Origin of the sequence: Pseudomonas sp. DR 5-09 (assembly GCF_001655595.1) — a bacterium.
In the GTDB taxonomy this organism is placed as follows: domain Bacteria; phylum Pseudomonadota; class Gammaproteobacteria; order Pseudomonadales; family Pseudomonadaceae; genus Aquipseudomonas; species Aquipseudomonas pharyngis.
Map to the genome: position 1 here is coordinate 1376833 of NZ_CP011566.1, position 222193 is coordinate 1599025.

222 protein-coding genes, 2 tRNA genes and 1 riboswitch (2 of these 225 running past the window's edge) are annotated in these 222193 nt (G+C 61.1%); of the genes, 116 read left to right on the top strand and 108 right to left on the bottom strand.

Annotated elements, in window-relative coordinates; all coding sequences use genetic code 11:
* The 10 genes from PDR5_RS06160 to PDR5_RS06205 all read right to left on the bottom strand — a co-directional run.
* Positions 1-809, bottom strand: the 5' portion of a protein-coding gene (locus PDR5_RS06160) for a ligase-associated DNA damage response DEXH box helicase (RefSeq protein ID WP_064593905.1). It extends 1678 nt beyond the left edge of the window; the window shows 809 of its 2487 coding nt (coding positions 1-809); its start codon is at positions 807-809; its stop codon lies beyond the left edge, outside the window.
* Positions 810-868: 59 nt separating this feature from the next.
* Positions 869-1633: an ABC transporter ATP-binding protein gene (locus PDR5_RS06165; RefSeq protein WP_039771333.1), complete on the bottom strand. Its 765-nt coding sequence runs from the start codon at positions 1631-1633 to the stop codon at positions 869-871.
* A gap of 13 nt (positions 1634-1646) precedes the next feature.
* A complete protein-coding gene (locus PDR5_RS06170; protein ID WP_064593907.1) occupies positions 1647-2765 on the bottom strand; it encodes a succinylglutamate desuccinylase/aspartoacylase family protein in 1119 nt (372 codons plus the stop codon).
* A gap of 12 nt (positions 2766-2777) precedes the next feature.
* Positions 2778-3488 (bottom strand): ABC transporter permease, encoded by a 711-nt coding sequence (locus tag PDR5_RS06175; protein WP_039771337.1) that lies wholly within the window; start codon positions 3486-3488, stop codon positions 2778-2780.
* Complete coding sequence (locus PDR5_RS06180; RefSeq protein WP_064593908.1) at positions 3485-4213, bottom strand: ABC transporter permease; 729 nt, start codon at positions 4211-4213, stop codon at positions 3485-3487. The genes PDR5_RS06175 and PDR5_RS06180 overlap by 4 nt, the downstream gene beginning before the upstream one ends.
* 56 nt (positions 4214-4269) lie before the next feature.
* Positions 4270-5052, bottom strand: a complete 783-nt coding sequence (locus tag PDR5_RS06185) for a transporter substrate-binding domain-containing protein (RefSeq protein WP_064593910.1) — start codon at positions 5050-5052, stop codon at positions 4270-4272.
* A 342-nt stretch (positions 5053-5394) separates the two neighbouring features.
* Positions 5395-7083 (bottom strand): ATP-dependent DNA ligase, encoded by a 1689-nt coding sequence (locus PDR5_RS06190; RefSeq protein WP_064593912.1) that lies wholly within the window; start codon positions 7081-7083, stop codon positions 5395-5397.
* On the bottom strand, positions 7080-8114 hold the full coding sequence (locus PDR5_RS06195) for a ligase-associated DNA damage response exonuclease (RefSeq protein WP_039771341.1): 1035 nt from the start codon (positions 8112-8114) through the stop codon (positions 7080-7082). The genes PDR5_RS06190 and PDR5_RS06195 overlap by 4 nt, the downstream gene beginning before the upstream one ends.
* A gap of 320 nt (positions 8115-8434) precedes the next feature.
* Positions 8435-10885, bottom strand: a complete 2451-nt coding sequence (locus tag PDR5_RS06200; RefSeq protein ID WP_064593914.1) for a penicillin acylase family protein — start codon at positions 10883-10885, stop codon at positions 8435-8437.
* A 144-nt stretch (positions 10886-11029) separates the two neighbouring features.
* Positions 11030-11674, bottom strand: a complete 645-nt coding sequence (locus PDR5_RS06205; RefSeq protein ID WP_064593916.1) for a glutathione binding-like protein — start codon at positions 11672-11674, stop codon at positions 11030-11032.
* A 147-nt stretch (positions 11675-11821) separates the two neighbouring features.
* Here PDR5_RS06205 and PDR5_RS06210 point away from each other — a divergent pair, with 147 nt between their 5' ends.
* Positions 11822-12379 (top strand): cysteine hydrolase family protein, encoded by a 558-nt coding sequence (locus PDR5_RS06210; RefSeq protein ID WP_064593918.1) that lies wholly within the window; start codon positions 11822-11824, stop codon positions 12377-12379.
* Positions 12380-12527: 148 nt separating this feature from the next.
* Here the strand turns inward: PDR5_RS06210 and PDR5_RS06215 are convergent, their stop codons facing one another.
* Genes PDR5_RS06215 through PDR5_RS06230 form a run of 4 tightly spaced genes read right to left on the bottom strand, consistent with a single transcriptional unit; the run spans position 12528 to position 14235 of the window.
* Positions 12528-12734 carry an SEC-C metal-binding domain-containing protein gene (locus PDR5_RS06215; RefSeq protein ID WP_007955014.1) on the bottom strand — a complete coding sequence of 69 codons (207 nt, stop codon included), beginning with the start codon at positions 12732-12734 and terminating at the stop codon, positions 12528-12530.
* Positions 12735-12739: 5 nt separating this feature from the next.
* The gene (locus tag PDR5_RS06220; RefSeq protein WP_064593919.1) at positions 12740-13225 is read right to left on the bottom strand and encodes an LEA type 2 family protein; all 486 of its coding nucleotides are present in this window, start codon (positions 13223-13225) and stop codon (positions 12740-12742) included.
* A gap of 31 nt (positions 13226-13256) precedes the next feature.
* The gene (locus PDR5_RS06225; protein ID WP_011332777.1) at positions 13257-13733 is read right to left on the bottom strand and encodes a YchJ family protein; all 477 of its coding nucleotides are present in this window, start codon (positions 13731-13733) and stop codon (positions 13257-13259) included.
* A 4-nt stretch (positions 13734-13737) separates the two neighbouring features.
* The gene (locus tag PDR5_RS06230; protein ID WP_064593921.1) at positions 13738-14235 is read right to left on the bottom strand and encodes a DUF6231 family protein; all 498 of its coding nucleotides are present in this window, start codon (positions 14233-14235) and stop codon (positions 13738-13740) included.
* A gap of 199 nt (positions 14236-14434) precedes the next feature.
* Here PDR5_RS06230 and PDR5_RS06235 point away from each other — a divergent pair, with 199 nt between their 5' ends.
* The 4 genes from PDR5_RS06235 (at position 14435) to PDR5_RS06250 (ending at position 17134) form a co-directional block, all read left to right on the top strand.
* Positions 14435-15130 (top strand): OmpA family protein, encoded by a 696-nt coding sequence (locus PDR5_RS06235; RefSeq protein WP_064593923.1) that lies wholly within the window; start codon positions 14435-14437, stop codon positions 15128-15130.
* An 89-nt stretch (positions 15131-15219) separates the two neighbouring features.
* Complete coding sequence (locus PDR5_RS06240) at positions 15220-15942, top strand: OmpA family protein (protein WP_039771352.1); 723 nt, start codon at positions 15220-15222, stop codon at positions 15940-15942.
* A gap of 162 nt (positions 15943-16104) precedes the next feature.
* The gene (locus PDR5_RS06245) at positions 16105-16383 is read left to right on the top strand and encodes a DUF1145 domain-containing protein (RefSeq protein ID WP_064593925.1); all 279 of its coding nucleotides are present in this window, start codon (positions 16105-16107) and stop codon (positions 16381-16383) included.
* Positions 16376-17134, top strand: coding sequence for a collagen-like triple helix repeat-containing protein (locus tag PDR5_RS06250; RefSeq protein ID WP_039771355.1), 759 nt, complete (start codon positions 16376-16378; stop codon positions 17132-17134). The genes PDR5_RS06245 and PDR5_RS06250 overlap by 8 nt, the downstream gene beginning before the upstream one ends.
* A gap of 140 nt (positions 17135-17274) precedes the next feature.
* Here the strand turns inward: PDR5_RS06250 and PDR5_RS06255 are convergent, their stop codons facing one another.
* Positions 17275-17739, bottom strand: coding sequence for a CopD family protein (locus PDR5_RS06255; protein ID WP_064593927.1), 465 nt, complete (start codon positions 17737-17739; stop codon positions 17275-17277).
* 99 nt (positions 17740-17838) lie between these two features.
* Here PDR5_RS06255 and dinG point away from each other — a divergent pair, with 99 nt between their 5' ends.
* The 5 genes from dinG (at position 17839) to pdxH (ending at position 25700) form a co-directional block, all read left to right on the top strand.
* Positions 17839-19983 (top strand): ATP-dependent DNA helicase DinG, encoded by a 2145-nt coding sequence (gene dinG / locus PDR5_RS06260; RefSeq protein WP_007952008.1) that lies wholly within the window; start codon positions 17839-17841, stop codon positions 19981-19983.
* A gap of 95 nt (positions 19984-20078) precedes the next feature.
* Positions 20079-22559, top strand: a complete 2481-nt coding sequence (locus tag PDR5_RS06265; RefSeq protein WP_064593929.1) for a beta-galactosidase — start codon at positions 20079-20081, stop codon at positions 22557-22559.
* A 106-nt stretch (positions 22560-22665) separates the two neighbouring features.
* Entirely contained in the window at positions 22666-23811 is a 1146-nt protein-coding gene (locus tag PDR5_RS06270) for a serine hydrolase domain-containing protein (RefSeq protein WP_064593931.1), read from the top strand.
* A 113-nt stretch (positions 23812-23924) separates the two neighbouring features.
* A complete protein-coding gene (locus PDR5_RS06275) occupies positions 23925-25028 on the top strand; it encodes an OmpA family protein (RefSeq protein ID WP_064593935.1) in 1104 nt (367 codons plus the stop codon).
* 24 nt (positions 25029-25052) lie between these two features.
* Positions 25053-25700: a pyridoxamine 5'-phosphate oxidase gene (gene pdxH / locus PDR5_RS06280; RefSeq protein WP_064593937.1), complete on the top strand. Its 648-nt coding sequence runs from the start codon at positions 25053-25055 to the stop codon at positions 25698-25700.
* A 5-nt stretch (positions 25701-25705) separates the two neighbouring features.
* Here pdxH and PDR5_RS06285 read toward each other — a convergent pair whose 3' ends face one another.
* Positions 25706-25942 carry a hypothetical protein gene (locus tag PDR5_RS06285; protein WP_039771369.1) on the bottom strand — a complete coding sequence of 79 codons (237 nt, stop codon included), beginning with the start codon at positions 25940-25942 and terminating at the stop codon, positions 25706-25708.
* 166 nt (positions 25943-26108) lie between these two features.
* Here PDR5_RS06285 and PDR5_RS06290 point away from each other — a divergent pair, with 166 nt between their 5' ends.
* The gene (locus PDR5_RS06290) at positions 26109-26573 is read left to right on the top strand and encodes a glycine zipper 2TM domain-containing protein (protein ID WP_007969461.1); all 465 of its coding nucleotides are present in this window, start codon (positions 26109-26111) and stop codon (positions 26571-26573) included.
* Between the two features lie 148 nt (positions 26574-26721).
* Here PDR5_RS06290 and nhaA read toward each other — a convergent pair whose 3' ends face one another.
* Positions 26722-27909 carry a Na+/H+ antiporter NhaA gene (nhaA, locus tag PDR5_RS06295; protein WP_064593939.1) on the bottom strand — a complete coding sequence of 396 codons (1188 nt, stop codon included), beginning with the start codon at positions 27907-27909 and terminating at the stop codon, positions 26722-26724.
* A 246-nt stretch (positions 27910-28155) separates the two neighbouring features.
* Between nhaA and PDR5_RS06300 the strand changes: the two genes are divergently transcribed.
* Positions 28156-29250, top strand: a complete 1095-nt coding sequence (locus PDR5_RS06300) for a PLP-dependent cysteine synthase family protein (RefSeq protein ID WP_064593941.1) — start codon at positions 28156-28158, stop codon at positions 29248-29250.
* Positions 29251-29387: 137 nt separating this feature from the next.
* Here the strand turns inward: PDR5_RS06300 and PDR5_RS06305 are convergent, their stop codons facing one another.
* The 3 genes from PDR5_RS06305 to PDR5_RS06315 all read right to left on the bottom strand — a co-directional run bounded on the left by PDR5_RS06305 (position 29388) and on the right by PDR5_RS06315 (position 32409).
* Entirely contained in the window at positions 29388-31001 is a 1614-nt protein-coding gene (locus PDR5_RS06305) for an NAD(P)/FAD-dependent oxidoreductase (protein WP_064593943.1), read from the bottom strand.
* Positions 31002-31096: 95 nt separating this feature from the next.
* Positions 31097-31750 (bottom strand): COG3650 family protein, encoded by a 654-nt coding sequence (locus PDR5_RS06310; protein WP_064593947.1) that lies wholly within the window; start codon positions 31748-31750, stop codon positions 31097-31099.
* 59 nt (positions 31751-31809) lie between these two features.
* Positions 31810-32409, bottom strand: a complete 600-nt coding sequence (locus tag PDR5_RS06315) for a short chain dehydrogenase (protein ID WP_064593949.1) — start codon at positions 32407-32409, stop codon at positions 31810-31812.
* 103 nt (positions 32410-32512) lie between these two features.
* Between PDR5_RS06315 and PDR5_RS06320 the strand changes: the two genes are divergently transcribed.
* On the top strand, positions 32513-33421 hold the full coding sequence (locus PDR5_RS06320) for a LysR family transcriptional regulator (RefSeq protein ID WP_064593951.1): 909 nt from the start codon (positions 32513-32515) through the stop codon (positions 33419-33421).
* On the opposite strand, the gene PDR5_RS06325 is transcribed toward PDR5_RS06320, so the two are convergent.
* From PDR5_RS06325 to PDR5_RS06365, 9 genes are all read right to left on the bottom strand, one after another.
* On the bottom strand, positions 33370-33885 hold the full coding sequence (locus PDR5_RS06325; protein ID WP_064593953.1) for a DoxX family protein: 516 nt from the start codon (positions 33883-33885) through the stop codon (positions 33370-33372). The genes PDR5_RS06320 and PDR5_RS06325 overlap by 52 nt on opposite strands.
* Entirely contained in the window at positions 33882-34640 is a 759-nt protein-coding gene (locus tag PDR5_RS06330) for an HvfC/BufC N-terminal domain-containing protein (protein WP_064593955.1), read from the bottom strand. The genes PDR5_RS06325 and PDR5_RS06330 overlap by 4 nt, the downstream gene beginning before the upstream one ends.
* Positions 34637-35524: an MNIO family bufferin maturase gene (gene bufB, locus PDR5_RS06335; RefSeq protein ID WP_064600701.1), complete on the bottom strand. Its 888-nt coding sequence runs from the start codon at positions 35522-35524 to the stop codon at positions 34637-34639. Before bufB ends, PDR5_RS06330 begins: the two co-directional genes overlap by 4 nt.
* 25 nt (positions 35525-35549) lie before the next feature.
* Entirely contained in the window at positions 35550-35855 is a 306-nt protein-coding gene (locus tag PDR5_RS06340) for a BufA1 family periplasmic bufferin-type metallophore (RefSeq protein WP_064593957.1), read from the bottom strand.
* 156 nt (positions 35856-36011) lie between these two features.
* On the bottom strand, positions 36012-36713 hold the full coding sequence (locus tag PDR5_RS06345) for an ABC transporter ATP-binding protein (RefSeq protein ID WP_003222380.1): 702 nt from the start codon (positions 36711-36713) through the stop codon (positions 36012-36014).
* Positions 36714-37481: a high-affinity branched-chain amino acid ABC transporter ATP-binding protein LivG gene (livG, locus tag PDR5_RS06350; protein ID WP_007959160.1), complete on the bottom strand. Its 768-nt coding sequence runs from the start codon at positions 37479-37481 to the stop codon at positions 36714-36716.
* Entirely contained in the window at positions 37478-38734 is a 1257-nt protein-coding gene (locus PDR5_RS06355) for a high-affinity branched-chain amino acid ABC transporter permease LivM (protein WP_039771392.1), read from the bottom strand. The genes livG and PDR5_RS06355 overlap by 4 nt, the downstream gene beginning before the upstream one ends.
* Positions 38731-39654 (bottom strand): high-affinity branched-chain amino acid ABC transporter permease LivH, encoded by a 924-nt coding sequence (gene livH, locus PDR5_RS06360; protein WP_007959165.1) that lies wholly within the window; start codon positions 39652-39654, stop codon positions 38731-38733. Before livH ends, PDR5_RS06355 begins: the two co-directional genes overlap by 4 nt.
* 231 nt (positions 39655-39885) lie before the next feature.
* The gene (locus tag PDR5_RS06365; RefSeq protein WP_064593959.1) at positions 39886-41013 is read right to left on the bottom strand and encodes a branched-chain amino acid ABC transporter substrate-binding protein; all 1128 of its coding nucleotides are present in this window, start codon (positions 41011-41013) and stop codon (positions 39886-39888) included.
* A gap of 352 nt (positions 41014-41365) precedes the next feature.
* On the opposite strand from PDR5_RS06365, the gene PDR5_RS06370 reads away from it, so the two are divergent.
* Positions 41366-41671: a DUF2288 domain-containing protein gene (locus tag PDR5_RS06370; protein ID WP_064593961.1), complete on the top strand. Its 306-nt coding sequence runs from the start codon at positions 41366-41368 to the stop codon at positions 41669-41671.
* A gap of 310 nt (positions 41672-41981) precedes the next feature.
* On the opposite strand, the gene PDR5_RS06375 is transcribed toward PDR5_RS06370, so the two are convergent.
* The gene (locus PDR5_RS06375) at positions 41982-44183 is read right to left on the bottom strand and encodes a hypothetical protein (RefSeq protein WP_064593964.1); all 2202 of its coding nucleotides are present in this window, start codon (positions 44181-44183) and stop codon (positions 41982-41984) included.
* Between the two features lie 198 nt (positions 44184-44381).
* Between PDR5_RS06375 and PDR5_RS06380 the strand changes: the two genes are divergently transcribed.
* Positions 44382-45278 (top strand): NAD(P)-dependent oxidoreductase, encoded by an 897-nt coding sequence (locus tag PDR5_RS06380; protein WP_172829471.1) that lies wholly within the window; start codon positions 44382-44384, stop codon positions 45276-45278.
* Here PDR5_RS06380 and PDR5_RS06385 read toward each other — a convergent pair.
* Positions 45169-47451 carry a putative bifunctional diguanylate cyclase/phosphodiesterase gene (locus PDR5_RS06385; protein WP_064593966.1) on the bottom strand — a complete coding sequence of 761 codons (2283 nt, stop codon included), beginning with the start codon at positions 47449-47451 and terminating at the stop codon, positions 45169-45171. The genes PDR5_RS06380 and PDR5_RS06385 overlap by 110 nt on opposite strands.
* A gap of 163 nt (positions 47452-47614) precedes the next feature.
* Complete coding sequence (locus PDR5_RS06390) at positions 47615-47968, bottom strand: YkgJ family cysteine cluster protein (protein WP_039771496.1); 354 nt, start codon at positions 47966-47968, stop codon at positions 47615-47617.
* Between the two features lie 301 nt (positions 47969-48269).
* Here PDR5_RS06390 and PDR5_RS06395 point away from each other — a divergent pair, with 301 nt between their 5' ends.
* Positions 48270-49619 carry a spinster family MFS transporter gene (locus PDR5_RS06395; protein ID WP_064593968.1) on the top strand — a complete coding sequence of 450 codons (1350 nt, stop codon included), beginning with the start codon at positions 48270-48272 and terminating at the stop codon, positions 49617-49619.
* Between the two features lie 76 nt (positions 49620-49695).
* Here the strand turns inward: PDR5_RS06395 and PDR5_RS06400 are convergent, their stop codons facing one another.
* Together PDR5_RS06400 and rapA are read right to left on the bottom strand one after the other, a co-directional pair.
* Positions 49696-50658: an IS110 family transposase gene (locus tag PDR5_RS06400; RefSeq protein ID WP_064592530.1), complete on the bottom strand. Its 963-nt coding sequence runs from the start codon at positions 50656-50658 to the stop codon at positions 49696-49698.
* 312 nt (positions 50659-50970) lie between these two features.
* Positions 50971-53817: an RNA polymerase-associated protein RapA gene (rapA, locus tag PDR5_RS06405; protein WP_039771405.1), complete on the bottom strand. Its 2847-nt coding sequence runs from the start codon at positions 53815-53817 to the stop codon at positions 50971-50973.
* Between the two features lie 239 nt (positions 53818-54056).
* Between rapA and PDR5_RS06410 the strand changes: the two genes are divergently transcribed.
* A complete protein-coding gene (locus tag PDR5_RS06410; protein ID WP_007959194.1) occupies positions 54057-54398 on the top strand; it encodes a hypothetical protein in 342 nt (113 codons plus the stop codon).
* Here PDR5_RS06410 and PDR5_RS06415 read toward each other — a convergent pair.
* From PDR5_RS06415 to PDR5_RS06425, 3 genes are all read right to left on the bottom strand, one after another.
* Positions 54368-55579 carry an aminotransferase class V-fold PLP-dependent enzyme gene (locus tag PDR5_RS06415; RefSeq protein ID WP_064593970.1) on the bottom strand — a complete coding sequence of 404 codons (1212 nt, stop codon included), beginning with the start codon at positions 55577-55579 and terminating at the stop codon, positions 54368-54370. The genes PDR5_RS06410 and PDR5_RS06415 overlap by 31 nt on opposite strands.
* Positions 55576-56046, bottom strand: coding sequence for a RidA family protein (locus PDR5_RS06420; protein ID WP_064593972.1), 471 nt, complete (start codon positions 56044-56046; stop codon positions 55576-55578). Before PDR5_RS06420 ends, PDR5_RS06415 begins: the two co-directional genes overlap by 4 nt.
* Positions 56047-56134: 88 nt before the next feature.
* Entirely contained in the window at positions 56135-57001 is an 867-nt protein-coding gene (locus PDR5_RS06425; RefSeq protein ID WP_064593974.1) for a LysR substrate-binding domain-containing protein, read from the bottom strand.
* Between the two features lie 185 nt (positions 57002-57186).
* Here PDR5_RS06425 and PDR5_RS29805 point away from each other — a divergent pair, with 185 nt between their 5' ends.
* Together PDR5_RS29805 and ccoM are read left to right on the top strand one after the other, a co-directional pair.
* Positions 57187-57348, top strand: coding sequence for a hypothetical protein (locus PDR5_RS29805; RefSeq protein WP_007959203.1), 162 nt, complete (start codon positions 57187-57189; stop codon positions 57346-57348).
* Between the two features lie 145 nt (positions 57349-57493).
* The gene (gene ccoM, locus PDR5_RS30325) at positions 57494-57610 is read left to right on the top strand and encodes a cytochrome c oxidase subunit CcoM (protein WP_007959205.1); all 117 of its coding nucleotides are present in this window, start codon (positions 57494-57496) and stop codon (positions 57608-57610) included.
* Between the two features lie 644 nt (positions 57611-58254).
* Here the strand turns inward: ccoM and PDR5_RS06430 are convergent.
* Positions 58255-59730 (bottom strand): inorganic phosphate transporter, encoded by a 1476-nt coding sequence (locus tag PDR5_RS06430; protein ID WP_011332813.1) that lies wholly within the window; start codon positions 59728-59730, stop codon positions 58255-58257.
* A 376-nt stretch (positions 59731-60106) separates the two neighbouring features.
* Entirely contained in the window at positions 60107-60307 is a 201-nt protein-coding gene (locus PDR5_RS06435; RefSeq protein ID WP_007957826.1) for a hypothetical protein, read from the bottom strand.
* Between the two features lie 641 nt (positions 60308-60948).
* Between PDR5_RS06435 and pcaR the strand changes: the two genes are divergently transcribed.
* The 11 genes from pcaR to pcaC all read left to right on the top strand — a co-directional run bounded on the left by pcaR (position 60949) and on the right by pcaC (position 71992).
* Positions 60949-61791: a pca regulon transcriptional regulator PcaR gene (gene pcaR / locus PDR5_RS06440; protein WP_007917109.1), complete on the top strand. Its 843-nt coding sequence runs from the start codon at positions 60949-60951 to the stop codon at positions 61789-61791.
* 295 nt (positions 61792-62086) lie between these two features.
* Complete coding sequence (locus PDR5_RS06445) at positions 62087-63433, top strand: MFS transporter (RefSeq protein ID WP_011332817.1); 1347 nt, start codon at positions 62087-62089, stop codon at positions 63431-63433.
* Positions 63434-63739: 306 nt separating this feature from the next.
* Positions 63740-64597 carry a CoA transferase subunit A gene (locus PDR5_RS06450; RefSeq protein WP_003222404.1) on the top strand — a complete coding sequence of 286 codons (858 nt, stop codon included), beginning with the start codon at positions 63740-63742 and terminating at the stop codon, positions 64595-64597.
* A complete protein-coding gene (locus PDR5_RS06455) occupies positions 64597-65376 on the top strand; it encodes a CoA-transferase subunit beta (protein WP_064593975.1) in 780 nt (259 codons plus the stop codon). The genes PDR5_RS06450 and PDR5_RS06455 overlap by 1 nt, the downstream gene beginning before the upstream one ends.
* Positions 65373-66578, top strand: a complete 1206-nt coding sequence (gene pcaF, locus PDR5_RS06460; protein ID WP_172829472.1) for a 3-oxoadipyl-CoA thiolase — start codon at positions 65373-65375, stop codon at positions 66576-66578. Before PDR5_RS06455 ends, pcaF begins: the two co-directional genes overlap by 4 nt.
* A gap of 36 nt (positions 66579-66614) precedes the next feature.
* A complete protein-coding gene (pcaH, locus tag PDR5_RS06465) occupies positions 66615-67319 on the top strand; it encodes a protocatechuate 3,4-dioxygenase subunit beta (RefSeq protein ID WP_011332820.1) in 705 nt (234 codons plus the stop codon).
* 1 nt (position 67320) lies between these two features.
* The gene (pcaG, locus tag PDR5_RS06470; RefSeq protein ID WP_064593979.1) at positions 67321-67887 is read left to right on the top strand and encodes a protocatechuate 3,4-dioxygenase subunit alpha; all 567 of its coding nucleotides are present in this window, start codon (positions 67321-67323) and stop codon (positions 67885-67887) included.
* Positions 67888-68078: 191 nt separating this feature from the next.
* Complete coding sequence (locus PDR5_RS06475) at positions 68079-69374, top strand: MFS family transporter (protein WP_039771430.1); 1296 nt, start codon at positions 68079-68081, stop codon at positions 69372-69374.
* Positions 69375-69420: 46 nt separating this feature from the next.
* Positions 69421-70785, top strand: coding sequence for a 3-carboxy-cis,cis-muconate cycloisomerase (locus PDR5_RS06480; protein ID WP_064600705.1), 1365 nt, complete (start codon positions 69421-69423; stop codon positions 70783-70785).
* Between the two features lie 12 nt (positions 70786-70797).
* Positions 70798-71589, top strand: a complete 792-nt coding sequence (gene pcaD, locus PDR5_RS06485; protein ID WP_064593981.1) for a 3-oxoadipate enol-lactonase — start codon at positions 70798-70800, stop codon at positions 71587-71589.
* A gap of 10 nt (positions 71590-71599) precedes the next feature.
* Positions 71600-71992, top strand: a complete 393-nt coding sequence (gene pcaC / locus PDR5_RS06490; protein ID WP_064593983.1) for a 4-carboxymuconolactone decarboxylase — start codon at positions 71600-71602, stop codon at positions 71990-71992.
* Between the two features lie 51 nt (positions 71993-72043).
* On the opposite strand, the gene PDR5_RS06495 is transcribed toward pcaC, so the two are convergent.
* The 7 genes from PDR5_RS06495 to emhA form a co-directional block, all read right to left on the bottom strand.
* On the bottom strand, positions 72044-72862 hold the full coding sequence (locus PDR5_RS06495) for a methyltransferase domain-containing protein (protein WP_064593985.1): 819 nt from the start codon (positions 72860-72862) through the stop codon (positions 72044-72046).
* A 21-nt stretch (positions 72863-72883) separates the two neighbouring features.
* The gene (locus PDR5_RS06500; RefSeq protein WP_082934366.1) at positions 72884-73240 is read right to left on the bottom strand and encodes a DUF1641 domain-containing protein; all 357 of its coding nucleotides are present in this window, start codon (positions 73238-73240) and stop codon (positions 72884-72886) included.
* A gap of 26 nt (positions 73241-73266) precedes the next feature.
* Positions 73267-74457: an NAD(P)/FAD-dependent oxidoreductase gene (locus tag PDR5_RS06505; RefSeq protein WP_064593987.1), complete on the bottom strand. Its 1191-nt coding sequence runs from the start codon at positions 74455-74457 to the stop codon at positions 73267-73269.
* Between the two features lie 184 nt (positions 74458-74641).
* The gene (locus tag PDR5_RS06510) at positions 74642-75901 is read right to left on the bottom strand and encodes an OprD family porin (RefSeq protein WP_064593989.1); all 1260 of its coding nucleotides are present in this window, start codon (positions 75899-75901) and stop codon (positions 74642-74644) included.
* Between the two features lie 289 nt (positions 75902-76190).
* Positions 76191-77651, bottom strand: a complete 1461-nt coding sequence (gene emhC, locus PDR5_RS06515; RefSeq protein ID WP_064593991.1) for an efflux RND transporter outer membrane subunit EmhC — start codon at positions 77649-77651, stop codon at positions 76191-76193.
* Positions 77648-80812, bottom strand: a complete 3165-nt coding sequence (gene emhB, locus PDR5_RS06520) for an efflux RND transporter permease subunit EmhB (protein ID WP_064593993.1) — start codon at positions 80810-80812, stop codon at positions 77648-77650. The genes emhC and emhB overlap by 4 nt, the downstream gene beginning before the upstream one ends.
* 3 nt (positions 80813-80815) lie before the next feature.
* Entirely contained in the window at positions 80816-81973 is a 1158-nt protein-coding gene (gene emhA / locus PDR5_RS06525) for an efflux RND transporter periplasmic adaptor subunit EmhA (protein ID WP_039771445.1), read from the bottom strand.
* 266 nt (positions 81974-82239) lie between these two features.
* Here emhA and PDR5_RS06530 point away from each other — a divergent pair, with 266 nt between their 5' ends.
* Positions 82240-82872 carry a TetR family transcriptional regulator gene (locus PDR5_RS06530; protein WP_064593995.1) on the top strand — a complete coding sequence of 211 codons (633 nt, stop codon included), beginning with the start codon at positions 82240-82242 and terminating at the stop codon, positions 82870-82872.
* A gap of 439 nt (positions 82873-83311) precedes the next feature.
* Here the strand turns inward: PDR5_RS06530 and PDR5_RS06535 are convergent, their stop codons facing one another.
* From PDR5_RS06535 to PDR5_RS06550, 4 genes are all read right to left on the bottom strand, one after another.
* On the bottom strand, positions 83312-84013 hold the full coding sequence (locus PDR5_RS06535) for a hypothetical protein (protein WP_064593996.1): 702 nt from the start codon (positions 84011-84013) through the stop codon (positions 83312-83314).
* Positions 84014-84179: 166 nt separating this feature from the next.
* Positions 84180-85229, bottom strand: a complete 1050-nt coding sequence (locus tag PDR5_RS06540) for an alkene reductase (protein ID WP_064593998.1) — start codon at positions 85227-85229, stop codon at positions 84180-84182.
* 32 nt (positions 85230-85261) lie between these two features.
* On the bottom strand, positions 85262-86425 hold the full coding sequence (locus tag PDR5_RS06545) for an MFS transporter (protein WP_011332833.1): 1164 nt from the start codon (positions 86423-86425) through the stop codon (positions 85262-85264).
* Positions 86426-86458: 33 nt separating this feature from the next.
* Positions 86459-86761 (bottom strand): ArsR/SmtB family transcription factor, encoded by a 303-nt coding sequence (locus PDR5_RS06550; protein WP_007957866.1) that lies wholly within the window; start codon positions 86759-86761, stop codon positions 86459-86461.
* Positions 86762-86932: 171 nt separating this feature from the next.
* On the opposite strand from PDR5_RS06550, the gene PDR5_RS06555 reads away from it, so the two are divergent.
* Positions 86933-87505 carry an acyl carrier protein phosphodiesterase gene (locus PDR5_RS06555; RefSeq protein ID WP_064594000.1) on the top strand — a complete coding sequence of 191 codons (573 nt, stop codon included), beginning with the start codon at positions 86933-86935 and terminating at the stop codon, positions 87503-87505.
* A gap of 14 nt (positions 87506-87519) precedes the next feature.
* On the opposite strand, the gene PDR5_RS06560 is transcribed toward PDR5_RS06555, so the two are convergent.
* Together PDR5_RS06560 and olsB are read right to left on the bottom strand one after the other, a co-directional pair.
* The gene (locus PDR5_RS06560) at positions 87520-88314 is read right to left on the bottom strand and encodes a lysophospholipid acyltransferase family protein (RefSeq protein WP_064594002.1); all 795 of its coding nucleotides are present in this window, start codon (positions 88312-88314) and stop codon (positions 87520-87522) included.
* The gene (gene olsB / locus PDR5_RS06565; RefSeq protein WP_064594004.1) at positions 88314-89069 is read right to left on the bottom strand and encodes an L-ornithine N(alpha)-acyltransferase; all 756 of its coding nucleotides are present in this window, start codon (positions 89067-89069) and stop codon (positions 88314-88316) included. The genes PDR5_RS06560 and olsB overlap by 1 nt, the downstream gene beginning before the upstream one ends.
* 153 nt (positions 89070-89222) lie before the next feature.
* Here olsB and PDR5_RS06570 point away from each other — a divergent pair, with 153 nt between their 5' ends.
* The 9 genes from PDR5_RS06570 (at position 89223) to PDR5_RS06610 (ending at position 98362) form a co-directional block, all read left to right on the top strand.
* A complete protein-coding gene (locus PDR5_RS06570) occupies positions 89223-90128 on the top strand; it encodes an acyl-CoA dehydrogenase family protein (RefSeq protein ID WP_064594006.1) in 906 nt (301 codons plus the stop codon).
* A 31-nt stretch (positions 90129-90159) separates the two neighbouring features.
* Positions 90160-91239 (top strand): serine hydrolase domain-containing protein, encoded by a 1080-nt coding sequence (locus PDR5_RS06575; RefSeq protein WP_064594008.1) that lies wholly within the window; start codon positions 90160-90162, stop codon positions 91237-91239.
* A complete protein-coding gene (locus PDR5_RS06580; protein ID WP_064594010.1) occupies positions 91236-91538 on the top strand; it encodes a hypothetical protein in 303 nt (100 codons plus the stop codon). Before PDR5_RS06575 ends, PDR5_RS06580 begins: the two co-directional genes overlap by 4 nt.
* Before the next feature lie 143 nt (positions 91539-91681).
* On the top strand, positions 91682-92857 hold the full coding sequence (locus tag PDR5_RS06585; protein WP_064594011.1) for a M20 aminoacylase family protein: 1176 nt from the start codon (positions 91682-91684) through the stop codon (positions 92855-92857).
* A 79-nt stretch (positions 92858-92936) separates the two neighbouring features.
* The gene (locus tag PDR5_RS06590) at positions 92937-94247 is read left to right on the top strand and encodes a citrate-proton symporter (protein WP_064594013.1); all 1311 of its coding nucleotides are present in this window, start codon (positions 92937-92939) and stop codon (positions 94245-94247) included.
* Complete coding sequence (locus tag PDR5_RS06595) at positions 94244-95701, top strand: amidase (RefSeq protein ID WP_064594015.1); 1458 nt, start codon at positions 94244-94246, stop codon at positions 95699-95701. The genes PDR5_RS06590 and PDR5_RS06595 overlap by 4 nt, the downstream gene beginning before the upstream one ends.
* A gap of 59 nt (positions 95702-95760) precedes the next feature.
* The gene (locus PDR5_RS06600; protein WP_064594017.1) at positions 95761-96531 is read left to right on the top strand and encodes an IclR family transcriptional regulator; all 771 of its coding nucleotides are present in this window, start codon (positions 95761-95763) and stop codon (positions 96529-96531) included.
* A gap of 81 nt (positions 96532-96612) precedes the next feature.
* Complete coding sequence (locus tag PDR5_RS06605; protein ID WP_064594019.1) at positions 96613-97203, top strand: YceI family protein; 591 nt, start codon at positions 96613-96615, stop codon at positions 97201-97203.
* 1 nt (position 97204) lies between these two features.
* Positions 97205-98362 (top strand): phospholipase D-like domain-containing protein, encoded by a 1158-nt coding sequence (locus PDR5_RS06610; RefSeq protein WP_064594021.1) that lies wholly within the window; start codon positions 97205-97207, stop codon positions 98360-98362.
* Between the two features lie 140 nt (positions 98363-98502).
* On the opposite strand, the gene bglX is transcribed toward PDR5_RS06610, so the two are convergent.
* Positions 98503-100794 carry a beta-glucosidase BglX gene (bglX, locus tag PDR5_RS06615; RefSeq protein WP_064594023.1) on the bottom strand — a complete coding sequence of 764 codons (2292 nt, stop codon included), beginning with the start codon at positions 100792-100794 and terminating at the stop codon, positions 98503-98505.
* 260 nt (positions 100795-101054) lie between these two features.
* Here bglX and PDR5_RS06620 point away from each other — a divergent pair, with 260 nt between their 5' ends.
* From PDR5_RS06620 to PDR5_RS06635, 4 genes are all read left to right on the top strand, one after another.
* Entirely contained in the window at positions 101055-101663 is a 609-nt protein-coding gene (locus PDR5_RS06620) for a LemA family protein (protein ID WP_039771481.1), read from the top strand.
* A gap of 13 nt (positions 101664-101676) precedes the next feature.
* A complete protein-coding gene (locus PDR5_RS06625; RefSeq protein WP_064594025.1) occupies positions 101677-102429 on the top strand; it encodes a TPM domain-containing protein in 753 nt (250 codons plus the stop codon).
* A gap of 28 nt (positions 102430-102457) precedes the next feature.
* Positions 102458-103075, top strand: coding sequence for a TPM domain-containing protein (locus PDR5_RS06630; RefSeq protein ID WP_039772747.1), 618 nt, complete (start codon positions 102458-102460; stop codon positions 103073-103075).
* Positions 103076-103365: 290 nt separating this feature from the next.
* The gene (locus tag PDR5_RS06635; RefSeq protein ID WP_064594027.1) at positions 103366-104598 is read left to right on the top strand and encodes a class I SAM-dependent methyltransferase; all 1233 of its coding nucleotides are present in this window, start codon (positions 103366-103368) and stop codon (positions 104596-104598) included.
* Here PDR5_RS06635 and PDR5_RS06640 read toward each other — a convergent pair.
* Complete coding sequence (locus tag PDR5_RS06640; RefSeq protein ID WP_064383007.1) at positions 104588-105502, bottom strand: DMT family transporter; 915 nt, start codon at positions 105500-105502, stop codon at positions 104588-104590. The two genes, PDR5_RS06635 and PDR5_RS06640, sit on opposite strands and share 11 nt — an antisense overlap.
* A gap of 169 nt (positions 105503-105671) precedes the next feature.
* Between PDR5_RS06640 and PDR5_RS06645 the strand changes: the two genes are divergently transcribed.
* From PDR5_RS06645 to PDR5_RS06660, 4 genes are all read left to right on the top strand, one after another.
* Complete coding sequence (locus tag PDR5_RS06645; RefSeq protein ID WP_064594029.1) at positions 105672-106253, top strand: DJ-1/PfpI family protein; 582 nt, start codon at positions 105672-105674, stop codon at positions 106251-106253.
* A gap of 22 nt (positions 106254-106275) precedes the next feature.
* Positions 106276-106620, top strand: coding sequence for a YegP family protein (locus PDR5_RS06650; protein ID WP_064594030.1), 345 nt, complete (start codon positions 106276-106278; stop codon positions 106618-106620).
* A gap of 153 nt (positions 106621-106773) precedes the next feature.
* Positions 106774-107418 carry a hypothetical protein gene (locus PDR5_RS06655; protein WP_039772743.1) on the top strand — a complete coding sequence of 215 codons (645 nt, stop codon included), beginning with the start codon at positions 106774-106776 and terminating at the stop codon, positions 107416-107418.
* Positions 107418-107942 carry a hypothetical protein gene (locus tag PDR5_RS06660; RefSeq protein ID WP_064383015.1) on the top strand — a complete coding sequence of 175 codons (525 nt, stop codon included), beginning with the start codon at positions 107418-107420 and terminating at the stop codon, positions 107940-107942. The genes PDR5_RS06655 and PDR5_RS06660 overlap by 1 nt, the downstream gene beginning before the upstream one ends.
* Positions 107943-107995: 53 nt before the next feature.
* On the opposite strand, the gene PDR5_RS06665 is transcribed toward PDR5_RS06660, so the two are convergent.
* Complete coding sequence (locus tag PDR5_RS06665; protein ID WP_064594032.1) at positions 107996-108877, bottom strand: dihydrodipicolinate synthase family protein; 882 nt, start codon at positions 108875-108877, stop codon at positions 107996-107998.
* Between the two features lie 26 nt (positions 108878-108903).
* Positions 108904-109686, bottom strand: a complete 783-nt coding sequence (locus PDR5_RS06670) for an aldolase (RefSeq protein ID WP_064594034.1) — start codon at positions 109684-109686, stop codon at positions 108904-108906.
* 108 nt (positions 109687-109794) lie between these two features.
* Between PDR5_RS06670 and PDR5_RS06675 the strand changes: the two genes are divergently transcribed.
* A complete protein-coding gene (locus PDR5_RS06675) occupies positions 109795-110337 on the top strand; it encodes a helix-turn-helix domain-containing protein (RefSeq protein ID WP_007957913.1) in 543 nt (180 codons plus the stop codon).
* Here the strand turns inward: PDR5_RS06675 and PDR5_RS06680 are convergent, their stop codons facing one another.
* Complete coding sequence (locus PDR5_RS06680) at positions 110338-111357, bottom strand: DUF4917 family protein (protein ID WP_064594038.1); 1020 nt, start codon at positions 111355-111357, stop codon at positions 110338-110340.
* A 155-nt stretch (positions 111358-111512) separates the two neighbouring features.
* Here PDR5_RS06680 and yiaY point away from each other — a divergent pair, with 155 nt between their 5' ends.
* Positions 111513-112661 (top strand): L-threonine dehydrogenase, encoded by a 1149-nt coding sequence (gene yiaY / locus PDR5_RS06685; RefSeq protein WP_064594040.1) that lies wholly within the window; start codon positions 111513-111515, stop codon positions 112659-112661.
* Here yiaY and PDR5_RS06690 read toward each other — a convergent pair.
* The 3 genes from PDR5_RS06690 to PDR5_RS06700 all read right to left on the bottom strand — a co-directional run bounded on the left by PDR5_RS06690 (position 112658) and on the right by PDR5_RS06700 (position 115775).
* Entirely contained in the window at positions 112658-113824 is a 1167-nt protein-coding gene (locus PDR5_RS06690) for an MFS transporter (protein WP_064594041.1), read from the bottom strand. The two genes, yiaY and PDR5_RS06690, sit on opposite strands and share 4 nt — an antisense overlap.
* A gap of 17 nt (positions 113825-113841) precedes the next feature.
* The gene (locus tag PDR5_RS06695) at positions 113842-115077 is read right to left on the bottom strand and encodes an aminotransferase class I/II-fold pyridoxal phosphate-dependent enzyme (RefSeq protein ID WP_064594043.1); all 1236 of its coding nucleotides are present in this window, start codon (positions 115075-115077) and stop codon (positions 113842-113844) included.
* 209 nt (positions 115078-115286) lie between these two features.
* Complete coding sequence (locus tag PDR5_RS06700; RefSeq protein WP_064594046.1) at positions 115287-115775, bottom strand: DMT family transporter; 489 nt, start codon at positions 115773-115775, stop codon at positions 115287-115289.
* Positions 115776-115853: 78 nt separating this feature from the next.
* On the opposite strand from PDR5_RS06700, the gene PDR5_RS06705 reads away from it, so the two are divergent.
* From PDR5_RS06705 to PDR5_RS06735, 8 genes are all read left to right on the top strand, one after another.
* The gene (locus tag PDR5_RS06705) at positions 115854-116765 is read left to right on the top strand and encodes a LysR family transcriptional regulator (protein ID WP_172829473.1); all 912 of its coding nucleotides are present in this window, start codon (positions 115854-115856) and stop codon (positions 116763-116765) included.
* A 20-nt stretch (positions 116766-116785) separates the two neighbouring features.
* Positions 116786-117523 (top strand): hypothetical protein, encoded by a 738-nt coding sequence (locus PDR5_RS06710; protein WP_082934367.1) that lies wholly within the window; start codon positions 116786-116788, stop codon positions 117521-117523.
* Between the two features lie 35 nt (positions 117524-117558).
* Positions 117559-118275 carry a hypothetical protein gene (locus PDR5_RS06715; RefSeq protein ID WP_064594050.1) on the top strand — a complete coding sequence of 239 codons (717 nt, stop codon included), beginning with the start codon at positions 117559-117561 and terminating at the stop codon, positions 118273-118275.
* Between the two features lie 3 nt (positions 118276-118278).
* Positions 118279-118695: a fosfomycin resistance glutathione transferase gene (gene fos, locus PDR5_RS06720; protein WP_064594052.1), complete on the top strand. Its 417-nt coding sequence runs from the start codon at positions 118279-118281 to the stop codon at positions 118693-118695.
* A gap of 60 nt (positions 118696-118755) precedes the next feature.
* A complete protein-coding gene (locus tag PDR5_RS06725) occupies positions 118756-119394 on the top strand; it encodes a LysE family translocator (RefSeq protein ID WP_039772730.1) in 639 nt (212 codons plus the stop codon).
* A 76-nt stretch (positions 119395-119470) separates the two neighbouring features.
* Positions 119471-120820 carry a sensor domain-containing protein gene (locus PDR5_RS06730; RefSeq protein WP_064594053.1) on the top strand — a complete coding sequence of 450 codons (1350 nt, stop codon included), beginning with the start codon at positions 119471-119473 and terminating at the stop codon, positions 120818-120820.
* Between the two features lie 118 nt (positions 120821-120938).
* Positions 120939-121094 carry a KGG domain-containing protein gene (locus PDR5_RS29135; protein WP_074691067.1) on the top strand — a complete coding sequence of 52 codons (156 nt, stop codon included), beginning with the start codon at positions 120939-120941 and terminating at the stop codon, positions 121092-121094.
* Between the two features lie 75 nt (positions 121095-121169).
* Positions 121170-121673 (top strand): DUF4142 domain-containing protein, encoded by a 504-nt coding sequence (locus PDR5_RS06735; protein ID WP_064594055.1) that lies wholly within the window; start codon positions 121170-121172, stop codon positions 121671-121673.
* 50 nt (positions 121674-121723) lie between these two features.
* On the opposite strand, the gene PDR5_RS06740 is transcribed toward PDR5_RS06735, so the two are convergent.
* Positions 121724-122134, bottom strand: coding sequence for a low affinity iron permease family protein (locus tag PDR5_RS06740; protein WP_064594057.1), 411 nt, complete (start codon positions 122132-122134; stop codon positions 121724-121726).
* Between the two features lie 214 nt (positions 122135-122348).
* Here PDR5_RS06740 and tam point away from each other — a divergent pair, with 214 nt between their 5' ends.
* The gene (tam, locus tag PDR5_RS06745; RefSeq protein ID WP_064594059.1) at positions 122349-123119 is read left to right on the top strand and encodes a trans-aconitate 2-methyltransferase; all 771 of its coding nucleotides are present in this window, start codon (positions 122349-122351) and stop codon (positions 123117-123119) included.
* Positions 123120-123158: 39 nt separating this feature from the next.
* Here tam and PDR5_RS06750 read toward each other — a convergent pair whose 3' ends face one another.
* Positions 123159-123887, bottom strand: coding sequence for a class I SAM-dependent methyltransferase (locus tag PDR5_RS06750; RefSeq protein ID WP_064594061.1), 729 nt, complete (start codon positions 123885-123887; stop codon positions 123159-123161).
* Between the two features lie 528 nt (positions 123888-124415).
* Here PDR5_RS06750 and PDR5_RS06755 point away from each other — a divergent pair.
* Positions 124416-124784 carry a DUF6124 family protein gene (locus PDR5_RS06755; RefSeq protein ID WP_064594063.1) on the top strand — a complete coding sequence of 123 codons (369 nt, stop codon included), beginning with the start codon at positions 124416-124418 and terminating at the stop codon, positions 124782-124784.
* Between the two features lie 61 nt (positions 124785-124845).
* Here PDR5_RS06755 and PDR5_RS06760 read toward each other — a convergent pair whose 3' ends face one another.
* The 14 genes from PDR5_RS06760 to PDR5_RS06825 all read right to left on the bottom strand — a co-directional run bounded on the left by PDR5_RS06760 (position 124846) and on the right by PDR5_RS06825 (position 139749).
* Positions 124846-125253 carry a type II toxin-antitoxin system HicB family antitoxin gene (locus PDR5_RS06760; protein WP_064594065.1) on the bottom strand — a complete coding sequence of 136 codons (408 nt, stop codon included), beginning with the start codon at positions 125251-125253 and terminating at the stop codon, positions 124846-124848.
* 34 nt (positions 125254-125287) lie between these two features.
* Positions 125288-125470 (bottom strand): type II toxin-antitoxin system HicA family toxin, encoded by a 183-nt coding sequence (locus tag PDR5_RS06765; RefSeq protein WP_064594067.1) that lies wholly within the window; start codon positions 125468-125470, stop codon positions 125288-125290.
* Positions 125471-125911: 441 nt separating this feature from the next.
* Positions 125912-125985 (bottom strand) — tRNA-Gly (locus PDR5_RS06770).
* 170 nt (positions 125986-126155) lie between these two features.
* Positions 126156-127040, bottom strand: coding sequence for an alpha/beta fold hydrolase (locus PDR5_RS06775; RefSeq protein WP_011332879.1), 885 nt, complete (start codon positions 127038-127040; stop codon positions 126156-126158).
* A 316-nt stretch (positions 127041-127356) separates the two neighbouring features.
* On the bottom strand, positions 127357-128049 hold the full coding sequence (locus tag PDR5_RS06780; protein WP_064600709.1) for a pseudouridine synthase: 693 nt from the start codon (positions 128047-128049) through the stop codon (positions 127357-127359).
* A gap of 33 nt (positions 128050-128082) precedes the next feature.
* Positions 128083-128313: a cysteine-rich CWC family protein gene (locus PDR5_RS06785; RefSeq protein ID WP_064594069.1), complete on the bottom strand. Its 231-nt coding sequence runs from the start codon at positions 128311-128313 to the stop codon at positions 128083-128085.
* The gene (locus tag PDR5_RS06790; protein WP_064594074.1) at positions 128306-129793 is read right to left on the bottom strand and encodes a sensor domain-containing diguanylate cyclase; all 1488 of its coding nucleotides are present in this window, start codon (positions 129791-129793) and stop codon (positions 128306-128308) included. Before PDR5_RS06790 ends, PDR5_RS06785 begins: the two co-directional genes overlap by 8 nt.
* 167 nt (positions 129794-129960) lie before the next feature.
* Positions 129961-131733, bottom strand: coding sequence for an allophanate hydrolase (gene atzF, locus PDR5_RS06795; RefSeq protein ID WP_064594076.1), 1773 nt, complete (start codon positions 131731-131733; stop codon positions 129961-129963).
* A gap of 24 nt (positions 131734-131757) precedes the next feature.
* On the bottom strand, positions 131758-135390 hold the full coding sequence (gene uca / locus PDR5_RS06800) for an urea carboxylase (RefSeq protein ID WP_064594078.1): 3633 nt from the start codon (positions 135388-135390) through the stop codon (positions 131758-131760).
* Between the two features lie 280 nt (positions 135391-135670).
* Positions 135671-136312 (bottom strand): urea amidolyase associated protein UAAP2, encoded by a 642-nt coding sequence (locus tag PDR5_RS06805; protein ID WP_064594080.1) that lies wholly within the window; start codon positions 136310-136312, stop codon positions 135671-135673.
* Between the two features lie 11 nt (positions 136313-136323).
* Positions 136324-137049, bottom strand: coding sequence for an urea amidolyase associated protein UAAP1 (locus PDR5_RS06810; protein ID WP_064594082.1), 726 nt, complete (start codon positions 137047-137049; stop codon positions 136324-136326).
* Between the two features lie 13 nt (positions 137050-137062).
* Positions 137063-137851 carry an ABC transporter ATP-binding protein gene (locus PDR5_RS06815; protein ID WP_064594089.1) on the bottom strand — a complete coding sequence of 263 codons (789 nt, stop codon included), beginning with the start codon at positions 137849-137851 and terminating at the stop codon, positions 137063-137065.
* Entirely contained in the window at positions 137848-138663 is an 816-nt protein-coding gene (locus PDR5_RS06820) for an ABC transporter permease (protein WP_064594091.1), read from the bottom strand. Before PDR5_RS06820 ends, PDR5_RS06815 begins: the two co-directional genes overlap by 4 nt.
* Positions 138664-138681: 18 nt before the next feature.
* Positions 138682-139749 carry a putative urea ABC transporter substrate-binding protein gene (locus PDR5_RS06825; RefSeq protein WP_064594093.1) on the bottom strand — a complete coding sequence of 356 codons (1068 nt, stop codon included), beginning with the start codon at positions 139747-139749 and terminating at the stop codon, positions 138682-138684.
* A 63-nt stretch (positions 139750-139812) separates the two neighbouring features.
* Positions 139813-139913, bottom strand: a riboswitch (guanidine-I (ykkC/yxkD leader).
* Between the two features lie 283 nt (positions 139914-140196).
* Between PDR5_RS06825 and PDR5_RS06830 the strand changes: the two genes are divergently transcribed.
* Both PDR5_RS06830 and PDR5_RS06835 read left to right on the top strand, forming a co-directional pair.
* Complete coding sequence (locus PDR5_RS06830; protein ID WP_064594095.1) at positions 140197-140460, top strand: hypothetical protein; 264 nt, start codon at positions 140197-140199, stop codon at positions 140458-140460.
* Between the two features lie 178 nt (positions 140461-140638).
* Positions 140639-141040, top strand: a complete 402-nt coding sequence (locus PDR5_RS06835; protein WP_064594097.1) for a hypothetical protein — start codon at positions 140639-140641, stop codon at positions 141038-141040.
* A gap of 50 nt (positions 141041-141090) precedes the next feature.
* On the opposite strand, the gene PDR5_RS06840 is transcribed toward PDR5_RS06835, so the two are convergent.
* Positions 141091-142203, bottom strand: coding sequence for an enoyl-CoA hydratase/isomerase family protein (locus PDR5_RS06840; RefSeq protein ID WP_064594099.1), 1113 nt, complete (start codon positions 142201-142203; stop codon positions 141091-141093).
* Between the two features lie 132 nt (positions 142204-142335).
* Between PDR5_RS06840 and ung the strand changes: the two genes are divergently transcribed.
* Entirely contained in the window at positions 142336-143031 is a 696-nt protein-coding gene (gene ung, locus PDR5_RS06845; RefSeq protein WP_064384152.1) for a uracil-DNA glycosylase, read from the top strand.
* A gap of 3 nt (positions 143032-143034) precedes the next feature.
* On the opposite strand, the gene PDR5_RS06850 is transcribed toward ung, so the two are convergent.
* The 4 genes from PDR5_RS06850 to PDR5_RS06865 are packed head-to-tail and all read right to left on the bottom strand — an operon-like array spanning position 143035 to position 147067.
* Positions 143035-144066 (bottom strand): AbrB family transcriptional regulator, encoded by a 1032-nt coding sequence (locus PDR5_RS06850; RefSeq protein ID WP_064594101.1) that lies wholly within the window; start codon positions 144064-144066, stop codon positions 143035-143037.
* Positions 144059-145573 carry a tripartite tricarboxylate transporter permease gene (locus PDR5_RS06855; protein ID WP_064594103.1) on the bottom strand — a complete coding sequence of 505 codons (1515 nt, stop codon included), beginning with the start codon at positions 145571-145573 and terminating at the stop codon, positions 144059-144061. Before PDR5_RS06855 ends, PDR5_RS06850 begins: the two co-directional genes overlap by 8 nt.
* A gap of 1 nt (position 145574) precedes the next feature.
* Positions 145575-146033, bottom strand: coding sequence for a tripartite tricarboxylate transporter TctB family protein (locus tag PDR5_RS06860; protein ID WP_039772692.1), 459 nt, complete (start codon positions 146031-146033; stop codon positions 145575-145577).
* A 56-nt stretch (positions 146034-146089) separates the two neighbouring features.
* Entirely contained in the window at positions 146090-147067 is a 978-nt protein-coding gene (locus PDR5_RS06865) for a Bug family tripartite tricarboxylate transporter substrate binding protein (RefSeq protein WP_039772690.1), read from the bottom strand.
* On the opposite strand from PDR5_RS06865, the gene PDR5_RS29620 reads away from it, so the two are divergent.
* The 3 genes from PDR5_RS29620 (at position 147066) to PDR5_RS06875 (ending at position 149573) form a co-directional block, all read left to right on the top strand.
* Positions 147066-147392, top strand: coding sequence for a hypothetical protein (locus PDR5_RS29620; protein WP_156669310.1), 327 nt, complete (start codon positions 147066-147068; stop codon positions 147390-147392). The two genes, PDR5_RS06865 and PDR5_RS29620, sit on opposite strands and share 2 nt — an antisense overlap.
* A gap of 125 nt (positions 147393-147517) precedes the next feature.
* Positions 147518-148189, top strand: coding sequence for a response regulator (locus PDR5_RS06870; RefSeq protein WP_007957980.1), 672 nt, complete (start codon positions 147518-147520; stop codon positions 148187-148189).
* Positions 148182-149573: a sensor histidine kinase gene (locus PDR5_RS06875; protein ID WP_064594105.1), complete on the top strand. Its 1392-nt coding sequence runs from the start codon at positions 148182-148184 to the stop codon at positions 149571-149573. Before PDR5_RS06870 ends, PDR5_RS06875 begins: the two co-directional genes overlap by 8 nt.
* Here PDR5_RS06875 and PDR5_RS06880 read toward each other — a convergent pair.
* Positions 149567-150388, bottom strand: a complete 822-nt coding sequence (locus tag PDR5_RS06880; protein ID WP_064594107.1) for an HDOD domain-containing protein — start codon at positions 150386-150388, stop codon at positions 149567-149569. The two genes, PDR5_RS06875 and PDR5_RS06880, sit on opposite strands and share 7 nt — an antisense overlap.
* A gap of 35 nt (positions 150389-150423) precedes the next feature.
* The gene (ygfZ, locus tag PDR5_RS06885) at positions 150424-151365 is read right to left on the bottom strand and encodes a CAF17-like 4Fe-4S cluster assembly/insertion protein YgfZ (RefSeq protein WP_064594108.1); all 942 of its coding nucleotides are present in this window, start codon (positions 151363-151365) and stop codon (positions 150424-150426) included.
* 149 nt (positions 151366-151514) lie between these two features.
* Here ygfZ and PDR5_RS06890 point away from each other — a divergent pair, with 149 nt between their 5' ends.
* Together PDR5_RS06890 and PDR5_RS06895 are read left to right on the top strand one after the other, a co-directional pair.
* Positions 151515-151769 (top strand): FAD assembly factor SdhE, encoded by a 255-nt coding sequence (locus tag PDR5_RS06890; protein WP_007957989.1) that lies wholly within the window; start codon positions 151515-151517, stop codon positions 151767-151769.
* Positions 151753-152205, top strand: coding sequence for a protein YgfX (locus PDR5_RS06895; RefSeq protein WP_064594109.1), 453 nt, complete (start codon positions 151753-151755; stop codon positions 152203-152205). Before PDR5_RS06890 ends, PDR5_RS06895 begins: the two co-directional genes overlap by 17 nt.
* Here PDR5_RS06895 and nadB read toward each other — a convergent pair.
* A complete protein-coding gene (gene nadB, locus PDR5_RS06900) occupies positions 152174-153790 on the bottom strand; it encodes an L-aspartate oxidase (protein ID WP_064594112.1) in 1617 nt (538 codons plus the stop codon). The two genes, PDR5_RS06895 and nadB, sit on opposite strands and share 32 nt — an antisense overlap.
* A gap of 559 nt (positions 153791-154349) precedes the next feature.
* Between nadB and rpoE the strand changes: the two genes are divergently transcribed.
* From rpoE to PDR5_RS06920, 4 genes are all read left to right on the top strand, one after another.
* Positions 154350-154931, top strand: coding sequence for an RNA polymerase sigma factor RpoE (gene rpoE, locus PDR5_RS06905; protein WP_003172477.1), 582 nt, complete (start codon positions 154350-154352; stop codon positions 154929-154931).
* Positions 154932-154962: 31 nt separating this feature from the next.
* Positions 154963-155550 (top strand): sigma-E factor negative regulatory protein, encoded by a 588-nt coding sequence (locus PDR5_RS06910; protein WP_039772679.1) that lies wholly within the window; start codon positions 154963-154965, stop codon positions 155548-155550.
* Positions 155551-155558: 8 nt separating this feature from the next.
* On the top strand, positions 155559-156521 hold the full coding sequence (locus PDR5_RS06915) for a MucB/RseB C-terminal domain-containing protein (RefSeq protein ID WP_064594114.1): 963 nt from the start codon (positions 155559-155561) through the stop codon (positions 156519-156521).
* 284 nt (positions 156522-156805) lie between these two features.
* A complete protein-coding gene (locus PDR5_RS06920) occupies positions 156806-158176 on the top strand; it encodes a DegQ family serine endoprotease (protein WP_236189711.1) in 1371 nt (456 codons plus the stop codon).
* A gap of 75 nt (positions 158177-158251) precedes the next feature.
* Here the strand turns inward: PDR5_RS06920 and PDR5_RS06925 are convergent, their stop codons facing one another.
* The gene (locus PDR5_RS06925; protein WP_039772673.1) at positions 158252-159685 is read right to left on the bottom strand and encodes a M48 family metalloprotease; all 1434 of its coding nucleotides are present in this window, start codon (positions 159683-159685) and stop codon (positions 158252-158254) included.
* A gap of 97 nt (positions 159686-159782) precedes the next feature.
* On the opposite strand from PDR5_RS06925, the gene PDR5_RS06930 reads away from it, so the two are divergent.
* Together PDR5_RS06930 and PDR5_RS06935 are read left to right on the top strand one after the other, a co-directional pair.
* On the top strand, positions 159783-160022 hold the full coding sequence (locus PDR5_RS06930; RefSeq protein WP_007958011.1) for a sulfurtransferase TusA family protein: 240 nt from the start codon (positions 159783-159785) through the stop codon (positions 160020-160022).
* Positions 160023-160054: 32 nt separating this feature from the next.
* A complete protein-coding gene (locus PDR5_RS06935) occupies positions 160055-161125 on the top strand; it encodes an AI-2E family transporter (RefSeq protein WP_039772670.1) in 1071 nt (356 codons plus the stop codon).
* A 34-nt stretch (positions 161126-161159) separates the two neighbouring features.
* Here PDR5_RS06935 and PDR5_RS06940 read toward each other — a convergent pair whose 3' ends face one another.
* The gene (locus PDR5_RS06940) at positions 161160-161633 is read right to left on the bottom strand and encodes a peroxiredoxin (RefSeq protein WP_064594118.1); all 474 of its coding nucleotides are present in this window, start codon (positions 161631-161633) and stop codon (positions 161160-161162) included.
* 10 nt (positions 161634-161643) lie between these two features.
* A complete protein-coding gene (locus PDR5_RS06945; RefSeq protein WP_007958014.1) occupies positions 161644-162204 on the bottom strand; it encodes a glycine cleavage system protein R in 561 nt (186 codons plus the stop codon).
* A gap of 313 nt (positions 162205-162517) precedes the next feature.
* Here PDR5_RS06945 and dapA point away from each other — a divergent pair, with 313 nt between their 5' ends.
* The 8 genes from dapA (at position 162518) to PDR5_RS06985 (ending at position 168701) form a co-directional block, all read left to right on the top strand.
* Positions 162518-163396 (top strand): 4-hydroxy-tetrahydrodipicolinate synthase, encoded by an 879-nt coding sequence (gene dapA, locus PDR5_RS06950; protein WP_064594120.1) that lies wholly within the window; start codon positions 162518-162520, stop codon positions 163394-163396.
* 17 nt (positions 163397-163413) lie between these two features.
* A complete protein-coding gene (gene bamC / locus PDR5_RS06955) occupies positions 163414-164529 on the top strand; it encodes an outer membrane protein assembly factor BamC (RefSeq protein ID WP_011332910.1) in 1116 nt (371 codons plus the stop codon).
* 4 nt (positions 164530-164533) lie between these two features.
* The gene (locus PDR5_RS06960; protein WP_011332911.1) at positions 164534-165295 is read left to right on the top strand and encodes an MBL fold metallo-hydrolase; all 762 of its coding nucleotides are present in this window, start codon (positions 164534-164536) and stop codon (positions 165293-165295) included.
* Positions 165296-165323: 28 nt separating this feature from the next.
* The gene (purC, locus tag PDR5_RS06965; protein ID WP_007958019.1) at positions 165324-166037 is read left to right on the top strand and encodes a phosphoribosylaminoimidazolesuccinocarboxamide synthase; all 714 of its coding nucleotides are present in this window, start codon (positions 165324-165326) and stop codon (positions 166035-166037) included.
* Between the two features lie 84 nt (positions 166038-166121).
* Positions 166122-166211: transfer RNA gene (locus PDR5_RS06970), tRNA-Ser, on the top strand.
* Positions 166212-166612: 401 nt separating this feature from the next.
* Complete coding sequence (locus PDR5_RS06975) at positions 166613-167326, top strand: hypothetical protein (protein WP_064594122.1); 714 nt, start codon at positions 166613-166615, stop codon at positions 167324-167326.
* Positions 167327-167532: 206 nt separating this feature from the next.
* Positions 167533-168222 carry a short-chain dehydrogenase gene (locus PDR5_RS06980; RefSeq protein WP_237233813.1) on the top strand — a complete coding sequence of 230 codons (690 nt, stop codon included), beginning with the start codon at positions 167533-167535 and terminating at the stop codon, positions 168220-168222.
* A 71-nt stretch (positions 168223-168293) separates the two neighbouring features.
* Positions 168294-168701 carry a hypothetical protein gene (locus PDR5_RS06985; protein WP_064594126.1) on the top strand — a complete coding sequence of 136 codons (408 nt, stop codon included), beginning with the start codon at positions 168294-168296 and terminating at the stop codon, positions 168699-168701.
* Positions 168702-168929: 228 nt separating this feature from the next.
* Here PDR5_RS06985 and PDR5_RS29150 read toward each other — a convergent pair whose 3' ends face one another.
* Both PDR5_RS29150 and PDR5_RS06990 read right to left on the bottom strand, forming a co-directional pair.
* Positions 168930-169106 carry a DUF3077 domain-containing protein gene (locus tag PDR5_RS29150; protein ID WP_082934459.1) on the bottom strand — a complete coding sequence of 59 codons (177 nt, stop codon included), beginning with the start codon at positions 169104-169106 and terminating at the stop codon, positions 168930-168932.
* Between the two features lie 124 nt (positions 169107-169230).
* Positions 169231-169521 (bottom strand): DUF3077 domain-containing protein, encoded by a 291-nt coding sequence (locus tag PDR5_RS06990; protein ID WP_064594127.1) that lies wholly within the window; start codon positions 169519-169521, stop codon positions 169231-169233.
* A 485-nt stretch (positions 169522-170006) separates the two neighbouring features.
* Between PDR5_RS06990 and PDR5_RS30025 the strand changes: the two genes are divergently transcribed.
* The gene (locus tag PDR5_RS30025) at positions 170007-170369 is read left to right on the top strand and encodes a type II toxin-antitoxin system HicB family antitoxin (RefSeq protein ID WP_237233815.1); all 363 of its coding nucleotides are present in this window, start codon (positions 170007-170009) and stop codon (positions 170367-170369) included.
* Here PDR5_RS30025 and PDR5_RS06995 read toward each other — a convergent pair.
* Positions 170270-171166 carry a DUF2950 domain-containing protein gene (locus PDR5_RS06995; RefSeq protein ID WP_064594129.1) on the bottom strand — a complete coding sequence of 299 codons (897 nt, stop codon included), beginning with the start codon at positions 171164-171166 and terminating at the stop codon, positions 170270-170272. The genes PDR5_RS30025 and PDR5_RS06995 overlap by 100 nt on opposite strands.
* Positions 171163-172563 carry a DUF3300 domain-containing protein gene (locus PDR5_RS07000; protein ID WP_064594132.1) on the bottom strand — a complete coding sequence of 467 codons (1401 nt, stop codon included), beginning with the start codon at positions 172561-172563 and terminating at the stop codon, positions 171163-171165. Before PDR5_RS07000 ends, PDR5_RS06995 begins: the two co-directional genes overlap by 4 nt.
* Before the next feature lie 257 nt (positions 172564-172820).
* On the opposite strand from PDR5_RS07000, the gene ppk2 reads away from it, so the two are divergent.
* The gene (ppk2, locus tag PDR5_RS07005) at positions 172821-173645 is read left to right on the top strand and encodes a polyphosphate kinase 2 (RefSeq protein ID WP_064594134.1); all 825 of its coding nucleotides are present in this window, start codon (positions 172821-172823) and stop codon (positions 173643-173645) included.
* A 61-nt stretch (positions 173646-173706) separates the two neighbouring features.
* On the opposite strand, the gene PDR5_RS07010 is transcribed toward ppk2, so the two are convergent.
* Positions 173707-173898, bottom strand: a complete 192-nt coding sequence (locus PDR5_RS07010; RefSeq protein ID WP_039772660.1) for a YegP family protein — start codon at positions 173896-173898, stop codon at positions 173707-173709.
* A 275-nt stretch (positions 173899-174173) separates the two neighbouring features.
* On the opposite strand from PDR5_RS07010, the gene PDR5_RS07015 reads away from it, so the two are divergent.
* The 6 genes from PDR5_RS07015 (at position 174174) to PDR5_RS07040 (ending at position 179754) form a co-directional block, all read left to right on the top strand.
* Positions 174174-175142 (top strand): glycosyltransferase family 2 protein, encoded by a 969-nt coding sequence (locus PDR5_RS07015; RefSeq protein ID WP_064594136.1) that lies wholly within the window; start codon positions 174174-174176, stop codon positions 175140-175142.
* Positions 175143-175145: 3 nt separating this feature from the next.
* A complete protein-coding gene (locus tag PDR5_RS07020) occupies positions 175146-175856 on the top strand; it encodes a class I SAM-dependent methyltransferase (protein ID WP_064594138.1) in 711 nt (236 codons plus the stop codon).
* Positions 175853-176239, top strand: coding sequence for a GtrA family protein (locus PDR5_RS07025; RefSeq protein WP_064594141.1), 387 nt, complete (start codon positions 175853-175855; stop codon positions 176237-176239). Before PDR5_RS07020 ends, PDR5_RS07025 begins: the two co-directional genes overlap by 4 nt.
* Positions 176236-178332 (top strand): DUF6311 domain-containing protein, encoded by a 2097-nt coding sequence (locus PDR5_RS07030; RefSeq protein WP_064594146.1) that lies wholly within the window; start codon positions 176236-176238, stop codon positions 178330-178332. The genes PDR5_RS07025 and PDR5_RS07030 overlap by 4 nt, the downstream gene beginning before the upstream one ends.
* A gap of 72 nt (positions 178333-178404) precedes the next feature.
* Entirely contained in the window at positions 178405-179331 is a 927-nt protein-coding gene (locus PDR5_RS07035; protein WP_064594147.1) for a LysR substrate-binding domain-containing protein, read from the top strand.
* A 57-nt stretch (positions 179332-179388) separates the two neighbouring features.
* A complete protein-coding gene (locus PDR5_RS07040) occupies positions 179389-179754 on the top strand; it encodes a 5-carboxymethyl-2-hydroxymuconate Delta-isomerase (protein ID WP_064594149.1) in 366 nt (121 codons plus the stop codon).
* Positions 179755-179757: 3 nt separating this feature from the next.
* Here the strand turns inward: PDR5_RS07040 and PDR5_RS07045 are convergent, their stop codons facing one another.
* Both PDR5_RS07045 and PDR5_RS07050 read right to left on the bottom strand, forming a co-directional pair.
* Entirely contained in the window at positions 179758-180693 is a 936-nt protein-coding gene (locus tag PDR5_RS07045; protein WP_064594151.1) for a LysR family transcriptional regulator, read from the bottom strand.
* A gap of 198 nt (positions 180694-180891) precedes the next feature.
* Entirely contained in the window at positions 180892-182076 is a 1185-nt protein-coding gene (locus tag PDR5_RS07050; protein WP_064594153.1) for a cyanate transporter, read from the bottom strand.
* A gap of 298 nt (positions 182077-182374) precedes the next feature.
* Between PDR5_RS07050 and PDR5_RS07055 the strand changes: the two genes are divergently transcribed.
* The 4 genes from PDR5_RS07055 (at position 182375) to PDR5_RS07070 (ending at position 186617) form a co-directional block, all read left to right on the top strand.
* Positions 182375-184024, top strand: a complete 1650-nt coding sequence (locus tag PDR5_RS07055) for a phosphoethanolamine transferase (RefSeq protein WP_064594155.1) — start codon at positions 182375-182377, stop codon at positions 184022-184024.
* Positions 184025-184154: 130 nt separating this feature from the next.
* Positions 184155-185288: a ribonuclease D gene (gene rnd / locus PDR5_RS07060; protein WP_007958043.1), complete on the top strand. Its 1134-nt coding sequence runs from the start codon at positions 184155-184157 to the stop codon at positions 185286-185288.
* Entirely contained in the window at positions 185285-185578 is a 294-nt protein-coding gene (locus tag PDR5_RS07065) for a YcgL domain-containing protein (protein WP_007958052.1), read from the top strand. Before rnd ends, PDR5_RS07065 begins: the two co-directional genes overlap by 4 nt.
* A 106-nt stretch (positions 185579-185684) precedes the next feature.
* Entirely contained in the window at positions 185685-186617 is a 933-nt protein-coding gene (locus tag PDR5_RS07070; RefSeq protein ID WP_039772640.1) for a D-2-hydroxyacid dehydrogenase, read from the top strand.
* A gap of 126 nt (positions 186618-186743) precedes the next feature.
* On the opposite strand, the gene PDR5_RS07075 is transcribed toward PDR5_RS07070, so the two are convergent.
* Entirely contained in the window at positions 186744-187337 is a 594-nt protein-coding gene (locus PDR5_RS07075) for a nitroreductase family protein (RefSeq protein ID WP_064594157.1), read from the bottom strand.
* Positions 187338-187617: 280 nt separating this feature from the next.
* On the opposite strand from PDR5_RS07075, the gene PDR5_RS07080 reads away from it, so the two are divergent.
* Both PDR5_RS07080 and PDR5_RS07085 read left to right on the top strand, forming a co-directional pair.
* Positions 187618-188067, top strand: a complete 450-nt coding sequence (locus PDR5_RS07080) for a YcgN family cysteine cluster protein (protein WP_064594159.1) — start codon at positions 187618-187620, stop codon at positions 188065-188067.
* Between the two features lie 20 nt (positions 188068-188087).
* Positions 188088-189317, top strand: a complete 1230-nt coding sequence (locus PDR5_RS07085) for a hypothetical protein (RefSeq protein WP_064594161.1) — start codon at positions 188088-188090, stop codon at positions 189315-189317.
* Between the two features lie 3 nt (positions 189318-189320).
* On the opposite strand, the gene PDR5_RS07090 is transcribed toward PDR5_RS07085, so the two are convergent.
* The 4 genes from PDR5_RS07090 to PDR5_RS07105 all read right to left on the bottom strand — a co-directional run bounded on the left by PDR5_RS07090 (position 189321) and on the right by PDR5_RS07105 (position 191561).
* Positions 189321-189698 carry a YgaP family membrane protein gene (locus PDR5_RS07090; RefSeq protein ID WP_039772634.1) on the bottom strand — a complete coding sequence of 126 codons (378 nt, stop codon included), beginning with the start codon at positions 189696-189698 and terminating at the stop codon, positions 189321-189323.
* An 81-nt stretch (positions 189699-189779) separates the two neighbouring features.
* A complete protein-coding gene (locus PDR5_RS07095; RefSeq protein ID WP_007958066.1) occupies positions 189780-190250 on the bottom strand; it encodes an RNA methyltransferase in 471 nt (156 codons plus the stop codon).
* A 203-nt stretch (positions 190251-190453) separates the two neighbouring features.
* Complete coding sequence (locus PDR5_RS07100; protein ID WP_007944009.1) at positions 190454-190825, bottom strand: YajD family HNH nuclease; 372 nt, start codon at positions 190823-190825, stop codon at positions 190454-190456.
* 49 nt (positions 190826-190874) lie between these two features.
* A complete protein-coding gene (locus tag PDR5_RS07105; RefSeq protein WP_011332930.1) occupies positions 190875-191561 on the bottom strand; it encodes a hypothetical protein in 687 nt (228 codons plus the stop codon).
* 80 nt (positions 191562-191641) lie between these two features.
* Between PDR5_RS07105 and PDR5_RS07110 the strand changes: the two genes are divergently transcribed.
* Positions 191642-191926 (top strand): hypothetical protein, encoded by a 285-nt coding sequence (locus PDR5_RS07110; protein WP_064594163.1) that lies wholly within the window; start codon positions 191642-191644, stop codon positions 191924-191926.
* On the opposite strand, the gene PDR5_RS07115 is transcribed toward PDR5_RS07110, so the two are convergent.
* Positions 191923-192396, bottom strand: a complete 474-nt coding sequence (locus tag PDR5_RS07115) for a cyclic nucleotide-binding domain-containing protein (protein WP_007956482.1) — start codon at positions 192394-192396, stop codon at positions 191923-191925. The two genes, PDR5_RS07110 and PDR5_RS07115, sit on opposite strands and share 4 nt — an antisense overlap.
* A 205-nt stretch (positions 192397-192601) precedes the next feature.
* Positions 192602-194656: a S9 family peptidase gene (locus PDR5_RS07120; RefSeq protein ID WP_064594165.1), complete on the bottom strand. Its 2055-nt coding sequence runs from the start codon at positions 194654-194656 to the stop codon at positions 192602-192604.
* A 99-nt stretch (positions 194657-194755) separates the two neighbouring features.
* Between PDR5_RS07120 and PDR5_RS07125 the strand changes: the two genes are divergently transcribed.
* Genes PDR5_RS07125 through PDR5_RS07135 form a run of 3 tightly spaced genes read left to right on the top strand, consistent with a single transcriptional unit; the run spans position 194756 to position 196605 of the window.
* A complete protein-coding gene (locus PDR5_RS07125; protein ID WP_039772625.1) occupies positions 194756-195256 on the top strand; it encodes a hypothetical protein in 501 nt (166 codons plus the stop codon).
* A gap of 16 nt (positions 195257-195272) precedes the next feature.
* On the top strand, positions 195273-196049 hold the full coding sequence (locus PDR5_RS07130; RefSeq protein ID WP_064594167.1) for a class II glutamine amidotransferase: 777 nt from the start codon (positions 195273-195275) through the stop codon (positions 196047-196049).
* A 13-nt stretch (positions 196050-196062) separates the two neighbouring features.
* Positions 196063-196605, top strand: coding sequence for a DUF2937 family protein (locus PDR5_RS07135; RefSeq protein WP_011332934.1), 543 nt, complete (start codon positions 196063-196065; stop codon positions 196603-196605).
* A gap of 34 nt (positions 196606-196639) precedes the next feature.
* On the opposite strand, the gene PDR5_RS07140 is transcribed toward PDR5_RS07135, so the two are convergent.
* The gene (locus tag PDR5_RS07140; RefSeq protein WP_064594170.1) at positions 196640-197551 is read right to left on the bottom strand and encodes a LysR family transcriptional regulator; all 912 of its coding nucleotides are present in this window, start codon (positions 197549-197551) and stop codon (positions 196640-196642) included.
* 146 nt (positions 197552-197697) lie between these two features.
* Between PDR5_RS07140 and PDR5_RS07145 the strand changes: the two genes are divergently transcribed.
* The 4 genes from PDR5_RS07145 to PDR5_RS07160 all read left to right on the top strand — a co-directional run bounded on the left by PDR5_RS07145 (position 197698) and on the right by PDR5_RS07160 (position 201415).
* Positions 197698-198984 carry an MFS transporter gene (locus PDR5_RS07145; protein WP_064594172.1) on the top strand — a complete coding sequence of 429 codons (1287 nt, stop codon included), beginning with the start codon at positions 197698-197700 and terminating at the stop codon, positions 198982-198984.
* A 66-nt stretch (positions 198985-199050) separates the two neighbouring features.
* Positions 199051-199803 carry a 5-oxoprolinase subunit PxpA gene (locus PDR5_RS07150; RefSeq protein WP_064600711.1) on the top strand — a complete coding sequence of 251 codons (753 nt, stop codon included), beginning with the start codon at positions 199051-199053 and terminating at the stop codon, positions 199801-199803.
* Complete coding sequence (locus PDR5_RS07155) at positions 199800-200504, top strand: 5-oxoprolinase subunit B family protein (RefSeq protein WP_064594174.1); 705 nt, start codon at positions 199800-199802, stop codon at positions 200502-200504. The genes PDR5_RS07150 and PDR5_RS07155 overlap by 4 nt, the downstream gene beginning before the upstream one ends.
* Entirely contained in the window at positions 200501-201415 is a 915-nt protein-coding gene (locus PDR5_RS07160) for a biotin-dependent carboxyltransferase family protein (protein WP_064594175.1), read from the top strand. Before PDR5_RS07155 ends, PDR5_RS07160 begins: the two co-directional genes overlap by 4 nt.
* 37 nt (positions 201416-201452) lie before the next feature.
* On the opposite strand, the gene PDR5_RS07165 is transcribed toward PDR5_RS07160, so the two are convergent.
* Positions 201453-202631, bottom strand: a complete 1179-nt coding sequence (locus tag PDR5_RS07165) for a vWA domain-containing protein (protein ID WP_016771218.1) — start codon at positions 202629-202631, stop codon at positions 201453-201455.
* Between the two features lie 12 nt (positions 202632-202643).
* Positions 202644-203489 (bottom strand): AAA family ATPase, encoded by an 846-nt coding sequence (locus PDR5_RS07170; RefSeq protein ID WP_007911294.1) that lies wholly within the window; start codon positions 203487-203489, stop codon positions 202644-202646.
* Positions 203490-203690: 201 nt separating this feature from the next.
* Between PDR5_RS07170 and PDR5_RS07175 the strand changes: the two genes are divergently transcribed.
* Both PDR5_RS07175 and PDR5_RS07180 read left to right on the top strand, forming a co-directional pair.
* Positions 203691-203921, top strand: coding sequence for a DUF4160 domain-containing protein (locus tag PDR5_RS07175; protein WP_064594177.1), 231 nt, complete (start codon positions 203691-203693; stop codon positions 203919-203921).
* Positions 203909-204409 (top strand): helix-turn-helix domain-containing protein, encoded by a 501-nt coding sequence (locus PDR5_RS07180; RefSeq protein ID WP_064594179.1) that lies wholly within the window; start codon positions 203909-203911, stop codon positions 204407-204409. Before PDR5_RS07175 ends, PDR5_RS07180 begins: the two co-directional genes overlap by 13 nt.
* Here PDR5_RS07180 and PDR5_RS07185 read toward each other — a convergent pair.
* Positions 204406-205482 carry a DUF748 domain-containing protein gene (locus tag PDR5_RS07185; RefSeq protein ID WP_064594181.1) on the bottom strand — a complete coding sequence of 359 codons (1077 nt, stop codon included), beginning with the start codon at positions 205480-205482 and terminating at the stop codon, positions 204406-204408. The two genes, PDR5_RS07180 and PDR5_RS07185, sit on opposite strands and share 4 nt — an antisense overlap.
* Positions 205483-205610: 128 nt before the next feature.
* Here PDR5_RS07185 and cysK point away from each other — a divergent pair, with 128 nt between their 5' ends.
* The 3 genes from cysK to PDR5_RS07200 all read left to right on the top strand — a co-directional run bounded on the left by cysK (position 205611) and on the right by PDR5_RS07200 (position 208984).
* Positions 205611-206585 carry a cysteine synthase A gene (gene cysK / locus PDR5_RS07190; protein ID WP_064594183.1) on the top strand — a complete coding sequence of 325 codons (975 nt, stop codon included), beginning with the start codon at positions 205611-205613 and terminating at the stop codon, positions 206583-206585.
* Positions 206586-206773: 188 nt separating this feature from the next.
* Positions 206774-207712: an aspartyl/asparaginyl beta-hydroxylase domain-containing protein gene (locus PDR5_RS07195; protein WP_064594184.1), complete on the top strand. Its 939-nt coding sequence runs from the start codon at positions 206774-206776 to the stop codon at positions 207710-207712.
* 408 nt (positions 207713-208120) lie between these two features.
* Positions 208121-208984, top strand: coding sequence for a DMT family transporter (locus PDR5_RS07200; RefSeq protein ID WP_064594185.1), 864 nt, complete (start codon positions 208121-208123; stop codon positions 208982-208984).
* A gap of 57 nt (positions 208985-209041) precedes the next feature.
* On the opposite strand, the gene PDR5_RS07205 is transcribed toward PDR5_RS07200, so the two are convergent.
* Together PDR5_RS07205 and PDR5_RS07210 are read right to left on the bottom strand one after the other, a co-directional pair.
* Positions 209042-209950 carry a DMT family transporter gene (locus PDR5_RS07205; protein WP_064594187.1) on the bottom strand — a complete coding sequence of 303 codons (909 nt, stop codon included), beginning with the start codon at positions 209948-209950 and terminating at the stop codon, positions 209042-209044.
* Positions 209951-210034: 84 nt separating this feature from the next.
* Positions 210035-211660, bottom strand: a complete 1626-nt coding sequence (locus tag PDR5_RS07210; protein WP_064594189.1) for a methyl-accepting chemotaxis protein — start codon at positions 211658-211660, stop codon at positions 210035-210037.
* Positions 211661-212075: 415 nt separating this feature from the next.
* Here PDR5_RS07210 and aceK point away from each other — a divergent pair, with 415 nt between their 5' ends.
* From aceK to PDR5_RS07240, 6 genes are all read left to right on the top strand, one after another.
* Positions 212076-213797: a bifunctional isocitrate dehydrogenase kinase/phosphatase gene (gene aceK / locus PDR5_RS07215; RefSeq protein WP_064594191.1), complete on the top strand. Its 1722-nt coding sequence runs from the start codon at positions 212076-212078 to the stop codon at positions 213795-213797.
* Between the two features lie 268 nt (positions 213798-214065).
* Positions 214066-217977 (top strand): ATP-dependent RNA helicase HrpA, encoded by a 3912-nt coding sequence (gene hrpA / locus PDR5_RS07220; protein WP_064594193.1) that lies wholly within the window; start codon positions 214066-214068, stop codon positions 217975-217977.
* A 261-nt stretch (positions 217978-218238) separates the two neighbouring features.
* Positions 218239-219201, top strand: coding sequence for an IS110 family transposase (locus PDR5_RS07225; RefSeq protein WP_064592530.1), 963 nt, complete (start codon positions 218239-218241; stop codon positions 219199-219201).
* A gap of 229 nt (positions 219202-219430) precedes the next feature.
* Entirely contained in the window at positions 219431-220552 is a 1122-nt protein-coding gene (locus tag PDR5_RS07230; RefSeq protein WP_064594196.1) for a beta-ketoacyl-ACP synthase III, read from the top strand.
* Positions 220553-220687: 135 nt separating this feature from the next.
* Complete coding sequence (locus PDR5_RS07235; protein ID WP_064594197.1) at positions 220688-221299, top strand: RNA polymerase sigma factor; 612 nt, start codon at positions 220688-220690, stop codon at positions 221297-221299.
* Entirely contained in the window at positions 221293-221529 is a 237-nt protein-coding gene (locus tag PDR5_RS07240) for an anti-sigma factor family protein (RefSeq protein WP_007956536.1), read from the top strand. The genes PDR5_RS07235 and PDR5_RS07240 overlap by 7 nt, the downstream gene beginning before the upstream one ends.
* 128 nt (positions 221530-221657) lie before the next feature.
* On the opposite strand, the gene PDR5_RS07245 is transcribed toward PDR5_RS07240, so the two are convergent.
* Positions 221658-222193, bottom strand: partial view of a putative porin gene (locus PDR5_RS07245; protein WP_039772596.1) — the 3' portion only. Its footprint extends 787 nt past the window's final position; the window shows 536 of its 1323 coding nt (coding positions 788-1323); its start codon lies off the right edge, out of view — the gene reads right to left on this strand; its stop codon occupies positions 221658-221660.

Consider the following 222193-nt stretch of genomic DNA (forward strand, 5'->3'; position numbering starts at 1 on the left):
CGGGTGTTGGTGAACACCAGGCTGCTGGCGCAAACGTCCAGTTCGGCGACCACCTGCGGCAACATCTTCAGACCGATGTGCCCGGCCCAGGGAAAGCGTTCGATCGCCGGTGGGAGCAGCGTGTCGACCTTGAGCGACTTTTCGCTTTGCCCCTGAATACTGACGCCACCGCCCTGTGGGATCAGCACCTGTTCGGCGTGGGACTGATTGCCGAGCGTTGCGGAAACGCCCCAGACGATCAGTCCCGGGTGCCAGCGGCGCAGTCGGGCGAGGGCCAGTTGCAATTGCACGCCGCGCTTGTTGCCGAGCAATTCGTGCCACTCGTCCACCACGACCATGCGTAGCGTCGACAGCGCCGTTTGTGCGTCCGCCCGGGCGAGCATCAGGGTCAGGCTTTCCGGGGTGGTGATCAACGTGGTGGGCAGGCGCCGGTTCTGCCGGGCGCGTTCGCTGCTGCCGGTGTCGCCGGTGCGCAGTCCGACGCTCCAGGGGATCTGCAGATCGTCCAGCGGCGCTTGCAGGGCGCGCGCGGTGTCGGCAGCCAGCGCGCGCATGGGGGTGATCCACAAGACTGTCAGCGGTTCGGCCGGCGGTGGGCGTTTGCGGGTGGTTTCAGCAGCAGGCCTGGAGCGGGCAAACCGATTGAGCGCGGCAAACCACACCGCGTAGGTTTTACCGGCGCCGGTGCTGGCATGCAGCAGGCCGGATTCGCCACGTTTGACCGCGGCCCACACCTGTTTCTGAAAGGCGAACGGCTTCCAGTCGCGGGCGCTGAACCAGTGTTTGGCGAAGTCGGTGGAAGTGCCCATGCCGGCGACGTGTGCTCTGAAGATGTTCCTTCAATGACCGCGCCGACCGGGCAATAGTTTTACTTGAGATTGCCGCTGAGAAATTGCTTCAGGCGTTCGCTCTTCGGATTGCCCAGCACTTCTTCCGGCGCGCCTTCTTCCTCCACCAGCCCTTGATGCAGGAACAGCACCTGGCTCGAGACCTTGCGGGCAAAGCTCATTTCGTGGGTGACCATGATCATGGTCCGGCCTTCCTCGGCCAGGCCCTGAATCACCTTGAGCACTTCGCCGACCAGCTCCGGATCGAGCGCCGAGGTCGGTTCGTCGAACAGCATGACTTCCGGCTCCATCGCCAATGCCCGGGCAATCGCCACCCGTTGCTGCTGGCCGCCGGAGAGGAACGCCGGGTACTGATCCGCCACCCGCGCCGGCAAACCGACCTTTTCCAGATAACGGCGGGCGCGGTCGTCGGCTTCCTGCTTGCTGCAGCCCAGCACCCGGCGCGGGGCCATGGTGATGTTTTCCAGCACGGTCATGTGGCTCCACAGATTGAAATGCTGGAACACCATGGCCAGGCGGGTGCGCAGGCGTTGCAGTTCATCGGCGTCGGCGACGTGCATGCCGTGGCGGTCGGTGACCATACGGATCGCCTGGCCGTCGAGGCTCATCGCGCCGTCGTTGGGTTGTTCGAGAAAGTTGATGCAGCGCAAAAAGGTGCTTTTGCCCGAGCCGCTGGCGCCGATCAGGCTGATCACATCGCCGGTCCTGGCCTTGAGCGAGACGCCTTTGAGCACCTGATGGTCGCCATAGCTTTTGTGCAGGCCTTCAACGGTCAATTTGTACATGGGACAGGCATCCTCAAGGCGAAAGTAGATAGCCGCTGCGATAGGCTTCGGCGCCCGCGACGTGGGCGATCACCATCCCGGCCGTCGCCATGCGCCGCAACGAGCGGGCATAGAGCAGACCGGAAGCGGTGCAATGGACTGGCGTGACCCGGTCGTTGATCGGGTCGATGATTTCGGCGATTTTCTGCCCGGCTTCCAGAAACTGGCCGGGCGTGGCGGTATAGACCAGCAGGCCACCGACGGGGGTGGCCACCGGTTCCACGCCGGCCAGCGGTGTGGCGGGGTGTGGCAGGGCGGGCAAGGCTTTTGGGTCGCCGACGATGGCGCCGAAATGGATCAGGTAATCGATCAGCGCCTGGCAATCGCGACTGGCCAGCGGATGGGTGACATCGCCCTGACCGCGCAACTCGACGGTGACCGAGAAACTGCCCAGTGGGATCTCGAAGTGTTCGCCGAAGCGCTCCTTCAATTGCCACCACAACAGGGTGAAGCACTCATCGAATGACTGGCCGCCGGAGTCGGTGGCCAACAGGCTTGCCTGGGATTCGATATAGCGCGCCAGCGGCTCGACCTGCGGCCAGGCCTCGGGCGTGGTGTAGAGGTGAACCACGGATTCGAAATCGCAATGCAGGTCGAGCACCATGTCCGCATCGCAGGCCAGCCGTTGCAGGGTCAGACGCTGGGATTGCAGCTGAGTCGTGGCGGTGTAGCGGGCGAGGGCATTGCGCAGGCTGGCGCGGATCAGCTCGAGGTTGCGCTGCGGGTCGTCGCACAGCTGTGTTTCGATCTCGTTGCCGATTTCCTCGCTGAGGTCGACGAACCAGCGGTTGAAATTCTGTCCGCTCTCCAGTTCGTAGCGGCCCAGCGGCACGTCCATCAGCACCTGTTCGAGGCCGACCGGGTTGGCTACCGGCACCAGCACGATTTCGCTGCGCAGGCGGCCGGCGGCTTCCAGCTCCGCCAGACGCTGCTTGAGGTGCCAGGCCACGAGCATGCCGGGCAGTTCGTCGGCGTGCAGCGATGACTGGATGTAGATCTTGCCCTGGGCCTTGTCCGGGCCGAAATGAAAGCTGTGGATCTGTCGTGCGGTCCCCGGCAGCGGGGCCAGCAGGTCGTGTATCTGATGACGCATCTCTAAAGGGTCCTAGTGGGTCGGGCCGAGGAACGCCAGCCATCGGCGTTCGGCAAGACGGAACAGGCCGACCAGCGCAAAGGTGATGGTCAGGTAGATCAGCGCGGCGATGCCGAACGACTGGAAGGTCAGGAAGGTCGCCGAGTTGGCGTCCCGCGCGACTTTCAGGATGTCGGGGATGGTCGCGGTGAAAGCCACGGTGGTCGAATGCAGCATCAGGATCACTTCGTTGCTGTAGTACGGCAACGAACGGCGCAGCGCCGACGGCATGATCACGTAGGCATACAACTTCCATCCGGTCAGACCGTAGGCCTTGGCCGCTTCGACTTCGCCGTGGTTCATGCTGCGGATCGCCCCGGCGAAAATCTCCGTGGTGTAGGCGCAGGTGTTGAGGGCGAAGGCCAGGATCGTGCAGTTCATCGCATCGCGAAAGAAACTGTCGAGCAGCGGTTGCGCGCGCACGGCGGCCAGGCTGTAGATCCCGGTGTAGCAGATCAGCAGCTGGATATAGAGCGGCGTGCCACGGAACAGATAGGTGTAGAACTGCACCGGCCAGCGAATGTAGAAGTGCGGCGAGACCCGGGCGATCGACAGCGGAATCGACACGAGGAAACCGAAGAAGATCGACGCGCTGAGCAGCCACATCGTCATCGCCAGCCCGGTGATGTTCTGGCCGTCGGTATAAAGGAAGGCTTTCCAGTATTCCTGCAGGAGTTCGATCATCGTACGGCCTCCCGGGCACCGGCGGCGTAGCGGCGTTCGAGCCAGCGCAGGATGAAATTCGAGGCACTGGTGATCAGCAGGTAGATCAACGCGGCGAGGACCAGGAAGTAAAACAGTTGATAGGTGCTCTTGCCGGCATCCTGCGCGGCCTTGACCAGATCGGCCAGGCCGATGATCGAAACCAGCGCGGTTGCCTTGAGCATCACCATCCAGTTGTTGCCGATGCCCGGCAGGGCGAAGCGCATCATTTGCGGGAACACCACGAAACGAAAGCGCTGGCCGCGCTTGAGACCATAGGCGGTGGCGGCTTCGACCTGCCCGCGCGGCACGGCGAGAATCGCCCCGCGAAAGGTTTCAGTGAAGTACGCGCCGTAAATGAAGCCCAGGGTCAGGACCCCGGCGCTGAACGGGTCGATCTCGATGTATTCCCATTCCAGGTAATCGGTGAGCGTCGTCAGCCAGGTTTGCAGGCTGTAGAAGATCAGCAGCATCAGCACCAGGTCCGGCACCCCGCGAATCAGCGTGGTGTAGAGCTGGGCGGGCAGGCGCAGCAGTTTGACTTTTGACAGCTTGGCACTGGCGCCGAGCAGGCCGAGCAACACGGCCACCAGCAGCGACAACGCCGACAATTTGATGGTCATCCAGGTGCCCTCCAACAGCAAAGGGCCAAAACCCTTGAGGCTGAAGGCGGAGAGCCCCAGATTTTGTAAGAGGTTTTCGAACATAAATCAGCAACCTGACTGAATGAAAAAGGCGCCCATCGAGGATGGGCGCCGGGGCATTATTTGCCGCTGTACAGATTCAGATCGCCAAAGTGTTTCTTTTGAATCTCTGCGTATTTGCCATCATCGTGTAACGCTTTGATACCTTTATCCAAAAGCGCTTTCAGCTCGGTGTTACCTTTCTTAATACCGACAGCAGTCTTGGCTGGCAGCAAGTGGTTGTCGACCGGCTTGCTGACTTCATAATCGGCGCCCTGCGGCGACTTCAGAAAGCCCAGTTCGGCCTGCAACATGTCCTGAATGCCCGCATCGAGACGGCCGGAGGTCAGGTCGGAATACACCTGGTCCTGGTTCTGATAGGCCTGGGTTTTCACGCCCGCCTTGTCCAGCACGGCTTTGGCATAGGCTTCCTGGATGGTGCCTTGCTCGTAGCCGACGGTTTTGCCTTTCAGGGAAGCGACGTCGTCGGTGATGCCCGAACCTTTTTTCGACACGTAGGCCGTCGGGCCGGAGAACAGCTCGCTGGAGAAGTCGATGACTTTTTCGCGGGCTTCGGTAACGGTCATCGACGAGATCACGCCGTCGAATTTATTGGCCTTGAGGCCCGGAATCATGCCGTCGAAGTCGCTTTCGACCCATTTGCACTTGACCTTCAGCTCGGCGCAGATGGCGTTGCCCAGATCGATGTCGAAGCCAATCAGGCTGCCGTCTGCCGCTTTCGACTCGAACGGTGCGTAGGAAGGGTCAACGCCAAACCGCAGTTCTTTGTATTCCTTGGCCAGCGCGGATCCGGCGGCCATGCACAACGCCAGTGCAGAAAGGGTCAGCAATGCTTTTTTCATTATTCAATCCCTAAGAACCAATATGAGCGCTTGTGGCGCGGAATGATTGTTACTGGAGCGCTTACGACTTATAGAAAGTAGCAATTTCCGAACCAGAGTCCCGAACAAGTGTTTTAAAAGGTTTAGCAAGTGCATGCTGGGGCCGGTCAGTGCACGAAAACGGGCACGGAGAATCAGTTGCACTGTTTATGGGCGTGATTGTTCCCATGCTCTGCGTGGGAATGCCTCAATGGACGCTCTGCGTCCGGCGCTGGATGGGACGCGGAGCGTCCCGGCTGCATTCCCACGCGGACGGTTCGACGCTTCGACGTGGGAACGATCGGGGAGGCGTGGGGGAAGGGGTCAGGCCAACAGGTTCTGCAAGGTTGCCAGGCTGTCGGCTTCTTCGACGGTTTTGTCCTGGCGCCAGCGCAACATGCGCGGGAAGCGCACGGCGATGCCGCTCTTGTGCCGGCGGGAGAGGGCGATGCCTTCGAAACCAAGTTCGAACACCAGACTCGGCTTGACGCTGCTGACCGGGCCGAATTTTTCGACTGTGGTCTTGCGCACGATGCTGTCGACTTCGCGCATTTCCGCGTCGGTCAGCCCGGAATAGGCCTTGGCGAAGGGCACCAGCGCCCGGGCACTGGCACCGGGCGGGCCGTCCCACACCGCAAAGGTGTAATCACTGTAAAGGCTGGCGCGGCGACCGTGTCCGCGCTGGGCGTAGATCAACACCGCGTCGACGCTGAACGGGTCGACCTTCCATTTCCACCACACGCCCATGTCCTTGGTCCGGCCGACGCCGTACATCGCATCCCTGGCCTTGAGCATCATGCCTTCGACCCCCAGGCGCCGGGACGCTTCACGCTGGCGGGCGAGATCGAACCAGTCGTCACCGGTCAGGGTCGGCGACGGCAGCAGCACCGGGTTGTTGCAGCGGGCGATGACCTGCTCCAGTTGCTCGCGACGCCTGGCCTGGGGCTGGTTGCGCCAGTCTTCGCCCTGCCATTCGAGCAGGTCGTAGGCGAGTATCACCACCGGCGCGTCTTCGAGGATTTTGCGGTCCAGTGACTTGCGGCCGATCCGTTGTTGCAACAGTGCGAAGGGTTGCACCGCCGGGGCTTCTGTCGACTGCGGATCGAACGCGTCTTCGGTGACCGGGCGGTTGTTCTTCCAGACCACGATCTCGCCGTCGATCACCGTGCCGTCGGGTAAACCGTGCAGCAGCGTGTCGAATTCGGGAAAACGCTCGGTGACCAATTCCTCGCCGCGCGACCAGACCCACAGTTTCCCGTCACGCTTGACCACCTGTGCGCGAATGCCGTCCCACTTCCATTCCACCTGCCAGTTGCTCGGCGGCCCGAGCAGGGCCTCGAAGGTTTCTACCGGTTGCGCCAGCGCGTGGGCGAGGAAGAACGGGTAGGGCTGGCCGCCGCGCTGGGCGTGCTCGTCGCTGGATTCGGGGGCGATCAGTTTCAGGTAAGCGGCGGCGTTCGGCCGGTTGGACAGGTCGGTGTAACCCACCAGCCGTTGCGCCACGCGTTTGCTGTCGAGCCCGGCCATGGAAGCCAGAGCGCGGGTCACCAGCAATTTGGACACGCCGACCCGGAAGCTGCCGGTGATCAGTTTGATGCACAGCATCAGGCTCGGCCGATCCAGTTGCGCCCACAGAGCGGGCAATTGGTGGGCGAGGCATTCCGGGGTTTCACCACGCAGGGGCAACAGTTTGTCTTCGATCCATTCGGCGAGCCCGGCCTCGGAGGTGTGCGGGTGTTCCGGCAGCACCAGCGAAATGGTTTCCGCCAGATCGCCGACCGCTTGATAGCTCTCCTCGAACAGCCATGGCTCAAGCCCCGACGTTTCAACAGCGAGTTCGCGCAGAACTCTCACCGGAACCAGTTGCCGTGGCCGCCCGCCGGACAAAAAGTACACGGCCCAGGCGGCATCTTGTGGTTGCGCCTGGGCGAAGTAGGTTTGCATCGCCGCCAGTTTGGCGTTGCTCGAGGTGGTGGCGTCGAGTTCGGCGTATAACCCGGCGAAGTCTTTCATGGTTGCACCTCGGCCATCGCAGGCGTGGCGCTGGAAAGCTCTTCTTCATCGTCACCGTATTCGGTGTTGAAACCTTGTGCGTCCAGCCCTTTTTCGCGCAGGTGGCGCACCAGCACGCCAATCGAGCCGTGGGTGACCATCACCCGCTCGGCGCCGGTCTGTTCGATGGCCCACAACAGGCCGGGCCAGTCGGCGTGATCCGAAAGTACGAAACCGCGATCCACGCCGCGCCGCCGACGGGTGCCGCGCAGGCGCATCCAGCCGCTGGCGAAGCTGTCGCTGTAATCGCCGAACCGGCGCATCCAGCTGCTGCCGCCGGCAGAGGGCGGGGCGATGACCAGCGCCTGGCGCATCATCGGGTCGTTCTTTTTCACCTCGCCGGCGTAGATCGTCGGCGGCAGGTAGACGCCGGCCTCGCGGTACACGCGGTTCAGCGGCTCCACCGCCCCGTGGCTGAGGATCGGCCCGAGGGTTTCGTCGATGCCGTGGAGAATCCGCTGGGCTTTGCCGAACGAATAGCAGAACAGCACGCTGGCCTTGCCGGCCTCGATGTTGGCCTGCCACCACTGATTGATTTCGGCGAACACCTGCGCCTGCGGCTGCCAGCGGTAGATCGGCAGGCCGAAGGTCGATTCGGTGATGAAGGTGTGGCAGCGCACCGGTTCGAACGGCGCGCAGGTGCCGTCGGGTTCGATCTTGTAATCGCCTGACGCGACCCAGACTTCGCCGCCGTATTCCAGCCGCACCTGGGCCGAGCCGAGCACATGACCGGCGGGATGAAAGCTCAGGGTGACGCCGTGGTGGGTCAGGCGCTGACCGTAGTCGAGGGTTTGCAGGTTGATGTCCGCGCCCAGACGCGCACGCAAAATTCCTTCGCCGGCGCTGGCGGCCAGGTAATGCTGATTGCCGCCACGGGCGTGGTCGCCGTGGGCATGGGTGATCACCGAACGCTCGACGGGCCGCCACGGGTCAATGTAGAAGTCCCCTGCAGGGCAGTAGAGGCCTTCGGGGCGGGCGATAACAAGGTCCATGGCATTACCGGAATGGAGGGACTTGTTAGCTATGAGGTTGGCGCGAAGTCAGAAGTTCTATTGATTTTCAAAAGCACCCTCACCCCAGCCCTCCCGAAGCGTCGGAACGCCCGGAGGGAGAGGGAGCCTACGGGGGTGTTTGGCGAGGGACATCGACCTGTGAGATCGCGTCGATTATGGATCTTTCAAGCAGCAATACGAATCTGGATTCGGTGCAGCAAGTTCAGGTCGGCGAACCTCTTGAATATTCCCCGATCAGTCCCCTCTCCCTAAGGGAGAGGGTTAGGGTGAGGGGGCTTTTGATCTTTTGGGGAGTAGCGCTATTTGCCGGGGGTAAGCGTCAACCGCGTCTTGCCATACACCCGGTCAAAGTTCTGCGGCTGCATCGGCAAGCCAATGTACTGGCCTTTGAGCCACGGATCGATTCCATTCAAGTAGTTCGGGCTGACCGGATTCCCGGATTGCCCCGTCCCGTTCTGCCCCATCAACGGCTCGCTCTGACCGAAGTCGACGATGAAACGCATCGACGGCGCACGCGTGGTGTTGAAATCCTGGCCCCAGGCAAACGCCGCCGTGTTGAGGGTGGTGTGGTCGCCGCCCGCCGCAATTGGGCCGCGAACGGTCTGGCCGCTGGCATTCTTCCACTCGTAACGGTGCAGTTTGCCCCACTGCCAGGCCCGGCGGTCGCCGCCCAGTTGGCTGTCGCCGGCGCTGATCGCTGCCGCCAGGCTGCGGGCGAGGATCGCCGGTTTGTCTTCTTTTTGCGGGGTGCGGGCGTCGTCCCAGAACGGACTGTCTTCGCGGCCCAACAGGTGATCGGCTTGGGCGGCGTACGACAGATCGCCGTTGGCGATAAACGCTTTCCACGCCGGGCTGCCTTGCGGGCCGAGCTCGTCGAGGAAGATCTGTTTCATGCTTTCCTGCAGGAACAGCTCGTAGATCGCCGCATCGGCAGAGGTCGGGCTGAGCTTGCCGTCGAACGCCATCAAGCGGGTATAGGCCTCGCGTGCCTTGCTGCGCTCGGCTTCCGGCAGTGCGTCGATCGCCTGTTTCAGCGGCTGCGCCATGCCCGGTGCCTCGAACATTTTCTTCAGTTTGGCGGCGAAGGTGGTGGTCTGGTCGTACTGCATGGCGATCACGCTGCGACCGTCATGTTTGCCGCTGCCGGCCAGTTCCGCCAAGCGCTCGCCACGCTCCGGCGCCGCCCAGGAATTGGACAGTTGCATGCCGTAGCCATGAGGAATGACCCGCTGGTTGGCGGTGCCGAGCCAGCCCTGGGCCGGATCCTGATCGTAGGGGTGGAGCATCGGGTCGGCGTAACCGTCCCAGTCGTAGCGACCTTCCCAGCCCGGCGACGGCAGCAGGCCTTCACCTTCGCGGCGGTTGGGGAAGCGCCCGGTAACTTGCCAGCCAATGTTGCTGGCGTCAGCAAACACCAGGTTCAGCGCGATGGCGCGGATTTCCCGGCTGGCGTCCGACGCGCGTTCAACGTTCTGGGCGCGGCTCAGATCGAAAAACGCATCGAGGGATTTGTCGTCGGTGAAGCTCGGGGTCTGCAAGGCCAGGCCAAAGCATGCGCCCTGAGCAGCGGCCTGGGTGCTGTTGAGAAGCGCGCCATGGCGGGTTTCGTACACGGCTTCGCGAATCGGCCGCTGGCCTTTGACGAAATAGGTTTCGTTGCGCACGGCGACCGGTTGCCACTTGCCGTCGACCTCGTAGGACAACGTGCTGCCCTGACGACGGATTTTTTCCAGGAACAGGTCCTGGTTATCGCCGAGCACGCTGGTCAGGCTCCACGCCACCTTGCCGTTGAAACCGCCGAGCACCATCGGCAGACCGGCCACGGTCACGCCGGCGGCCTGGTATTTCGGCGCGCGGATCTGCACGAAACTCCACAGCGACGGCGCGGCCAGCGGGCCATGGCTGTCGCTGGCCAACAGGCTCTTGCCGCTGCGGCTGCGTTGCGGGGCGATGGCCCAGTTGTTCGACGACTGAGTGCCCAGCAGGTTGATGGCGGCCAGTTGTTCGCTGGCGTTGCTCAGCTCCGTCAGCCCCGGAATCTGCCCGTTGAGCTTGATGCCTTGCAGCTTGTCGGCTTCGGCCAGCGGCAGGTTTTCGTCGGGAGCGGACGGGGTCAGCCACGCGAGTTTGTCGTTGGTCACGGTCTGCGCTAGCACCAGCGAAGCGATTTCTTCCGGCAGGTTGGCCGACTGGCTGAAGTTCAGCAGGCAGAAGATCAGCGCCGAATCTTCGGGTTTCCAGTATTCAGGCTTGTAGCCGCTGGAAGCCAGATCCCCCGGCAGTTTCTCGGCATATCTGAACAGGTAGGCGTTGACGCCCCGGGCATAGACTTCGAAGAAGCGCTTGAGCCGTGGCGACGAAGCCTTGTACAGCTCGCCGGCGCTTTTCTTCAGGTTGACGGCGCGCATGTAGCGGTCGGCGTCGAGCATCGAGGCGCCGGACATCTCCGCCAGACGGCCCTGAGCCAGCAGGCGCAGGGTGACCATCTGATTGATCCGGTCGCTGGCGTGCACGTAGCCGAGGGCGAACAGTGCGTCGTGGAAGCTGTTGCTTTCGATCAGCGGCATGCCCATGGCATTGCGGCGTACCGAAACGTTCTGCGCCAGGCCCTTGAGCGGCTGCACACCGGAGGTCGGCGGGAGGGTGTCCTGGGCGTTCCAGGTCTGACAACCGGTCAGGCTCAGAACACCGGCCACTGCTGCGGCAACGCCGAACCGGGGAAGAAAATGTGAAAGGGCTGGCGAGGCCATGGCAAAGCTCCTGCGGGGGTGTAGAGGCTGGGGGTGCAATAAAGCCGCTACGTTAGTGAGCAGGAGGGGGCCGCGCAAGCGGGGCGAGCGGTTATTTCTTCCCGTTGATCGTTCCCGCGCACGGGAACGATCAGGCCGGGTGACTCAAGCCTTCGGCGGATTGATCTTCTGCACCAGCGCGTAGGCCTTCACGGTCGCCGGGCGATCCTTGATGTGGTTGAACCAGCGCTGCACGTTCGGAAAGTCTTCGAGGTTCTGGCTCTGCCACTTGTGCGAGACGATCCACGGGTAGATCGCCATGTCGGCGATGCTGTATTCGCTGCCGGCGACGAACTCGTTGTTGGCCAGTTGCTTGTCCAGCACCCCGTACAGGCGGGCGGTTTCATCGATGTAGCGCTTGATCGCGTAGGGGATTTTTTCCGGAGCGAACTGGCTGAAATGATGGTTCTGCCCGGCCATCGGCCCCAGCCCGCCCATTTGCCAGAACAGCCATTGCAGGGCCACCTGGCGGCCACGCAGGTCCTTGGGCAGGAACTTGCCGGTCTTTTCCGCGAGGTACAGCAGGATCGCCCCGGATTCGAACAGCGACAACGGCTCGCCACCGTCGGCCGGCTCATGATCGACGATCGCCGGGATGCGGTTGTTCGGGGCGATTTTCAGAAAATGCGGCTGGAACTGCTCGCCCTGGCTGATGTTGATCGGGTGCACGTCGTAGCGCAGGCCCGCTTCTTCGAGGAACAGGGAAATCTTGTGGCCGTTGGGCGTGGTCCAGTAATACAGGTCGATCATGGAAAACTCCAAATCAGGAAAATGGCTTACGTACGGACAGCAAACGCCGGCTTCAGGTTGTCCTGTGTGCGTTCGATAGCTTGCTTAGTCACAGGAGGTGATGCTCAAGTACGGGAAATTCAATGACCCCGCGTGAGAAAAATCGCCATGGCGCTCAAGGCCAACGCTGCACTGATCATCATCGACCAGCAAAAAGGCATTCTGCAGCCGCGTCTGGGGCGGCGGAATAATCCGTCGGCCGAGGAGCGGATTCTTGAGCTGCTGAGTTTTTGGCGGCGCAGCGGACGGCCGGTGATCCACGTGCAGCACCTGTCGCGCTCGCCGGATTCGGTGTTCTGGCCCGAGCAGGAAGGGGTGGAGTTTCAGGACAGGTTTTTGCCGCAGGACGGCGAATGGCTGATCCAGAAGCAGGTGCCGGATGCGTTTTGTGCGACGGGGCTTGAGGCGAAGTTGCGTGAGGCGGGGGTCGAGCAGTTGATCATTGTCGGCGTGGCGACGAACAACTCGGTGGAGTCCACGGCGCGCACGGCGGGCAATCTGGGGTTTGACGCGTGGGTGGCGGAGGATGCGTGCTTTACCTTCGACAAGGCCGACTATTTCGGCACTTTGCGTTCGGCGCAAGAGGTGCATGCGATGTCGCTGGGGAATTTGCACGGGGAGTATGCGACGGTGGTCAGCACCGGGCACATGCTGGCGGCAGGCTGAAAGCTTCCGGTGAATGGGCCGGCCCCTTCGCAAGCAAGCCCGCTCCCACATTCGACCTTATTCCTTTTTGACGGAATGCAATCAAATGTGGGAACGGGCTTGCTCGCGAAGGCGGTATCTCAGGCGAAGAAGATAATTGCCTGAAACATCAAGCGCCGTGGCACTTCTTGAATTTCTTGCCGTTGCCGCAGGGGCAAGGGTCGTTGCGGCCAACGTCTTTCAGGGCGTTGCGCACCGGTTCCTGGTGGGCGTGGCCGCAGTTCGGGCCGTGGACATGGCCATGGTCGTGATCATGGTGGTGATGGTCATGATCGTGGTTGCAGTCTGGGCCATGGACATGAGGTTGCTGGGTCATCGGGGTCACTCCGTAATCAAATCGGCGGGGATTATCACGCCATTGCGCGCCAGGTGCACGTAGTGAGCGATGAATAAACCGGTTTCCATCTCGCCCTCCAGTCGATAGGGAATCTGCTGGTTCGGGTTTTTCAGCATTTTCACCACCTCTTTCACCTTCGGCCACAGGTTGGTACGGATCGGCACCTTGTAAAACGCGCTGCTTTTGGGGTTCACCGTGATCCAGTGTTCGTGCTCGCCTTCGGCCAGCAGCATGTCGGCCAGGTGTATGCGGTATTCCAGGCCGCGCACGGTCAGGTCGCTGTCATTGGGGTTGTCGATGCGAAAGTGCAGGATGAATTTCTGTTCCAGCAACTTGGCGCGCACCACTTCGACTTTCACCAGGTGCACGGCGGGGTCGCGGGCGTCGTCGGTAAACCAGGACGCGCAGCCGCCGAGCCCCAGAAACACGAGCAGTGAGAAAGCCTGGAATGTGCGCCAATGACCGAGCATGGTTTAACTCCCTTTGCTGCCCAGTCTAGCCTCAGCTGCCGAAATACCCCGCACAGCATTTCTTGAACTTCTGGCCACTGGCGCACGGGCAGGCGTCGTTGCGGCCCAGCTTCAGTTGCACGGTCGGGTCGATGAAGTACCAGCGCCCGCTGTTCTGCACGAACGACGAGCGCTCGCGGTGGCTGTGTTCGCCCTGACCGTCATGCCAGCGCGCGGTGAAGGTGACGAACGCGTGCTCCGGCTGACCGCCGAGCACTTCCGAGCTTTCCACGTCCAGACCGAGCCAGGTGCTCTGGGCGCTCCAGTTGCTGATCGACTGGCGATCCAGCCCCGCTTGCTGGGCGGGCAGGGTGGTGGCCACCAGATAATCGATCAGGCCCAGCACGTAGGCGCTGTAGCGCGAGCGCATCAGGGCTTCGGCGCACGGGGCCGGGTGGCCGGCGTGATAGTGACCGCAGCAGGCATCCAGTAGATTGCCGCTGCCGCAAGGGCAAATGGCTGTACTCATTGCATTACCACCAGTATTTCCCGAAGTTTTCCGGATTGGCCCAGAACCGTGAGTTGAGCCAGTCGGGGACTTGTTTGTAGTCAAGCAGATCGTAGGTGAACAGTGTCAGCACCTGTTCATCCCGGGCGAAGCGTTCGCTGGCTTGCAGGGCCAGGGAATAAAAGTCGGTTTCCTGCCAGCCGCTGGCCGGCAGATCCGCCAGCACCGCGATGCGGCTGGCGTTGAGGTTGCGGATCCCGCCCAACAGGTTCAGGCCGTCGCGCTTGGGCAAATGTTCCAGGCAATCGACCACCAGCGCCAGGTCGAAACGGCGGGCCGCCAGTTCCGCCGGCAACGCACCGGGCGCGGCGTGCGCGACGCAGGTCTCCGGGTGTGCTTCCTTGAAGGCAGCCAGCGCCGGGAACTCGCTGGCGCCGATCAGCAGCAGACGTGCCGGGGCGTAGCGGTCGAGCAGGGCGGCCAATGCCTGCTGCGGTGTGCGGGAAGAAATGGCGACGTTCATCGAAGCTCCTCAATCAGAGCGCCAAGACTAGCCTGCCCGGACGCCAAGGCCTAGATCTCTGTCCTGCGGGTTTGCGGCAAATTCGTCGAAGTCCCGTGAACAGGCGCACAAACAGCAATGGCCTATTGCTGGCGGAGATTAAAACTCCGGTCTTTACTCCCTGAATCGGTTCTAAGCCGATCCCTCAGGAGAAAACTAGATGAGCATAGTTCGGACAGCATTACCCTTGGTTCTGCTAACCAGTGTGTTGACTGGTTGCGCAGGTTTGCAGAAAACCGACTGGCCGACCTGTGCGGCAGTCGGTGGTGTCGTCGGTGCGGGGCTCGGTGCGACCGAAAGCTCCGCATGGGCGGGGTATGGCGCGTTACTCGTCGGCGGTACGGCAGCGGCCTATTGCTGGGTTCACGGTGACGGCGATGAAGACGGCGATGGTGTGCCGGACAGTCGCGACAAGTGCCCGGGCACGCCTAAAGGCGTTCAGGTCGATGCCGACGGCTGCCCTCCACCAGCCCCTGCGCCAGTGGTCGAAGAAGCTGTAGTGGTCAAGGAAGAAACCATTGTCATCCGCGATGTTCACTTCCAGTTCGACAAGGCCACGCTGACCCCGTCCGACAAACTGGTCCTGGATAAGGTCGCTTCGCGCCTGAAACAGGAATCCAGCACCGCGCAACTGACCGTGACCGGCCACACCGACAGCGTCGGCAGCGATGCCTACAACCAGAAACTGTCGGATCGCCGCGCGCACTCGGTGGTCAAGTACCTGGTTGAAAGCGGCGTCCCGCAAAGCAGCTTCGTGTCGGTGACCGGTGCCGGTGAAAGCCAGCCGGTGGCAGACAACAAAACTGCGGACGGTCGCGCGCTGAACCGTCGTACCGAAATCAAAATCAACCGCTAGCCCCCTCGCATCCGCGGCTTGTGCAGTCGCGGATGCGGGTCTTTACTCCTGTGTAACCGGTATGGGCCGGTGACACAGGAGCTTTAACGATGAGTGTTCTTACAAGGTCCGTCTTGCCGGTTCTGCTGCTGGGCAGCCTGTTGACCGGTTGCGCCACCCACAGCGATGGCACCGCTCCCCTCAATCAACGTACCTGGCCGATCTGCAGCCTTATTGGCGGACTGGTCGGCGGCGGTCTCGGCGCGCTCGAAAGCAGCGGTTGGGCCGGCGGTGGCGCTGCGCTGGGGATCCTCACCGGCGGATTGATCTGCTACGCCCAGGATGGCGATGAAGACGACGACGGCGTGTTCGATCGCCGCGACCGTTGCCCCGATACCCCGGCCAACACGCCGGTTGACCACCGTGGCTGTCCGCTGCCGCAATATCCGGTCACCGAGAAACCGGCCGAACCGGCCCCGCAAACCGAAGTCATCACCCTCAACGATGCCGGCAACGTGCTGTTCGACTTCGACAAGTCGGATTTGAAACCGGCCGCAAAAAGCCAGCTCGACACGTTGATGGACAAACTGCGCAATGCCGACGTGGTGAGCATCAAGGTCATCGGCCACACCGACAGCAAGGGTTCGGATGCCTACAACCAGGCGCTTTCGGAACGTCGCGCCAGCAGCGTGGCGGAGTATTTGCTGAGTCAGGGCCTGGCGCCGAACAAACTCACCAGTGAAGGGCGCGGCGAGAGTGAACCGGTCGCCGATAACAACACGGACGAGGGGCGTGCGCAGAACCGTCGGGTGGAACTGCACATCAATCGTTAGGATGAGTCTGTAGTCCGCGGGCTAGAGCTGTCGGTCGATGATCATCGTCGAACCGGCAGCCATCCGGCGGTGGATCGGTTTTTTTCATTTTTCCCTCTGGCTTATCCCCTGCAGAAGCCGTTACTGTGCGCCCAAAGAATAATTCGCAACACGGGGGAGCGTATGAAGGTGTTCTGTGGGCTGGGGCGATTGTTGACCCTGCTGTTCTGCTGCGTGGTGCTGGCCAATCAGCTGGTGCCGTTTGTTCATCCGCTGCACCTGCTGGTCAATCTGGCCGGCGCTCTGCTGCTGGCGATCCACGTGTTCGAAGTGCTGCTGTGCAATCGCAGCCTGAAGGGTCGTCCGCACCCCTGGCGTGATCGTGGCCGCATCCTGCTGTTCGGCGTATTCCACCTGCAAACCATCCCGGCCCCGGCCGCTCCGGAGGCTTCCCATGCGTAAACTCTGCCTGCTCGCTGCATTCATCAGTCCATTGGCCTGCGCCCAGGTGGTCAGCGTCGAAACCAACTCGCTGATGCGTCTGCCGAACACCGCCAGCACTTTGCAGTTGGAAAAACTGGTGGTCGCCGACTACGGCACCTTGCTGATTCCCTCGAACGTGACCGAGCTGAGTGTCGGTGAACTGCAACTGGGCCACGAAGCGCGTATCGCCATCGTGCCGAGCGAACAGGCGCTGGAGATGAAAGTCAGCCGCGCCGAACTCGCCGAAGGCAGCCAGATCACTGCCCGTGGCGCACCGGGCACCTACGAAAAAGCTGCCCGCGCCGGGCGCAATCTGAATCTGCAGTTCAAGGCGTTGAACGCGCCGAAACTGGTGGTCGATGCCCGTGGCGGCACCGGTGCGCCGGGATTTGTCGGGCTTGATGGCGCCAACGGTCAGGAGCCGGGTTGCACCTGGGGTCAGGCGGGACACGGTTTTGATGGCAGCAACGGCAGCGATGGTCAGCCGGGTGCACCGGGCGCGCTGGTGCGACTTGAAGTACCGCGCGAGTTTCCGGCCGAGCTGATCAAGGTCGAAGTCGCCGGCGGTGCCGGTGGGCCGGCCGGTCCTGGCGGCAAACCGGGGGCGGGTGGCAAGTCCAAGGGCTGTCTGGTGTATCGCGCCGACGGCGGCAAGAGCGGCAAGCCGGGGGCTGACGGGCAGCCGGGGCCTGCGGGTGCGGCGGGGTCTGTCACCGTACAGCGCCTGTAATCGGCTGTTTGATCGTTCCCACGCTCTGCGTGGGAATGCAGCCCGTGACGCTCTGCGTCACTGGACGCGGAGCGTCCCTTGAGGCATTCCCACGCGGACGGTTCGACGCCTCGACGTGGGAACGATCAACGGTGCTCTAGTCAGATCGAGGGGCGCGCAGCAGCCACCGCCACCAGCACCACCCCGACCAACAGGTTGAACCCCACCACCTTGCGAATCCGCCCCAGCACCGCCGCGCCCGCCGGCCAGTCCTTCGCCTGCACCGCCGTGCGCAATTCAGGCAGCATCAATGCTTGAATCCGGATGAACAACGCGGTCATCACCACATACAACCCCATCATCACCTGCACATAACGCGGCGCGTTGTCGAAGGCGATGTGTTGCAGATGCAACATGCCCACCCCGGTCACCGGGAGCAGAATCACCGCCCCCCACACCCAACGAAAAAAACCTTGAAACACTTCCACCCAGAGCGTCAGGCGCCCGGGACCGTCCAGGGCCTTCATCGCCGCTGGGCGCAGCACCATCCAGGCGAAAAACATGCCGCCGACCCAAACCAGCGCGGCCAGTACATGGATGGGGTAAACGAGGCTAAAAGGTGTCATTGGGGTACTCCGATCTGCGCAGGATTGATTCGCGGGGTATGATAGCCCCCCATCCGAACCACTGAAAATTTATCCAGCGTTTTTTGCGCCCGACACTCAATGATCAGCACTGAACTCAAAACCACGATCCAGGGCGCCTACTCGCGTTTTCTAGAGGCCAAGAGCCTCAAACCGCGTTACGGCCAGCGCCTGATGATCGCTGAAGTCGCCAAGGTCCTCGGGGATATCGACACCGACGACGAAGGCCGGCGCAGTGGCGACCCCGCGATTGTCGCGGTGGAAGCCGGCACCGGTACCGGCAAGACCGTGGCTTACAGCCTGGCCGCGATCCCGACGGCCAAACTGGCCGGCAAGCGCCTGGTGATCGCCACCGCCACCGTCGCCCTGCAAGAGCAGATTGTCTACAAGGATTTGCCCGACCTGATGCGCAACAGCGGGCTGAACTTCAGCTTCGCTCTGGCCAAGGGCCGTGGCCGCTACATGTGCCTGTCCAAGCTCGACATGCTGTTGCAGGAAGGCCACGCACAGACCGCCACCGCCCAGCTGTTCGAGGAAGAAGGCTTCAAGATCGAGGTCGACGAGGCCAGCCAGAAGCTGTTCACCAGCATGATCGAGAAGCTCGCCGGCAATAAATGGGACGGCGACCGCGACAGCTGGCCCAACGCGCTGGAAGACGCCGACTGGGCGCGCCTGACCACCGATCACAGTCAGTGCACCAACCGTCACTGCCCGAACTTCGGCCAGTGCGCCTTCTACAAGGCGCGCGAAGGCATGGGCAAGGTCGACGTGATCGTCACCAACCACGATATGGTGCTTGCCGACCTCGCACTGGGCGGCGGGGCCGTGTTGCCGGATCCGCGCGACACCATTTATGTGTTCGACGAAGGCCACCACCTGCCGGACAAGGCCATCGGCCACTTTGCCCATTACACGCGCCTGCGTTCCACCGCTGACTGGCTGGAAACCACCGCCAAGAACCTCACCAAACTGCTGGCCCAGCACCCGCTGCCGGGTGACCTCGGCAAACTGATCGAGCAGGTGCCGGAGCTGGCGCGGGAGATCAAGACCCAGCAGCAGTTCATGTTCACCGCCTGCGAACAGATCGCCGACTTCAAGCCCGGTGAAGATGTCGAAGGCCGCGAACGTCCGCGTCACCGCTTCATCGGCGGGGTGATTCCCGAGCACATGCGCGAGATGGGCATCGAGCTGAAAAAAGGCTTCGCCCGCCTCAACGACCTGTTCACCCGCCTGACGGATCTGCTCAAGGAAGGCATGGACGGCGAAGTCAACATCGGCATCGCCAGCAATCAGGCTGAAGAGTGGTATCCGCTGTTCGGTAGCCTGTTGTCCCGTGCCTCCGGCAACTGGGAGCTGTGGACCGCGTTTACCGCCGAAGACCCGGAAGACAACCCGCCGATGGCCCGCTGGCTGACCCTGGCGGAAAGCGGTTCGCTATTCGACATCGAGGTCAACGCCAGCCCGATCCTTGCCGCCGAAACCCTGCGCCGCAGCCTGTGGAACGTGGCCTACGGCTGTCTGGTGACCTCGGCGACCTTGACCGCCCTCGGCACCTTCGACCGCTTCCGCATGCGTGCCGGCCTGCCGAAGAAAGCCGTCACCGCCGTGGTGCCGAGCCCGTTCCATCACGCCGATGCCGGTGTGTTGCGGGTGCCGGACCTGAAGGCCGACCCGCGGGATGCCGCTGCCCACACCGCCGCGATCATCCGCGACCTGCCGGAACTGGTCGAAGGCTCGCGCGGCAGTCTGGTGCTGTTCTCGTCGCGCAAACAGATGCAGGACGTGTTCGACGGCCTCGACCGTGACTGGCGCAAGCAAGTATTCATTCAAGGCAACCTGTCGAAACAGGAAACCCTGAACAAGCACAAGGCGCGGGTCGATGGCGGCGATTCCAGCGTGCTGTTCGGCCTCGCCAGTTTTGCCGAAGGCGTGGACTTGCCGGGGGCCTACTGCGAACACGTGGTGATCGCCAAGATCCCGTTCTCGGTGCCGGACGATCCGGTCGAAGCCGCACTGTCGGAATGGATCGAAGCCCGGGGCGGCAATCCGTTCATGGAGATCTCGGTGCCTGACGCCTCGCTGAAGCTGGTTCAGGCCTGCGGCCGACTGCTGCGTACCGAAGAAGACCGCGGCACCATCACCTTGCTGGATCGGCGGCTGGTCACCCAGCGCTACGGCAAGGCGATCCTCAATGCGTTGCCTCCTTTCCGTCGTGAAATATCCTGAGACATCGGTGGGCAGTTTTGCCCGCCGCGCTGTCTATCTCTCTGTCACTGCTTTTCCATTGGCCCTTGCGGGTCGTTAGGGAGAATTCCGTTCTCATGATTCGTCGTTCGTTGCCTGCCGTTTTTGCCCTGGTTTTCGCTGCGCCTTTATTCGCGGCACCTGCCGGCCAGCAGACCCTGTTCAACTTTGTTCGCCCCGCCGATGTGGTGAAAGTGGCGACCGAAAACGCCGACCTGCCGCAAGCCAACGCCGAGCAGACTCCCGAGGGTGAAGTGCTGCGCCGAGTGACGTTCAACCCGACGGCTCGCCCGACCTTGCGTCTGTCCCCGCAGACCGGTGCCTGGGACTGGTCGCAGTCCGGCATGATGAGCCTGCGCATCCAGAGCGCGATGAACTGGGCGGTGACCGTCTACCTGCAAATCCAGAGCAACGACGGCAAGACCCTGGTCAGCCGCGTGGACCTGCCGGCTGGTCCGGCGCAAACCTTGCTCGTGCCGTTAACCGCGACCTCGCCACTGAGCCAGGGCATGAAGGCCGGGCCGGTGATGCCGATGACGATCGACGGGCAGCGCATCCTGCTGGCAAGCAGCAGCGGTGAGCTGGATCGCAGCCAGGTGGTATCGGTCAGCCTGTCGATGGACCAGCCGAAAGCCGCGCAAAGTCTGTTGCTCGAGCGCTTTGGCGTGCAGGACGAAGGCGAGGTGATCAAATCCGCCTACGGCAATCTGGTGGATGCCTATGGCCAATCCACTCGCGGCAAGTGGCCGGAGAAAGTCGCCAATGACGAACAACTGAAAAGCGCCGCCGCCAAAGAACAGCAACAACTGAACACCTGGCTGGCCGAGCGCGAAAAGTCGTCGCTGGACAAGTTCGGCGGCTGGAGCAAGGGTCCGGCGTTCAAGGCCAGCGGTTTCTTCCGCACCGAAAAGCGTGACGGCCGCTGGTATCTGGTGACACCAGAAGGCCATCCGTTCTATTCCCTGGGCGTGAACACCGTCAGCCCGGAGGTCAACCAGACCTACGTGGCCGGCCGCGAGTACATGTTCGAATCCCTGCCAAAACCGGGAGAGCCGCTGGCCAGCCACTTCGGCGAAGGCGACAACCGTGGCGGCAACGGCTCCGATCAGGGTCGTGGCTACAACTTCGGGCGTTGGTACGACTTCTACGGCGCCAACCTTCAGCGCCTGTATGGCGAGCCGTGCACTTCGGACAGCGGCAACAAGGCCGGAGTGGCCGAAGCCGCCAAGGCCGGGGCCGCTGAAGAAGCGGCGACCAACGCCAGTGCGCCGGTAGCGGCCTCCGAACAGCCGAAATCCGGGGTTGCCGAGTCGGCCGCGACAACCGGGCAAAGTGTCGCGACACCGTGCAAAAACACGGTCGACGAACAAAAGTGGGCCAGCCACACGCTTGATCGTCTGCAAGCCTGGGGCTTCAACACCGTCGGTAACTGGAGCGCCCCTGTCCTCGGTGACGCCGAGCGCATGCCTTACACCTTGCCGCTGTCGATCGTCGGCGATTACACCAGCATCAGCACCGGCACCGACTGGTGGGGCGGCATGCCAGACCCGTTCGATCCACGTTTCGCCATGGCCACCGAACGCGCCGTGGCGATTGCCGCCCGTGATCATCGCGATGATCCGTGGCTGATCGGCTACTTCGCCGACAACGAACTGGCCTGGGCCGGCCCCGGCGATGATCCGAAATCCCGTTACGCGCTGGCCTACGGCACCTTGAAAATGACCACCGACGTTCCGGCCAAACGCGCGTTCCTCAAGCAGTTGCGCGACAAGTACCGCAATCAGGCGGGGCTGTCGAAGGCCTGGGGCATTGATCTTCCGGCATGGGAATTGATGGAAGACCCGGGTTTCGAAGCGCCGCTGCCGAACCCGGAGCATCCGGAAATCGAGGCCGACTTCAAATACTTCCAGAAGGTCTTCGCCGACACCTACTTCAAGACCATTTCCGACTCGCTGAAATGGCACGCGCCGAACCAGTTGCTGCTCGGCGGCCGTTTCGCCACCAGCACCCCGGAAGCCGTGGCGTCCTGCGCCCAGTATTGCGACGTGCTGAGCTTCAACATGTACACCCTGCAACCGCAGGACGGTTATGACTTCGCAGCGCTGCGCAACCTCGACAAACCGGTGCTGATCACCGAATTCAACTTCGGCTCCACCGACCGTGGCCCGTTCTGGGGTGGCGTGACCCCGTTGAGCAAGGAAGAAGATCGCGGCCCTGCCTACGCCAACTTCCTCAAGCAGGCGCTGAGTGAACCGTCGATTGTCGGCGTGCACTGGTTCCAGTATCTGGACCAACCGGTGACCGGGCGCTTGCTCGATGGCGAGAACGGCCACTTCGGTCTGGTTGGTGTAACCGATCTGCCGTTCCAGGGTTTTGTCGAAGCCGTGCGCAAGAGCAACCTGGCGACCGTCGATCAGTTGAGCAAAGACGCGCAGAAAGCGGCGGCCGCAGCGGACAAGGCCGGCCGCGAAGCCGAAGGCGGCCGCAAGGCTGACGCCGGCAAAGGCCCGGGGCAGGGCGCAGGCCACACCGGCGGGCACTCCGGCAACGGCCACTGATCAATACGAAACCTGAAGACCGCCCGGCCCGCAGCGGTTCCCAAAAGCCTCACGGGCTGGAACAATGCGGGCCACTTTGTAGAGCGTTTTCGCGGGGGAGTTGCGGGTGCAGATTCAGGGACATTACGAGCTTCAATTCGAAGCGGTGCGCGAAGCTTTCGCCGCACTGTTCGACGATCCCCAGGAACGCGGCGCCGCGTTGTGCATCCGGGTCGGCGGGGAAACCGTCCTTGATCTCTGGTCAGGCACCGCCGACAAGGATGGCGCCGAGGCCTGGCACAGCGACACCATCGCCAACCTGTTCTCCTGCACCAAGACCTTCACCGCCGTCACCGCGCTGCAACTGGTTGCCGAAGGCAAGTTGCAGCTCGATGCGCCGGTTGCCCGTTACTGGCCGGAATTCGCCGCCGCCGGCAAGGAATCCGTCACCCTGCGCCAACTGCTTTGCCATCAGGCCGGTCTGCCGGCCCTGCGCGAATTGCTCGCGCCTGAAGCACTGTACGACTGGCAGACCATGGTCGACGCCCTCGCGGCCGAAGCACCGTGGTGGACGCCGGGCACCGGTCACGGCTATGCCGCGATCACCTACGGCTGGCTGATCGGCGAATTGCTGCGGCGTGCCGACGGTCGCGGGCCGGGGGAATCGATCGTGGCGCGGGTCGCGAAACCGCTGGGGCTGGATTTTCATGTCGGTCTGGCCGACGCAGAATTCCATCGCGTGGCGCACATTGCCCGTGGCAAGGGCAACACCGGCGACGCCGCCGCCCAGCGCCTGCTGCAAGTGACCATGCGCGAGCCGACGGCGATGACCACCCGGGCCTTCACCAATCCGCCGTCGGTGCTCACCAGCACCAACAAGCCGGAATGGCGCCGCATGCAGCAACCAGCGGCCAACGGCCACGGCAATGCCCGCAGTCTGGCCGGGTTCTACGCCGGTCTGCTCGACGGCAGCCTGCTGGAAAGCGAAATGCTCGAAGAACTGACCCGTGAACACAGCCTCGGCGAGGACAAGACCTTGCTGACCCGCACCCGTTTCGGTCTCGGTTGCATGCTTGATCAACCCGACGTGCCGAATGCCACCTACGGCCTCGGCCCGCGTGCATTCGGGCATCCGGGTGCGGGTGGTTCCATCGGTTTTGCTGATCCGGAGCACGATGTGGCCTTCGGATTTGTGACAAATACCCTTGGGCCGTATGTCCTGATGGATCCGCGCGCGCAGAAGCTGGCGCGGGTACTTGCCACTTGTCTGTAAAGCGTCGTCCGAGGTTCCAGGGCCGGAACCTCATGGCGAATTTCGTTTCAAAGCGTCTGTTTATCCGGGCGAAAGTCCTCTGATTGTTCACTAATTATTTTTGTGGGTTTCCAATGTCGTCCAAACAAACTCTCGCCCTGGCCCTGTGTTTCGCAATGACCGGTTGTGCACAGACTCCGAAGAACGACGCCGATGGCGGCAGCTGGTGGCCGTTCGGTTCTTCCGACAAAGTCGCAGCCAAGGAGCCGGTTCCGGCGCCTGCACCGTTGAAGCCGGCCGCCACCGCGCCGGTGGCCAAGGCCGAGAGCAGCAGTCCCTGGTACTGGCCGTTCGGCTCCGACGACTCGGCGGCCAAGCCTGAAGTGAAAGCTGAAGCCAAACCCGAGGCCAAACCGGTCGAAGTCGCCAAGGCTGAAGCCGACAAGGGCGGCAAATGGTGGTGGCCGTTCGGCGGCAAGGAGCAGGACACGGCCAAAGTCGTGCCGATGCCCGATCCGAAAGTCACTCAAGCCTGGCTGGATGACTACGAACCGCGCCTGCGCACCGCGATCAAGGACAGCAATCTGCAACTCGAACGCCGTGAAAACGTGCTGGTCGTGACCGCGCCGGTGGAAGGCTCGTTCAACCCGGATCGCCCGGCCATGCTGCTGCCAGTGACTCTCGGCCCGTTCACTCGCGTCGCGAAAATCCTTGAAGCCGACCCGAAAACCGCCGTGCTGGTGCTGGGTCACAGTGACACGACCGGTGCCGCTCCGGCCAACATCAAGCTGAGCCAGGAACGCGCCCAGGCCGTGGCGGCGATCTTCCGCCTCAGCGGTCTGCAGCGTGATCGCCTGATGCTGCGCGGCATGGGTTCCGAGGCACCGCGTGCCGCCAACGACAGCGTTGAAGGTCGCGCCCTGAACCGTCGTGTCGAACTGCTGGTGACCCCGCAGAACACCATGGTCGCGCTGCTGAGCAAATACAACATGCCGGCACCGAAGCCAGTGACCATGGTCGCTGCCCAGGACGTCAAGCCTGTCGCCAAACCGGTGACCCCGGCGCCAGCTGCGAAGAAAGCCGCTGTACCGGCCACCAAAAAGGCCCCGGCCAAGAAAGCCGCTGCCAAGGCTCCAGCGAAAAAGGCCCCGGCCAAGACTCCGGCGAAAAAGACCGCGCCCGCCAAAGCCGCTGCAACCGACAAGAAAGTCGCTGCGACCGATACCACTAAAAAGTGATCCGCTAACGAAAAGGAATGCGCCGTGACCCAGTCTCTGGCAGATATGCGTCGTGATTACACCCGGGACGGCCTGACCGAGGCGCAAGCCCCGGCGGAGCCCTTTGCGTTGTTTCACCAGTGGTTTGCCGAAGCGGTGAAAACCGAACAGGCGCCAGTGGAAGCCAACGCCATGACCCTGGCCACAGTGGATGCGGACGGCCGTCCGCATTGCCGCATTCTGCTGCTCAAGGGCCTGGACGAGCAGGGCTTCACCTTCTTCACCAACTACGAAAGCGCCAAGGGCCAGCATCTGGCGGCGAACCCGTTCGCTGCCATGACGTTCTTCTGGCCGACCCTCGAGCGCCAGGTGCGGATTGAAGGGCGGGTGCTGAAGGTCACGCCTGAAGAGTCCGACGCGTACTATCAAGTGCGGCCGCTGGGCAGCAGACTTGGCGCCTGGGCCTCACCGCAGAGCCGGGTGATCAACGGCCGGGGTGAACTGGAAGACTTGCTCAAGGCGACCGAGCAACGCTTCACCGACACTCAGCCTCACTGCCCGGAACACTGGGGCGGTTACCGCCTGCTCCCCGAGCGCATCGAGTTCTGGCAGGGCCGCGCGAGCCGTCTGCACGATCGCCTCAACTACCGTGTGCAGGGCGCCGACTGGATTCTTGAACGTCTGGCACCCTGAGCAGTCTACCGAGCGGGATAGCCTGCCGCAGCGGCTTCGAGCCACTTCGGCAGGTCCCGGCGCTTGATCTTCTGCGCCTGAGCTTGCTCCAGCCGTTCGAGCATGAACGCGCGTTTGCCTTCATCCTTGCCGGCCAGTGACAATGCCAGATCGCGATCCATCCAGCGTTTGATCCGTACATACAGCCACCAATGGAAGTACAGACCGGCGGCGGTGGTGACGACAATGATGAAGTAATCCATGGAAATCCTTGGGTCGGCGGCGCAGGAAATGGAATTTGGCGCTACTGTTGGGTGAGTTCGCGGGCGCCTGTACCGGGCCTGAATGAAAGCAACTTAATCCGGGCGACGCCGTGACAGGCGTCAAGCTGCGGAGTTTAATGAATACCTGTCCTTTGGAGTTGATGCTATGCGTAAGTCTGTTCTGCTGGTTGCTTCCTTTTCCACGATGGCGATGTTGCTGACCGGCTGCCAGTCGAGCCTGACCGGTGACTCCTACTCCCGTGACGAAGCGCGTCGCGTGCAGACGATTCGCATGGGCACCATCGAATCCCTGCGTCCGGTGAAAATTGAAGGCACCAAGACCCCGATCGGCGGCGCTGCCGGTGCAGTGGTTGGCGGCGTCGGTGGCAGCGCGATCGGCGGCGGCAAAGGCAGCATCGTTGCAGCCGTTATCGGTGCCGTGGCCGGCGGCCTGATCGGTTCGGCCACCGAAGAAGGCCTGACCCGCACCCAAGGTGTTGAAATCACCGTACGTGAAGACGACGGCAGCATGCGCGCCTATGTGCAGCAAGTGCAGGAGAATGAAGTGTTCCGCGTGGGTGAGCGGGTACGGATTTCGACCGTTGGCGGGACCAGCCGCGTTTCGCACTAAGCGCAAACGAGCGGTAAAAGAAAACCCCGATCAGGTGACTGGTCGGGGTTTTTTGTTGGGTTGCGCCATTAACGAAGCAGGAAAATCGTGGCTGTAGGACGCGTCTCTAAAGACGTGAGGATTGTTCGCTACAGCGATCCACGGAGTATCAGGAAGGCAACGCGGTGTTCTTTCTGCTCGCCGCCAACGTCACCGCATAACCGATCAATGCCGCAAACACCGAGCCGGTGAGAATGCCCATTCGGTCCATCCCGGCGTATTCACTGGCGCCCGGCACGAAGGCGAGGGAGCCGACAAACAGGCTCATGGTGAAGCCGATCCCGCAGAGGATCGCCACGCCCAGCACCTGGCCCCAGTTGGCGCCGTTGGGCAGGGCGGCGATGCCGATTTTTACGGCGAGCCAGGTCAGGCCGAACACGCCGAGAGTCTTGCCCAGCAGCAGGCCGACGGCGATGCCCATCGGGACGTGGTGGGTGAAGCTTTCGGCGGTCACGCCGGTCAGCGACAGGCCGGCGTTGGCGAAGGCGAACAGCGGCAGAATGCCGTAGGCGACCCACGGGTGCAGCGCGTGTTCGAGGGCCAATAGCGGCGAAGGCTCGGCATTCTTGGTGCGCAGCGGGATGCAGAATGCCAGGGTTACGCCGGCCAGCGTGGCGTGGACACCGCTCTTGAGCACGCAGACCCAGAGGATCAAACCAATGATCATGTACGGCCCGAGCTTGACCACCCCGAGCCGGTTCATCGCCACCAGCGCCGCGATGCACGCCGCCGCCAGGCCCAGCGACAGGGTCGACAACTCACCGGAGTAGAAGATCGCAATGATCACGATGGCACCGAGGTCATCGATGATCGCCAGGGTCATCAGGAACAGCTTCAGCGACACCGGCACGCGCTTGCCGAGCAAGGCCAGTACGCCGAGGGCGAAGGCGATGTCGGTGGCGGTCGGAATCGCCCAGCCATCGAGGGCGGCCGGGTTGTCGCGGTTGAGGAACCAGTAGATCAGTGCCGGCACCAGCATGCCGCCGATCGCCGCCGCACCGGGCAGGACGATCTGCGACGGCTTGGACAACTGACCGTCGAGGACTTCGCGCTTCACTTCCAGGCCGATCAGCAGGAAGAACAGCGCCATCAGGCCGTCGTTGATCCACAGCAGCAGAGGCTTGGCGATTTTCAATGCGCCGATCTGCGCCACCACCGGGGTGTCGAGCAGGCCGTTGTACAACCACGACAGCGGCGAGTTGTTGATGATCAGAGCCAGGATGGCCGCGGCGATCAATAACAGACCGCTGGCAGCTTCCAACTGAAAGAAACGCGTGAAAGTGCTACGCAGAGGCAAGGTCGCTCTCCATCGATAAAGTCAAAAGGTGGCACACCCTAACCCGTACCGTTAGTTGTTAAAACAAAAGTTATATTCTTTTTTGTTATATATGGTTACAGGCATCGGCCTCCACGTGCAGGAGAGCCTAGCAGTTGCCCAAGGGATTGAAGTTCAGCTGTATCTGTCGGTGCCGTAGGTTTTTTCCTAAGCTTGGGGGCTGAGCCTGTAAAGGCACTTCTGCCCGATTCAACGAGAACGACAGCCATGAGCGACAACCGACAGTGGGCCCGCGAAGCCATCCGGATTATCGAAGCGGACTTCCAGCGCAGCGCCGACACCCACCTGATCCCCTTGCCGCTGCCGGGGTTTCCGGGCATCGAGTTGTATTTCAAGGATGAATCCAGCCACCCGACCGGCAGCCTCAAGCACCGGCTGGCCCGTTCGCTGTTTCTCTACGCCTTGTGTAACGGCTGGCTCAAGCCCGGCGCACCGGTGATCGAGGCGTCCAGCGGTTCGACGGCGATTTCCGAAGCGTACTTCGCGCGGATGCTCGGCCTGCCGTTCATTGCGGTGATGCCGGCGACCACTTCCAAGGAAAAGATTGCGCAGATCGCCTTCTACGGTGGCCAGAGTCATCTGGTGGATGATCCGACCCAGATCTACGCCGAATCCGAACGCCTGGCCCGCGAACACGACGGTCACTTCATCGACCAGTTCACCTACGCCGAACGCGCCACTGACTGGCGGGCGAACAACAACATCGCCGAATCGATCTTCCAGCAAATGCGCTACGAACAGCATCCATGCCCGGCCTGGCTGATCTCCAGCCCCGGCACTGGCGGTACCACCGCGACCCTCGGTCGTTACGTGCGTTATCGCCAGCACTGCACCCGCGTGCTGTGCGCTGATGCCGAGCGTTCGGTGTTTTTCGACTACTACCAGACTGGCGACGCCAGCCTGCGTCTGGACCACGGTTCGCGGATCGAGGGGATCGGCCGGCCACGGGTGGAAGCGTCGTTCCTGCCGAAGGTGATCGACGCGATGGTCAAGGTGCCGGATGCGTTGTCGCTGGCGGCCATGCATTACCTGGCGCAGCGTCTGGGCCGGCATGTCGGCGGGTCGAGCGGCACTAACCTGATCGGCGCATTGATGGCGGCGCAGCAGATGAAAGCGGCGGGGGAGTCGGGCTCGATCGTGGCGATCCTGTGCGATGGTGGCGAGCGTTACGCGGACACCTATTACGATCAGGCGTGGCTCAAGGCGCAGGGCTATGAGCTGGAGGGATTGATAGCGGCTGTGGCGGCGAGTGCCGAGAAGGGGGAGGCGCTGCCGACCTCGGTTCTACGCGCCAATATCTGACGCCAAAAGCTCAAACCAATGTGGGAGCGAGCCTGCTCGCGATAGCGGTTTGACCTTCAACAGAAATGTTGACTGGTCTACCACGATCGCGAGCAGGCTCGCTCCCACAGGTTTTATGTCACTTCAAAGCTTTTTTATCAGGCCTCAAGGCCTAGGATGTCACGCGCCACGGCTTCAGCAATCCGGATCCCGTCAACACCCGCCGACAGAATCCCGCCCGCATAACCCGCGCCTTCACCGGCCGGGAACAGACCTTTGACGTTCATGCTCTGCAGCGTCTCGTTACGCGTGATGCGCAGCGGCGACGAGGTGCGGGTCTCGATCCCGGTCAGCACCGCATCGTGCAGCGAATAACCGCGAATCTGCTTCTCGAACGCCGGCAACGCTTCGCGAATGGCTTCGATGGCGAAGTCCGGCAGGGCCAGGGCCAGATCGCCCAGTGCCACGCCCGGTTTGTACGACGGTTCGACTTCGCCCAGTTTGGTCGAAGGAATGTCGTTGATGAAGTCGCCGACCAGTTGCGCCGGCGCCTTGTAGTCGCTGCCGCCAAGGATGAAGGCGTGGGACTCCAGACGTTCCTGCAACTCGATCCCGGCCAGCGGGCCGCCTGGATAGTCGACGTCCGGGGTGATGCCGACGACGATGCCGGAGTTGGCGTTGCGCTCGTTACGCGAGTACTGGCTCATGCCGTTGGTGACCACGCGGTTCGGCTCGGAAGTCGCCGCCACCACGGTGCCGCCCGGGCACATGCAGAAGCTGTAGACCGAGCGGCCGTTCTTGGCGTGGTGCACCAGTTTGTAGTCGGCGGCGCCCAACTTGGGGTGGCCGGCGTACTTGCCGAGGCGCGCACGGTCGATCAACGATTGCGGGTGTTCGATGCGAAAACCTACCGAGAACGGCTTGGCTTCCATGAACACGCCACGGCTGTGGAGCATGCGGAAGGTGTCGCGGGCACTGTGGCCGAGGGCCAGGATCACGTGTCTGGAGTGCAGGATTTCGCCGCTGGCCAGCTCGACGCCGACCAGTTGGCCGTCTTCGATCAGCACGTCGGTGACGCGTTCCTGGAAGCGCACTTCACCGCCCAGGGCGCGGATCTCTTCACGCATGGTCTCGACCATGCCGGTCAGACGGAACGTACCGATGTGCGGTTTGCTGACGTAGAGGATTTCTTCCGGCGCGCCGGCCTTGACGAACTCATGCAGGACTTTACGGCCGAGGAATTTCGGATCCTTGATCTGACTGTACAGCTTGCCGTCGGAGAACGTGCCCGCGCCGCCTTCGCCGAACTGCACGTTGGACTCGGGGTTGAGCACGCTTTTGCGCCACAGGCCCCAGGTGTCCTTGGTGCGCTGGCGTACTTCGGTGCCGCGCTCAAGGATGATCGGCTTGAAGCCCATCTGTGCCAGCAGCAGACCGGCGAAGATCCCGCACGGGCCGAAACCGACCACGATCGGGCGCTGGCTCAGGTCGCTTGGCGCCTGCCCGACGAATTTGTAGCTGACATCCGGCGCCACATTGACGTTACGGTCGTCGGCGAACTTGCCCAGCACTTTGGCCTCGTCGCGCACTTCGAGGTCGATGGTGTAGATGAAGCACAGTTCGGAGGACTTTTTGCGCGCATCGTAGCTGCGCTTGAACAAGGTGAAATCGAGCAGGTCATCGCTGGCAATGCCCAAGCGTTGCACGATGGCAGCGCGCAGGTCTTCGTCGGGATGGTCGATCGGCAGCTTGAGTTCGGTGATTCGTAACATGACAGGATCCGGTTCGCGGGGCGCACAACTGCGCCAGGGCGTTTGAAGGCGGCGATTATAAGCCGCATCGGCCGGATCCCGTGAGGGTAAAACGATCAGTCGTTGCGCGAACCGCCGAAATACCCGCAACCGCGCTGTACCTGGCCGTCGATACGCAACTCGGCGCTCATGTGCTGCACGCTGCCGGTGCTGCTGTCGACACAGCGCTGCGGCGCCACCCACAATTCGATGCGCTGGTTGTTGGCTTCGCTGCTGAGGTTGAAGCGGCCATCGCCCAGTTGTTCTTCGACGTAAGGCACGGCGAGCGGCGGCTGGCCTTCGCGGTCGATGACCAGGCCCTTGCCGCTGACCTTGACGTTCCATTCCGGGCCATGACCGGCGGCGCGCAGGATCAACTGTTTGAAGTTGGGATCGTCGCAGGCAGTGCCGGAGCGTTCGACGCGATAGAGCTGGGTCAGGTCGAGGCGGTCGCCGGCGATCTTCCCGCGCACGTCGGCGAACAGCTTGCCTTGCTCATCGGCCAGGGTGGCGGCCTCTTGCAGGACGCTGGTGCCGCCGATGTCATTGACTACGTATTGGCGCTGCTCGCCGCAGGCCTGGAACACCAGTTTGCCGTCGGCAGCGGTCAGTTGCCCCTGCATCCGCGTCTGGCCGACGTGGGAGGCGCTTTCCCGCGCGCCATCGAACAACTGGCACGCGGCAAACAACGGGAGCAGGGCAACAACGATCAGGGAACGGGCAACACGCATCTTCGGCTCTCCAGACAAGTGCCGCCACGTTACGCAGGCTGACCGTTCATCACAAGGGTTTAGCCCACGTGAAATGTCTGACCTGTCTGCAAGCCTTCGACACTTTTGGCGTAGGCCAATGCCACATCCGCCGCAGGAACCGGCTTGTAGCCACGGAAGTACGGGGCGTAGCTGCCCATGGCTTCGACCAGCACGGTCGGGCTGATCGAGTTTACGCGCAGACCGCGTGGCAGTTCGATGGCGGCGGCCCGCACGAAGCTGTCCAGCGCGCCGTTGACCAGTGCAGCCGACGCGCCGCTGCGGATCGGATCGTGACTGAGTACGCCGGTGGTGAAGGTGAACGAGGCGCCGTCGTTGGCGAATTCGCGGCCGATCAGCAGCAGATTGACCTGGCCCATCAACTTGTCTTTCAGGCCGAGGGCGAAGCTGTCTTCGGTCATGTCACCCAGCGGGGCGAAGGTCACGTTGCCGGCGGCGCAGACCAGCGCGTCGAACTTGCCGGTCTGTTCGAACAGCTTGCGAATCGATGCGCTGTCGCTGATATCCACCTGATAATCGCCGCTGCTGCGACCGATACGAATGACTTCATGACGCTGCGACAGCTCTTTGTCTACGGCCGAACCGATGGTGCCGCCCGCGCCGATCAACAGAATTTTCATCGTGATTGCCTCAAGTGATTGAACGAGGATTCAGTCTAGAGTGGTTTTTTCTGCGGATAAGCGCACTAATGGGCAACCTTTGGTTTTCAATTGGAAACAATCCATGAGCGAGATGGATGATCTGGCGGCGTTCGCGGTGTTGATCGAGGCCGGCAGCTTTACCCTGGCGGCGCAGCAACTGGGGTGCAGCAAGGGACAGTTGTCCAAGCGCATCAGTCAGTTGGAGGCGCGGTTTTCCGTGGTGTTGCTGCAACGCACCACGCGTCGTCTTAGCCTGACGGCGGCCGGTGCGGCATTGTTGCCACAGGCTCAGGCGCTTGTCGTCCAGGTTGAAAGAGCGCGTCAGGCATTGGCGCGATTGAAGGACGACATGGCCGGCCCGGTGCGTATGACCGTTCCGGTGTCGCTGGGAGAAACCTTCTTCGACGGACTGCTGCTGGATTTTTCGCAGAAATACCCCGAGGTGCAGATCGAACTGGAGCTGAACAACAGCTACCGCGACCTGTCCCGCGACGGCTTCGATCTGGCGATCCGCACCGAAGTGGCCAATGACGAGCGACTGGTGGCCCGGCCGCTGCTGGCCTGGCAGGAAATGACCTGCGCCAGCCCTGACTATCTGGAGCGCTTTGGCGAACCGCTGACGCCACAGGCACTGGCCGAACACCGTTGCCTGCTCAACAGTCACTACAGCGGTCGCGAGGAATGGCTTTATCACCAGCAGCACGAACTGCTGCGGGTGCGGGTGTCGGGGCCGTTCGCCAGCAATCACTACAACCTGTTGAAGAAAGCCGCATTGGCCGGCGCCGGGATCGCTCGCCTGCCGTCCTACCTGTTGCAGACGGAATTGGCTGACGGCCGATTGCGTTGGCTCCTGCGCGATTTTCAGACCCGCCGCATGCCGATGTATCTGGTGCATCCGTATCAGGGCGGGCTACCGAAACGCACTCAGGTACTGGCGGATTACCTGATCGGCTGGTTCAAACTCAGCGGCGAAGCGCTGGACCGGTTGTAGTGCCGGGCGATCAGGTGATCGATCGACACTTTTCCCGGCCCGGTGGCCATCAGGTACAGCAACACCGCCATCCAGGTGCCGTGGGTCGGGTAGGCATCCGGATACACGAACAGTTGAATGGTCAGGGTCATGCCCAGCAACGCCAGCGCCGAAAAGCGCGTGGCGAAGCCGATGAGGATCAGGATCGGGAAAAAGTGTTCGGCGAACGCTGCCAGGTGCGCGGCGATTTCCGGCGAAAGCAGCGGCACGTGGTATTCGCTCTTGAACAGTGGAATCGTCGAGTCGGCCAGACGCGGCCAGCCGAACTCGAAGGTGCCATCGATCAGGTCGACGGCCAGCCCTTCGACCTTGGTCTGCCCGGATTTCCAGAACACCGCTGCGATGGAAAAACGCGCGATGAAAGCGATCAGACTGTGGGGGATTTTTTCCAGCAGCGCGATGGCGCGGACAATGAGGCTGTTCATGACGACACCTTTGGATGCAAATGAGTGATGACTTGGCGACTGATCAGCAGGGCGAGGGTCTGGCTGAGGTCGAAGGCCTCGGCGGATTCCAGCGCCTGCGTGAGTGACTGACCGGCCTTGAGCTGGCGAATAAATTGACTGGCGCCGCGATCCACGGCGAACACCTCGACCTCCAGTTCATTGCGCAGGATCAGCGCGTGTTGGGCGTGGTTGAGATCGATCCCGGCCAGGGTCGCGTCGTGCTGATGCGCGGCCCAGATGTCCACCACGGCGAAGTTTGAATCGAGCAGATACAGCGAAGGGTGCAGGCCGATGCGCAGTTCATTCAGCGCATCGGCGTCTGCAAATACAGTGGCGATCCGCTCCTGACTCACAGGCAACGCATCGGCCGCGTGATAGGCCAGCGTACGCAGGCGTTCCAGTCGCGCGACATCGGCCAGGTAGGGAACGCTCGAGGCTGGTTCGAAGCCGCTGATGAAATCCGCCAGCTCACTGCCGTAGTCACTCATCAACGGACTGTGTGGCGGATGGCTTTGCACGAAAATTCCGGCCATGGCCCGGAAGAATTCGTCCCCCACCAGCTGCATCACCACGGGATAACCGTCGGCCAGTGCGTTGATCAACGAGCTCTGAACATTGTTGCGGTACACCGCGAAACGGCTGGCCGGGTCGGCACCGTTGGCGCTGTACAAACCGTCGGGGCAGGGCAGAGCGATATCGAGCAACGCTGCGCTGAATGCGGCTTGAGTGCTCATGGCCGACCTCCCGCGAACAGCAACAGCTCGTCGGCCTGCTGCGCTTCCGCCAACAGCACCTTGAGGGCCGGCACCTGATTGTCCCGTTCGATCAGCGTCGCCACCGGGCCGACACGTTCCAGCGCTAGCCGGTACAGCGACCAGACCGCTTGATCGATCGGTGCGCCGTGATCGTCGATCAGCAAGCGATCACCGAGGCTGTCGGCATCTTCGGCAAACCCCGCCAGATGAATTTCGCTCACTGCATGCAGCGGCAGGGCATCGAGGTAAGTCAGGGGATCGCGCTGATGGTTGATGCATGAGACGTAGACATTGTTCACGTCCAGCAACAGACCGCAGCCAGTGCGCCGGATGACCTCACGGATGAAATCGGCTTCGTCGATGGTCGAGCGCTCGAATGCCAGGTAGGTCGCCGGGTTTTCCAGCAGCATCGGACGTTTGAGGGTGCTTTGTACCTGGTCGATGTGGTCGCAGACGCGGTTCAGCGTCGGCGTGTCGTAGGCCAGGGGCAACAAGTCATTGAGAAACACCGGTCCATGGCTCGACCAGGCCAGGTGTTCGGAAAAGGAGTGGGGTTGATAGCGCTCGATCAGCGCGGCCAGGCGTTTGAGGTGCTGGACATCCAGCGGGCCTTCGGCCCCGATGGACAGCCCGACGCCATGCAACGACAGCGGATACGCGTCGCGGATCAAACCCAGAAAATGGTGAAACGGGCCGCCGGCCACCATGTAGTTTTCGGCGTGGACTTCGAAGAAGCCGATGTCAGGTCGTGAGTCGAGCACTTCGCTGAAGTGCTCGCTCTTGAGCCCCAGCCCGGCACGGGACGGGAGCCCGGAAAGGGCTGCCCGAGTGCGGCTTAAGGCATGGTCGCAGGATGTGATCATGATCGACACTCGGGCGGCTCCCGGATCAGGACTTGGCTTTGAACGCTTCGAGCTGACCGAAACCGGTCGGCGAGGTTTTGCTTTCAGTGGTGGTGCAGGTGCCTTTCGGGACCAGTTTCCAGGCGTTGGCCTGATGATCCATTTTCGCGGTGCCGGCACAGGTGGTGCCCGCGCCTGCGGCGCAATCGTTCTTGCCTTTCATGGCCACGCCGAAGCATTTTTCCATGTTGTCGTCAGCGGCGTGGGCGGTGGAGACGACAGCGATGCTCAGGGCGGAACCGAGGGCCAGAACCAGGGCGGTGGCGGACAGGGTGCGGGTGGTAGCAGTCATGATGTTTCTCCGGTTTGAACTTGGGTTTGAACAAGCGATTGCGCTTGCTTGCCCCACTAGAGAAACGACTCGGCGATGCGTTACAGCGATCAGTAAAAGTTTTTTTGCCGGGCACAAAAAAAACGGCCCGAAGGCCGTTTTTTTTGAAGCGATCGATCAACCGCCGAGATACGCCTCGCGCACTTTCGGGTCGGTCAGCAGCGCTTCGCCGGTGCCTTGCATCACCACCCGGCCGTTCTCCAGAACGTAGGCGCGGTCGGCGATTTTCAGCGCCTGGTTGGCGTTCTGTTCGACCAGGAACACCGTCACACCGTCCTTGCGCAGCTGTTCGATGATGTCGAAGATCTGCTGGATGATGATCGGTGCCAGGCCCAGCGACGGCTCGTCGAGCAGCAGCAGTTTCGGCTTGCTCATCAGCGCACGGCCGATGGCGAGCATTTGCTGTTCGCCGCCGGACATGGTGCCGCCGCGTTGATTGAAGCGTTCTTTCAGGCGTGGGAAAAGTCCGAGGACCTTATCCATTTGCTCCTGATAGTCGCCCTTGTCGGTGAAGAAACCGCCCATAGACAGGTTTTCTTCGACGGTCAGACGGGCAAACACCCGACGGCCTTCCGGCACCACGGCAATGCTCTTGCGCATGATCTGCGACGAGTCCTGGCCGACCAGTTCCTCACCCATGTAGCGGATGCTGCCGCTGTGGGCCTGCGGCGAACCGCAGAGCGTCATCAGCAGGGTGGACTTGCCGGCACCGTTGGCGCCGATCAGGGTCACGATCTCGCCCTGGCGGACTTCGACGTTGACGCTGTGCAGGGCCTGGATCTTGCCGTAGAAGGTGGAAACGTTTTCGAACTGCAGCATTTACGCTTCCCCCAGGTAGGCTTTGATCACTTCAGGATTGTCGCGGATCTGCTCCGGCGTGCCGTCGGCCAGGGGCGTGCCCTGGTTGATCACGACGATGTGGTCGGAAATGCTCATGACCAGTTTCATGTCGTGTTCGATCAGCAGCACGGTCACGTTGTGCTCTTCACGCAGCACGCTGATCAGCGCCTTGAGGTCTTCGGTTTCCTTCGGGTTCAGACCGGCGGCCGGTTCGTCGAGCATGAGGATCCGCGGGCGGGTCATCATGCAGCGGGCGATTTCCAGGCGACGTTGCTGACCGTAAGCCAGGGTGCCGGCGGGGCGGTTGGCGAACTCTTTCAGGTTGACCTTTTCCAGCCAGTATTCGGCGAATTCCATGGCCTCGCGCTCGCTCTTGCGAAACGCCGGAGTCTTGAACAGGCCGGACAGGAAGTTGGTGTTCAGGTGACGGTGCTGGGCGATCAACAGGTTCTCGACCGCCGTCATGTCCTTGAACAGGCGCACGTTCTGGAAGGTGCGCACCACGCCTTTGAGGGCGATCTTGTGGCCCGGCAGGCCGTGGATCGGCTCGCCGTCCAGCAGGATGCTGCCGCCCGATGGCTGGTAGAAACCGGTCAGGCAGTTGAACACGGTGGTCTTGCCCGCGCCGTTCGGCCCGATCAGTGCAACCACCTGTTTCTCTTTGACGGTCAGGGCCACGCCGTTGACCGCCAGCAGGCCGCCGAAGCGCATGCTCAGATTTTCGACTTTCAGGATCTCGCGGCTCATTTGCGCAGCTCCATGTGAGGACGTTGCATGGGCAGCAGACCTTGAGGTCGCCAGATCATCATCAGCACCATCAGGGCGCCGAACATCAACATGCGGTACTCACTGAACTCACGCATCATTTCCGGCAGCAGGATCATCACCACGGCCGCGAGAATCACGCCCAACTGCGAGCCCATGCCACCCAGCACCACGATGGCGAGGATGATGGCGGACTCGATGAAGGTGAACGATTCCGGCGTCACCAGACCCTGACGGGCGGCGAAGAAGCTGCCGGCGAAACCGGCGAAGCTCGCGCCCAGGGTGAACGCCGAGAGCTTGATCACGGTCGGGTTGAGACCCAGCGCGCGGCAGGCGATTTCATCTTCACGCAGTGCTTCCCACGCACGGCCGATCGGCATGCGCAGCAGGCGGTTGATGATGAACAGCGCCGCCAGCGCCAGCAGCAGGGCAACCAGGTAGAGGAAGATCACCTTGTTGATCGAGTTGTATTGCAGGCCGAAATATTCGTGGAAGGTTTGCAGGCCTTCCGCAGCCTTGCGTTCGAAGGTCAGGCCGAAGAACGTCGGTTTCTCGATGTTGCTGATGCCGTTCGGGCCGCCGGTGATGTCGGTCAGGTTACGCAGGAACAGGCGGATGATTTCCCCGAAACCGAGGGTCACGATCGCCAGGTAGTCGCCGCGCAGACGCAACACCGGGAAGCCGAGCAGGAAGCCGAACGTCGCCGCCATCAGGCCGGCGATCGGCAGGCAGATCCAGAAGCTCAGGCCGTAGTAGTGCGACAGCAGCGCGTAGCTGTAGGCGCCGACGGCGTAGAAACCGACGTAACCCAGGTCGAGCAGACCGGCCAGACCGACCACGATGTTCAGGCCCAGGCCGAGCATCACGTAGATCAGGATCAGCGTCGCGATGTCCACCGCGCCACGGGAGCCGAAGAACGGCCACACCAGCGCACCGATGATCAGCGCGATGATGAAGTAGCGCTGGGTGGAAGGCAGGGTCAGGAAGTTGCTGGCCTTGGCCGGGATCAGCGGCATGCCCGGCGACGAACGCCACGCCTTGCTGATCTGCTGGTTGAACAGCACTCGCAGGAACATCAGCACCGAGCAGATGGCGATGGTCGCCAGAATGGCCGGGCTGGTGTTGTGCACTTCCAGGTTGATGCCGACGATGGTCAGTTTCAGACCCAGTACCGGATAGGCCACGGCCCAGACCAGCAAGGCGCTGAACAGCGCCTGTTTAAGATTCCTAGTCATACTTTCTCAACCTCCGGACGGCCCAGAATGCCGGTCGGACGGAACAACAGCACCAGAACCAACAAGCCGAAAGCCACGACGTCCTTGTACTGGTCGCCGAAGATATCGGCGCCAAAGGCTTCCGCCACCCCGAGCACCAGCCCGCCGAGCATGGCGCCGGGGATGCTGCCGATCCCGCCCAGTACCGCGGCGGTGAAGGCCTTGAGGCCGACGAGGAAACCGGCGTTCGGGTTGATCACGCCGTATTGCATGCTCAGCAGCACGGCCGCGACGGCCGCCAGCGCAGCACCGATGACGAAGGTCAGGGCGATGATGTTGTTGGTGTTGATGCCCAGCAGGTTGGCCATCTTGATGTCTTCGGCGCAGGCGCGGCAGGCGCGGCCCAGGCGAGAGCGGGAGATGAACAGCGTGAGGCCGAGCATGGCGATCAGCGTCACCACGAACACCACGATTTGCATGTAGGAAATCAGCACTTCATGTGCGCCACCCGGGCCGAAGGCGAAGTTGCCCGGAATCAGGTTGGGGATTGCTTTGTCCTTGGAGTCTTGCGCCAGCAGAACCGTGTTCTGCAGGAAGATCGACATACCGATCGCGGAAATCAGCGGGATCAGACGGTTGCTGCCGCGCAACGGGCGGTAGGCAATGCGTTCGATGCTGTAACCGTAGGAACTGGTGACGACGATGCTGGCGATGAACGCCACGGTCATCAACAGCGGGACGCTTTCGAGTCCCATCATGGTCAGCCCGGCGATGGCGATGAACGCCACGTAGGAGCCGATCATGTACACCTCGCCGTGGGCGAAGTTGATCATTCCAATGATGCCGTAGACCATCGTGTAGCCGATGGCGATCAGGGCATACATGCTGCCAACGTTCAAGCCGTTAACCAGCTGTTGGAAGAAGTGATAGATGTCAGGCATTACAGCGCTCCTAAAAACCTGATACGCATTTCACTGGTGGAGTCATTTTCCCGCCCGGTCCCGTGGATCTATATCCACTTCGAATCCGGGTTTTGCCAGCGAACCGCTGATGACGGTTTTGAGATTTTCAGGTGGGGAGACTGGCGGATCACGCCAGCGCGGCCCAATACATTCGTAAAACAAAGCCCACGGCACGCCGTGGGCTTTATTGGCAGTCAGTCAGGCAGCGCCTTACTGAGGCGACACTTCGGTTTTAGGTTTGCCGTTGTGCCACTCGTAAACCACGAATTTGAAGTCCTTCAGGTCGCCCTTGTCGTCGAAGCTCAGGTCGCCGGTAGGTGTCTTGAAGGTGCCTTTGTGGATGGCTTCAGCCACCTTGGCAGCATCTTCGGACTTGGCAGCCTTGATACCTTCGGCAATCACTTCAACGGCCGAGTAGGACGGGAACACGAACGGACCGCTCGGGTCTTCTTTCTTGGCCTTGAATGCATCGGCCAAGGCCACGTTGGCCGGATCCTGGTCGAAGGACTTCGGCAGGGTCACCAGCAGGCCTTCGGACGCGTCCTTGGCGATCTGGGTGATCGAGTCGTTACCCACGCCTTCCGGACCCATGAATTTGGCTTTCAGGCCTTTTTCCTGGGCTTGACGCAGGATCAGGCCCAGCTCCGGGTGGTAGCCGCCGTAGTAGACGAAGTCGACGTTGGCTTGCTTGAGCTTGGCGATGATCGCGGAGAAGTCCTTGTCGCCGGCGTTGACGCCTTCGAACACGGCAACCTTGGTGCCTTTCTTCTCGAGGGTGGATTTGACGGCGGTGGCGATGCCTTCACCGTACTGCTGCTTGTCGTGCAGCACGCCGACGATTTTCGGCTTCACGTGATCGGCAATGTAGTTACCGGCGGCAGGGCCCTGGGCGCTGTCCAGACCGATGGTGCGGAAGACCATTTTGTAACCACGGTTGGTGATGTCCGGGCTGGTGGCAGCCGGGGTGATCATGATCACGCCTTCGTCTTCGTAGATGTCCGAAGCAGGCTGGGTGGAGCTGGAGCACAGGTGACCGACCACGAATTTGACGCCGTCGTTGACGACCTTGTTCGCGACCGCTACCGCTTGTTTGGGATCGCAGGCGTCATCGTATTCAACGGCTTCGAGCTTCTTGCCGTCGACGCCGCCCTTGGCGTTGATCTGTTCGATGGCCATTTTCGCGCCACTGAACTGCATGTCGCCGTACTGGGCTACTGGACCGGTTTTAGGGCCGGCGATACCGATCTTGATGGTGTCAGTTGCGAACGAATGGCTGGCAACCCCGGCCAGAACCATAGCGGCAAACAGTTTGGAAATCTGCTTAGTAGCCTTAGTCATAGTGCTCCACTCTTACTGTTGTATTTTTTTAGAGTCCTGACGCCGTAGCAGCAGAACCGGGACAGATATCTGGGCGATACCCTCCGGAAAAGCCCCCGGCAACTGTACCGGTACAGTGTAGAGCGCCGGTTGTTGGCCTGGGAAGCTGGCGCCAGGGGGCAAAACCTGAGGGTGTCGCTTTAATGAAAGAAAAAGACAGAATTGCGGCGGGACGTTCAAAGGGCTTATGCCCCAATCATCAGCATTCCTTGGCGTTCCTGCTCTTTTCGTTCGGTACGGCCTTTTGCAACCGGGTTTTTCTGCCGGACCACCGACGTTATCATTCGCGCCGATTTCTTTTCCGGACAGTCCCATGAATCAAGAACCTAGCACCCTCTATGCCAAGCTGCTTGGTGAAACCGCATCTATTACCTGGAAAGAGTTGGAGCGCTTCTATGCCCAGGGTGCCCTATTGTGGGTCGACGCCAGCCTGGATTTGATCGCGGTCGCTGAGGCCGTGGCATCGGATCAGGGCGAGAAAGTCGCTGCCTGGCTGGCTGAAGACAAGGTCGCCAAGCTGTCTGAAACGCGGGCGCTGGATATCTTCGAGCGTGATCCCGAGATGTGGGCGGTGGTGGTCCGACCGTGGATCCTGGTCCAGGAAAGGGCGGCGACCTGACGGGTTGCACCTTGTTGGTGCGGGCGCTGACCGGCAAAAAGTGTGTAGCGGAGTAGCGTGATGGCCGATTGCCGTAGAGAAATGCCACAGGCGAGGGTGGCATAACGGTGACGTAAACGTAACGGGCACAGTTTATTGAGCAGCCTGACGGCTGCTTAATTGTTTCGGGATGTTGGAAAGGCTGAAATATTCAGTGAATTAGCGGGCCTCTTCGCGAGCAAGCCCGCTCCCACAGGGGAATGCATTCCAAATGTGGGAGTGGCGGTGCGACGATTCGACTTGCTCGCGAATGGGGCGACTCGGGTCTGGATCAGACCGTGTAAGTCTTGCCCGTATGGTTATTGAGGGAAATAACCTTGGTCTTGCCGATCCGGTGACGGTAGATCTCGCGCAGGTACTTGATCGACTTCTTCACGCAATCGCGCGACAGGCGAATGTCATTGATCGAGACAAACTTCTCTTTGTCGTTGATCAACTCGCGGTACTTCTTCTCGTACATCGGCTTGATCGCGTACCAGTTGGTATCGAGGATCTTCGCCGGGTTCTCGAATTCGTTGAGCAGGTCGTCGATGCGGTCCTCGTCGAACTCTTCCTGAATGATGAAATCGAGGATCGAGTTGTCCAGGGTCTCGTCGAAACGGTACGGGGTCTTGGCGAAGCAGCGCTTGATGAACGCCACGATCAGCGTCAGGAAGTCGTCCGACAGGCACGGGCTCTTGGCGATCAGGGTGGTCAGCGACAGGTTGGCCGAGGCGCCGATCACCAGCGCGTAGCGCTTGAGCGTGGTGTTGGGGAACAGGCTGTTGAGGTGGGTCTTCAACCGGTTCAGGTCCATGTACGACAGCTTGTAGTCTTTCGGCAGCGAAACGATCGAGACCACCGACGAGCAGTTCTTGAAGAAGTGCAGGTCGTGCAGCGCAGCCGCGTCGTAGCCGGAGTTCTTGTATTGCTCAAGCGAGGCGCGATAACGCTTGGACTCGATCGGCAGCAGGCTGATGCCTTCGATGGCCTGGGTCACTTTATTGAAGTGCGGCAGGTCGATCGAGCGGAAGAACAGGTCGTCGATGTTCAGGCGCTGCGGCTCTTTGTCGAACACCTTGAACTTGTCGCTGCTCGGCGGCGGGGTTTCCGGCACCACGGATTCGGCGTAGGCAATCGCCACCGGGCCGGCCAGACTCATGAACAGGTCGTTGGCGTCCAGGCGAATGGTCTCGCCGATGTCGATGCCGGCGCGACGGAAATAGTTCTGGTCGTAGTCGGTCGTGACCGCCTGGGCCGTCAGAATGTTGAAGATCTGCTGCGAGATGTATTGGTTGGCGTGCTTCTCCATCGCATTGACATCAATGTTCTGGATGTTGCCGTCATCGCTCTCTTCGGCGTAACGCATGATGTCGTTGGAAATCAGCATCATCGCGTTCCATGGGCGGATACGGCCCATGACGCTGGCTTCGCTGCTGTCTTCGTTGGCGAAGTTGTACGAGAAATCCCATTCTTCCGAGAGGTATTTGCACAGCAGACGACCGGCGTTGATGTGCAGCGCCTCGGACATTTCGCTGCGGTGGTCGGAAATGTTCGGCAGCACGCAGATGCCGCTGGTGAAGATCGGTTCGAACACGAAGGAGTGACCGCTCTTTCCGTCATGCTCGTCCATCGGCTTGGTGTCGAACGTCTTGTTCATGTACGAGTGCTGCTGGGCCAGGCCGAATTCCGAGGCCATGCCCGAACCGGTACCACCGCCGGCACTGAAGATCGAGAAATACAGGCGCGACTGGTTGGCCTTGATGCCGCAGCTGTCGATCAGGTACGAGTGGATCATTTTCCAGTCAGGGCTGGAGAAACGCTGGGTGTCCTTGTTCAGGATGATCTTCGCCAGGTACTGGCCGAGGATCGGCGCGTTACCGGCGCCACCGGCGTGGACTTCGGACAAGTCCATGATCTTCATCTTGCTGTAGTCGCGCAGGAAACCGCTTTTTTCGCCCTTGCGCGAGAAACGGATACGCCCGGCGATGTCCTTGTCGAGGTCGCCGAGCATCACCAGCGGTTCCACCAGGAACACCGGTTTGGTCGACTTGTTCGGGCCGATCCGCAGGTTCTGCTTGATCCACTGGGCCGGGCTGTAGCCTTTGTCGGAGGCCAGGCGACGGTCAGCCGCGCGATCTTCGCTGTTGAATTCGTTGAGGTAGAACTTGCGCGCGTTGTACACCAGCTCCGCCACGTCGAGGGCGATGTTGGAGCCGCAGCGACCGAGGCCGATCAGGCACACCGACGGGAATTCCTGATCGTTGTGCTGTTCGTTGTCGCCTTCCAGGTGCGGCGGGCGCGGGAACACCAGGTCACGCAGGCCATCGAGGTTGTCGAGGATGCGGTCGGTATTGGTTTCGGTGAAGTACAGGTATTGCTGGGTGCCCAGCGGGCGCGAGGGGGGCAATGGCTTCATCGGGGCAGGGCTGTTCGCCGCAGGGCTCAGAGTCAGATCGGATACCGCAGTGGCCGGATTGTTTTTAGAAGTCATTGAGCGCCATCTACCTGGACTGGTTGGTTCAACGACCGCTGTCGTCGAACCTCACGGAATGGGAATCTCGCGTCTTTTTCTTGCGCGTGTTAGGCCCGTGCGTCAGGGGGTATGACCTGAGTGCCGCGCGGGGGAATCCTTTCCTGATTGATGATGGATCGGCCATTATTCGGCGATCTTTAATCAAAAGGAGGCTAAATGATGTCAACGCGACCTTCGTTGGGTTTTGCCGGAATCGGCCTGATGGGCCTGCCGATGTGCCGCCGTCTGCTGGCCGCCGGTTACCCGCTGACCGTGTGGAACCGCAACCCGGCCAAGTGCGCGCCGCTGGTCGAGGCCGGCGCCCGGCAGGTGGCGACTCCCGCCGAACTCTGTGAGCAGGCTGACGTGGTGATGCTGTGCCTGGCCGACACGGCGGTGGTGCGCGAAGTGGTGTTCGGTCCGGCCGGCGTGGCTGAGGGGGCGAAACCCGGTCAGTTGCTGGTGGATTTTTCCAGCCTTGAACCGACGGCCACCCGTGAAATGGCCGCCGAACTGGCCGACAAGGCAGGCATGGCCTGGCTCGATTCGCCGGTGTCCGGCGGGGTGGTCGGGGCCGAGGCCGGCAGCCTGGCGATCATGGTGGGCGGTGATGCAGCGGATCTTGATCGCGTACGACCGGTATTGCTCGAACTCGGGCAGCGCGTCACGCACATGGGTGGCGTCGGCGCCGGTCAGGTGACCAAGGCCTGCAATCAGATGATCGTCGCCTGCAACGCTTTGGTGATCGCCGAAGTGGTGGCGCTGGCCGAGCAGGCCGGGGTCGATGCCAGCCTGATTGCCGAAGCGCTGGCCGGTGGTTTTGCCGATTCGAAACCGTTGCAGATCCTCGCCCCGCAAATGGCCGAAAGCCGTTTCGAACCGGTGAAATGGCACGTGCGCACGCTGCTCAAGGATCTGGATACCGCGGTGATATTTTCCCGGGAAACCGGTTCGGCCACACCGATCAGCGGATTGGCCGCACAACTGATGCGCCTGCATGGGGCACAAGGCTTTTTGCAGAAGGATCCAGCGACACTGGTGCAAATGTACCGCGCGCCAGACTCAGCGGATTGAGCACGTGCGCGTGTTTGCGCTGGTTGATTTCCTCCAGTACCGGGCGCAGTTCGGCCAGTGGCACCGGACGGCTGAGCAGGTAGCCCTGAATGAAGTCGCAGCCCGAGCGCTCGAGGAATTCGTATTGCTCCAGGCTTTCGACGCCTTCGGTGACCACCTGCAAATGCAGGGTGTGCGCCATGACGATGATCGCCTGGACGATTTCCATGTCGGCGGTGGCCTTGGGGATGTCGAGGATGAACGAGCGGTCGACCTTGAGGGTGTTGAGCGGCAGGCGCTTGAGATAGGCCAGCGACGAATAGCCGGTGCCGAAGTCGTCGATCGACAATGACACGCCGAGGGCGCGGATCTGCCGCAGCAGCACCAGGGTGTTGGCGATGTTGCCCATCAAGGCGTTTTCGGTGACCTCCAGTTCCAGCCGTTCCGGGGCGACCCCGGCGCTGCGCAAGGCGTGCTCGATTTCATTGGCCAGCTCTTCCCGGGCCAGATTCAGCGGTGAGCAGTTCCAGGCGATCTTCAGCTCTTCACAGCCATGGCGCGACAGCTCGCCGAGATCTTCACAGGCCTTGCGCAGGACCCAGTTGTCGAGCTCGGCAATCAGGCCGTTGTTTTCGGCGATGGCAATGAAGCGATCCGGGGTGAGCAGGCCGTGCACCGGGTGCTGCCAGCGGATCAGCGCTTCAAGCTTGGTGACCTTGCCGGTCTTGAGTTCGAAGATCGGCTGGTAATACAGCAGCAGACCGTTCTCCTGACGCAGCGCGTGGCGCAGTTCCTCCTCCAGTTGCAGTTCGAGGCTGGCGCGGTTTTTCAGGTTGGAATCGAAAAAATGCACGCCGTTGCGCCCGGCACCCTTGGATTGGTATAGCGCCAGATCCGCATGCTTGAGCAGTTCATCGCAGGTCGAGCCGTCCTCGGGAAACAGGCTGATGCCGATGCTGGTGGTCATCACCATGCGTCGTCCGGCAAGTTCGATCGGTTCTTTCATCTTGAGCATGATGCGCTGGGCCAGATTGCGCGCTTCTTCGCGGTCGCGCAGGCCGATGAGGATGCAGAACTCGTCGCCGCCGAATCGCGCCACCACGTCTTCATGGCTGCGCACCGAGCCCTTGATGTGCTGGGCGATGACCTTGAGCAGTTCGTCGCCGGCGTCATGGCCGAGGCTGTCGTTGATGCGTTTGAAGTGGTCGATGTCGAGAAACATCACCGCCAGCATCCCGCCTTCGCTGGATTTCTGACTGAGTTTTTCGGCGAAGATCTGATTGAAACCGCGTCGGTTGATCAGGTTGGTCAGGGCGTCGTAGTTGGCCACGTGCTGCAGCGACATGCGCGCCTGATCAAGCTGGCTGAGCAGGGCGTTGACCCGGCGCAGATCGTGTTCCTTGTTCTGCAGCTTCTTGTCGGCCAGCGCGGCGCTGATCGCGCTGCCCAGGATCAGCAACGTGATCAGTGCGACGGTGAGGCCCAGTTGCAGGTGACTGGATTGCGACGCCAGGGTCGGCAATTGCCCCTCGGGCAGCACCAGTTGCAGCGCCGCCATGCCGGTGAAATGCATGCTGAGGATGCCGGCGCCGAGAATCAGCGCGGCCAGGTATTTGAGCATCTGGATGTGCAGGCCACTGCCTTCGCGCAAGTTGCCGGCAACCCACAACGCCGCGAAGCTGGCGCCGATGGCGATCACGATCGACGACAGGAACAGGGTGGGCTCGTAGTAGGCCGTGGCGGCGGATTCGATGGCGGCCATGCCGACGTAATGCATGCCGGCGATGCCGAGGCCGATGACGATGGCGGTCTTGAGGTACTGCAGCAGGTTCGGTTGGGGCGTGCTCAGGGTGTGCATCGCCAGCCAGGACGCCAGTAACGCGATCACCAGGGAAAACAGGGTCACGGGCAGGTCGTATTGGATGTCGATCGGCGCCTGGAACGCCAGCATGCTGATGAAGTGCATCGCCCAGATGCCGCCGGCCAGGCAGGTTGCGCCGATCCAGCGCCACAGGCGTTGCGAACCGGGCTCTTCAGCGTGGGCGACCCGTTCGGCCATGTCGAGGGTGGCAAAACTCGCGGCGCAGGCAACCAGATAGGCCACCAGCACCAACAGGGGATTGTGTGTGCAATTGAGGATGACCTGCCCGCTCTCCGGCTGCTCGGCAACAAATTGCAAACCAAGCCACTCCATAGCATGCCCCGTCTCTGAATACGTCCTTACTGCGTCATCAACGCAGGCGAATGTTTGCAGTATAGAGGCGGTTTTAGCCGTGCAAGCGGTAGTGGCACATTGGCGCTAATGATTTCGGCATTAGCGTCATAGCGATTGGCTCTAAGCGTTGAAGCGCCTGAATTCAGGCGACTTCGTTCCAGTGCGGTTGCAGCGGTGGCAGGCCGAAACGGGCACGTGCCTTGTCGCAGTCGGTATTCTGTTCGCCGTTTTCCCACGACGCTTCGAACTCCCGGCAGGGGCTGGAACGCTTGTCGTAGATCGTGCAACTCACGGCTGTTCCGACTTCGCCCTCCAGCGCGGTGCAGCGCGGCGCCTTGCGGTCGGTGCCGATCATCGCGACCCGGCTGGGCGTGATCTGGGTGACCAGTTCATCGGGCACGGTCCCGCCGGAGGATGCGCATTCACCCCAGAAAAATGACACACGAAAATGGGAACAGCAGGCACCGCAATTCAGACACGGACTGACTTCGGACATGGGCGGGATATCAAAGGGGTTGATCGGCAGGATCCGGACGGATCCGGCGGCCATTCTAGGCTTCGCCACGGCGTTGGGAAGGGGGGCGTGAAAGTATTTTTTCATTGCCGGATTTTTCTGCAAAACCCCCGGTTTTCGGGGGATTCGAAGCATTTCAAGGGCTTACGTTTCGTTACACGGCCATGGCCCGTCATCAGGCTTGCGAATGATCACAGACAGCCCCGACGAGCGTGACTAGATTGCAGGTTCCGGGCTCGATGCGTTGGCAGTGAAGCCCTAATAACAATAAAGAGACGGACCCATGCAGAACTCGACCCAAGCGGCGAATGCCTGGCGCATTCTGTTCCTGCTGTTCCTTGCCAACCTGTTCAACTTCTTCGACCGCACCATCCCGGCGATCATCATCGAACCGATCCGCATGGAATGGCACCTCAGCGACTTTCAGTTGGGGATCGTCGGCACCGCGTTCACTCTGGTTTACGCGATTGCCGGATTACCACTGGGCCGCCTGGCCGACACCGGTTCGCGCAGCAAACTGATGGGCTGGGGCCTGGCGACCTGGAGCGCGCTGACGGCGGTCAACGGTCTGGTCGGCAGTTTCTGGAGTTTCCTGCTGGTGCGCATGGGCATCGGCATTGGTGAAGCCAGTTACGCGCCCGCCGCCAACTCGCTGATCGGCGATCTGTTCCCGGCCCATCGCCGGGCCCGGGCAATGGGCATTTTCATGCTCGGCCTGCCGCTCGGATTGCTGCTGGCCTTCTTCACCATCGGCTGGATGGTCAAGGCGTTCGACAGCTGGCGCGCGCCGTTCTTCATCGCCGCCGTGCCGGGGCTGGTGCTGGCGGTGTTCATGTTCTTCATCAAGGAACCCAAGCGCGGTGCGGCGGAAACCGTGCAGGTGTCGCAAGAGAAAGTCGACAAGCCGATCCGCCGCGTCCTCGCCGTTCCAACCTTCCTGTGGCTGGTGATGGCCGGGCTGTGCTTCAACTTCGCGACCTACGCCTGCAACTCGTTCCTGGTGCCGATGCTCCAGCGTTATTTCCTGATGCCGTTGCAGGACGCGGCGGTGGCGACCGGGGTGATCGTCGGTGTGACCGGGTTGATCGGCCTGACCCTCGGTGGCTGGATCGCCGACAAGATTCACCAGCGGGTGGCTAACGGGCGACTGCTGTTTGCCGCGTTCAGCCTGATCATCTCGACCCTGTGCACGGCGTGGGCGCTGCATGCCGGGCGCATCGAGATCGGGGTGTTCGTCGCGGTGTTCAGTGTGGGCTGGCTGTTCGCCTACAACTTCTACACCTGTGTGTACACGGCGATTCAGGACGTGGTTGAACCGCGCCTGCGGGCCACGGCGATGGCGCTGTTCTTTGCCGGGTTGTATTTGCTGGGGGGCGGTCTGGGGCCGGTGGTGGTTGGTGGTTTGTCGGATCACTTCGCCAAGTCGGCGATGGCCTCGGCGGGCGCCGAGCAGATGACCGAGGCGTTCAAGGCCGTCGGGCTGCATGATGCGATGTACCTGATTCCGGTGGCGCTGTTCCTGACCATGGTGTTCCTGTTCCTCGCCTCACGCTGTTTTGTGCGGGATGCGAAGCGGATGAAGGACGGGATGGTGGCGGTGGTTGAGCCAGAGGTTGCAGCGGTGACTGCATAACCGCCTTCGCGAGCAGGCTCGCTCCCACATTCGACCGCATTTCCTCCTGAAGGAAACCGGCCAACTGTGGGAGATTCTATGTTGCAGGGGAACCCTGCAACCTTAAATTGGGTTGGTATTCGCTCTGATTTTTCATGAGGGCGAATGCCACCCGGCAAAGCTTACGGGCGAGGATGACCAAGGCCTGGGTTCTGGCTAGACCTCTTGCCAGATAGGATTCATAGAACGGTTTCCAAACAGGGGACCGACAAGCTGCCATAGCTGCATTGTGTGCAAGACGCCGTAATTCCCCGTCACCTTTTTTGCTCAAGTGGCGAGGACTGTGTTTCTTGCCTGAGTCCTTTGCCTTCAAATCCATTCCCAGAAAGGCGATGAACGCATCGGCGCTGGCGAACTCACCTCGCATGTACGTAGTTGCCAGTCCCGTTGCCGTGAGTTCACCAATCCCTTCAATCGCTTTGCAGCGTCTGATGTTTTCGCTAATGCCGGCCTCTTGGCTGACTTTGCGAAGTAATTCCTGAATGGCCTGATCAAGCTGTTTGAAATGCTCCAACCCATGGGCCAAAAGATCTTCAAGGAGAGGTTCGTTTGACCAGCTCAGCATGATACTGACTCGGGCCTTCATCAGCTGCGCACGCTTGTTAAGCAGACTTTTCAACACCGTGTAGTGCCGTGGTGGTGGGCTCCAGACCCGCAGCCGGTGCTGTTCACTGGTTAGATAACGCGCCAGAAGACGTGCATCACAAGGGTCGGTTTTTGCACGCTGACCGATGCTTTCGCGGTAATGGCTCACCCGGTAAGGGTCCACGACGTAAACCCGATGCCCCATACCATGGGCCAGTTCGGCCGTATCCAGGTGGTAGAGATTAGTGGCTTCCAGGGAAATCGAGCTTTGTGCGGGCAGGGTCTTCAGCCAACGACCTATAGACGTACGGTCGTTGTTGATGACCTGAATGTTTTTCAGATCTTCGCGATAAGCGACGATTTCGGCTTTGGCCACATCGACACCAATCACCGTTGGCGAGGTAAGGATTGTCATGACGAATCCTCGGAGCTAGGGTTTAAGAGCTTGTCGGGGTCTACCGTAGCGCTGGCTTGCCTCTATCGTCGGTTTTACCGATGAATTCCTTATCGGCGCTTTAGGTAGAAAGGGCGGGACGAGAAGTCTCCCACGGTCCGTACTGGCTAGAGTCGGAATCGAGCTTTTAGTCCCGCCCACCCCTTCAAGTCTAAACATACAAGCGGGCTTGCTCGCGAAGAGGCAATCAGCCGCGCAGGATAAATATCAGGCAAACAAAAAGGCCCGCATCGCTGCGGGCCTTTTCTTTTTTTGGCGATGGAGCAGGGCGGTTTAGCCCGCCACCAGCACCCGGATCGCTTCCAGTCGCAGCGCCGCTTTGTCGAGCATCGCCAGACCTTGTTCACGCTGCTTGCGCAGGGCATCCAGTTCGCTGTCGCGCACGGTCGGGTTGACCGCCTGCAACGCGGTCAGGCGTGCCAGTTCTTCGTCGGTGTCGGCTGCCAGACGGCGGCGGGCCTCGGCGACGCGCTCGGCGTGGCGCGGGGTGACCTTGTCTTCACCGGCGTTGATCCGTGGCGTCAGCTGATCGCGCTGGGCCTGGATGAACTTGTTGGCGCTGGCGCGCGGCACGCTTTCCAGTTGGTCGTTCAAGGTCTCGAACGCCACGCGCGATGACAGGTCGTTGCCGTTGGCGTCGAGCAGGCAGCGCAGGGCGGCCGGCGGCAGGTAGCGGCCCAATTGCAGCGAACGCGGGGCAACCACTTCGCTGACGTAGAGCAGTTCCAGCAGCACGGTGCCCGGCTTGAGCGCCTTGTTCTTGATCAGCGCGACGGCGGTGTTGCCCATCGAACCGGACAGCACCAGATCCATGCCGCCCTGCACCATCGGGTGTTCCCAGGTGATGAACTGCATGTCTTCGCGTGACAGCGCCTGGTTGCGGTCGTAGGTGATGGTCACGCCTTCGTCGTCGCCCAGCGGGAAACTGGCGTCGAGCATCTTCTCGCTCGGCTTGAGGATCAGGGCGTTTTCCGAATGGTCTTCGCTGTCGATGCCGAACGCGTCGAACAGGGTTTCCATATAGATCGGCAGGGCGAACTGGTCGTCCTGTTCGAGGATGGCCTCGACCAGCGCTTCACCTTCGCCGGCGCCGCCGGAGTTGAGTTCCAGCAGGCGGTCGCGACCGGTGTGCAGCTCGGCTTCCAGGCGCTCGCGCTCGGTGCGCGCCTCGTCGATCAGCGCTTGCCACTCGCCGTCGTCGGCCTCTTCGAGCAGCGGCAGCAGGCGCGAGCCGAACTGATGCTGCAATGCGTTGCCGGTCGGGCAGGTGTTGAGGAACGCGTTCAGTGCTTCGTGATACCACTGGAACAGGCGCTCTTGCGGGCTGGTTTCCAGGTACGGCACGTGCAGTTCGATGATGTGCTTCTGGCCGATCCGGTCGAGACGACCGATCCGTTGTTCCAGCAGGTCCGGGTGCGACGGCAGATCGAACAGCACCAGGTGGTGGGCGAACTGGAAGTTGCGACCTTCACTGCCGATTTCCGAGCAGATCAGCACTTGTGCGCCGAACTCTTCGTCGGCGAAGTAGGCGGCGGCACGGTCACGCTCGAGGATGTTCATGCCTTCGTGGAACACCGTGGCCGGGATGCCGGAGCGCACGCGCAGGGCATCTTCCAGGTCCATCGCGGTTTCGGCGTGGGCGCAGATCACCAGCACTTTGGTGCGCTTGAGCATCTTCAGCTGGTCGATCAGCCACTCGACGCGCGGGTCGAATTTCCACCAGCGTTCTTCTTCGCTGGCGTCCGGCTGGGCCTGGAAGCTGACTTCCGGGTACAGCTCGGCGTGTTCGCCCAGGGGCAGTTCGAGGTATTCGTCCGGGCATGGCAGCGGGTACGGGTGCAGTTTGCGCTCCGGGAAACCCTGCACGGCGGCGCGGGTGTTACGGAACAGCACGCGGCCGGTGCCGTGGCGGTCGAGCAGTTCACGCACGAGGCGGGCGCTGGCTTCGGTGTCGCCATCGTTGACGGCGGTGAGCAGGGCTTCGCCTTCATTGCCGAGGAAACCGTGGATGGTCTTGTGCGCGGCTGGCGACAGGCGACCCTTGTCCAGCAGCTCCTGAACGGCTTCGGCCACCGGGCGATAGTTTTCGCTCTCGGCGCGGAAGGCGGCCAGGTCATGGAAACGGTTCGGGTCGAGCAGGCGCAGACGGGCGAAGTGGCTGTCCTGGCCGAGTTGTTCCGGGGTGGCGGTGAGCAGCAGCACGCCGGGAATGACTTCGGCCAGCTGTTCAACCAGCGAGTATTCCGGGCTGACTTTCTCTTCGTGCCACACCAGGTGGTGGGCTTCGTCGACCACCATCAGGTCCCAACCGGCAGCGAACAGGGCGTCCTGGGCCTTTTCATCGTCGACCAGCCACTCCAGCGCCACCAGGGCCAGTTGGGTGTCTTCGAACGGGTTGGTGGCATCGCTTTCGATGAAGCGTTCTTCGTCGAACAGCGCGACTTGCAGGTTGAAGCGGCGGCGCATTTCCACCAGCCATTGGTGCTGGAGGTTTTCCGGCACCAGGATCAGCACGCGGTTGGCGCGGCCCGACAGCAACTGGCGATGGATCACCAGGCCGGCTTCGATGGTCTTGCCCAGACCCACTTCGTCCGCCAGCAGTACGCGCGGCGCGATGCGGTCGGCGACTTCACGGGCAATGTGCAGCTGGTGGGCGATCGGTTGTGCACGCACGCCGCCCAGGCCCCAGAGCGAAGACTGCAACTGGCGGCTGGTGTGTTCCAGGGTGTGATAACGCAGGGAGAACCACGCCAGCGGATCGATCTGCCCGGCGAACAGACGGTCGCTGGCCAGACGGAACTGAATGAAGTTCGATAGTTGGGTTTCCGGCAGGGTGACCGCTTCGTTCTGTGCGTTGAGGCCGTGGTAGACCATCAGGCCGTCGACGTCGTCGACTTGCTGGACGGTCATCTTCCAGCCTTCGAAGTGAGTGATCGAATCGCCCGGCGAGAACCGCACGCGGGTGAGGGGCGCATTCCGTAGCGCGTACTGGCGAGTCTCGCCAGTGGCCGGGTAAAGCACGGTCAACAAGCGGCCGTCCTGTGCCAGAACGGTGCCTAAACCAAGCTCTGCTTCGCTGTCACTGATCCAGCGTTGCCCCGGTTGATACTGCTGCGCCATGCTGCCTGACTCCCACCTTGAAAAAGCGGGCTATCTTAACGGAATGAGGGCCCGAGGCCAAAGGATAAGGAGCGGTGACGAGCTTTTGGCTGCACGCTGCAAGTAAGGCAGATGCGGTCATCTGTCAGTTTTACGCAGGGCCGGGGCACCTGTGAGTGCCAACCCGGTCACAAGTTTGCGACAGATGGTTCAAGGCAACCTCGCCCCAGCCGATAGCTTGCTGACAGGAGACCCTTCATATGCTGCCACCGATGCTCCCCCTGAGCGCCGTGCCGATCACCTCCCAGCAGGATCCGATCCGCCAGCGACCGGATATTCCCCCTGTGGTGCCGGTGCAGGAAAGCTCCAACGAAAGCACCATCGACCTGCAAAAGCGCGACCCGGAAGAAGACGGCTATCTGCTGCGCGAAGAGCAGCGCCGCCAGCAGGAACGCGATCGCCGCCGCCGCGAAGCCGACGACGACCCCGAAGCGCACCTCGCAGTGCCCGGCACCGAACTGAACGCCGACAACACTGTGCCGGTGGCGCCGTTGATGGAAGATCAGCCGCGTCAGGGGCTTTGGGTCGATATCGAAATCTGAGGCCGGGCGGCCAGCTGTGTCAGGTTTTCCAGCAACACGTCGATTTCTTCTTGTGTGTTCAAGTAGCTCACCGCCACCCGCGCAATATTTGTCAGCCCGCGCGCCTGCATGTCCAGCGGCGTGTAGGACACGCCATTGGCGCCGATGTTGATTCGTCGTCCGGCCAACGTCTGCTTCAGCGCCACGCTGTCCCAGCCCTCAAGCGTGAAGGCGATCAGCCCGGATTGTTGATTGGCCGCGCCGAGATTCCGCAGTGTCAGACCGGGAATCGCCTTCAGGCGTTGGCGCAATCCGCTGCTCAGTTGTTCGATGCGTTGGCGGACGGGGATCGCGCCGAGGCGGTTGTACTCCTCCAGCGCATTGGCCAGACCGGCCAGCAGGGCCAGCGATACCTCGCTGGTTTCAAAGCGGCGGGCGTCGTCACGCAGGGTAAAGCGCTTGCCGTCCCACGGCGCCGACAGTACATCGCGTTGCACGGGGAGCAGCCGTTGCAGGAATTGCGGCCGGATGTACATCAACGCCGTGCCGCGCGGCCCGCGCAGAAACTTGCGTCCGGCACCCTTGAGCACGTCGCACTGCAAGGCCTGAACATCGCAGGGCAACTGTCCCAGTGCCTGGCCGGCGTCGATGAAATAAGGGATGCCGTGGCGCCGAGCGACATTGCCGATCTGCGCGGCGGGGTTGATCAGACCGCCGTTGGCCGGCAGCCAGGTCAGGGCGATCAGGCGTACCTGGCCGTCGATCATCTGCGCCAGGGCTTGCGGATCGACCGCACCTTTGGCATCGCAAGGAATCACTTCGAGCCGCGCGCCGGCCTTCACCGCTTCGGCCATGCACGCCAGATTGCCGGCCCATTCATGGCGACCCACCAGAATCCGTTCGCCGGGCTGCCACGGCCCCAGCGCGTTGAACGCCTGGCTCCAGGCCGCCGAGCCGCTGCTGGCGAAGGCGATGTCTTCGGGCTGGGCGTTGAGCAGGGCGGCGGCCGCATTGCGCGCGCGTTCCTGTACCCGGTTGTCCGCCGCCTCCATCGGCCCGCCGAGCGCTTCGCGTTGCAACTGTTCGATTACCGCGTCGAGGGTCGCCTGACTCGGCAGCGAAGCGCCGGCGTGGTTGAAGTGGATCACCTGAGCGCAGCCGGGCGTGGCGGCGCGCAGACGCAAGATGTCGTCGATGTTCACGGCTTGAGCTCGAAGATTGCGTCGATTTCCACCGCGACGCCGGCCGGCAGGCTCGCCACGCCGACCGCGGTGCGCACGTGTCGGCCCTTGTCGCCGAGGGCGTTGACCAGCAGATTCGAGGCGCCGTTGGCGACAACGCCCTGAGCCTTGAAGTCCGGCGTGGCGGCCACGAAAACCCCGAGGCGCAGAATGCGCACCAGTTTCGACAGGTCATCGCCCAGCGCATGGCTCAACTGGGCGAGCAGGCCCAAGGCAGCCAGTTCAGCGGCGTTAACCCCTTCTTCGTCGGAAATTGCTTCGCCCAGTCGCCCGATGAACGCAGGTTTGCCGTCGAGCAATGGAATCTGCCCGGAGATGAACAACTGGTTCTGGCTGACCACATGGTTGACGTAATTGGCGATCGGCTGGCTCGGCTCGGGCAGGCGCAGGCCGAGTTGTTGTACGCGTTGGCTGAGGGAATCGGTCATGGGAAGTCCTCCTGAGTGAGGGCTTCAGCATGTTAGTGCGAGCGAAGGGCGACAAACGGATAGATTTAATCCGACGCATCCAAAAAACTCATGCGTTTGCGGTTTCCTCCAGCCACTCGCAGAAACTCTGCGCCGCCGGTGTGGGCGGGCGTTGCGGCGTGACCAGCCAATAACCGATCTCGCCGAGCATCGGCGGGGTGTCGAAGGCCGGTACCAGCGCGCCTTCCTTGATCCGCCGTTCGATCATTCGCTGGCGACCCATGGCAATGCCCTGACCGGCGACGGCCGCTTCGACGACGATGTTGTAGTCGTGGAGCATGACGCTGGGCACATGAGCCAGATCGATGCCGCTGTGTTGCTGCCAGTCAATCCACTCGAACGGCTGGTACGACTTGGCCATCAGCAACGGCCCGTTGGTCACGCCCCTGGCCTTGAATGCCGGGCTGCACACCGGCGTCAGGATCTCGCCCATGAACCGGCGGGCCTGAACTTTCGGCCAGCCGCCCTTGCCGTAGCGGATCGCCAGATCCACCTCGCCGGCGTCGACATCCGCCAGTTGTACGGCGGGCAGCAGTTCGACGTGGATGTTCGGGTATTTCGCGTTGAAATCCGCCAGACGCGGCGCCAGCCACAAGGTGGCGAAGGAGGCGAGCAGACCGATGCGCAGGTTGGTGGGGCGCTCGCCGCGCAGGTCGTGGGTGGCGACGGCAATCGCGGCGAGGGCCGGCTGGATTTGCCGGTAATACTGTTCGCCGGCGGGTGTCAGATCGATCGACCGGGTACGACGGACGAACAGTCGCTGATCGAGGAATTCTTCGAGTTTGTGCACCTGATGGCTGATCGCGCTTTGGGTCACCGACAGCTCATCGGCAGCCTTTATGAAACTCAAATGACGGGCCACGGCCTCAAAGGCACGCAAGGCCATCAGCGGTGGCAGGTCCTGATGCAGGGGCACGGCGCAGATCCTTCGGGTTCAGGGCGAGGCGCCGATTGTGCAAGCAAATCCGGTGGGCGGTACATGAAATGTTGTAGAGGGTTCAGGCGAGTGGCTGGTCAGCGTTCGCGCCAGGCCGCATTATTGGCGCAGTCCTGCCGTTGAAGCGGCAGTTGTGATTCAGTCCAAGCGATGCACCGAACGCCATGAGCCAAGACGACAAGCTGATCGACCTCAACACCGAACGCGCCAAGCGGGTTCATGACCTCAACGAGAAGCGCCTGAATGAAGTGCGCCAGGCTTTCGAGCAGGCCATGCCGTTGGGTAAACCGAAGAAAAAGCCGAAAAACAAACCGAAAAAGCGTTGATCTCCCCTGCATCCGTTGATGCAGGTCAGTTATTTCCCTTCCTTTCCTCCTCTCTGTGACCGGCATTGATCCCGGTCAATTCCTGCGCCTGCCTGATTGGTTAACTTAGTTCCATCGCAGCAAAGCAGGGGCCAGGAGGCCAGTCATGTTTTTCGATAACGTGGTGTTTGCCGGGGTCCTGACTGTGGGGCTGATGGTTCTGTTTTTTGCAGGGTTTGGATTTTTTATCTGGAAGGATGCGAACAAGCGCAAGAAGCCTTGATTCTTCCGGGTTTGATGAGCACGCAAGGCATTTTGGGCAACTTCGGTTGCCCTTTTTTTTTGTGTCTTGGCGGCCTTTGGGCCGACCAAGTTGTGGTCCGTTTTGGGTGAATATCCGTTTTTTTGGTAACGGCTTCCTATGGTTCCGCCCTTACGGCGGCTCACTTTTTCAAACGCCAAAAAGTAAGCAAAAGGCTTGGCCCCGGCGTTCGGCACCTCGCTTTGGCTCGGTGTTCCTTCGTTCCGGGATTCATCCGGGGGCATCGCCTACGGTTTGCTTCGCTGCACCTCCTCTCGATGCATGCGGCTTCGCCGCACGGTCGCTGCGCTCCCACCCCCGGATAAATCCCTCCACTCAGCCTTCCGATGGGGCCGGCAGGTCAAGAGCGGTACTCGAGCTAACGCTCATCGTATTGAGTGGTGGAAAGCCAAAGCCAAAGGCAGGCTTGAGATGTTTGCTTTTAAGACCTGAGTTCACCTCGGTATCTCACGTCGGCGTACCTCTCCCAAACAACTCGGTCAGTGCCCTCTCCCTCCGGGAGAGGGTTAGGGTGAGGGCGTTCTTGATCTTCAGCGCCTCTTTACCGCGACCAACAAAAAAGGCGTGATCCTCTCGAATCACGCCTTTTTCATTCCAGCGATCTATCAGCTACCCAGCGCCTTCGACGCCAGCCAGAACAGGCCGGCCGACAGGGCCACGGTGGCCGGTAGGGTCAGGACCCAGGCCAGCAGGATGGTTTTCACCGTGCCGCCTTGCAGGCCGCTTTTGTTGGCGACCATGGTGCCGGCCACGCCCGAGGAGAGGACGTGGGTGGTGGACACCGGCAGGCTGAAGATGTTGGCCATGCCGATCAGGCTGGCGGTGGTGATCTGGGCCGACATGCCTTGCGAGTAGGTCATGCCTTGCTTGCCGATCTTCTCGCCGATGGTCAGTACCACGCGTTTCCAGCCGACCATGGTGCCCAGGCCCAGGGCCAGCGCTACCGCCAGAATGACCCAGAACGGGGCGTATTCGGTGGTGGTGGTCAGGTCTTTGCGCAGTTTGTCCAGGTCGGCTTTTTCACGAGCGGCGAGGCCTGGCAGTTTGCTGACTTTCTTCGCAGTGTCGTCCAGGCAGAGCAGGTAACGACGCACTTCGATGCGGCTTTCCGCGGACAGCGAGTGGTAGTCGGCTACACCTTTGAGGGTGTCGAGCAGGGCGGCGATGGTCGGTTCGGTCTGTTGCGGGTTGCAACGGAATTTCTCCGGCAGGTCGCCTTCCACGCTTTTGCCCAGCGCCAGGAATTCACCCAGAGTGTCGGCGTTGCGCTTGTAGAACTGGCTCAGGTGCAGGGTCGCGTCGCGGGTACGTTCGATCTGGTAGGTGGTGCTGTTCAGGTCGAGTACGAACTGCGCAGGCACGATACCGATCAGTACCAGCATGATCAGGCCGATGCCTTTCTGGCCGTCGTTGGAACCGTGCACGAAGCTCACGGCCATGGCCGAGATCACCAGGACCAGGCGATTCCAGAACGGTGGGTGCTTCTTGTCGTCGATCTTGCGGCGCTGTTCCGGCGTCTTGTGCATCTTCGACAGCGGACGCCACCACTTCAAGCCGATCAGCACCAGCGCGGCGATCAGGAAGCCGGCCATTGGCGAGAACACCAGCGAGGCGCCGATATCGATCGCTTTCTGCCAGTTGACGCCGTCAGCCAGTGGAATTTCGTTGATCAGGGCGTTGGCCAGGCCGACACCGAGGATCGAACCGATCAGGGTGTGCGAACTGGAGGCCGGGATACCGAAGTACCAGGTGCCGAGGTTCCAGGCGATCGCGGCGGCGAGCAGCGAGAACACCATTGCCAGACCATGGCCGGTGTTCACGTTGATCAACAGTTCTACCGGCAGCAGGTGCACGATGGCATACGCCACGCCAACGCCGCCCAGCAGTACGCCGAGGAAGTTGAACACGCCCGAGAAGAACACCGCCAAGTGAGGCGGCATCGCTTTGGTGTAGATAACAGTGGCTACCGCGTTAGCGGTGTCATGAAATCCATTGATGAACTCGAAGGCGAGGACAAATGTCAGGGCGAGCAGGAGGCTCACAAGCACCCAGGCATCCAGTCCGCTGAATAAATCGATCATGAAGGTTTTCTGACCCGGTCATAAGGGGGCGCGATTATGCCAGAAAAGACTGGAAATCGATCCCCTACCTGCTCATCGGTAACATTCTTCAACGAATTAATTTGTATCAGGGGGCATTACCCAAGCTTTTTGCAGGGATTTTCAAGCCTTTGATTTTATTGGGAAAAATGCGATGAGTCGGCGGATTGGCCGGTTGTCGGGAGGGGGCTGAAGCTTGTATGAAATATCTGAGAAACGCGTCTGACATGCTCCCAGCCTGTGCAATACAGGGGGAGTTGGCCGCTGCCCGCGGGTAGCGGGCGCGCAAGGCATCGTCAGCCCACCGTGCTTGTAACCCGGTGAGTACGCTTACCCTCGAAAGATGCAAAGGACGGCGTCAAGGCTCTTCGGCTTTGAGTTCCTCTTCCATTTTTTTCAGTTCTTGCTGGAAGACCTGATCCTGAACGGTAGGGCGTTTACGCCAGGCTTTGCGTTCCGGTTCGGGCTGGGCGGCGTAGGTGGTGACTTCCCCGCCGTAAACTTCCTTGTAACGTTGTTCCTGGCGCTCAAGTTCCGCGCGCAGTTCGTCTTTCGTCACAGTGCTACCTGTATGAGTTGAGAAAAATGTCTGGTGAACGCACTGCACGAATCATTTAACCGAATCGCCAACAAGGACTTGCCTGTAAAGGCAGCGGTGTTGTCGGGAAGACGGTCAAGACTTCCATGTTGCAGGCGGCTACGGCACCAGATTAAAACTGACGCAGCATCAGTTTCCTGTTTCAGCGAGCGCGCTGGCGGTGCATGAGTAATGAGCGTCAGGCGCTGGCCGGGGCCGGCAGCGATGGACATCGCGCCAGCGGGTGGCACCGTCGGCAAATAAAAGCGCGGTGTCACTGAGGTGCATTATAGCGGCCGAATCGGGATTGACTATCTTTGCCAAGTTAAAAACGGTTCCGGATGTGTGATTGTTTTGTGAGGTGCAACTTTCATCAATAGTTGCATCGCCGTTGCGCAGTGTTTGATTTCTGGCGCCATTTAGTCGGACAACTAAGGCGCTTAAACCGCACCGGCGTTCCAAGTTCAAATCTGTTGCGCACAACCCAAACGAGGAGGTGAGGGCGATTGCGATTATCGGTCGACGGTTCGATAATCGCCCGGTGTTGGCGGTGTGTCGCTTGTGTATCTGCCGACGAGCCGCTTGTATAGCCGTTGATCCGAACAAGAAAAAAAGGACCTGACATGAACGATCAAATGCGCAATTCCTTCACCTCGGTAGCGCCGCCGATCGTCGCTTCGCCGGCCAAGCGTATCCAGGCCCTGACCGGTGATCCGGATTTCATGACCTCCCTGGCCCGTGGCCTGGCGGTGGTGCAGGCGTTTCAGGAGCGCAAGCGCCACCTGACCATCGCCCAGATCAGCCACCGCACGGAAATTCCCCGCGCCGCTGTGCGCCGTTGCCTGCACACACTGATCAAGCTCGGCTACGCCACCACCGATGGGCGCACTTATTCGCTTCTGCCGAAAGTGCTGACCCTCGGTCACGCCTATCTGTCGTCGACGCCGCTGGCGGTCTCGGCCCAGCCGTACCTCGACCGCATGAGCGAGCAACTGCACGAGGCCTGCAACATGGCCACGCTGGAAGGCGACGACATTCTCTACATTGCCCGTTCGGCCACCACCCAGCGTCTGATTTCGGTGGACCTGTCGGTGGGCGGGCGTTTGCCGGCGTACTGCACGTCGATGGGGCGAATCCTGCTGGCGGCGCTGGACGACACCTCGCTGCGCGAATATCTCGACCACGCCGAACTGGTGGCCAAGACCAGCCGCACGATTCACACCCCCGACGCCTTGCTCGAATGTCTGCAGGAAGTCCGGCAGCAGGGCTGGTGCATCGTCGATCAGGAACTGGAACAAGGTCTGCGTTCGATTGCCGTGCCGGTGTACGACGCGTCCGGCCAGGTGGTGGCCGCGCTCAATGTCAGCACCCACGCCGGTCGGGTCAGTCGTACCGAGCTCGAGCAGCGCTTTCTGCCGGGCCTGTTGAGCGCCAGTCGCGACCTCAGTGCGCAATTGTTTGCCTGATGAAGCTGTTCGATAAACGCACAGAGTTGCGTTTATCGAATTGACGCTAAAACCCCCGGATCATTAATGTCGCGGCAGCGTCATCCGGCACGAATGTGAATGAGCCCGCCGGATCGTCGACTCCCATAATAATGACAAGAGGCAACTTCCCATGCGCACGTTCCCCGACTGTCGCCGCTCCCGTTCCTGTTGCCGGTATTAGCGCAACGCCTGATTTCTTCCTTATATAGTTGTGACCGTGCCGCTCTCTGGCCGGCCGCCGTTCGACTGCGTTTTCTTGCGTGGAATAAAAATAATGAACCAGCCTCAGTCCGCTGTAGGTCACTGCCTCGACGTGCAGTCCTTCATCAATGCCCAACCGATCTCGCGCTATCAGTGGCGCGTCGTGATCCTGTGTTTCCTGATTGTGTTCCTCGATGGCCTCGACACCGCGGCCATGGGTTTTATCGCGCCGGCCCTGTCCCAGGACTGGGGCATCGACCGCGCCAGCCTCGGCCCGGTGATGAGTGCCGCGCTGATCGGAATGGTCTTCGGTGCGCTGGGCTCCGGGCCGCTGGCTGACCGCTTCGGGCGAAAAGTCGTACTGGTCGGCGCGGTTTTTCTGTTCGGTGCTTTCAGCCTGGCGTCGGCCTACGCCACCAATGTCGATCAGTTGCTGGTGCTGCGTTTCCTCACTGGTCTGGGACTGGGCGCCGGGATGCCGAACGCCACCACGCTGCTGTCGGAATACACCCCGGAGCGCAAGAAGTCCCTGTTGGTGACCAGCATGTTCTGCGGCTTCAACCTGGGCATGGCCGGTGGCGGGTTTATTTCGGCCAAGTTGATCCCGGCATTCGGCTGGCACAGCCTGTTGCTGATCGGCGGGATCCTGCCGCTGATCCTCACCGTGGTGCTGCTGCTCTGGCTGCCGGAATCGGCGCGTTATCTGGTGGTGCGCAATCGTGGCACCGACAAGGTGCGCAAGACCCTCGCACCCATTGATCCTGCCATCGTTGCTCAGGCCGCGAGTTTCAGCGTGCCGGAACAGAAAACCGTGAAAGCGCGCAACGTGTTTGCGGTGATTTTTTCCGGCACCTACAGCGTCGGCACGTTGCTGCTGTGGCTGACCTACTTCATGGGTCTGGTGATCGTGTACCTGCTGACCAGTTGGCTGCCGACCCTGATGCGTGACAGCGGCGCGAGCATGGAACAGGCGGCGTTTATCGGCGCGCTGTTCCAGTTCGGCGGAGTGTTGAGCGCGGTGGGCGTAGGCTGGGCGATGGACCGCTTCAATCCGCACAAGGTCATCGGCATTTTCTACCTGTTGGCCGGGGTGTTTGCCTACGCGGTCGGGCAGAGCCTGGGCAACATCACGCTGCTGGCGACGCTGGTGCTGGTGGCGGGCATGTGCGTCAACGGCGCGCAATCGGCGATGCCGTCGCTGGCAGCGCGGTTTTATCCGACGCAGGGCCGGGCGACCGGTGTGTCGTGGATGCTCGGGATCGGCCGCTTCGGCGCGATTCTCGGAGCGTGGATGGGCGCAACCCTGTTGGGCCTGGGCTGGAATTTCGAGCAAGTGTTGACGGCGCTGGTGATTCCGGCGGGCCTGGCCACCGCAGCGGTGGTGATCAAGGGTCTGGTCAGTCACGCGGACGCGACCTGAGTTTCATTGCGAGGACGTGTTCGCACGTCGAGCCGGCCGCAGAGAATGCTCCGCGCTCGGCTCCGGAAGGGACGCGGAGCGTCCCGGGCTGCGTTCCCACGCAGAGCGTGGGAACGATCAGTGTCACTTCCGCACGCAGTGCGGGAGTGATCATTAGGCAGATAACAATCTGTTCGATAAACGAACACTCAGTCGATTATCGGATTGTTTGGTGAAAATCAGCGGCTTAATCTTCAGTGACTCCGGCGCAGAACCTCGCGCCTTTTTATTCACTGGCGATTCATTACAAAAACGGGAGCCCGCTCCATGGCTGAGATCCTTTCGCTGCACGACGCGGTGAAGCAATTCGTCAACGACGGCGATACCGTCGCGCTCGAAGGCTTCACTCACCTGATCCCTACGGCGGCGGGTCATGAAATCATTCGTCAGGGCAAGAAAGATCTGACCCTGGTGCGGATGACGCCTGACCTGATCTACGACCAACTGATCGGCGCCGGCTGTGCACGCAAGCTGATCTTCTCCTGGGGCGGCAACCCTGGCGTGGGTTCGCTGCACCGTCTGCGCGACGCGGTCGAGAAGCAATGGCCGCACGCGCTGGAAATCGAAGAACACAGCCACGCCGACCTGGCCAATGCCTACGTCGCCGGCGCCTCCGGCCTGCCGTTCGCGGTGTTGCGGGCCTACGCCGGTTCCGACCTGCCGAAGGTCAACCCGCTGATCAAATCCGTGACTTGCCCGTTCACCGGCGAAGTGCTGGCGGCGGTGCCGTCGGTGCGTCCGGACGTGACCGTGATCCACGCCCAGAAAGCCGACCGTCAGGGCAACGTGCTGCTGTGGGGCATTCTCGGTGTGCAGAAAGAAGCCGCACTGGCCGCCAAGCGTTGCATCGTCACCGTCGAAGAGATCGTCGACAACCTCAACGCCCCGATGAACGCCTGCGTGCTGCCGACCTGGGCCTTGAGCGCGGTCTGCCATGTACCCGGTGGCGCGCATCCGTCCTACGCCCACGGTTACACCGAGCGTGACAACCGCTTCTATCAGGCGTGGGATCCGATCGCCCGCGACCGTGAGACGTTTACCGCGTGGATCAACGAATACATCCATGGCTGCGCTGACTTCAGCGAGTTCCAGGCCAAGTTGGCCGCTGCTTCGGAGGCCAAGTAATGACTTACACCACCAATGAAATGATGACCGTCGCCGCAGCCCGTCGCCTGAAGAACGGCTCGGTGTGCTTCGTCGGCATCGGCCTGCCGTCGAAAGCCGCCAACCTGGCGCGCCTGACCTCGTCGCCGGACGTGGTGTTGATCTACGAATCCGGTCCGATTGGCGCCAAACCCAGCGTATTGCCACTGTCGATCGGTGACGGCGAACTGGCAGAAACCGCTGACACTGTCGTGCCGACCGGTGAGATTTTTCGCTACTGGCTGCAGGGCGGACGCATCGACGTCGGTTTCCTCGGCGCAGCCCAGGTCGACCGTTTCGGTAACATCAACACCACCGTGGTCGGCGACTATCACCAGCCGAAAGTACGCCTGCCGGGTGCCGGTGGTGCGCCGGAGATCGCCGGCTCCGCGAAAAGCGTGCTGATCATCCTTAAACAGTCGGTGCGTTCGTTTGTCGACAAGCTCGATTTCATCACCTCGGTCGGCCATGGCGAGGGCGGCGATTCGCGCAAACGTCTGGGCCTGCCGGGCGCCGGTCCGGTCGGGATCATTACCGACCTGTGCATCATGGAGCCGGAAGAGGGCACCCATGAATTCGTGGTTACCGCACTGCACCCGGGAGTGACCCGCGAGCAAGTGATCGCTGCCACCGGTTGGGCAATCCGTTTTGCCGACAACGTTGACACCACCGCCGAACCGACCGAAGTCGAGCTGACCGCTCTGCGCGATCTCGAAGCCCGCACCGCAGCGGCCCACGGCCAGGCACCGGGAGAAGCATGATGCGCGACGTTTATATCTGCGATGCGATTCGTACCCCCATCGGTCGTTTCGGTGGTGGTCTGTCGGCTGTTCGCGCCGACGACCTGGCCGCCGTGCCGATCAAGGCCCTGATGGAACGCAATCCGTCGGTGGACTGGAGCGCCATCGACGAAGTATTCCTCGGCTGCGCCAACCAGGCCGGCGAAGACAACCGTAACGTGGCGCGCATGGCGTTGTTGCTGGCGGGTCTGCCGGACAGCGTTCCGGGCGTCACCCTCAATCGCCTCTGCGCGTCGGGCATGGATGCCATCGGCACCGCGTTCCGCGCCATTGCCAGCGGTGAAATGGAGCTGGCGATTGCCGGCGGCGTCGAGTCGATGTCCCGCGCACCGTTCGTGATGGGCAAGGCTGATGCGGCGTTCTCGCGCAACATGAAGCTGGAGGACACCACCATCGGCTGGCGTTTCATCAACCCGTTGATGAAGGCCCAGTATGGCGTTGACGCGATGCCGCAGACCGCCGACAACGTCGCCGACGACTACGAAGTTTCCCGCGAGGATCAGGACGCTTTCGCCCTGCGCAGTCAGCAACGTACGGCCGCTGCCCAGGCTGCCGGCTACTTCGCCGAGGAAATCGTTGAAGTGCGGATCGCCCACAAGAAGGGCGAAACCGTGGTCAGCCAGGACGAACACCCCCGCGCCGACACCACGCTTGAAGCGCTGAGCAAACTGAAACCGGTCAACGGCCCGGACAAGACCGTCACCGCCGGCAACGCTTCGGGCGTCAACGACGGTGCCGCCGCGCTGATTCTGGCCTCGGCGGAAGCGGTGAAAAAACACGGTTTGACTGCCCGCGCCAAAGTGCTGGGCATGGCCAGCGCCGGGGTTGCGCCACGGGTGATGGGCATCGGCCCGGTGCCGGCGGTGCGCAAACTCACCGAACGCCTCGGCGTTGCGGTCAGCGATTTCGATGTGATCGAACTCAACGAAGCCTTCGCCAGCCAGGGTCTGGCGGTGCTGCGTGAACTGGGACTGGCGGACGACGCGGCCCAGGTCAACCCGAACGGTGGCGCGATTGCCTTGGGCCACCCGTTGGGCATGAGCGGCGCGCGGCTGGTGCTGACTGCGCTGCATCAGCTGGAAAAGACTGGTGGCAAGAAAGGTCTGGCGACCATGTGCGTCGGTGTCGGCCAGGGTCTGGCCCTGGCCATCGAACGCGTCTGACGCAAGCCGTGACGAAAAAGAACAGAGGAAAGCGAAATGACTGACAAGCCTGGTTACCGCCGCCCGCAGGAAGGCACCCAGCCGCCGTACCTGCACCCGACCTATCAATCCACCAATCTGCGCTCGCCGTCCAAGCCATTGGTGTTTCTGCCGCATTCGCTGTCGGAAATCACCGGGCCGACCATCGGTGCCGAGCGTGTGGCCGATACCGACAACGATTTGACCGCCCAGCATCAGGGTGAACCCCTCGGTGAGCGGATCATCATTCACGGGCGTGTGCTCGACGAAGACGGTCTGCCGGTCCCGGGAATTCTGGTGGAGATCTGGCAGGCCAACGCCGCCGGTCGCTACAACCATGCCCGTGACCTGCACGACGCGCCGCTGGACCCGAATTTCACCGGCACCGGCCGCACCGTGACCGACGCCGACGGCTGGTATCAGTTCCAGACCATCAAGCCCGGCGCCTATCCGTGGGGCAACCACCACAATGCCTGGCGTCCGGCCCATGTGCATTTCTCGCTGTTCGGGCCGAGCATCCTGACGCGCCTGGTCACGCAAATGTATTTCCCGGGCGACCCGCTGCTGGCCTACGACCCGATCTACAACTGCGTGCCGGACACCTCGGCCAAGGAACGCCTGATCGCCGCTTTCGATCTGGAAAAAACCATTCCGTCCTACGCCCTCGCTTATCGCTGGGACATTGTGCTGCGCGGCCGCGAAGCCACGCCGATGGAGAAATGAGATGACCCTGACTGCGACCACGTCCCACACCGTCGGGCCGTATTACCACATCGGCCTGACCTGGCTGAACCGTGAAAACCTCGCCAACGAACTGACCCTCGGCCAGCGCGTGGCGATCACCGGGCAAGTGGTGGACGGCAACGGCGATGTCGTCAACGACGCCATGCTCGAAGTCTGGCAGGCCAACGCCGCCGGCAAATATGACCACCCGGAAGACGAGCAGGCCAAGCCGCTCGATCCGAATTTCGAAGGCTTCGGCCGGGTGCCGGTGGATGCGGAAGGGCGCTTTCGTTTCACCACAATCAAGCCGGGCACGGTTGAAGGCCTGAAGGGCTCGACCCAGGCGCCGCACCTGGTGGTGCTGGTGTTTGCGCGCGGTCTGGTGAAGCACTTGCTGACGCGTATTTACTTCGAAGGCGATCCGGCGAACGTCAATGATCCGTTGCTCGAATGCGTACCGGCGGAGCGCCGCACCACGTTGCTGGCGAAGCCGGACGCGGCGGGTGTCTATCAGTGGAATGTGATTCTGCAGGGCACTGATGCGGAAACCGTGTTCTTCGATTACTAAAGTCATTACACATCCCCTGTGGGAGCGGGCTTGCTCGCGAAGAGGGTGTGTCAGTCGACAGTGATGTTGGCTGATCCAACGCCTTCGCGAGCAAGCCCGCTCCCACAGAGATTTGCGGCGCAGAGTGTCTGTGGAACGGGGCTGTTGCAAAGTGTGTCTAGACTCTCACTGTCCCTATCGAGTGAAAAACAATGACAACCCTCACCTCCCATTACACCGGTGAAGAGCGCAGCAAGCGCATCTTTGCCATTGTCGGCGCGTCGTCCGGCAACCTCGTCGAATGGTTCGACTTCTACGTCTACGCCTTCTGCGCGATCTATTTCGCCCCGGCGTTTTTCCCCTCCGACAACCCCACGGTGCAACTGGTCAACACGGCAGGCGTATTCGCCGCCGGGTTCCTGATGCGACCGATCGGCGGCTGGATCTTCGGCCGGGTCGCGGACAAGCACGGGCGCAAGAACTCGATGCTGATCTCGATCCTGATGATGTGCTTCGGTTCGTTGTTGATCGCCTGTCTGCCGACCTATAAAGACATCGGCGTCTGGGCGCCGCTGCTGCTGTTGTTCGCGCGTCTGCTGCAAGGTCTGTCGGTGGGCGGTGAATACGGCACCACCGCGACCTACATGAGCGAAGTCGCGCTCAAGGGCCAGCGCGGGTTCTTCGCCTCGTTCCAGTACGTGACCCTGATCGGCGGGCAACTGCTGGCGGTGCTGCTGGTGGTGATCCTGCAACAGTTCCTTTCCGAAGAGGAGTTGCGTGCCTACGGCTGGCGGATTCCGTTCGTGGTCGGTGCGGCCGCCGCGCTGATTTCGCTGTTCCTGCGCCGTTCGCTGAAAGAAACCACCAGCAAGGAAATGCGCGAGAACAAGGACGCCGGCAGCATCCGCGCACTGTTCCGCGATCACAAGGCTGCGTTCATCACCGTGCTCGGCTATACCGCCGGCGGCTCGCTGATTTTCTACACTTTCACCACGTACATGCAGAAGTACCTGGTGAACACCGCCGGCATGCACGCCAAGACCGCCAGCTACATCATGACCGGCGCGCTGTTCCTGTACATGTGCATGCAGCCGCTGTTCGGCATGCTCGCCGACAAGATCGGCCGGCGTAACTCGATGCTCTGGTTCGGTGGCCTCGGCACGTTGTTCACGGTGCCGATCCTGCTCAGCCTGAAAAGTGTCGGCAGCCCGTTCCTGGCTTTCGTGCTGATCACCGTGGCGCTGGCGATCGTCAGTTTCTACACCTCGATCAGCGGTCTGGTGAAAGCCGAGATGTTCCCGCCGGAAGTCCGCGCCCTCGGCGTCGGCCTGGCCTACGCGGTAGCGAATGCGATCTTTGGTGGTTCGGCAGAATACGTGGCCCTGAGCCTCAAGGCTGGCGGCATGGAAAACGCGTTCTACTGGTATGTCACGATCATGATGGCCGTGGCGTTCCTGTTCAGCCTGCGCCTGCCCAAAGAAGCGAAGTATTTGCACCACGACCTTTAAACCGATGCGCGCGGGCCACACCGGCCCGCGCCGGCAAGGACTGTTTATGACTCAGCGACCGGGCAATCAATTGTTCGATGCCTACTTTACTGCCCGCGATATGCGCGACGTGTTCTGCGATCAGGGCCGGGTGCAGGCGATGCTCGACTTCGAAGCGGCACTGGCCCGGGCCGAAGCGCGTGTCGGGTTGATTCCGGCGGACGCCGTCGAGTCGATCGAAAACGCCTGCCGCGCCGGACTGTTCGATTTCGCAGCGCTGGGCGAGGCGATTGCCACCGCCGGCAATTCGGCGATTCCGCTGGTCAAGGCATTGGGCAAACAGATTGCCGCGACCGATGCCGAAGCCGAGCGCTATGTACATCTGGGCGCCACCAGTCAGGACGTGATGGATTCCGGTCTGGTGCTGCAATTGCGTCAGGCGCTGGAATTGATTGAAAGGGAGCTGGCGCAACTGGCCGACGCTCTCGCCATTCAGGCGCAGCGCCACGCCGCGACGCCACTGGCCGGGCGCACCTGGCTGCAACATGCGACGCCGGTGACGCTCGGCATGAAGATCGCCGGTTGGCTCGGTGCGATCACGCGCAGCCGTCAGCGTCTGCGCGAGCTCAAACCGCGACTGCTGGTGCTGCAATTCGGCGGCGCGTCCGGCACCCTCGCGGCACTCGGCGAACAGGCGTTGCCGATCGCCCAGGCGCTGGCCGAAGAACTGCACCTGACCCTGCCGGAACAACCGTGGCACACCCAGCGTGATCGCATCGTCGAGTTCGGCGCGCTGCTCGGTCTGATCGCCGGCAGCCTCGGCAAGTTCGGCCGCGACATCAGCCTGTTGATGCAGACCGAAGCGGCGGAAGTGTTCGAACCGTCGGCGCCGGGCAAGGGCGGTTCCTCGACCATGCCGCACAAACGCAATCCGGTGGGCGCGGCGGTGCTGATCGGCGCCGCCACCCGCGTGCCGGGGCTGGTGTCGACGCTGTTCAGCGCCATGCCGCAGGAACACGAACGCAGCCTCGGTCTGTGGCACGCCGAATGGGAAACCCTGCCGGACATCTGCTGCCTGGTGTCGGGCGCGCTGCAACAGGCGCGGCTGCTGGCCGACGGTCTGGAGGTCGATGCCGCGCGCATGGCCCGTAACCTGGAACTGACTCAAGGTCTGGTGCTGGCCGAAGCGGTGAGCATCGTGCTCGCGCAACGGGTCGGCCGCGACACCGCGCATCATCTGCTCGAGCAATGCTGCAAACGGGCGGTGGCCGAACAGCGTCATCTGCGAGCGGTCCTCGGTGACGAACCGCAGGTGACCGCCGAACTGAGCGCAACCGAACTGGATCATCTGCTCGATCCCGCCCATTACCTCGGTCAGGCGCAAGTCTGGGTCGAGCGGGCAGTGGCCGAACACAACGCATTGTCTGACTGAAAGGAGAGGGCTGTGGCTTTCGTTCAACTCGCCGATGGCGAACTGCATTACTCATTGGAAGGCCCGGTCGATGCACCGGTGCTGGTGCTGTCGAACTCGCTGGGCACCGACCTGCACATGTGGGACGTGCAGATGCCGGCCTTCACCGAACATTTTCGCGTGCTGCGTTTTGATACGCGTGGGCACGGCCAGTCGCTGGTGACGCCGGGCCCTTACAGCATCGAGCAACTGGGCCGCGACGTAGTGGCGCTGCTGGATGCGCTGCACATTGAACGCGCGCATTTCTGCGGTCTGTCGATGGGCGGCCTGATCGGCCAGTGGCTGGGGATCAACGCCGGCCAGCGGCTGAACAAACTGATCGTCTGCAACACGGCGGCGAAAATCGGCGATCCGTCGGTGTGGAATCCGCGCATCGAAACCGTGCTGCGTGACGGCCCGGCGGCGATGGTCGCGTTGCGTGATGCATCGATTGCCCGCTGGTTCACTCCGGACTTTTCTGCCGCCCATCCGGCAGCAGCGAAGCAGATTACCGACATGCTGGCCGCGACCAATCCTGAAGGTTACGCCGCCAACTGTGCAGCGGTGCGCGATGCGGATTTCCGTGAGCAGTTGTCGTCGATCAAGGCGCCGCTGCTGGTGATTGCCGGTACCGAAGATGCGGTGACGCCACCGTCCGGCGGGCATTTCATTCAGGAACATGTGCGTGGCGCCGAGTACGCCGAGTTTTATGCGGCGCACCTTTCCAACGTTCAGGCTGGCGACGCGTTCAGCGATCGCGTGCTGACCTTTTTGCTGGCCGATTGAGGGGATTTCCGTGGACGAGAAACAACGTTACGACGACGGCATGCAAGTGCGCCGCGCGGTGCTCGGCGACGCCCACGTCGATCGCAGCCTGACCACGCTGACCGAGTTCAACTCGGAATTCCAGGAGATGATCACCCGTCACGCCTGGGGCGACATCTGGACCCGCCCGGGCCTGCCGCGCCACACCCGCAGCCTGATCACCATCGCCATGCTGATCGGCATGAACCGCGAGGGTGAACTCAAGTTGCACCTGCGGGCGGCGGCCAACAATGGCGTGAGCCGCGGCGAGATCAAGGAAGTGATCATGCAGAGCGCGATCTACTGCGGGATTCCGGCGGCGAATGCGACGTTTCATCTGGCTGAATCGGTGTGGGATGAGCTGGGTACCGAATCTCGCGATTAATCGCCGAATTCGAGGGGTCGCAGCCTGTTGAAGGCTGCGATCCTTTGAACTTCATACCTTGGCAACAATGAAAGTCCGTTTGAACGCAAACAACGTATGGCCATTTTCCTCCTGCGGATAATGCGCATGCACCCGCCTCAGGTAGTGATAAATGAAGCGCGCCTGTTCCTCCGACGTCAGCCCCTGCATCACCGGCCGCAGCGCCGACACCTTCACCCAGTCATAAACCGGCGACTTGCCGTCGACCACCTGCAACTGCTCGGTTTCCCAGATATCCAGTGATTGGGTCAGCGGGGCCAGCAGCCGGTAGTAATCCTCCAGTGACAACAACGGCCGCGCGGCCATGCGCTGGCGCAATTGCGCAGTGCCGATGGGGCGGCCGCAGGGTCCGGCATCGTTGAGGGTGTCGAGCATCAGCTGATACCACAGCGCATCACGCCAGTCCGGCATATGCGCGGCGAGGCAGCCGCCGGGGTTTATGTGGCCGAGCAGACGGGGCAGCAGTTGCTCATGGTCGTCGATAAAGTGCAGCACGGCTGCGGCCAGCAGCAGGTCGGCCGATTGCTCGGGTTGCCAGTCGAGCAGGTTGCAGTGCTGCCACGACGCCTTGATCGGCAGGCTGCGGGCCTGATCGAGCATCTGTGCCGAACTGTCGATGCCCCGCAACTGCGCACGCGGCCAGCGTTCGGCCAACAGTTGCGTGGCAATGCCGGTGCCGCAACCGAGGTCATAAATGAGTTTCGGATCGTTCAGTTCGACGCGGCCGAGCAATTCAACGACCGGTTGTTGCCTGAGACGGGAAAACTGCTGGTACGCCTTGGCGTCCCAGTCGGAGCAGGGCTTGCCCGGCGTTTCGAGTTTTACGCTCATGAGGTGATCCTCTCTGGCGAGTTAAAGTTGTCTTCCGATGACGTTGAGCGCTTTCAGGACAACGGCTACTCCTTTGCGTGTATCGCTGTCGTTCAACAGTTTGAGCAGTGCAACGACGCTTGGTGGCTGGTGGTGCGCCGCGACTTCAGCCTTCGCCAGACGCAGAGCATTGGCCATCTCCCAACTGCAGGCTGCCGCCTGTTCGACCAGCAAGGACAGCTTCTCCACCATGGCTTCATCCAACAGGTCGACCAGATCCGACAGCAGGGACAGCAGGTCGACAATGTTTTCCAGCCGTCCACCGTCGATCAACGGTTGCAGTCTGGCCATCAGGGCGGTGTAGCCGGGTGTGGCCGACAGGGCTTCAGACTCATTCATCAGCAATCACTCCTCCCTGTGCAGGGTCAAAGCATTCCACGGGCCACCGCCCAGTACAGACCGCGATTGAAGCTGTTGCGCAGCAGGCCGCCGAGTTTGGTCGGTGGCGTCGGCAGTACATCGCTCCGATAGTTGTACCAAAGCGGCATTCCGGCATTCAGGCCCATTTGCGCAACGGCCTGAACGCGACCGTCATAGGCACTGATGGGGTGCCCCAGACGGATTTCGGCGGCGATGTTGTTGGCGATCACCGGCGCCTGGTTATGGCAGGCACCACCGGCCTTGCTCACCGGCAGGTCAACGGTGTCGCCGATCACATAGACCCCCTCATGGCCATAGACCTGCAGCGTTTCGTGGTTGGTCGGCAGCCAGCCTTCGTTGTTTGGCGCTTGAGAAATACCGGCTTCCAGCACGGCATCCACGGCACGGATCGGCGGGGTTGCCATCAGGATGTCGAACGGTTCGTCCGCGCCTTCATGGGAGTAGGCGATATTTGTGTCGGGATCGACCTGGCTCAGAGTGAAACCGCGCCGATACTGGATGCCCGCTTTGTCGAAAATGCCCGGCAGGATCTCTCCGGTCGGGCGTTGCAGGAACAGACAGTTGCGCAACAGCTGGGCGGTAGTCGGGTAGGTGTAGATGATCTCCACGTTCTTGCGAACACCACGACGGCACAGAAAATCATGCAGCATGAGTGTCGTTTCTACCGGAGCAATACCGCATTGGTGCGGCACATTGGGAGTCTGCGGAAAAGACACGGTAATGAAAATCCGACCTTTTTCAATCGTGCTCAGACGCTGCGCCAGTTGGCGCGCCGGTTCGTATTGATAGAAGTGGTCGCCAGCCTCTTTCAAACCCTCGATGCGTTCCGGAGCGGGCACACAACCGGTGGCGATGACCAGAAAGTCGTAGGCAAAAAACTTGCCGCTATGGGTTTTGAGGTGTTGGTTGTTGAAGTCGAACCGTATGACCTTTTCAACCTGAAAGTCGATTTCAGGTCGCAACAACGAGCGTTCCGGGCGTTTGAGTTCTTCTTTGAAGAACAGGTTGAACGCCACGTACATGAACGCAGGTTTGTAGTAATGATCGGGGGATTCCGACAGGAGAGTGATCGAGACTTCGCCACGCAGGAGTTCGGGATACAGTTTGCCGACCAGTTGATTGGCCAGCATGGTTCCGCCTACGCCGCCACCGACGATCACTATTCGCTTTTTCATACCTGACCTCCATGGTCAAGGTGTGCTTCGCGTACGGCATCCGGAGATAACGGAAGGTAAATGACTCCTACTGCAGGCTGGAGAATAAAAAGTACCGCTTAAATGTAACCGGGTCTTGGTGGCTTGCCAGACTCAAATGACCAGCGGTCAAAGACGGCGCTCGCCGGGAGCGCCGTTTTCACAGTCACAGCAAACTGATCGGATAGCTGACAATCAGGCGGTTCTCGTCGAACTCGTTGTTGCTGAAGTCGCGGCGCATGGTCGAGTTGCGCCATCTGACGTTCAGGTTCTTCAGCGCGCCGCTCTGCACGGTGTAGCCCAGTTCCGATTCGCGGCCCCATTCCTTGCCGTCGGTGATGGTGCCGGTGTGCACGTTGTCGCCGCTGATGTAACGGTTCATCAGGGTCAGGCCGGGGATGCCCAGGGCAACGAAGTTGTAGTCGTGGCGGACCTGCCAGGAGCGTTCCTGCGCGTTGTCGTAGCTGGCGTTGTAGCTGTCGTTGGCCAGGGTGCCGCCGCTGGTGCCGTTGACGCGCATCCAGGCGCTGTCGCCGGTGAGTTTCTGCAGGCCGACGTAGAAGGTGTGGCCACCGTATTTTGCCGAGAACATCCCCGACCAGGTCTTGTTGTCGAGCTCGCCGGCGCGGGCGCTGCCGTCGTCCTTGCCGTAGAAGAAACCGAGGTTGGCGCCCAACGTCCAGTCGCCGAGCGGCTGGCTGTGGATCAGGTTGACGTATTGCTGGCTGTAAATGTCCTTGAGTTCAGCGTTCCACAGGCCGATCTGGGTGCGCTTGTCGTTGAACACGTATTCGCCACCCTGAAAGTTGAAGCGGTCGGAGGTGAACGCGGCTTTGCCGGTCATCGACATGTCGCTCATGCTGCTGTCGTCACGCGGGCTGTTGGCGCGGAACTGGCCGCCGTAAAGGGTCAGGCCATCGATTTCCTTCGAGGTGATCTGGCCACCGCGAAAGGTCTGCGGCAGCGAGCGGCCGTCGTCCGAGCGCAGGATCGGCAACACCGGCATCCACTCGCCGACCTTCACTTCGGTTTGCGACAGTTTGGCTTTGAACGCGACGTTGGTGCGGCCGAAGTTGTCCGCCGGGCGTCCGTCATGATCCAGCGGCAACAATTGCGTGCCGCCGGTGCCTTTGCCGCCATCGAGCTTCACCGAGTACAACCCCAGCACATCCAGACCGAACCCGACGGTGCCCTGGGTGAAGCCTGATTTGGCGTCGAGGATGAAGTTCTGCGTCCACTCTTCAGCCTTGCCCTGAGCCTTGGTCGGGTTGGTGAAGTTGCGGTTGATGTAGAAGTTGCGCAGGTTCAGGTTGACCTTGGCCCCGTCGATAAAACCGGCTTCTTCAGCCGCAGCGGGCAGCGCGATGCCGGCCAGGGCGAGGGCGATCAGACCGGGAAGTGCGTAGGGCGCAGGGGAGGTTGTCATGGGCTCGGGTCTCTCTTGTTTTTTTGGGGCAAACGGGGGCGCTGCGACCGTTTTTCAAGGCGCAGACATACGATGGATTCAGAGGCGAAGCGGCGGCGATCAGCCGGGAGGAGCAGGGCGCGGGAGCATGGTGTCGAACCTGTTGTTATTGGTTTTGTGGCTCGAATGGTGCGGGGCGCGGGCGAGGCGATTCAATCGGCGAAAGTGGAATTTGGGCGATTATCGAACGCAAGATTTGCGGGCAACAAAAAGCCCACCAAACGGTAGGCTTCTTGTATTCAGCAGATGATCAGAACAACTTCATCTTCGGCGCTTCTTCTTTGAGCGGCTCGTTCTGCGCGGTCTGCGCATTCCAGCCACCGCCCAGGGCCTTGTACAGGTTGACCGCACTGGTCAGCTGCGCGAGGCGGTCGGTGATCAGCGATTGTTGCGCGCTGAACAGCTGACGCTGGGCATCGAGGAAGGTCAGGTTGCTGTCGACGCCAATGCGATAGCGACGCTCGGCCAGGCGGTAGTAGTCCTGGTTGGCCTGAACGAAATCACGCTGGGCCTGCAACTGCTCGGTGTAGGTCTGGCGCGCGGCCAGGCCGTCGGCGACTTCCTGGAAGGCCGTTTGAATGGACTTCTCGTAGTTCGCCACGCCAATGTCCTTCTGGATCTTGGCGTAGTCGAGGCTGGCGCGCAGGCTGCCGGCGTTGAAGATCGGCAGGTTGATCTGCGGCTGGAACAGCCACGTGCCCGAACCGCCCTTGAACAGACCGGACAGGTCCGGGCTCAGGCTGCCCGCGTTGGCGGTCAGGCTGATGCTCGGGAAGAACGCTGCACGGGCCGCGCCGATGTTGGCGTTGGCGGCCTTCAGGTTGTACTCGGCCTGAAGGATGTCCGGACGACGTTGCAGCAGATCCGACGGCAGACCGGCCGGTACGTCGGCCAGCAGGTCATCCGACAGCGGCTTGGCCGCTTGCAGGTTGGCCGGGATGCCGGTGCCGAGCAGCAGGGTCAGGCTGTTTTCGTCCTGGGCCACCTGGCGGGTGTAACGCGCCAGTTGTGCCCGGGCGTTCTCGACCGAGGTACGCGACTGCGCCAGGTCCAGCGCCGAGGCCACACCGACTTCATTGCTGCGGCTGGTCAGTTTGTAGCTTTCCTCGAAGGCACCGAGGGTGTCCTGGGTCAGCTTCAGCAGTTCCTTGTCGGCCTGCCAGGTCAGGTAGGCGTTGGCCACGCTGGCCACCAGGCTGATCTGGGTGCTGCGGCGCGCTTCTTCGGTGGCGAAGTATTGTTGCAGCGCTTGTTCGCTCAGGCTGCGAACCCGACCGAACAGGTCGAGTTCGTAGGCGCTGATGCCGACGGTAGCGGAGTAGGAACTGCTGATGGCCGCTTCACCGGTCTGCGACGCACGGGCCGGAACCCGCTGACGACTGCCGCTGGCATTGGCCGACACGGCCGGGAACAGATCGGCGCGCTGGATGCGGTATTGAGCCGCGTAGGCGTCGATGTTCAGCGCCGCGACACGCAGGTCGCGGTTGTTTTCCAGGGCCACCTGGATCAGCTGCTGCAGGGCCGGGTCATGGAAAAACTGCTTCCAGCCCTGCTCGGCAGCGGCCTGCGCCGGTGCCTGGGCCGGCGAGTACGCCGGGCCCTGCGGGTATTGGCCCGCCACCGGTGCTTGCGGCTGCTGATAATCCGGTATCAGCGAGCAACCGCTCAGCACGAAGGCGGCGACTGCGATGGAGAGTAGCGACTTGCTCATTGGCCAGCCTCTTTAGGAGTTTCTATGGCGTCATCCTTGCCGGCGTTTTTGCGCTGACCCATGGACGACACAGTGACGAAGAACAGTGGAACCCAGAATATCGCCAGAACGGTGGCAGTGATCATACCGCCAATCACCACGGTGCCGATTGCGTGCTGGCTGCCCGAACCTGCCCCGGTGGAAATTGCCAGAGGCACCACGCCGAGGATGAACGCCAGGGACGTCATGATGATCGGACGCAGACGCATGCGGCAAGCCTCGATGGCGGCATCGCGCAGACTGCTGCCCTGTTCGTGCAGTTCCTTGGCGAATTCGACGATCAGAATGGCGTTTTTCGCCGCCAGACCAATGGTCGTCAACAGACCCACCAGGAAGTACACGTCGTTGGACAGACCGCGCAGACTGGTCGCCAGCAATGCCCCGATGATCCCCAGCGGTACGACGAGCACGACGGCGATCGGAATCGACCAGCTCTCGTAGAGAGCCGCCAGACACAGGAACACCATCAATAGCGACAGCGCGAACAGTGCCGGCGCCTGCGAACCTGCCAGACGCTCTTCATAGGACAGACCGGTCCAGGAAATACCGACACCCTTCGGCAGTTTGGCAGCAATCGCCTCGACCTCGGCCATGGCTTCACCGGTGGAATAGCCAGGCGCCGGGGCACCGAGAATCTCGACTGCTTCCACGCCGTTGTAACGCGACAGTTTTGGCGAGCCGTAGATCCACTCCCCCTTGGCGAATGCGGAGAACGGAACCATGGTGCCGCTGGCGTTACGCACATACCATTTCTTGAGGTCTTCCGGGCTCATGCGCGAGTCCGGCTGGCCCTGTACGTACACCTTCTTCACCCGACCACGGTCGATGAAGTCGTTGACGTAGCTACTGCCCAGCGCAATCGACAGGGTGTTGTTGATGTCGGAGATGGTGATGCCCAGAGCACTGGCTTTCTCGTCGTCGATTTCCAACTGGAACTGTGGTTCGTCGTTCAGACCGTTCGGACGCACCTGCGACAGCACTTTGCTTTGCGCGGCCATGCCCAGGAACTGGTTACGCGCGGCCATCAGTTGCTCGTGACCGATACCGGCACGGTCCTGCAGGAACACGTCGAAACCGGTGGCGTTACCCAACTCCAGTACGGCCGGCGGGGCGAAGGCGAACACCATTGCATCGCGGAAGGTAAAGAAGTGCTGCTGGGCGCGGGCGGCGAGTTTAAACACGCTGTTGTCGGCGTTCCGCTCGTGCCACGGCTTGAGCATGATGAACGCCATGCCCGAGCTCTGGCCACGGCCGGCGAAGTTGAAGCCGGTCACGGTGAACACCGACGCTACGGCGTCGCCTTCACCGCCATCCTTGGTCGGACGCAGCAGGAACTCACGCATTTCATCCACGACCACTTGAGTGCGCTGGGCACTCGAACCGGCCGGGGTCTGCACCTGGGCGAACAGTACGCCCTGGTCTTCTTCCGGCAGGAAGGACGATGGAATACGCAGGAACAGCCAGATCATGCCGACGAAGATGATCAGGTAAGCCAGCAGGTACGGGGCCTTGTGGCGCAGGATGTTGCCGACGCCGCGCTCGTAGCTTTTGACGCTGCGGTCGAAACCACGGTTGAACCAGCCGAAGAAGCCTTTTTTCGGGGTGCCGTGTTCGCCGTGTGGAATCGCCTTGAGCATGGTGGCGCACAGCGCCGGGGTGAAGATCAGCGCGACCAGTACCGACAGCGCCATGGCCGACACGATGGTGATCGAGAACTGCTTGTAGATCACACCGGTGGAGCCGCCAAAGAATGCCATCGGTAGCAATACCGCCGACAGTACCAGGGCGATACCGACCAGGGCGCCCTGGATCTGGCCCATGGATTTCTTGGTCGCTTCCTTCGGTGACAAGCCTTCTTCGCTCATCACCCGCTCGACGTTTTCCACCACAACGATGGCGTCGTCTACCAGCAAACCGATGGCCAGCACCATGCCGAACATGGTCAGGGTGTTGATGCTGAAGCCGGCCGCCGCGAGGATGCCGAACGTGCCGAGCAATACCACCGGCACGGTCATCGTGGTGATGACGGTGGCGCGGAAGTTCTGCAGGAACAGGAACATCACCAGGAACACCAGTACGATCGCTTCGACCAGGGTTTCAACCACACCCTTGATCGACTCGGTCACCACCGGGGTGGTGTCGTACGGGAACACCACTTCCATGCCTTGCGGGAAGAACGGCTTGAGGTCGTCAATCGTCTTGCGCAGTGCCTTGGCGGTGTCGAGGGCGTTGGCGCCGTTGGCCAGTTTCACCGCCAGACCGGACGCCGGGCTGCCGTTGAACTGGGCGCTGATCGCATAGTTCTCGCCACCCAGGCCGACGTCGGCGACGTCTTTCAGGCGAACCTGCGAGCCGTCTTTGTTGACCTTGAGCAGAATTTCTTTGAACTGCTCGGCGGTCTGCAGACGGGTCTTGCCGATGATCGTGGCGTTCAGCTGCTGGCCCTGCACGGCAGGCAAGCCGCCGAGCTGACCGGACGAAACCTGGACGTTCTGCGCCGCAATCGCGGTTTTCACGTCGACCGGGGTCAGGTTGAAGTTGTTCAACTTGGCCGGGTCGAGCCAGATGCGCATCGCGTACTGGGCACCGAAGACCTGGAAGTCACCGACACCGGCGGTCCGGGAGATCGGGTCCTGCATGTTCGACACGATGTAGTTGGACAGGTCGTCCTTGGTCATGCTGCCGTCACGCGACACCACGCCGATCACCAGCAGGAAGTTCTTCACTGCCTTGGTCACGCGGATACCCTGTTGCTGCACTTCCTGCGGCAGCAGCGGGGTGGCCAGGTTCAGCTTGTTCTGGACCTGGACCTGCGCGGTGTCGGAGTTGGTGCCTTGCTCGAAGGTCGCGGTGATGGTCATGCTGCCGTCGGAGTTACTTTCCGAGGACACATAACGCAGGTTGTCGATACCGTTGAGCTGCTGCTCGATCACTTGCACCACGGTGTCCTGAACCGTCTGTGCCGAAGCACCCGGGTAGGTCACGGAGATGGCAATGGCCGGTGGCGCAATACTCGGGTACTGGTTGATTGGCAGTTTCAGGATCGAAAGTGCCCCGACCAGCATGATCACCAAGGCAATTACCCAGGCGAAAATCGGACGGTCGATGAAAAATTTTGACATGGATTACTCCCCTTTGCCGCCGGCGGCTTTGTCAGCTGCCTGAGCGGGGGCCGGGTTCTTCTTGCCGACGTTGGTCGCTTCGGTCGGTTTGACCTCAACACCCGGTTTGACGAATTGCAGCCCTTCGGTGATCAGACGATCTCCGGCCTTCAGGCCGTCTTCGATCAGCCACTGGCTGCCGACGGTGCGGCTGGCCTTGAGCTGACGCAGCTCGACCTTGTTGTCCGGACCGACGACCAGCGCAGTCGGGGTGCCCTTGAGGTCGCGGGTCACGCCTTGCTGCGGCGCGAGGATCGCGGCGCTGTTCACACCGGCCTGCAACTGCGCGTGGACGAACATGCCCGGCAACAGAGTGTGATCCGGGTTCGGGAACACGGCGCGCAGGGTCACGGAACCGGTGGTCTGGTCGACCGACACTTCGGAGAATTCCAGCTTACCGTCGAGCTTGTACTGGCTGCCGTCTTCGAGGGTCAGCTTGACGGCAGCGGCGTTGTCGCCGGCCTTCTGCAGACGACCGCTTTCCAGTTCGCGACGCAATTCCAGCAACTCGACCGAGGACTGGGTAACATCGACGTAGATCGGGTCCAGTTGCTGGATCACGGCCATCGCGTCGGTCTGGCCGCTGCTGACCAGCGCGCCTTCGGTCACCGAAGAACGGCCGATGCGACCGGAGATCGGTGCGTAGACCTTGGTGTAACGCACGTTGATCTGCGCGCTTTGCAACGACGCTTCCGATTGCAGGCGGTTGGCCACGGCGGTGTCGTATTCCTGACGGCTGACGGCCTGCTCGTCGACCAGTTGCTTGTAGCGGTCGGAGATCGACTTGGTCGAACGCAGGTTGGCTTCGGCGCTTTTCAGGGTCGCTTCATAAACCGACGGATCGATCTGATACAGCTGCTGGCCGGCTTTGACATCGCCGCCTTCCTTGAACAGACGCTTGAGAATGATGCCGTTGACCTGCGGACGAACTTCGGCGATGCGGAATGCACTGGTGCGGCCCGGCAGTTCGGAAGTCAGAGTAAAGGCTTGTGGTTGCAGGGTGACGACGCCGACCTGAGGAGGTGGTGCGGCGGGAGCCGCCTCTTCCTTTTTACATCCGCTGAGCAGCGATGCCAGGGCGACGGCAGTGACCAGAGCGGTAACAGCTGGCTTGAATTGCATGAAGATCCTCGGGTCAGGCGCGCGAAAAGCGCACAAGAAGTGTGGAAGGGTAAAAAAGGGTTATCGGGTGGATAAGTAGCTTGCTAATGAATATACTTACGTTCATGGTTGTTTGTAAACACCTTGGCGTCGTATCCATCCTGTTACAAAAGTCGTCGCAAGGTCTGAAATTGTAGGCCGGGGAGCCGATCCGCGAGAGATCGACCCTTTTTTATTCAGCGGATATTCAGCCATCCCTGAAACATCCTGTTTGAGGTTTTACTGCCATGGTCCGTCGTACCAAAGAGGAAGCTCAGGAAACGCGCAGCCAGATTCTCGAAGCGGCCGAGAAAGCCTTCTATGAGCGGGGCGTGGCGCGCACGACATTGTCGGATATCGCGACCCTGGCCGGGGTGACGCGCGGTGCCATCTACTGGCACTTCAGCAACAAGGCCGATCTGTTGCAAGCCATGCTCGATACTCTGCATGAGCCGTTGGACGAACTGGCCAAGGCCAGCGAAAGCGAGGACGAACCCGATCCACTGGGCTGCATGCGCCAATTGCTGATTCATTTGTTTCATAAAGTTGCACTGGATCCGAAGACCCGGCGTATCAACGAAATTTTGTTTCATAAGTGCGAGTTCACCGATGAAATGTGCGATCTGCGTCAGCAGCGCCGGACCGCCAGCCTCGATTGCAATGTGCGGATCGCGCTGACACTGAGTAACGCGGTCAATCGTGGGCAGTTGCCGGCGGACCTCGACACCGCCCGGGCAGCCATCAGCATTCACGCCTATATCGACGGCCTCCTTTATGGATGGCTCCTGGCGCCGGACGCCTTCGATCTGTACGCCGAGGCGGAGCGTTGGGTCGATACGGGGCTGGACATGCTGCGCTGGAGCCCCAGCCTGCGCAAATGAAACAAAATTCGTTATTGGTCCGTGGGCGTCAACCGTGATGTTGAAAATGAACGGTGCTTCACGCACGCTGCGGTAATGGGCTGCTTTTATATACGCACGTTCACTTGATTGACAGATTGCTAGCTCAGTATTTTGTAGGGATTTTGTGTCTGGAATGTGAGAGAGGGTAAGTGCCAGACAATCAATCCTGACGTGATCCCCTATTGGAGCTGCGTCAGACCTACGATAAACAAAAAGCCCCGACTCTTTCGAGTCCAGGGCTTTTTTCGTGTTTCTGTAATTGACGAATACTGTCGGGTAGTCGATGTGGCCGACCGTGGAGCATCCTTGAGTGCATACCGCTTTACGATCAAAGGAATCTTTTTACTTGAATGGTTGCGAATTATGTAATCTCAGTTCCCGACAGCCCAATAATTGGTTATACGGGCGGCGGTCGTACTTAACCTAAGTTGATCACTATGGCATAGCTATAAGGGCGAGCGGGCTGTTGCCGGGTTATATGAGATTCGCAGGTGAGTGGTTTTTTGCCAATAGAACGAACGTTATGTTCGCGTTTGGGGATTATTTTCGTGTCAAAGGCGAACGGTTCATAGGGGGCCGTTAACTTTACTGAGGTTGTGAAATGAAAGGCCTGTTTTTCACCGGAGTAAGTAAACGCATGTCCGACGGGGGTGGATCTGCGCCGTTTCGCCCCACCAGAAATCGCTGGAGGCGTGCTGCGTAGTATGAACTGCATGTATTTCCACGGGTGGATGACCAGATCCTCTCCTTGGAATCCACTGGTATCCCAGCTGCATTGGGTGAGTGAAAATTTTTCCGAGGTTCCGTTGTAGATATTGATCAGAATACTGTTATTGCCTTCGTGTTTAATCGTATTCCAGGTTTTTTCTTCGTGTTGTTGAGCTTTTTTGATAACGGTTTTAAATTCATCTTCGGGTTTTGAGTGGTTAGTGGTCTTGGTGGGTTCGTCGTCGGTGATGCTGGAAAGCACAGTACCTAAAATACCAGCGGCGACTGGATTAATTAAATAGGTTGAGCTTGATAAAATGGAGTTTAGAGTAGTGTTTTCGAATGTTTTGATTTGAGTTTCTTCATGATTGTTTTCGTCTTTTGAAGCGGTGTTGTTTGTTGTGTCATTCATGACGGTTTCTCTTTTTGTTTAGTTGGAGGGTGCGAAAATAACAGTACCAAGGTCGATGTGCATGCGAGCTATGTAATGGTTTATTTCGCAAGTAGTCGCCCCCCCTGACAAACAAAAAGCCCCGGCTCTTACGAGTCCGGGGCTTTTGAATTGCAAGGCGTAGTGATTACAACGTTGGGTAGTCGATGTAGCCGACCGGGCCCTTGCCGTAGAACAGCTCTGGCCGCGGTTCGTTCAGCGGCGCATCGTCCTTCAGACGGGCCGGCAGGTCCGGGTTGGCAATGAACGGGATGCCGAATGCCACGGCGTTAGCCTTGCCCTCGGCCAGCCAGGCGTTGGCGCTGTCCTTGGTGAAGCGCTCGTTGGCGATGTACGCGCCGCCGAAGGCTTCTTTCAGTTGTGGGCCGAGGCTGTCGGCGCCTTCTTTCTCGCGGGAGCAGATGAAGGCGATGCCACGCTTGCCCAGTTCGCGAGCGACGTAGGTGAAGGTCTCGGCCAGGTTGTCGTCGCCCATGTCATGGGAGTCGGCGCGCGGTGCCAGGTGTACGCCAACACGACCGGCGCCCCAGACTTCGATCGCAGCATCGGTCACTTCCAGCAGCAGGCGGGCACGGTTTTCCAGGGAGCCGCCGTAGATATCGGTGCGCTGGTTGGTGCTGCTTTGCAGGAACTGGTCGAGCAGGTAACCGTTGGCTCCGTGGATTTCCACGCCGTCGAAACCGGCCGCCTTGGCGTTTTCCGCACCGACGCGGTAAGCGTCGACGATGTCGGCGATTTCAGCGGTTTCCAGTGCACGCGGGGTTGGATAGTCGGCCAGCGGGCGAACCAGGCTGACATGGCCTTTAGGCTGGATGGCGCTCGGTGCAACCGGCGCTTCGCCGTTCAGGTACGACGGGTGGGAAACCCGGCCGACGTGCCACAGTTGCAGGACGATCTTGCCGCCGGCGGCGTGAACGGCCTTGGTCACGTTGGTCCAGCCGCGCACCTGGTCGTTGGACCAGATGCCCGGGGTGTCCGGGTAGCCGACGCCCATCGGGGTCACCGACGTGGCTTCGCTGAGGATCAGGCCGGCCGAGGCGCGTTGTACGTAGTACTCGGCCATCAGCGCGTTGGGTACGCGGCCTTCGTCGGCGCGGCAGCGGGTCAGCGGGGCCATGATGATGCGGTTGGACAGCTCGAGGTCGCCCAGTTTGATCGGATCGAAAATTGTTGCCATGAGATACAACCCTCGTGAGGTAAGTGAGTGAATCAGTTAGCGGTGGCCAGCTCGGGATTGCCGTTCTGGCGGAATGTGATCAGGGTCACCAGCAGGGCCAAGACAGCCAGCGCTGCGGCGGCGAGAGGCACGCTGGTCAGGCCGTAGCCGTGGGCGATGACGCTGCCGCCGACCCAGGCGCCGAGGGCGTTGCCGACGTTGAAGGCGCCGATGTTCAGGGTCGACACCAGGTTCGGTGCGGCCTGGCCGTAGGTCACGACGTTTACTTGCAGGGCCGGCACGGCGGCGAAACACGCGGTAGCCCAGAGGAACAGGGTGATTTCGGTGGGGATCAGCGCGATGCTGGTCCAGGTCAGGACGGTGGAGGTCACGGCCATGGCGATGAACACGCCGATCAGCGTCGCGGCCAGGCCCTTGTCGGCCAGTTTGCCGCCAATGATGTTGCCGACGGTCAGGCCCAGGCCGATGAGCATCAGGGTCCAGGTCACGCCACGGGGCGAGACGCCGGTGACATCGCCCAGCAATGGAGCGACGTAAGTGAACAGGGTGAATACCGAGGCGGCGAACAGCGCGGTCATGCTCAGCGACAGCCAGATGCCGGCGCCCTTGAGCGCGGCCAGTTCGGCGCGCATGTCGAGTTTTTCTTCGTCACGTTTGGCCGGCAGGAAGCGGATCAGGCCGATCAGCGCGATCACACCGATCACGGTCACTGCCCAGAAGGTCGAGCGCCAGCCGGCTTCCTGACCGAGGGCGGTGCCCAGCGGTACACCCAGCACGTTGGCCAGGGTCAGGCCGGTGAACATCAGGGCCACGGCCGAGGCGCGTTTGTTCGGTGCCACCAGATTGGCCGCGACCACCGAACCGATGCCGAAGAACGCACCGTGGCAGAGGGCGGTGACCACTCGGGCGAACATCAGCACGTTGTAATCAGTGGCGATGGCGCAGAGCAGGTTGCCGATAATGAAGATGCCCATCAGCGTAACCAGTGCAGCCTTGCGCGGCAGTTTTGCAGTGGCCATTGCCATGAACGGCGCACCAATCGCCACGCCCAGGGCGTAACCGGTCACCAGCCAGCCGGCACCGGGGATCGACACACCGAGGTCAGCCGCCACATTGGGCAGCAGGCCCATGATGACGAACTCGGTGGTGCCGATGGCGAAGGCGCTCAAGGCGAGTATGAGTAGCGAGAGGGGCATTGTCTGGTCCTTTTGGCTGGCTGACGTTAAGGGTCAGAGCTCTTTGCTGAGGGTGCTGAGGAACGCCTGGATCACGTCCTCGTTGCGTTTGAAAAAGTGCCACTGGCCGGCCTTCTGGCTGCTGATCAGCCCGGCCCGTTGCAGGGTGGCCAGGTGGGCGGAAACGGTCGATTGCGACAGGCCGCAACGTTGATCGATCTGCCCGGCGCAGATGCCGTACTCGTGGTTGTGGATCTGTTCCGGAAACTGGGCTTTCGGGTCTTTCAGCCAGTTGAGGATGTCTCGCCGTACTGGGTGTGCCAGGGCTTTTATTATTTCGTCGAGGTCAATGTTCATGGCTGGGTGCTCGTGATGTGTGTAGCGCTATATCGCGATGAGGCGAACTTTATATCGGTACTTCGCGATACACCAATATGAATTTGATCTGACGACCGCATAAATCGGTATATCGGGTTATAACGATATGTGAGGTGTAAACAACCGCGGGCGCGGTGCTAAGCTGCGCCCATGAACTATCTCGCACATTTACACCTCGGTGGCCAGCGCCCCGGTCAACTGCTCGGCAGTCTGTATGGCGATTTCGTCAAAGGGCGGCTGCAAGGGCAGTTCGACCCGGAGATCGAAGCGGCGATTGCCCTGCATCGGCAAATCGATGTGTTCACTGATCGCCATACGTTGGTGGATGCGTCGCTGGCGCGGTTTTCGACGACTCGCCGCCGTTACGCGGGCATCGTCCTCGACGTGTTTTTCGACCATTGCCTGGCCCGCGACTGGACGCAGTACGCCGACCGTCCGTTGGGCCAATTCACCACCGACGTTTACCGCGTGCTGTCCAGCGAGCGGCAATTGCCCGACCGCCTGGCGAAGATCGCCCCGCACATGGTCGCCAATGACTGGTTGGGTTCGTATCAGGAGTTCGAAGTGCTGGAGCAGGTGTTGCGAGGGATCTCCCGACGCCTGACCCGACCCGAAGAACTGGCGGGGGCGATGGAGGAATTGCGGCGGTTGTATGAACCGTTGAGCGAAGACTTCCGCTTGTTCTACCCACAGCTGCAGGACTTTGCCGGCCGGCAGCTGTAGATAGAAGTCGCCGCTCAGGCTGCGATCAGATCGCCCGCGTGTTGCGCTTCGACCGGTTTGAGCACATCACCGAACAAGGCTTTCTGCACCGCTTGCTGGGCCTCGTACGCCAATGCCGCGCGCTCCCGACCCTGACAGGCAATCGGCTTGAGCAGATGGATTTCGACATCGCCGCAGTCGTTGCTGAACAGGCGCATCAGGTGCGACAGCAGATCATCGTCACCAATGAACGGCGCCAGCGAATCGATCTTGCCGTCGCGCAGATAACGGATCGCCACCGGTTGCAGCTTCACTTCCGAATCAATCGCCGCCGACAGCAGGCGGCCGTGAAAGGTACGCAGCGAACGACCATCGGTGGTGGTGCCTTCCGGGAACATCAGCAGCGGATGATCGGTTTGCAGGTGACGGGTCATCTGCTTGCGGATCAGCTGGCTGTCGCCCGAACCGCGACGGATGAACAGGCTGCCGGCCTTCGCCGCGAGCCAGCCGGCCACCGGCCAGGTGCGCACTTCGGCCTTGGACAGAAACGACAGCGGCGTGAGCATGCCGAGCAGCGGAATGTCGGTCCACGACACATGGTTGCTGACCCACAGCATCGGCTGTTTCGGCAGCTCACCGTGGACGGTCACGCGAAAGGGCAGGGCATTGCTCAGACGCGCCATGAAAAACCGCGACCAGCGCTGCCGACGCTCCATCGAATGGGCCAGCCCCAGACGTTCGAATACTCCGAAGACACTGGCCATGCTCAACCCCAGTGTCACCACCAGCAGCACTCGCGCGATCCGCGCGTACACCCGCAGCCGGCTCATCACACGGCCGCCTTGAAGTGCTTGGCGTAGCGCGGGCAGAGTTCGTCGCGCTTGAGCAGGATGAACACGTCGGCGACCTGGAAGTCTTCGTCCCAGCACGGCTCGCCGCAGATCTTCGCACCCAGGCGCATGTAGGCCTTGAGCAGCGGCGGCATTTCGGCGATCACGTTCGACGGAATGTCGAGGCTCGGCAGCGGGTTCTTCGGCTCGGCGCGCAGGTGTTCGGTGCACAGATAGCGTTCGCGCAGGCGCTGCATGATCGCGTGGGCCTGTATGCCGCCGTCCTGCATCGGGATGCTCGCGCAACCCATCAGATAGCTGTAGCCGCCCTGATTCAGCACTTCGGCCAGCTCGCCCCAGAGCACGGCGATGGTGCCGCCGTTGCGGTAGGCCGGGTCGACGCAGGTGCGGCCGATTTCCAGGATCGGGCCTTGTAGATGCGCGAGGCCGTGCAGGCTGAATTCTTCTTCGCTGTAGAACTTGCCCAGGCTGCTGGCGGCGGTGTGATCGAGCAAACGGGTGGTCGCCACCAGGCGGCCGGTGTTCAGGTCACGCACGCCGATGTGGCTGCAGTGAACATCATAGTCATCCATGTCCAGACCCAGCTCCGCGCCGTTCAGCTTGGCGTTGAACTCGCCGCTGAACACGTTGAAGCGCAAGGCCTGGGCTTGCTGCAAGGCCTCGGCGCCGATCAGGCGTTCGGCTTGCAGGCGGCGTTCATTGCCGGTGTCGCTGATGCGGGCGATCTGAGTCATGTGAATCTCCGTACGGGCCTTGAACCCGTCATGGGTTGCAGCCGATCGACTTTCTTTATGCAGCCGTGTTGTGCAAAGTCAGGCTATGTAGCCCCGGTGTCATCGCCATGAATGTTTGGTGATGCTTATATGACAGCCCACGAGGAGCCTCTGATGACCTGGTCGACCCTGCTTGAATGTCGCGAACGCCTGCCCGCCGTTGCCGATCTGGCGGAAGGCTTCGCCACGTTGCTGCAGCAACTGGGCAGCGTGACGCCGTTCGAACTGGCGGTGGCGGGAGGGCGGCGAATGGCGACGCCGGGGCTGGCGTTTCTGGTGGGTTATCAGGCGGCGTTGCGCATGCTCTGGCCGAGCGCGCCGCCGAGCCTCGGCGCGATGTGTGCGACCGAGCAGCGCAGCCTGCGCCCTGCGGACATGCAGACCCGACTCACGGATCTGCGCCTCACCGGGCAAAAGGATTTCGTCACTGCCGGCGATGCGGCGGACTGGCTGTTGATCGCCGCGCGCAGTGAACAACCCGGCGAGTCACCGCGCCTGAGTCTGGCGGTGGTGTATCCCGGCGAACCCGGCGTGCGGGTGGAAAAACTCCCGGCGCTGCCGTTGATGCCGGACATCAGCCATGGCCGGCTGCATCTCGACGATGCATTGTGCGAGTTGCTTGCCGGGGACGGTTGGGATGCTTACGTCAAACCGTTCCGCACCCTTGAAGACGTTTACGTATTGAGCGCGATGACCGCGTGGTTGTACGGCGTTGGTCAGGACAGCGGCTGGCCGCAGCTGCTGCAATTGCGCCTGCTGGCGCTGTTGGCCGGGTGCGCGGAGGTCAGTCGCCAGCCGCCGAACAATCCCGCCGGGCATGTGTTGCTCGGCGGATTGTTTGCGCAGTTCGACGGGTTGAAAGCGGAAGTCGATCAGACCCTGCGCAACGGCGATCCTGAGTGGGCGGCGATGTGGCAGCGCGATCAGTCGGTCATGCAACTGGCGGCGGGTGCGCGGGCCAAACGCCTGGCCAAGGCTTTGGGGGCAAACCAAAACACATCTGTCATGAACGCCGGCTAGTCTTCTCAGGTTCATTCCCAGAGCCCTCGCCATGTTCAAAGGCCTGTCCCTGTTTCTGCTGCTGATCAGCTTCACGGTTCAGGCCGAACAATGGCCGGGCGAGCAATGGCCGACCGGCGCGAAACTCACCGGCCCAGCCGTCGAGGCACTGGAGGCCTATGCCTTCCCGACCCGCGATGACAGCACCCGCAAAGGCATCCGCACCGACGCCTTGCTGGTGATCCGCGACGGCCAGCTCATCTACGAACGCTACGCCGCCGCGACCACCGCCGACACCCCGCACCTGACCTGGTCGATCAGCAAAAGCCTGATGGCCACGGTGCTCGGCGTGGCGTACGGCGAAGGCCTGTTCAAGCTCGATGACCCGGCCGCGAAATATTATCCGGTGCTGGAAAAACACCCGGCCGTCACGATCAAGGATCTGCTGCACTGGTCCTCCGGCATCGACTGGCAGGAAGACTACGAGTACGCCCCGCTGAAATCCTCAGTGGTGGCGATGCTCTACACCCGTGGCCACCGCGACATGGCCGCCTTCACCGCCAATCACGACCGCTACGCGCCAGCGGGTCAGGCGTTCCGCTATTCCAGCGGCGACAGCAATCTATTGGCCGCAGCCCTGAAGACCATCGTCGGTCCGCAACGTTATCCGGACTATCCGTGGACAGCGCTTTTCGATCCCTTGGGCATCCGCCATGCCACGTGGGAAACCGACGCCACCGGCACGTTCGTCGCCTCTTCCTACGCTTATATGACGGCCCGGGATCTGGCGCGAATCGGTCTGTTGATGGAGCGGGACGGACGCTGGAACGACCGGCAGTTGCTGCCCAAGGATTGGGTCGCCTTCAACCGCCAACCCTTCGCCGGCTACAAGGCCCATCAGGATGAAGCCGTGCCCGGCGGCCAGTGGTGGCTCAATCGCCCGGCAGACGGCGCGTCGACGCCATGGCCCGACGCACCGCCCGACACCTTCGCCGCCCTCGGCCACTGGGGCCAGGCGCTGTACGTGATCCCGAGCGAAAAACTGCTGATCGTGCGCTACGCCGATGACCGCGACGGCAGCTATCGCCACAACGAATTGCTCAAGCGCGTGCTCGGGGCGGTGCGGCCATGAAACTGTTCAGACGCATCCTGCTGGGGCTGCTGGTCGTGCTGCTGGGCTGGGGCTGGCACGAGCGCGAAAACCTGTGGGCCTTCCCGGACATCATCAGCGCCTACACCGCCAAGGAATATTGTTCGTGTCGCTACGTGATGAACAACGACGCCGAGTATTGCCGGGGCTACGTGAAGCAGTGGCTGCCCAGCGAACTGACCGATGACCGCACGCAAAAAATCGTCACCGCCAGCGGCCTGGGACGCAGCAACAGCGCCCAATGGTTAGGCGAACGCCAGGGCTGTCGCCTGCAACCCTGATCCGGTTCCACCCTGTGGAACCACATTCGATTGTCCTCTCGCGTGTCTCGCGGTTATCTGGCGGTGAGCACGACCTGCCGTTCACGTGTCGTGAAACAACACCGAACAAAAAGACCGGGAACACCCGCGCGAGGAGAACCGTCATGCCCCGACATCAGCACATTCTGGCCTGGCTCAACGACGTGGCTGGCGACCTGCACGCCACCCGCCAGGACATTCACGCCCACCCTGAACTCGGTTTCGAAGAAAGCCGCACCTCGGCGCTGGTCGCCAGGTCGCTGGAAGAGTGGGGCTATGAAGTCCACACCGGCGTCGGCAAAACCGGCGTAGTCGGCGTGCTGCGCAACGGCAGCAGCACACGCAGACTCGGGCTGCGGGCCGACATGGATGCGCTGCCGATCATCGAGAACACTGGCGTCGCCTACAGCAGCCGGCATCAAGGCTGCATGCACGCCTGCGGCCACGACGGGCACACCGCGATGCTGCTCGGTGCGGCGCGTTATCTGGCCGCGACCCGCCAGTTCGACGGCACCCTGACGCTGATTTTCCAGCCCGCCGAAGAGGGCCAGGGCGGCGCCGAAGCGATGCTCGCCGATGGCCTGCTCGAACGCTTCCCGTGTGATGCGCTGTTCGGCATGCACAACATGCCGGGCCTGCCGGCGGGACATCTGGGCTTTCGCGAAGGGCCAATGATGGCTTCGCAGGACTTGCTCACGGTGACTATCGAAGGCGTTGGCGGTCACGGCTCGATGCCGCATCTGGCGGTGGATCCGTTGGTGGCCGCAGCCAGTGTGGTGATGGCTTTGCAAACCGTGGTCGCGCGCAACATCGATGCGCAGCAGGCGGCGGTGGTAACGGTCGGCGCATTGCAGGCCGGCGAAGCGGCGAACGTGATTCCGCAACAGGCGATCCTGCGCCTGAGCCTGCGTGCGTTGAATGCCGAAGTCCGCGTTCAGACACTGGACCGCGTGCGCTCGATCATCGAGTCCCAGGCCGAAAGCTTCGGCTGCACCTCGACCATCGAACACCGCCCGGCCTACCCGGTGCTGGTCAACCACGCCGCCGAAACCGAGTTCGCTCGTCAGGTCGGCGTCGAACTGGTGGGCGCCGATGCCGTCGATGGCAACACTCCCAAACTGATGGGCAGCGAAGACTTCGCCTGGATGCTCCAGCGCTGCCCCGGCGCGTACCTGTTCATCGGCAACGGCGTGGCGCGGCCGATGGTGCATAACCCGGCGTACGATTTTAACGATGACATTCTGCTGACCGGCGCGGCGTATTGGGGCGCGCTCACCGAGAGCTGGCTCAAGCCGGCCTGATTTCTTCACTTTTTGCTGCCGCTGGAACGCAGGTGCGCACGTGCCTGCGTGGTCAACCCACAGCTTCTGGAGAATCCCCATGCAGACTTCGAACGCAGGCGTTTCGCGCACCCGGCAAGTGGTCGCCGCCGTCATCGGCAACGCCCTGGAATGGTACGACTTCATCGTTTACGGCTTTCTGGCGAGCATCATCGCCCGGCAGTTTTTCCCGTCCGACGACGACTACGCCTCGCTGCTGATGGCGCTGGCGACCTTCGGCGTCGGCTTTTTCATGCGCCCGGTGGGCGGCATCCTGCTCGGCATCTACTCCGACCGCAAAGGGCGCAAAGCCGCGATGCAAATGATCATCCGCCTGATGACCGTGTCCATCGCCCTGATCGCGTTCGCGCCGAACTACGCCGCCATCGGCATGGGCGCGCCGTTGCTGATCGTGGTGGCGCGGATGCTCCAGGGTTTCGCTACGGGCGGTGAATACGCCAGCGCCACGGCGTTTCTGGTAGAGAGCGCACCGGCCCATCGCAAGGGTTTGTACGGCTCGTGGCAACTGGTCGGGCAATGCCTGGCGGTGTTCAGCGGCGCGGCGATGGTGGCGCTGGTCACGCACCTGTTTTCCCCCGAAGCGCTGGACAGTTGGGGCTGGCGGATTCCGTTCGTGCTCGGCCTGTTGATCGGCCCGGTGGGCTTGTGGATTCGCAAGCACATGGAAGAGCCGGAAGAATTTCTCGAAGCGCGCAAGAAAGCCAAAGGCGCAGCGCCGGGCCTGTGGCAGGTGCTGCGCGAACATCGCCGCAGCCTGCTGGTGTCGATGGGCCTGGCGTGCGGGGCGACGGTGTCGTTCTACGTGGTGCTGGTGAACATGCCGACCTTCGCCCACAAGAACCTCGGCCTGCCGCTGGATCAAGTGCTGCTGGTGCAGATGCTTGCGGTGGGGCTGATGACTGTGGTGATTCCATTGTCCGGCGCGCTGTCGGATCGCCTCGGTCGGCGGCCGGTGCTGATGGCCTTCACCCTGGCGTTTTTCGTCATGGTTTATCCGTTGTATGTGTGGGTCGCGGCAGCGCCTTCGATCGAGCGCCTGCTGGTGATGCAACTGCTGCTGTGCGCGGCGATTGGCGGGTTCTTCGGCCCGGCTCCGACGGCGCTGGCCGAGCAGTTTCCGATTGAGGTGCGCTCCACCGGCGTGTCGGTGGCCTACAACGTGGCGGTGATGGTGTTCGGTGGTTTCGCGCCGCTGATCGTCACCTGGCTGAGTAAAGTTCTGAACACCCCGGTGGCGCCGTCGTTCTATGTCTTGTTCGCTTGCCTGCTGACCCTGCTCGGTACTTACTGTTTGCAGGAGGCACCCCGCGCGAAGAAATCCGTTGCGCTCAACCTGGGAGTGAAACCGTGAGTCCGTTGGCCATTGATCCGATTGTCGCCCTCGATGCCGATGGGCTGTCCCGAGTGATCCATGCCCGCAAGGTGTCGTGCCGCGAGGTAATGCAGGCCTACCTGTCGCACATTGATCGCTTCAATCCAGCGGTCAACGCGCTGGTCTCGCTGCGCCCGCAGGACGTGCTGCTGCGCGAGGCCGATGAGTGTGATCGGCAACTGGATCGCGGCGAATCCCGAGGCTGGATGCACGGCATGCCCCAGGCGATCAAGGACCTGGCGGCCACCGCCGGGTTGCGCACGACCTTGGGTTCGCCGCTGTTCGCCGAGCAAGTGCCGCGGCACGATGCGATCAGTGTGGCGCGGGTTCGCGACGGCGGCGCGATCATCATCGGCAAGAGCAACGTCCCGGAGTTCGGCCTCGGTTCGCAGACCTACAACAGCGTGTTCGGCACCACCACCAACGCCTACGATCCGGGCCTGATCGCCGGCGGCAGCAGCGGCGGGGCAGCGGTGGCACTGGCCCTGCGCCTGCTGCCGGTGGCCGACGGCAGCGACATGATGGGCTCGCTGCGCAACCCGGCGGCATTCAACAACGTGTTCGGCTTCCGCCCGTCCCAGGGCCGCGTGCCTCACGGCCCGATGCCGGAAGTGTTCGTCCAGCAACTGGCCACCGAAGGGCCGATGGGGCGCACGGTCACCGACGTCGCGCGGTTGCTCTCGACCCAGGCCGGCTACGATCCGCGCGTGCCGCTGTCGCTGGCCGATGAACCACGGGACTTCGGCCTGGATCTGCACCAGGACTGCAACGGCCTGCGTCTCGGCTGGCTTGGCGATTACAACGGCTATCTGCCGATGGACGACGGTGTGTTGAGCCTGTGCGAATCGGCGCTGGCGGATTTCAGCACCCTGGGTTGTCACGTTGAGGCCTGTCAGCCGGACTTCTCCATGGAACGCCTGTGGCAGACCTGGCTCACGCACCGGCATTTTCTGGTGCAGGGCAGCCTTGGCGCCGCCTATGCCGATCCGCAAAAACGGTCATTGCTCAAACCCGAAGCACAATGGGAAATCGAGGGCGGTCTGCGTCTGACCGCTGCCGAGGTCTATCAGGCGTCGGTCGCGCGCAGCGAGTGGTATCGCGCGTTGAGCGAGTTGTTCGAGCGTTACGATTTCCTGCTGCTGCCCACCGCCCAGGTGTTCCCTTTTGATGCACAGCAAGCGTGGCCGCGAGTCGTCGGCGGGCAGACCATGGACACCTATCACCGCTGGATGGAAGTGGTAATAGGCCCGACGTTGGCGGGGTTGCCGAGCATCAGCGTGCCGGTCGGTTTCAACCCGGCCGGGTTGCCGATGGGCCTGCAAATCATCGGCCCGGCCCAGGCGGATCGGGCGGTGCTGCAACTGGCCTATGCTCATGAACAGCTGACCCGCTGGGTCGAACGGCGACCGCCGGCATGCCTGCAATCAGCCTGAGCGGCCCGCATCTTGCTGCACGAAGTGATCTTTCATCCGCATCCATGGAGGTCGAACACATGGGCAGCAAGGCAGACACCGGCAGCGTGCGCTCGGTCGAACGGGCGCTGGCCATCGTCGAGTTGCTCGGCGAGCATCAGGCGTTGGGGCTGGAAGAGTTGCACTACCTGACAACCCTGCCCAAGGCCACGGTGTCGCGGATGCTCGCGACCTTGCAGGAGCAGGGCTGGATCTATCGCGGCCTCAGCGACCGCCGCTACCGGTTGTGCGCCAAACGGCTGTTCGGTGATCGTCAGCAACGTTTCAAACGCCACCTGGTGGAAAGCGCCGCGCCGATGCTGCTGGAGCTCAGCGAGCGCACCGGGCTGGTGGCGGATCTGTCGTGCTTCGACGGCGAACGGGTTGAAGTGATGGAAAGTGCGATCCCGCAGGTGTTGCGCAAGCGCTATCCAACGAACTGCCAGATCGTCGGCCATCACGCCAGCCTGTTTCATTCGGCCATGGGCCGGGCCTGCCTCGGCGAACTCGACAGCCAGGACGTGAAACGTCTGGCCGAACGCGAACAGTTGGCGGATGACGGTGTATTGCAGGCCACCGAACAAGCCTTGCATCAGGGCTTCGGCCAGCGCACCGAAGGTTATTGGGAATACCCCGTGCGCCTGCCGTTCCTGATTCGCGCGGTGGCCTTGCCGATCCGTGCGCAAGGGCGGCTGGTCGGCAGCATGGCGCTGCACTGGCCAATGGATCAGGCGCCGGTGGAACGGGTGCTGAGCCTGCATCTCAACAGCCTCGCGTCGACCATCGGCGAGGTGCAGCAGGGATTGGCCTGAGTGTTTGCACAGACTGACAGTTTGCAATAACGCCAAGGCCAGTTAAGGTTCGTGCACGTTTATCGGCCCCACGAGTCTTCAATGTTCAACCGTTCTCTGTGCAACGCCTTCGCCGGCCTGCTGCTGGGCGCCGCTGCGCTGCCGGCCCAGGCCAACTGGTATCTGGACGGCGAGTCGTCGCGGCTGTCGTTCGTCAGCACGAAAAACGCCAATATTTCTGAAGTGCAGCGCTTTCTGGTGCTGCACGGCAAGGTCGATCCCGACGGGCGCGCCGTGGTCGAGGTCGAGCTGGACTCGATCAACAGCGGCATCCCGCTGCGCGACGAGCGCATGCGCAAGGAGTTGTTCCAGATCGAACAATTCCCCGAAGCGACCATCACCACCCAGATCGACCTGCGCCCGATCAACGATCTGGCCCCCGGCGCGCAGCTTGAATTGCGCTTGCCGCTGACCGTCAACCTGCACGGCAAACAGCACGAATACCCCGCCGAGCTGCTCGCCACGCGCCTCGATGACCGACGCTTTCAGGTGGTGACCCTGGAGCCGCTGGTGATCAGTGCCGAGGATTTCGATCTGCTGCCAGGGCTGGAAAGCCTGCGCAACATGGCCGGTCTGTCGGCCATCAGTCTGTCGGTGCCGGTGGGTGCGGTGCTGATCTTCACGGCGCGCTGACATGCGCGGCGCGGTGTTTCCGTGGCGTGATGGCAACCGCTTCGAGCTGTTGATCGACGGCCCGCAATTCTTCCCGCGCATGCTCGACGAGATTGCCCGCGCCCGCGAGCAGATCGAACTGGAGCTGTATCTGGTGGAGGCCGGTGCCTGTGCCGAAACCATCGTGCAGGCGCTGGTGCTGGCGGCGGAGCGGGGCGTGCGGGTGCGTTGCCTGTTCGACGATTACGGCAGCCTCGCCTTCACCCTCACGTTGCGCCGGCGGCTGACCGGGGCCGGGGTCGAGCTGCGTTTTTACAACCGGCTGAACTGGCGGCGCTGGGTCGGCAATTTCTATCGCGATCATCGCAAGCTGTTGCTGGTCGATCAGCGCTTGGCGGTGGTCGGCGGCACCGGGGTCACCGACGAGTTCTGGACGCCGGGCCACGACACCAGCGAATGGCACGAGGTCATGGTGCAGATCACCGGCCCGCTGGTGCTCGACTGGCAATTACTGTTCGACCGTCAATGGATCGCCAACCGCCATCGCCGGGCCTGGCGGCCCAACGCGCATTTCGGCCTGCCACGGCTGCCGCGCGTGCCGGACACGGGGGAGGGCATGGGCCGCGTGGCCTACGCCGACGCCCGCCAGCATCGGGACATTCTGCAATCGCTGTTCCGCGCGCTGAACAGCGGCCAGCAGCGGATCTGGCTGGCCACGCCGTACTTCCTGCCCACCTGGAAGATCCGCCGTTCCCTGCGCAAGGCCGCCGCCCGAGGTCTCGACGTGCGCCTGCTGCTGACCGGGCCGCGCACCGATCATCCGTCGGTGCGCTACGCGGGGCATCGCTACTACCCGCGCCTGCTCAAGGCCGGGGTGAAAATCTACGAATACCAGCCGTGTTTCCTGCACCTGAAAATGGTGCTGGTGGACGACTGGGTCAGCATCGGTTCGTGCAATTTCGATCACTGGAATCTGCGCTTCAATCTTGAAGCGAATCTGGAAGCGCTGGATCCGTCATTGACGGCAGCGGTGGCGGCGAGTTTCGAGAAGGACTTCGGCCTGAGTCAGCAGGTGAGCCTGGAGGAATGGCGGAAACGGCCACTGTGGCGGCGGGTGAAGCAGCGGATCTGGGGCTGGGTGGATCGGGTGGTGGTCAACTTGCTCGACAGACGCGGCTAAGCGCAATTGATCGTTCCCACGCTCTGCGTGGGAATGCCTCAATGGACGCTCTGCGTCCGCTTTGGGACGCGGAGCGTCCCGGGCTGCATTCCCACGCAGAGCGTGGGAACGATCAGATCCGAACGATCAGGGTGCCGGGATTACAGCAACTCAAAGCTCTGCTGCGTCACGTCCTGGGAATCCAGGCCGATCTGCACGTTGAACTTGCCAGGCTCGGCCGCGTACTTGAGCTGGGCGTTGTAGAACTTCAGGTCATCTTCGGTGATGGTGAAGTGCACGACTTTCTGCTCGCCGGCCTTGAGCATGATTTTCTGAAAGTTCTTCAGCTCCTTGACCGGACGGATCATCGACCCGGTGACGTCCTGGATATACAACTGCACCACGGTTTCGCCGTCACGCTTGCCGGTGTTCTTGACCATGACACTGGCGTCGAGCTTGCCGGTGGCGTTCAGGGTGGTCGAGGACAGCGCCATGTCGCTCAGGCTGAAGTCGGTGTAGCTCAGGCCGTAACCGAACGGGAACAGGGGGCCGGTGGTGTCATCGAAGTACTGCGAAGTGTAGTTGCCCGGTTTACCTGGCGTGAATGGCCGGCCAATGCTCAGGTGGTTGTAGTAGGTCGGGATCTGGCCCACGGAACGCGGGAAGGTCACCGGCAGTTTGCCCGACGGGTTGTAGTCGCCGAACAGCACGTCGGCGATGGCGTTGCCGCCTTCGGTGCCGCTGAACCAGGTTTCCAGAATCGCGTCAGCCTGTTCTTTCTCTTCGAGGATCGTCAGCGGACGGCCGTTCATCAGCACCAGCACCAACGGCTTGCCGGTGGCTTTCAGGGCACGGATCAGCTCGCGCTGGTTTTCCGGGATGTTCAGGTCGGTGCGGCTCGACGATTCGTGGGACATGCCACGGGACTCGCCCACGGCAGCGACCACCACGTCAGTATCCTTGGCGGCTTTCACCGCTTCGTCGATCAACACGTTGGCCGGGCGTGGGTCATCGACCACTTCCGGGGCGTCGAAGTTGAGGAAGTTCAGGTAGTCGAGAACCTTCTTGTCGCTGGTGATGTTGGCGCCACGGGCGTAGATCAGGTTCGCCTTGTCGCCGATCACATTGCTCATGCCATCAAACAGGGTCACCGATTGCGCCGGACGACCGGCGGCCGCCCAGCTGCCCATCATGTCGATCGGGGCCTTGGCCAGCGGGCCGACCAGCGCGACTTTGGCGGTTTTCTTCAGCGGCAGGGTTTCGTTCCGGTTCTTCAGCAGCACCAGGCTGCGACGCGCCACTTCACGGGCGTCGGCGCGGTGCAGGCGACTTTCGGCGTAGGTGTCGGCCGGATCGTCTTCAGCCTTGCCGATGCGAAGGTACGGGTCCTTGAACAGGCCCATGTCGTACTTGGCGGCGAGGACTTCACGCACGGCGTTGTCGATGTCTTGCTGTTCGATCTCGCCGGACTTGAGCAGCCCCGGCAGCTCTTTGCCGTACAGGGTGTCGTTCATGCTCATGTCGATGCCGGCCTTGATCGCCAGCTTCGCCGCTTCCCGACCGTCGCGGGCCACGCCGTGCTTGATCAGTTCGAAGATCGCGCCGTGGTCGCTGACCGCCAGGCCCTTGAAGCCCCAGTCCTTGCGCAGCAGATCGTTCATCAGCCAGGTGTTGGCGGTGGCCGGGATGCCGTTGATCGAGTTCAACGCCACCATCACGCCGCCGGCGCCAGCGTCGATGGCTGCGCGGTACGGTGGCAGGTAGTCCTGGTACATCTTCACCGGGCTCATGTCGACGGTGTTGTAGTCGCGACCGCCCTCGACCGCGCCGTACAGGGCGAAGTGCTTGACGCTGGCCATGATGCTGTCGGCCGCGCTCGGGGTCTCGCCCTGATAGGCCTTGACCATGACTTTGGCGATGCGCGAGGTCAGGTAGGTGTCTTCACCGAAACCTTCGGAGCTGCGGCCCCAGCGCGGGTCGCGGGAGATGTCGACCATCGGCGCGAAGGTGATGTCGAGGCTGTCGGCGGCGGCTTCCTTGGCGGCAACGCGCCCGGACTGGCCGATGGCGTCCATGTCCCAGCTAGAGGCCAGGGCCAGCGGAATCGGGAAAATCGTACGGTGACCGTGGATCACGTCGTACGCGAAAAACATCGGAATCTTCAGCCGGCTGCGCATGGCAGCATCCTGCATCGGACGGTTTTCCGGGCGGGTGATCGAGTTGAAGGTGCCGCCGATGTTGCCGGCGGCGATCTCTTTGCGGATCAGCTCGCGGGGCATTTCCGGGCCGATGCTGATCAGGCGCAACTGGCCGATTTTCTCGTCGAGGGTCATCTGTTTCATCAGATTACTGATGAACGCATCCTTGTTTTCCAGGGGGACCGGGGTCGTGGCGGCCAGTACTTGATGACTGGCCAGGCTGACGAACAGGCCCAGCAAACACAGCTTCTTCATGAATAGTTTTCTCAAGGGCCTAAACGGCGTTACAACACCGGCCAGCCAAAATGTAGGGAGCGACTATTGTTGTTCGGGTGCTGATTCAGAAAACGACAGCCGAATGTACGTCGAACGTTTCGGCGACGTGATCGCGCAGGGCCTCTTTTTAGCCCATCGGCCCGCCGCAATCCAGTGGCGGGGGCGATTATGCCCCAACCGTCGGCTGAGAATGTTTCGCGATTCATTATTCATGAAATGTGCAAGGGAGCACCCGTCCGATGAATGTCAGTCCTGTCTACCGCTCGCGTTTGCAGGTCGCCACCCTGCTGGTGCTGGCCACGTTGTTGACCGCCTGCGGCATCAACAACATCCCCACCCTCGACGAACAGGCCAAGGCTGCCTGGGGCCAGGTGCAGAACCAGTACCAGCGCCGCGCCGACCTGATCCCCAATCTGGTGGAAACCGTGAAGGGCTATGCCAAACACGAGGAAGCAACCCTGACCGCCGTGATCGAGGCCCGGGCCAAGGCGACGTCGATCCAGGTCGATGCCAGCACCCTCGACAACCCGGAAAAGCTCAAGCAGTTCCAGCAGGCCCAGGATCAACTGACCGGTGCCTTGAGCCGGTTGATGGTGGTGTCCGAACGTTATCCGGACCTGAAAGCCAACCAGAACTTCCTCGCCCTGCAATCGCAACTCGAGGGCACGGAAAACCGCATCGCCGTGGCGCGTCGGGATTTCATTCTGGCGGTGCAGAAATACAACACCGAGATCCGCACCTTTCCCGGTCGTCTGTGGCATAGCGTGATGTACAGCAATTTGCCGATACGCGAGACCTTCGAAGCCACCAGCCCCGGCGCGGACAAGGCCCCGGAAGTGAAGTTCTGAGCCGGGGATGCCCATGCGTGTGTTGAAGATGGGCCTGGTGCTGATGCTGTGGCTGTTTGCCGTCAGCGCCCGGGCCGAGTTGACCTTTCCGGCGCTGACCGGGCGGGTGGTGGACGATGCGCAGATGATCGAGCCGTCGGTGCGCACGCAACTGAGCCAGCAATTGCAGGCCCACGAGCAGGCGACCGGCGAACAGTTGGTGGTGGTGACGTTGCCGAACCTGCAAGGCGCCACCATCGAGGACTATGGCGTCGAGCTCGGCCGGCATTGGGGCATCGGCCAGAAGGACAAGAACAACGGCGCCCTGTTGATCGTCGCCCGGGACGAGCGCAAATTGCGCATCGAAGTCGGCTACGGGCTGGAGGACCGGCTGACCGACGCGCAGAGCTCGGTGATCATTCATCAGGTGATCACGCCGTCGTTCAAGGCCGGCAATTTCAGCAAGGGCATCAGCGACGGTGTGGCGGCGATGCTGGTAGTGCTGGGCGGCAATCCGTTGGACGAGCCGTCCACGGTGTATGAATCGGCCGGCGATCCTGCGGACGACTTCGTCTCGCGGCATCCGGCGTTGTTCGTATTTCTGGTGATGTTGTTCATCGTGACTGTTTTTGTCTGCCAGATGCTCGGTATCCTTCCCGCCGGCCGGGGCGGCTCCGGAGGAGGGGGCGGCTTTGGTGGCGGTGGATTTGGCGGCGGCGGAGGCGGCGGGGGCTTCAGCGGCGGCGGTGGCAGTTTCGGCGGGGGCGGGTCCTCCGGCGGCTGGTGATAACAATAATGAGCAGGCACAACACGACATGGCATTACTGACTGAACACGAACAACGCAAGGTCGCCGAGGCCATCGCCCGGGTCGAGCGCGACACCGACGCCGAACTGGTGACGGTGCTCGCGGCCCGCGCCGACGACTACGCGTACATCCCGCTGCTGTGGGCCAGCCTGCTGGCGCTGGTGGTGCCGGGGATCGTGCATTACCTGACCGGCTGGCTGACCATGCACAGTCTGTTGCTGGTGCAGTGGGTCAGTTTTGTCGTGCTGTGCCTGGTGTTTCGCCTGCCCAGGGTCACCACTCATCTGATCCCGCGCCACGTCCGGCACTGGCGCGCCTCGAACCTCGCGCGGCGGCAGTTTCTCGAACAGAACCTGCATCACACGGTGGGCAGCACCGGCATGCTGATTTTCGTCTGCGAGGCGGAGCGGTATGTGGAGATTCTGGTGGACGAAGGGATTTCCAAAAAGCTGGATAACAAGAGCTGGGACTCGATTGTCGCGGCGTTTACCGAGCAGGTGCGGCAGGGGCAGACGTTGCAGGGCTTTGTTACCTGTATCGAGGCGTGCGGCGAGTTGCTCAAGGTGCATGTGCCGGTGACGCAGGTCAGGAATGAGTTGCCGAATCGGTTGGTCGTTTTGGGGTAGCTTTGATTTTTGCGTTCGGCTTGAACCCCCCCCTCACCCCAGCCCTCTCCCCAGAGGGGAGAGGGGGAAGGGAGCCGATTTTCTTGGGTTTCAAATCTTGAGTTCGACTCGGTATTTCAGGTCGGCGTAACTCAAGAAAACAACTCGGTCGGCTCCCTCTCCCTCCGGGAGAGGGTTGGGGTGAGGGCCGCTTTTAAAAGCCGTTCGGTAAATAAGAGCGTGTCCCCAACCCCCATCCCCCCTAAACTAGCGTCCATTCCCGATTTGCCCGTCCGAGGCCGCTTTTTCCCATGTCCGTTACCGCTCCCTCCGCATCTGCCAAACCGGTACCCGATCACCACGCCCGGTTCATCGAGCTGCTGCAAACCAGCCTCGAACAGAATGGTTTCATCAAACTGGTGCTGGCCAAGTACGTCGGCGAAGAAGCGGATCTGCAGCGGATCATCATCAAACCGGTGACGGTCAAGGCGCAGCCGTGCCTGTCGTTCGTTTTTCGCTACAAGACTCGCGACATCACCAAGAACCTGCCGCTGGATGAAGCGGTGGCGACGATTGCCGGGCTGCTGCCGGCGGCGTTCAAGAATGCGCATTTGCTGGCGCTGACGGACGAAGCCCAGCTCGAATACAGCAAAAAGGGCAAGAGCTCGCTGTTCATGAGCAAACCTCAGCAATTGCGTGAAGTGCCGTCCGCCGAGCACAACCGCGAGAAAAACCGCTTCCTCGATCTGAACCGACCGTTCCTCAAGGATCTGGGCGTGACCAACGCCCAGCACGAGCTGATCCCGGCGATGTCGCGCAAGTGGAAGCAGATCAACAAGTTCATCGAAGTCTTCAGCCACGCGCTGACCTCGTCGCCGCTGGCCCTGGACAGACCGGTGCGGGTGGCGGATTTCGGTTCGGGCAAGGGGTATCTGACGTTCGCCATTCATGACTATTTGCGCAACACCCTGAAGGCCGAAGGCGAAGTCACCGGCGTCGAGTTGCGTGAAGAAATGGTCAACCTGTGCAACACCGCCGCGCAGAAACTCGAACACCCGGGGCTGGTGTTCAAATGCGGTGATGTGCGCAGCGTGGCGCCGAGCGAGCTGGACGTGATGATCGCCCTGCATGCCTGCGACATCGCCACCGACTACGCGATCCACACCGGCATCCGCTCCGGCGCCTCGATCATCATGTGCTCGCCATGCTGCCACAAACAGATCCGCTTGCAGATCCAGAGCCCGGCGCTGCTCAAGCCGATGCTGCAATATGGCCTGCACCTGGGCCAGCAGGCGGAAATGGTCACCGACAGCCTGCGTGCGCTGTTCCTCGAAGCCTGCGGTTACGAGACCAAGGTGTTCGAGTTCATCTCCCTGGACCACACCAACAAGAACAAGATGATTCTCGCCGTGAAGCGCGCCGAGCCGGTGGACCCGACTCAGCTGCTGGTGAAGATTCAGGAGTTGAAGGCGTTCTACCAGATCAGCGAGCACTGCCTCGAAACCCTGCTGCTCGCTGACGGTTTGCTGAAGCTCAAGGCTTGAGCTGAACCCCGGCCGGTAATGTGCCCGGTTGAGCCGGGCGCACCGCGGTCTTGCGCCCGAGCATCACCGTCGCGATCACCCCGCAGGCGAACAGCCAGGTGATCGGCTCCACGTGTTCCCCGAAGAACAACGCGGAAAACGCGATGGTGAAGAAGATCTGCAACAACTGGATCTGACTGACCCGGGCAATGCCACCCATCGCCAGCCCGGCGTACCAGGCGAAGAACCCCAGAAACTGCGAAAACAGCGCGACATAACCGAAGGCCCACCAGGTTTTCGCCGACACCGCGCCCTGATGCTGCAACGCCAGGTACAGCACCGGGCCGATCAGCAGCGGCGTCGACAGCACCAGCGCCCAGCAGATCACCTGCCAGCCGCCCATCTCCCGGGCCAGACGCCCGCCCTCGGCATAACCCAGACCACCCACCGCAATCGCACCCAACATCAACAAATCCCCGGCCTGAATGCTGCCGGCGCCGGTGTACAACGCGTATCCCAGCACCAGCGCACTGCCCAGTGCGGCGCAGGCCCAGAAGGCTTTCGACGGACGTTCATGGGACAACCACGCCGCATAAAGCGCCACGCACAGCGGCTGCAAACCGTTGACCAGCGCGCCATGGGAGGCCGGCAGGGTCTGCATGGCCCACGCCGACAGCACCGGGAAACCGAGGATCACCCCGGCGATCACCAGGCTCAGGCCTTTGACTTGCTTCCAGGTCGGCCACTTTTCCCGTCGCCACAACAACAGCGCTGCTGCCGGAATTGCCGCGAACAACGCGCGGCCGAGGCCGTTGAGCAGCGGGTGCAGTTCCTGCACCACGATGCGGGTGAAGGGCAGGGTGAGGCTGAAAATCACCACGCCGAGCAGGCCGAGGGCCATGCCGGTGTTTTCGCGCGAAGACATGAGGGCAACCAGATTCGAAGATGACAGGAAGGTGTCTTCATCTAGCCACAAACCACGGCAGTCGGGCTGTTACAGCTGAGCGCAGAGTTATCCATACAGTTTGCGAACGCCATCGCGGTCCTTGGGCTACTGTGAATATTCCTGCGCATTCACCAGAGGAGTCCTGCCCATGGCCGCGAAAAAGATACTGATGCTGGTCGGCGATTACGTCGAAGACTACGAAGTGATGGTGCCGTTCCAGGCCCTGCAAATGGTCGGTCACACCGTGCATGCCGTGTGCCCGGACAAGGCCGCCGGCAAGACCGTGCGCACCGCGATCCATGACTTTGAAGGCGACCAGACCTACAGCGAGAAGCCCGGTCACCAGTTTGCCCTCAATTTCGATTTCGCCAAGGTTGATGCCAAGGACTACGACGCCCTGCTGGTGCCGGGTGGCCGTGCGCCGGAATACCTGCGGCTGAACGAAAAAGTCCTCGAACTGGTGCGTGCTTTCGACAAGGCCGGCAAGCCGATTGCCGCCGTCTGTCACGGCGCGCAACTGCTGGCGGCGGCGGGGATTCTCGAAGGTCGCGAGTGCAGTGCTTATCCGGCCTGCGCCCCGGAAGTGCGCCTGGCCGGCGGCACCTACATCGACATCCCGGTCACGGACGGCCATGTCCAGGGCAACCTGGCCACTGCGCCCGCCTGGCCGGCGCACCCGAAATGGCTGGCCGGTTTCCTCGGGTTGCTTGGAACCAGAATCACCCTGTGACACATCGAAAAGGAGAAACACCATGTCCGGATGGTATGAGTTGAGCAAAAGCAGCAACGGCCAGTACAGGTTCGTACTGAAAGCGGCGAACGCCGAAACCATTCTGAACAGCGAGCTGTACACCAGCCGCACGGCTGCCGAAAACGGCATCGCCTCGGTGCAGGCCAACAGCCCGCTGGACGAACGCTACGAGAAAAAATCGACGAAGGACGGTCACCCCTACTTCAACCTCAAGGCGGCCAATCACCAGATCATCGGCAGCAGCGAATCCTATTCATCGGACGCGGCGTGTGCCAAAGGCATCGCCAGCGTCAAGGCCAACGGGCCGTCCAAGGTGATCAAGGACAAAACCCTGCCGGTGCTTTGAACCACCCATGACGTTCAGTCGCCAAATCCTTGGCGACTGAATTCTGGCTATGTGCCATCATTTCGCTTATCCTCCGCCGCCAATCCAAGGAAGGGGCGCGAGATGACTCTTTCGCGGATTTTTTGAACAACTGCCGCCAGAGTTTTCCCACTGATGATCCGCCTTTTCGCTGTCCTGACCCTGCTGCTCGGCTTGAGCGGCTGCTATAGCCTGTCCCCGACCCAAATCGATGATGAACTCGCACCGAGTGCCGATTCCGGCACCGCGTATCTGGTGGGTGTGGTCGGCATCTGGCCAAAAGCATCCTATGCGGCCCAGGAACAGATGCTGCTGATCCGCAAGCGTGGCAGCGACGAATTCGCCAGCGCGCGCTTGCACAACGAGTTCTATGCTCGCACCGCACGAGACGTGCGCGAGACCGGCCGCGGTATCGGCACGCTGTTCGTGATGCCGCTCAAACCCGGTCGCTACGAAATCTACAACGTGCGATTCGATCGCGGCAGATCGGTGTCCTGGAGCCGTGAAGACTTCACTATCGGCATGCAGCTTGAAGCGGGCAAGGCTTACTACATCGGTGACTTCCGTGCCGGCTGCGTGTCCCCCAGCGACAGCACCTGCCTGTTTCTGCACAGCGATCATCTCGAACGCGACGCCGCGCTGGTCCGCGCCAGATATCCGCAAGTACCCGGCCTGCAACGACTGGACATGCCGAACCTGTACACCGCCACACCGTTTATTCGTGAAGAGAACGGCACCAGCGCCTCCGTCTACAAAGCCATGCTCTCGGGGAAATTCTGATGCTCATCAAACGTCTGCTTCTGGGCTTGCTTCTGCTGCTCGGTGGCTGCCAGGCCACCCATTCGCTGAAGGCGCCGGACGTCGATTACAGCAGCCAGCAATTGCCGGCCATCAACGTCAGTGTGATCGGCATGCCGAGCTGGATGCTGCGTGACGAATTGCGTCGGCGTGGCACCTTTGAAGAAGTGAAGGCCGGCCGCAGCGAAGACGGCTACAACGTTTTGGTGATTGCCAACAGCGATGTCGGCGGGATTCAGCCGCAGATGCTTCTGAGCGCCTTCACTCTGTTTCTGGTGCCGGTGCCAGTGAGTTTCGACAGCACCGTGGTGTTCAGCCTCAGCCATGGCAAGCAGATACTGGGCGTGTACACCGTGAAGAATCACACCGAATCCTGGCGCGGCGCATTCAATGCCTCGGGCGGTCAGTTCGAACACATGCGCTTGATCAGCGACACGTTCATCGCGCAGATTCTCAAGGATCAGCCGTTCCACCGCGAAGCCATGAAACGCGCCGCCAGCCTCTGATCGACGGCCACAAAAAATCCCGCCCGGCGTAAACCGGGCGGGATTTTTTTCGTTCAACGCAAGGTGTTCAGCAAGGCCTGCAATTGCGTACGCCCGGCCTCAGCCAGCGGGAACACCGGCAAACGCGGATCGCCGACTTCCAGATCGGTCAGGTGCAGACCGGCCTTGATCGTCGCCGGCAAGCCGCCCTTGAGGATGAAGTCCAGCAGCGGCAACTGGCGGTAGAACAGCTCCCGCGCCTTGCCGAGATCCCCTGCCAGTGTGGCTTCGTACAAATCCAGATTGAGTTGCGCAATCAGGTTCGGCGCCGCCGTGCACCAGCCCTTGGCCCCGGCAGCGAAGGCTTCCAGCGCCAGCGGGTTGCAGCCGTTGTAGAACGGCACCCGGCCTTCGCCCAGCAGTTGCAGCTTGTGCATGCGCTGGATGTCGCCGGTGCTCTCCTTGACCATGGTCACGTTTTCCACGCCGTTGACGATACGCAGGATCAGCTCCACCGACATGTCGGTGCCGCTGGTGGCCGGGTTGTTGTAGAGCATGATCGGCACGCCGATGCTGTCGCCGATGGCGCGGTAGTGGGCGAGGATTTCCGCTTCGGTGAGCTTCCAGTAGGACGTCGGCAGCACCATCACCACGTCGGCGCCATGGGCTTCGGCAAAGCGTGCGCGCCGTACCGCTTTGGCGGTGGTCAGGTCGGACACGCTGACCACGGTCGGCACGCGTTTGGCGACGTGCTTGATGCTGAATTCGGCGACCTGGTCCCACTCCGCATCGCTCAGGTAGGCGCCTTCGCCGGTGCTGCCCAGTGGCGCGATGGCGTGAACGCCGCCGGCGATCAGACGGTCGATGGAGCGGCCGAGGGCCGGCAGGTCGACGCCTTCGCCATAGGCGCCGAACGGGGTGATGGTGTAGCCGATGATGCCGTGAATGTTGGACATGAGAGTGCTCCGCAAGGATGAGGTGTTCAGTTCAGGCAATCGGCGTGCTGCCGCAGGTTCTGCCGGGCGTAGTAGTTGAAGGCCGCGGCGTGGCGTTTGGGTTTCGAGACCCAGTCATGGGCCTCGCGGCCGAGCTCGGGAATGATCGGTTTGATCGTCCCGGCGGCCATTGCCAGCAGTTGCAGTTTGGCGGCGCGTTCGATCAGTTGCGCGATGACACAGGCTTCCTCGATGGTCGTGCCGGTCGACAGCTGACCGTGGTGGGAAAGCAGGATCGCCCGTTTGTCGCCCAACGCGCCGGCAATCAGTTCGCCTTCTTCGTTACCCACCGGCACACCCGGCCAGCCTTCGAGGAACGCGCAATCGTCGTACAGCGGGCACAGGTCCATGTGGGAAATCTGCAGCGGCACTTCCAGCATCGACAGCGCGGCAATGTGTGTCGGGTGGGTGTGGATGATGCAGTTCACGTCCGGTCGGGCGCGGTACACCCAGCTGTGGAAACGGTTGGCGGGGTTGGCCATGCCGTGGCCTTCGAGTACTTCGAGGTCTTCGTTGACCAGCAGCAGATTGCTCGCGGTGATTTCATCGAAACCCAGTCCCAGTTGCTGAGTGTAGTAAGTGCCTGGCTGCGGGCCACGGGCGGTGATCTGCCCGGCGAGGCCCGAATCGTGGCCGTTCTCGAACAGGATCCGGCAGGTCAGGGCCAGCTTTTGCCGGTCTGTCCAAGTATTATCCGCCAGGGTTTTTTGCATCTGGGTCAGCGCTTGCTTGACCAGTTCGTCTTTGGGTAGTGCTAATGTCTTCGCCATATCCGTGTCCTGTGGTGGTTGCCATGGATGACACTTAAGAGGCTATATGACACTTTGTGTCATTGGCAAGGACAAAACGTCTTTCCTTTGCTGGATTAATCGCTTCGCATGTCTATCCGTTTGAAATTATTGAGAAAAAAACTTGGCGTAACCCTTGAGGCGCTGGCCGAGAAATCCGGCATGACCAAGAGTTACCTGTCGAAGGTCGAGCGCGGTTTGAACACGCCGTCGATTGCCGCCGCGCTTAAACTGGCCAAGGCGCTGAACGTGAAAGTCGAGGAGCTGTTCTCCGAAGACAACGTCAGCCTCGACAGCTACAGCCTGGTGCGCAGCCATGAGCGCCAGTCGCTGGCGGCCAACGACCACAGCCCCGGCTACGCAGTGCTGGCCCATCAGGTCAGCGAGCGCAGCCTGTTGCCGTTCATCATTTATCCGCCGAGCGAATTCACCGACAAAACCTTCAAGGAACACTTGGGCGAGGAATTTCTGTTCGTCCACGAAGGCCAGGTCGAAGTGGACTTCGTGAACGAACGGGTGCTGCTGGAGCGGGGCGATGCGCTGCACTTCAATGCGCAGAAACCCCACCGCATCCGTTCAGTGGGCGAGGTGCAGGCGCAGTTGCTGGTGGTGGTGCACAGCAGCGAGGAGTGATCAGACCTCGACCGGCACCGACAGCTTCGGATTGCCCAACGCATGGCTCTTGGAATCAAAAAACCGCAACTCGACACCCGTGCCCTCGAACACCTTGGCGTAGTGCCGCTTCTGGTGCTGGATGAACGCCGCGCTGCGCGGGTAGATCGAGATCGCCACGGTCTTCGGTTTCGCCAGGCGCAGAGCGCGCACGAGGTGGCTGTCCTGTTCGCCGAGGGCATGGCCGAAGATGCACAGGTTGTCGCCGTGTTCGAGTAACTGGTCGTAGCAGAACGACAGGTAATCGGAACTTCGGATGGTCTTGAGCTTGTCCGCGCTCGGCCCTTCGTTGACGAACAGTGGCACGTCGTCGAGCGTCTTGATCGTGTTGTTGATCGCGAAACTGCCGAGCAGCGTGCCCTCGGTCGCTGTCAGTTTGCGCGCAGTGCCGTCCTGATTGCGCACCAGATGCAGACCGCCGTGCAGGTACAGCAGACGCGGTTTTTCAGTGTTGCTGTCGCACAGATCGAAACTCGCATCCGGGCCGTTGAACAGGTCGTCGATCGCCTCGGCGTGATGTTGCAGAGCCCAGTAATTGAGCAAATCGTAATTGGTGGTGAACACCGTGCGATAACGCGCCAGTTCGCTGTTCAGGGTCGTTAGGGTCGAGGCTTCGATGAGCCGCCACGGGATGTGCACCGCGTGCACCGTGTTGATCAGCGCTTCCTTGATCGCGTAGTAGCGGTTGCGCGGCGCGGCCGAGCTGACGGCCAGCGCCTTGTTGACCCGGCTGGTGGTTTTCAGCGCGCCGAGCACCTGCTCGAAACTGCGCGTCTGCATGGCTTCGAACACGCTCAGTTCCGACGGGCTCAGGGGCTTTTCTTCCACCGTGCGGGCGTTTTCGAACAGCGAGTCGTAGCCGAAATCGTCCCACACCGCGCGACTGGCTCCGTTACCCAGCAGCAGGCCGCTGAAATCGGTGGTGGCGCGCAACGCGTTCCAGTCTTCGAGGGTGGCGTCGACATCCAGAAAATCGCTCATTGCAGGGCACGTCTCAAAACAAAGGGGCAGATGGACGGCGACTTTATCACGAGCGGGCATTGAGCCAGATCAACATCCGCCGTGACCGATCGGTCGATCCTGTGTGCATCCGCCGAATTGCACGAGTCGATTCGGCTCCAGTCAGGAGACGCGCCATGAGCAGCACCTTTTTCATTCCCGCCGTAAACATCATGGGCAGCGGCTGCCTTGACGACGCCATGAACGCGATCCGCAACTACGGTTTTCGCAAGGCGCTGATCGTCACCGACGCCGGGCTGGCCAAGGCCGGGGTGGCGACGATGATTGCCGAGAAACTGGCGATGCAGGACATCGATTCGGTGATCTTCGACGGCGCCAAACCCAACCCGAGCATCGCCAACGTCGAGGCGGGGCTGGCGCTGCTCAAGGACAGTCGCTGCGACTTCGTGGTGTCGTTGGGCGGCGGTTCGCCCCACGACTGCGCCAAGGGCATTGCGTTGTGTGCCACCAACGGCGGGCAGATCCGCGACTACGAAGGCGTCGATCAATCGACCAAGCCACAACTGCCGCTGATCGCCATCAACACCACCGCCGGCACCGCCAGCGAGATGACCCGGTTCTGCATCATCACCGACGAAACCCGCCACGTGAAAATGGCCATCGTCGACCGCAACGTCACGCCGCTGCTGTCGGTGAACGATCCGGCGCTGATGGTCGCCATGCCGAAAAGCCTGACCGCCGCCACCGGCATGGACGCGCTGACCCACGCGATCGAAGCCTACGTCTCCACCGCTGCCAACCCGATCACCGACGCCTGCGCGCTGAAGGCAATGACCCTGATCAGCAACAACCTGCGCCTGGCCGTTCGCGACGGCAGCGACCTGGCCGCGCGGGAAAACATGGCCTACGCGCAGTTCCTCGCGGGTATGGCATTCAACAATGCGTCCCTCGGCTACGTGCATGCGATGGCGCACCAGTTGGGCGGTTTCTATGATCTGCCTCACGGGGTGTGCAACGCGGTATTGCTGCCGCATGTGCAGACATTCAACGCGCAGGTCTGCGCCGATCGTCTGACCGACGTGGCCCACGCCATGGGCGCCGACATTCGTGGTTTCAGCCCGGAGGAGGGCGCAAAAGCCGCGATCGATGCGATTCGTTGCCTGGCCAGGGACGTGGAGATTCCCGGTGGCTTGCGTGATCTGGGCGCCAAATGCACCGACATCCCGGTGCTCGCCGCCAACGCCCTGAAAGACGCCTGCGGCTTCACCAATCCGCGCGCAGCGGATCAACGGCAGATCGAGGAGATTTTTCGCAGCGCGTTTTAAGCGGGCAGGCGAACGGGCGTGCCTCTCGTACAGAGCAGTGCGCCCATCGCCAGAATGCAGCACAGCAACGACAGCGGCCACGCTTGCGGACTGGCGAACAGACTGGCCACGGCGCCGATCAGCGCGGCCATCAACTGGTGGATGAACCCGCTCAGGGCCATCGCGTAGGCGCCGGCAATCGGCGCGCCATCGTTGGCCCGTGACAGGCTGATCGGATAGTTCAGCGACTGGCCGAACACGGCAACGCAATAAGGCAGCCAAAGCAGCCAGGCCATCGAGCTGGCTAACAGACTGCCAGCCAGCATCACGCCAGTGCCGGCCATCACCAACGCGACCCCCAGTGTCATCAACCGGTGCTGACCGATACGCAGTACAAAGCGATTGACCGCCAGCGCCCCCAGAAAATATGCGGCGCTGATCGGCCAGCCCAGCAACCCATATTCAGTCGCCGACCAGTTGAACGGGCCTTGCAGAATCAACGGCGCAGCGCTGTTGAACGCGATGATCACGCCATAGCCCAGGCCGCCCGCGAGCGCTGGCAGAAGAAACGCCCGATGGACCAGAATCGTCCGGTAGACCGCCCAGGGCGAAGCGGTTGTGGGCGCTTCGACGAGTTGCGGAAAATTCAGACGCGAGACTATCGCGGCCATCAACAGACTGACCGCGCCCAGCAGATAAAAGATCGCCTGCCAGCCCAGCGTCACCTGAATGAGCGAGCCGGCGTATTGCCCGATGCCGAGCGCGACAACGAACGATATTGAAATCCACGACAGTGCCTTCGCCAGCAGATCGCCCCGGAAGCTGTCACGAATCAGCACCCGCGCCATCACCGAAATGCCGCTGGCGCCGATCCCCTGAAGCAGTCGCAGCAGCAGGAACGACTCCAGCGTCGCACCCAGCGGCAGTGCCAGATTCGCCACGCCATAAATTCCCAATGCCGCCAGCAGCACCGGTTTGCGGCCGATGCGCTGGGCCAGGCTGCCCCACAGCAGCATCGGCACTGCCATGCCGATCAGGTACAGCGACAAACCCCAGGCCACTTGCGATGCATCGACCCGCAAATGCCCGGCGATCTGTGGCAGCGCCGGCAGATAAATGCTCATGCCCAACTGGGCGAGGAACACGGTGGAGCAAGTGATGAGCAGGATGAGGCTGGGGTTCATGAGTCGTCCGTAAAGGTTCAGCGGTGGCGAGGGTGACCGCGCGTCATTAACAGACCGGTGATCAAATCACAAAAGCGGTGGATCAGGGTCGATTCCATGTCGGCGCGCAGGGTCACACGGATCGCGGCTTTGCCCTGGGCTACCACCGGGAAGAACACCGCACTGGTGAAAAAGCCGTGTTCGGCCAGTTCAACGGCGATTTGCGTGGCCAGGGCGGCCTCGCCGCAGTTGATCAAACGGATGGCCATGGAGCTGCCGTGCTGCTCGGTGCTCAAGAGGCTGTCGAACAGGTGGATGTTGGCCTGGAGCCGAACCTGCAGCGCCCTCAGTTCCGCGCTGCGATGCACCTGGATCGACGCCAGGCCCGCACCGATGGCCGCGCAATTGAGACTTTGCGACCAGTTGCTCGGCCCGCCGTAACGCTGGATCAACTTCCTCTGCCGTTCATTCCCGAGCATCACCAGACCGCCGCTTGCCCCGAACGATTTGGCCAGCGAAGCGACGATCAGGCAGTCCTCCTCCAGCGCCGGCATTCTTGGTCGAACAAGACCTGCGCCGTTGCTGCCGACCGCTGACAACGCATGAGAATCATCCAGATAAAGGAACAGGCCGTAACGCTCCTTCAGATACAACAGACCGTCCAGATTGGCGACGCCCCCCATGCTGTAGGCACCGTCGGCGACATAGGCGACGGTGGAATGGCGCTGGCACACCGATTCGAGAAAATCCATGTCGTTGTGGGGGCAGGTCAATACCTGGGTCTCGTCGGCGCAACTGGCCTTCAGGTGATTCATCGAGTAATGGGCCAGGCGATCAAACACCATCACCGGCGGGCGGCTCTGGGTGAACACGCCACTGGCCAGCAGCGGCAGGATACCGGCGCTCGCGGCGCTGCAGGACAGAGTGGTCAGACACACCGCGCCAAACAATTGCGACAACTCGCTTTCGTATTGCTCGAGCAGCGCCAGTTTGCAGCGGTTTTTCGAGTTGGCAACGCGCAACGTACCGGTTTCACGCAGCGCCGTGATGGCCCCCTCAAGCAGCGCGGGGTGGTGATCGAGGCCCAGATAGGAGGTGGTGCAGAAATGATGGAACTGGCGCCCGTGCTGATCGAGCAAGTGATTACAGCCTGTGACCTCGACGTTGAGGGCGGCGATTTTTCCAGCTTCCGCAGCCTCCCAATCGTGGTCTGCCAAAGCGATGACCTTGCGGTAATTGGAGAAAGTGTTGGCGGATTCCGACAGGTGATTCATAGGCAGCTCTCCTTGAGCAGGGCAATCCATGGGGTGTTGCAAATTGTGTGTGTTGCCAGACTTTACAGAGAGCTATGCAGGGTCAGAATCGGCTGCGTCCGATAGCATTGACGGCTGTTGGAGATTTGCTTGTAGGGCGAAGCCTTGCCCGGCTGTGAGGCGATGAAATGCCCGACAAGTCCGGTGCTGGAGAGCCTACGCTTGAACCCTTATCCAACGGCTGTGGCGCTCTTTTCAAGTGTCGGGGAGAACTGGATCAACGCCACTCCCGCCATCAACAAGACTGCGCCGAACAGGCGCGGCAATGTCAGGTGCTTCTCCACCAGCCCGAACAGGCCGAAGTGATCCAGCACGATTGACGTGATCATTTGCCCGGCCAGGGCCAGCGCCAGAAATCCCGAAGCCCCCAGCTTCGGCAGCAACACCACCGCCAAGGCCACGAAGCACACCCCGAACGCCCCGCCGGTCCACATCCACAGCGGCAGCTTGCCGAGCGGGGCCAACGACGGCAGTGGCAAGCGCAGGACGATAATCACCGGCAACAGCACCAGCACGCTCACCACCAGCGAGGTGAACGTCGCCCACAGCGGATGCCCCAACCCCCGCGCCAGATTGATATTAATCGCACTTTGAAACGGCACCACCGCCCCGGCAAATACCGCCAATAGCAGCAAACCGACCCACTGCATCGTTCCCATGATCGTTCTCCGGCAAGGTTTTGCTGGACTCTAGGGTATTCGTCGCGCAGATTTAAATTCTGTTTTGGTATTCGGAACATGCATCGAATGAATGATCTGCGCCGCATTGACCTCAACCTGCTGGTGATCCTCGACGCCTTGCTGGGTGAACAACACGTGACTCGCGCTGCCGAGCGCCTGCACCTGAGTCAACCGGCGGTCAGCCACGCGTTGGCGCGTCTGCGCGACTTGCTCGGTGATCCATTGTTGGTGCGTGCCGGTTCGGGGCTGGTGCCCACCGCGCGGGCGCTGGAGCTGGCGGCGCCGCTGGCCGAAACCCTGGCCCAGGTGCAATCGCTGCTGGCGCCGAACACCTTCGATCCGGCCAGCGCCCGTCGGACCTTTCGCCTCGCGATGTCGGACTACGGCGCGGCGATCATCCTGCCCGGGCTGATTCGCACCTTGCGCGCGGAAGCACCGGGCATCGACCTGCAAATCAGCCATGCCAGCCGCGAAGGCATGGTCGAAGGCCTGCTCAACGGCGACATCGACCTCGCCGCCGGCGTACTCCCCGAATTGCCGGGTGAACTGCGCAGCACGCCGCTGTTCGAGGAACGCTACGTGTGTTTGCTGGATCGCCACAGCCTGCCGGCCGACGGCCAGCTCGACCTGCCCACCTACCTGTCACGCCCGCACGTACTGCTGGAAATGCGCGGCAGCGGCACCCCGGAAATCGAACGCACCCTGACTGCGCTGCGCGAACGCCGCCGCGTCGCCATCAGCCTGCCGCACTGGAGCGCCGCGCCACGCTTCATCAGCGGCACGGACCTGATCCTGACCGTCGCTTCGCGGGCGTTGAATGAGGTGGATGACCAATCGCTGATCGTCGTACCGCCACCGTTTGAAATTGCACCGTTCACGTTTGTCTCGGCGTGGCACAAGCGGCGGGGCGGGGATCAGGCGTTGAACTGGTTGAATCGCCGGATTGAGCAGGGGATAGTGCGCGGCTGAAAAACATCAAGGAGCGGGGCGTGACAGTGAAGTCTGGGGTTGTTGTGGGGCTGGCGCTTTGTGGGGCGCTGATGGCGGGGCAGGTGTTGGCTGATTGTGTGCCTGCGCCGGTGGCGGGCGCGCGGGACTTTTCAGTGTGCAAGGCGTGGCCCGCTTATCCTGGCTTGACGCTCAAGGCTGTCGCTAAATTTGCGCCGGATCCGGTTTATGGCAAAACCGGGGATGTCGGCAGTTACGATCTTGCTCTCTCTGTTGTCTCGGTCGAGGGTCCGGAGCCTCTGGCCACCTATCACAAGCCTTCTGCATTCCAGTCCGATGCCTTCGCGCTGGACAGTGTGGAATTCGATACCGCGCGCTACAAATTGACCCCTGAAATTCGGGCCTTTGGTGTTCGGGTTGTCTTCAAAGGCTCCTCCCGCGTCAATCCCATGGATGAGACTTCGCTGTCCCTTTACGTGAAAGAGGGCAACACGTTACGGCCAGTGCTGGATCGGCTTGTGGTGTATGGCTACAACGGAGAGTGGGATGGAAATTGTGCGGGAAAACGCGCGAGCACCCTACGCACGATCGAGATTGGAAAGACCAGTTCTCATGGTTACGCCGACCTGATCGTCAAATCGGTGACTACGGGTACTGTTGGCAAAGGTGATCCAGACACTTGCGATGAGAAAACCACAACCGGTAAACCTGTGCTGACAACCCTTCACTACGACGGAAAATCCTACGTCTTGCCTAAAGGTTTCAAAGCCATCGAGTGATACAGAGCCAACGCGACTTAATTCAAGGAAGAACAATGCTCACCCCAACCCGACTTTTCATCGCCCTCGGCTTTTTCGCGATTACCGCCCAGGCGCAACCGGCCTGCGTGACAAAGAAGCATGACGACCAATCGCTCTCGCGCTGCAAACCATGGCCGGCGTTCAAGGAGCAGGTGATTGCCCTCAAGTCCACTTATGTACCGGATGCCGGTAATGACGATGCGGGCTTGTTTGATCTGGATCTGGCGGTGCTGAACAGCACCAACGCCAAGCCGATTGCCACTTACTCCAAACCCGGGGCCTACAACTCCGATGCCATCCGGTTCGACGATCTGGTGATCGACACTGCCCGCTACAGGCTGGCTCCGGATGTCCGTGCCTTTGGTTTGCGTTCGAAGTTTGAGCACAGCTCCCGCGCCAATCCATACGAAAAAACCGATCTGGCGCTGTATGTGCGTGAAGGTGGCAAACTGCGCCCGGTACTGGAAGGTCTGGTGGTCTACAAGAACCATGGTGAGTGGATGGATGAATGCGAAGGTGAAGGTCAGCAAATCCGCCGCACCGTGGAAATCGGCCCAACCAGCCACAACGGCTATTACGACCTGATCATCACCTCAAGCGGCACGGCGATGAAAACCGTCAAGGCCGGCAAGGAATGCGTTTCCCAGGATTCCCCGCTGAAGAAAACCCAAATAACCCTGACCTACGACGGCAAGCAATACTCCATCCCCGAAGACCTCCGAGGTTACTGACCGATGCTCACCGGCCTCAATCACCTGACCCTCGCTGTCACCGACCTGGACCGCAGCCTCGCGTTCTACCGCGACATCCTGAAGCTGCGAGTCGAGGCCACCTGGGACGCCGGTGCCTATCTGTCGCTCCCGGGCCTGTGGTTGTGCCTGTCCTTCGATCCGAAGCGCCATCCCGAACCCGCCGCCGACTATACCCACTACGCCTTCAGCATTGGCGCTGAAGATTTTCCGCTGTTCGTGCAACAGCTTCGCGCCGCCAACGTGCAGGAATGGCGCGACAACCGCAGCGAAGGCGCGTCGTTCTACTTCCTCGACCCGGACGGGCACAAACTCGAAGCCCACGTCGGCGACCTGGCCTCGCGACTGGCCGCGTGTCGGCAAAAGCCCTATGCGGGCATGGGTTTTTTCAACGAGTCGTGAATATTCACAAACTGCTGGGATAGACTGGCGGCCACGTTTTCCGGGACTTGCAGGTTTTCCATGACTCCATCGTTGCTAATGGCCGTGCTGGCTTCGGGTTTCATTTACGGCATCACGCCGGGGCCGGGCGTGCTGGCGGTGTTCGGTATCGGCGCCGCGCGAGGACGACGGGCCGGGGCGGGGTTTCTGTGCGGGCACCTGCTGGGCGATGTGATCTGGTGTAGCACCGCGCTGATCGCGATTGTCGGCGCCCGGGAAATCGGCAGCACCGCGTTCGATGTACTCGGCGTACTCAGCGGCCTGTACCTGTTCTGGCTCGGCTGGCGTGCGGTGCGGGCCAAACGCAGCAACGGCGATCAACCCCAGGGCGCGGCGCGTCAGCCGTTCTGGCACGGCATCCTGTTCGGCCTGACCAACCCCAAGGCCTACCCGGTGGCGGTGGCAACCTTCACCGCGCTGCTGTCGAGCCGCGCCGAACTGCTCAACTGGTCGATGCTGCCGATGCTGATCGCCTTGAGCTTCCTCGGCGGATTGCTCGCCTACGCTATCCTCATTGGCATCGTCGGGGCGCGGCAGGTGCGTACGTTGTACCAGCGTCATGAACTGGCGATCACCAGGTTGTGCGGGATCATGTTCATCGGTTTTGCCATCAACGCGCTGGTGCATGCACTGCCGGGGTTGATGCCGAACAAGGCTTGAAATCGATCGCAGGATGCGAGGTCGGGGTCAGGGACGGTGGATCAGCGCTGCATTGTCCGGACACCTTTTCTGAACCATGGAAAGCCGAAATTCCGCGCCGTTGGCGAGTTACATCGATCTGTTGCTGGACGCCGTCTGTGCCGTGGACAAGCAGGGCCGTTTCGTTTTTGTCAGCGCAGCCTGCGAGCGGATTCTCGGCTACACGCCTGACGAGCTGATCGGCCAGTCGATGATCGACTACGTCTACCCGGCCGACCGTGAGCGCACCCTGGCTGCCGCGAACGACATCATGGGCGGCGAGCCCAAGCACAACTTCGAAAACCGCTACGTGCGCAAGGACGGCAGCGTCGTGCATATCCTGTGGTCGGCGCGCTGGTCGGAGGTCGACCAACTGCGCATCGCCGTGGCCCGGGACATCACCGAGCGCAAACTCGCCGAATCGCGGCAGGCGGCGCTGTACGCCATTTCCGAAGCGGCCCATGCGGCGGAGGATCTGCTGGCGCTGTTCAAGCGCATTCACATGATTATTGGCGAGTGGCTGCCGGCGCTGAATTTCTCCGTGGCGCTGTACGACGAACATTGCGCGCAGCTGAATTTCCCCTATCACGTTGACGATGACGAGTTGCAACCGGAACAACCCGGGACAGTCACCGGGCGTCTGTGTGCGGAGGTGATCCGCAGCCGCCAGCCAATCCTCCTGACCCCGGATTGCCCCCACGCGCCGCCGGAGTTCGCCGCGCTGGTGGCCGGGCAGCAATCGCCGTGCTGGCTTGGCGTACCGCTGAGCTCGAAAGACCGCACCATCGGCGCGCTGATCGTCAAAAGTTTGCCCGGTGGCGAGCGCTACACCGAACGCGACAAGGAACTGCTGCAATACGTCTGTGCCCAGGTCGCCACCGCCATCGAGCGCCAACAACTGCACGCCCGCCTGCGGCGCATGGCGCAATACGATCAACTGACCCAGTTACCCAACCGTGAGCTGCTGCGCGAACGCCTCAAGGCTGCCCTGAACCATGCGCGGGAACAGTCCGGGCACATGGCGCTGCTGTACGTCGATCTGGATCGCTTCAAACAGGTCAACGACACCTTTGGCCATGCGGTCGGCGACATGCTGTTACAGGCGGTGGCCAACCGGCTCAAGGGCTGCGTGCGCGAGACCGACACCGTGGCGCGGATTGGCGGCGACGAATTCGTGGTGCTGCTGCACAGCGTCCACGCCGCCGACGATGCCGACAGCGTGGCGGAAAAGATCCGACAGGTATTGGTGCAACCCCTGCGCTTGGACGGGCACAACCTGAGTATCGAACCGAGCATCGGTGTGGCGCGGTATCCCGAGCACGGACGTGAGGAACAGCAACTGTTTCGTCACGCCGACCAGGCCATGTACGCCGCCAAACGTTTGAATCATCGGGCGCTGGACCACTGACTGGCAGCTCACCGTTCGTCGCGGCGACGGCAACTTTTCTAAACCTTTGGCGGTCAGGAAATTCTCAATCTAGGCGGGCACCTGCTCGCCGCGATCAAATACCAAGGGGTAGAGAATCATGCCTAATTCAAGAAACTCGAACTCGGGAAACTTCGCCAACGATAAGACCAAGGCGTCTGAAGCCGGTCGCAAAGGTGGGAAAACCACCACCACGACGGTCGACAAAGAGCCTAAAACCGAGATGGGCCGCAAGCCTGCTCAAAAGTCGAAGTAGTCGGTGAAGGTTGTTTTGATTGAGAGGCGGGGGCGCAAGCTCCCGCTTGAATCTGCAAAGAAGGAGGGCGCGACCATGAGCCGGATGGCCACCCGAGTACGCCACATCAGTTTTGTCAGCCTGCTGGGGTTGTTCGCCAGCAGCGCGTTTGCCCAGTCGCCCGCCGACTTCATCAATGAGGCCTCGGCCAAAGGCATGGCCGACATCGAGGCCAGTCGTCTGGCGCACAGCAAGGCCGAGTCCAAAGAGGTCAAGGATTACACCATCGTCGTCATCAACGACCGCACCACCGCCAACCAGCATCTGGCGAAAATCGCCAAGAAACTGGACCTGCCGGTGGCGCCCCGCGAAGAAGTTGCCGACAAGGCCAAAGCGCTGATGCCCGAAGTCAAAGAAGGTGCGAGCTTCGATCAGGCCTACGCCGCCAGCCAGGTCAAAGCCACGGAAGAGGCCATTCAGCAGATCCAGCAGGAGGCTCAGACCACCGACGTGCCGGAGATCAAGGCGTTTGCCGACGAGACCCTGCCAAAACTGCAGAGTCATCTGGAAATGGCCCGAGCCCTTCAGGCCAGTCGCTGAATCCGCAGCAATGAAAACGGCGCTTTTTTAGCGCCGTTTTTTTTTGCCTGTCAGCATTCATTCAGATTCTGCTTCGGCTTGCTCTTGTCTCCCAGACCTTCCAGGTCAAACACCTCATTCTCACCCATCGCCCGGTAATGCCGACGCAGCGCCTCCAGCTGCTTGAGATCCAGCGACTCCAGCCCGAGCATCGCGTTCTGCGCCTCCTTGTTCACCCGCAGCAGTTCATCGAGTTTCAAATGCAGGATGTCGGTGTCACGGTTCTGGGTGTTCTGGATCAGGAACACCATCAGGAACGTGATGATCGTGGTCGAGGTGTTGATGATCAGTTGCCAGGTATCGTTGTAATCGAAAATCGGCCCGCTCAACCCCCAGAGCCCGATCAGAATCAACGCCCCCATGAACGTCTTGGGGCTGCCGGCCCAGAGGGCGAGCTTCTGGGAGATTTTTGCGAATTTCATGGCCGTTTTCCTTGTGGGGGGAGCTTGAAATTCAGACATCGGAGGGGGGCGGAAAATTCTACTTACAGTTTTCTGAGTCCCTGTGGGCATGGTGAAGACAGCGCTCCCGGCGATATCGGACGTACGTAGGGGAAGGCAGATAAACACGATCGCTGTATCGTGACGGCAGCCACTTTTCCACGTTTCGCCAGAACGTCCACGACAGGAGAACGCAATGACCTGGTCCGCCAAGCAATACGTCACTTTCGAAGATGAACGCACCCGCCCGGCTCGCGACTTGCTGGCGGCAATTCCCACGCCCGAGGCGCGTTCCGTGGTGGATATCGGGTGTGGTCCGGGCAACTCGACCGAGTTGCTGGTGGAGCGTTTTCCGGGGGCGAAAGTGCAGGGGCTCGACAGTTCGCCTGACATGATCGATGCCGCGCGCAAGCGTCTGCCGCAGTTGCAGTTCGCGGTGGCGGACATCGATAAATGGGCGGATGCAGGGCCATTCGATGTGATCTTTGCCAACGCCGTTTTGCAGTGGGTGCCGGATCACGCGACGTTGCTGCCGGCGCTGGCGGGCAAGTTGGCGCAGGGCGGCAGCCTGGCGATTCAGATGCCGGACAACCTCAACGAGCCGTCCCATCGGTTGATGCGGGAGGTCGCTGCCAACGGGCCGTGGGCCAGCAAACTGGCGGGCGCGGCGGGGCAGCGGACCGAGATGGCGGATGCCCGTGACTATTTCTCGAGGTTGCGGCCGCATTGCGCGCGGGTCGACGTGTGGCGCACCACCTATCACCATCAGCTGGCAGGCGGGGCTTCCGGCGTTGTCGAGTGGTTCAAGGGCAGCGGTCTGATTCCGTTCCTCAGTCCGCTGACGGAAGCGGAGCGAGCGGATTATCTGGCGCAGTATCTGGCGGAGGTCGCGAAGGCGTATCCGGCGCTGGCGGACGGTTCGGTGTTGTTGCCGTTTCCGCGGTTGTTCATTGTCGCCACACGTTGATACGAAATAGGGCCGATTTGATCGGCCCTTTCTTTACGGTCAGCGCTGTACAGCGACCAGCATCATCATCGGCCGCTCGCGCTCTTCAGCGAGGGCGGGTTGCGCAGCCACTTCCTCATCGCTCGGGCCCCATTCATTGACGTGTTGAATCGTGAACCCGGCGTCGATCAACGCGTTGAGCAGCGTGCCGACCGTACGATGTTGCTTGATCACGCCGTCGGCCAGCCAGTTGGTCACCCGCTCGCCCTCCATCTGATAACTGTCCAGCGGCCATCGCTTGTTGCCTTCGCTGTCGACCAGCCAGCCCGGATTGCGCGGCGCCATGAAGATCGGGTGCTCGATGGAAAACACGAAATGCGCACCGGGTTTAAGCGCCGCATGCAGTTTGTTAAACAGCCCCGAAAGATCCTTGATGTAGTGCAGTGCCAGCGAGCTGTAGGCCAGATCGTAAGTGCACGAAGGCAAGTCGAGGTGTTCCAGGTCGGCGCGTTCGTAGCGGATGTTTGCAGCTGAGGTGGTTTCTTTCGCCCGCTCGAGCATTTTCTCCGAGACATCCAGCCCCAGCACTTGGGCAGCGCCGTGTTCGCTGGCCCAGCGGCAGAACCAGCCGTAGCCGCAGCCCAGATCCACCACCTGTAAACCGTGCAGGGAGGGCAACAAGGCTTTCAGCGCCGGCCATTCCGGCGCAGCATCGAGGCCGCCGATGGAGCGGTTCATTTGGCTGTAGCCGTGGAAAAATTCGGGGTCGTCGTAGATGTTCTGGGTCATGGATTGCTGCTCTTTTGAATTTGATTTGGGTGGCTCGCAGGCCACGGTTTTGAATCCCTCGAACGGTGATGGCGCGTATTCGTCGATGGCCGCGCAGGGGGAGGGTGGTGGGCGATGGGGAAATGCTAGCGGGTCGTGGCGAGTGTGAGAACCGGGGGAGTGTTGGGGATCTGTAAACGCGGTTTTTCGATACGGGATGTTTAAAGAGTTGGCCATGTTTACTGAACCTTCCCACAAGGTTTTCAGGTTGTCCGTCGGAAGTGCGGGCTCTAGCCTGTGAGGGTCGCTGATGAATCGGCGATCGGGATTGGAACCCCGGCGACTTCCCAAAAAAGCAAAAGCAGCTTTCATGACGTATGCTTGCCCGCCTTCATGGTGTGCACTCTGTTATGGCGGCTGTGCGCGAGAGACTTCGAGTCTGTCGGGCTTTTGGCTTTTTTCGCCCGGGTTCCAACTCGTGTACAGCTGCCACCTCTTCGATTGGAACCGAGTAGGTCAGCTCCACCTATCGACTAGAAAGAAGCCATTATGAAGAAGCCAACCCCGAATCCCCCAGAAGTCGAAACCGACCCAACGTCCCCGTACGTCTCGATCGACTGCAGAAAACTCCACGACGCCGCCAACCGCGCCCTCGATCATTACCTCTGCCCCGGCGCCCATGTCATGGGCACGACCAACCAACCCGAACCGATGTACTTCGCCAACCCGGCCTACGACACTGAATCCTTGCTCGCTAACGCCAGCGAATCCCTTGGCTCGGCCAGCGAAATGCTCAACAACTTCGCCGCCACCCTTGACCCCACCCACCGCAGAACCGCGATAGGCATTGCGCAACTGGTGATGCTGGGGGAATTGGCGGTGAATCAGGCGCTGGATCATGTTGAGGTGAAGGACTGAATTGCAGCTGTTCTGGCAGGTATAAAAAAACCGGTCATCGCGACCGGTTTTTTTATCAGCTTCAACTTTGCTGCAACACCTTGAGCGCCGCCGAGGCCAGGAATCCGGAGCGGCTTTTCTCTTCCGGGTGATGCAACACGTATTCATCAATACGGTTCAGCAGGTACCCCGGCAATGTGATGTTGAGTTTTTGAGCTTTGCCCAGGTATTTGGTTACATCGATGTCCACCAACGCCCACGTGCAGCCAGCGTATTTTGGATTGGCGGCATGCAGCGTGACCTTGTTGGCTGGCGGGATCGGGGAACCGTCCTCTGCCAGAATCTCGAAATGGCCTTCGATGGCTTCGCGAGCCATGGCCATTGCATCGTCCAGATCATCTCCAGCGGAGAAGCAGCCCGGAATATCCGGCACCTCCACTCCCCAGGCATGTCCTTCATCACCCACTGAAATCGCGATCGGGTAAAGCATGTGTCGTCCTCCACGGCGCAATTGACCTGATGAGTCAGAGCAGCGCCTGCTGCAAAATACTGATGGCCGTTTTCTTGAGCAGATCCTTCTTCGGGTGAGGCACTGTGACCAGACCAGGTTTGGTCGGATGCTTGAAGTGATGATGATGACTGCCCCTGACCCGCACCAGATACCAACCGTCTGCGACGAGCTGGCCAATTAGAAAGCGGCTATTCACAACACCTCCCTGCGGTGTGCTTGGTGGGTACTATACCCACGATTTTTTATCGATCAACACTATAACCACCGAGCGGTCATCGTCCTTTGATGGAGGCGGCGGTCACGAAGAAGTCTAGGTGGGGATACTTCAGCTGGATGGGGAGTGTATTGCAGGCCGTTTCCATGAAATCCAATGGGTTGGCGTTGAAGCTAAACAGGTGTGGGTTCTTGGCCAAAGTAAATTTCTGAGGCGGCCTCCAATTCCGATATTTTGTGGTTTATCTCGATTTTGGCGCGATAACCCACAGCGAAATGGAGTTAAGAAGTCCAAGTAATGTCCGCTCTCGGCGTAGTGAACGGGATTTGCCCTAAATCCCGGACACAAAAAAACCGGCCCTGCAGGCCGGTTTTTCTGTTTCCGCATCCCCCGTCAAACCACGACGCAGGACATAAATTCGATTGGAGCGGGTGAAGGGAATCGAACCCTCGTTATCAGCTTGGGAAGCTGGAGTAATGCCATTATACGACACCCGCTCAGAGCGGCTGACTTTGTACCAGACTCGGCCACGGATTTGAAGTTTTCTTTGCACGCGAACTACGGAAAGTCTTGAAACAGAGCCGAAATCGGTCAATCGCGGGCAAGCGCTGCGGGCTGGAGGACGGCTGAATCTCAGCCTCGCAGGCTTGCTCGCGACGACACTGTTTCAAATGGCCAATGCATGGTGATCCTGGACAAACTGGTAACGCGTTCGGCTGGCCTGTTGCGCCGGTTTCAGGAAACCGAGCAGGGCGTTCTGGCTGTCCCGGCAGGCGGATTTGTGTTCCATGTCGAGGAAGTGCCCGGTGGCCTGAAGGGTGGTGAAGGTGCTCTGCGCGACGTGGTTGCCGAACAGTCGGGCGTCTTCGGCGGCGGTGTATTCGTCCCATTCGCCGTTCAGGAACAGCACCGGTACGTTGATTTTCTTCGCCGCGTTCAAATAGCACTGACGGTCGCTGTGCAGCACGTCGTTAATGTGGAAATGCATCTGCCCGTATTCGTGCTCGGCCAGGCTGCTGACGTGGCGATAGTTGAAGCGCTTGAACAGCGACGGCAGGTGTTTGCCGATGGTGTCGTTGACGAGGTGCCCGACTCGGTCGCCGTCGCGTTTGCCGAGGCATTCGACGCCGCGTTCGAGGTAATCAAGCATGTGCGCGTTGATTACTGGCGAGAACGAGCTGATCACGGCTTTTTCAATGCGCCGAGGCTGATGCGCGAGGGCGACCATGGTCGCGGCGCCACCCCAGGAGAACGACAAAACGTGCTCGGCGGCGAAGTGATCGATCAGCTCCAGCAGGATCAGACCTTCAACTTCTTTCGTCAGATGTTTCTCGTGGCGGTTGTGGACTTTCGACTTGCCCGCGTAGGGCTGGTCGTAGCAGACCACGTTGAATTGCGGGTGCAGATTTTTCACGGTTTGTGCAAACGACGCAGTCGTGGCCATCGAGCCGTTGACCAGGATGATGGTCTTTTCTGCGGCGTCTGCGCGATAGAACTCCGTGTAAACCCGATACTGACCCTGTATATCCAGCACAGCGATTTCTGGCCTCATGTCATAAGACTCCTGGCAAGCAAGCGGGTATGCGCGCAAATGAGATTGCACGAGCTTTGTGACAGGTAGGCATACGCCTGGAATTTTGGAGCCCATGTCGATCCGGTACGGCAGGTCGACGGGTGTTGTTATTGGCGGGCAGTCTGTCGGCTGAGGCGCAACCCTGATGGGCTGTCTACCGACAAAAAGTTTCTTGGATGTTATGTGTGACTCATCGGTCACAATTTGGCCGACGACCTGATTCAAGCAGGGGGATCCGGATCGCGCAAGTGCCGTTGGTAAATTGTTCGACAACTTCTGCTGAGCGGTCGGCTGCTTAGAACAAATGAATCTCTTCGGTGCGCAAAGCGCGGTACTCGCCCGGTTTTAGCGCGTGATCGAGCGGCAGCGGGCCCATGGATTCGCGGTGCAGGCGCAGCACTTTGTTGTTGAAGTGGCCGAACATGCGCTTCACCTGATGGTAACGACCTTCGACGATGCTCAACCGCGCAGTTCGCGGGCCGAGCACTTGCAGCTGCGCCGGTTGGGTGGTCAGGTCTTCGAAGGCGAAGTAGATCCCCTCGGCGAACTTGATCGCATATTCCGGGCCGATCTCCTGTTCGGTCTCGACGTAATAGACCTTCGGCAGTTTGGTCTGCGGCTGGGTCAGGCGCCGCGACCAGCTGCCGTCATTGGTGATCAACATCAGCCCGGTGGTGTTGAAATCCAGCCGCCCGGCGATGTGCAGGTCGTCTTTGTCCGGCTCGTGGATCAGGTCGAGCACGGTCGGATGCTCGGGATCGCGGGTGGCGCTGACGCAGCCCTGCGGTTTGTACAGCATGAAGTAGCGCGCCGGTTTGCCGGGTTGCAGCACTTCGTCGTCGACCTCCACACGGCTGAACTCAAGGACTTCGCTGTGGGGATCGCTGACGACTTTTCCGTCAATGCGCACGCGCTTTTCCACCAGCAACAGGCGAACCTGCTTGCGGTTGTAGCGGGGCAGGTTACTCAGGAAACGGTCGACACGCATGATCAGCAATCGGCAGGAAGCGGGGCGCGCATCTTACGGGATCGACGGCCTGGCCGCTTGCAGTTGCGCCTCGACCTGGGCGCAGCGCGGGCACAGGCAGGACTTGTCGCGCAGTTCCGGCGGCAGGGCTTCGAGCACTGCCGGATCGATGGATACGCCGTAGCACCAGCAGGCGCGGTCGGCGGTGCGCGGGTCGGCCAGGGTGCAGTCGTTGCGGGCGCCGCAGGCCGGGCAGAGGTCAGGTGTGTTCTTGGCGTCAGGCATAGGTCGAGTGAGGCATTTCCACGCAGGTGCGGTTGCGGCCGGTCTGTTTGGCCCGGTACATCGCATGATCGGCCCGGGACAGCAGACTGTGCAAGGTGTCATCCGGTTGCAGGGTGGTGGCGCCGATGCTGACGTTCAGATTCAGGGTGTGACCGTTGTAGGCATATTCATGCTGTTCGACGTGCTGGCGGATCTTCTCGGCAATCTTCTGACCGGTTTCGCCGTCGGTGTCCTTCAGCAGCACGATAAATTCCTCACCGCCCCAACGGCAGACGATATCGGAATGCCGCAGACAACTTTGCAGGTCCCGGGCGAACCCGATCAGCACCTGATCGCCGGCCATGTGCCCGTAGGTGTCGTTCAAAGCCTTGAAGTGGTCCAGATCCAGCAGCAGCGCGGTCAGCGGTTTCGGCTCACGGTGCGCTTCGTGCAGCGCTTGCACGGCGAGCAGGTCGAAGCCGCGGCGGTTGGGCAGTTCGGTGAGGCTGTCGAGGGTGGCCTGGGCGTGGATCTTTTCCTGATAGCGGCGGATCAAGCGGTTGACCAGGGCCAGCACGATCAACGTCACCAGCAGGCAGATCAGCAGGTTGAGGTACAGCGACTGGCGGATTTCGCTCAGCGCGCCGTCTTCGCGTTTGTCGACAAACAGGTACCAGTTCAGCTCCGGAATGAACCGCACGTTGAGGAAATGCCCCTGGCCGTGGGTGGAATATTCGTAGCTGCCGCTGTGGGGTTTGGGCAGCTGGCTGACCAGGCTTTTCATGCTGTCGAGGTCGGTCAGGCTTTTCCCGACCCGCGCCCCTTCCGGTCCGCCCTCGGCGCCGGTCAGTACCAGTCGGCCGAAGGTGTCGACGAAGTAAACACTGCGTTGATAGCGCTGCTGGTACTTGTCGATCAGCTTGATCACCGCATCCACTGTCAGCCCCACGCCAGCGGCTCCGATGAAGCGATCGTTGTAGTCGTAGACCTTGTAGTTGATGAAGAAGGTCATGTTGTCTTTGTTGGCCAGGTCCGGGTCGACATTGATCTCGTACGGATCCTTCATGTCGCGCACGCGGAAGTACCAGGCGTCGCGCGGCTCGTCGATCTTTACCTGCTTGAGCACACCTTTGGCGTGGTAGTAAGTGTGGGTGCTGTTGGAGACGAAAAACGCGGTGTAGGCGCCGTAGTGGGTCATGACCTCGTCGAGGTAGCGGGTCATCTGGTCGCTGTCTTTTTCGCCGTTCACCACCCAGTCGCGCATGAAGGTGTCGCGGGACATCATCGAGGAAATCAGGATCGGTCTGACGAGGTCTTTCTGGATTTCCGAGTACACCGTGTCGGAGGTCAGCGGCAGTTCGGTGTTGACGATGTTGTCGCGGATCGACGCCCGTGAGGCGTAGTAGCTGAGCAGCGAGGTGGCGAGGAAACCTGCGCCGAGCAGGGCGATCAGGGTCAGTACCAGCGAACGTTGGGAGTGAAACGCAGATCTGAGCGGCATTGGCAATTCCGTTGACAGTGACCCGATGGGCAGCATTCTAGTGGCACGGCGGGGAAAAGACTGCGGGATTTGTGCCTGAAATGCGGGGGGATCAGCCGGGCAGGGGTGTCTGGAGAATGGCTCACTCATCCAGCCCCCTCCCGGAACGAGAGGGGGCGGTGTTCGGATCAGTTTCCGGTTTGCAGATATGCTCGCCACCCACCCAAATGGCTGATGTCGGTTGCACCTTCCAGGCCGTAGGGTTCGCAGATGAATCCGCTCTCCCAGCGGCCGTCCGCCAGTTGTACCTTGCCCAGACCCAGCGGCGCCGGGATGCCGGTCAGGAACGAGCCCAGCTCACGGCTCGGCAATTCCCAGACTTCCACCTCGATGGCCACGCCACCTTCGGCCACGCGCAGCATCCCCGGACGCAACGGTGGGCCGCCGGCCAGGGCATAGAGTTTGTAGTCCTTCGAGCTGTAGGTGGCCTCGATCAGGCGTGCGTCGCGCTGACGCAGTTGCCAGTTCAGGGCCAGCCCGTCCAGGTGCGCACCGCAGACCACCAGTCGTGCACGGTCATGGCGCGCCGGGTTGTTCGGCGTCGGCAGCGCGCGATCCTGCTGGCGCTGCAAGGCATCGGCCACTCCCAGCAGATACTGATCGGTAAACGCCCGGCCAAACAGCGTCACACCCCACGGCAGCCCGTTGTCCATGAAACCGCTGGGCACGGCGACGGCGGCGTAATCAAGCAGGTTCATGAAGTTGGTGTAGTAGCCCAGTTCGGAATTGCGCAGCACCGGTTCGGCGTCGAGTTCCGCCAGCGTCACCGGGCGGCCGATAGTGGGCGTGAGCACGCAGTCGAGTCCTTCCAGCGCTTTATCGCAAACGGCTTTCAGCGCTTGCAGGCGGTATTGCGCACGGAACGTCTGCACGCCGCTGACGGCCGGTGCTTTGGCCAGCACCGCGCGGATCACCGGCAGCACTGCTGCGGGATTTTCTTCCATCAACTCGCCGGCCACGCTGTAGCGCTCGGCCACCCAGGGCCCTTCATAGAGCAACCGCGCCGCTTCGAGGAACGGCGACAGGTCTAGCTCGACAGCCTCACCCCCCGCAGCCTTGAGCCGGTCGATGGCATCGCCGAACAGCAGCGGGCCTTCCTCACAGCCGAAAAATTCCAGGTCTTGCGCACGCGGTACACCGAAGCGAAACGGCCGTGGCACACCGAACGCGGTGCCGTCGTTCCATGACGGATTACTGCGGCTGTATTCGTCCCGTGGATCGAGGCGCGCGGTCAGTGCCAGTAGCTGACTGGCTTCCCGCGCCGTTGCGGTGAACGTGGTGACGCAATCGAGCGTGCGACAGGCCGGCAGCACGCCGGCGGTGGAGATCAGGCCTTTGCTGGCTTTCAGCCCCACCAGGTTGTTCAGCGCCGCCGGCACCCGGCCGGAGCCGGCGGTGTCGGTGCCGAGGGCAAAACTGGCAACGCCGAGCGCCACCGCCAGCGACGAACCGGCGCTGGAGCCGCCCGACGGATACTCCGGCAACACGCTGTTCGGGCAGGCGCCGTAAGGCGAACGGCTGCCGTTGAGGCCGGTGGCGAACTGGTCGAGGTTGGTCTTGCCCAGCGGGATCGCCCCCAGCGCCAGCAGTTGCTCGACGATGGTCGCCGAACGCTCCGGCACATAGGCGAACGCCGGGCACGCGGCGGTGGTGGGAATGCCGGCGAGGTCGATGTTGTCCTTGATCGCGAACGGCACGCCATACAACGGCAGGCTGTCGAGGTCGCGACCGTCGAGGGCGGCCAGATACGGTTCCAATTCTTCGACGCTGAGCAAGTGGATGAACAGGTGATAGTCCGGGTTCAGCGCCGCCGCTTTGTCCCGCAGCGCCAGCAGCAGTTGCCGCGGTGTGGTGTCGCCATTGCGGTAGGCCTGGCGCAGGGCATCGAGTTGCAGATTCATGGGTTGATCCTTTGGCAAATGGTTTCAGTCGAGTTCCAGCACCACGACCCGTTGTCCGGCACGCACCGCCGATCCCGGCTGCACGCGAATGTCCTGCACCACCCCGGCCATGGGCGCGAGGACGGGGATTTCCATCTTCATCGACTCCAGAATCACCAGCACATCACCGGCCGCCACGCGGCTGCCGACCTCGACCTGCACCTGCCAGAGGTTGCCGGCAATGTGGCTGTCGATACTCTGCTGGCCGCTGGTCAGCGGTGTGTCTTCGCTGCTGTCCGGCACGGCTTCTTCGCTGTCGAAGTGCGCCTGGCCACTGGCGATCCAGCGTTCGCGCTCAGCCTGGAAGGCACCCTGTTGCTGCGTCCGGAAAGTGTCGATGCTCTTGGCTTCGCGTTGCAGAAAGGCCTGGTAGTCGGCGAGGTTGAGCTGACTGTGTTCGATGTTCAGCTCGAAGCGGCCGAGGGGAAAGTCGCGGCGGATGCGCAGCAGTTCTTCGGCGCTGACCGGGTAGAAACGGATCTGATCGAAAAACCGCAGCAGCCACGGTTTGCCGTCGAACGCCGCGACCTCGCGATAGCGGTTCCACATCTGCAAGGTGCGCCCGACAAACTGGTAACCGCCGGGGCCCTCCATGCCGTACACGCACATGTAGGCGCCGCCGATGCCTACCGAGTTCTCGGCGGTCCAGGTGCGTGCCGGGTTGTACTTGGTGGTCACCAGCCGATGGCGCGGGTCGAGCGGGGTGGCGACCGGCGCACCAAGGTAGACATCACCGAGGCCCATCACCAGATAGCTCGCGTCGAACACCGTGCGCTGCACCTCGTCGAGGTTCGGCAGGTCGTTGATGCGGCGAATGAACTCCAGGTTGCTCGGGCACCACGGCGCGTCCTTGCGCACGGTGGTCATGTATTTCTCGATCGCCAACTGGCAGGCCGGATCGTCCCACGACAGCGGCAGATGGACGATGCGCGACGGTACTTGCAAGTCCTGGGCGGCGCACACCGCATCCCATTCACCAGCGACGATGCCGAGCAGATCGGCCAGCGGCAATTGTTCGGGCTGGTAGTGGATCTGCAGCGAACGAATGCCCGGTGTCAGGTCGATCACGCCGTGCAGGTTTTTGCCTTCCAGCGCCTGCATCAGGGCATGGGCGCGAAAGCGCAGGACCAGATCCAGTTCCGGCGCGCCGATTTCCAGCAGCAGATGGGTATCGCCGGACACACGCCCGACCAGCCGCTTGTCGTCCTGACCCAACTCCAGAACCACAGGCGAAACCAGACCCTGAGGGAGCTGGCCTGCCAGCGATGAAGGTGACGCGGTGTCTGCTCGGGCCCCATCGCTGGCAAGCCGGCTCCCACAGGTATCCCAATTGAGGGCGAGGTTGCGGGCAGTCTTGAGATCGACCGGTTCAAACTGCACCTTGTCCCCGGCCTTCAGTTGCCCGAGCTGCCAGAGATCGGCCTCGATCACCGTCACCGGGCACACGAAACCGCCAAGGCTCGGGCCGTCCGGACCGAGGATTACCGGCATGTCGCCGGTGAAGTCCACGGCGCCGATGGCGTAGGGATTGTCGTGGATGTTCGACGGATGCAGCCCGGCCTCGCCGCCGTCGGCGCGCACCCATTCCGGTTTCGGCCCGATCAGGCGCACGCCGGTGCGGCTGGAGTTGAAATGCACTTCCCATTGCGTGGCGAAAAAGGTGCCGATGTAGTTTTCAGTGAAATATTCAGGCGCGCCATGGGGGCCGTAGATGACGCGGATCCGGCGCACGGCAGGTAATTCGCTGACGTGATGGGGGGCTAATGTCTGCCCGGCGCTGCGCTCATTCAGGGCAGCCAGATGCAGCACGTCACCGGCGCGCAAGGCCCGCCCGCCATGACCGCCGAACTGACCAAGGGTGAAGGTGCTTTTGCTGCCCAGATAGTCCGGCACCTGCAAGCCGCCACGCAGGCACAGGTAGCTGCGGGCGCCAGCGTCGAGCAAACCGCCGAGATGTAACTGGCTGCCTGCTTCGATCAACAGCACGGTGTTCATCGGCACCGCTTCGCCGTCGAGTGTCAGCGTCAACGGCGCCCCCGTCACCGCCACCACCGCGTCGCAATTGAAGCGCAGCAGGGGCCCGTTCATGGTGATTTCCAGTGCCGCCGCGCCTTCGGCATTGCCCAGCAAGCGATTGCCCAGACGCAACGCGCGGCTGTCCATCGGCCCCGAAGGTGGCACGCCGACCGCCCAGTAACCGAGGCGACCGGGGTAGTCCTGGACGCTGGTCTGGGTGCCGGCGCTCAGCACTTCGAAGGTGTTGGCCCGGTACACCAGGCCTTCCAGGCAACGGGTCCACGGCTCGCCGCTGGCAAACGGCGCATCGAGCAGAATCTGCCGCAGGTAGTCGCGATTGGTTTCCACGCCGTACAGCAGGCTGTCGCCGAGGGCCTGGTGCAGTTCGGCGCGGGCCTGTTCGCGGGTCGGCGCCCAGCTGATGACTTTGGCGATCATCGGATCGAAGTAGGGCGGGATCTCGCAACCGGCCTCGACCCAGGTGTCGATGCGCAGTTGAATGCCGTTGGCCGCAGGAAACTCCACAGCGGTCAACAGCCCCGGACTCGGCTGGAAATCTCGCCCCGGATCCTCCGCATACAGCCGTGCCTGAATCGCGTGGCCTTGCGGTTTCAGGCTTTCAAACAACTCGCTCAGCTGCGGCAGATCTCCCGCCGCCAACTCGACCATCCAGCGCACCAGATCAACGCCCCACACCTGTTCGGTGACGCCGTGTTCGACCTGCAGCCGGGTGTTCACTTCCAGAAAATAGAAGCGCTGTGCATCGCTGTCGAAGACGAATTCGACGGTGCCTGCGCTGCGGTAATTCACTGCTTTGGCCAGTTTGATCGCCGCCGCGCACAGCTCATCCGCCATGCCGTCGGGCAGGTTCGGTGCCGGGGTTTCCTCGAGGACTTTCTGGTTGCGCCGCTGCACCGAGCAGTCGCGCACGCCAAGGGCGATCACTTCGCCATGGCCGTCGCCGAACACCTGAACCTCCAGATGCCGCGCACGCTGGATGTACTTCTCGATGAAGACCCCGGCGTCGCTGAAGTTGTTCTGCCCGAGGCGCTTCACCGCCTCGAACGACTCGCTCAGTTCGCTGGCGTTACGGCACACGCGCATGCCGATGCCACCGCCACCGGCGGTGCTTTTGAGCATCACCGGATAACCGACGTGCGCGCCGGCAATCAGCGCGGCGTCGAGGCTGTCGAGCAGTTCGGTGCCTTCGAGCATCGGCACGCCGTGCTGTTTGGCCAGCGCGCGGGCGGTGTGCTTGAGGCCAAACACCCGCAGCTGTTCCGGAGTCGGGCCGATGAAGGCAATGCCATGGTTTGCGCAGGCTTCGGCGAACGCGGCGTTTTCCGAGAGGAAGCCGTAGCCGGGATGGATCGCTGTGGCGCCAGTGGCTTTGGCGATGGCGAGGATCTTTTCGACGGCCAGATAAGTGCCGGCCGCTGCGCCTTCACCGAGGCTGTGGGCTTCGTCCGCTTGCAGGATGTGCAGGCTGGCGGCATCGGCTTCGGAGTACACCGCGACGCCTTCGACGTGCAGTTCACGCAAGGTGCGCAGAATGCGGCAGGCAATCGCGCCACGGTTGGCAATCAGGACTTTTTCGAACATGGCAAAACCCCTGAAGGGGATGCGGGCCGTCCCGCAGTTTTTCGATGAGCGCCGGGGTCGTCCCCGACGGCAAAATCACAATTTCGAAAGTCACCATTGACCTTGTGGGAGCGGGCCTGCCCGCGATGGCGATGTGTCAGTCATCATCAATGTTGGCTGTGCCGACGCCATCGCTGGCAAGCCAGCTCCCACAGGGTTCAGGGGTGTTTTGGGGATTTCAGACACTGGCCGGAACGGGCCTGGCACAGGGCGAAAAGCCAACGGCGCAGACGGGCGAATGTCAGTTCCATACCAGTAGCTCCGCAGGTGTCGGGTTGTAGGCGTTGCACGGGTTGTTCAGTTGCGGGCAGTTGGAGATCAGCACGATCACGTCCATCTCGGCGCGCAGGTCGACGTATTTGCCGGGGGCGGAAATGCCGTCCTCGAAGGTCAGGCCGCCGTCGGCGGTCACGGGCACGTTCATGAAGAAATTGATGTTCGGCCCGATGTCACCTTTGCCCAGGCGCCCGTCGTGGGCGCAGGCACGCAGGTAGTTATCGCGGCAGCTGTGCATGTAGCGTTTTTCCAGGGCGTAGCGCACGGTGTTGCTCTCCTGCGCGCAGGCGCCGCCGAGGGTGTCGTGGCGGCCGCAGGTGTCGGCGATGATGGTCAGCATCGGTTTGCCAAGGTTGGAATACAAAACGCTGCCGGTGCTCAGGTACACGCTGTTCTGCCGGCGCAAAGTGCGTTGCACATCGTAGCGCTCGCGGGGATTGGCGAGGCTGTAGAACAGCGTATCGACCGCCTGGTTGCCCTCAAGGTCGAGGATGCGCAGGGTCTGGCCGGCCTTGACCTCCATCAGCCAAGGTTCGCCGGCCGGGATGGTGGCGCGGTACACCGCAGCGTCGGGTTGTTTTTGCGAAGTGGCGATAGCAACTGACATGGCGATGATCCTCAGGCGAACAAACGGTCGGTGTTGATAAAGCCGCGCTCGTTCTCCGGGCGCGAGGTGCGGCAGTGCTCGGCGACGCTGGCGTCGGCGTTCATCCAGCTCAGCTTCAGCGGTTTTGGCGCGTAGTCGGGCGACGGATCCATCGGGTGTTGCAGGGCAGTGAGGACGACGAGGGTGTCCATTGGCGCGTACAGCTCGATGTAGTCGCCGGCCTTCGAATGGCCTTCGACGAAATGGAAGCGCCCGGCTTCATCGACGTTGACCCGGCTGAACAGGTTGAGGGTCATCAGCAGGTCGGACATGCCCAAGCCCCACTTGCCCAGTTCTACCAGCAGGTTGTCGGTGCCGTTGCGAAAGAAGCCGTTGCGCAGTTCCTGATAGCGGCCCTGGCCGTATTTTTCCGCGACCTCTTCAGCGCACAGCACACCGCCGAGGCTGTCGCTCCAGCCGCAGGTGTCGGCGGTGATTGCCGCCAGCACCCGACCCATGTCCGAGTACAGGCAATGTCCGGTGGTGAGCTTGGCGGTGTGTTGGCACTTGAGGCTGTCGGGCAGGTTCAGGCGCTCGGTTTTTTCGTTGGCGTTGAGCAGGGTCAGGCTGACGTTGGCACCGCCGCGCAGGTCGGTCAGGCGCAGCAACTGGCCGCGTTTAAGGACGAAGGAACGGTGACCGCCACCGGGCAGGGTTTCTTCGGCGAAGGGTGGAAACAGTTGGGTCGAATCAGTCATGGGAGCAGTCCTCTCAGGCAATACGAAGCGTGCCGGCCAACGCGGCGGGCAGGGCGTCGACGGCGGCGCGTTGGGCGCGACGGTCGCTGTTCAAAGGGATGTCGTAGGTGATGCGGGCGCCATAGGCGCCGGGGGCGTGCGGGTCGAGGCGCACCTTGTCGAACACCAGCAGGCGGGTGCCGAGGCTGAAACCTTCGGACAGGTCGTGGGTGACCATGAACACGGTCAGTTGCGTTTCGCGCCACAGCTCCAGCAGCAGCGCGTGCATGTCCTTGCGAATGCCCGGATCGAGCGCGCCGAACGGTTCGTCGAGCAGCAACACCCGCGGTTTCATGATCAGCGCCTGGGCGATCGCCAGCCGCTGTTGCATGCCGCCGGAGAGCTGCGCGGGGTACTTGTCCAGCGCATGGCCGAGGCCGACTTTGTGCAGCAGCGCCGAGGCCTGTTCGCGGGCGTCTTTTTTCGCGCTTCCGAACAAGCGCCCGAGCAGCGGAGCGCGCGGCAATTCCAGGCCGATCGCAACGTTGTCCAGCACGCTCAGATGCGGGAATACCGAGTAACGCTGGAACACCACGCCACGGCTGGCATCCGGCTCTCGGGCCAGCGGCTGGCCGTCGAGCAGAATCTCGCCGCGACTGGCAGTTTCCTGCCCCAGCAGCAGGCGCAGGAAGGTTGACTTTCCGCAGCCCGAAGCACCGACCAGCGTGCAGAACTCGCCCTCGTTGACGTTGAGGTTCAAGCCTTCGAGCACCACTTGGTCGGCGTATTGCTGCCAGACGTTTTTCACCGTGATGAAGCTCATTTGGCGGCCCCCTCATACCAGGGGAATGCCCGACGGGTCAGGTATTTGAGGCCCCAATCCATCAGCCAGGCGAGCAGGGTGATCCACACCACGTACGGCAGGATCACGTCCATCGCCAGGTAGCGGCGCACGAGGAAAATCCGGTAGCCCAGACCGTCGGTGGAGGCGATGGCTTCGGCGGCGATCAGGAACAGCCACGCCGAACCGAGCATCAGCCGCAGCGAGATCAGCAGACGCGGCAACAGTTGCGGCAGCACCACACGCAGCATCAATGTCCAGGTCGAGGCGCCGAGGGTCTGGGCCTTGATCAGCAGTTCGACGGGGATGTCCCGGGCCCGCTGTTCCAGATCTCGGGCCAGAGCCGGGGTGATACCGATCACGATCAGCATCACTTTCGACAGTTCGCCGAGGCCGAAGACGATGAACAGGATCGGCAGGATTGCCAGCGGCGGCACCATCGACAGCACCGTCAGCATCGGCGACAACGGTGCGCCGAACAGCGGCAGAGTGCCGGCGGCCATGCCCAGGCATAACCCGGCCAGTGCCGCGATGCCGAGGCCGATGGCCAAGCGTCGCAGGCTCGACGCGGTGTCCTGCCACAACAGGTATTCACCGGTGCGGCTGTCGGCATTGAACGCCAGGCGTTTCACCGCGTCGGTCATCTGCACCGCGCTGGGCAGCAGTTTGTTGTTGGGATTGTCCGCCAGGCGCTCGGCCGAGCCCATGAAATAGGCGAACAGCACCAGGGCGAACGGCAGGATCACCAGCAACAGGCGACTCGGGCGATCCGGGTGGCGATTGATCAGGCGCATGGCCAAATCCTCCGTGGCTTACAGCTTGGCGTCAGCGGCCATCTGCACGTAGGTCGGATCGAAACGCAGCTTGAGGTTGCCGGTGTCGCCGCTGGTCACGCCGTTGGCGAACGCCATGCCGACCGCGCTGGTGTCTTTCGCGCCTTCACCGAGCAAACCGTGCTGGAACGAGAACTCGGCAACCCTGCGCATGGTTTCCGGCAGTTGCTTGCTGGTGGCGAACGCCAGGGCTTCTTTCGGTGTGGCGAAGAGTTTGGTGGTGTCCAGTTGCGCCTGGAATCCGGCCAGGTCGGTGCCCGAGGCTTTGGCCATGTGCTCCAGCGCGGCTTTGCTCGCAGCGTTCTTGGCGTTCATCAACTCGACCACTTCGAACCACGCGCCGGTCAGTGCCTTGCCCAGGGCCGGGTTGTCTTTGAGGGTGGCGCTGTTGACCACCATCATGTCCATGATTTCGCCGGGGATCTGGCTGGAGTTGAAGACTTCGGTCACCCCGGGTTTGGCCTTGATGTCCGAAAGCATCGGGTTCCAGGTGGTGACGGCGTTGACCTGTTCGGTGTTGAAGGCGGCGGAAATGTCGGCGTCGGAGGTGTTGACCACTTTCAGGTCTTTTTCGGTCAGATCGACCGAGTCCAGCGCGCGGGCCAGCAGGTAGTGGGAAACCGACAGTTCGACCAGGTTGACGTCCATGCCCTTGAGGTCGGCGACTTTCTTGCCTTCGCCCTTGAGGACGATGCCGTCGTTGCCGTTGGAAAAGTCGCTGACGATCAGCGCGGTGCTGTCGACGCCGCCAGCGGCCGGAATGGTGAGGGCATCCATGTTGGTCATGGTGCAGCCATCGAACTGGCCGGCGGTGTACTGGTTGATCGACTCGACGTAATCGTTGAGTTGCACGACATCAATCTTGATCCCGTACTTCTTCGCCCATTTGTCGACGATGCCCTGGCTGCCGGCGTATTCCCATGGCATCCAGCCGGCGTAGATCGTCCAGCAGACACTGAAGTGGTCTTTCTGCGCGGCGGGGGATTGAGTGCTGATAAACGCGGCGAACGCGGCGGCGAGCAGGGCGGGCAAACGTAGTCGGGACATGGTGGCTTCTCCAGTTGATCGAGGGCGGACAGGAAGGCAACGCGGCACCGCGAACGGTGGCTTGTCTCCCGGGCTTTTGTCCCGCCGTGTAACCTCAACTGGAGGTCGCCAACTCTCGGACCAGTCACTCGCAGATGCGAGCCGGAACCCTAGTCAGCCATTGCAAATTGTGGTGCCGCGAACCTGTGATGACTCCTGCACGGGTTTGCTAAAGCGAGAGGCGTGCCAAGTCGGGTCGGGCGCTCTGTTACGGGCTTTCGTGACGTTACGGCGGATGGCGAACGCCTGTGGGCGCTTTGTGTTGGTGCGCGGTTGCACCGTCATGCAGCGTCCGCTGCCGCTGATCCGATGCCCCTGAGGGTTGGGCACTCGGTAGCGGTCAGCCAGTCAAATCTGATGTCAGCCGGTCTGTGCCGACTGCTGTCACAGGTCTTTCAGGAGGCCGCCATGCGTATTTCAAAATTGCTGCGTCGGGTGCTGCTGGGAGCAGTGCTCGGTCTAGGGCTGTCCGGCTGTTACTACTACGCCGGCGGCTACGATGTTTACTCCACGCCCTATTACTATCCCGGCTATTACTCGCCCTATTACTACGGTGGTTATTACGGCCCGCGTTACTACGGTGGCGCCCGCTATTACTACGGCGGCCATGGCTATCGCGGCGGTTACGGACGGGGTCATCACGGCGGCGGATACCACGGTGGGCACCACTAATCAGCGGCTGAATGACGGCGTTTCTGCATGAACAAGGTTTCATCAATCACTTGTTTCAAGTTGTTGCAGAAACGCACCGGATGCCGAAATCGCTGTCAGATATTTCGTCAGTCGCCGAATGAAAGACTGACGCCTGCCAGCGTCGCTGGTGTGGCTACCCGCGGTCCAGGAGGCCGCCATGTATCGCCGAATTCTTCTGTTTACCGTGATGCTTTTTTCCCTTGGCGGATGCGTCCCTTATTCCTACGGAGATGGCTACTACAGCTCAGAGGTCTACACATCGCAGGCACCTTCGTATTACAGCGGTGGCACCTATTACACCGGCGGCAGCACGTATTATTCGGCGCCGCGCTACTACCAGCCTGCACCACGCTATTACCAACCGGCTCCACGCTATTACTCGGCGCCTCGTTACTACCAACCGGCCCCGCGCTACTACGAGAACCGTCGCTGGCACGGTCATGATCGCGGACGCTGGGACGACCACCGTCGCGGTGGCTGGGATGACCGCCGGGGTCGTGGCAACTACGACCGTCACAGTGGACGTGGCGATTACAACCGACACGGTAACCGCTGGTAACCCCCGCAAAAAAGCGGCGCATTGAGCGCCGCTTTTTTTGTGCCCGGATTTCAGTAACTGGAGAGATCCGCCAACGGATGCCGCCCCTCCCACACCTTGTGAAAGTGCGCGTCGACCACCGCGTCCGGCACCCGGGCGATGTCCGGCCAGTGCCAGTGCGGTTTTTGATCCTTGTCGATCAGCCGTGCCCGAACCCCTTCGCTGAATTCCGGATGCCGGCAGCAATTGAGGCTCAGGGTGTATTCCATCTGAAAGACTTCGGCCAGCGACATGTGGCGGGCGCGGATGATCTGTTCCCAGACCAGATGCGCGGTCAGTGGCGAACCTTCGCTCATGGTTTTCGCGGCACGGGCAATCAACGGGTCGCTGCTGTCGCGATGCAGGCTGATGGCTTTCCAGGCGCAGACCACGTCGCTGACATCCAGCCATTCATCGATCTGCTGCCGACGCGGCAGCCATTGCGCCTCAGGCATCTGCGCCACGGCTTCCTGCTGCAACGCCTTGAACAGACTGTTGAGCTGCATCGCGGTTTGTTCCTGCCAATTCAGCTGCAACAAACCGTCGATCAGTTCCTGCTGCTGTTCGTCGAGCAGAAAGCGGTCGGCCAGGTCCAGATCAATCGCATCGCGAGCGTTCATGTGCGCGCCGGTCAAGCCAAGGAACAAACCGAGCTTGCCCGGCAGCCGCGAGAGGAACCAACTGGCGCCGACATCCGGGTACAGGCCGATGCTGATTTCCGGCATCGCCAGACGACTGCTCGGCGTGACGATCCGAATGCTCGCGCCTTGCAAGAGGCCCATGCCACCGCCCAGCACATATCCGTGTCCCCAGCAGATCAACGGTTTCGGATAGGTGTGCAGGCTGTAGTCCAGGTGGTATTCAGCGTTGAAAAACTGGGCGGCCAGCGGCGGCACCTCACCGGGATGGGCCCGGCAGGCTTCCACCAGGCTGCGGACTTCGCCGCCGGCGCAGAACGCCTTGGCGCCGTTGCCGCGCAGCAGCACGCAGACGATTTGTGGATCCTTGGCCCAGGCGTTCAGTTTGTCGCTCAGGGCGTGGATCATCGGCAGGGACAGCGCATTGAGCGACTTTTCGGCATCCAGCGTGGCCACGCCGATGCGCGCGCCGTCGGTGCCGGTGAGTTCTTCGAAGTGCAGATTCATCGTGACCTCGATCGGGAATTTGAACGATCAGTATGATCGCTGTGTGGGAAAGTGCCGGATCTGCGTCAGATCAATTGACAAGCGTGGTCGGCTTTCCTAGGGTTCGCCCCATTGTTTTTGCCGGGTATGACCATGACTGCTGACGACCGTATCAAACTCGAACCGAGCTGGAAGGAGGCACTGCGTGCCGAATTCGACCAGCCCTACATGGCAGAGTTGCGCACTTTTCTGCAGCAGGAGCGGGCGGCCGGCAAGGAAATCTATCCGCCGGGACCGATGATCTTCAACGCGTTGAACTCGACGCCGCTGGACAAGGTGAAAGTGGTCATTCTCGGCCAGGATCCGTACCACGGCCCGGGCCAGGCCCACGGCTTGTGCTTCTCGGTGCAACCGGGCGTGCCGGCGCCGCCATCGTTGGTCAACATCTATAAAGAGTTGAAGCGCGACCTGAACATCGACATCCCCAATCACGGCTATCTGCAGAGCTGGGCCGATCAGGGTGTGCTGATGCTCAACACCACCATGACCGTCGAACGCGCCAACGCCAATGCGCACAAGGACAAGGGCTGGCAGTTCTTCACGGATCGGATCATTGAAGTGGTCAGCCAGAAACAGCCGCATCTGGTGTTCATGCTCTGGGGCGCCCATGCGCAGAGCAAGCAGAAGCTGATCGATGCCACCAAACATCTGGTACTGACCTCGGTGCACCCGTCGCCGCTGTCGGCCTATCGCGGCTTTCTCGGTTGCGGGCACTTCAGCCGCACCAACAAATTCCTGGAGCAGAACGGCGAAGCGCCGATCGAGTGGCGCCTGCCGTCGGTGGTCTGACGTTCAGGGCTGGCGGTTCCAGTATTTGAACAACGGTTCCGCCAGAAACAACACGAACAGCAGCCGCATCACCTGCATTGCCGTCACCAGCGGCACCGACAGTTGCAGGGTCTCTGCCGTCAGACTCATCTCGGCGATCCCGCCGGGCATCATGCCCAACGTCAGCGAGCGCAGGTCCAGATGGGTCAGCGCACTCAATCCCAACGCCGCCAGTGTCGCGATCAACATGGTCAGCGCCGTGCCGATCAACGTGCGCCCCATGAACGATGGCGCGCGGCGGAAGAACTGGCGGTTGAAGTGACAACCCAGCCCACTGCCGATCAACCACTGGCCGATCTGGCTGCCGCCATTGGGCAGGCCGATGTGCAGGTCCCAGCCGATGCTCACCGCCGCGCTGACCAGCAGCGGACCGAACAGCCAAGGGTTGGGTTGACGCAGACGTTGCCAGAGCCAGGCGAGCAAGCCACCCGCCGGAAAAAGAACCGCCAGCCAGCGCCAATCGACGCTGCCGGCGTGTGAAATCGGGGTGCCGTCACCCAGCAGATACTTGAACGCCGCCGGAACACACAACACCACCACCAACACCCGCAGACTCTGCCCGGCCGCGACATGGCTGAGCAGCGCGCCGTTGCGGGCGCCGAGGTTGACCATTTCCCCGGAGCCGCCGGGCATGCTGGAGAAAAATGCCGTGGCGCGATCCTCGCCGGTGCGGCGCATCAGCCACACGCCGACCACCGCCGAGAGGCTGGTGACCAGCGCGCCGAAGAAGATCAGACCGAAGTGGCCGAGCACCTGCTCCATCACCAGCGGGGTGAAGTGCAGGCCAATACCGATTCCGACGATCCACTGGCCGCACTTGCGGCCGCCAGGGATTTCGGTCAATTGCCACGGGGTCAGGCAGCGCACCAGGATGATCGCCAGCAACGAGCCGACCATCCACGGCAGCGGCCAGCCGATCTGGCTGGCGATGTAACCGCCAAGCAGACCGACCAGCGGGGTTCCCCACCAGGTTTTGAGGGAGAGCCGATCAGACATCGGCAACGGCGCGTTGCGCGGCCGAGCGTTTGCGCCAGATGCGCAGCAGCGGCATCAGCAACATGATGGCAGTCAACACCCAGACGCCGAAGGTGATCGGACTCGACCAGAGGATTTCCAGCGCACCGTTGGAAATCGACAGCGCCCGGCGCAGGTTCTGCTCCATCAGCCCGCCGAGGATGAACCCCAGCAGGACTGGCGACAGCGGGAAATCCAGTTTGCGCAGGATGTAGCCGAAGATGCCGATGCCGACCATCAGGAACAGGTCGAATGTGGTCGCGTGTACGGCGTACACACCGATCCCGGTGATGATCGCGATGACCGGCACCAGAGCCCAGTTCGGCACGGCGAGGATACGGGTGAAGATGCGGATCATCGGGATGTTCAGGATCACCAGCATGATGTTGGCGATGAACAGCGAAGCGATCAGGCCCCAGACGATGTCCGGCTGTTGCTGGAACAGCAGCGGGCCGGGGGTGATGTTGTACAGCGACAGCGCGCCGATCATCACCGCCGTGGTGCCCGAACCCGGAACGCCGAGGGTCAGCATCGGCACCAGCGCGCCGCAAGCGGAGGCACCGATGGCGGTTTCCGGCGCAGCGAGGCCGCGGGCGTCGCCCTGACCAAACTTGCCGCTGGCACCGGCGATGCGTTTTTCGGTCATGTAGGCCACGGCGCTGGCCAGGGTCGCGCCGGCACCCGGCAACACGCCCATGATGAAACCGAGCAGGCCGCAACGGATGTTCACCACGAACACCGACGCTGCTTCCTTGAAGTTGAACATCATCCGCCCGGTGGCTTTCACCGCTTCCTGGCCGCGATGGGTTTTTTCCAGCAGCAGGAGGATTTCGCTGACCGAGAACAGGCCCAGTACCAGCACCACGAACTGAATGCCGTCAGTCAGGTGAATGTTGTCGCCGGTGAAACGGTAAACGCCGCTGTTGGCGTCGATGCCGATGCTGGACAGGAACAGGCCGATCAACGCCGCAATGAAAGTCTTCAGCGGTCGGTCACCGGCCATGCCGCCGAGACAGACAATCGCGAACACCATCAACACGAAGTATTCCGCCGGACCGAAGGCAATCGCCCATTTCGCCAGCAGCGGGGCGAACAGCACCATGCCGCAGGTGGCGATGAAGGCGCCGATGAACGAACTCCATGCCGACAACGACAATGCCACGCCGGCCAGGCCTTTGCGGGCCATCGGGTAACCGTCGAGGGTGGTCATCACGGTGGAGGCTTCGCCCGGAATGTTCAGCAGGATCGAGCTGATCCGGCCGCCGTATTCGCAGCCCAGATAGACCGCCGCCAGCAGGATCAGGGCAGATTCCGGCGGCAGTCCGAGGGCGAACGCGATCGGGATCAGCAACGCCACACCATTGATCGGGCCCAGGCCCGGCAACAACCCGACCACGGTGCCGATCAACGTGCCGGTCAGGGCCGTGACCAGGTTGTACGGACTCAGCGCGACGCCGAAGCCCTGACCCAAATAACCGAGAGTATCCATATCAGTTCTCCAGAACGTCGAGCAGGCCGAGGGGCAGCGGTACGTCCATCACGCGGTCGAACAACACGTACAAACCAATCGCCATCAGCGTCGTGACAATGACGCTGGGCACCCAGCGCCCGCCATACAGGCGCGCCATCGGGATGCCGATCAGAATGCTGCTGAGGATGAAGCCCAGCGGTTCGAACAAACCGGCGAACACCAGCAGCAGGGCGACGCAGATTGCGATCTTGGTCAGGGTTTCGCGATCCAGCGGCGGTTCGTCCTCGCTGTGTTTGATCGGCGCCGGGCGGAACACCATGTACAGCAGCGCCAGGCCCATCAGGCCGAGCATCAGCAATGGAAACGCCCGAGGGCCCACCGGTTCGTAGGAAAAAGCCGCCTGATACGGCCACGCCATCAGTGCCAGGCCGGCACAGGCCAGCAACAGCACCGAGGCAAAAATGCGTTGAATAAGCATGAGGGAACTCCTGCCATGGCCCCGGCGAGAGGGCCATGGACGCTAGACAGAGACGATCACTGAATCAGGCCGAACTCTTTGGCCAGCACCTTGTAGTCCGCCACCTGTTTCTTGACGTAGGTGTCCAGCTCGGGACCGGTCATGGCGAACGGGAACAGTTCACGCTGATCGCGCAGCTTGGCGAAGTCGTCGGAGGCCAGCAGTTTGTCGAAGGAGTCTTTCCACCAGGCGTAGTCTTCATCGCTGACTTTTGGCCCGAGGTAGAAACCGCGCACCACCGGCCAGACGATGTCGTAGCCTTGTTCGCGCGCGGTAGGAATGTCCTTCATTTCCGGCTCGTCCAGGCGTTTCTCGGCAAACACGGCCAGCAGGCGCATGTCGCCGCTCTGGATATGCGGCATGGAGTCGGAAATGTCGGTACTGCCGACCTGGATATGACCGCCGAGCAGGGCGGTGGCGATCTCGCCGCCCCCTTCGAGGGCGACGTAGCGCAGGTCGCGCGGGTTGATCCCGGCGGCTTTGGCGATCAGTGCAGTCTGCATCCAGTCCTGGCTGCCGACGGTACCGCCGGAGCCAATGACCACGGAACTCGGATCTTTCTTCAGCGCCTGCACGAGATCATCGAGGGTTTTGTAGGGCGAATCGCTTTTCACCGCGATGGCGCCGTAGCTGGTGCCGACCGCGGCCAGCCAGCGCACGTTGGTTTCATCGAACCGACCGAACTTGCCCTGGGCCAGGTTCAACAGCGAACCGCTGGACCACGCCACCAGCGTGCCGGCATCGGCCGGACGCTGCGCCACAACGGCGTTGTACGCCACCGCACCGACGCCACCGGGCATGTAGGTCACGCGCATCGGTTTGGTCAGCAGTTTTTCATTGACCAGCGCGCTTTGCGCCAGTTTGCAGGTCAGGTCGAAACCGCCACCGGGGGAGGCCGGGGCAATGCATTCGGGGCGTTTCGGTTCGGCCATCAGTTGGCCGGCGAACAGCACGCAACCGGCAGCGAGGGCGAAACGGCGCAGGGATCGGTTCATGAGTGTCTCCACGGGAGTTGTTGTTTTTGGGGATGTTTCAGGTGCGGCGGTTTCGCGCGCGCAGGCTAACAGGCTCAGACCCGGAGGGGTTGAACGCCGCGCAGCCGACGATGGCGCTGACAAGCGAAAACGGGGAAATTCGAAAGGAAGAATGAAACGGGTCAACCTGAAGCTGTATGGACAGCATGGTGCAGTACCTCGTTATTGTTCTTATTGGCGAAAACGCATCGAGGCGTTTTTCGAGAGCTACGGTTTGAAACTACGGTGTATGAACAGGCAAAACGGCGAAGGTCGGCAGTCGGGACCTTCGGTGAAACGACTCTAACGGCCCAACCTTTCGCTAACCTTTCAGTATTCTTTCGCGTGTTTTCGGGCTTCACAGTGGCGGTTGCGGCTGTAAACTCCGCCGCAAAGAATGGCGTCGGCCATCCCTGAATGAGGTAGAGATCCATGCGTGTCCTGCTCGTCGAAGACCATTTGCCGCTGGCCGAAAGCGTCGCCCAGGCGCTCAAGAGCACCGGTCTGACCGTGGACGTCTTGCACGACGGCGTGGCTGCCGACCTGGCCCTGGGCAGCGAGGAATACGCGGTGGCGATCCTTGATGTCGGCCTGCCACGCATGGACGGTTTTGAGGTGTTGGCGCGCCTGCGGGCCCGGGGCAAGAACCTGCCGGTGCTGATGCTGACGGCCCGCAGTGACGTCAAGGATCGGGTCCATGGGCTCAATCTCGGCGCCGATGACTACCTGGCCAAGCCGTTCGAACTCACCGAGCTCGAAGCTCGGGTCAAGGCGTTGCTGCGCCGCAGTGTGCTTGGCGGCGAACGTCAGCAGCGCTGCGGTGTGCTGGCCTATGACCTCGACACCCGACGCTTCACCCTCGGCGATGAATTGCTGACGCTGACTTCTCGCGAACAAGCGGTGCTCGAAGCGCTGATCGCCCGTCCGGGTCGAGTGATGAGCAAGGAGCAACTGGCTGCGCAGGTGTTCGGTCTCGACGAAGAGGCCAGCCCCGATGCCATCGAAATCTACGTGCACCGCCTGCGCAAGAAGCTCGACGGCCATTCGGTGGCCATCGTGACGTTTCGCGGTCTGGGCTATTTGCTGGAAAGCCGCGATGCATAAGCCCAGCAGCCTGCGCTGGCGGTTGCTGTGGAACCTCGCGCTGCTGCTGGTGGTGTTGATGCTCGCCAGCGGATTGAGTGCGTACTGGAACGGTCGCGAGGCCGCTGACACCGCCTACGACCGCACGCTGCTGGCCTCGGCGCGGACCATCGCCGCCGGTCTGTCGCAGCGCGATGGCAGTCTCAGTGCCGACGTGCCATACGTGGCGCTCGATACCTTTGCTTACGACAGCGCCGGGCGCATCTATTACCAGGTCAACGACATCAACCAGAAGTTGATTTCCGGCTACGAAAACCTGCCGGGCCCGCCGCCGGGCACACCAAGAACCGACAGTTATCCCGCCCTGGCGCGGTTTTACGACGCGAAATATCAGGGCCAGAACGTGCGTGTGGTCAGCCTGCTAAAAGCGGTCAGCGAGCCGAACATGAACGGCATGGCTGAAATCCGCGTTGCCGAAACCGATGAGGCGCGCGTCAGCATGGCCCGCAGTCTGGCGGCAGATACCTTGCTGCGGCTGGGGATGCTGGCGATTGGCGCGTTGTTGCTGGTGTGGTTTGCGGTAAGCGCTGCGTTGCGGCCGATCGAACGTCTGCGCACGGCAGTGGAAGAGCGCCAGCCTGACGACTTGCGTCCGTTGCCGCTGGTGGAAGTCCAGCATGAGTTGTCGCCGCTGGTGCGTGCGCTCAACCATTTCACCGAACGCCTGCGTGGCCAGTTCGAGCGGCAGGCGCAATTCATCGCCGATGCAGCCCATGAGCTGCGCACGCCACTGGCGGCGCTCAAGGCGCGACTTGAACTGGGCTTGCGCTCGAACGAGCCGCAGACCTGGCGCGAAACGCTGGAATCCTCGGCACAAAGCACGGATCGCCTGACCCATCTGGCCAATCAATTGCTGTCGCTGGCTCGAGTGGAAAACGGCGCCCGGGCGATTGCCGAGGGCGGTGCGCAGTTGCTCGATCTGAGTCAGTTGGCGCGAGAACTGGGCATGGCCATGGCTCCACTGGCCCATGCGCGGGGTGTCGCGCTGGCGCTGGAAGCGGACGAGCCGGTATGGCTGCGTGGCGAGCCGACATTGCTCAACGAGTTGCTGAGCAATCTGGTGGACAACGCGCTGGCCCACACGCCGCCGGGCGGCAACGTGATTCTGCGGGTCAGGGCGCCGGCGGTGCTGGAGGTTGAAGACGATGGGCCGGGCATTCCGCTCGAAGAGCGGGATCGGGTTTTCGAGCGTTTTTACCGGCGCAACCAGCAGGTGGCCGGTTCCGGGCTGGGGTTGGCGATTGTCGGGGAAATCTGCCGCGCGCATCTGGCGCAGATCAGTCTGCACGATGGTGAGCAGGCGGGTTTGAAGGTACGGGTGAGTTTTGTCGCCGGTGATCAGTAGAACATCGACCGCGATTCTTCCAGATCGGCGCACAGCGCCTTGTTTTCCGGATCGATGCCGAGCTTGCGGAATGCTGGCACGCTGAATGGATCGATGCGGGCCAACGGATGGTTGGTGTCCTTGTGGCAATACAGGCTGGCCACTTGCACGATGTCGACATAATCGATCTGCTGCGATTCGCGCTTGAGGTCCTGATACAGCCCCGGCAGCTCCACCAGGCGCTCCGGAAACTCCCAGACCCGCAGCAATTTGTCGCCGAGCAACGGGTGAATGTGATCGATCACATGGTTGAGGCTGACCGGATCGGACAGCAATTCGTAGTGGTCTTCGGCATACGTCAGGATCGGCAGCACGCCGATCTGATGAACCAGTCCACCGAGCGCAGCCTGATCGGGCTTGAGCTGGGTGTAACGGCGGCACAGGGCGTAGCTGACGCCGGCGATCTCCAGGCTCTTGCGCCAGACTTCGCGCATCTTCTGTTCGACCACGTCGGAGCGGGCGTGGAAGATCTGCTCCATCACCAGACCGATCGCCAGGTTGCTGCTGTAGTTGACGCCGAGCCGGGTGATGGCGGTGTGCAGGTCGGTGACTTCCTGGGTGGCGCGCAGCAGTGGGCTGTTGACCACTTTGATCAGACGCGCCGACAGCGCCGTGTCACGGCCGATCACTTTGCTCAGGTCGCTGACGCTGATGTCCGGATCTTCCGCGGCCTTGCGAATCTGCAGGGCCACTTCCGGTAACGTTGGCAGAACCAGGTCATCGTTATCGATGGCCTCAACCAAATCCTGTTGGACCTTATCCGCCAGCTCACTCATGTCGTTTCTCTAGGGTGTTGCAACAAATGCTGCGATCAACGCTGGATTTCGCGGTCGCGATCCAGTTCGTATGGCAGGTCGAGCAAGTGCAGCGCCGGACCTTCGGCCGAGCCCAGATGCAAGTCGCCCGCTTCGGCAGCTTCGGCCTGCAACACCGCCAGCAGTTCAATATTCTTTTCGGTACGGGCGGCCAGCACCACTTCGCCGATGGAACTGCCGTGGCTCGGGGCGAACAGCGCGGTGCCGGGCTCCGGCAGGTCAGCGGCGTCCAGTTGCACGCGATACAGGCGACGCTTGAGTTTGCCCAGGTATTGCATGCGCGCGACGATTTCCTGGCCGGTGTAGCAGCCTTTCTTGAAGCTCACGCCGCCGACGGCCTGCAGATTGAGCATCTGCGGGATGAACAGCTCGCGGGTGCTCGGCATGACCTGACCGATCCCGGCGCGAATCTGGCCCAGCAGCCATTGATTGAGTTCGCCCTCGCTCAATTGCGCGGACAGTTTGCCTTTGATGGTGTCGGCCTGATCGGCGGGCACCCAGAGTTCGGCACGGTTCGGGGAGACGCGAATTGCGATCAGCCCTTCGTGGCGGGCCACGCTGTCGGTTTCTGCCGGCAGTTCCAGGCCCAGACTGCTCAGGACCGCATCGCCATGATCGAGGCCGAAGCGCACCCAGGAGGCGCTTTCGTCGGTCAGTTTCGATTTGGAGAACACTGCGTACTTTTTCAGGTCCGCCAGTTGCGGCTCCAGCAGTTCACTCGCCATCGCCAGCAGCACGCCGTCGCCTTCCAGCACGATGCGGAAGCTCGACTGCATCCGGCCTTTCTGCGTGCAGCGGGCGCCGAGGCTGGCCTGGGTATCGCTCAGGTAATTGATGTTGCAGGTCAACTGGCCTTGCAGGAATTTGCCGGCATCCGCGCCGCGAACCGCGAGAACGCCTTCATGAGACAGGGTGCAGAAAAAAGCAGAATCGGCCATGGGTCATCGCAGGGTAAATAGACTGGGGCACATCATAAGGGGGTGGTGTTGAAATGGGTAGTTCATAAAGGATCTATGGTGCCCGACCAAAGCCGACTGTTCGGGCCGCTTCGGGCCTGTATACTTGCGGCCTATTTGAGGAGGGCTCCATGGTCGAACAAGTTGAACTGAATCGCCTCTTTTGGCACAGCCGTCGCGGCATGCTGGAACTCGACGTGTTGCTGGTGCCGTTCGTGAAAGAGGTCTACGCCAATCTGAACGAGGTGGATCGCGCGCTGTATGTCCGCCTGCTCGAGTGCGAGGATCAGGACATGTTCGGTTGGTTCATGGAGCGCAGCGAATCGGAAGATCCCGAGCTGCAACGCATGGTTCGCATGATTCTGGACCGTGTCCAGCCCAAGTAATACGTTCGAGTGCCGCTGGCATGCCTCACGGCAGTTGCTGGCGGCGTATCTGTTGGCCCAGGCATTCGCGCTGGGTTCTCTGTTTCTATTGTCGATTCCGTTCTGGACCGTTTTGCTCGGGGCGTTCGCGTGTCTCGGTCATGCGGCCTGGGTGTTGCCACGGCAGATTCTGCTGAGTCATCCCAAGGCATTTTGCCGATTGCGCCGGGACGCCGATGGCTGGCAATTATGGAACCGGGCCGATGGCTGGCAAGCGGTGCAATTGCGTCCGGACAGCCTGGCGCTGCCGCTGATCGTGGTGCTGCGCTTTCGATTGCGTGGTGAGCGGCGAGTCAGATCGATCTGCGTGCCGCGGGATGCGCAGGCGGCGGATCTGCACCGGCGCCTGCGGGTTCGCCTGAAGTTCAGCCGGCGTAGGTGGGCGGCACCAGAATAGTGTCGAGCGCTTCGGGCAGCAGGTTCGGGTAGTCGAGGGTGTAATGCAGGCCTCGGCTTTCCTTGCGTTCCATGGCGGAACGGATCATCAGTTCCGCCACTTGCGCCAGGTTGCGCAGCTCGATCAGATCGCGACTGACTTTATAGTTGCTGTAGAACTCGTCGATTTCGTCCAGCAGCAGACGCACCCGATGCTGTGCCCGTTGCAGGCGCTTGTTGGTGCGCACGATGCCCACGTAGTCCCACATGAAACGCCGCAATTCGTCCCAGTTGTGGGCGATGATCACGTCTTCGTCGGAGTCGGTCACCTGGCTGGCGTCCCAGGCCGGCAGGGCGTGTGGAATCGCCACATCGGGAAGTTGCTCGAGAATGTCCGCCGCTGCCGAGCGGGCGTAGACGAAGCATTCGAGCAGCGAGTTGCTGGCCATGCGGTTGGCACCGTGCAGGCCGGTGAAGCTGGTTTCGCCGATGGCGTACAGGCCGGGCACATCGGTGCGGCCCTGTTGATCGACCATCACGCCGCCGCAGGTGTAATGCGCGGCCGGGACGACCGGGATCGGTTGTTTGGTGATGTCGATGCCGAATCCGAGGCAGCGCTCGTAGACGGTCGGGAAGTGCGATTTGATGAAGGCTTCGGGTTTGTGGCTGATGTCGAGGTAGACGCAATCGACACCCAGACGCTTCATCTCATGGTCAATGGCGCGGGCGACGATGTCCCGTGGCGCCAGTTCTGCACGTGAGTCGAAGCGCTGCATGAAGCGTTCGCCATTCGGCAGCTTCAAATGGGCGCCTTCGCCACGCAGAGCTTCAGTTACCAGAAAACTCTTGGCTTGCGGATGATAGAGGCAGGTGGGGTGGAACTGGTTGAACTCCAGGTTCGCCACCCGGCAGCCCGAACGCCACGCCATGGCGATGCCATCACCGCAGGCGCCGTCGGGGTTGCTTGTATATAGATAGACTTTGGCAGCGCCGCCGGACGCCAGGATCACGAAGCGTGCGCCGAAGGTATCGACTTCGCCGGTTTTGCGGTTGAGCACGTAGGCGCCCAGGCAACGTTCGCCCTCCAGCCCCAGCCGGCGCTCGGTAATCAGATCGACCGCTACCCGCTGTTCGAGCAACTCGATGTTCGGGCGTTCTTTGGCCTGGGCCAGCAGGGTCGTGAAAATCGCGGCGCCGGTGGCGTCGGCGGCGTGGATGATGCGGCGATGGCTGTGGCCGCCTTCGCGGGTCAGGTGAAATTCGAAACCGCCGTCTTCAGTGCCGGACTGATCGTCGCGAGTGAAGGGTACGCCTTGATCGATCAACCACTGGATTGCTTCCTTGCTGTGCTCGACGGTGAAACGCACCGCGTCTTCGTGGCACAGGCCGCCGCCGGCATTCAAGGTGTCATCGACATGGGATTCGACGGTGTCGGTGTCGTCCAGCACGGCCGCGACGCCACCCTGGGCCCAATAGGTCGAGCCGTTGGCGAGGTCGCCTTTGCTCAGTACGGCGATGCGCAAGTGACCGGGCAGGGTCAGCGCGAGACTCAAACCGGCAGCGCCGCTGCCAATCACCAGGACATCGTGTTGAAACTGTTGGCTCATTTCAGGATTCCGCTCAAAGCGACCCGGGTCGGGGTTGGCGCAGGACAGGCGAATGGGCGAGTCGAGACAGCCACACAGCCCACTAGTATATAGAGGGGTTGGGCGGCACAATAGCCGGGCCGATATGGCATTGTGAAACTACCGTGACGGAAATATACGGACGCTTTGTCGGGAAGTTTTCTTCACCGGTTTTGGGGAAAAGCGACTGTATCGCAGATGAAACACGCTTTTTCCGCTCACGGTTGCACAATGTCGGCGCGGCACGTCTATAAATATTTGGAACTTTTGCCAGAGGCTCAAGATCAATAGACAGTTGCCCGAAACAAGGGACAGTGTCGGCTTCAATGCGGAACCTGCGATTGGGTTCTTGCCGGCGAGCCGATGACAAGATTATTCGCGCAGCCGGTTCATCCCGCGCTGCGTTTTTCGTGCGTGCCAAATCAGAGCCCGCAGGAAACTTGCTTGGAGGGGGAGAACTTTTGCGAAAAGCCCGAGTCTATGTTTGCAAGTCCGGTCGTTTGGTCATGCAAGCCTCCTTCGAGTTTATCGAGGAGTGTTCATGCTAACCCAGGAAGAGGATCAGCAGCTGGTCGAACGCGTTCAGCGTGGCGACAAGCGAGCTTTCGATCTGCTGGTGCTGAAGTATCAGCACAAAATTCTCGGGTTGATCGTGCGTTTTGTGCACGACACCCATGAAGCCCAGGACGTCGCACAAGAAGCCTTTATCAAGGCGTATCGAGCGCTTGGAAATTTCCGCGGCGACAGTGCGTTTTATACGTGGCTGTACCGCATCGCCATTAACACGGCGAAGAACTATCTGGTTTCACGCGGCCGCCGGCCGCCGGATAGTGATGTAAGTTCCGAAGATGCAGAGTTCTATGACGGCGATCACGGCCTGAAAGATCTCGAGTCTCCTGAACGGGCATTACTGCGGGATGAGATCGAAGGCACCGTCCATCGAACCATTCAGCAACTGCCGGAGGATTTGCGCACAGCGTTAACTTTGCGCGAATTCGATGGTCTGAGTTACGAGGACATCGCGAGCGTCATGCAATGTCCGGTTGGTACCGTGCGCTCCCGGATTTTCCGCGCCCGGGAGGCCATCGATAAAGCCCTGCAGCCGTTGTTGCAGGAAAACTAAAGACAGCGGCGACAGCCAAGAGAGGAACGCCATGAGTCGTGAAGCCCTGCAGGAATCGCTGTCCGCAGTGATGGATAACGAAGCGGACGAACTGGAACTGCGTCGAGTGCTCAATGCACTGGACGATGTTGAAACCCGTGAAACCTGGGCTCGTTACCAGATCGCTCGGGCAGCCATGCACAAGGATCTGTTGCTTCCACGTCTGGATCTCGCTGCGGCGGTTTCTGCTGCACTGGAAGATGAAGCCACCCCGGCCAAAGTGTCTCGTGGCCCATGGCGCAGCCTCGGTCGTCTGGCCGTAGCCGCTTCGGTGACTGTTGCCGTTCTGGCGGGTGTTCGCCTGTACAACCAGGACGAAATCGCCGGCGTCGAACTCGCTCAGCAATCCAATCAGCCAGTGTTGGCCACACCTCAGGTCAAAGGCCCGGCGGTATTGGCAGGCTATAGTGAGAGTTCGGAAGCTACTGGCCCAATGGCCAATGGTGTATTGCAAGGTCAGCCAGGCTGGCACGATCAGCGTCTGCCAGGTTACCTGCGTCAACACGCTCAACAGGCTGCCTTGAAAGGCACCGAGAGCGCGCTGCCTTATGCACGTGCAGCAAGCCTGGAAAACCGTTAAGGGGGATCATGCGCGCCATACCTCTACTTTCGCTTCTGCTCAGCGGCTGGTTCATTGTTCCAGCCCACGCCGACGAGGCTCAGGACTGGTTGACCCGCCTGGGCCAGGCCGAGCAGCAGCAAAGCTTTCACGGCACATTCGTTTACGAGCGTAACGGTAGTTTTTCTACCCACAACATCTGGCATCGCGTCCAGAATGGCCAGGTCCGCGAGCGTTTGCTTCAGCTCGATGGTTCGGCTCAGGAAGTCGTGCGCATTGATGGACATACTCAATGCGTCAGCGGCACCCTGATTGCGGGTCTGGGAGATTCTCCCAATTCCGCCGCTCGGCCTCTCGATCCTCAAAAGCTGAAGAACTGGTATGAGCTTGCCGTCATTGGCAAGTCGCGTGTGGCCGGGCGTGAAGCAGTGATCGTATCGCTGACGCCGCGTGATCAGCACCGCTACGGTTTCGAACTGCATCTGGACAAGGAAACGGGTCTGCCGCTCAAGTCGCTGTTGTTGAACGACAAGGGGCAGTTACTCGAGAGATTCCAGTTCACGCGACTGGATACCTCTGAAATTCCATCCGACAAAGACCTGCAAGCCAACTCCGATTGCAAGACAGTCACCCTCGACAGCGACAAGGCTTCTGCGGTCAAGACCGCTCAGATCTGGCGTTCCGACTGGCTGCCTCCCGGCTTCGAACTCACCAGCAGCTCCTCGCACAAAGATCCGGAAACCAAGACCCAGGTCAACAGCCTGATGTATGACGATGGTCTTGCCCGCTTCTCCGTGTTTCTCGAGCCGCTGAACGGCGCAACCGTCACCGATACCCGGACTCAGTTGGGCCCGACCGTTGCCGTATCCCGCCGTTTGACGACGCCTCAAGGCGAAATGATGGTCACGGTAGTTGGCGAGATTCCAATCGGGACCGCCGAACGGATTGCCCTGTCGATGCGCAATGATGGCGCTGCAACCAGCAAGCAGTGAGCTGATTCCAGCTATCTCCCCCTCGTCTTCGAGACGTGAAATGTTTGCTGAGCATTTTCATTTGCAAAACAACCGAAAATTTTTTATAGGTCAGAGCCTCTCGGCTCTGGCCTTGTTTGTTGTTCCCGGAACAAAAATGCCGGCCTGTGGTTTCCGGTGTTCCTTGCTCCATATCGCTTAACCCTGCTCGTCGTAACGGGAGCTGTATGTCGATACCAAGCTTGAAGTCTTATCTCTCCATTTTCGCCACGGTGCTGGTGCTCGGTCAGGCTGTTCCTGCAGCCATGGCGGCTGAAGCGGTCAGCCCGGCCAGCCTGCCTGATTTCACCCAACTGGTCGAACAGGCCTCGCCTGCGGTGGTGAATATCAGTACCACGCAAAAGCTGCCGGATCGCAAAGTGAACCAGCAGATGCCTGACCTTGAAGGCTTGCCACCGATGCTGCGCGAGTTCTTCGAGCGCGGCATGCCGCCGCAACAGCGTTCTCCGCGTGGTGATCGCCAGCGTGAAGCGCAATCGTTGGGTTCGGGCTTCATCATTTCGCCGGATGGCTACATTCTGACCAACAACCACGTGATCGCCGATGCCGACGAAATCCTAGTGCGTCTGGCAGATCGCAGTGAAATGAAGGCCAAACTGATCGGCACCGACCCACGTTCCGACGTCGCGCTGCTGAAAATCGAAGGCAAGGATCTGCCAGTGCTGAAGCTTGGCAAATCTCAGGATCTGAAAGCCGGCCAGTGGGTCGTGGCAATCGGTTCGCCATTCGGCTTTGACCACACCGTGACCCAAGGCATTGTCAGCGCCGTCGGCCGCAGCCTGCCGAACGAAAACTATGTGCCATTCATCCAGACCGACGTGCCGATCAACCCGGGCAACTCCGGTGGCCCGCTGTTCAACCTGAACGGTGAAGTGGTCGGGATCAACTCGCAGATCTACACCCGTTCCGGTGGCTTCATGGGCGTGTCGTTCGCCATTCCGATCGACGTGGCCATGGACGTTTCCAACCAGCTGAAAAGCGGTGGCAAGGTCAGTCGTGGCTGGTTGGGCGTCGTCATCCAGGAAGTGAACAAGGATCTGGCCGAGTCGTTCGGTCTGGACAAACCGGCCGGTGCGCTGGTTGCACAGATTCAGGATGACGGCCCGGCTGCCAAGGGCGGCCTGCAAGTGGGTGACGTAATCCTGAGCATGAACGGTCAACCGATCGTCATGTCCGCTGACCTGCCACATCTGGTGGGTGCGTTGAAGGCCGGCGCCAAAGCCAATCTCGAAGTGATTCGTGACGGCAAACGCAAGAATGTCGAGCTGACTGTCGGCGCCATCCCGGACGAAGACAAGGAGCTGGACGCGCTGCCGAAATCCGGTGCCGAGACCAACAGCAATCGCCTGGGTGTATCGGTCGCCGAACTGACCGCCGAGCAGAAGAAAACCTACGACCTGAAAGGTGGTGTGGTAATCAAGGAGGTGCAGGACGGCCCCGCGGCCCTGATCGGTCTGCAACCGGGCGACATCATCACGCACCTGAACAATCAGGCCATTGGTTCTTCCAAGGAGTTTGCCGAGATTGCCAAGGCGCTGCCGAAGAACCGCTCGGTGTCGATGCGCGTTCTGCGTCAGGGTCGTGCCAGCTTCATTACCTTCAAACTGGCTGAATGATCCGATTGTTGAAGTAAAAAAAACCGCCTCGAAAGAGGCGGTTTTTTTGCGTCCGGAATTTGTCTCGGCTTGGGCTTAACCCATCATGTCCTTGACCATGCGCTCTTGCTCCATCAGTTCGCGCTGACGGGCATCGATACGCGACGACAGTGGGAAGTTGCTGCCGGCCTTGCGCTTGGCGAAGTCCAGTTGCTGGATGGCCTGGCGATAGTCGCCGACCAGCGCGAAATACTCGGCACGGGCCTGATGCAGGCCAATGATGTTGCCGGACAGACCACGAGTCTCGGCGACCTGATACCAGACGTCCGGATCGTCCGGACGCGATTTGAGCAAGCCCTCCAGCGCCTTCTCCGCATCGGCGGTACGGTTTTGTTTCAGCAGCAGATCGACGCGTACCTGGTTCAGCGGGTAGTTGCCTGGGTACTGACTGAGCATCCGGTCAACCCGGGACTGGGCATCGGCCAGCTTGTTGTTGGTGATGTCCAGATCGACCTGCGCCAGGTTGTAGATGATCTCGTTAGGCGATTTGGCCAGCAGTTGCTTGAGATTCTCTCGGGCTTCATTCAACTGACCGCCCTTGATCTGGGCGATCGCCAATCCGTAACGGGCCACATCGTTGTTCGGATTATCGTCCAGTTGCGCGCGAAAGCGCTTGGCGCCGAGCCCCGGCGTTTCTTCGTAGGTCAACTGCACCCGCGCGCGGATCAGTTGATAGCGCTTGCTGTCTTCGATGCCGCCGGGTTTTGCCTGCTCGGCGCGGTTGCGGGTGTCGGCGATCCGCGATTCGGTGACCGGGTGAGTCAGCAGGAATTCCGGCGGTTTGGCATCAAAGCGATACTGGCGCATCAAACGCTCGAACATGGTCGGCATCGAGCGCGGATCGTAGCCTGCCTTTTCCAGGTTGAGGATGCCGATGCGGTCGGCTTCCTGTTCGTTTTGGCGCGAGAAACGCCGCTGTTCCTGGATCGCCGCCGCCTGGGTGCCGGCAATCGCTGCAATGCCGGCGTCACCGGCGCCGGCAGCGGCGATCACGATACCGGCCAGCAGCGCTGCCATCATCGGCACCTGCATCCGCTGCGAGGCCTCGACGCCACGAGCGAAGTGGCGTTGGGACAAGTGAGCCAGTTCGTGAGCCAGTACCGAGGCATATTCGCCCTCGGTCTGGGCATTGAGGAACAAGCCGCCATTGACCCCGACAATCCCGCCCGGTGCCGCGAAGGCGTTCAGCTGCGGGCTGTTGATCAGGATGAATTCCAGGCGTCGGTCATTGACCTGGCTGGTTTCCACCAGCTTATAGACACTGGACTCGACGTAGTCCTTGAGTTGTGGATCGTTGAGCTGCGAAACCTGGCTGCGCAGCAATGCCAGCCAGGCGCGACCCAGTTGATATTCCTGTTGTGGCGAGACGATGGCAGAGCTGGCGTCACCGAGTGACGGCAGGTCGTCGGCGAAGCCCGGTGAGGCGAGCAGGCAAGCGAGCGTCAGCAGGGTAGGGCGCAGAAATGTCATGCACAAAGCCTTAATCGACAAAGACCTTACTGTAGCCGGACACCGGGCCTGCGACCAGATATTCTAGGCAGCCTGACCACCTGATCCGGAGTGACGCATGACCGACGCTGTAGCCCATGACTGTGAACTGGACGCCAGTGGCCTGAATTGTCCGTTGCCGTTGCTCAAGGCCAAAATGGAGCTGAACAAGCTGCCCAGTGGCGCAGTACTCAAGGTGATTGCCACGGATGCTGGCTCGCAACGCGACTTTCGCACCTTTGCCAAATTGGCCGGTCATACGCTGCTGCGTGAAGAGGACGAGGCGGGTGTCTACCGTTACTGGCTGAAAAAAGCCTGAAACCGACCGCGTAAATGACCTAAGGAAAATTGATGTTCAAAGTGTTGCGCGACTGGATTCAGCGCTACTTCTCCGATGAAGAAGCCGTGGTGCTGGCGGTGCTGCTGTTTCTCGCCTTCACCGCGGTACTGACGCTTGGCGGAATGCTCGCGCCGGTGCTGGCCGGGATGGTGCTGGCGTATCTGATGCAGGGGCTGGTGCTCACGCTTGAACGTCTGCGCGTGCCCGGTGGGGCGGCGGTCGGTCTGGTGTTTGCACTGTTCATGGGCGTGCTGATGGTGTTCATCGTCGTGGTGCTGCCGCTGCTCTGGCATCAGTTGATCACGCTGTTCAATGAATTGCCGGGGATGCTCGCCAAGTGGCAATCGCTGTTGTTGTTGCTGCCCGAGCGTTATCCGCATCTGGTCTCCGATGAGCAGGTGCTGCAAGCCATCGAAGCGGCGCGAGGCGAGATCGGCAAGTTCGGCCAGTGGGCGTTGACGTTCTCGTTGTCGAGCCTGCCGCTGCTGGTGAACATCATGATCTATTTGGTGCTGGTGCCGATCCTGGTGTTCTTCTTCCTCAAGGACCGGGCGATGATCGGCGAGTGGGTGCGCGGCTATTTGCCACGAGAGCGGGCGCTGATCACTCGAGTCGCCGAGGAAATGAACCGGCAGATCGCCAACTACATTCGCGGCAAGGTCATCGAGATCGTGATCTGTGGCGGCGTGACGTACATCGCATTCGTCGCACTGGGTCTCAACTACGCGGCGCTGCTGGCCCTGTTGGTCGGCGTGTCGGTGGTGGTGCCGTATGTCGGGGCGGTGGTGGTAACCGTGCCGGTGCTGCTGATTGCGCTGTTCCAGTGGGGCTGGAGCGATCAGTTCATCTATTTGATGGCGGTCTACGGGATCATTCAGACCCTGGACGGCAACGTGCTGGTGCCGTTGCTGTTCTCCGAAGCGGTCAACCTGCACCCGGTGGCAATCATCTGCGCGGTGCTGTTGTTCGGCGGGTTGTGGGGATTCTGGGGCGTGTTCTTCGCGATTCCGCTGGCGACGTTGTTCAAGGCTGTGCTTGATGCGTGGCCGCGCAAGGAGCCGGTGGTGGCGCCGCTGCTTTGAGAATGAATCGGCGCCCGCAAGGGCGCCGACAGCATCAGGCCTTGTTCAGCGCCTGAGCAGCAGCCAGCACTGCATCCACATGTCCTGGCACTTTCACACCGCGCCATTCCTGACGCAATACACCGTTCTTGTCGATCAGGAAGGTGCTGCGATCAACACCCAGGTATTCCTTGCCGTAGAGTTTCTTCAGCTTGATCACGTCGAACAACTGGCAGACGGCCTCGTCCTTGTCGCTGATCAGCTCGAACGGAAACTCCTGCTTGCACTTGAAGTTCTCGTGGGATTTCAGGCTGTCGCGGGAAATGCCGAAGATTTCCGTGTTGGCAGCCTTGAATGCTGCGTATTGATCACGAAAGCCCTGGCCTTCGGTGGTGCAGCCCGGGGTGCTGTCCTTCGGATAGAAGTAGATCACCACTTGCTTGCCCTTGAGGGCCGACAGGCTGACAGTCTGCCCGCTGGTGGCAGGTGCTTCGAAATCCGTAACCGGTTGGTCGATGACAACGGCCATGAAAGCTTCCTTACATTGGGTTCTGTGGGCGCCACGGTTCGATCAGTGCATCCAGGTTCATGGCGTCGGCGAAATCCAGGAACTGGTCGCGCAGCCAACTGATCTGGGTGCCGGCGGGCAGGGTCACGGTGAACGTGGCGTTCAGCATGGTGCCGCCGGTCTGCGGTGCCTGATAGGTATCGCAGGTCAGGTTTTCCAGCTCGACGTTGTGATCCATGAAGAACTGGCACAGCTCGTTGATGATGTCCGGACGGTAAGCCGAAGACACGTAAGCCACGTACGGCAGGGCTTGCGGACGGTTTTCCAGGGCGGCGCTGCGCACTACGTTGACGGTGAACGCATGACGCTTGGCCAGCACCGGCAGGCTGCCTTCCAGGCGAGCCAGGGCGTCCCAGCTGCCGGAGACTTCGAGCACCAGCGCGCTGCACTCGCCGTGGCGGGTCAGGCGCGAGGTGACGACCGCACAGCGGTTTTCATGGCTGGCGCGGCACAGGACGTTGGTCAGCTCCATGGGATTGGCGCCGAGGGCACTGATGACAAGGAATTGTTCGCGAACTGTGGGGGTGGACATGCAGCATTCCTAAAGCGATGAGCGGTCGGTAGCGAGAGGGCGTTGATTGCCGGGGCAATGACTGTCCGGAAGACCCGATTCGTGTGGCGCTACGGCTCCATGAACAAGCAAGCGTACGGCAACGACACTGGAACGGGGCCCGGGAGGCCGAAACGGGAGACTGGAACCCGGCGTACAAGCTGATCAGTACCGATCAAAGTCTGAAGGGTAGCGAAAAGCGGCGCCAAGGGGAATGGCGGCACAGTACTTCGCTTGTGCAAGCATCTTGGCGCCAGTACCATTACCGCTCTCTTTTTCCGGCAGGAGCGGTTTCATGATTGCGGGCAGTATGGTGGCACTGGTCACACCCATGGATGCACAAGGGCGTCTTGACTGGGACAGCCTCAGCAAACTCGTGGACTTCCATCTCAAGAACGGCACCCATGCCATTGTCGCGGTCGGCACCACCGGCGAGTCGGCAACCCTTGATGTAGAAGAACACATCGCCGTCATCAAAGCCGTGGTCAAACAGGTTGCCGGTCGCATTCCGGTGATCGCCGGTACCGGCGCCAACTCGACCCGCGAAGCGGTCGAGCTGACCCGCAATGCCAAGGAAGCCGGTGCCGATGCCTGCCTGCTGGTCGTTCCGTACTACAACAAGCCGACCCAGGAAGGCCTGTACCAGCACTTCAAGCACATCGCCGAAGCGGTCGACATTCCACAGATCCTCTACAACGTTCCCGGCCGCACCTCCTGCGACATGCAGGCCGAGACCGTGATCCGCCTGTCCACCGTGCCGAACATCATCGGCATCAAGGAAGCGACCGGCGACCTGAAACGCGCCAAGGCGATCATCGACGGCGTGAGCAACGACTTCATCGTGCTGTCCGGCGATGATCCGACCGCCGTTGAGCTGATCCTGCTGGGCGGCAAGGGCAACATCTCTGTTACCGCCAACGTCGCTCCGCGCGAAATGGCCGACCTGTGCGAGGCCGCGCTCAAGGGCGACGCCGAGACCGCACGGGCCATCAACGAAAAACTGATGCCGCTGCACAAGGACCTGTTCATCGAAGCCAACCCTATTCCGGTGAAATGGGCTTTGGTCGAAATGGGCCTGATGCACCAAGGCATCCGCCTGCCGCTGACCTGGCTGAGCGCTCCTTGTCATGAAACGCTGCGCTCGGCCCTGCGCCAGTGCAACGTCCTGGTTTAATTGAGGAAGTACAACGCATGAAGCGAATGGCCGGACTTTCCGCACTTGCCTTGATTATCTCCAGCACCAGTGGCTGCGGATGGATCTGGGGCCCGGAAGGTTATTTCCGTGACCGTGGTAGCGATTACCTGGAAGCGCAACAGACTGCACCGATGCAACTGCCACCGGACGTCAGCACCTCCAAGCGCCTGGATCCGCTGCTGCCGATCCCGCGCAACGTGGCCGACGACACCGCCAAGGGTGAGTACATCGTTCCGCGCCCTCAACCACTGTCGACCGTGGCCGACGCCAGCGACTACTCGCTGCAGAAGAGCGGTGATTCGCGTTGGGTCATGGCCCAGCACCCGCCGGCCGAAGTCTGGCCAGTGGCGGTGCAGTACTTCCAGGACAACGGTTTCCGTCTGGATGAACAGCGCCCGCAAACCGGCGAATTCACCACCACCTGGCAGCATTCCGACGAACTGTCCGCCGCCATGGCCAAGCGCCTGAGCGCCGCCGGCGTCAGCACCGATAGCGAAACCCGCGTGCGGGTGCGCATCGAACCGGGCGTGCAGCGCAACACCAGTGAAGTCTATGTGGTCAGCGCCGAGCGTCCTGCCGGCAGCACCGCCAATGTCGATTTCACCAACCGTTCGGTCAACACCGGTCTCGACGCTGCGCTGGTCGACGACATGCTCGCGAGCATGAGCCGTACCTCCGAGAAGGGTGGTTCGGTGTCGATGCTGGCTTCGCGTGATTTCGATACCCCGAGCCGTGTCAGCCTGAGCGAAGACGGCAGCGGCAACCCGGTGCTCAACGTCGGTACCGACCTGGATCGTGCCTGGTCGAGCGTCGGTCGTGCGCTGGAACAGGGCGAGTGGCGCGTTGAAGACATCAACCGAAGCCTGGGTCTCTACTACATCAACTTGTCCGAGAAGGCCGAGAAGAAAGACGAGAAGCCTGGTTTCTTCAGCAGCCTGTTCGGCAGCGCGCCGACCAAGGAAGAAGTTGAAGCCCGTGCCGAGCGTTATCAGGTTCGCCTGAGCAAGGTCGGCGAGAACGTTCAGGTGACCGTCGAGAAAAACATCAACACCGTTGCGCCGGCCGATGTGGCCCGCAAAGTGTTGAGCGTGATTCAGGACAACCTGGGCTGATCCAATGCGTTTTGCCGTTCTCGGCAGCGGTAGCCAAGGGAACGGCACGCTGATCGCCAGTGCTGATACGTATGTGCTGGTGGATTGTGGTTTTTCCCTGCGGGAAACCGAAAAACGCCTGTTGCGCCTGGGTGTGAACCCGGCGCAACTGAGCGCGATACTCGTAACCCACGAACATGCCGACCACGTGCATGGCGTGGGTTTGCTGTCTCGGCGCTACAATCTGCCTGTCTACCTCAGTCGCGGCACACTGCGCGGGATGCGCAAACCGATTGAACCTGCCGGTTTCGTGACCGGTGGCGAGCAGTTGCAGATCGGTGCTCTGAACATCGGGGTCATTGCCGTGGCCCATGATGCGCAGGAACCGACCCAGTACGTATTCAGCGATCAAGAGCAGCGGCGCTTCGGCCTGCTGACCGACCTGGGTTCATACTGCGAGCGGGTGCTGGACGGCTATCGGGACCTCGATGCGTTGATGATCGAGTCCAACCATTGTCGCGACATGCTGGCCCGTGGTCATTACCCGTACTTTCTCAAGCAGCGGGTGGGTGGCGAGCTGGGACATTTGAACAACCATCAGGCGGCATTCCTGGTGGCCGAGTTGGGCTGGCAAGGCCTGCAACACCTGGTCCTGGCCCATCTGAGCAGCAAGAACAACCTGCCGCAGCTGGCCCGGCAATGTTTTGTCGACACCCTCGGGTGCGACCCGGACTGGCTGCAACTGGCCGATCAAGATTCAGGGCTCGACTGGCGCCACATCGCCTAGCCCATCTACTTAGCAAGCGGAGCCCATCATGGAAAAACGTGAAGAACTCTACCGCGGCAAAGCCAAATCGGTTTACAAGACCGACGACGCTGACCGCTTGATCCTGCTGTTTCGCAACGACACTTCGGCGTTCGACGGCAAGCGCATCGAGCAGCTCGACCGCAAAGGCATGGTGAACAACAAGTTCAACGCCTTCATCATGCAGAAACTCGAAGCGGCCGGCATTCCGACCCAGTTCGACAAGCTTCTGGCCGACAACGAAGTGCTGGTGAAAAAACTCGACATGATTCCGGTCGAGTGCGTCGTGCGTAACTACGCCGCCGGCAGCCTGGTCAAGCGTTTGGGCGTCGAGGAGGGCATGAAGCTCAACCCGTACACCTTCGAACTGTTCCTGAAGGACGACGCCAAGGGCGACCCGTTCATCAACGAATCCCACGTCGTGGCCTTCGGATGGGGCACCGCCGAGCAACTGGCGCGCATGAAAGAACTGTCGCTCAAGGTCAACGAAGTCCTGAGCAAACTGTTCGACGACGCAGGCCTGCTGCTGGTGGACTTCAAGCTTGAATTCGGCGTGTTCAGCGACGGCTCCATCGTCCTGGGCGACGAGTTCAGCCCGGACGGCTGCCGTCTGTGGGACAAGGACACCAAGAAGAAGATGGACAAGGACCGCTTCCGCCAGGGCCTCGGTGACGTCATCGAAGCCTACGAAGAAGTCGCCAACCGTCTGGGCGTACCGCTTTAATCGACGCAAGCATCTGATAGCACGGAAAAAATTTCGTCTGGGGGTTTCCCATTCAGCGAAAGTGTTGTTATGATGCGCGCCGTTGGAGAGATGCCAGAGTGGCCGAATGGGACGGATTCGAAATCCGTTGTACCTTCACCGGTACCTAGGGTTCGAATCCCTATCTCTCCGCCATACATAGAAAAAGCCCCGTAGCTGAGAAGCTACGGGGCTTTTTTGTTTGCGTTGGGAAAGCGTGTTTGGCTACAGGGGCCGTGCGGATCGTTTCACTCTGCGTAGAAAAAATAAATCTGTCCCGGCTGCTGTCCGAATCCCTATCTCTCCGCCATATTTAGAAAACCAATATAATTCAATTGGTTACGTCGTGACTCTTTTTAGATTGTAATACTCAACGCGTTCCGATATTCGTCATTCGGATCCAAATCCCTTTGCCGTTTCGTTTATCTCCATTCGTCAGCACACTATTCTTCGATAACTGACGTTAGCCAGTTCGCACCCGTACCCATGGAGAGAGTTCTAAACCCCTTCCGTGTATGGCAAAGTGATACCTAACCTTCTATCGACATGGATGACGCATGAATATCCCGCAAGAAATGCTACAGGCTGCACGCGACAACCCAACTGAGGGAGCTGCGGAAATATGCCGCTTCGCGCTGGAAGAGACAAATCATGAACTGTTCAATCACGAATGGAGTGATCATGACCACAATCTCTTGATGGCTGCGGTAGCAGTCGTTCTGACTCTCGAAGAGCAAAACCTAATTGAGCATCAGCAGAATGCTCCGGATGTCGATGATGTCGCTCACACGGTGTGCCCGCGTTTTCGACAGTTTCTTGGTGCTGTCCATCGTGATTTGTCTGCCACGATATCTAAGAATAAATTTGACAGTTTCCGAAAACAATTCGCTGTCACCCTAGTTGAAAACTTTGGATACGAGTTCACCGATGGTGATTTGAAGCGTATCCAGCAACTGATAAATGAGTTGCGTGAGATGGTGAGTGCCAACACCGAGTTGGATGCAGGCCACAAGCAACGCATGCTCAAGCGCCTTGAGAAGATGCAGTCGGAGCTACACAAGAAAATGTCCGACATCAGTCGCTTCTATGAGTTGATGGGGGATGCTGGTGTAGCTCTAGGCAAGCTGGGTGAAGGCGCCAAGCCATTTGTGGATAGGATCAAAGAGTTAGTTGATATTGGCTGGAAGTCGCAAGCTCGTGCAGAGCAATTGCAATCAGATGCCGAAAATCCAATGCTCGGGAATGAATCAGAGCCAAAGCTTCTAGACTGATGTAGGCCAATGTTCCTGTCTCGTAGCCCGATAACATCGGGCCACTACACACCATCGCTGGGCGACATTAGCCACCCAGCAATTGAGAGTCAGCCTGTATGACCGGACGCAGACCACCCCCGAGCCCACAAGAGTTCTACATTTCATACCCGTTGTATCAAGGATTCACCTTTGCTCAGGAAGAGAGCCAAGCAGGGTGGGAGGTCATGTTTTCCCAAGAACCCATAGATACATATTGCCCTGAATGCAATTCGCATAGCATTTTCCGTCGGCAAATCACCGGTACCATTTCTCACAACCCTGACGCATGGGAGGGGGATGGGCAGTTTGCTATTCGTCTTAAATGCTCCAGGAATACCGATCACCAGTTGTACTTCATGTTCAAGGTGGAAGGTAGGACGATGCAAAAAATTGGACAGTACCCATCCCTTGCAGACCTGAATACCTACGATGTACGCCAGTACGCTGCTGTGCTGTGTAAAGATGATTTCAAAGAGTTCAACAAAGCCATCGGCTTGGCGGCCCACGGTGTGGGTGTAGGGTCTTTCGTGTATCTAAGGCGAATCTTTGAGCATCTTGTCGATGCTGCTTATCAGATCGCGAAAAGCGATAACGGATGGGATGATGAGCCTTACCGTAATGGGCGGATGGCAGAGCGGATACAGCTGCTAGAAGGGCACCTCCCCGAATTCCTTGTGGAGAATCGATCGATTTACAAAATCCTTAGCCAAGGTGTGCACGAGCTGACAGAGAATGAATGCCTAGCGGCATTCCCTATCGTGAAAATGGGTATTGAGTTGGTCCTAGATGAAAAGCTGGCCGCAGCGGCGAAGCAACAAAAACTAGAACAGGCAAAGCAGGCTATTCATAGCCTTGTTAGTAAAGCCAGGGACTGAGGTTCGTTCTCGCACTAGTGAGTAGCCCTTCTTCTCTACGGCAATCTACAGAACCGTAAGGATATGTGCGAATGAAGCTTCCTTCCGACCGTGCCATTTTAGAACGCATTTACAAACTCTACTATGAAGAGTTTCAGAATCACTCCGGCGGAGAGAGTAGTGGACGACGCAGCAAAATTTACGTCCCTATCGACTGCAAGGTGATCGCTCGAGACTTTGATGTAGATGCAGATATCATCTTTGGGCGCCTCTACTATCACCTTCAAAAAAAACACGGTTACACCAATGAAAACGGCTCCAAAGTCATTTTCTTTGATGAGGTGGCGAGCGATGGGCGCTGTATCAACTTTCCACTCATGTCGTCCGTGCTTGCAGGACTCCAAGAGGACGCCAATAAATTCAGAACAGCCACATGGATATCGAGCTGTGCGCTAACGGTCTCAATTGCGACAGCCGTGTTCAACGTCTTCTTCAAATGACCTCTTTTTCGGATTCCCGCCGCCGAGCATATCGAGTCGCACATCAGAGGTAAGCCTGTTTGCTAGCTGGAGAAAATAACGGCGAAGGGGAAATGGGGAAGTATTTATTTTTTGTTCGAGCACCATGGGTTCGATTCCGTTTTCCTCTGTCTGCATCTGAAAAGCCCCGTGTCTAAACAGTAACGGGGCTTTTTCGTTTTTGCTGGAAGGTGATGCGTAATGTAATCGTTATTTTTCTCTGCTCAGCGTTCTGGCTGGGCTCGGTGAGACCACCTTCATCACATCATCAATAACCGCCTTCCCCATCTCCGTCAGAAAATGTGCAGCCCAGGCATATCGATCGGTTTCTCGGATAAACGCTGCATCCTCTGCAAGCGCTTTGGCAAAGCGGAAATGGGGACGTATTTATTTTTGTTCGAGCTCCATGGGTTGGGTTCCGTTTTTCCTCTGTATGCATCTAAAAAATCCCGTGTCTAAACGGCAACGGGACTTTTTCGTTTTTGCTGGAAAGCGGCGCGTTACGCGATCGTTATTTTTCTGTGCTCATCTTTCGGGCCGTCTCCGGTGAAACCACCTTCATCACATCATCAACAACCGCCTTACCCATTTCCGTCAGGAAGTGCGCAGCCCAGGCATATCTATCAGTTTCTCGAATGAACGCTGCATCTTCTGCAAGCGCTTGGCCAAGGGCCAGCAGGTCGGAGGCCTGTGACAACGCTTCGCTAATGGGAACGCCAGCGCTAACGCTGAATAGTGGGTTGTCCGAACAATAGAGAAACGGTGTGGAGCCGACAGTTTTTTCTTCTGCTTTGTCAGTCATTCTTCACCTCCGTATGTGCTCGACATGAAGAGAGGTAAAGCAGGGAGGGGAGGCTTTCGTAATCGGTTGCTGGTGTGCATTTTTCAATTCCCTTGATTTTTGAGCTGCCGCATCCGATACCAAGCGAATGGGGTGGCAGCTATGCGCGGGTTGGTAAACCGGGGAATCAAGGAAACCGGCACGGCCGAAGCCGTCCCACGCACAGCCGCCATAAAACAGAACTACAGTCGAATATCGACAGTAATTGTATGGGGACGCTGATGCGCCTTATTCCGTCGGGTTACCAAGCCCGGCCGCTGAATGTGCAGCGACGTCTTGAGAATATCCCGCCGAAAGAAAGGCCAACAAGGCAGCAATCGGCCGTTATGCACAGCTACAGCCCATTCACACGCAACTCGCGGATTCTGCCTACAAGCTCGTTTTGAGTCACCTGATTATTCTTGTCGGCGTGATGCTCAAACCTGAGAGCGACAAGGAAATCCCCGATGACCGTGATGAGCTACAACAGATTCACCGCCGGCATTGAGTACAGCGACCAGGACGGTTTGTTTGTCGGTCATATCGCAGGAATAAAGGATGTCGTCGGTTTTCATGGCGAGTCGATCAACGAACTCCGCAAGGCATCCGAAGAAGCCGTCACAGACTATCTGGAAACCTGCGCCCGACTCGGGCGAATAAACGAAAGCCCCGTAGCTGAGAAGCTGCGGGGCTTTTTCGTTTCTGATCCAACGCAATTCGATACCCTCAACTACTTCTGCCCCAAATCCACCACCTCCCAACTATCATCCGGATCAAACCGCTTCATCGCCTTCGCCACCTTCTCCCCATCCGGCCCGAGGTCCTTCTGAAACACCTGTCCTTCATGGCTGATCATGAAGCTCATCACCCCAGTGTCGTTGTATTTCGCTGGCCACGCGATCAAGGCGAAACCGCGACTCATCTTGTCTCCAATCAGATAGCTGTAAGCGCCGCCCGGGGCTGACGGGCCTTGGGCGTCGAGGATGCGGAAGTGGTAGCCGTGCCAGTCTTCGTCGTTGATGGCCTGGCCGAAAGCGGGGCCGAGGGGGCTGATCTGGCCGCTGTCGTCTTCTGGCCAATAGAGGCCGTCGTGTTTGCCAGGGGAGCTGAAGATTTTCTGTGCGTATTCGAGGGCGCCGTCGCCGTCGCGGTCTTCCGAGGCGTAGTCCATTTGTGCATCGTGGTAGGCCAGCGCCGATTGCACTGCCGCCAGTTCGTTGCGGCCGATGCGGCGGGCGCGGATTTCGACCTGCGCGGCGTTCATGTCGAAGCGCCAGCCGGTTTTGTCTTTGATGAGCGGGATGGGCAGCGTCCAGTGATCGGGCCCGACGGAGAGCACTGCTTTGCTTTCGCCAATCTTTTCCAGGGTGTGCTGCTCGCGGTATTGCTGCAAAAAGGCATCGACATCACTGCGCTGCACGCCTTCGCGGGGAATGAAACTGTGCCATTCCTCGCCCAGCAGTTCGGTCAGGCGTTTTTGGTCGGCGTGTTGCGTGCCGAGGGCTTCGACGAAGGCGTCCGCGGCTTTTTCCGGGGTTGGAAATACCTGCTGGGCCGAGGCGAAGGTCGATAATGCGAGGCCGGCCGCGAGGGTCAGGCAGTTTTTGACCAGAGAATGGATGTTCATCGACGGCCACCTCCTCTCTGACGCATGCCCCCGCCGGATGGCCGGCTGATCTGATGTCCGGCGGCGCGGGAGGTATTGGGACGTTGCGCAGAAATCTGGCTGGCCCGGCCGCGATCAGCCTGGACTCGGGTCTGTGACGGGGAGCGCGCGCCGGCAAAGGCGTTGTTTCGTGCGCTGCCTGCTGCGGGTCGGGCTTGAGATGCACGGGTTTCACGTTGATTGACGCCGGGCTGGCGCGCCTCCCGCGTGTTGCCTTGAGTGCGGTCGGCGGCTCGGGGCCTGTCCGCACCGCCTTGTAGTCGGTTGCCGGCATTGGCGGATTGCGCTTCGCGGACTTGATTGCGGGCTTCCCGATTGCTGGTGGCGGGACGTTCGATACCGGCCCTGTCCATCGAACTGCGCGCCCGTTCCCGAGCCTGCGCCCGCTGCGCGTTGTCCCCGCGATAGGCATCACGCTGAGCCGCACCGTCCAGCTGCCGGCCATACTGCGCGCGGCTGCGGTTGTCACGATAAGGCACGCCATCGCGATGCACGTTGTTGTGCTGCCACTTGTTCTGGTTGTTGGTGATGCGGTTATTGCCGTTGATATTGTTGTAACGGTTCACATCGATGTCGATGTCGTTATTGCCCCAGTCGCAGTCACCCCACAACGACGCGACGACCGCCACGCCCGTGCCGAAGGCCAGCCCGGCCACCAGTGCCTGACCCGGGTAGTAAGCGGGCGGCGGCGGGTAATACACCGGCGGCGAGGCCGGATAAGGCCAGGTGCCGTAAGTGGTGGTCGGGTTATAGGTCGGGACGTAGACCACCTGCGGATCGGCGGGCTGAATGATGATGGTCGTGTTGTCGGCCGGATTGGTTGAGCCGGAAGAGATGGGCGGCGTTACGTTCTGCACCGTCACATTCTGATATTGATTGCTCTGTAGATTGCCCGCCGTCTGGGCCTGACGCCGCAAGCGCTGAACGCCGGCCATGAGTTCGTCAGGCTGGGCCAGGAAGGCATCCCCCAGACGCTGCACCCAGACCGGATCCTGCCCCAGTGTCGCCAGGACCTGCGGAAACGCCACCAAGGCCTGCACGCTCGGGTCCCACGTCTGACTGGCCACTTGCTTGACCGCGTCATCGCCCTTGGCATCCGGATGGGCCTTGGACCAGGTCACGGCTTCGGCGACTTCTCCCGGATAGGTGGCGGCCATCAGCACTTGAGCGAGCAGTGGATCGGGATACAGCGCAATTGACGCGAGCATCTGGTCGAGCTGCTCCGTGGTAAACACGGCATCTTTGGCCGGAACGGTAGCCGCCGCTTGGGCCGCAGGCGCATCGGCGGCCTGCACCAGGACCGGTGCAGCGCTCAAGGCGAGCATGAGCGACGCGGCACGCAAGAGCGAACTGTGCATGACCTCTTCCCCACATCCAGATGGCAGGTTTGCAACACGCGAGGCATCAACGGCCGACATCGGAAGCTGCGCCGTGATGGAGAATGGTTGGCGATTGGCGTTCCGTCAAAAACTGCACAGGCTTTTTCGCAATAAGCACGTTGCCTGAGCGTTACCGCCCGTTTGCTTGCGTTTTGCGATAAATGACTAAACTTTCCGGTTCCAGGTCATGCATTGCCGACGAGCCTGGCTGTCGTTCCAACCCGAGAGGTCTGGTCATGGCAAAGGGAAAGAAGAAAGACTTGCCCCGAGAAAAACCTGAGGAACATACAAAACTGTCGAACAAGGACTACCTTGCCGAGTTGCGCCGCCTGCATGTCGAACTGGTGAAAATGCAGGAGTGGGTGAAGGCCGAAGGCATCAAGATCTGCATCATCTTCGAAGGTCGCGACGGTGCAGGCAAGGGCGGCACCATCAAGGCGCTGACCGAGCGGGTCAGCCCGCGAGTCTTTCGCGTCATCGCGTTGCCGGCCCCGACCGATCGCGAGAAGAGCCAGATGTACCTGCAGCGCTATCTGCCGCATTTGCCGGCGGCCGGCGAAGTGGTGATCTTCGATCGCAGTTGGTACAACCGCGCCGGCGTCGAGCGGGTGATGGGCTTTTGCACGGACAAACAGGTCGACAAGTTTCTCAAGACCGTGCCGCTGGTGGAGCGCGCAGTTGTCGGTTCGGGGGTGATCCTGCTCAAGTACTGGCTGAATGTCAGTCAGGAAGAACAGACCCGGCGCCTGGAGGCGCGCATTGTCGACGGTCGCAAGATCTGGAAGCTGTCGCCGATGGACCTCAAGTCCTACAGCCGCTGGTATGACTACTCCCGGGCGCGGGACGACATGATCGAAGCGACCGACACCGATTACGCTCCATGGCTGGTGGCCAACTCGAACGACAAACGTCGGGCGCGGCTCAATATCATCTCGGATCTGCTCAGTCGCATCCCCTACAAGGAGGTGCCGCGAGAGAAGGTGACCTTGCCCAAACGGCAGAAACCGGGCGGTTATAAAGAGTCGGATTATCCGTTCAGGCACATTCCCGAGAGGTTCTGAAACCGCATTCGTTCAGTCGCCGGAGCTGCCAATACAGGCAGCCCGGCGTCTTGGGTTTTCCTCAGATCTCCTTGACCGGTGTCTCACCCTTCACACCTTTGATCAACTCGATCACATGCAGACAATCCGCCTTGTTCACGTACGATTCGCCACTGGCGACCGTCTCGTGATTCCCCGCCCTTAATCTCCAGCGCCATTGGCCTTTACCGGTGCTCGGGGTGCCTTTGGATTGCCTGTAAATCTCGAAATACATTCAATTCGCTCCATGCGATGCGTTTGTGCGACAACCTGTCGCTTCGACGCAAGCCTAGCGGAGCGCGGTTTTTTGGCTATCGAGGATTTGTTTCCAATCGTTGGAGAATGTTTCCGTCATGTGCGGGGCAGAGCGTCGGGATCGACCTTTGGATTGGCAGGTACGTCCTCGCGGCGCCCTTGCATGACCTGGTTGGGTGCTGCTTAATACGGCGAGGCTCATGGCGTCGAATCCGTTTCGGCGACCCACCAACACTATAAGAAAAGAGCACTCCATTGACCCATCCGCACGGAACACAACACGTGGGCCCCGTGAAGTTGTCGCTGGTGATCCCCGTATTCAACGAAGAGGACAGCCTCGACGGTTTTCTCCTGCGCATTCGGCAAGTATTCGAGCGAGAGGCGTTGGTCGAACTGGAGCTGGTGTTCGTCAACGACGGCAGTACCGACGCGACGCTGGAGCGCTTGCTGCACTGCCAGCAGAGCGACTCGCGCATCCGTATCGTCGATCTGAGCCGTAACTTCGGCAAGGAGGCGGCGCTTTCCGCCGGTCTGCAGATCTGCACTGGGCAGATCGTGGTGCCGATCGATGTAGATTTGCAGGATCCGCCCGAGGTCATTTTGCAAATGATCGAGCGTTGGCATGAAGGCTTCGAGGTGGTGCTCGGCCATCGCCTTAGCCGGCGCAACGATACTTGGGCCAAGCAAACTTCCGCCAGTTGGTTTTATCGTCTGCATAACAGGATTGCGGAGCAGTCATTGCCGGAAAACGTCGGTGATTTCCGGCTGATGGATCGCTGCGTGGTCGACGCGCTGCTGACGCTGCCCGAATCCCGGCGCTTCATGAAAGGTCTGTTCGCCTGGGTCGGATTTCGCACCACCCAGGTCGAGTACGAACGCCCGGAGCGGGCGGCGGGGCAGAGCAAGTTCAATGGCTGGCGACTGTGGAATTTCGCCCTGGAGGGCATCACCAGTTTCAGCACCGAACCGTTGCGGATCTGGACGTATCTGGGGGCGCTGGTCTCTCTGGTGTCGTTCGCCTTTGCGATGTTCATTGTGCTGCGCACGCTCATTCATGGCGTTGACTTGCCCGGTTACGCCTCGCTGATGGTGGCCGTGACGTTTCTCGGCGGTTTGCAGTTGATCGGCATCGGCGTGCTTGGCGAGTATCTGGGCCGCACTTATATCGAAGCGAAGCGCCGGCCGGTTTTCCTGGTGCGCCGCATTTACGAATCCAAGGACTGAAGCATGGATCTCAAGGAAACCGACATCCTCGGCGACAGCATCGGCGAGCATTGGTATTACTGCTCCAAAGCGGCCGCCACCCGCCGCTTGCTGGGTGAAGCGCCGATCAAACGAATTCTCGACGTCGGCGCCGGTTCAGGATTCTTCTCCCATCATTTGTTGAGCCACACGGCGGCGCGCGAAGCGTGGTGCGTGGACATCAGCTACCCGGCCGATTCGAGCGCCACCACCGCCGGCAAACCGGTGCATTACCGTCGCTCGATCGACAACGTCGACGCTGATCTGGTGCTGCTGATGGATGTGTTGGAGCACGTTGATGACGACCTCGGCCTGCTCAAATCCTACGTCGATAAAGTGCCATCCGGCAGCCGCTTTCTGATGACCGTGCCGGCGTTCCAGTTCATGTGGAGCGGGCACGATGATTTCCTCGAACACAAGCGTCGCTACACCCTGGGGCAGTTCGAAACCCTGACCTCGGATGCCGGATTGACGGTGGAGCGGGGCGCCTATTACTTCGGCGCGGTCTTCCCGCTTGCGCTGGCGTCGCGCCTGATACCCGGTGGTATTCGGGGTTCGGCCCCGCGCTCGCAACTGAAAAAACACCATCCGTTGGTCAATATGCTGCTAAAAACCCTGTGCAGTCTTGAGCTGCCGTTGATGGGTATCAACCGTGCGGGCGGTCTGAGTGTCTTCGTGCTGGCGCGCAAACCGTGACACCCACCGAAAGATCCGCCTTGATCCAGCGCGGCTTGCGCTTCGCCGTGACCGGTCTGTTTGTCACGGCGCTGCACGCGCTGGTGGCGGTGCTGTTCATCAACTTCGTCAGCCCCCTGCCTCCGTTGGCCAACGGTGTGGCTTTTATTGTGGCGACGTTGGTGTCCTACGTGATCAACACCACCTGGAGTTTTTCGGCCCGACTGCACGGTAAAACCCTGCTGCGTTTCATGCTGGTTTCGGCGGGTGGCTTTCTGTTGGCGATGTTCGTGGCCTGGGCGGCACAGATGGCAGGGCTACACTATCTCGCCGGAATCGGTGCCGTGGCGCTGACGATTCCGGCATTCACCTTCGTACTGCATAACTTCTGGACGTATCGATGAAGGACTCACAGGAGCACCCGGCACTTTCCCTGTTGCCATTGTTTTTGGGTGCTCTGGTGTTTTTTCTGGTGGTCGGGCCGCAAGCGCTGAACCCGCAGAACATTGCCTGGCTGGAGCAGGGCGATCCGGCCACGCATTATCTGGGCTGGGCGTTTTTCCGACATTCACCGTGGACTTTCCCGCTCGGGCTCAATCCGTCATATGGATTGGAACTGGGTAGCGCGATCATTTTTTCCGACTCCAATCCACTACTGGCGCTGTTGTTCAAACCATTCAGTGCCTGGTTGCCGGACACCTTTCAGTATTTCGGATTGTGGCTGCTGGCCTGCTGTGTCCTGCAGGCCTGGTTTGGCTGGAAACTGATGGGGCTGATGACGGCCAATCCCGTGATTCGACTACTGGGTGCCGGGCTGCTGGTGTTCTCGCCAGCGATGTTCTTGCGCATGGGCGGGCATCTTTCACTGGCCGGCCATTTCCTGATCCTGGCTGCGTTATACCTCGCGCTGCTGCCGAACCTGCGCCGACGGCGCTTGGCCTGGGGCACCTTGCTGGCGGTGACGGCATGGGTGCACGCCTATCTGCTGGCCATGGTTGCGCTGATCTGGGTGGCGGATTTGCTGGGCAAGACATTCAATCAGTCACTGGCCCGGCGTCAGGGTTTGATCGAGGGCGGCATGCTTTTCGCCCTGGTGAGCGTGTGTTGCTGGCAGGCCGGGTACTTCAGCATTGCCGATGGCGCGGCCTCCGGCGGTTTTGGTTTGTACCGGATGAATCTGCTGTCGCCTGTCGATCCGGCCGGCTGGTCCCTGATTCTATCTGGTCTGCCAAAAGGAGAAGGAGATTACGAAGGTTTCAACTACTTCGGCCTGGGCGTTCTGTTGCTGGTGCCGCCGGCTTTTTTGGCCTGGCTGCGTAACCGGCATTCCTTGAAGGATGAAGTACGTGCTCGTCCATGGCTGTTGCTGGCCATGCTCGGTTTATGGCTGTTCGCGCTGTCGAACCGAATAGGCATTGGCGCGTTGACGTTCGAGTACCCGCTGCCGGATGGCGTCATTGCCCTGGCCAGTATTTTTCGGGCCTCGGGGCGGATGTTCTGGCCGGTGTTGTATGCCTGCGTCCTGACCATGATTTTTCTGGTGATACGCGGTTACCGGCCACGCATCGCCATCGCTCTGCTTGCCGTCGTGTTGTTGATCCAGGTTGCCGACACCCGCGGCGGATGGATGGCTATCAGCCAGGGAAAAATGTTGGCGCCATCATCGGTGTGGAGCAGCCCGATGGTTGATCCCTTCTGGGCCAGTGCTGCTGCGCGTTACACCAATGTGCGCAGTTTGATGCCGCAGAACCAGGGCGAACGCTGGCAACTGATCGCCGGTTTCGCAGCGACCCACGGGCTGAAAACCGATGCGGTGTATCTGGGGCGTATGAGCACTTCGGCGCTGCTGTTGGCACAGCAGAAAGCACAGGCGATGCTCGAATCCGGGCAGTACGACCCAGACTCGTTGTACCTGCTGGACGACAATGCGCTGGTCGAAGCTGCAAAAACCATCAACAGTGAAACCGATCTGTTGACGCGCGTGGACGGGGTAGCGGTTCTGGCGCCTGGCTGGAAGCGCTGCAGGGAATGCCTGCAGATGCCTGATGAAGGGCAGCAGATATTGCTCACGCCGCTCACTCGTCCAGGGCAAACGCTCACCTTCAACTATCGCAACCGACAACTGACCGGCGGCTGGTCGAAGCCGGAAAGCTGGGGGACGTGGACGGAAGGACAACAGGCGAAAATCCAATTGAGAGTATTGCCACCGGCACGCTCGATCGTGATCGACGCGTTGGCTTTCATCTCGCCCACGCACCCCGGCCAGCGGGTGATCGTCAGCCTGAATGGCCAACAGGTACTGGATACCCGTTTGACGCAGTTTCAAGGCAACCGCCTGGAGATTCCGATCAGTGCCGCGCTCAACCAGCGCCTCGGGAGGGATGACCGGCTCGACATCGAATTGCAGCTGCCGGATGCCGTCAGCCCTCGGCAGCTGGGTATCAACGACGATTCGCGGATTATGGGCTTGGGGCTGAAGACGTTAACGGTGCAATGACGCAGCGTTTCGATGGACGCCGCCCCCACGGCCTTTCTACACTTCCGCCATCTGGGGATCGGGGGGCAATGGATGAACCGCAATGAACTACGCAAGGCCGACATCAACCTGATGGTGGTGTTCGAGACTTTGATGCTCGAACGCAACGTGACGCGGGCCGCCGAGAAGCTGTTTCTCGGCCAGCCGACGATCAGCTCGGCACTCAACCGTCTGCGCACCATGCTTAACGATCCGTTGTTCATTCGCGTCGGCCATCGCATGGAGCCGACTGCCCGCGCCGAAGACATTTATCGCCATCTCAAGCCCGCGCTCGATTCGCTGTCGGTGGCGCTGAGCCTGACTCGTGATTTCGACCCCGCCGTCAGCACCATGACGTTTCGCATCGGCCTGTCGGACGACGTCGAATTCGGCCTGCTGCCGCCGCTGTTGCGCGCCTTGCGTCAGGAGGCGCCGAGCGTGGTGTTCGTCGTACAGCATGTCGATTACTGGCGGATTCCCGACTTGCTGGCCGCGGGCGATATCACCGTCGGCATCAGCCAGACCCGCGGCCTTCCGGCCAATGCCAAGCGCAAATTGTTGCGGCACATTCAGCCGAGCATCCTGCGTGCCGACAAGTCCGACACGCCGCTGACCCTCGATGAATATTGCGCACGTCCTCACGTGCTGGTTTCCCACACCGCCAATGTCAGTGGCTACGCCGATGAGTGGCTGGCGGACATTGGTCGCACCCGTCAGGTGGTGTTGTCGGTGCCGCAGTACAGTTCGTTGCCGGCGCTGCTGGCCGGCACCGATCTGATCGCCAGCCTGCCGGATTACACCGCCGACGCCATGGCCGCTTCCGGGCTGCTGTTCAAGGAGCCGTTCCCGTTCAAGACCCCGACCCTCGACCTGTCGATGGTCTGGCTCAGCCACGTCGACAGCGATCCGGCCGAGCGCTGGCTGCGTTCGCGGCTGGAGCAATTCATGAGTGAGCGGCCGGTGATGTCGTCGTTGGCGTGAGTCAGGCGTTGCTGTGTTATATCTACGGCCTTTTTGCCGAACCTCTGGAGCACTGACATGCCACACCTGCACCTGGAATACACCGCCAACCTGCCGCACCTGAACGCCAACGTGGCGTTGATCCGGCTCAACAACACGCTGGTGGGTTCCGGTCAATTCTCGGCGGAGTTCGATATCAAGAGTCGTGCCACCAAGGTTGAAACCTTCAAGGTCGGCACCGCCATGAACGAGCGCGCCTTTGTGGCGGTAAGGCTGGCGCTGCTCAGCGGTCGTTCCTCGGAGATCAAGACGCAACTGTCGCAGAGCCTGTTGGCGGTATTGCAGGATCTGTGTGAATGGCCGGCCGGGGTTGAGGTGCAGTTGAGTGTGGAGCTGCTCGACATTGACCGGGGGGGCTACAACAAGATCGCCATCGGCGTGTAGAACTCAGGCCGTTTCCAGTTCCGCGCAGGTCTTGATGACCTGCTCGCGCAGCCAGAGGTTGGCGCTGTCCTGATCGACGTTGTGGCTCCACTGCATGTCGAGGGTGAACCCCGGCAGACCATTCGGCGCCTCGCAGTGGTTGAACACGGCATCGTTGGTCAGCAAACGCTGGATACGCCGGGGCAGGGTGAGGATGAAATCGGTACCAGTGATCATCTTCAACGCCGCGCTGTAACTGTTGGAGCGGGCGACGATCTGGCGTTTCTGCGCCTGGCGCGCCAGCCAGCCATCGACCATGTTGGTGGTCGACGTCCACGGTGTCGGGAACACATGCCGGCGTTCGGTGAAGGCCTGCAGACTCAGGCGCGGTTCCAGCGGCGTGGCGCGTTTGTCGAACACGCAGACCAGGTCATCTTCCAGCAGCATGCGTGATTTCAGATCGGCGTGGCTGCGATGGAAGTGTGGGCCGAAGCAGATCACCAGATCGAGGCTGCCGTCGCGCAGCTCTTCGACCGGCACGTCGGTTTCGAACTTGTGCATGTTGACCATCACCGGCAAATCATCGAAGTCGAAGCGTTTCAACATTCGCGGCAGGATCAGTTGCTCGAAGTACTCCGGTGCGCAGATGTTGAAGGTCACCGGTTGTGCCATCGGGTCGAAGGTCGGGGCGCCGGCGTGGCACAGGTTGATGCTTTCGAGGATTTTCTGCACATGGCCATACATGCTGCTGGCCTTGTAGGTCGGGCGCATGCCCGTGCGGGTGTTGACGAACAATTCGTCTTCGAAGCTGGTGCGCAGTTTTTTCAGGCAGTAACTGACGGTGGACTGACTGACGAACAGCGCCTCCGAGACGTCGGTGACGCTGCTTTGCTCATACACGGCGACAAACACCATGAGATCCTGCATGTCGAGCTTTCTAAGCAAGTTACTGTTCAGCATCCGTTCTGTCTCGCTGTGCTCCTTGCGCCGAATCCGCGCAAACGTGTGCGCATGATCGTAACGGAACGATGGTGCCAGGAGAAAGCCCTGTAGGACGTTTCACGGTCAGTTGTGGGACAGAAAGTTTTAGTAACACGACGTGCCCGATCAAACCCGGAAAAGGTGGCCAGAAGCCTTTATCCAGACGGGTCGGTCAGATTAGCACACGTGCTGCGCGTAATACCGCGGGTTGAAACGCAGCACCATCAGCAGCATCAGCGCCATCACCGCCGTCAATGACCACCACGCCCACTCGAAGCTGCCCAGTCGATCGCGAACCACGCCGGCCATCAGGGGCGAGAGCCCGGCAATCAGGTAGCCGATGCCTTGGACGAATGCGGTCAGGCCGCCGGCACGTTGCGGTACCTCGAGATGATCGAGGGATACGATGAGACTCATCGGGAACAGTCCGCCGATGCCCAGCCCGAGCAGGCAGGGCCACAGCAGGCTCAGGTGCTGCGGGCTGAGGATCAGACCCAGGAATCCGGCGATGATCAATCCGAGCAGAGCGCCGAGCACCAGGCGTCGGTCACGGCTGCGATTGGCGATGGCGGGCACCACCAGGCCGGAAATCACCTCCATGGCCGTCAGAAAACCCAGCATCAGGCCGGCGTTTTGTTCGCTCCAGCCTTTTTCCACGTAGTACGGCGCCAACCAGGCGAGCACGCAGGTGTAGGACGCGGTGCCCAGACCGAAGAAGATCGCGAGCAACCAGGCGCGAGAATTCGTGAAGAAAGATTCTTTTCTGACGACGGTCCGGATGGTGTCCGGTGACGTGGCGCGGGTTGTCCACCACACAGGAATGGCGAGCAGTGCCAAAACCGCCCAGACCGCCAGACCTGCCCGCCAATTGCCGGTCTCCACCATCACCCACGGTGCGAACGATGCGGCCAGCGCCGCGCCGCCCATGATCGAAGTGACGTAAAGCCCCATGCACAGCGCCACGTTGTCGGGAAACCGCGATTTGATCAGCGCTGGCATCAAGGCCTGGATCAGTGCAATGCCGATCCCGGCCAGCACGGCGCTGGCGATCAATTCCCCCGCCGAGTCGAGAAACAACCGCGACAGCGTTGCCACGCCAATGATCAGCAACGACAGCAGCACCGTGCGTTGTTCACCAAGGCGCTGGCTGACCGCCATGCCGAAGAACATCGCCAGCCCCATCGCCATCACCGGCAGCAGCGTCAGCAACGCTGCGAGGCTGAAACTCAGCGGCATATCGCCGCGAATGGCCGAGAGCAAAGGACCCACCGCCGCCATCGACGGGCGCAGGTTGAGGGCGACCAGGATGATGCCGAGCATCAGCCAGAGGGCGGGGCGGGCAGCGGCGCGAACGTTTTCCATCTTCAAACCTTTGAACCAGAGACTGTCGATTAGGCGGGCAGGCGAGCGGGGCGGCAAATCAGAAAGTCGGGAGCGCTATCGAGAAATTCGATACGGCGTTTTCGTTGCCCGCGACTGAACCACAGCTGAATCATTCTCAAATACGCTGCAAGTTTCATGGTTATTTCATGTGCCAACTAATCGTTGGCTTCTTTTTCACAAAAAATTGATGGTTGCCTGCATAAAGTTTGTGTGGTCTGAGTCAATGAAATTTTCACAATTGACGACGGCACTTATTTCAAGGAAATCGCCCCTCGCCATGTTCAAGTTAAAAGCCGTGCGCCCGGAATGGGTGACGTTGTTTGCCAGCGCCTTTCTTTTGACCGGATTCAATTTCGTTCTCTGGCAACACCTGTTCGACATCACCGCTGCGGACGGCAAGGGCATTGCCATGCGCATTGCGTTCGGGGTGATGATCTTCGCGGCGTATAACATCGTGTTGACGTTGCTGGCGTTTCGACCCGTATTGAAACCCGTATTGACGTTGTTGTTCATGGTCAGTGCCGGCGTGGCGTATTTCATGAGCCAATACGGGGTCATGATCGATGCCGGCATGTTTCGCAACTTTGCCGAAACCAACGCCACGGAAGTTCGCGACCTGCTGTCTTTGAAGTTGCTGGCTTATATCGTTTTTCTGGGTGTCTTGCCGTCCTGGTTGTTGTGGAAAGTTCCAGTCAACTATCGTCGTTGGCATCGCGAGTTATTAAGCAAAGTTGTGGTAAGTGTCGCGTCGGTCGCGGTCATTGGCGGCGTGGCGCTGGCCAACTATCAGGGGTTGTCCTCGCTGTTTCGCAATCACCACGAAATTCGCCTGATGCTGGTGCCGAGCAACTACATCGGTGCCTCGGCCGGTTATCTGCGCGAGCAGGTGGCTTCGGCGCAGCAACCGTTTGTCACGATCGGCGAAGACGCCCAGCGCAATGCCGCCGTGCAGAACCATCCGCGCAAATCCCTGACGGTGCTGGTGGTGGGGGAGAGTGCCCGGGCGGAAAACTTCGGCATCCTTGGTTATAACCGCGACACCACGCCGAAACTGGACAAGGAAGCCGGCCTGATCGCCTTCACCGACGTGCATTCCTGCGGCACGGAAACCGCCGTGTCGGTGCCGTGCATGTTCTCCAACATGGGCCGCAAGGATTACGACGCCAGCAAGGCGAAGAATGAGGAAGGGCTGCTGGACGTGCTCAAGCGTGCCGGGATCGACGTGATCTGGCGCGACAACCAGTCCGGCTGCAAGGGCACCTGCGATCGCGTCACCCTGCAGGACGTCAGCAACCTCAAGGATCCGGCGCTGTGCGCCAACAGCGAATGCCGCGACGAAATCCTCTTGCAAGGCCTGCAAAGCTTTATCGATCACCTGGACAAGGACACCGTACTGGTCCTGCACCAGATGGGCAGCCACGGCCCGGAGTATTTCAAGCGTTATCCGAAGGAATACGAACACTTCACCCCGGTGTGTGAAAGCAACGCGCTGAACAATTGCAGCCGCGAGAGCATCGTCAACGGGTACGACAATACGCTGGTGTACACCGACCATGTGCTGTCGAGCCTGATCGATGTGCTGCGTAGCAATCAGGACAAGGTCGATACCGCCATGCTGTACCTGTCCGACCACGGCGAATCCCTGGGCGAGTACAACCTGTTCCTGCATGGCACGCCTTACATGCTGGCGCCGGAGCAGCAGAAACACGTGGCGATGCTGGCGTGGTTCTCCGACAGCTATCAGAAGTCCTACTCGGTCGACACCCATTGCCTGCAAATGAGCCGCGACAAGCCGCTGAGCCAGGACAATCTGTTCCACTCGATGCTCGGACTGCTGGAAGTGCAGAGCAAGGTCTACCAGCAGGATCTGGACATGTTTGCCGGCTGCCGGGGCGCGGTGATCGACGGCGTGTTGGCCAAGGACTGAGCCGGCAGACCCACTCTGTAAGACTATTCTTTCCCTCAGGCAGGAGATTTCATCAAGCTCTTGCCCTGTAGAGGCGCGGAAAGCGCCGGTGGCGATATATACTGCGCGCCATTCTTGAAGGGAGAGCCGTGTGGCCATCGATATTCACTGGATTCGCGACAACGATAGCCTCGCGCAGTTTTGCGCCGAGTGGCAGCAGCTGCCGTTCGTTGCCCTCGACACCGAATTCATGCGGGTCGACACCTTCTACCCGATTGCCGGGCTGTTGCAGGTCGGCGACGGCAAACGCGCCTACCTGATCGACCCGCTGACCATCAACGCCTGGCAACCCTTGGCCGCGTTGCTGGAAAACCCGGCGGTGCTCAAAGTCCTGCATGCCTGCAGCGAAGACCTCGAAGTCCTGCTGCGCCTGACCGGCAGCCTGCCGGCGCCGCTGTTCGACACCCAACTGGCCGCTGCCTACCTGAACCTCGGGTTCTCGATGGGCTATTCGCGTCTGGTGCAGGAAGTGCTCGGCATCGAACTGCCGAAGGGCGAAACCCGGTCCGACTGGCTGCAGCGCCCGTTGTCCGACACGCAAATCAGCTATGCCGCCGAAGACGCCGTGCATCTGGCGGAGGTTTTCGTACAACTGCGTCCGAAACTGTCTGACGACAAATTCGCCTGGGTGCTGGAGGACGGCGCCGAACTGGTTGCCAACCTGCGCCGCGAGACCGATCCGTACGAGGTGTATCGCGAGGCCAAACTGGCGTGGAAACTGTCCCGCGCCCAACTGGCCGTGCTGCGCGAACTGTGTGCCTGGCGTGAGCGCGAGGCCCGCGCCCGCGACCTGCCGCGCAATCGCATCGTGCGTGAACATTCCCTGTGGCCGCTGGCCCGGACCCAACCGGACAACCTCAGCGCGCTGGGCAAGATCGAAGACATGCACCCGCGTACCGTGCGTCAGGACGGCGAGTTTCTGCTTGATCTGATCAAGCGCTCTGGCAGTGTGGGGCCTGATCAATGGCCGCCAGCCGTGCCGGAGCCGCTGCCGATCGAAGCTGCCGCGCTGATCAAACAGCTGCGGGCGCTCGGTCAGGCCGAAGCCGAACGTCTGGGCATCGCGCCGGAACTGATGCTGCGCAAGAAAACCCTCGAAGCGCTGGTTAAAAGCGGCTTCCCCGAGGGCCCTTACCAATTGCCTGATTCGCTGCGTGGCTGGCGCCGCGAATTGATGGGCCAGAAGCTGCTCGACAGCCTGGCCACCGCCGGAGAACAGCCTTGAAACGTATTTGTTCCATTTATCAAAGTTCGAAGAAAAGCGGCATGTACCTGTACGTGCTCAAAAGCGATGCGCTGGAGCGCGTGCCGGAAGGCCTGATGGCGGCGTTCGGCAAGGCGAAGCATTCCTTCGATCTGGTGCTGACCCCCGAGCGCAAGCTGGCCAGCGAAGACATCGCAGTGGTCCTGGAAAACCTCGAAAAGCAGGGCTATCACCTGCAAATGCCACCGGCCGAGGAAGAGTACATCGAGCACTTGCCCGAAGAGTTGCTGCGACGCAACGACCCGGTCTGATCCGCGAGGCCCTGTCCTGGGCCTCTGGTAACCCCTGGAACGGTTTTTACGGCGACGGCTGCCACGAAGTGGACGGCCGCCTGCACGGTTTGCGAAAGGTTTGAAGATGCGCGTTCTGATTGCTGAACACGACCACGCGATATACGCCCGACTGCTGCGTCAGGCGGCCCCGGAGCTTGAAGTGCTGACCAGCGGCGACTCCGCCGAACTGGCCCGCCAGGCTGCCGATTGCCCGGTGTGGCTGGGTCAGCCGGATCTGCTGGCGACCCTGTTGCGTCAGGGCCACCAGCCTCAATGGCTGCAATCGACTTGGGCCGGCATTACGCCGCTGCTGGCCGACGGCCTGCGCCGGGATTACCGCCTGACCCGGGCGGTCGGCATTTTCGGCCAGGTCATGGCTGAATACGTGCTGACCTACATGCTCGGCCACGAGCGCGAAGTGCTGGCGCGGCTGGTCAGCCAGGTCGAGCGCAAGTGGGACAACCGCACCGGCCAGAGTCTGGTCGGGCGCAAAGTGCTGATCGTTGGCACCGGTGACATCGGCCAGAGCGTGGCGCAGTTCCTGCTGCCGTTCGGCGTCGAGCTGTACGGCATCGCAAGCAGCGCCCGCGAGCAGGCGCCGTTTGTCGAAGTCGGTTCGATGGCGGATCTGCCACGGCTGGTGGGCGAGGTGGATTATGTGGTCAATCTGCTGCCCAACACTGAGCACACCCACGATATCTACGACGCTGCGCTGTTCAAGCAATTCAAACCGACCGGGTTGTTCATCAACGCCGGGCGCGGTGTGGCGGTGGTCGATGCAGATCTGGTCGAAGCGTTGAAGGAAGGCCATCTGGCCGGCGCGGTGATCGACGTTTGCCGCCAGGAACCGCTGCCGCAACGGCATCCATTCTGGACCGCGTGGGGCTTGTTGCTGACCGGGCACAGTTCGGCGCCGACCTCGCCACCGATGATGGTGCAGTTGTTTCTGGATAACTTGCGGGCGTATCAGGCGGGAGAGGCGTTGCGCGGGGAAGTGGATTTCGCACGCGGTTACTGATTCACCGCAGTGAAAAATGTGGGAGCGGGCTTGCTCGCGAAAGCGGATTATCAGTCAGCCAAGTCGTCGACTGGTAAGCCCTCTTCGCGAGCAAACCCGCTCCCACAGTTCGTTTTGCAGTGTGGCTTAGAGGGTGAAGTCGCCTTCAGCCGCCAGTTCGCTCAGCGGACGACGCGGGCTCGGCGTTTCCCGTGCTTGCAGGTATTCGGCCAGGGTTGCCTTGTCCCCCAGCTTGCCCACCGCCACGGCGGCATGCAGCGCGTAACCTTGCGGAATGTTCAGCTCCTTGCGGGTCAGCTCCTGATCGAAGCCGGCCATGCCGTGGGTATGCCAGCCGCTCAGGCTCGCTTGCAGCGCCAGATGACCCCACGCGGAACCGGTGTCGAAGGTGTGCCACAGCGCTGGCGTTTCCTCGGTCGCACCTGGTGCGGTGAAGGTGGTTTTCGAAATCACGATCACCAGCGCCGACGCATGCTGCGCCCAGCTGCGGTTGAATTCATTGAGCAGACCCAGATAACGCTCCCAGTTCGGCTTGTCGCGGCGGGCGTAGAGAAAACGCCACGGCTGCGAGTTGTATGCCGATGGCGCCCAGCGTGCAGCTTCGAAGAAGCTCAGCAGGGTTTCTTCCGGGATCGCTTCGCCGGTGAAGGCGCGGGGCGACCAGCGATCGGTGAACTGCGGGTGAATGGCGTATTCGGCAACGCGAGGGTTGGCACTCATCGAGAGATTCCTTGCTACGTTTGAGGACAGGTTGGAAGCAAAACCCGGCGGGATCAGTTGGGCTGAGCGATGGGGTCGTGGCGCAAGCCTGCAGTTCCACCGGATGCAACGCGGTCGAGCGTTAATGGCATCCGGCAAAGGCCTGGTGAGACCCGCAAAGCTACTTGGCCGCGCAAAAACTGACAAGCCCTGCACAACCGGCAGTCGCCAGCGCTTGGATCACGGGGCCTTGGGCACTAGACTGGCGGCCTTTTCACCACCTGATGTTGATGCTTGAGCCATGGCCGCCAAAGTCGAACCGTTCTGGATACGCAAAACCCTCGATCAACTCGATCACGAGGAATGGGAATCGCTGTGCGACGGTTGCGGCCTGTGCTGCCTGCAAAAGCTCGAGGATGAAGAAGACAACAGCGTCTATTACACGCGCATCGCCTGCAAACTGCTGGACCTGAAAACCTGCCAGTGCAGCGATTACCCGAACCGCATGCAGTTTGTCCCGGACTGCATCCAGCTCACCCCGGGCCAGGCCGAAGAATTTAAATGGCTGCCGCCGACCTGCGGTTATCGGCTGGTCAGCGAAGGCAAGGACCTGCCGCTTTGGCATCACCTGGTCTGCGGTGATCGCGACGCGGTACACCACGAACGGATTTCCCAGTCCGGGCGCATGCTCGCCGAAGGCAGCGTGCCGGAAGACGACTGGGAAGATCACCTGATTTTTCGCGCAGGCTGACGATTGAGCAAGGAGCAGGTATGGCGACGGGATTGCGCCGGGCGCTGATCGTCACGCTGCTGGCGCTGAGTGCGCCGGTGTGGGCGGCGAAGAAAGTCGATCTGGATTATCAGGTACGCCTGCTGCCGCAGAGCGATCAGGCCGAGGTACGACTGACCCTCGCCAACGGCGAAGTGGTGCGCAGCCTGGATTTCGACCTCGGCGACGGCAGTCACTACAGCGACTTCAAGGCCGACGGTCAGTGGCAACTGACACCGGGCAAACCGGCGCGCGGGGTCTGGCGCCCGACGGCGGACAAGGCCAGCCTGACCTACCGCGTACGCATCAGCCACGGCCGCAAGAACGGCAGCTTCGACACGCGCATGACCCCGACCTGGGCGCTGATGCGCGGCGATGAACTGGTGCCGCCGGCCAGGCTCGATCAGCAGGACGGCATCGAACTGGTCGCGCGCCTGCACTTTGAATTGCCCGACGGCTGGAAAAGCGTCGAAACCGCCTGGCCGCGCATCGGCAAGAACAAATTCCGTATCGACAATCCGTCACGCCTGTTCGACCGCCCGACCGGCTGGATGCTCGCCGGCCACCTCGGCAGCCGCCGCACGCGGTTGGGCGAAACCGAAGTCACCGTGGCCTCGCCGCAAGGGCAGGGCATGCGCCGGATGGACGTGCTGACGCTGCTGACGTTCGTTTGGCCGCAGGTGCAGGCGGTGTTTCCCCGCCACCCGAGCAAACTGCTGATCGTCGGCGCCAATGACCCGATGTGGCGCGGCAGTCTGGCGGCGCGGGAGTCGATCTACCTCAACACGCGGTTGCCGCTGGTCAGCGAAAGCGGCAGCAGCGCACTGGTGCGCGAGCTGGCGCAGGTGTTCGGGCGGATCAACGACGAGCAGCGCAGCGACTGGATCAGCGAAGGGTTTGCCGAGTATTACGCCATCGAACTGGTGCGCCGTGCCGGCGGCATGAGTGACGAGCGTTATCAGGCGTTGCAGGCGAAGCTGGCCAAGGACAGCCAGAAAGTCACGACCCTGCGCGGCGAGCAGATCAGCCCGGCGCAGGTGTCGAAAGCGGTGTTGCTATTGCAGGAGCTGGACGGCGAGATTCGCCTGAAGACCCGCAACAAGCGCTCGCTGGACGACGTGCTGCGCGGGGCGATGCATCTGGGGACGGTGGACACCAAAGAGTTTGTGCAACTCGCCGAAAGCATTCTCGGCGAGTCGTCCAAGGTCCTTGATAGCGGGTTGCTTCGGTAGCGGTCAAACCCCGGCTTTCGGCGATTTCACCGAATCATTGCCGGTCACGGTGGCGGTGTTGGTCGCCGCCTCGGCATTGGCCTTGAGCTTGCTCAGCTCTTCACCGGCCCGCTCGATCTTCGCCCGCACGTTGTTCATGTCCTGACGGCTTTTCTCCAGCAGGCTTTTCACCGAGCTGTGGCCGGTGATGCCGCGGGCCATGGCCACGCCGCCAATCGCCACCTGAATCAGCCCGAATACGCCGCCACGGCGCAGGCCCTTGCCGACCATGATCACGCCGCCGGCCAGCGAACCGATGCGCTCCCAGCCTTCGACGTTCTGCTCGGGACGGCTCTGAAACGGGGTGGATTCGATACGTTCGACACGTTTGAGCTCGGTCATGATCTTTCTCCAGGCAATGAGTAATGGATAAACAAGCTGACTGCGCATGCGGTCAGCTCGTTCCATCGGATGTGCGGCGTTTCAGCGGAATTTCGGTCCGGAGCGGGTGTTCAGGCCTTTGGCCATGCGGTCGTAGAGCACGACGTTGACCGTGGCGGCGAGGTTCATGCAACCGGTGGTCGGGATGTACACGACGTCTTCGCACCAGTCGCGGATCTCCTGATCCAGCGAGCCGTCTTCGGGGCCGAAGATGTACAGGGCGCGATCCGGGTGAGTGTATTCCGGCAGCGGGCGGGCGCCGTCGACCAGTTCCACGGCAACCGGGACGCAGTTGAGCGGCAGGATCTTTTTCAGGTCGTCGATGCCGATCAGCGGGATGTCGTAGTGCACGCGCTTGGTATCGGTGACGAAATCGGCGGCGCGCTCATAGCGCTTGCCGGTGTAGAACACGGTCGACACGCCGTAGCAGCCTGCGGCGCGCATCACCGAACCGACGTTTTCCGGTGATTTGGGGTTATACAAACCAATGCAGCTGTACCGTTTGTCTGCCACGAGCGGGGTGCCTTCGGGAAAAAGAGGGCGATTATACGGGGATTGGGGGAGGGCGGGCAGATTCAGGATCTGCGGTGTTGATCGTTCCCACGCTCTGCGTGGGAATGCAGCCCGGGACGCTCCGCGTCCCAAAGCGGACGCAGAGCGTCCATTGAGGCATTCCCACGCAGAGCGTGGGAACGATCACATCAGAGTGGGGTAACTCAGTCTTCTTTCTTCATCAACCCCGCCAGCGCCGCAAACGGATTGTGCGTAGCCTTGGCGATTTTCGGAGTGCTCAGCGAGCCTTCGCCGAAGTACTGCTGGTCGGTGTAGCGCGAGTGTTCGTTGTCGTGGCAGTACAGGCACAGCAGCTCCCAGTTGGAACCGTCCTGCGGGTTGTTGTCGTGGTTGTGGTCGCGGTGATGCACGGTCAGCTCGCTCAGGCGCTTGCCGGAAAACTCACGAGCGCAGCGGCCGCAAACGTGCGGGTACATCTTCAGGGCCTTGTCGCGGTAGCCCATTTCCTTGTCGCGCTGGTTGTCGGCGAGGATGCGATCCAGCTTCGAGGTGTTGGTCGGGGTGGACGAACTCATGGGTTCACCTTTGCAGAAGACTAATGACGGTTATGGGGGCAAGTTTAGCTCAGCCCTTGAGCTTCTCGGCAATCCAGATCGTGTGGCGGGTGCCCTTGTTGCCGTGAGCGAAGACTTGCACTTCCTCGGCCTTGAAACCGGCCTTCTTCAATTTGTCGGAAAACTGCCGGTCAGCGCTGGCCGACCACACCGCCAGCACGCCTTTGGGCCGCATCGCTTTGGCGCAGGCGGCCAGGCCTGCGGCGGAATACAGCCAGCTGTTGGCCTTCTGGGTCAGGCCTTCGGGGCCGTTGTCGACGTCGAGCATGATCGCGTCGAAGCCGTTCGGCTCGCTTTGCAGCACCTTGGCCACGTCTTCCTGACGAATCACCGTGCGCGGATCGAGCAGCGGGCGCCCGGACTTTTCACCGAGCGGGCCGCGGTTCCACTCGACCACGCCGGGCACCAGCTCGGCGACCACCACTTCGGCGCTCTTGCCCAGGTGCTTGAGCGCGGAGGCAAGGGTGAAGCCCATGCCCAGACCGCCGATCAGCACCCGCGAGTTCGGCCGGCCGGCGACCTTGCGGCACGGGATCTCGGCCAGCGCGTCTTCGGAGCCGTGCATGCGGGTGTTCATCAATTGGCCGCCGTCGCCGCCCTGGATCTTGATGACGAAGTCCTCGCCATACTCGAACAGGCACAGGGCGCCGCCGTTGTCAGGGATCGGCGTGGTGTCGAGCAGAACGAAACGTTTCATGGAAATCTCTACAGGGGGGGAAGGCAAGCCGGCGCGTTGGGAGTAGCCTGAAGGCAGACTTCAGGCCAACGGAGCCCTTGATGAAGCGCACCATTCTAACGGTCATTACCCTGGCCGCGCTCTCGATAACTGCCGGACAGGCGCAACAGACGATTCCCGTCAGCCCCACACCGCAACCGGGCTCGCCCGGCACCGCGACGCCAACCCCGTATCCGCAGATCAGCCCGGTGCCGATTCCCAAGGCCGGCCCCGGCAGTGGCGGCCCGCCGCTGGTGCCGATCGAAATGCCCAGCCCGCCGACCAAGGATCAGCCATTGCCGGGCCTGGAACAGAACGACAGTAAACCCAAATCCCCGGGGGGCTAGATCTGCTGGGCGGCGAGCTGGCCGTCGGCCATGCGCAGGCGCTTGGAGAGGGAGACGGCGAGGGCGCGGATGATCTTGGCGGCGATCTTCGGCGCGTCGTTGAGCATTTTTTCCAGCGAGTCCTTGCCGAGGTTGAGCAACTGGCAGTTGCTCGCCGCCACACAAGTCGCCGAACGGCGTTCGCCGTCGAGCACGGCCATTTCACCGAATGCCCGACCGCTGCGCAGGGTAGCCATGGTCACGACCTGACCGTCGCCACCGGTTTTCTGCACGGCCACCTGGCCGGTGTGGATGATGCACATGAAACTGCCGGCATCGCCTTCGCGAAAGATCGCTTCGCCTTCAGCCACGGTGCTGATGCTGAAGTAACCCGAGGCGGCGGCGAAATCCGCCAGTTGCAATTGATCGAACAGGCCGCAGTCCATCAGCCAGTCGCGGATTTCGTTGTTCAGTAGGGTGGGTTCTGACATGTCGTGCGGTCTTTTTTTGTTTTCACTGTTTCAAGGCGTTGCACAGAACTCCTGTGGGAGCGAGCCTGCTCGCGATGGCGGAGTGTCAGCCAACATCAACATGACTGACAGATTGCTATCGCGAGCAGGCTCGCTCCCACAAGGGATTGATGTGCTATCGGCCTATCGGGTCTGGAATTAAGACCCAAGTGACCGGCGGAGTTCCTCAGGCAATGCCCAGAACCTTGAAAACAAATGCATATTCGAGGGCTACGTCACGTAATCCCTGATAACGCCCGCTCATGCCGCCGTGGCCGGCGCCCAGTTCGGTCTTGAGCAGCAATGGATTGTCATCGGTCTTGGTCGCACGCAACTTCGCCACCCACTTGGCCGCTTCCCAATACTGCACGCGGCTGTCGTTATAGCCGGCGATCACCAGTGTTGCGGGATACGCCTGTGCAGTGACGTTTTCGTACGGCGCATAGGCCTTGATCCGCTCGTAGACCTCCGGCTCTTCGGGATTGCCCCACTCGTCGTATTCAGTGACGGTCAGCGGCAGATCCGGATCGAGCATGGTGTTGAGCACGTCGACGAACGGCACTTCGGCAATCGCCACACCGAACAGGTCCGGACGCTGGTTGAGCACCGCGCCGATCAGCAGGCCACCGGCGCTGCCACCACTGATCGCCAGTTGTGGCGCGGTGGTGATGCCGTTGAGGATCAGGAATTCGGCGCAGGCAATGAAGTCGCTGAAGGTGTTGTGCTTGTGCTCCTGCTTGCCGGCGCGGTACCAGGCTTCGCCCAGTTCACCGCCGCCGCGAACGTGGGCGATGGCGAACGCCATGCCGCGATCCAGCAGGCTGAGGCGGGCGTGGGAGAACCACGGATCGAGGCTTGAACCGTAGGCGCCGTAACCGTACAGATACAACGGCACGGGTTTGCCGACCATTTCCCGTTTCATCACCAGGCTGATCGGCACCTGGGTGCCGTCCGGCGCGGTCGCCCACAGGCGCTGGCTGACGTAGGCGTCGGCGTCGAACGGGCCGAGCACCGGGGTTTCCTTGAGCACAGTCTGTTCGCCGGTGGCGAGGATCAATTGCCGAACCTGAGCCGGACGGTTCAGCGCTTCATAGCGCAGGCGAATGCGGTCGCTTTCGAATTCCAGGCTATTTTGCACATAGAGGCTGTAGGCCGCATCCGGTAATTGCACGCGATAAGGCGCCAGACCGTGTGGGCGAACTTCGATGATCGGCAGACCACCTTCGCGCAGGCTCAGGGTCAGGGCTTCGGCATTGAGTGTCACGCCATCGAGCATCACCGAATCGCTGTGCGGAATCAGGTTCTGCCAGTCGGCTTCGCTCGGTGCGATGCCGGTGTCCGGCGCCTGATACAGGGCGAAGTTGATGCCGTCGCGGTTGGTGCGGATGAACCAGGTCCACTCGCCGTCGAGCTTGCCGTGATCGACGTCGTATTCGTGATCCTCGACCCGTGGCGCCAGGCAAGTGAACGGCTGGTGCGGCTGATTGGCGTCCAGCGCCCAGACTTCGCTGGTGGTCTTGCTGCCCAACGACAACAGCAGTTGTTGCTCGGAGCTGGCGCGGTAGCAATGCAGGAAAAAACGCCCGTCCGGTTCGTGGAACACCTCTTCGGCGGCCGTGCCATCCAGGCGATAGCGGAACAGCTTGTGCGGGCGATGGGTGTCGTCGAGCACGCCGAAGAACAGGGTCAGGCTGTCGTTGGCCCAGGTCATGCTGCCGTCGCAATCCTGGAATTCCAGTTCGCTGACACGCTCGCTGGATAATTCCTTCACGAACAGCGTGTAAATCTCGTCACCCGAGGCATCGACGCTGTAGGCCAGACGCTGGTGATCCGGGCTGATGCTGAACGCGCCGAGGGAGAAAAAGCCGCCATTGGCCAGAGCATTCGGGTCGAGCAGCAGCTGTTCGCGGCTTTCGTCGAGGGTCAGGCTGTCATCGGCCGGGCGCGGGCAGCGGTAGTGACGGGCATATTCGTCACCCGCTGTGGTGCGGGTGTAATACAGGTAAGGACCCCATGGCGAGGGGAGGGACAGGTCGGTTTCGAGGATCCGGCCCTTGATCTCTTCGAACAGGGTTTCGCGCAGCTCGGCCTGATCGGCGGTCTGCGCCTGCTGGTAGTCGTTTTCAGCCTTGAGGTAGTCGAGCACCGCGTCGGTGTCGCGTTCCTGCAGCCAGGCGTACGGGTCGTGGCCGGCGGCCTTGTGGGCAATCGGGGCGCTGCTGACGTTGGCGGATACGGGCATGGAAAGCTCTCGGACATGACAAATAAGGGCCGCACGGACGGCGGGGAAGCCTGACGTGCGAAAAGTCGTTACTATAAGCGCCTCTTTGCCTGCCTTGCCATGGACACCATGACCGAGAACGACTATCTGATCGCCTGGGGCCTTTACGCCTTTGCCGCCGTGGGCTGCCTGCTGGTGTGGATGCGCATGACCCGCTGGATGTGGCGCTGGCTGCGCGAGCCGCTGCGTGTGCTGATGGCGGTGTTGCTGTTCAGCCCGACCATCATTGACCCGGTGAAGGAAAAATTCGCCCCGGCCATCGCCATCACGGCGCTGGATCTGGCGTTCAAGGTCGGCAACAACGCCTGGCGCGCCATTTCCGAACTGCTCATGTACGCCATGATCGCATTCGGCCTGTACCTGATTTTTGTGCTGATCCGCCTGCCGATCGAACGCGCCTCCAAGGCCCGCCGGGAGCAGGCTGAAGCCGCCCGCGCAGCGGCCCGTGCCGATGACGAGCGTGACGCCGATCAACCGTTCGGCGGTGCTGGCGATGACCGCTACGGTCGCCCGCCGGTGCCGAGCAATCCGCAGCGCATGCGGGTCGAGCCGCGTCTGTAATCACGAGAGTCCGCACATGTGTGAATTACTGGGCATGAGTGCCAACGTGCCGACCGACATCGTGTTCAGCTTCACCGGGCTGATGCAGCGCGGCGGCCGCACCGGCCCGCACCGCGACGGTTGGGGCATTGCCTTCTACGAAGGTCGTGGGCTGCGCCTGTTCCAGGACCCGGCGGCCAGCAGCGAGTCGGAAGTGGCCAATCTGGTGCAGCGTTATCCGATCAAGAGCGAAGTGGTCATCGGGCATATCCGTCAGGCCAACGTCGGCAAGGTCTGTCTGTCCAACACCCACCCGTTCGTCCGCGAACTGTGGGGGCGCAACTGGTGCTTCGCCCACAACGGCCAGCTCGCCGATTTCACCCCGATCAAGAGTTTCTACCGCCCGGTCGGCGATACCGACAGCGAAGCGGCGTTCTGCGATTTGCTCAACCGGGTACGTGCAGCGTTTCCGGAACCGGTCGATATAGAAGTGCTGCTGCCGGAGCTGGTCGCGGCCTGCGCCGAATATCGCAGCAAAGGCGTGTTCAACTGCCTGCTCAGCGACGGCGACTGGCTGTTCTGCTATTGCTCGACCAAACTGGCGCAGATCACCCGACGCGCACCGTTTGGCCCGGCGCGGCTCAAGGATGTCGATGTGATTGTCGACTTCCAGGCCGAAACCACGCCCAACGACGTGGTCACGGTGATTGCCACCGAACCCTTGACCGAAAACGAAACCTGGACCCGCTACGAACCGGGCCAATGGAGCCTGTGGCGACGCGGCGAATGCGTCAGCCAGGGCACGACCGAATAAGGATTGCACCCAAATGTTGCTCAGTTATCTACGGCTGGTGTTGTTTGCGGCGGGCCTGTTGATCGGTGTCCAGGTGCCGGGCTTCATCAACGATTACGCAAAGCGGGTCGAAGCGCACCTGATCGAGGCGCAGACTGGTCTACGCGGCTTCCAGGGCACCGCCGAGCAGTTCTTCAAGGGTGATATCCAGGCGCTGGTCGCCCATTATCGCGCCAGCGAAGACCCGGTGTTTCGCAGCGATGCCGACAGCCTGAGCACCTTGCTCAACCGTCAGCTGGCGCTGGACAAGCAATTCCAGGCGATGCAGGGCCCGTGGTACATCCGCTTCCTGCAAGTGGTGCTGGCCGCCGACCCGGACATCCGCAAGGAAACCTGGAATGGCTACAGCTACCAGATCCTGCTGACGCCGGAAGCGATGATCTGGGGCATGAGCGGCGCGATGTTGCTGTCGTTCGGCCTTGAATGCCTGTTCCGTCTGATCGACTGGGTGGTGCTGGGCGGCAAGCGCCTGCGCCAGAGCCGACCGATCGAAGACCGGGATGTGCGCGGGCTGTAAGCTTCGATGGATCGTTCCCACGCAGTGGGAACGATCAACTTAGAACGATGTAATCCGTACCTACCTTGCGCGCATATTCCTCCAGCACCTGCTGACACAACGTCACAATTTCCTCGACCCATTCCACACCGACCCGCCACGACACCACCACCTGCAGGTTCGGCGGACGCTGTTCGATGTCAAGCAGGGTCAATTCCCCTCGCGCCAGTTCCTCGGCCACCAGTACCGGCGGCAACGCGCCAATACCGAATCCGTCGCGCAACAGACGGGTGATCGCCGACACTGAATTCACACAGTTCAAGCGTGGCGCCAGCACGCCCTGGGCCTGCATCAGCGCCAGGATGTCCTGATGCGGCCGGGAGTTTTTCGAGTAGGTGATGATCCGTTCCTGCGCCAGGTCGGCGAGGCTTTGATAGTCACGGTTGTAGATCGAGTTGCTGGCGACGATCCAGCCGATGGGGTGGCTGGCCAGCTCCAGGCTGCGCACGCTTTCCTGGCGCACCAGGTCGGTTTGCAGGATCAGGTCAAGAAATCCTTTTTGCAGCTGATCGCAGAGGTTCAGCGAGGTATCCGCCACCAGCTCGATTTCCACCCGAGGGTACAGATCGGTCATCTGCGCCACCAAAGGGCTGAGCCAAGTGTGGATCACCGTGTCCATCACGCCGATACGTACCCGGCCGACCTTGCTCGATCGGGTCTCGATCGACTGCTTCAGCGCCTGCATCGTGTCGAGCATCTGCTCGGCATAATCCAGCACTTTCAAACCTTCGGGCGTCAGACTGACGCCGCGTGAGTCACGCAGGAACAGCTTCACCCCGAGCTCGCCTTCGAGTACTGCAATCCGGCTGGAGATCGAGGCCTGGGTGGTGAACAGCTTGTCGGCGGTCAGGCGAAAACTTTTCAGCCGGGCGACCCAGACGAAGGTTTCGAGAAACTTCAGGTTCATGGCAACAAATTTTTCTTATGTCTTGGGCGGGTTTTTATTCGTTGGACGCGACCGGGTGACGCACCCAAGAATCGACGCATCCGGTTCCCACGATAGGCGTCGTCGGAGCTTCGAACAAGACCAATAAAAGCCTGCGGAGACATGCCATGAGTGCGCCCGACACCCTCGACCTCCCCAAGACTGCGGCCCGTCCCGGCCCGTTCGACTGGTATCGCAACATCAATCAGCAGGAGCGCCGGACCTTCTGGAGCTGCAAGATCGGCTACGGTCTGGACGGCATGGACACCCAGATGCTCAGCTTCGTGGTGCCGACCCTGATCGCGATGTGGGGCATCACCACTGGTGAGGCCGGGCTGATTCACACCAGTACCCTGATCGCTTCGGCCATCGGCGGCTGGGTGGCGGGGATTCTCTCCGACCGCATCGGCCGCGTGCGCACCCTGCAACTGACGGTGCTGTGGTTTGCCTTCTTCACTTTTCTCTGCGGCTTCGCTCAAAACTACGAACAGCTGCTGATCGCCCGCACACTGATGGGCTTCGGTTTCGGCGGCGAGTGGACGGCTGGCGCAGTGCTGATCGGTGAAGTGATCCGCGCCAAGGATCGCGGCAAAGCGGTGGGCATGGTGCAATCCGGCTGGGCGCTGGGTTGGGGGCTGACGGCGATTCTGTACGCGCTGCTGTTCTCGGTACTGCCACCGGAAGATGCCTGGCGCGCACTGTTCATCCTCGGCATCGTGCCGGCAGTGTTCGTGATTTTCGTCCGCCGTCTGGTGAAAGACCCGGAGATCTACCGCGAAGCCAAGGCCAAGCAAACCCCGGACAGCCCGTCGAAGTTCTACGAGATCTTCGCCCCCGGCATGCTCTTCACCACCATTCGCGCCTCGTTGCTGACCACCGGCGCCCTCGGCGGTTATTACGCGATCACCTCCTGGCTGCCGACTTTTCTGAAGAACGAACGCGGCTTGAGCGTACTCGGCACCGGCGGTTATCTGGCGATGGTGATCATTGGTTCCTACGTCGGTTATGTGATCAGCGCCTATTTGACCGACCTGCTGGGCCGCAAGAAGAACTTCATCCTGTTCGCGGTCGGCTCGTTCACCATCGTTCTGCTCTACACCCAATTACCGGTCAGCAATGGCGTGATGCTGTGGTTGGGCTTTCCGCTGGGCTTTTTTGCCTCGGGGATTTTCAGTGGCATGGGCGCGTTTCTCACCGAACTGTTCCCGACCCGGATTCGCGGCTCGGGGCAGGGCTTCTGCTACAACATCGGCCGGGCACTGGCGGCGTTGTTCCCGCTGTTGATCGGGTTGCTCAGCCAGAAAGTGCCGCTGAGTGTAGGCATCGGTGCCTTTGCGGCAGTGTCCTACGGCGTGGTGATCCTCGCGGCATTGAGCCTGCCGGAAACCCGTGGCAAACAACTGGACGCGCAGTAACTGATAACCTGCGGGACACTGCCTGTCCCACAGCAAAAAAAGAAAAGAACTACAGGAGTGTTCACCGTGAGCCGCCTGCTATTGAACTGTGACATCGGCGAGAGCTTCGGCAGCTGGACCATGGGTCTGGATGCGGAAGTCATGCCCTTCATCGACTGCGCCAACATTGCCTGCGGTTTTCACGCCGGCGACCCGAGCATCATGCGCAAGACCGTCAGCCTGGCCCTCAGTCACGGCGTGCAGATCGGCGCGCATCCGGCCTATCAGGATCTGGTGGGGTTTGGCCGGCGTTCCATGGCCTACACCGCTCAGGAGCTGCAAGACATCCTGCATTACCAGATCGGCGCCCTCGACGGTATTTGTCGTGCCCAAGGCGGGCGGGTCAGTTACGTCAAACCCCACGGCGCGATGTACAACGACATGATGGCCAACCCGGCGCAGTTGCGGGCGGTGATTCAGGCCGTCGCGGCTTACGATCGCAGCCTGCCGCTGATGCTGATGGCCACCCGCGATAACACGGCCGCGCAACAGCTTGGCGACGAATACGGCGTGAGCCTGTGGTTCGAAGCCTTCGCCGACCGCGCCTACGACAGCGCCGGCCGACTGGTTTCGCGACAACTGCCGGGCGCGGTGCATCACGATTCCGAAACCATTATCGGGCAGGCGCTGACCATCGCCCGTGGTGACAACCTCACCGCCAGCGACGGCAGCGCGCTGCACCTGCAAGCCAACACGCTGTGCGTACATGGCGACAACGCCAGTTCTGTGGCGGCCGTGCAGCGCATTCGTCAGGCTTTGAACGAGCAGAGCGCGCCATGAATCCGCGAGTGGAAGTGGTGGCACTGGATTGCCTGATGCTGCGCCTGTTCGATGAAATCGCCGAAGCCAACATGCCGTGGATGCTCGCCGCCAGTGAGCGGCTGCGCGCGGTGTTCGGCGAGCATTTGATCGATCTGGTGCCGTCGTACACCACGTTGATGGTGCATTACGATCTGACGGCCTTGAACCCGAATCAGGCTCGGGAATTGATCACCGAAGCGCTGATCGACCTGTCGCCGAACGCGCGCACCGGCGGCCAGTGTCATGTGCTACCGGTGTGGTACGACCTGAGCGTCGGACCGGAATTGAGTCTGCTGTCACAACGCAGCGGTTTGGCGGTGGAAGAAGTGATCCGCCGTCACAGTGCTCGTGAATATCAGGTGTTCGCCCTAGGCTTTGCGCCGGGTTTCGCGTTCATGGGGCTGGTGGAAGAAATTCTCGCGGCACCACGTCTGAATACCCCACGCAAGAAAGTCGCCGCCGGCAGCGTCGGCATCGCCGAGCGACAGACAGCGGCGTATCCGGTGGTGTCTCCCGGTGGCTGGAACCTGATCGGTCGCACGCCGGCAAAACTGTTCGATCGTGAGCGCGATGGCTACAGCCTCATGCAGCCCGGGGATACCGTGCGTTTCGAAGCGGTGAGCCACGCCGAATTCATCCGCCTCGGTGGTGACGACGCGCCTCTGGAGGCCCTGGCATGAGCCAACTGACGATTGAAGCGAGTACGCCGCTGTGCCTGTTGCAGGATGCCGGGCGGTTTGGCGTGCGCCATCTGGGCGTGACTCAGGGCGGCGCGGCGGACTGGCGGTCGATGGCCTGGGCCAACTGGCTGCTGGGCAATGGCCTGGACTTGCCGGTGATCGAAATCACCCTCGGCGGGTTCACAGTGGTGGCTGAAGAAGATTGCTTGCTGGCATTGGCGGGTGCCGATCTTGGCGCGCAGATCGACGGTGAGGGGTTGGCGCCGTGGCGCAGTTTCAAACTGCGCAAAGGGCAGACCTTGAAGTTCACCCAACCGTTGCTGGGGGCTCGGGCCTATCTGGCGGCGCCCGGCGGTTTCAGTGCGCCGAAAGTGCTGGGCAGCAGTGCTACGGTGGTGCGTGAGGAGCTTGGCGGTCTTGATGGTTTTGGATTGCCGCTGGCCAAGGGCGCTTCGCTGAGTTATCAGGGCGAAACCCTGTTGGTGCGTGAGGTTCCGGCGGAGCATCGACCGGACCTGCGCCTCGACGCACCGCTCGATCTGGTGCTGGGCGCGCAGATCGGTCAGTTCAGCGGGCAGAGCCTGTTCGATGCCTTCAACCGTGCCTGGACGCTGGACAGTCGCGCCGACCGAATGGGCATTCGCTTGCTGGGGACGGCGTTGCAGTATCAGGGCCAACCGATGATTTCCGAGGGCATTCCGCTGGGTGCTGTGCAGGTTCCGCCGGACGGGCAGCCGATTGTGTTGCTCAATGATCGGCAGACCATTGGCGGCTATCCGCGATTGGGCGCGTTGACGCCGTTGGCGCTGGCTCGACTGGCACAGTGTCTGCCGGGGGCGAAGGTCAGATTGCGCCCGGTGGTACAAGAAGTTGCACACCGGGAGCATGTCGAATATCTGAAGCGCTTTTGATTGTTTCCCCCGCCGCTGGCGGGGGAGCCATTGCGGATTACTTGGACAGAAACCGCATCCCTTCTTCCAGCCCGCGCAACGTCAGCGGATACATCTGGTCCTCGATCAGATCCCGCACGATGTTGGTCGACGAGGTGTAGCCCCATGTATCTTTCGGGTACGGATTGATCCAGATGAGCTTCTTGTACTTCTCCATGAAGCGCTGCATCCACACGTAACCCGGCTCTTCGTTCCAGTGCTCGACGCTGCCGCCGGCCTGGGTGATTTCATAAGGTGCCATTGCGGCGTCACCGATGAAGATCACTTTGTAGTCGGCGCCGTACTTGTGCAGCAGGTCCTGGGTCGAGGTGCGCTCGGAGGTGCGGCGCATGTTGTTCTTCCACACCGATTCATAAATGAAGTTGTGGAAGTAGAAGTACTCCAGATGCTTGAACTCGGTCTTGCAGGCCGAGAACAGTTCCTCGCAGATCTTCACGTGGGCGTCCATCGAGCCGCCGATGTCGAACAGCAGCAACAGCTTCACCGTGTTGCGCCGTTCCGGGCGCATCTGGATGTTCAGCAGGCCGGCGTCCTTGGCGGTGTGGTCGATGGTGCCGTCGATATCCAGCTCTTCCGCCGCGCCCTGACGAGCGAATTTGCGCAGGCGGCGCAGGGCGACCTTGATGTTGCGGGTGCCCAGTTCAACGGAGTCGTCGAGGTTCTTGTACTCGCGCTGATCCCAGACTTTCACCGCTTTGCCTTGGCGCTTGCCAGCATCGCCGACCCGGATGCCTTCCGGGTTGAAACCGCCGGAGCCGAACGGGCTGGTGCCGCCGGTGCCGATCCATTTGTTGCCGCCGGCGTGGCGTTCCTTCTGTTCTTCCAGGCGTTTCTTGAACTCTTCGATCAGCTTGTCCAGGCCGCCGAGGGACTGGATCTGCGCACGTTCCTCGTCGCTCAGCGAACGCTCGAATTCCTTGCGCAGCCAGTCTTCGGGGATCAGCGCCTGCAAGTGATCGTCGAGCTTTTCCAGGCCATTGAAGTAGGCGCCGAACGCACGGTCGAACTTGTCGAAATGCCGTTCGTCCTTCACCAGAATCGCCCGCGACAAGTAGTAGAACTCGTCCATGTCGGCGAAGGTCACGCGCTGTTTCAGTGCGTTGATCAGGTCGAGCAGCTCGCGCACCGACACCGGCACCTTGGCTGCACGCATTTCATTGAACAGGTTGAGCAACATGGCATCAGCCTCTTAGCGGGTGCCGCGACGGCTCATGAACGCCAGGCGCTCAAGCAGTTGCACGTCCTGTTCGTTCTTCACCAGCGCACCGGCCAGCGGCGGGATGGCTTTGGTCGGATCGCGTTCGCGCAGCACCGCTTCGCCGATGTTGTCGGCCATCAGCAGTTTCAGCCAGTCCACCAGCTCGGAGGTCGAAGGCTTCTTCTTCAGGCCCGGCACTTTGCGCACGTCGAAGAACACGTCCAGCGCTTCGCTGACCAGGTCCTTCTTGATGTCCGGGTAGTGAACATCGACGATTTTCTGCAGGGTGGTGCGGTCGGGGAAGGCGATGTAGTGGAAGAAGCAGCGGCGCAGGAACGCGTCCGGCAGCTCTTTCTCGTTGTTGGAGGTAATGATGATGATCGGACGTTTCTTGGCCTTGATGGTCTCGTCGATCTCGTAAACGTAGAACTCCATCTTGTCGAGTTCTTGCAGCAGATCGTTGGGGAACTCGATGTCGGCCTTGTCGATTTCGTCGATCAGCAGAATGACCCGCTCTTCGGACTCAAACGCTTCCCAGAGCTTGCCCTTCTTCAGGTAGTTGCGCACATCGTGGACTTTTTCATTGCCCAGTTGCGAGTCGCGCAGACGGCTGACCGCATCGTACTCGTACAGGCCCTGATGAGCCTTGGTGGTGGACTTGATGTGCCAGGTGATCAGCTTGGCGCCGAATGATTCGGCCAGTTGCTCGGCGAGCATGGTCTTGCCGGTGCCCGGTTCGCCCTTGACCAGCAGCGGCCGCTCCAGGGTGATGGCGGCGTTGACCGCCAGCTTCAGGTCATCGGTGGCGACGTAGGCCTGGGTGCCTTCGAACTTCATCTGCTAATCCTCGAACGGTAACGCCGACCTGAACGGGCAGGGCGGGTGCGAAATAATCGGATGCCCGACTATAACGCGCGGCCCGGTCGACTGTGAACGCAGACGGCTTATTCAGTCTCTGAATGGGGCGTCACATGTTGACTCGGTTTCGGCACGAGGCCAGTATTCCAGGTATCGCCGATTTGGCGATAGCCTTCGGGCATGACTACCAAATACCGATTTCGCGAAAAATACCGCATTCAGTTGCGCGAGAAGGATCACCCGCCACCCCATGTTCACCTGACCGGTGGTGGAGTGGATGTGATGCTGAGCCTGGAAACCGTCGAGGTCATGATGGGCAAGGCACCGCCACTGATCGTCAAGGAAGCGTTGGCGTGGGTTTCGGCCCATCAGACGCAATTGCTGGAGGACTGGAAACGATGTTACCCATGAAGCGGCCACGATTGGCCGCAGTGCAGGCTGTTGGCGATGCTTGCCTGTCGCTGACCTTTATTGATGGCCAACGGCTGAACCTGGACTTGAGCCGCGATCTGCAAACCTATCCGGGGCTCGCTCCGCTACTGGACGCTGAAGTGTTTGCAACCGCTGAGTTGGGTGACGACGGCTGGAGCGTGGAGTGGCTGGAACCGGATATCCAGATTGGTGCCGATACCTTGTATCGGGACGCGCTCGCGCAAAATGCGCCGGACGAAAACACACGGATTTTCATGGATTGGCGCGCTCGCACCGGTCTACCGTTGAATGAGGCGGCCGAAGCATTGGGTGTCAGCGCCCGCAGCATCAGTCGCTACAGTAATGGTCGGGAAGCGGTGCCGCGATCATTGGCCCTGGCCTGTCTGGGTTGGGATTCGTTGCAGGAGAAGCCTGCATTGATCGCGGCAGAGGATAACGGGCGCTACATCGTCAACCGTAAAACTTAGCCCGCGTCCGGCTTCGGCCGTTCATACCGGGCATTGAAGGCCTGGATGAATCCGTTGCGCAAAATCTGCAAAAACGCTTCGAACGCGTTGATATCTTGCTGGTGCACGCTGCCGCTGAGTTCGACTCGGGTGGCAAACTGGTTTTTGCCCTGGTTTTTCAGCACGGTTTCCGTGCCGCCGACCAGTGCTTCCCAGATCGAACGGAAGATCCCCTTGTTCTTGTTCTCGACATCTTGCTGCCAGTTGAACACGTCCACGTCGCGCAGCAGCGGTTTGATGTAGCCCTTGAGCTGGCCCTTGTTGGCGGCGGCTTCGATGACCACGTCGCCGTGGCCGGCGTTGAAGTCGAATTTGCCGTAGGCCGAGGCGAAATCGTTCATGCGCTTTAGTTCGATGTCGCGGGCCCGCAGGCGAAATTCGAAGTCTTCGAAATTGCTCAAGGGGTCGAAGGTGGCTGTGGTTTCCAGCGGGGCATGCCCCAGCAGCAGAGCCTTGCCTTCGAAGCGAGCGTCGCGTTTGCCCTCCTTGTCGACCACGTTGGTCAGGTTGTAGATGCTGGCGTCGACGTTGGTTGCATTCATGTTTACCGGTGGTTTGGAGTTGAAGTTGCGAAAGCTGATCCGCCCATCGCTGATCTGCACTTCGTCGAGCGTGATAGGCAACAGTTTGCCCAGTTGCTCACGCCAGTCGGTGCCCTGACCGGTCTGGGAGTTCTGCTTGTTGGCACCACCATCGACGAAGTTCACCTGAGGTTTAAAGAATTTCACCTGTGCCACGACAGCATGGTCGTACCAAAGCGAGTGCCAACTGACAGACAGGTCGATAACCGGCGCATCGACGAACGGCACCGGCACCTTGCCGTCGGCCTTGACGATTTTCAGGCCATTGATCTTGTAGGCCCCGCGCCAGAGCGCCAGGTCCACGTCGGTGATCTGGCCGCGGTAGTCGCCCATGTTGGCCAGCTTGTCATTCAGATAGTCGCGCACGAGGTAGGGCAGGGCGATGTGCAGGGCGACCAGTAATACAACGAGAGTGGTGAAAATCCACAATGGCCAACGGTAGCGACGCTTCATGGCAGCAAATTCCGAACGGTATAAAGCGATTGACTGCCGCCTGGCGCAGACGTTCGGCCCGACTGGACTGACAAGAGCAACAGGCTTACCTTGGAGAGCTGAATTCAACGCTGCACAAGGACCCAGCCATGAGCCGTATTTTTGCTGACAACGCCCATTCCATCGGCAACACGCCGCTGGTGCAGATCAACCGCATCGCGCCCCGTGGCGTGACCATTCTGGCCAAGATCGAAGGTCGCAACCCGGGCTACTCGGTCAAGTGCCGGATCGGCGCCAACATGATCTGGGACGCCGAAAGCAGCGGCAAACTCAAGCCGGGCATGACCATTGTCGAGCCGACCTCCGGCAACACCGGCATCGGCCTGGCATTTGTCGCTGCCGCGCGCGGTTACAAATTGCTGCTGACCATGCCGGCCTCGATGAGCATCGAGCGACGCAAGGTGCTCAAGGCGCTGGGCGCCGAGCTGGTGCTGACCGAGCCAGCCAAGGGCATGAAAGGCGCTATCGAAAAGGCCAACGAAATCGTAGCCAGTGACGCGGGCAAATACTTCATGCCGGCCCAGTTCGATAACCCGGCCAACCCAGCCATTCATGAAAAGACCACTGGCCCGGAAATCTGGAATGACACCGATGGCGCCATCGATGTGCTGGTCGCAGGGGTCGGCACCGGTGGAACCATTACCGGTGTGTCGCGGTATATCAAGAATACGGCGGGCAAACCGATTCTGTCGGTGGCGGTGGAACCGGTGTCTTCGCCGGTGATTACCCAGGCGCTGGCAGGTCAAGAAATCAAGCCGAGCCCGCACAAGATTCAGGGCATCGGCGCCGGTTTCGTGCCAAAGAACCTTGATCTGGCGATGGTTGACCGGGTCGAGCTGGTGACGGATGACGAGTCCAAAGCCATGGCCCTGCGCCTGATGCAGGAGGAAGGGATCCTGTGCGGGATTTCCTGCGGTGCGGCCATGTCGGTGGCGGTGCGTCTTGCGGAGACCCCGGAAATGCAGGGCAAGACCATTGTGGTGGTGCTGCCCGACTCCGGTGAGCGTTATCTGTCGAGCATGCTGTTCAGTGATCTGTTCACCGATCAGGAGAACCAGCAGTAAGGGGGCGCGTTGATTCAGGTCAGCCAGGGTTCAGGATCGTTATGTTAATAAGTGCTTTGTTGCGCAATTCTTAACACTGAATGTTGGGTCGGGCGGGTTTTTCCCGGAGCCGGTAGTGTTTATCATGGCCGGCCGCCATCTCGGGTAAATGACATGGCGTGGCGTTGTCTTATTTCAAGGAGTTGTTGATGACCTTTTCGTTAGCCGCCAAGGTGTCGGTGTTGCTGCTGTTTGTGGGCAGCATCCTCTACGTGCATTTGCGCGGCAAGGCGCGTTTGCCGGTGCTGCGGCAGTTCGTCAACCACTCGGCGCTGTTCGCCCCGTATAACGCCTTGATGTACCTGTTCTCGGGCGTGCCGTCCAAGCCGTATCTGGATCGCAGCAAGTTTCCGGAGCTGGACGTGTTGCGCGATAACTGGGAAACCATTCGCGACGAAGCCATGCATCTGTTCGACGAGGGTTATATTCGTGCCGCCGAGAAGAACAACGACGCCGGTTTCGGCTCGTTCTTCAAGAAAGGCTGGAAGCGTTTCTACCTCAAGTGGTACGACAAACCGCTGCCATCGGCCGAAACCCTGTGCCCGAAAACCGTGGCGCTGGTCAGTGCCATCCCCAACGTCAAAGGCGCGATGTTCGCGCTGTTGCCGGGCGGCAGCCATTTGAACCCGCACCGCGATCCGTTCGCGGGCTCCCTGCGCTATCACCTGGGTCTGTCAACGCCAAACTCCGACGATTGCCGAATCTTCGTCGACGGTCAGGTCTACGCCTGGCGCGACGGTGAAGACGTGATGTTCGACGAGACCTACGTGCATTGGGTCAAGAACGAAACCGAACAGACCCGCGTCATCCTGTTCTGCGACATCGAGCGGCCGCTGAGCAGCCGCCTGATGACCCGCATCAACCGCTTCATCAGCGCCTGGCTGGGCCGTGCCACGGCACCGCAGAACCTCGACGACGAGCGTGTCGGCGGGATCAACCAGGCTTACGCCTGGAGCAAGAACTTCAGCGACAGGTTCAGTGGTGCGGTCAAACAGTGGAAACGCCGCAACCCGAAGGCCTACCGTGTGCTGCGGCCGGTGCTGGCGGTGGTGGTGTTGACGTTGCTGGGGTATTGGCTGTTTGGTTGAGGCCGCGAAGTACAGCAAAACCGCTCGTTTGAGCGGTTTTTTCTGGTATCTGTCCAATTCATTGCAATCCATGTCGCGGGCTGGTTATAGTCGGCGCTCGTGAGTCGCACGACTCATTGTCCAACCCTTCAAAAAAGATCAGCCCAGATGCCTGCATCCCTCATCAACGCGGTAGTCGATTCAGCGGTCAACGCTGGCGTCGTGCCGTGCGGGAATCAGCAGCCTGTGCAGATCAGTCATTACCCTCCACCTGTCAGTAGCACGCCGGTGTGCGCAGTCGTATCACCGCCGGGCGTTGGTGTTTCGGGCTGATCAGCGTTTGCTGCTGACCCCTGTGCCCGCCTGAAAAAACCTACTGAATTTCAGCTTCGGCTGAGTTGGCTATTTGCCTGACTACAGGTGGTATTCATGTTTGTCCTTTCGAAAAAGTCCGCGCTCGCGGCGGCGTCCACGAGCCTGTTCGTTCTGCTGTGGAGCAGCGGGGCGATCTTCTCCAAGTGGGGGCTGGCCCACGCTTCACCCTTCGCCTTTCTGCTGATCCGGTTTGTCATTGCCCTGTGTGGGCTGGTGCTGCTGGTGCCATTGCTCAAGTTGAGGTTGCCCAAGGGCGGCAAGCCGATGCTGTATGCGATGGCCACCGGGGTGGTGTTGTTAGGGGCTTATCAGATTTTCTATCTGCTGGCGCTGGATCTGAAAGTCACGCCCGGAGTGATGGCGACCATCATGGGCGTGCAGCCGATCCTCACGGTGGTGATCATGGAGCGGAAGCGCTCGGCGAGCCGGATCTTTGGTCTGGCGTTGGGATTGGCCGGTCTGATCATGGTGGTTTATCAGGGCATCGGTCTGGCCGGGATGTCGCTGGCGGGGATGCTGTTCGGGCTGCTGGCGCTGGCGAGCATGACCTTCGGCTCGATCATGCAGAAGCGCATCACCGACAATCCCCTCGGCACGCTGCCGGTGCAGTATCTGGCGGGGCTGCTGCTGTGCGGGATTTTCGTACCGTTCCAGCCGTTTCACTTCGAGCACAGCGCCGGTTTCATCGTGCCGGTGCTGTGGATGGGACTGGTGGTTTCCGTGCTGGCGACGTTGCTGCTGTACCGACTGATCGCCCGGGGCAATCTGGTCAATGTCACCAGCCTGTTCTATCTGGTGCCGGCCGTAACGGCTGTGATGGACTACCTGATCTTCGGCAATCGCCTGGCCGCGTTGAGCGTGCTGGGAATGCTGTTGATCATCGTCGGTCTGGTGTTCGTGTTCCGTAAATCGGCCTAATAGCCGCGCATGAAAAAGGCCCGGGAGGAAACTCCCGGGCCTTTGTGCATCTGCCAATCAGCGGGTGGCGATTTCTGCGGGTTTGACTGCTGCCGGTTTCAGCACCAGCCACAGCGCAATGGCGATCAACACCCCGCCATACACGTGGGCCATCGACAGCGGCTCATCGAGAAACAGCGCCCCCCACAACACGCCGAACGGCGGAATCATGAAGGTCACGGTCATCGATTTCACCGGCCCGATGGAGCTCAACAGGCGGAAGTAAATGATGTAGGCAAACGCGGTGCAGCCCAGTCCGAGGCCCAGCAGCGACAGCCAGACATTCCAGCCACCCCAGCTCACCGGCGCCGCAGTGATGACGCTGTAACCGAACAGCGGCAACAGAAAAAGGGTTGCACCGAGCATGCTGCCCAGCGCCGACAGACGGCTGTCGAGGCCGCCGGCCTGATCCAGCCAGCGTCGGGCGAGGAACCCGGCGAAGCCATAACAGGTGGTTGCGAGCAGGCAGGCCACCGCGCCCATCAGCAAGTGCAGATCGAACGCGACCGGGCCGGCGCGGGTCAGCACGCCCACCCCGAGCAGGCCGAGGAACACCCCGGCGAGTTTGGCCAGCGTGAGTTTTTCACTGAAGAACAAACCGCCGATCAACACGCCCATCAATGGCGTGGTGGCATTGAAGATCGCCGAATAACCGGCCGGCAGCACCTGGGCGGCAACCGAATACAGCGTCGCCGGCACGCCGGAGTTGATCACGCCGAGCATCATCACGGTCTTGAGTTTGCCTTTGAAATCCCAGCTGATGCGCATCAGCCCGAGGATCACCAGCAAGCCGACGGCGGCGATGGAAACGCGGAAGAATCCGGTCGGAACCGTACCGATCGCAGGAGCGATGATGCGCATGAACAGGAAGCTCGCGCCCCAGATGGCGGCCAGCGACAACATGCGGAAAATATCGACAGGGCTCACGGGCCACTCCTTCCTTGATCGGGACGAGAGTGTTGCCGAGGGCCCCGGCGATGGCAACCGCTAATCGGGCATTTAATTGTCTGATCAGATCACGAAGCGCGTGACCAGTGCGTTCAGGTCGACGGCCAGCCGCGACAGCTCCTGACTGGCGGCAGAGGTCTGGGTGGCGCCGGCAGCGGTCTGGGTCGAGAGATCGCGGATGGTCACCAGGTTTTCGTCGACTTCCCGGGCCACCAGCGCCTGTTGCTCGGCGGCGCTGGCGATTACCAGGTTGCGCTGGTTGATCTGCGAAATCGACGCGGTGATTTTCTCCAGTGCATGGCCGGCACTGTTGGCGCGACGCAGGGTATGGCTGGCCTGCTCGGCGCTGTTTTGCAAGGCGCCGACGGTGGCACTGGTGCCTTGCTGAATGCTGCTGATCATCAGCTCGATTTCTTCGGTGGAGTTCTGCGTGCGCTGGGCCAGCGAGCGGACCTCGTCGGCAACCACTGCGAAGCCACGTCCGGCCTCGCCGGCTCGCGCGGCTTCAATCGCAGCGTTCAGGGCCAGCAGGTTGGTCTGCCCGGCGATGCCGCGAATCACTTCCAGCACCTTGCTGATGTCCTGGGCCTGGGTCGCAAGGCCCTCGGCCTGTTCGGACGCGCCGAGTACTGCACTGACCAGTTCCTGAATCGAACTGATGGTCTCGCTGACCTGCACATGCCCGTGCTTGCTGTCCTCGTTCGACGCTTCGGAGGCCTGGGCACTGGACACCGCATTGGCGGCCACTTCATCCACCGCCGTGCTCATCTCGGTGACCGCCGTGGCGGCCTGCTCGATCTGGTCATTTTGCTGCTGCAACCCGCGAGTACTTTGTTCCATCACCGAACTCATTTCCTCGGCAGCGGAGGCCAGTTGCTGGGCCGACTCGCTGATGCCGCGAATGGTCGAACGCAGATTGCCCTGCATCTCGGCCAGCGCCGTGAGCAACTGCGCCGCTTCATCACGACCCTCGCTGTCGATGCGACCACTGAGGTCTCCCGAGGCAATCTGCCGTGCCACGTTCAGCGCCTGATTGATCGGCGCGGTGATGCTTCGGGTCAGCAACCAGGCCAGCAGCAACGTGGCAATCAGGGCGATGACGATGATCGTGGCGACGATCCACAGCGCCTGCTGGTACATCGCCGCCGCGGACTTGGCGGCGGCATCCGCGCCTTGCTGATTGAGGCTGATCATTTGCTCAAGGGTCTTGTCGAGCACCGTGCCCTGGGGCGCCAGTTCAGTGGTCAGGCGCGCGTAGGCTTGTTCGTTTTGTCCGGCATCGATCTGTTTGATGATCTGGTCGAGGATGCTCAGGTACTTGGCCGTGTCGGCGCTCAAACCTTCCAGCATCGCTCGCTCCTGGTCATTGGCGATCAGGGCCTTGTGGTCGTCGAGGCGCTTGAGCAATTCCTGACGTTGCGCGGTGAGAATGCCTTTGCTGCGTTCGCGAACGGCCACCTGGGTGCTGGTGATCAGGCGCAGGGATTCAAGACGGATGCTGGCGATATTCGCCGCTGCGTCATGGATGCTTTCGATGCTGGGCATCCACGATTCCTCGATCACCGCCGCGCTCTCGCGCAGCGTTTTCATCTGGCCCAGACCGAACAGGCCGACCACCACCAGCAGACTGGCCAGAACGGCAAAACACAAACTGGCGCGCAAACCTATGCGCAGATTCCGGATAGACATCAATGTGCTCCTTGGGGATTGGGGGAGAGGTCGTCCTCGTGGACCGAGGATCTTGTTGTAAGGCGGGTGATGGCGGGCTGTATATCAAAGTGCCACTATCTTGGTAAGGCCATTTTTAACCGGGATGGCACGCGATGGACGAGAAGGAACTAGCCGGGAAAAGCGCGGATTAGAGACGTCGCTACCGGGTTGGATCCGAAACCCAGAAGAAACGCGGGCTGGCGTTCAGCGATAGGGAGAAGCCGAAGGGACGTTTATTGACCGAACGGTCGATTAAAAAAACTTTGATAAAAACTGTGTCGTTGTACAACCCGCAAGAGGATTTGGCCGAAATTGCGCTTCTCCTGCGCCTGCTTCCGTGGCTAAGCTCAGGCCTTCGAGCACAGATTCTCCAATTCCCGCAGAGGTCTCATCTATGCCGCAGCAATGGCCAGCCACCGACATCGCCCGCCTGATCCTCGATGGCTTTGACGATTACCGCGAGCATTTCCGGCGGATCACCGACGGCGCCCGGGAGCGCTTCGAGCAGGCCCGCTGGCAGGACACGCAAACCGCGTCGGCGGCGCGGATCAACCTCTACGAAGAAAAGGTCGGTGAAACCGTCGCCCGTCTGCGCGAGTACTTCGAGCCGGACACCTTGATGGACGTCACCTGCTGGCCACTGGTGAAAAGCGCCTACATCAGCATCATCGACCTGCGCTTCGACGATGAACTGTCCGAGACCTGGTACAACTCGATTTTCTGCAGCCTGTTCAGCCACGACCTGATCAGTGACGGCTGCATGTTCATCCACACCACGCGCCCGAGCCTGCGCCGCGCCCGGGCCGCACAGACCCGCACCTACAAGCCGCAAGGGCAGATTTCGGCCATGCTCGCGAGCATCTTTGCCGATTACCGCTTCAGCGAGGCCTACGCCGATTTGCCCGGCGACTTGCTGCGTCTGGAAGCGCAACTGCGCGAGAACCTGCCGGACTGGGTGTGCAAGGACCCGGAGCTGAGCGTCGAGCTGTTTTCCTCGGTGCTGTACCGCAACAAGGGCGCGTACCTGGTGGGGCGCATCTACACCAACGACGATCAGTGGCCGTTGGTGATTCCGTTGCTGCACCGCGAAGGGCGCGGGATTCAGATCGACGCATTGATCACCGACGAAGCGGAGGTGTCGATCATCTTCTCCTTCACCCGTTCGTATTTCATGGTGGATGTGCCGGTGCCGGCGGAGTTCATCGGTTTCCTCAAACGCATCCTGCCGGGCAAGCACATCGCCGAGCTGTACACCTCGATCGGTTTCTACAAGCACGGTAAATCGGAGTTCTACCGCGCCCTGATCAATCACCTGGCCAACACCGATGACCAGTTCATCATGGCGCCGGGCGTGCGCGGCATGGTCATGAGCGTGTTCACGCTGCCGGGCTTCAACACCGTGTTCAAGATCATCAAGGACAGGTTCTCGCCGTCGAAAAACGTCGACCGCGCCACGGTGATCGAGAAGTATCGATTGGTGAAAAGCGTCGACCGGGTAGGGCGCATGGCCGATACCCAGGAATTCGCCGACTTCCGTTTTCCCCTGAGCAAGTTCGAGCCGGCGTGCCTGGCGGAGCTGCTGGAAGTCGCGCCGTCCACGGTGTCGCTGGAAGGCGAAACCGTGCTGATCCGCCACTGCTGGACCGAGCGCCGAATGACGCCGCTTAATCTCTATCTGGATAACGCCAACGAAGCCCAGGTGCGCGAAGCGCTGGAGGATTATGGCCTGGCGATCAAGCAACTGGCGGCGGCCAACATCTTTCCCGGCGATATGCTGCTGAAGAACTTCGGCGTCACCCGCCATGGCCGGGTGGTGTTCTACGACTACGACGAGATCTGTTTCCTCACTGAAGCGAATTTCCGCCACATTCCTGCACCGCGCACGCCAGAGGACGAAATGGCCTCCGAGCCGTGGTATTCGATCGGACCGCTGGACGTGTTCCCCGAGGAGTTTCCGCCGTTTCTGTTTGCCGATTCGGCGCAGCGCAAATTGTTCGATCAGCTGCATGGCGAGTTGTACAACGCGGATTACTGGAAGGGGTTGCAGGAGGCGATTCGGGCGGGGAAAGTTATCGATGTCTTTCCGTATCGGCGCAAAGGCTTGGATAACGAGTAACGGCTTTCCCTCACCCCAGCCCTCTCCCGGAGGGAGAGGGAGCTGACCGAGGTGTCTCGGATCAAACATCGACCTGGAAGATCGTGGCGATTATGGATTCGGTGGAGCTCGTTCAGGTCGGTATAGCTCTGAAGCAACCCCCGATCAGTCCCCTCTCCCCCCGGGAGAGGGCTAGGGTGAGGGCAGCAATCCCCCAGACACGCCACAAATCCCGCAAATCTGCGACAATCGCGTCCTTGCGCCACTAGACGACCGAATTGCGTACCCGATGACCGACGAATCGCCCTCCATCGACAAACTGCTGAAAAACCTCGATCACGCCATGCTCGCCGACCGCCACCGGCTGCGGCGACAGTTGCTTGAGCTGCGCAAGAAACCCGACGAGGCCAAGCTGGCCCAGTGGGTGGCGCGGATGCAGGCGTCCTGCGATCAGGTGCTGGCACGCAAGGCCAGCCTGCCGGTGATCCGTTACGACGACAGCCTGCCGATTGCAGCCAAGCGTGACGAAATCAAGAAGGCCCTGGAAAAGCACCAGGTGCTGATCATCGCCGGTGAAACCGGCTCGGGCAAAACCACCCAGTTGCCGAAAATCTGTCTGGAGATCGGTCGCGGCCAGCACGGTTTGATCGGCCACACCCAGCCTCGGCGGATCGCGGCGCGCAGCGTGGCCAGCCGGGTTGCCGAAGAACTCGGTACACCGCTGGGCGCGCTGGTCGGTTATCAGGTGCGCTTCGAAGATCAGAGCGATTCGAACACCCTGATCAAACTGATGACCGACGGCATCCTGCTGGCGGAAACCCAGAACGACCGCTACCTCGAGCGCTACGACACGATCATCGTCGACGAAGCCCACGAACGCAGCCTCAACATCGACTTCCTGCTCGGTTACCTGAAAACCCTGCTGCCGCGTCGTCCGGACCTGAAAGTCATCATCACCTCGGCGACCATCGATCTGGAGCGCTTCTCCAAACATTTCGACGATGCGCCGATTGTCGAAGTGTCCGGCCGCACCTTCCCGGTGGAAACCTGGTATCGCCCGCTGACGCTGGAGCAGGACGAAGAAGGCAACCGCGTCGAGGATGACCTGACCGTGGATCAGGCGATTCTCGCCACCCTCGACGAAATCGCCGCCTATGAGCGCAGCGAGCGCCGCAGTCCCGGTGATGTGCTGGTGTTCCTGCCCGGCGAGCGCGAGATTCGCGACGCCGCCGACATGCTGCGCAAGGCCCAGCTCAAACACACCGAAATCCTGCCGTTGTACGCGCGCCTGTCGCCGGCCGAGCAGCAGCGGATCTTTCAGTCCCATCCGGGGCGTCGCGTGGTGCTGGCGACCAACGTTGCGGAAACTTCGCTGACCGTGCCGGGCATCCGTTACGTGATCGACAGCGGCACCGCGCGCATCAGCCGCTACAGCTACCGTGCCAAGGTCCAGCGGCTGCCGATCGAAGCGATTTCCCAGGCCAGTGCCAACCAGCGTAAAGGTCGCTGCGGCCGGGTCGAGCCGGGTATCTGCGTGCGCTTGTACAGCGAAGAGGATTTCCTCGGTCGTCCGGAATTCACCGATCCGGAAATCCTGCGCACCAACCTTGCGGCCGTGATCCTGCAGATGCTCCATCTGCGCCTCGGCGAGATCACCGATTTCCCGTTCATCGAGCCGCCGGACGGCAAGGCGATCAGCGACGGTTTCAACCTGCTGCAGGAATTGTCGGCGGTGGATCGCAACAGTCAGCTGACCCCGCTCGGTCGCCAACTGGCGCGCCTGCCGGTGGACCCGCGCATGGGCCGCATGCTGCTGGAAGCGGCGAAACTTGGCAGCTTGCAGGAGGTGCTGATCGTCGCCAGTGCCATGTCGATTCAGGATCCGCGCGAGCGTCCGCCGGAGCGTCAGCAGGCCGCTGACCAGGCCCACGCTCAGTGGAAGGACGCCGATTCGGACTTCGCTGCGCTGGTCAATCTGTGGCGTGGCTTCGAAGAACAGCGCCAGGCGTTGACCGCCAGTCCGCTGCGCAACTGGTGCCGCAAGAATTTCCTCAACTACCTGCGCCTGCGCGAGTGGCGCGATTCCCACCGTCAGTTGAGCCTGATCTGCCGCGACTTGCAGCTGAGCCTGAACAAAGAACCGGCGGATTATCCGAAGCTGCACAAAGCGGTGCTGGTCGGCCTGCTCAGCCAGATTGGTCAGAAAACCGAGGACGGCGATTACCTTGGCGCCCGTCAGCGGCGGTTCTGGATTCACCCGTCATCGGGTATCGGCAAGAAACGCCCGCAGTGGGTGATGACCGCCGAACTGGTGGAAACCACCAAGCTCTACGCGCGGATGGTAGCGAAGATCGACGCCGACTGGATCGAACCGCTGGCCGGGCACCTGATCAAGAAGAACCACTTCGAACCGCACTGGGAGAAGAAGCGCGGCCAGGTCGTCGCGTTCGAACAGATCACTCTGTTCGGCCTGATCGTGGTCGGTCGCCGGCCGGTGCATTACGGCCCGGTGGATCCGGTGGTTTCGCGAGAGCTGTTTATCCGCGAAGGCCTGGTGCGCGGCGAGATTCAGTCCCGGGCCAAGTGCCTGACCGCCAACAAACAACTGCTGGAGCAGCTCGACGAACTGGAAGCCAAAGCCCGTCGCCGGGACATTCTGGCCGACGAGGAAACCCTCTACGCCTTCTACGACGCGCGACTGCCGGCGGAGATTCACCAGACCGCGACGTTCGATAGCTGGTATCGGGTCAACAGCCAGAAAGATCCGCAACTGCTGATCATGCGCGAGGAGGACGTGCTGGCCCGCGAAGCCAGCGAAGTCACCGCCCAGCATTACCCGGACACGCTGCACATCGGCGATCTGGAACTGGCGCTGAGTTACCACTTCGAACCGAATCACCCGCGTGACGGCGTGACCCTGCGTGTGCCGGCGCCGCTGTTGCCGATGCTGCCGCCGGAACGCCTGGAATGGCTGGTGCCGGGACTGATCGAGGCCAAGTGCATCGCGCTGGTGCGCAACCTGCCCAAGGCTTTGCGAAAAAACTTCGTGCCGGTGCCGGACTTCATCAAGGCCGCGCTGCAACGCATGACCTTCGCCGAAGGTTCGTTGCCGCAAGCGCTGGGTCGCGAACTGCTGCGCATGACCGGTGCGCGGGTCAGCGATGAAGCCTGGGCTGAAGCGGCGCAGCAGGTTGAAAGCCACCTGCGGATGAACCTGGAAATCGTCGACGGCCAGGGCAAGTTCCTCGGCGAGGGCCGGGATCTGGCCGAGCTGACCGCACGTTTCGCCGAAGCCAGCCAGGCCGCACTGGCGGTGCCGCAAAGTGCGAAAAGCCAGCAACCGGTGGAGGCCAAAGTCTTTGCGCCGGTGGCGGAAAAGACCCAACAGAAGATCGCCGGGCTGTCGATGACGGTGTATCCGGCGCTGGTGGAAGAGGGCGGTACGGTCAAGGAAGGGCGATTTTCTACCCCGGCCGAAGCCGAATTCCAGCACCGCCGCGCCTTGCAACGTCTGCTGCTGCAGCAACTGGCCGAACCGGCGAAGTTCCTGCGCGGCAAGTTGCCGGGCCTGACCGAACTGGGCCTGCTGTACCGCGAACTGGGGCGGGTTGATGCGCTGGTCGAAGACATTCTGCTGGCCAGCCTCGACAGCTGCATTCTTGACGGTGAAGACCCGTTGCCCCGTGACGGCGCAGGGCTGGCGGCACTGGCCGAGCGCAAGCGCGGCAGCTGGACCGAGCACGCCGAACGGGTGGCACGCCTGACTCTGGAAATCCTCAAGCTCTGGCACGGTCTGCAAAAGCGCTTCAAGGGCAAGATCGACCTGGCTCAGGCGGTGGCGCTTAACGATATCAAGCAGCAGCTCAGTCATCTGGTGTATCCGGGCTTCGTCCGGGAAACGCCGATGCTCTGGCTCAAGGAGTTGCCGCGTTACCTGAAAGCGGTCGAGCAGCGTTTCGAGAAGCTGGGCGCGCAAGTGCAGAAGGATCGGGTCTGGAGCGGCGAACTCGCCGGGCTCTGGACGCAATACCAGACCCGCGCTGCCAAGCATGCCCAGGAAGGCAAGCGCGATCCGCAGCTTGAGCTGTATCGCTGGTGGCTGGAGGAGTACCGGGTTTCGCTGTTCGCCCAGCAGTTGGGGACGAAGGTGCCGATCTCCGACAAACGCCTCAACAAGCAGTGGACGCAGGTAGAACCCTAGCGAGTGCCTGATCGCTCCGTGGGAACGATCACAAATTCCCCTTGTGGGAGCAAGCTCGCTTGTATGTTTAGACTTGAAGGGGTGGGCGGGACTAAAAGCTCGATTCCGACTCTAGCCAGTACGGACCGTGGGAGACTTCTCGTCCCGCCCTTTCTACCTAAAGCGCCGATAAGGAATTCATCGGTAAAACCGACGATAGAGGCAAGCCAGCGCTACGGTAGACCCCGACAAGCTCTTAAACCCTAGCTCCGAGGATTCGTCATGACAATCCTTACCTCGCCAACGGTGATTGGTGTCGATGTGGCCAAAGCCGAAATCGTCGCTTATCGCGAAGATCTGAAAAACATTCAGGTCATCAACAACGACCGTACGTCTATAGGTCGTTGGCTGAAGACCCTGCCCGCACAAAGCTCGATTTCCCTGGAAGCCACTAATCTCTACCACCTGGATACGGCCGAACTGGCCCATGGTATGGGGCATCGGGTTTACGTCGTGGACCCTTACCGGGTGAGCCATTACCGCGAAAGCATCGGTCAGCGTGCAAAAACCGACCCTTGTGATGCACGTCTTCTGGCGCGTTATCTAACCAGTGAACAGCACCGGCTGCGGGTCTGGAGCCCACCACCACGGCACTACACGGTGTTGAAAAGTCTGCTTAACAAGCGTGCGCAGCTGATGAAGGCCCGAGTCAGTATCATGCTGAGCTGGTCAAACGAACCTCTCCTTGAAGATCTTTTGGCCCATGGGTTGGAGCATTTCAAACAGCTTGATCAGGCCATTCAGGAATTACTTCGCAAAGTCAGCCAAGAGGCCGGCATTAGCGAAAACATCAGACGCTGCAAAGCGATTGAAGGGATTGGTGAACTCACGGCAACGGGACTGGCAACTACGTACATGCGAGGTGAGTTCGCCAGCGCCGATGCGTTCATCGCCTTTCTGGGAATGGATTTGAAGGCAAAGGACTCAGGCAAGAAACACAGTCCTCGCCACTTGAGCAAAAAAGGTGACGGGGAATTACGGCGTCTTGCACACAATGCAGCTATGGCAGCTTGTCGGTCCCCTGTTTGGAAACCGTTCTATGAATCCTATCTGGCAAGAGGTCTAGCCAGAACCCAGGCCTTGGTCATCCTCGCCCGTAAGCTTTGCCGGGTGGCATTCGCCCTCATGAAAAATCAGAGCGAATACCAACCCAATTTAAGGTTGCAGGGTTCCCCTGCAACATAGAATCTCCCACATTGGGAAGGTCGTGACGCTTGGGAAAGGCGCCAAAACCTCGGGTTTATGGCAAACTTCGCCACCATAAATGCCGTTTTCGCGTCCCAGAGCCTTTGCCGGGCCGCGCAACGGAATAAAGCGATGCCAGGTTTTTGCGTCCCTGATACGGGAATGGACCCTTTGCGTGTTGGCACGTCGGTGCCAGCACTTTCTGCCTGAACAGATTAGAGAAACGACCATGCATAACGTCGTCATCAGCGGCACCGGCCTGTACACCCCGGCCAACAGCATCTCCAACGAAGAGCTGGTGCAGTCTTTCAATACCTACGTCGCCCAGTTCAACGCGGACAACGCCGACGCCATCGCCAGCGGCGAAGTCCAGGCCCTGACCGAGTCCAGCGCCGCGTTCATCGAAAAAGCTTCCGGCATCAAGAGCCGCTTTGTCATGGACAAGGACGGCATCCTCGACCCTGCGCGCATGGCGCCACGGCTGCCGGAGCGTTCCAACGACGAATGGTCGGTACTCTGCCAGATGGCCATCGGCGCTGCCGAACAAGCCCTGCAACGTGCCGGCAAGACCGCCGCCGACATCGACGGCGTGATTGTCGCCTGCTCCAACCTGCAGCGCGCCTACCCGGCCATCGCCATCGAAGTCCAGGAAGCGCTGGGCATCCAGGGTTTCGGTTTCGACATGAACGTGGCCTGCTCGTCGGCGACCTTCGGCATCCAGCAAGCGGCCAACACCGTGCAACTGGGCCAGGCCCGGGCGATCCTGATGGTCAACCCGGAAGTCTGCACCGGTCACCTGAACTTCCGTGACCGCGACAGCCACTTCATCTTCGGTGACGCCGCCACGGCGGTGATCATCGAGCGCGCCGATCTGGCGACGTCGAAACACCAGTTCGATGTGGTCAGCACCAAACTGCTGACCAAGTTTTCCAACAACATCCGCAACAACTTCGGCTTCCTCAACCGCGCGGCGGAAGAGGGCATCGGCGCCCGCGACAAACTGTTCGTGCAGGAAGGCCGCAAGGTGTTCAAGGATGTCTGCCCGATGGTGGCCGAGCTGATCGGCGAGCATCTGGAAGAGAACAAGCTCAACGTCGGTGACGTGAAGCGCTTCTGGCTGCACCAGGCCAACCTGAGCATGAACCACCTGATCGTGCGCAAGTTGCTGGGCCGCGAGGCCACCGAAGAAGAAGCCCCGGTGATTCTCGACACCTACGCCAACACCAGTTCCGCCGGTTCCGTGATCGCGTTCCACAAATATCAGGACGATCTGGCGGCCGGTTCGCTGGCGGTGCTGAGTTCGTTCGGTGCCGGTTACTCGATTGGTAGCGTGATTCTGCGTAAACGCTAAGAGCGAGTTCATTTCCTCTTAATCGCGCTGACGTTTCCTACATCCGAATCGGCGCGAGCGCTGTAATTTTCGAAACTGGCGGCAGGAGAGATCCTGCCGCTATCATTTTCGGAGTCAGGAAAAGGGGATTGATGGATGGCGGTTGACGACACACAACTGCTCGAGCGGTTGTTGGCAGGCGAACAGAAAGCCTTCAAGGAACTGGTCAGCACCTATCAAAGCCCCATGCGCGCGGTCGCCTACGCGATTGTCGGCCAGCGCCATGTCGAGGAAGTGGTACAGGACGCGTGGCTGTCGGTGGTGCGTAATATCGGCCGTTTCGAGGGGCGCTCCAGTCTCAAGACCTGGCTGCTGACCATCACCGCCAACTCGGCCAAGAGCCGCTACAAACTCAATCGTCGCGAAGTGTTGCTGGATGATCTGCCGTCCCCCCACGGCACCATCGACGACAATCGCTTCTCTCCCGGCGACGGTCACTGGCTGGTCGCACCGTTCGCCTGGCACCAGGACACGCCCGAAGCGTTGCTGACAGAAGGCGAGCTGCGTGAATGCCTGGAGCATACGTTGCTCAGTCTCTCCGAACTTCAGAGCAGTGTGCTCACGCTGCGCGAGCGTCAGGGCCTGGAGCTGGAGGAAATCTGTAATCTTCTGGAGATCTCGCTCTCCAATGTCCGCGTGTTGCTGCATCGGGCACGCTTGAAGGTCTTCGCGACCGTGGAGCATTTTGAGGAGACGGGAGAATGTTGACCTGCAAGGAGCAAGTGGCGCGATCCAGCGATTATCTCGATGGCCAGTTGAGCTTTCGCGAGAAGTTGATGGTGCGTCATCACCTGATGTTCTGCCGCAATTGCCGGCGGTTCATTCGCCAGATGCGTTTGATGCAGGCGACGTTGCGAGCGATGCCGCAAAAGCCTGAAGAGGGCGTGGACGCGTTGGCCGAGCAGCTGGCACAGCTGCGGCGCAAGGATCGATCCTGAAAACACAGACTGGCGCGGCCGCAGCGAACGGATGATGGGGATCGCTGCGGCCGCGCCAGTCTGTTGAAGCCTCTTCAAACGATGGAACCGGATGTAAACCCATCGTTTGAAGTCTGTTGCCGGGTTGCTTAGAACTTCGCTTCCGCGTCCAGCTGCAGGGTGTTGGTGTCTGCATCACGCTGGGTACGGCTGGAGAAGTCGGCCTTGGTCAGGAAGTAAGTCGCACCAATGGCGAAGTTTTTGTCGATGTCGTAGCCGACCTTGAACTTGTGGCCACGGGAACCGGTGGTGCCGTTGGCGAAGTCCGAATCGGTGAAGGCGCCGACCACCGCGTTGCGCTGCACGTCACGATAGTTGTAGTCGAGGTTCAGGCCGAAGACCTTCGACTTGGCACCTACCAGCCACGCGGTGTCCTGATCGGTCACTGCATCGTTGTTCTTCACGTACTGACCGTAGAACGACAGCGGCATTGGCAGGCCGCCGATGTCGACCTGGCTGAAGCCTTCGTACAGACGGAATTCGTTGTCGGCCGAGTTGCCGTTGACGGCCAGGGCGCACGGCGTGGAGGTGCCGGTGCAACGGCTGTCTTCGTCGTTCTGGTAGGCGTAGACGCTGCCGCCCAGGGTCAGTTTCAGGTTGTCGGTGATGGCGAAGCGGCTGCCCA

What these genes read in the sequence shown, in the direction of transcription:
- PDR5_RS07175 (WP_064594177.1), top strand. Translation starts at nt 203,691, where the DNA reads ATGACTACCAAATACCGATTTCGCGAAAAATACCGCATTCAGTTGCGC.
- PDR5_RS07140 (WP_064594170.1), bottom strand. Translation starts at nt 197,551, where the DNA reads ATGAACCTGAAGTTTCTCGAAACCTTCGTCTGGGTCGCCCGGCTGAAA.
- PDR5_RS06575 (WP_064594008.1), top strand. Translation starts at nt 90,160, where the DNA reads ATGTTCAAAGGCCTGTCCCTGTTTCTGCTGCTGATCAGCTTCACGGTT.
- PDR5_RS06930 (WP_007958011.1), top strand. Translation starts at nt 159,783, where the DNA reads ATGACCGACGCTGTAGCCCATGACTGTGAACTGGACGCCAGTGGCCTG.
- PDR5_RS06175 (WP_039771337.1), bottom strand. Translation starts at nt 3,488, where the DNA reads ATGATCGAACTCCTGCAGGAATACTGGAAAGCCTTCCTTTATACCGAC.
- PDR5_RS06695 (WP_064594043.1), bottom strand. Translation starts at nt 115,077, where the DNA reads ATGAATCACCTGTCGGAATCCGCCAACACTTTCTCCAATTACCGCAAG.
- PDR5_RS06285 (WP_039771369.1), bottom strand. Translation starts at nt 25,942, where the DNA reads ATGGATTACTTCATCATTGTCGTCACCACCGCCGCCGGTCTGTACTTC.
- PDR5_RS06780 (WP_064600709.1), bottom strand. Translation starts at nt 128,049, where the DNA reads ATGCGTGTCGACCGTTTCCTGAGTAACCTGCCCCGCTACAACCGCAAG.
- PDR5_RS06590 (WP_064594013.1), top strand. Translation starts at nt 92,937, where the DNA reads ATGCAGACTTCGAACGCAGGCGTTTCGCGCACCCGGCAAGTGGTCGCC.
- PDR5_RS29805 (WP_007959203.1), top strand. Translation starts at nt 57,187, where the DNA reads ATGAGCCAAGACGACAAGCTGATCGACCTCAACACCGAACGCGCCAAG.
- PDR5_RS07165 (WP_016771218.1), bottom strand. Translation starts at nt 202,631, where the DNA reads ATGTTGCTCAACCTGTTCAATGAAATGCGTGCAGCCAAGGTGCCGGTG.
- yiaY (WP_064594040.1), top strand. Translation starts at nt 111,513, where the DNA reads ATGAGCAGCACCTTTTTCATTCCCGCCGTAAACATCATGGGCAGCGGC.
- bamC (WP_011332910.1), top strand. Translation starts at nt 163,414, where the DNA reads ATGAAGCGAATGGCCGGACTTTCCGCACTTGCCTTGATTATCTCCAGC.
- PDR5_RS06740 (WP_064594057.1), bottom strand. Translation starts at nt 122,134, where the DNA reads ATGAAATTCGCAAAAATCTCCCAGAAGCTCGCCCTCTGGGCCGGCAGC.
- PDR5_RS06265 (WP_064593929.1), top strand. Translation starts at nt 20,079, where the DNA reads ATGATTCGTCGTTCGTTGCCTGCCGTTTTTGCCCTGGTTTTCGCTGCG.
- PDR5_RS06645 (WP_064594029.1), top strand. Translation starts at nt 105,672, where the DNA reads ATGGCCGCGAAAAAGATACTGATGCTGGTCGGCGATTACGTCGAAGAC.
- PDR5_RS06830 (WP_064594095.1), top strand. Translation starts at nt 140,197, where the DNA reads ATGCGTATTTCAAAATTGCTGCGTCGGGTGCTGCTGGGAGCAGTGCTC.
- PDR5_RS06755 (WP_064594063.1), top strand. Translation starts at nt 124,416, where the DNA reads ATGAAGAAGCCAACCCCGAATCCCCCAGAAGTCGAAACCGACCCAACG.
- PDR5_RS06545 (WP_011332833.1), bottom strand. Translation starts at nt 86,425, where the DNA reads ATGCCCCTCTCGCTACTCATACTCGCCTTGAGCGCCTTCGCCATCGGC.
- PDR5_RS06670 (WP_064594034.1), bottom strand. Translation starts at nt 109,686, where the DNA reads ATGGCGAAGACATTAGCACTACCCAAAGACGAACTGGTCAAGCAAGCG.
- bufB (WP_064600701.1), bottom strand. Translation starts at nt 35,524, where the DNA reads ATGATCACATCCTGCGACCATGCCTTAAGCCGCACTCGGGCAGCCCTT.
- olsB (WP_064594004.1), bottom strand. Translation starts at nt 89,069, where the DNA reads ATGACTCAGATCGCCCGCATCAGCGACACCGGCAATGAACGCCGCCTG.
- PDR5_RS06980 (WP_237233813.1), top strand. Translation starts at nt 167,533, where the DNA reads ATGTTTTCCCAAGAACCCATAGATACATATTGCCCTGAATGCAATTCG.
- PDR5_RS06890 (WP_007957989.1), top strand. Translation starts at nt 151,515, where the DNA reads ATGGTCGAACAAGTTGAACTGAATCGCCTCTTTTGGCACAGCCGTCGC.
- PDR5_RS06170 (WP_064593907.1), bottom strand. Translation starts at nt 2,765, where the DNA reads ATGCGTCATCAGATACACGACCTGCTGGCCCCGCTGCCGGGGACCGCA.
- uca (WP_064594078.1), bottom strand. Translation starts at nt 135,390, where the DNA reads ATGTTCGAAAAAGTCCTGATTGCCAACCGTGGCGCGATTGCCTGCCGC.
- PDR5_RS07045 (WP_064594151.1), bottom strand. Translation starts at nt 180,693, where the DNA reads ATGCTGAACAGTAACTTGCTTAGAAAGCTCGACATGCAGGATCTCATG.
- PDR5_RS06390 (WP_039771496.1), bottom strand. Translation starts at nt 47,968, where the DNA reads ATGTCCGAAGTCAGTCCGTGTCTGAATTGCGGTGCCTGCTGTTCCCAT.
- PDR5_RS06910 (WP_039772679.1), top strand. Translation starts at nt 154,963, where the DNA reads ATGAGTCGTGAAGCCCTGCAGGAATCGCTGTCCGCAGTGATGGATAAC.
- PDR5_RS06190 (WP_064593912.1), bottom strand. Translation starts at nt 7,083, where the DNA reads ATGAAAGACTTCGCCGGGTTATACGCCGAACTCGACGCCACCACCTCG.
- PDR5_RS06550 (WP_007957866.1), bottom strand. Translation starts at nt 86,761, where the DNA reads ATGAACATTGACCTCGACGAAATAATAAAAGCCCTGGCACACCCAGTA.
- PDR5_RS07185 (WP_064594181.1), bottom strand. Translation starts at nt 205,482, where the DNA reads ATGAAGCGTCGCTACCGTTGGCCATTGTGGATTTTCACCACTCTCGTT.
- fos (WP_064594052.1), top strand. Translation starts at nt 118,279, where the DNA reads ATGCTCACCGGCCTCAATCACCTGACCCTCGCTGTCACCGACCTGGAC.
- PDR5_RS06455 (WP_064593975.1), top strand. Translation starts at nt 64,597, where the DNA reads ATGACTTACACCACCAATGAAATGATGACCGTCGCCGCAGCCCGTCGC.
- PDR5_RS06715 (WP_064594050.1), top strand. Translation starts at nt 117,559, where the DNA reads ATGCTCACCCCAACCCGACTTTTCATCGCCCTCGGCTTTTTCGCGATT.
- ung (WP_064384152.1), top strand. Translation starts at nt 142,336, where the DNA reads ATGACTGCTGACGACCGTATCAAACTCGAACCGAGCTGGAAGGAGGCA.
- PDR5_RS06300 (WP_064593941.1), top strand. Translation starts at nt 28,156, where the DNA reads ATGAGCGACAACCGACAGTGGGCCCGCGAAGCCATCCGGATTATCGAA.
- PDR5_RS06215 (WP_007955014.1), bottom strand. Translation starts at nt 12,734, where the DNA reads ATGACCCAGCAACCTCATGTCCATGGCCCAGACTGCAACCACGATCAT.
- PDR5_RS06880 (WP_064594107.1), bottom strand. Translation starts at nt 150,388, where the DNA reads ATGAGTGAGCTGGCGGATAAGGTCCAACAGGATTTGGTTGAGGCCATC.
- PDR5_RS06585 (WP_064594011.1), top strand. Translation starts at nt 91,682, where the DNA reads ATGCCCCGACATCAGCACATTCTGGCCTGGCTCAACGACGTGGCTGGC.
- PDR5_RS06960 (WP_011332911.1), top strand. Translation starts at nt 164,534, where the DNA reads ATGCGTTTTGCCGTTCTCGGCAGCGGTAGCCAAGGGAACGGCACGCTG.
- PDR5_RS06385 (WP_064593966.1), bottom strand. Translation starts at nt 47,451, where the DNA reads ATGGAGTGGCTTGGTTTGCAATTTGTTGCCGAGCAGCCGGAGAGCGGG.
- PDR5_RS07225 (WP_064592530.1), top strand. Translation starts at nt 218,239, where the DNA reads ATGACAATCCTTACCTCGCCAACGGTGATTGGTGTCGATGTGGCCAAA.
- PDR5_RS06500 (WP_082934366.1), bottom strand. Translation starts at nt 73,240, where the DNA reads ATGAATGAGTCTGAAGCCCTGTCGGCCACACCCGGCTACACCGCCCTG.
- PDR5_RS07180 (WP_064594179.1), top strand. Translation starts at nt 203,909, where the DNA reads ATGTTACCCATGAAGCGGCCACGATTGGCCGCAGTGCAGGCTGTTGGC.
- PDR5_RS06180 (WP_064593908.1), bottom strand. Translation starts at nt 4,213, where the DNA reads ATGTTCGAAAACCTCTTACAAAATCTGGGGCTCTCCGCCTTCAGCCTC.
- PDR5_RS07155 (WP_064594174.1), top strand. Translation starts at nt 199,800, where the DNA reads ATGAATCCGCGAGTGGAAGTGGTGGCACTGGATTGCCTGATGCTGCGC.
- PDR5_RS06840 (WP_064594099.1), bottom strand. Translation starts at nt 142,203, where the DNA reads ATGAATCTGCACTTCGAAGAACTCACCGGCACCGACGGCGCGCGCATC.
- PDR5_RS06325 (WP_064593953.1), bottom strand. Translation starts at nt 33,885, where the DNA reads ATGAACAGCCTCATTGTCCGCGCCATCGCGCTGCTGGAAAAAATCCCC.
- PDR5_RS06820 (WP_064594091.1), bottom strand. Translation starts at nt 138,663, where the DNA reads ATGCGCCTGATCAATCGCCACCCGGATCGCCCGAGTCGCCTGTTGCTG.
- PDR5_RS06535 (WP_064593996.1), bottom strand. Translation starts at nt 84,013, where the DNA reads ATGAATGACACAACAAACAACACCGCTTCAAAAGACGAAAACAATCAT.
- pcaG (WP_064593979.1), top strand. Translation starts at nt 67,321, where the DNA reads ATGACCCTGACTGCGACCACGTCCCACACCGTCGGGCCGTATTACCAC.
- PDR5_RS06725 (WP_039772730.1), top strand. Translation starts at nt 118,756, where the DNA reads ATGACTCCATCGTTGCTAATGGCCGTGCTGGCTTCGGGTTTCATTTAC.
- PDR5_RS07145 (WP_064594172.1), top strand. Translation starts at nt 197,698, where the DNA reads ATGAGTGCGCCCGACACCCTCGACCTCCCCAAGACTGCGGCCCGTCCC.
- PDR5_RS07170 (WP_007911294.1), bottom strand. Translation starts at nt 203,489, where the DNA reads ATGAAGTTCGAAGGCACCCAGGCCTACGTCGCCACCGATGACCTGAAG.
- PDR5_RS06420 (WP_064593972.1), bottom strand. Translation starts at nt 56,046, where the DNA reads ATGACCGATTCCCTCAGCCAACGCGTACAACAACTCGGCCTGCGCCTG.
- PDR5_RS06640 (WP_064383007.1), bottom strand. Translation starts at nt 105,502, where the DNA reads ATGTCTTCGCGCGAAAACACCGGCATGGCCCTCGGCCTGCTCGGCGTG.
- PDR5_RS06995 (WP_064594129.1), bottom strand. Translation starts at nt 171,166, where the DNA reads ATGAACATCCATTCTCTGGTCAAAAACTGCCTGACCCTCGCGGCCGGC.
- PDR5_RS06935 (WP_039772670.1), top strand. Translation starts at nt 160,055, where the DNA reads ATGTTCAAAGTGTTGCGCGACTGGATTCAGCGCTACTTCTCCGATGAA.
- PDR5_RS06195 (WP_039771341.1), bottom strand. Translation starts at nt 8,114, where the DNA reads ATGGACCTTGTTATCGCCCGCCCCGAAGGCCTCTACTGCCCTGCAGGG.
- PDR5_RS06825 (WP_064594093.1), bottom strand. Translation starts at nt 139,749, where the DNA reads ATGTCCCGACTACGTTTGCCCGCCCTGCTCGCCGCCGCGTTCGCCGCG.
- rapA (WP_039771405.1), bottom strand. Translation starts at nt 53,817, where the DNA reads ATGGCGCAGCAGTATCAACCGGGGCAACGCTGGATCAGTGACAGCGAA.
- PDR5_RS07110 (WP_064594163.1), top strand. Translation starts at nt 191,642, where the DNA reads ATGAAGCGCACCATTCTAACGGTCATTACCCTGGCCGCGCTCTCGATA.
- PDR5_RS06605 (WP_064594019.1), top strand. Translation starts at nt 96,613, where the DNA reads ATGTTCAACCGTTCTCTGTGCAACGCCTTCGCCGGCCTGCTGCTGGGC.
- PDR5_RS06730 (WP_064594053.1), top strand. Translation starts at nt 119,471, where the DNA reads ATGGAAAGCCGAAATTCCGCGCCGTTGGCGAGTTACATCGATCTGTTG.
- PDR5_RS07130 (WP_064594167.1), top strand. Translation starts at nt 195,273, where the DNA reads ATGTGTGAATTACTGGGCATGAGTGCCAACGTGCCGACCGACATCGTG.
- PDR5_RS07120 (WP_064594165.1), bottom strand. Translation starts at nt 194,656, where the DNA reads ATGCCCGTATCCGCCAACGTCAGCAGCGCCCCGATTGCCCACAAGGCC.
- emhC (WP_064593991.1), bottom strand. Translation starts at nt 77,651, where the DNA reads ATGAGCAAGTCGCTACTCTCCATCGCAGTCGCCGCCTTCGTGCTGAGC.
- PDR5_RS06310 (WP_064593947.1), bottom strand. Translation starts at nt 31,750, where the DNA reads ATGCGTGTTGCCCGTTCCCTGATCGTTGTTGCCCTGCTCCCGTTGTTT.
- PDR5_RS07040 (WP_064594149.1), top strand. Translation starts at nt 179,389, where the DNA reads ATGCCACACCTGCACCTGGAATACACCGCCAACCTGCCGCACCTGAAC.
- PDR5_RS06530 (WP_064593995.1), top strand. Translation starts at nt 82,240, where the DNA reads ATGGTCCGTCGTACCAAAGAGGAAGCTCAGGAAACGCGCAGCCAGATT.
- PDR5_RS06620 (WP_039771481.1), top strand. Translation starts at nt 101,055, where the DNA reads ATGAATGTCAGTCCTGTCTACCGCTCGCGTTTGCAGGTCGCCACCCTG.
- PDR5_RS06395 (WP_064593968.1), top strand. Translation starts at nt 48,270, where the DNA reads ATGCAGAACTCGACCCAAGCGGCGAATGCCTGGCGCATTCTGTTCCTG.
- PDR5_RS06650 (WP_064594030.1), top strand. Translation starts at nt 106,276, where the DNA reads ATGTCCGGATGGTATGAGTTGAGCAAAAGCAGCAACGGCCAGTACAGG.
- PDR5_RS07235 (WP_064594197.1), top strand. Translation starts at nt 220,688, where the DNA reads ATGGCGGTTGACGACACACAACTGCTCGAGCGGTTGTTGGCAGGCGAA.
- PDR5_RS07230 (WP_064594196.1), top strand. Translation starts at nt 219,431, where the DNA reads ATGCATAACGTCGTCATCAGCGGCACCGGCCTGTACACCCCGGCCAAC.
- PDR5_RS07080 (WP_064594159.1), top strand. Translation starts at nt 187,618, where the DNA reads ATGGCCGCCAAAGTCGAACCGTTCTGGATACGCAAAACCCTCGATCAA.
- PDR5_RS06355 (WP_039771392.1), bottom strand. Translation starts at nt 38,734, where the DNA reads ATGACTAGGAATCTTAAACAGGCGCTGTTCAGCGCCTTGCTGGTCTGG.
- PDR5_RS06925 (WP_039772673.1), bottom strand. Translation starts at nt 159,685, where the DNA reads ATGACATTTCTGCGCCCTACCCTGCTGACGCTCGCTTGCCTGCTCGCC.
- PDR5_RS06700 (WP_064594046.1), bottom strand. Translation starts at nt 115,775, where the DNA reads ATGGGAACGATGCAGTGGGTCGGTTTGCTGCTATTGGCGGTATTTGCC.
- purC (WP_007958019.1), top strand. Translation starts at nt 165,324, where the DNA reads ATGGAAAAACGTGAAGAACTCTACCGCGGCAAAGCCAAATCGGTTTAC.
- ygfZ (WP_064594108.1), bottom strand. Translation starts at nt 151,365, where the DNA reads ATGGCCGATTCTGCTTTTTTCTGCACCCTGTCTCATGAAGGCGTTCTC.
- PDR5_RS06750 (WP_064594061.1), bottom strand. Translation starts at nt 123,887, where the DNA reads ATGACCCAGAACATCTACGACGACCCCGAATTTTTCCACGGCTACAGC.
- PDR5_RS06835 (WP_064594097.1), top strand. Translation starts at nt 140,639, where the DNA reads ATGTATCGCCGAATTCTTCTGTTTACCGTGATGCTTTTTTCCCTTGGC.
- PDR5_RS30025 (WP_237233815.1), top strand. Translation starts at nt 170,007, where the DNA reads ATGACCGTGATGAGCTACAACAGATTCACCGCCGGCATTGAGTACAGC.
- PDR5_RS06240 (WP_039771352.1), top strand. Translation starts at nt 15,220, where the DNA reads ATGAGTGTTCTTACAAGGTCCGTCTTGCCGGTTCTGCTGCTGGGCAGC.
- PDR5_RS06245 (WP_064593925.1), top strand. Translation starts at nt 16,105, where the DNA reads ATGAAGGTGTTCTGTGGGCTGGGGCGATTGTTGACCCTGCTGTTCTGC.
- PDR5_RS06560 (WP_064594002.1), bottom strand. Translation starts at nt 88,314, where the DNA reads ATGAGCCGGCTGCGGGTGTACGCGCGGATCGCGCGAGTGCTGCTGGTG.
- PDR5_RS06505 (WP_064593987.1), bottom strand. Translation starts at nt 74,457, where the DNA reads ATGAAAAAGCGAATAGTGATCGTCGGTGGCGGCGTAGGCGGAACCATG.
- PDR5_RS07000 (WP_064594132.1), bottom strand. Translation starts at nt 172,563, where the DNA reads ATGCACAGTTCGCTCTTGCGTGCCGCGTCGCTCATGCTCGCCTTGAGC.
- PDR5_RS07030 (WP_064594146.1), top strand. Translation starts at nt 176,236, where the DNA reads ATGAAGGACTCACAGGAGCACCCGGCACTTTCCCTGTTGCCATTGTTT.
- PDR5_RS06345 (WP_003222380.1), bottom strand. Translation starts at nt 36,713, where the DNA reads ATGCTGCAGTTCGAAAACGTTTCCACCTTCTACGGCAAGATCCAGGCC.
- livG (WP_007959160.1), bottom strand. Translation starts at nt 37,481, where the DNA reads ATGAGCCGCGAGATCCTGAAAGTCGAAAATCTGAGCATGCGCTTCGGC.
- PDR5_RS06340 (WP_064593957.1), bottom strand. Translation starts at nt 35,855, where the DNA reads ATGACTGCTACCACCCGCACCCTGTCCGCCACCGCCCTGGTTCTGGCC.
- pcaR (WP_007917109.1), top strand. Translation starts at nt 60,949, where the DNA reads ATGAACGATCAAATGCGCAATTCCTTCACCTCGGTAGCGCCGCCGATC.
- PDR5_RS06760 (WP_064594065.1), bottom strand. Translation starts at nt 125,253, where the DNA reads ATGCTTTACCCGATCGCGATTTCAGTGGGTGATGAAGGACATGCCTGG.
- bglX (WP_064594023.1), bottom strand. Translation starts at nt 100,794, where the DNA reads ATGAAGAAGCTGTGTTTGCTGGGCCTGTTCGTCAGCCTGGCCAGTCAT.
- PDR5_RS06855 (WP_064594103.1), bottom strand. Translation starts at nt 145,573, where the DNA reads ATGGATACTCTCGGTTATTTGGGTCAGGGCTTCGGCGTCGCGCTGAGT.
- PDR5_RS07075 (WP_064594157.1), bottom strand. Translation starts at nt 187,337, where the DNA reads ATGAGTGCCAACCCTCGCGTTGCCGAATACGCCATTCACCCGCAGTTC.
- PDR5_RS07105 (WP_011332930.1), bottom strand. Translation starts at nt 191,561, where the DNA reads ATGAAACGTTTCGTTCTGCTCGACACCACGCCGATCCCTGACAACGGC.
- PDR5_RS06475 (WP_039771430.1), top strand. Translation starts at nt 68,079, where the DNA reads ATGACAACCCTCACCTCCCATTACACCGGTGAAGAGCGCAGCAAGCGC.
- PDR5_RS07200 (WP_064594185.1), top strand. Translation starts at nt 208,121, where the DNA reads ATGTTTGTCCTTTCGAAAAAGTCCGCGCTCGCGGCGGCGTCCACGAGC.
- pcaH (WP_011332820.1), top strand. Translation starts at nt 66,615, where the DNA reads ATGACTGACAAGCCTGGTTACCGCCGCCCGCAGGAAGGCACCCAGCCG.
- PDR5_RS06600 (WP_064594017.1), top strand. Translation starts at nt 95,761, where the DNA reads ATGGGCAGCAAGGCAGACACCGGCAGCGTGCGCTCGGTCGAACGGGCG.
- atzF (WP_064594076.1), bottom strand. Translation starts at nt 131,733, where the DNA reads ATGAATCTGCAACTCGATGCCCTGCGCCAGGCCTACCGCAATGGCGAC.
- PDR5_RS06400 (WP_064592530.1), bottom strand. Translation starts at nt 50,658, where the DNA reads ATGACAATCCTTACCTCGCCAACGGTGATTGGTGTCGATGTGGCCAAA.
- PDR5_RS06990 (WP_064594127.1), bottom strand. Translation starts at nt 169,521, where the DNA reads ATGACTGACAAAGCAGAAGAAAAAACTGTCGGCTCCACACCGTTTCTC.
- PDR5_RS06815 (WP_064594089.1), bottom strand. Translation starts at nt 137,851, where the DNA reads ATGAGCTTCATCACGGTGAAAAACGTCTGGCAGCAATACGCCGACCAA.
- PDR5_RS06805 (WP_064594080.1), bottom strand. Translation starts at nt 136,312, where the DNA reads ATGTCAGTTGCTATCGCCACTTCGCAAAAACAACCCGACGCTGCGGTG.
- PDR5_RS06775 (WP_011332879.1), bottom strand. Translation starts at nt 127,040, where the DNA reads ATGAGGCCAGAAATCGCTGTGCTGGATATACAGGGTCAGTATCGGGTT.
- PDR5_RS06790 (WP_064594074.1), bottom strand. Translation starts at nt 129,793, where the DNA reads ATGCCGCTCAGATCTGCGTTTCACTCCCAACGTTCGCTGGTACTGACC.
- PDR5_RS06380 (WP_172829471.1), top strand. Translation starts at nt 44,382, where the DNA reads ATGATGTCAACGCGACCTTCGTTGGGTTTTGCCGGAATCGGCCTGATG.
- PDR5_RS06735 (WP_064594055.1), top strand. Translation starts at nt 121,170, where the DNA reads ATGAGCCGGATGGCCACCCGAGTACGCCACATCAGTTTTGTCAGCCTG.
- PDR5_RS06860 (WP_039772692.1), bottom strand. Translation starts at nt 146,033, where the DNA reads ATGCTTATTCAACGCATTTTTGCCTCGGTGCTGTTGCTGGCCTGTGCC.
- PDR5_RS06370 (WP_064593961.1), top strand. Translation starts at nt 41,366, where the DNA reads ATGAATCAAGAACCTAGCACCCTCTATGCCAAGCTGCTTGGTGAAACC.
- PDR5_RS06230 (WP_064593921.1), bottom strand. Translation starts at nt 14,235, where the DNA reads ATGAACGTCGCCATTTCTTCCCGCACACCGCAGCAGGCATTGGCCGCC.
- PDR5_RS06920 (WP_236189711.1), top strand. Translation starts at nt 156,806, where the DNA reads ATGGCGGCTGAAGCGGTCAGCCCGGCCAGCCTGCCTGATTTCACCCAA.
- dinG (WP_007952008.1), top strand. Translation starts at nt 17,839, where the DNA reads ATGATCAGCACTGAACTCAAAACCACGATCCAGGGCGCCTACTCGCGT.
- PDR5_RS07135 (WP_011332934.1), top strand. Translation starts at nt 196,063, where the DNA reads ATGTTGCTCAGTTATCTACGGCTGGTGTTGTTTGCGGCGGGCCTGTTG.
- PDR5_RS06480 (WP_064600705.1), top strand. Translation starts at nt 69,421, where the DNA reads ATGACTCAGCGACCGGGCAATCAATTGTTCGATGCCTACTTTACTGCC.
- PDR5_RS06200 (WP_064593914.1), bottom strand. Translation starts at nt 10,885, where the DNA reads ATGGCCTCGCCAGCCCTTTCACATTTTCTTCCCCGGTTCGGCGTTGCC.
- PDR5_RS06630 (WP_039772747.1), top strand. Translation starts at nt 102,458, where the DNA reads ATGGCATTACTGACTGAACACGAACAACGCAAGGTCGCCGAGGCCATC.
- PDR5_RS06305 (WP_064593943.1), bottom strand. Translation starts at nt 31,001, where the DNA reads ATGTTACGAATCACCGAACTCAAGCTGCCGATCGACCATCCCGACGAA.
- PDR5_RS06255 (WP_064593927.1), bottom strand. Translation starts at nt 17,739, where the DNA reads ATGACACCTTTTAGCCTCGTTTACCCCATCCATGTACTGGCCGCGCTG.
- PDR5_RS06625 (WP_064594025.1), top strand. Translation starts at nt 101,677, where the DNA reads ATGCGTGTGTTGAAGATGGGCCTGGTGCTGATGCTGTGGCTGTTTGCC.
- PDR5_RS06985 (WP_064594126.1), top strand. Translation starts at nt 168,294, where the DNA reads ATGAAGCTTCCTTCCGACCGTGCCATTTTAGAACGCATTTACAAACTC.
- hrpA (WP_064594193.1), top strand. Translation starts at nt 214,066, where the DNA reads ATGACCGACGAATCGCCCTCCATCGACAAACTGCTGAAAAACCTCGAT.
- PDR5_RS07090 (WP_039772634.1), bottom strand. Translation starts at nt 189,698, where the DNA reads ATGACCGAGCTCAAACGTGTCGAACGTATCGAATCCACCCCGTTTCAG.
- nadB (WP_064594112.1), bottom strand. Translation starts at nt 153,790, where the DNA reads ATGAGCCAACAGTTTCAACACGATGTCCTGGTGATTGGCAGCGGCGCT.
- PDR5_RS06945 (WP_007958014.1), bottom strand. Translation starts at nt 162,204, where the DNA reads ATGTCCACCCCCACAGTTCGCGAACAATTCCTTGTCATCAGTGCCCTC.
- PDR5_RS07210 (WP_064594189.1), bottom strand. Translation starts at nt 211,660, where the DNA reads ATGTCTATCCGGAATCTGCGCATAGGTTTGCGCGCCAGTTTGTGTTTT.
- tam (WP_064594059.1), top strand. Translation starts at nt 122,349, where the DNA reads ATGACCTGGTCCGCCAAGCAATACGTCACTTTCGAAGATGAACGCACC.
- PDR5_RS06250 (WP_039771355.1), top strand. Translation starts at nt 16,376, where the DNA reads ATGCGTAAACTCTGCCTGCTCGCTGCATTCATCAGTCCATTGGCCTGC.
- PDR5_RS07010 (WP_039772660.1), bottom strand. Translation starts at nt 173,898, where the DNA reads ATGTATTTCGAGATTTACAGGCAATCCAAAGGCACCCCGAGCACCGGT.
- PDR5_RS07035 (WP_064594147.1), top strand. Translation starts at nt 178,405, where the DNA reads ATGAACCGCAATGAACTACGCAAGGCCGACATCAACCTGATGGTGGTG.
- PDR5_RS06450 (WP_003222404.1), top strand. Translation starts at nt 63,740, where the DNA reads ATGGCTGAGATCCTTTCGCTGCACGACGCGGTGAAGCAATTCGTCAAC.
- PDR5_RS06665 (WP_064594032.1), bottom strand. Translation starts at nt 108,877, where the DNA reads ATGTCCAACATTCACGGCATCATCGGCTACACCATCACCCCGTTCGGC.
- PDR5_RS06375 (WP_064593964.1), bottom strand. Translation starts at nt 44,183, where the DNA reads ATGACTTCTAAAAACAATCCGGCCACTGCGGTATCCGATCTGACTCTG.
- PDR5_RS07100 (WP_007944009.1), bottom strand. Translation starts at nt 190,825, where the DNA reads ATGAGTTCGTCCACCCCGACCAACACCTCGAAGCTGGATCGCATCCTC.
- PDR5_RS06410 (WP_007959194.1), top strand. Translation starts at nt 54,057, where the DNA reads ATGCTGCCACCGATGCTCCCCCTGAGCGCCGTGCCGATCACCTCCCAG.
- PDR5_RS29620 (WP_156669310.1), top strand. Translation starts at nt 147,066, where the DNA reads ATGAGTGTCTCCACGGGAGTTGTTGTTTTTGGGGATGTTTCAGGTGCG.
- PDR5_RS06940 (WP_064594118.1), bottom strand. Translation starts at nt 161,633, where the DNA reads ATGGCCGTTGTCATCGACCAACCGGTTACGGATTTCGAAGCACCTGCC.
- PDR5_RS06580 (WP_064594010.1), top strand. Translation starts at nt 91,236, where the DNA reads ATGAAACTGTTCAGACGCATCCTGCTGGGGCTGCTGGTCGTGCTGCTG.
- PDR5_RS06635 (WP_064594027.1), top strand. Translation starts at nt 103,366, where the DNA reads ATGTCCGTTACCGCTCCCTCCGCATCTGCCAAACCGGTACCCGATCAC.
- cysK (WP_064594183.1), top strand. Translation starts at nt 205,611, where the DNA reads ATGAGCCGTATTTTTGCTGACAACGCCCATTCCATCGGCAACACGCCG.
- PDR5_RS07050 (WP_064594153.1), bottom strand. Translation starts at nt 182,076, where the DNA reads ATGGAAAACGTTCGCGCCGCTGCCCGCCCCGCCCTCTGGCTGATGCTC.
- PDR5_RS06675 (WP_007957913.1), top strand. Translation starts at nt 109,795, where the DNA reads ATGTCTATCCGTTTGAAATTATTGAGAAAAAAACTTGGCGTAACCCTT.
- PDR5_RS07115 (WP_007956482.1), bottom strand. Translation starts at nt 192,396, where the DNA reads ATGTCAGAACCCACCCTACTGAACAACGAAATCCGCGACTGGCTGATG.
- PDR5_RS06185 (WP_064593910.1), bottom strand. Translation starts at nt 5,052, where the DNA reads ATGAAAAAAGCATTGCTGACCCTTTCTGCACTGGCGTTGTGCATGGCC.
- aceK (WP_064594191.1), top strand. Translation starts at nt 212,076, where the DNA reads ATGCCGCAGCAATGGCCAGCCACCGACATCGCCCGCCTGATCCTCGAT.
- PDR5_RS06540 (WP_064593998.1), bottom strand. Translation starts at nt 85,229, where the DNA reads ATGGCAACAATTTTCGATCCGATCAAACTGGGCGACCTCGAGCTGTCC.
- PDR5_RS06915 (WP_064594114.1), top strand. Translation starts at nt 155,559, where the DNA reads ATGCGCGCCATACCTCTACTTTCGCTTCTGCTCAGCGGCTGGTTCATT.
- PDR5_RS06875 (WP_064594105.1), top strand. Translation starts at nt 148,182, where the DNA reads ATGCATAAGCCCAGCAGCCTGCGCTGGCGGTTGCTGTGGAACCTCGCG.
- PDR5_RS06975 (WP_064594122.1), top strand. Translation starts at nt 166,613, where the DNA reads ATGAATATCCCGCAAGAAATGCTACAGGCTGCACGCGACAACCCAACT.
- PDR5_RS06220 (WP_064593919.1), bottom strand. Translation starts at nt 13,225, where the DNA reads ATGCTCGGTCATTGGCGCACATTCCAGGCTTTCTCACTGCTCGTGTTT.
- PDR5_RS06865 (WP_039772690.1), bottom strand. Translation starts at nt 147,067, where the DNA reads ATGAACCGATCCCTGCGCCGTTTCGCCCTCGCTGCCGGTTGCGTGCTG.
- PDR5_RS06235 (WP_064593923.1), top strand. Translation starts at nt 14,435, where the DNA reads ATGAGCATAGTTCGGACAGCATTACCCTTGGTTCTGCTAACCAGTGTG.
- PDR5_RS07160 (WP_064594175.1), top strand. Translation starts at nt 200,501, where the DNA reads ATGAGCCAACTGACGATTGAAGCGAGTACGCCGCTGTGCCTGTTGCAG.
- PDR5_RS06165 (WP_039771333.1), bottom strand. Translation starts at nt 1,633, where the DNA reads ATGTACAAATTGACCGTTGAAGGCCTGCACAAAAGCTATGGCGACCAT.
- pcaF (WP_172829472.1), top strand. Translation starts at nt 65,373, where the DNA reads ATGATGCGCGACGTTTATATCTGCGATGCGATTCGTACCCCCATCGGT.
- emhB (WP_064593993.1), bottom strand. Translation starts at nt 80,812, where the DNA reads ATGTCAAAATTTTTCATCGACCGTCCGATTTTCGCCTGGGTAATTGCC.
- PDR5_RS07240 (WP_007956536.1), top strand. Translation starts at nt 221,293, where the DNA reads ATGTTGACCTGCAAGGAGCAAGTGGCGCGATCCAGCGATTATCTCGAT.
- PDR5_RS07070 (WP_039772640.1), top strand. Translation starts at nt 185,685, where the DNA reads ATGCGCGTTCTGATTGCTGAACACGACCACGCGATATACGCCCGACTG.
- PDR5_RS06850 (WP_064594101.1), bottom strand. Translation starts at nt 144,066, where the DNA reads ATGTCTGATCGGCTCTCCCTCAAAACCTGGTGGGGAACCCCGCTGGTC.
- PDR5_RS06365 (WP_064593959.1), bottom strand. Translation starts at nt 41,013, where the DNA reads ATGACTAAGGCTACTAAGCAGATTTCCAAACTGTTTGCCGCTATGGTT.
- PDR5_RS06570 (WP_064594006.1), top strand. Translation starts at nt 89,223, where the DNA reads ATGACCTGGTCGACCCTGCTTGAATGTCGCGAACGCCTGCCCGCCGTT.
- PDR5_RS06870 (WP_007957980.1), top strand. Translation starts at nt 147,518, where the DNA reads ATGCGTGTCCTGCTCGTCGAAGACCATTTGCCGCTGGCCGAAAGCGTC.
- PDR5_RS06660 (WP_064383015.1), top strand. Translation starts at nt 107,418, where the DNA reads ATGCTCATCAAACGTCTGCTTCTGGGCTTGCTTCTGCTGCTCGGTGGC.
- PDR5_RS06495 (WP_064593985.1), bottom strand. Translation starts at nt 72,862, where the DNA reads ATGAGCGTAAAACTCGAAACGCCGGGCAAGCCCTGCTCCGACTGGGAC.
- PDR5_RS06320 (WP_064593951.1), top strand. Translation starts at nt 32,513, where the DNA reads ATGAGCGAGATGGATGATCTGGCGGCGTTCGCGGTGTTGATCGAGGCC.
- PDR5_RS06705 (WP_172829473.1), top strand. Translation starts at nt 115,854, where the DNA reads ATGCATCGAATGAATGATCTGCGCCGCATTGACCTCAACCTGCTGGTG.
- PDR5_RS06655 (WP_039772743.1), top strand. Translation starts at nt 106,774, where the DNA reads ATGATCCGCCTTTTCGCTGTCCTGACCCTGCTGCTCGGCTTGAGCGGC.
- PDR5_RS07055 (WP_064594155.1), top strand. Translation starts at nt 182,375, where the DNA reads ATGTTCAAGTTAAAAGCCGTGCGCCCGGAATGGGTGACGTTGTTTGCC.
- livH (WP_007959165.1), bottom strand. Translation starts at nt 39,654, where the DNA reads ATGCCTGACATCTATCACTTCTTCCAACAGCTGGTTAACGGCTTGAAC.
- PDR5_RS07020 (WP_064594138.1), top strand. Translation starts at nt 175,146, where the DNA reads ATGGATCTCAAGGAAACCGACATCCTCGGCGACAGCATCGGCGAGCAT.
- PDR5_RS06445 (WP_011332817.1), top strand. Translation starts at nt 62,087, where the DNA reads ATGAACCAGCCTCAGTCCGCTGTAGGTCACTGCCTCGACGTGCAGTCC.
- PDR5_RS07085 (WP_064594161.1), top strand. Translation starts at nt 188,088, where the DNA reads ATGGCGACGGGATTGCGCCGGGCGCTGATCGTCACGCTGCTGGCGCTG.
- PDR5_RS06610 (WP_064594021.1), top strand. Translation starts at nt 97,205, where the DNA reads ATGCGCGGCGCGGTGTTTCCGTGGCGTGATGGCAACCGCTTCGAGCTG.
- PDR5_RS06290 (WP_007969461.1), top strand. Translation starts at nt 26,109, where the DNA reads ATGCGTAAGTCTGTTCTGCTGGTTGCTTCCTTTTCCACGATGGCGATG.
- PDR5_RS06785 (WP_064594069.1), bottom strand. Translation starts at nt 128,313, where the DNA reads ATGCCTGACGCCAAGAACACACCTGACCTCTGCCCGGCCTGCGGCGCC.
- ppk2 (WP_064594134.1), top strand. Translation starts at nt 172,821, where the DNA reads ATGGCAAAGGGAAAGAAGAAAGACTTGCCCCGAGAAAAACCTGAGGAA.
- PDR5_RS06555 (WP_064594000.1), top strand. Translation starts at nt 86,933, where the DNA reads ATGAACTATCTCGCACATTTACACCTCGGTGGCCAGCGCCCCGGTCAA.
- PDR5_RS07125 (WP_039772625.1), top strand. Translation starts at nt 194,756, where the DNA reads ATGGACACCATGACCGAGAACGACTATCTGATCGCCTGGGGCCTTTAC.
- PDR5_RS06810 (WP_064594082.1), bottom strand. Translation starts at nt 137,049, where the DNA reads ATGACTGATTCGACCCAACTGTTTCCACCCTTCGCCGAAGAAACCCTG.
- PDR5_RS06315 (WP_064593949.1), bottom strand. Translation starts at nt 32,409, where the DNA reads ATGAAAATTCTGTTGATCGGCGCGGGCGGCACCATCGGTTCGGCCGTA.
- dapA (WP_064594120.1), top strand. Translation starts at nt 162,518, where the DNA reads ATGATTGCGGGCAGTATGGTGGCACTGGTCACACCCATGGATGCACAA.
- rpoE (WP_003172477.1), top strand. Translation starts at nt 154,350, where the DNA reads ATGCTAACCCAGGAAGAGGATCAGCAGCTGGTCGAACGCGTTCAGCGT.
- PDR5_RS06690 (WP_064594041.1), bottom strand. Translation starts at nt 113,824, where the DNA reads ATGAACCCCAGCCTCATCCTGCTCATCACTTGCTCCACCGTGTTCCTC.
- PDR5_RS06510 (WP_064593989.1), bottom strand. Translation starts at nt 75,901, where the DNA reads ATGACAACCTCCCCTGCGCCCTACGCACTTCCCGGTCTGATCGCCCTC.
- PDR5_RS06680 (WP_064594038.1), bottom strand. Translation starts at nt 111,357, where the DNA reads ATGAGCGATTTTCTGGATGTCGACGCCACCCTCGAAGACTGGAACGCG.
- ccoM (WP_007959205.1), top strand. Translation starts at nt 57,494, where the DNA reads ATGTTTTTCGATAACGTGGTGTTTGCCGGGGTCCTGACTGTGGGGCTG.
- PDR5_RS06330 (WP_064593955.1), bottom strand. Translation starts at nt 34,640, where the DNA reads ATGAGCACTCAAGCCGCATTCAGCGCAGCGTTGCTCGATATCGCTCTG.
- emhA (WP_039771445.1), bottom strand. Translation starts at nt 81,973, where the DNA reads ATGCAATTCAAGCCAGCTGTTACCGCTCTGGTCACTGCCGTCGCCCTG.
- PDR5_RS06205 (WP_064593916.1), bottom strand. Translation starts at nt 11,674, where the DNA reads ATGATCGACCTGTATTACTGGACCACGCCCAACGGCCACAAGATTTCC.
- PDR5_RS29135 (WP_074691067.1), top strand. Translation starts at nt 120,939, where the DNA reads ATGCCTAATTCAAGAAACTCGAACTCGGGAAACTTCGCCAACGATAAG.
- PDR5_RS06210 (WP_064593918.1), top strand. Translation starts at nt 11,822, where the DNA reads ATGGCGCTCAAGGCCAACGCTGCACTGATCATCATCGACCAGCAAAAA.
- PDR5_RS06275 (WP_064593935.1), top strand. Translation starts at nt 23,925, where the DNA reads ATGTCGTCCAAACAAACTCTCGCCCTGGCCCTGTGTTTCGCAATGACC.
- PDR5_RS07195 (WP_064594184.1), top strand. Translation starts at nt 206,774, where the DNA reads ATGACCTTTTCGTTAGCCGCCAAGGTGTCGGTGTTGCTGCTGTTTGTG.
- PDR5_RS06430 (WP_011332813.1), bottom strand. Translation starts at nt 59,730, where the DNA reads ATGATCGATTTATTCAGCGGACTGGATGCCTGGGTGCTTGTGAGCCTC.
- PDR5_RS06225 (WP_011332777.1), bottom strand. Translation starts at nt 13,733, where the DNA reads ATGAGTACAGCCATTTGCCCTTGCGGCAGCGGCAATCTACTGGATGCC.